The sequence below is a fragment of the Marinomonas primoryensis genome, from assembly GCF_013372285.1.
Lineage (GTDB): Bacteria > Pseudomonadota > Gammaproteobacteria > Pseudomonadales > Marinomonadaceae > Marinomonas > Marinomonas primoryensis.
The window spans coordinates 2,570,184-2,800,869 of record NZ_CP054301.1 but is presented as its reverse complement, the minus strand read 5'-3'; the positions used below and the strand labels follow the sequence as shown (position 1 = coordinate 2,800,869).

The following is a 230,686-nucleotide window of genomic DNA, read 5'->3' as shown; positions in this document are numbered from 1 at the left end:
TCTCTTCTTGCATGATGACGGCGCTAATAGGCGTTAGCGCGACGGACAGTACAGGACGTGGGACCGGATTAGATTCTGCTGGTGTGTCTCATAAAGCGCAGATAATCGAGCAGTCATTACGTCGTGCAGAACTCGCAACCGGTCAAGTAATGTCTGAGTGGAGTGCGCAAACGCTGGCAGAACAAGTTGGTGGTTTTGAAATTCTGGCGATGGCTGGCGCTATGTTGCAATCAGCACAACGTCAGACAGCGTTTGTTGTTGATGGTTTTATTTGCTCTGTTGCTTTGTTGTTTGCTCAAAAAGTAGTACCTAATGTGCGCGAATACGCCATTTTTGCTCATCAGTCGAATGAGAAAGCACATAAAATGTTGTTGAGTCACTTAAGCGCGGAACCCATTTTGTCCTTGGATTTACGCTTGGGGGAAGGTTCTGGTGCAATTCTAGCGTATCCCCTTATTAAGAGTGCCTGTATTTTTCTGAAAAACATGGCGAGCTTTGAAAGTGCAGGCGTTAGCGATTCTAAATAACATGGTGATTACTTGGGGTAAGCATGAAAGGCATGATAATGAGTCCTTATTGGCAAGGCTTTAAACGAAGCCTTGTTACCTATACTCGAATTCCATTAAAAGTGGATTGGAGCGATGACATAAAGCACACCCCAGCGGTGTGCTTTTTACCATGGATTGGTGTAGTTGTTGCCTTACTAAGCGCTTGGCCGTTGTGGTTTGATTGGTCTTCGCCTTTGCAGGCGTTACTGATGTTACTGACATCGGTATTGCTGACCGGTGGGTTTCATGAAGATGGCCTGATGGACAGTTGTGATGGTTTGGTTGGCGGCTGGGACAAAGAGCAGCGCTTGTCGATCATGAAAGATTCGCGTATCGGCAGCTACGCGGCCTTGTCTATTTGGTTTTCTCTGTCGCTAAAGTGGCTGTTGCTTAGTGAACTTTTGGCTATTATCCCCGCGTCTTTTTTAGGTTTTATTTATACCTTGGCTGCTTGGTGTGCTGTGCATGTGATGGCCAGAGTGATACCGCTTGTACTGATGAACAGTTTAGATTATGTGACGGTGGAGCAAAGTAAAGCGTCCAGTATGATTGCAACATTGACCTCGAGTCAGTGGGGCATCGCATTGGCACCTTGTCTACTTTTTGGTTTGTTGGCGTTTAATGTCTTTGACTTAATCATCACGCTGATGTTTGCCGCTGGTTTAGTCTTTTTGTTGCGTGTTTATTTACGTAAGAAAATAGAGGGGTTTAATGGCGATACCTTGGGGGCTGGTGAGCAAATTGGTGAGATTTTTATCATCTTATGTTTGCTGGTGTCTTATTCGTGAAGCTGTATCTGATACGCCATCCACGGCCGGATGTGAAAAAAGGTTTGTGCTATGGCGACATGGATGTGCCTCTTGCCGAAGGCTGGGAAGCTGGCGCTCATGCGTTAAAAAAGGCCTTATCGATCAAGTTTGATACGCCCTCTAGTATTAGTTATCACAGCCCATTGAGTCGCGCCGCGAGACTGGCGGATTTTATTACTGAGGGTCGTTCTGTGTCAGTTGATGCGTTAAAGGAATTGGATTTTGGGGATTGGGAAGGCTTGTGTTGGCAAGACATTCCAAAGTCTGAAATTGATTGTTGGGCGGACGATATTGTTCACGCCACGCCGTATAATGGCGAATCGTTACAGGTTGTAGCGGATCGTGTTTGGCAATGGTGGTTGTCGGTCAGAGAGACCTCTGCCGAGCACGTCGTAGTGACGGCGCATTCAGGTGTCATAAAAGTGTTCGTCAGCTTGCTTTGCCAATGGCCTTTGGCTCAATGTCACCGTATTGATGTGGGGTTCAGTAGTTTGACTGAATTTTCAGTCCAAGGCGATTTTGTGGTATTAAAGCGTTTGGGTGCTGGTGACTGGGTTTCTGCTTAGTTTTTTTGAGAAAATATTAAAAATGTTACTATATTTTTTGGGTATGTTTGGGATAGCTGCGTTTGCTATCACCGGGGTTATTTCGTCTGGTAAAAAAGACATGGATCTTTTTAGCGTGGTGTTTCTGGGGATGGTGACGTCTCTGGGTGGCGGTACGATACGAGACACTGTGCTATCGGTTGAGGCTGTGTATTGGGTAAAAGATACATCGTACCTGTGGGTGGCTTTTTTGTCTTCAGTACTGGCCTTTTTTACCGTGCGATTTATTGATGACAAAAAAGCCGTTTTTCATTATGCCGACTCGTTTGGTTTAGCCTTGTTTACTGTGGTAGCGACGGAAAAGGTCTTGAATCTAGGTTTTTCGCCAATGATTGCCATCACCATGGGTATTATTACCGGTGTGGCGGGAGGCATTATTCGTGATGTATTAAGCCACCGTCCGCCTTTGGTATTAGGTCGAGAGTTTTATGCAACGCCGGCTTTTTTAGGGGCTTTGTTATTAGTACTACTTGAAAAAAATATACCGGTACATGAGTTTAACTCGATTTACGCTGTGGCTTTAGTCTTTATACTAAGGGTGTTTGCGATACATAAAGACTTATATTACCCAAGCTGGTTACTCTACAAAAAGAGATAGATTATGACGGAACAATCGAACACTAAGCAGTCTGAACAAGAAACTTTAGACAAAAATGAAGCGCGCTTATTAAAAAAGAAAGCCGTTGTTGATCAGCGTATCGCGGCTGCAACAGAAGAGCGCGGCGTGACTATTTTGCTTACTGGCAATGGTAAAGGTAAGAGTTCTAGTGCATTTGGTACTATGGCGCGCGCTTTGGGTCATGGTCAAAAAAGCGCGGTCATTCAGTTTATCAAAGGTCGCAAAGCCACTGGGGAACAATTATTTTTTGGTACGCATCCGTTGGTCGACTTTCATGTTATGGGGCATGGCTTTACGTGGGAAACACGTAACCCTGAGTTGGAAAAAGAAGCCGCAGAGCAAGCTTGGGCGTTGGCAAAGGATGTATTGTCAGATTCAAGCGTGCATTTTGTCTTGCTGGATGAAATCACTTATATGTACAAATATGGTTATCTTAATGAAGATGATTTGATTGCTGCGCTGGCTGCTCGTCCAACACATCAAAATGTGATGATGACGGGGCGCACAGCGCCAAGGGCGTTATTAGACAGCGTCGATACGCACAGTAAAATAGCAAATGAACGTCATGCCTTTGCTAATGGTGTCAAAGCGCAAGTGGGTATTGAATGGTAGTTCGCTTTGCGAGCTACAATACCGCACTGAGCCGACCCCATTCGGGGGCACTTTTGGCGGCACTCAAGTCCGGAAAGGACAAACAAGTGCTCGCCACCATCGCGTTATTACAAGAAGTACACCCCGACATTATCTTGCTAAATGAGGTCGATTTTGACGCCTCAGGCGAGACCGTTACGCTTTTACAGGCCTTGCTAAGTCAGTCTTCTTCAACTCGCACAGGGTTGGACTATCCCTTTTTCTTTTGTCAGCCCGTTAATACTGGAATGCCTTCTGGTCGAGATTTTGACAAAGACGGGGACGCGACTGATAAAGGCGCTGACGCGTTAGGCTTTGGTGATTTTCCAGGTCAATACGGTATGCTGTTGTTATCACGCTTCCCGATTGATCACTTGGCTTCTCGTACTTTTCAACATTTCTTATGGCGCGATATGCCAAACGCACACTTACCAAAGTGCACTTGTGGAGACGCTTGGTTTGATGACGAAGATTTGGCCGTGTTGCCTTTCTCATCAAAATCTCATTGGGATGTGGCGATAAAAGTGAATGGTCAAGTGCTGCGTTGTTTGTGCTCTCATCCAACGCCTCCTGTCTTTGATGGTGCCGAACGCCGAAATTTTTGTCGTAATCAAGATGAGATCAATTTTTGGTCAGACTATCTTTCAAAAGCGTCTTATATGATCGACGATCAGGGACGCCGAGGTGGGTTTGAAAACGGTGATTTTGTATTACTAGGGGATTTGAATGCTTCTCCTTATGAAGGTGATTCTGATCGGACCGCGATCCAAAATTTACTGGCGCATCCCACCATGTCAGCAATCGGTTTTCCAAACAGTATTGGTGGAGTTGAACATTCACCAAATGCCAATGTAAAGCACAGTGCTTATCATACTGCTGTGTGGCATATGCAGGCAGATTACGTCAGGCCTAGTCGCTTACTTGAAACGGTGGGGCAGGCCGTATTTTGGCCTGACTCTCGTGACAATCAACACTCTCTTCTTAACAACACTTCAGACCATCGTCTTGTTTATCTAGATGTAATCATCAAGCCTTAAAAAATCAAATGAGATTTATTCTCACAAAAGATAGATTTTTTTCAATTCATACACGATAATGATTCTCATTAGGTTTTATCAATCCAATACAAAAGATCGCGGAGGAAATAATGCAGAACTGGGAGCGTTTAACAAGACAAGCCAATAGAGCCTATTCAAATCATGCGTTTTCGGATGCCGTTGAGTTAAATCAACAGGCATTAACGCAAGCTGAAATGTCATTCGATGATGACTTTTATCGAGATGCTGAGTCGGCCGTTGCTGCGGCCGCAGTAAGCTTTTTAAATATTGCGGAATCTTATACGGCGCTGGGCGATTTCGTTTCTGCGAATACTCAATATGAAAATGCGGTCAATTTTCTACAGGCCATTATTGTTCGTCCTGATCTAGACGGCGAGCAAAGGGGGCTTATTATGAGAACGGCGACACACATTCGTTTTGAGTGGGAGTTGTTTTCTCAAAGTTATAGTAAGCATGTATCAACTCAGAGCAAAGTCTTGATGCAAGCCTTGTCTAATGCTGTTTCTAGTTCAGAAACCATGGTTCACCATTAATCATCCCTGTTTATCTAACGCCATTAATAAGGAACATTGTATGAAGTCGGTTTTTACTATTTTAGCATTCAGTAGTTTGCTTGCTATTGGTCAACTGGTTCAAGCACATCCAGGTCACGACCATTCTCATTGGTCAAGTGAGCCTGTTCATTTTTTGACCATGTTTGCCATCGCCAGCTTGATTGTCAGCGGTATTATATACAAACAGTGCATTCGTCGACGTAAAAAATTTGAACGGAAGGATATTAACCATGATGCATAGTGTGATCAAAATTCTAGATAAAGTAATTCATTTTAAAACCGCCCAAGCTCATTGCGATATACCCTGTAAAATTTACGATCCAGCAACGGCTCAACTGGCAGCGTTAACTTGTGTGCGTTTAATGGATTTAATTAAAGAAATTGAAGACAAAGGGACTTTGAGCGTGGCGGATTACGCACAGGTTTCTCGTTTAGTGGGTGAAAAAGAATCTGCCAGTACGGAGGTTAAAGACGCTATTGGTATTATTTGGGGGGATTATTTTAAAGCGCCGCAGTTTGAGTTGGTATCGAATGCGCATAATTTAACTCACAGTATTATGTTGCAAGCATCAAAATGCAAACAAGGTATCGACCGAGCGGAAGGTGAGAAACTGGTTGATTTGGTGAATGACTTTGCGGAAGCTTTTTGGTTAACAAAAGAAGTGCTGACTTACCGTGCGTCATGCCCTTATCCACCGATGTTGGAAATGGTTTACCCTGATTTAAAGGGCTGAAGTAAGCGCTTTTAATCAGTATTTTAATTGCGACACTGTGGAAGGATGTCGATATGTTTCACTTAATCAAAGTCCAAGGGGAAAGCATGTCTCCTAGTTTATGTAGTGGAGACTTTGTGTTTACTAGTCGATGGTATAAAAAACTCAACACGGGTCACCTTGTTGTTGTCGATCATGCATTGTACGGATACATTGTTAAAAAAATTCTGCATATTGCGCCAGATGGACAGCTTTGGTTAGGTGGTGAAAGTAACAAGAGTTTGCAATCAGAACGTATAGGTTGGGTATCTTCTCGGCGAGTTGTTGGTAAGGTCATAGGTCGTATTTGTGCTCCTTAATGAGGTGTACAAAAAACGAGACGGTTTATTAGAATGGCAAAAAACCGTGTTGTGCTTGGGTGTTGGTCTTAGGTTTTTTTTTCTATAAAATCTCTGCTTTGAATCCCTTCACCGCCATTTTATAAGCCCAGAGAGAAATCCATGTCGACAGCAGAGATACCAAAGGTAAAAAAACACACGCGTCTTGAAGATGCCCAAGCTGTCATTCTTGGTACCTTGATCATTGCGTTAGGTGTCAACCTTTTTACCCATGCGGGGTTATTAACAGGAGGTTCGGCCGGCTTAGCTTTTTTAATTCAGTACTCGACCTCGCTGACCTTTGGTCAGGCATTTTTCTTGATTAATATTCCTTTCTATTTATTGGCGGTTATTCACTTTGGTTGGGAATTTACTATAAAAACGTTTCTTGCCGTATTTTGCCTTTCTGTTTTTTCTGATGTGACTCCTATGTTAGTCACCTTTGATCAGGTAAATCCGATTTATGCCAGTGTGGCGGGTGGCTTCTTGATGGGGGTTGGTTTTTTAATGCTGTTTCGTCATAACGCCAGTTTAGGCGGACTGAATATCCTAGCGCGTTACCTTTCCGAAAAATATGGCATTTCTATGGGGAAATTCCAAATGATCATTGACTGCATGATTGTGCTTTTATCCGTTTTCGTGGTGGATTATACCTTGATCATTATCTCATTTGTGGGGGCCATTGCGTTGAATATGATTATTGCTGTTAATCATAAACCAGGTCGTTATATGGGTAATGTTTAGTTGAGCTAAGATTATTGAGTGTAACGAAAGCGGCTACTTAAGCCGTTTTTTTTGTCTATAAACCGCTTAACGTATGCTGGCGATTCCTAAGTGAGCGCCCCTCAGGTATGATTACGGCAATTTAAAGACAGAGGTAAAGAGTGTGGAGTTACTTAAAGTAGACAACCTTAACCCCTACTTAGAAGATCTTGTCGAGCTATTGTGTGACGCTGTTGACTCAGGCGCGCCAATTGGTTTTTTACCACCAATGAGCGAATCAGAAGCGAAAGCGTATTGGCTAATGGTGAATGATGATTTACAAGAGAATGCCCGCCAAGTGTTATTAATTCGTGAAGACGATAAAGTGGTTGGTAGCGTCCAAATTGCTATGTCACCAAAAGCCAATGCATTGCACCGTTGCGATGTTGAAAAGCTGATGGTTCATACTCAAGCAAGAGAACATGGTTTGGGCGGTATGTTGATGCAAGGTGTTGAACGTGTGGCGGCGTCGATGCAAAGGCAGCTGCTAATGCTTGAAGTAAGAAGCGATGATATTGCTCACGACATGTATGTTAATATGGGCTATATTCCATTTGGCGAAGTGCCCGGATACTCTCGCAGTGCGAACGGTATGCTGCATAATGCGACATTCTTCTTCAAAGAAATTGAAACCACCCACGAAGTATTTTCTTAATCTAAACAAAGCCATAGGCGATTCTCTTGAGACTTGATTTTTATTTATCCCACGTGACTGAATTGGCACGTAAAGCGGCAAAAATTGCCGCGTCAAAAGGCCGTGTTACCGTAAACGGTGAGGTGGTTAAAAAGGCCAATTACACAGTACAAGACGGTGATAAAATTTGCCTAGATGACACGCTTTTGGCGTGGCCATCAGAAGGGTATTACTTACTGCATAAGCCTGCTGGTTACGTTTGCGCTAACCAAGATCCAGAGCATCCTACGGTGTTGGATTTATTACCTTCGCATTTGGGTCAAGCGCTCAATATAGTTGGCCGTTTAGACAAAGACACGACTGGCTTACTGTTGCTGACGACAGATGGACAATGGCTACATCGAATTACATCACCTCGTAATGCGTGTAACAAACGCTATCGTATGATGTTGGCCGAGCGAATCAGTGACGAAGATTTAAAGCAATTGGAAACGGGTGTCATGCTGAATGGCGAGCCGCAACCAACGTTACCTGCTGTTGCTGAACGCATTAGCGACTGTGATATTTATCTTACGATTCAAGAAGGTAAATATCATCAAGTGAAACGGATGCTGGCCGCCGTAGGTAATAAAGTGGAAGAGCTTCATCGTGACCAGATTGGTTCTCTTTCACTTGATGTTGATTTGCAAGCGGGTGAATTCCGTGCCTTGACGGCAGAAGAAGTTGCTTACTTTTAGTAAGGCTTCAACAAGACAAAAAATCGTATTGATTGGCGATATTACAAGAGAGTGAAATGATGAAAGAGTTATCGATGGATGAGCGTGTTCAATTGTTGGTTGCGCCTGACAGTGAACGCTTAGTGTATTTTGTTGAGCAAGCCAAAGCCTCTCAATTGGTATGGAGCTTAAGTAACGAAGAAGGTTTCGTGATGGTAGAAACCGACGACGGTGATTGTGTTATGGTTTGGCCAGATGCTGATTTTGCTAGCCAATGGGCTATTGAAGATTGGGACGACTGTGAGCCGGTGTCCGTTTCGCTTGATATGTTTAAAACTGAATGGTTACCCAGCCTTGCACTGGATAATATTACTGTGGCTGTTTTCCCTAATATTGAAGACGAAGGTAAGTTGTCGACCGCGGAAGAGTTAACCGCGTTGTTGGCTTAATACGATAGAAATAAAAGTTTCCGTGAATGTTGTTGGTTACTGAAAAAGAACAACCCGACCCTAACCCTCCCCTTTGAAGACATAAGGGGAGGGAACAAAGTGCTAATTTACATCCCCTTTGAAAATGCATAGGGAGGGAGCGAAAGCACTAAGCTCCTCCCTTACGAAGAGGGGGAGGTTGGGGTTGTGTTTTGTTAGTTCGGCAATACTTATGAAAATACAAATAAGGACTTAACTCCCCCATGAGTAAACGTCAAAATCACCGTGAAGAAGTCTTTGTTAAAATACTGGAAGCCGCTGAGATTGAATTCGGGCTAAAAGGTTACAGTGGTGCCAGCCTACAACACATTGCCGAGCGTGCTGGTTTGCCCAAACCGAACATCATTTATTATTTTCAATCTAAAGCCAATTTGTATAAACAGGTGCTTGATCAGACCTTAATGGGCTGGAACGATCTTTTTGATCGGGCGACGATAGACGATGATCCAGCGTATGTATTGGACAGTTTTATTCGTGTTAAACTCAAACAAAGTTTTGATAAAGGCCCTACTTCTCGCCTTTTTGCGATGGAAGTTATTGGTGGCGCGCTCCATATTGGCGACTATTTAAAAGAAGAGCTAAGACCTTGGTTTATGTCGCGAATCGCATTACTTCAAGGTTGGATGGACACTGGAAAAATGCGTCAGTGTGATCCTGCAAGTGTGATCTACATGATTTGGTCGTCTACACAACATTACGCAGACTTCGAAGCACAAGTGCTGGCGCTAAGCGGTATTGAGTCGCTGACTGATGACGATTTGAAACGCATCGGAGACACCGTAAGCGGTATTATTCTAACAGGTTGTGGTTTGAGCTTACCTTCTAACCATTAAACGTCACGATTTACCCCGCGTTATTTTTTCTCTTCTCTTAATTGATGAATGTGTTGAACCAGAGCCCGCAATTTTGCGGGTTTGGCCGGTTTCGCCATATAAGTAATCTGTAGTTTTTTGCATTGTTCTACTAATTCTGGGTCGCGTAGGGCGGTAATCAACACCGCAGGAATGTTTTTTCCTGCACGGGCTCTGAGCGCCGTGATCAAGGATAGGCCATCTTGGTTGTCATCAAGGTGATAGTCGACCAAGAGTAATTCTGCTTCACCTTCAGCCTGTAATGCGTCATTAAAGCGATTAAAAGCGCGACAATCGCATTGCCAGTGAGTTAATAGTGTATTCATGGCTGTCAGGTTATTTTTTTCATCGTCAATGCACCAAACATAGCAATGAGCCAGTTTTTCTTGCGGCGTTACAATAGGTAGCGGTGTTGGTAACGCCACGATTATATTGCTTTGGGCCAGGGGGATTTCAATGCTAAAACAGCTGCCTTTGCCGGGTGTTGAATGTATTTCCGTAGCCAATCCCAGTTGCTTTTGCATGCGACGAACCAAACCAAGCCCTAGTCCCATGCCGGGTTCTTGCGTGTTTTCCCAGCGGTAGAAATCGTCAAATATTTTCTTTTGTTCTGACGCTGGAATCCCAACGCCAGTGTCCCATACTTGTAAATACACTACGCCAGATCGAGGTCTTACGCTTAATAATACACGTCCTTTTTGCGTGTACTTCACGGCATTGGAGACAAAGTTTTGGATGATTCGGCGTAAGTAGATAGGGTCGGTATGTACTCGAAAAGAGCGCATATGGGTGGTTAAGCGAATATTTTTACTCTCCGCGATAACACCAAATTCCGCCACAATCGGTGCGAGGATATCTTGTAGGTTACAGTCCACTAATTTTGGCTGTATGGCGCCTTGGTCTAAGCGTGCAATTTCAAGCAAGGTCGAAATTAGCGCCTCGGTTGACTCTAGTGAGTCAGACAGTCTGTTAACGACTTGATGTGTATCATTAGGAAGCTGGGTGGACTGTAATATTCCCATGTAAAGCTTGGCGGCGTTTAGCGGTTGTAGAATATCGTGGCTGGCTAAGGCGAGAAATTCTGTTTTAGACGCATTGGCTTGTTCGGCTTCCGCTTTGGCACTGATCAACGCTTTTTCAGCTTGGTTACGACGTTCAATTTCTTGCATTAGCTCGTTGTTAACGCCTTGCACTTCTTCGGTTCGTGCTTCGACTCGTTTTTCTAAGTCGATATTGGCTTCTTTTAAGGCTTGTTGGCTTTCAATGTGTTCAGTCACATCGGTGAAGCTAGTGACGAAGCCGCCATCAGGAAGCGGGTTTCCGACCATTTCGATGACTCTGCCACTGCCTCGGCGACGTAAAAAGCGATGAGTTGTGCCTTTTCTAAGGTGTTCTAAGCGCTTGTTTACTAGTTCTTCAATGTCACCAACGCCGCATTCACCACGTTCGGCATTAAAGCGAATAAGCTCTTCGACAGGCAGTCCAACGGTTAGCATACTTTCTGGATAAGGATAAAGTGACAGGTAGGTTTTATTCCACGCGACGATACGCAGATCTTTGTCGACTACGCTAATGCCTTGGTCTAAATTATCCATGGATACGAACAGTAGATTTTGACTAAATTGAATCGCTTGGGTGGTTTCATCCAGATAGGTCACCATTTCTTCTACCTTGATTTGCTTATCAATCAAGATGGAGTTGATGATGGTGCGAGCCGAAGATCCGCCCAAAACGCCTCCCAAAATGCGTTCGCAATAGTCCACAAATAGCCGGTTTGGCGATGCATTATTCGGAATGGTCTGGCTGTAATCTTGCTCAAAATTAGACAATACTTGCTGGCTTTTTTGTTTGCCTAAAAAAGTTTCTAGCAAGACAAAAAAGTCGCCATTGGTCGCTTTGCTCTTAGGCTTAAAAAAGCCTTTTTCAAGCTCGGTAGTAGGACTAACAAAGGCGGTTGCTTGGATTCGATCTATCAAACGCTCAGTCGATAACAAAGACCCTACTATGTAACCAAAAATATTTGCTAACAAGCTGATAAAGGCGCCGTAGCTGATTAATTCTGAGCGGGATTGAGCTGTGTCTAAGCCCCAATCTATATTGCCAGAAAGTGGTAGCATCATCATCAACATCCAGCACAAGAAACCCAATGTTAACCCAGTGTAAACACCGTGCGCGTGTGCGCGTTTCCAGTAGAGTCCCCCAAGAACGGCGGGCATAAGTTGTAGAACAAGAGAGAAGGCCAAAACGCCTGTACCGGCAAGCGATTCGTTGTTAGCCATTTTTTGATAGTACAAAAAGGATAGGACTAAAATGCCGGCCATCGCTAAGCGTCGAATCATTAATATGCGACGTCGATATAAGGGTAAGGCTTGTTGTTGTGCACTGGCTCGGGCCAGCATAAGAGGTAGGATGACATCGTTGCTGATCATGATACTTAAAGCAAACGTAGCCACAATGATCATCGCCGTTGTGGCCGACATTCCGCCTAGAAATATCAACATTTGCAAGGGCAGGTTATCTGACACTAAGGCGAACTGAATCACATAGGTGTCTGGATTAATGTCCGCAGAAAAAAGACTCTGGCCGGCAATGGCTATGGGCGGAATAATAGACGCGAAAATGAGCAAGTATAAAGGGAATAACCAACGTGCCATATTGGATTGCTTGTTGCTTTGATGATCGACTACGGTGACATGGAATTGTCGAGGTAAACAAATAACCGCCGCTGCCGCCATAAATGTCTGCATGAGAAAAGGAAAAGACAAAAACTGTTCAGGGTTCCATACTGAGAAATCCACATTTTGGCTCATCTCGTCTAGATCAAAATCTTGAGTCATGATGATGGCAACCAAGCCAACGGCGACAATGGCGATCAATTTAAACAAAGACTCGGCGCCAATCGCTAGCATCATTCCGGAACGATACTCTGTTACTTCTACTTTTCTTGTACCAAATAACATGGCAAAAACACCAATCGAAATGGTAGCGACAAAAACAACAAGGCTGGCCGAAGACTCATCTTGATTAACAAAAAGAGCGAAGTTAGAGCCTATGGCTTTCAGCTGCAAGGCAATATAAGGAATGACGGCCAGCATACTGATGAGTATGACCAGTGGGGCGGTCATGGGTCGTTTACCGTATCGAGAGGAAATAAAGTCGGCAATTGAAGTGATGTTTTGTTTACGGCTCACCGTAATCATTTTTCGTAATATTGGGAAGGCAAATAAATACAATAAAATGGGGCCTAAAAGAATGGGCAAATAGCTCCAGCCAGAACGAGAGGCTTCACCGATAGAACCGTAGAAGGTCCAAGCGGTACAATAAATGGCCAACGATAAGCTATAGACCAATGGGTGACGCGTCAGTTTTTTGGCTGCAGGGCTTTCTTTGTCGCCCCAAATGGCGATCCAGAAGAGGCCTAGAACGTAAAGAATGGCTAACAGAATCCAGAAAACAGTCATTGAATAAATTACCTGAACATAGGTTGATGCGTCATTGTTGTTTTAAACTCAATGTAACACAGTCAATTTGACAATCCTCTACGACTTAGGTCTCGTAGCGTTAGTAGGTGGTTGTTTTTTCTCTCCAAATACCTTTTTTCGCATCAATCATTTGTGTGCTGACGGGTGTTAAACTGTAATCCTAATAAGACAATACTAGGAGAGACCATGAATCAATTTCCTTTACATCGTGACATAAAAGCATTCCATGCTCATCTTTATTATGCGGACGAAGCGGGTGTTGAGATAGCCAAGCAGGTTGCAGAGCAAGCGGCTGAATTGTTTGATATCCGTATTGGGCGTTTTCATCAGAAACCCGTTGGTCCACATCCCGTTTGGAGTTGTCAGTTGTCGTTTGCTTCAGAAACGTTTGGTCAAATTATTCCTTGGCTGATGTTAAACCGACAGTCTTTAGATGTTTTTGTTCATCCACTAACTGGCAATGATTACGTAGATCATACTCAGGGTGTTAGTTGGTTAGGGCGGGCATACACCCTGGACATTTCACAGTTTAAGCCGTTAGCTAAATGATTCATATAAAAAAGGAGAGCGAAACGGTGATGCTAATTCGACCTGCATGTGTGGATGACGCCGCAGCCATTGCGCTAGTGGCGGCTGGATTGGGTTACAAAGAGGAGGCTGCCAAACATTCTGCTGTTCAGAGGCTTGAGCGTTTGCTAGGTTCTAACGACGATAGGGCTTGGGTGGCTGAATTAGATGGCGTGGTGATTGGCTGGCTTCATGCGCAACATGCTTTTCGAATGGCTTCTGCAGATTTTATTGAAATACTGGGATTGTCAGTCTCGGCCGAAGCCCGTTTCAAAGGGGCTGGACGTGTCTTGGTTGAACAAGCTAGACGGTGGGCATCAGAAGAACATGTGACGTTGCGAGTTCGAACCAATGACATTCGGGAAGAGGCTAAAAAATTCTATTTGGCCTTAGATTTTTTATTGGTGAAAAGGCAATCTATTTTTGAATTGTCGCTTTAAATTTGATCTGTTTTGCTTGATATGTGTCTTTTTTTCAAATTAATATTCAAACATCCCTTTAAAAATCGTCGAACGTACCAAACTTCTAGGTTTATACGGTAGTTATTGCGCTTATGGAACGTTATCATAATGCCACAAACTATTGTTTGGGTTCGTGTTGTGGCGGTGTATCGCAACCCTGTTTGCTTGTATCAAGCGCTCGTACCCTTATTCATTTTTAAGCTGGAGAATAGAATGCAAATCACAGAAAACGCCGTTGTTAGCATGCATTACACATTGACAGACGAACAAGGCCAAGAGCTAGACTCTTCTGTAGGTCAAGAGCCTTTAGTATTTTTAAGTGGCGCTCAGAACATCATTGATGGCCTAGATAAAGCACTTCAAGGCAAAGCAGCGGGTGATAAACTTGCGGTATCGGTTGAGCCTGAAGATGGCTACGGCGCAGTACATGAAGAACTTATCCAGAAAGTACCAACAGAAAATTTTCAAGGCGTTGATGATATTGAAATTGGCATGCAGTTCATGGCACAAACGCCAGGCGGCCAACAACCTGTTACTGTTATCGCGGTAGAAGATGATGGCATTATGCTTGATGGTAACCATCCATTGGCTGGTAAAACGTTGAAGTTTGATGTTGAGATTATTGAAGTTCGCGAAGCATTGGCTGAAGAGTTAGAGCATGGTCATGTGCATGGCGAAGGTGGTCATCAACACTAGATCAAATAAAAAACGAATAATCTAAAAAGCAGCCTCTGGAAACAGCGGCTGCTTTTTTGTTTTAGAGGCAAGAGCGAGACAGGTTTATGTCACAAGAAACTTTCATAGCATTAAAAGAGGCCGTTTTATCTTGCCAGCATTGTGCGAGTCTTCTTCCAAATCCCCCTGAACCGATTATTCAAATTCATCCTAGTGCAAAAATACTCATTGCAGGTCAGGCTCCGGGGCAAAAGGCCCATGATAGTGGCCGCCCTTTTGATGATCTTAGTGGTGATCGGTTAAGAGATTGGCTTGGTGTGCCTGTGAACGTATTTTATGACGCCCAGCAAGTGGCTATTTTACCAATGGGCTTTTGTTTCCCTGGCCATGCTTATTATAAGAGTGGGCCGTCAGCAGGAAAGATATCTGGGGATGTACCGCCACGTCCTGAATGCGCCGTAAAGTGGCGTGAGACCATATTGAATCAGCTTACTCATGTTGAGTTGACGGTTGTACTAGGTGCTTATGCCCAAAAATATCATTTAGGACGTTCAGGCAATCTCACAGAACAGGTTAAAGCGTGGCAGTATTGGTTGGAACAGGGAATATTGGTTTTACCTCACCCTAGTCCTCGAAATAATCGCTGGTTGAAGCAAAACCCTTGGTTTGAAGCTGAGGTTTTGCCAGCGCTCAAACAACGGGTTAACGCGTTACTTCAAGTTCCCGCGTCATAATATAATGTTCTATGCCATCTTCCATGTAAGGCGCGGAAACCGTTATAAAACCGTGGGATTTATAAAAATTTTCAAGATGCGATTGAGCGCCAATTTTGATCGGACTGGTTGGCCATAGAGTCGTTGCATGTTTAATTGCATGACTCATCAATGTATGACCCATTTTATCCTTGCGGCTTTGCGGTGCAACAACGACGCGTCCTATGCTGCTGTAACCTGAATACGAATCACCTTCGGCCAACAATCTTGCATAGGCTACGAGTTGATTGTCTTGTAAGGCAAAAAGATGTTGAGTGCTGGGTAATGTATCCAAGCCGTCTAATTCCGGAAAAGGGCAGTTCTGCTCAACCACAAAAACATCACAGCGAAGTCTAAGTAAATCATAAAGGATGTGAGTAGACAGCTCGTTAAACGGCTGACAATGCCATGTTATCATTACTTTTTTCCATCAAATTATTGTTCGATCTTGTTGGCTTATATTATGCCTAGGAAGTCGTATTATGAACATGAAAGAGTTCTCATTGTGCGTTGGATTATCGGCTCATACATTGCGTTATTACGAAAAAATCGGATTGATAAAAAATGTTCAACGTAATACCAGTGGTCATCGGTCTTATACAAAAAAAGAGGTAGATTGGGTTGGTTTTATTGTTCGTTTGAAAGAAACGGGGATGGCTCTGGAAAATATACTGCAGTACGCGGAATTACGAGAGGTCGGGGTAATGACAGTCTTTGAACGTCAGCAACTGTTAGAGCGCCATAAAGAACGGTTAAAAGCGCACATAGTGTTGCAGCAGAACCATCTAGAGGCGCTAGACAGGAAGATTGATTTGTATAAAGCCAACAAAGTGAGTTGACTTAGAGTTTGCTCTAACTTGTAAGGTGTTGCTTCTTTAAGAAAATGAATAGGAGTACACCATGGATAACTCAAGATTTGACTTAGGTTTAGCGCTGCTTTCTAAGATTGACGGAGAAGCGGGGCATAATGTGATAGATAGCCTGCAAGACATTTGCCCTGATTTGGCTCGATTCACCATTGAATATCCATTTGGTGATATTTACTCACGACCCGGCTTGGATCTTAAGTCCAGAGAGATCGCCACCGTCGCAGCATTAACCGCGTTAGGTAATTGCCGACCTCAACTTAAAGTCCACCTGAACGCTGCTTTAAATGTTGGTTGCAGTGAAGACGAAATAAAAGAAGTGTTATTGCAAATGTCAGTCTACGCAGGCTTTCCATCGGCATTGAATGGCATGTTTGCTTTCAAAGAAGTGTTGCAAGAACGACAGAACTAAAAGACTGAATTAAAAATTTTAAAGAAAATAAATAGAGTGGAGTAACTCGAAAAAGGAGCAGGGAAGCGCTTATGTTATTATTTTAGCGCTGTTTCCTTTTTTAGAAAATCCGTTGGACTAAGCCAAAATATCTTCTTTTAGAAGAAGACGCTTACCCAATTGAACTTTATATTAGCGGTATTGATTAAGCGTGCTGAGCAGAAGATGATACGAAAACGGCTTTTAATTTCAGTGCTGCTTTTTTAACGGCTTTAATAGCAGAAGATATACCTGCAACAATGTATTCAGCGCGTTCTGCACGTGCGATTGCTTCGTATTTTTCAGCGTCTGTTAGGTATGCTGAGTTAACGTTTGCTAATAATTCAGCAATAGTTTGATTGTTTTTCATCGTGTTTTCCTTATCCATGGTTGTTTGAAATCAACATCAAAACAAACTGTGTTTTGATGTTGATATAGTAGGAATTCCACGTAAATAAGACAAACGATATAAAATACACCAATAGCTGAATAAAACTAATCAATCGGACAGTAATAGAATAATTGAGCAGATAATAGGGTCATTTGAAAGTGTAATTCATTCAGTATTAGACGTTATCAAGAGGGCTGCCATCTTGTTTGGCGGTGTCTAAACAAATATAAGATTTTGTACTCACTACATCAGCGTGAGCATAAAGTTGTTTGACAACCAAATCCGTAAATTCAGCCATGTTTTTGGCACACACTTCTACGATTAAATCCACATCACCAGTGACACCATGCACATTTATCGCTGCGCTTTGTTGTTGTAGGAAATGCATCACGTTATCCCGTGCATTTGGTGTATCTTTACTGACGGTCACCAGAGTCCAAGCCATGACACTATAGCCGAGCTTTTGATAGTTCACTTTTGCTCGGTAGCCGCTAATAACGTTCATTTCTTCTAATAAGCGTAAGCGTCTTAAACATTGTGATTGAGACAGGTTGATGGCTTGAGCCAGTTGAGTATTGCTTATACGACCATTTTTCTCTAATGCTTTGATTATTTTGTAGTCTGTACGGTCTAAGGTGATTTCTTTCATTTATCGCTCTATTCAAACAAAAATATTGTATTAAGTTAGTAATCTTTCTTTGAAATAGCAAACAACTTGCGTGTTTTATTCTCTATACTTTTGCCATAGTATTTTGCTTTTCTAGGCAAAAATTACGGTTGCTTTTAAGAGGATAAGGTTATGGCACCTTTGTTAGATTTGGCGTTCGTTCGTTCTCAATTTCCGGCTTTTAAAGAGCCATCTTTATCCGGTCAGGCTTTTTTTGATAATGCAGGTGGTTCCTATGCTTGCAAAGCCGTTATTGATCATTTGGACCAGTATTACCGAGAAACAAAACTCCAGCCTTATCACCTTCACCCTGCTGCACAAAAAGCCGGTGCGCAGATGGATTTGGCTTATAAACGCTTAGCGTCCTATTTGAATGTAGATACAAGTGAAGTACACCTTGGGCCTTCGACTTCTCAGAATACGTATGTGCTGGCACAGGCGTTTGGCAAGATTCTGAAAGAAGGCGATGAGGTTATTGTGACCAATCAAGATCACGAAGCGAACATCGGTGTTTGGCGTGCTTTGTCGTCTCGTGGCGTCGTCATTAAAGAGTGGCGAGTTGATTCGAAAACGGGGTCTTTGAATATCAACGATCTAGAGCAACTTTTTACTAAACGAACCAAGTTATTGGCGTTCACTCATTGTTCCAATGTGGTGGCAGAAATCAACCCAGTAGCAGAAATTTGCGCGCGAGCAAGAGCGGCAAATGTGATGACACTGGTTGATGGTGTGTCGTTTGCGGGCCATGGGTTACCAGATATAGATGCACTCGGCGCCGATGTTTATTTATTTTCGCTTTATAAAGCGTATGGCACGCATCTTGGTGTGATGGTTATTCGTAATGCCATTGCAGATAAACTAGGCAATCAAGCGCATTATTTTAATGAAGCCTATCGTCAAAAATGGTTTGTACCTGCAGGTCCAGATCATGCTCAAGTAGCAGCCAGTCGTGGTGTGCTGGACTATTTTGATGCCTTGCATGATTATCATTTTGATGAGGGCGGTTCAGCTCTTGAAAAGGCCCAACGTGTAAGAGTATTGTTTCATGACGCCGAGCAGGTGTTGTTAGCTAAGTTGCTTAAATATATTGATCAACATCCTAAACTGACATTGCTTGGTCCTACTGATCCTTTAAAAAGAGCGGCGACGGTTGCTATTATTCCTAAAGGCCAAACACCTCAAGAACTGGCTCAAAAACTGGTTGATCAAGGTATTATTTGTGGTGCAGGCCATTTTTATGCGGTTCGCTTGCTAGAAGCAATGGGGGTGGATTCTAATACTGGTGTTGTTAGGTTGTCATTTGTTCATTACACACAACCAGAAGAAATTGATCAGCTGATACAGGCCTTAGAAATGGCACTTAAATAGCAGTAAAAAAGGAAAGGGCGAATGTTTTTCATTCGTCCTTTCTTTATTTAGAGTCAGGCCAAGATTCAAAATGAACCGCTGAACTAACGTCTCGCCTAGGCAACCAACCTGATCTTTCAAGGTCTGGAGTGTCATGAAAAATGTCGACATAACCCACGCATAAATACGCAATAATATCGATGGATTCGGGGATGTTGAGTGTGTCGCGTATGACATGATCGTGAACAATACTTACCCAGCCCACTCCGAGGTTTTCAGCCCTCGCCGCTAACCATAGGTTTTGCACTGCACATACGGAACTGAATAAATCCATTTCCGGTTTAGCGGTTCGGCCTAAGACAACGGAACCGGTTCTACTACGATCACAGGTGACGCAAATACCCAATGGCGCTTCTTCAATACCTTCAAGTTTAAGGCTTTTATAGTCTTCTTTGCGCTGACCTTCAAATAGCTCAGTCGCTTCTGCATGAGCTTGTAGAAAACCTTGTTTGATTTTCGTTTTGGATTCAGGGCTTTGCACAATAATGAAATCCCAAGGCTGCATAAAACCAACGCTTGGTGCGTGGTGAGCTGCGAGCAATACGCGCTCTAGAACATCATTAGGGATGGGGTCTGGTTTGAACTCTCTGCGCACATCACGACGCGAAAAAATAGTTTTGTAAACCGCGTCTCGTTCTTCTTGAGTGATGTTCATAAATATCGACTTTCATTATTAGAAAAGTCGATATTATGGTGGTTCATGACACATTATGCCAATGAGGAAAACTCGGGATGAAGAGAGTTAAATTTGATAGTTTGAAGCCGGCTAGTTTTCTAAGCTTGATTGTCACACACCGCTTTTAGTAATGGGTCATCGTTTTCAAGTGGATACCATGTTGACGTTGATTCGGCTTTTGAATCTGATGATTTGGTAAAAGATTGAGTGAAGTCGGTTCTTGCGCCTTGCATACAATCGATAATCTGAGGCACACGTTTAGCCGTATGTCGACGTTCAAAGAAATATAAATCGACAAGTACAAGGTTGGGGTCAATTTTGTTTTTGGCTGAATTAGCAACATCAGCCGCTATAAAACGCATTGTTTGTGGAAAAACGTAACTCCAAGGACGCCATGGCGCTTCTTCTTGAACTGCTTTTACAACAACAATCCCTTCTGGTAATAGGCCGGTTTGATGATCGAACCAGTCATATTCGCCTTGGATTTGAAAGCCAAGCATCGCCGTACCCGCAAACACAGGAACGAGCCATTTAGGGGCGGTTTGTTTTGTTATTTTTCTTAACAACAGAGCAATACCTGCGCCGCCAATACCGGCAAAAACGGTAGCAATGAGTTCCCAAAACATAAGCGCTCTCTTTTTTGTTGAGTGGATTCTTATTATAAGGAAATCGAGTCTCACAAAGTAGTGAGACTCGATTTTAATGCAAGTATGTGTTGTTAATCTTTAGTGATCAACCGCACCACCCGCACCTTGAGGGTAACGAACGCTTTCTACAAGGTCTTGGATTTCTTTTGGCGGCGGCGCTGTCATTGAAGAGACAGTAAACGCGACGACAAAGTTAATCACGGCACCAATAGCACCAAAGGACAATGGTGATATACCGAACAACCAGTTATCTGGTGTGTTGGCAAAAGATGCTGTTCCTGGGACAAAGAACCAACCTAGGAACAAGAAGATGTAAACCAAGGTTGAGGTCAAACCCGCTAACATACCAGCAACGGCGCCGGTGCTGTTTACGCGTTTCGAGAAAATACCCATCATCAACGCTGGGAAGATAGAGGCCGCAGCAATACCGAAGGCCAATGCCACCACCTGAGCTGCGAAGCCTGGTGGGTTCATTCCTAAGTACGTGGCCACAATGATGGCGACGAACATGGATATCCTTGCGGCTCGCAATTCCCCCTTATCACTGATATTGGGGTTTATTGTGCCTTTTATTAAGTCATGACTGATCGCGGAGGATATGGCTAGCAATAAGCCTGCTGCGGTTGATAGTGCGGCCGCTAAACCACCTGCTGCGATTAGACCAACAACCCAACCTGGAAGGTTGGCAATTTCAGGGTTTGCCAATACAAGAATGTCTCGGTTAACGTCTAACTCATTGCCTTCCCAACCACGAGCTGTTGCCTCTTCTTGAAATGCTGGAACGTCGTTATAGAACTGGACACGACCATCACCATTCTTATCTTCAAACTTGATCAAACCGGTTTTTTCCCACGTTTGAACCCAATCTGGGCGCTCGGCGTATTCAATCGGTTGTTCTGTTGGACCGGATGGGTAAATCGTCGTTAATAGGTTCAGACGAGCCATAGACGCAACCGCAGGCGCTGTAAGGTACAGCAATGCGATGAAGACTAATGCCCAAGCGGCAGACCAACGTGCATCGGCTACTTTTGGTACGGTGAAGAAACGAATGATAACGTGTGGTAGACCTGCGGTACCGATCATTAAGGACAGTGTGAACAGAACCATGTTCAGTTTGTTCTCAACATCCGCTGTGTAATCACGGAAACCAAGTTCTCGAACTACTTCGTCCAGTTTTTGCAACAGAGGCAAACCAGACTCAGTGTGAGTAGAGAAAAGACCGATGGCTGGAATAAAAGTATCGGTTAGTTGCAAAGATATGAAAATAGCAGGAATGGTATAAGCAATGATTAACACAACATACTGAGCGACCTGAGTATAGGTAATGCCTTTCATTCCACCGAGTACTGCGTAGAAAAATACCACAGCAGCAGCGATCATTAAGCCGGTACTACTATCGACTTCCAAGAAGCGAGAGAAGGCCACGCCAGCCCCCGTCATTTGGCCGATAACGTAAGTAACCGATGCAATGATTAAACACGCCACAGCAACCAGTCGAGCCGTTTGGCTGTAGAAACGATCACCAATGAAGTCTGGCACAGTAAACTTACCAAATTTACGTAAGTAAGGTGCTAACAACATGGCAAGCAATACATAACCACCAGTCCAACCCATTAAGAAGGTTGAGTTAGCGTAACCACCAGCGGCAATTAAGCCGGCCATAGAGATGAAAGAGGCCGCAGACATCCAGTCTGCTGCGGTTGCCATACCGTTTAATACAGGATGGACACCACCGCCGGCGACGTAGAACTCTTTCGTTGATCCAGCTCGTGCCCAAAATGCAATACCAAAGTAGAGCGCAAAGGAACCGCCGACGAAAAGTAGGTTAATAGTAAACTGATCCATGCGACTTACTCCTGAAGGCCAAATTCTTCATCAAGCTTGTTCATTCTCCAGGCATAGAAGAAAGTCAAAATGATGAATACGAGGATGGATCCTTGCTGAGCGAACCAAAAACCGAGATCGGTTCCGCCAATATGGATGCCTGAAAGTAGGGGTCTAAATAGGATGGCACAGCCGTAGGACGCTAACGCCCAAACAATGAGGCTGCCTATAATCAGCCTTAAGTTTGCTTGCCAGTATTTTTCTGCATTAATGGTATGATCTGACACGATAGATCTCCTTATAATTATTTTTATACGCCCTGTTAATTTAGCAGGCGCTTGTTTAATAAGAAGTCAGACTTTAGTCGCATAAGGCGTCGTTATAGCAAAAAAAATGTAAGCACGAAGTGAGCGTAAATTAAGAAAAAAAGAGAGAAACGGTATGGATTTACGAACAAGAGAAAAGATTCTCGCAGTATGTCTGGAAAAAATAAAACAAAAAGGCGATGGCGTCCAAGTTTCCTTTTATGCTTTTTTTGCGAATAAGAATGACGATCCAATCACACTCATGAATGTGGCCCGTTGGTGGATTGAAAAAAATCAATTGAATCACTTCGAAAAAGCCACCAAGATTTATGCCATGGTCGAATTTATAAAAGACAAATCATTAGATAAGACAACCTCTTATTAAGGTTTTAACCATGTGACGGTGAGTGTGTCTGATTTAGATCGGTCCATCGCATTTTATTGTGATTTTCTCGGTTTTCGTGGAGAGGTGCGTTGGGCAACGGGCGCGCATTTGTCATATGGCGATTGTTGGTTGTGTTTGTCGCTTGGTGTGGTTAGTCTCAGCCAAGATTACACGCATTTTGCTTTTACTTTTGAGGCCGAAGCGATGTTACGTATTTCCAAAAAAGACGGTTACCAATCAGTGAAACAATGGCAAAAAAACACCAATGAGGGCGACTCTCTTTATCTTAAAGATTCAGATGGTTACAAATTAGAGCTGCATTCGGGCTCATTAAACACACGTCTTGAATCGCTAAGAAAAAAGCCTTATGACAACTTAATATGGTTATCAGAATGAATCTACCGTCAAATGACTCTTTCAAAAGCTTCCCTTGGGTTATTCGTCGCATCACAGTAGAAGCGGCTTTGCCTATTCGTCATCGCGTGTTGTGGCCTAACAAAACGATGGAAGAATGCCGCGTAGAAGACGATGATAGTGGTGAGCATTTTGGTGTCTTTATTAATGAAACTCTGGTTTGTGTTGCGTCGATATTTATGACGGAGCCTTTTAGTACCGCGCTTTTTAGCAAGAAACAACAAACTGCACGCCTGCGTAAATTTGCAACGATCGAGGAATATCAGAATAAAGGTATTGGGCGCTTTGTTTTAAAGCATATAATGGACTTAATGCGGCAGCAATCCGTTAGCGTATTTTGGTGCGATGCTCGAGAAAATGCCATGTCGTTTTATGAAAAGTTTGGCATGAGCGCACAAGGTGAGAGATTCTTTAAAGACGATATCCCTTATCAGAAAATGGCGGTGACTTTTCCTATATCGATATGAAAAAACGTCCTGATAGAAAAGTAAGTATGCTTTAGGAGGCAACAGTTGATTCAAGCAATTTATGTGTCGAAAAAGTCCAAGCAGTCCCAAATAGGGATTGATGCCGTAAAAGTGGATGCGGGGAAGGGGATTGTAGGCGATCGATACTATGGAAAAAAAGGCATTGATGGTCCAAATATTACTTTTGTTGAAAGCGAAGAAATTGCCGCGTTTAATGCTAACTTTGGGCAATATATTGAGCTTTCAGCCACCAGAAGAAACATTGTCACTCAAGGTGTTAGGCTTAACCAATTGGTTGGGCAAGAGTTTTCCATTGGGGATGTACGTTTTTATGGCGTGGAACTGTGTGAGCCGTGTGGCTCGTTAGGAAAATCCCTAGCCAATGACTCGCTGACATCGCCACAAGTAGTAAGAGCTTGGATTCACCGTGCTGGGTTAAGAGCCAATGTCTTGAGTACTGGAATATTACGTACGGGTATGCAGTTTAATTTGATCCAGAAAAGCGCTAATTAGAAAAAGATACTAAATAGCGCATATCTCTGGATCGTCTAATTAGACAATATCTTCAGCTAAAACAAAACGTTTAATGTCGTTGAACTCTTTATTAAACGGTTGCTCTTGTGGTGTATATAGACCTTCTAAACAGTGTTTAACAATGTCTTCCGCTTGAGTCAGATAAGCGCTTTTATCTTCTAGCTGACTTGTTTTCAGCTCTACCTTTGGCGGTTGCCATAACAGGTCATTGAGCGATTTAGGTGTTGAGGATTTTCCTTGAAAACGCCATAAATCCGAACCTTGGTCGTACGCATAATATGGCAACAGAGTCGTGCCGTGTTTGGCGACAAAATCAATAGCGTCTAAGATAAACTCCGCTTCTGCATTGTCTAAAAAATAGTTCAAATTAAAGCGAACCCAGCCTGGTTTTACCAACTTTTCGCCTTGCATCATCGCTTGTTGAATACGCTCTGATTCTGTTTTATTTATGCCTAAAAGCTGATGCCCATAAGGGCCCGCACAAGAACAGCCACCTCGCACTTGAATGCCAAACATATCATTCAGTAGCGCCGTTACAAAACCATGATGCAAATAACCAAAATCCGTTTTTATACGAAACGCCGTAATCGATATACGAGCCGCTTTAATATTGCCTAGTTGCTCTATGTTCGTATGCTGATACCAACGCTTTTCTATCATTTTCACGAGCTCATGTTCTCGTGCTTCGATTGTTTTTGCGCCAACGTTTTGTTTCAGTTGAAAAACCAATCCTGCACGGATGGACTCTACAATTCCTGGTGTTCCGCCTTCTTCACGACGTTCGCCTACCGATAAAAATGTGTGGTCTACTGGCGTGACAAAAGACACCGTTCCGCCGCCAATCAGGCTAGGTTTATCATTCTTGATAATGGCTTTTTTAACGACGAGAATGCCCGGAGTGCCAGGGCCACCAATGAATTTGTGAGTAGAAAAAAAGATAGCGTCTTTGGCCAATGCTTTATTTTTCAGTGGGTTCATATCTAGGTTTACATAAGGCGCTGCGGCGGCAAAATCCCAAAAAGCCAGCGCGCTGTAGCGATGTAATAATGCGGTTATTGCATCTTGATCACATAAGATTCCGGTGACGTTTGAAGCGGCACTAAAACTGCCAATAAGGCGTTTATGCTGATTCTTTTTGAGTTGTTCTTCTAACGTTGTTAGGCATACATCGCCTTCTTTTGCTTCTGGAATACGAACTATCTCAACGCCCAATTCTCGCCAAGGCAATTCGTTTGAATGGTGTTCGTAAGGCCCAATGAAGATGCAGGTTTGTGCTTGTTCCGTTGCACTGAGCTGACGCAAACCTAATTGACTGATGAGCGTGTTAATGGCGCTGGTGGCGCCACTGCCAGAGAACAGTACGAGATCTTCAGCGGTGGCGTTAACGGCTTCTCGAATCTGTTGACGTGCTTGTTCTCGAAATGCGGTGGTTTGTTGGCCAGTGGCGTTTGCTTCGGTGTGGGTGTTCGCATAAAAAGGCAGAACGTGTTGCCGAATGGCGTCTTCAATGAAGTCTAGGCTGCGCCCCGATGCGGTGTAATCGGCATAAGTTAACGTTCTTTGTCCAAACGGTGTGTTGATCTGAGTGTCTTTTCCGATGACGCCATCACGAATGTGGGCCAATAACGCCGCTTCATTTGTTAGGTTGGGGTTATTTTGTGTTGCTGCGATGGTCATGGATGTTTTCCTTATTGAGCTGACGCAGCAAACCTCGTTTGTCGTTTATTCTTTGAAGCGTGGCAAAGGCAACTGAGTTGTCCATTTGATCTGCTCCATAGCGAAATTGGAGGTGACATCGGTGAGTGCGGTAGCGCTAATTAATCGTTTATAAAATTTGTCGTACGCTGGAATGTCTTTCACCAGCACACGTAATAAGTAGTCGTATTCCCCTGCCATGCGATAAAATTCAACCACTTCGGGAAAATCTGCTACAACGCGAGCAAATTCTTCAGCCCAATTGACGTCATGCTGATTGGTCTTCACTTGTACAAACACGGAAACACCAAGACCAAGCTTCTCGGCGTCCAGCAGTGCGACGCGACGTTTAATAAAACCGGCTTGTTCTAGCTTTTGAACTCGTCGCCAGCAAGGCGTTTTTGACAAGCCAACTTGCTGCGCCATGGACTCTGTTGAAATACTATCATTGCTTTGTATTAAAGCAAGTAGTTGCAAATCTATCTCATCTAAGTGCATTTTGTTCTCAATATTTTGTATTTTTAGGAATAGTATTCCTTATTGTCTTGTTTTTTTAAGAAGGCTGCAACTTGGTTCCTGATTGATGTCAATAATAGGAATATCAGCGCGATATAAGGAGGGGGGTAAATGCGATTTAAAGGCGTTTTTTTTTATAAAAACACCTTTTAATCGATAAGCTTGACGCTTTTAGTTACTGCCTTGAAGAGGTTCAGAAGTTGTTGACGTTTGTTTCTTTAAACGAGCGACAAGCTCATGAATGTCTTCTTTGATCATCAAGAGTACTGGAACAAGTATCAGTGTAATGACGGTCGCAAACAGGATGCCGTACGCCAAAGATACGGCGGCAGGAATCAGCATTTGTGCTTGTCTTGAGGTTTCCCAAAGAATGGGGATTAAGCCTGCAAAGGTGGTGAATGAGGTCAGTAACACGGCTCGTAGACGACTGCGACACGCAATGCTAATGGCTTTTTTGACGTGGCTGGTTTCATGGCGTAAATCGTTAAAACGGGAAACGAGTAATAAGCTGTCATTTACCACCACACCACTGAGCGCCAAAATGCCGTTAAGGGAAAGGATGCCTAAGGTTAAGTTATTCATCCAATGGCCTAACAATGCCCCAATGATACCGAATGGAATTGCCATCATGATAATAATTGGTTGGCTGTAAGATTTAAGAGGAATCGCCAATAAACCATAAATAATCAACAGCGCAATGAGGAACATCTCAGACATAGAAGACTGTGTTTCAGCCCTTTGTTCTGCTTCCCCAGAGAAGTGCACGGACACACCAGAAAACTGGCGTTTTATTTGTGGCACAACGGCTTTTTCCAAATATTCCACGACCTCAGTAGAAGACATTTCGTCTTTATCAACTTCGGCGGATAAGTACAACGAGCGCTTACCGTCAATACGAACAATCGTCGTTTCGGCTTCTTCTTGTGATAACGTGGCGACAGAAGACAGCGGTATGCGAGTTCCATCTTCTAGCGATATTTTGGTGTTCATGACCGCAGAAGGCGATTCTTGTTGATCGTTAGGGTAACCCAAACGCACTTCCACTTCGGCGTTGTCGCGCTGGTATTCTTGCACCACCTGACCATCGAAGTTAGTAGAGACTTGAGACGCTAGGTCGCTGGTCGATAACCCCAATAAACGACCTTGTTCGTTTAGTTTCAAGACCAGGCGAGATTCGGTTGGATCGGTGTTTTGTTCTATTCCTGTGACCGCTGGTAGCGTTTCAAGTTGCTTTAATAATTCCAACATGGCGCCATTTAGTACGCTTGCGTCGTTTCCTCTGAGCTCGATTCTAAGCGCATCGACGCTTTCGCGAGCGCTTCGAATACGCAAGTTTTTCACGCCTTCTGGCATACCAGATAACTGTTGCCATTTGGTGGCAAATTGTGCAGAGGTGTAAGGTCTATCCGTTATTAATTCGATTCGAATATTACCGGACTGATCATCACTAGAGGTTACTTGAAGGTTCTTTATGGCGATCTCGCCTTTGGGTTGCGGCGTTTTTTTCACGGTAGAGCGATCTTCTATTGGCTTTTCCGGAGAAGGCTCATCTGAATTAGATTTAGATCGACGGTGCTCTGCTGTGTCGCTTCGCAACGCTATGTCCGCTTGGTAAGCGGCGTCTTCTAGGGTGAGTAACACACGGCTGGTTTGCCCATAGCTGACATCGTTGTTCATTGTCAGGCTGCCGCGAACGGTGTCCCCAGGAATTTGAGGGAAAAAGCTAATACGAATCGCGCCAGTGAATGGCATTGACATAACGAGTAGAAATACCGCGATAAAAAACAAAAAAACCGCGTATCGGTGATTAAGCGCAACGTCGATACTGGGCTTGTAAATGCGGTCACTAAACCACTGCAAACCATTGTCTGCGCCACGTTGAATCATTGCCCATACTTTGGCAATAGGATTCGTACTGGTCGATTTTCGGGTATTAATGTGCGCCAAATGCGCGGGCAAAATGATCTTAGATTCAATCACCGAGAGTATTAGGCAGATGGCGACCACAATGGCGAATTGGGAGTACAGTTGCCCCAAACGACCTTCAATGTTGGAGAGTGCCCAAAAAGCAGCGACCGTGGTGAAGACGCCAAATAAAGTCGGAATTGCCACAATCATAGTGCCTTTGATTGTGCTGCCGAGCGTGTCGCCTTCTTTGGATCGCACGGTATAAACACTTTCACCTACCACCACAGCATCGTCGACGACAATCCCTAATGCCATAATAAAACCAAAGGTGGTAAACATGTTGAGTGTCAGACCGACATTTTCTGTGCCCATAAAAAATAATGTGCCAAAAAATATAAACGGCAACCCCATGGCGACCCAGAATGCCACGGTAATGTTTAAGAAAATGGCCAACAAAATAAACACTAACAAAACGCCAGTAATCGCGTTTTCTATCATTAACTCTAATCGCTGGTTAATGGATTCACTGCGGTCATACCAAGTGCCGAGTGTGACGTTGGGAGGCAACCGACCACTGTCTTGCCAATCTTGAATCACCGCTTTAGCCGCAACAACAGAATTGGATATGTCACTGCTACCTGTGGTGAGCACTTGAATGGCCAAGCTGTTTTGTCGATTAAAGCGAGACAGAACGAATTCATCTTCATCAAAAACATCACGTATTGTGGCGATGTCACTCAGTAAAAGTTTGCCACCGTTGGCGGTGGTTTTTATGGGTATTTGTAAAAACTGGCTTTTTATATATGCTTGCTCGGAGGCGCTGATGGTTAAATAAATGTCTTCGTTGCGCAGTGTGGCCACTTTTGCTGTCGAGGATTCTGCATTAATGGCGGTGGCGATGTCGGTTAATGTCAGCTCATAAGATTCGAGTTTGTTTTTATCGATTTCCACCATCATGGTGGGATCTAACCAACCGGAAATAGACGTGGCGCTGATGTCTTCACTTGCAAGTAAATCGGATTCCAATTCATCGGTGAGCTTCTGCAAGGTGCGACGATCGGCCTGACCATACAACTGAATCCAGATGGAGTGTTCTTCACGTGTCGCTTTAGAAACGACGGCCGGATCGGCGTTGTCAGGAAAAGAGGTGATTTGATCTACATCGTCTTTTACATCATCCATCAAGGTATCTATGTTGTAACCGTCGAGCATTTCGATGCTGACTTGTGTGGAACTTGCTGTTGACGAAGTGGTGATGTTCTTAATGCCAGACGTTCCCTGCAGTGCTTGCTCAATCGGTATGGCTATGCCTTCTTCATTTTCTTTCGCGGAACCGCTGTCGTTACTAATAGAAATCGCGACACGGTTTGGCGATAAACTTGGGAAAGCTTCTTTATTAATCGAACCCATGTTCATCACGCCAAGCGTGATCATGAGGATTAATAATAGGTTTGCCGCAACAGGGTTATTAGCGAACCACGGAATAATGCCTTTGTATTGATTATCGATAGGGCTCATGGGTTATTGCCTTTTACCGATGTGGTTGTTGTATTGATAGGGGCTACAAGAGTGCCTTTTATGTAGCTGTTATAAGGCTGAATGAGTATTTGATAAGGGCTGTTTTGCATGGCTTTTGGTACTTGAATATAGACGTACTTCGAGTCGACAAAGCGAGGTGTGGTTTCAAATGCTGCGAGTCGGTTGTCTTCATCAAGATACCAGATTTCGCTTTTTTGGCTCAATGCAGTATTTGGCAAACGCCATAGGTTATCAAGCAGCTTGCCTTTTAACGTGATGGCAACAAACGATCCAGGGATAAGCGGTGGCGTGTGTTCTAGTGGTTTATTTAAACCAATAGTGAGGCTACGCATGCGAGTGGTTTCATCAACATGAAGCCCAACACTGAGGATTGTCCCTTGCCAGTTAGTCTTGTCATCAATGTTGGCAATGGTGACTGGCCAATTGGATTTAAGCAGTGTTTGAGTATCCGGTAGTTTTAACCAGTCGCTGTTGGATAAATCGATTTTTATTTCAGCGCGATCAATACTGTAAAGAGTGCCAATGTCGCTACCAGAGCTTAAATACGATCCTGGTGAAATAGTGCGTTCAACGACCAATGCATCAAACGGTGCGGTTAGCTTGGTGTTTTTTAAATTGTTTTGTGCATTCATTAGCGCGGCTTTTGCTGAGTCTAATTCGGCTTGAACAGCGGCTAATTGAGGTTCACGTAATACAAGATCGGAATCTGGCGTTTCAGTAAACCCTGATGCCTTCCATTCCGCTCTGGCTTGTTCTCCCTGGCGATTCTCTTCTTTTAATGCGAGTTCTGCACTGGCCACAGATTTTTTTGCACTGGCAACGAGACTCGTCAGTTCAGTATTTTTGAGCGTCGCTAAAAGAAGACCTTTTTTTACAATTTGACCCGATTCAAATTGATCTGAAATCTGTATAACTTCACCACTCACTTGACTGGTAATGGTCAGAGAATATCGTGGTTTGACTAATCCTGATGCTTTTATCTCGGCAGCGTAGGAGCCTAGTTTTGCGTCTATGACGGATATTTCTAATGCCTGCTCCTTAGCTTCAGGGCGAGGTTGTCGCACTTTATTATTTTGAGCTTCTATGGCGCTGGTAATGTAGAAATACACGCCCGAAATGGAGATTAGAGCCAAAGTTAACGTAATCCAGAGTGAAAACCGTTTCATTATTCGTTTGCTCCAAGCCCTAATGCGAGCCCTAAATCGACTCGGTTTGATAGATGTTGATAAATAATATCGTCAAGTTGTGCTTCTAAGTCATACATGGTGGTTTGTGCATCAATCAAATCGCTAATCTCGATTAGACCAGTTCGGTATTTTTTCTCATATTGACTGAGGTTTTTCTTTGAACTGGTTAGGGCGTCATGGATGTGTTGTTTTTGCAATGACAATACTCGCTCTTGTCCGAGGGTATTTTCGACCTCATTCACGGCGGTGAGTAGAGTGTCACGATAGTCTTGATAGGCCTGAGCTGTTTTCAGCTTGGCAATTTCGGCGGCGGCTTTTAGCTGTCCGCCTTGATAAAGTGGCTGGGTGATTTGTGCGAGTAATGACCAAATAGGCGAACCAAATAACGCGGCACTTGGGGACTCAGCGGTATCGCTTAATGTGGCACTTAAACTGATGCTAGGCAGCATGTCTTTATACGCCACGGAGGTGTTTAAATCGGCAGCTTCAATGGCTAAATAGGCTGCTTTTAAGTCGGGTCGGCGCTGAAGATTTTGTAGTGGTAACCCTTGAAAAGACAGGCTGACATCGGGATATGTCGCGTTTGCAATATAACTGAGAGATTCATTACTGCCTAAGTAAAGTTGTAGGTTACGTATTTCGATGGCTAGGTTTTCTTGGTATTCCACAAGGTCGGCTTTGGACTGAGAAACAGATGTGCGAGATTCATCTAGTGCTTCTAAATCCCCAAGACCATTTCGGAAGCGTTTAAGGATCAGTTTTTCGTTTGCGTCTAATAAGGTTAAGCGTTTTTGCTCAATATCAATGGTGTGTTGTTTGGCGGTAATGGCAAGCCAAGATTTGATGACGTTGGCGACCAAAGTGTCTCGACTGGCTTGATAAAGCGCTTCGTCACTGGCCAGTGTTTTCGTCGCGGCCTGTTCTGCTTTTGCTAATTTTTGCCATAAATCGGCTTCCCAGCTAATGCTTAAATTCGCTTTATAACTCGCATTACTTCCTTCGGTTTTACTACCAGAAAAACCAGCTTCTACGCTGGGTAATGAATCGCCATGTTGGCTTTTTATGCTCCATAAGCTGGCTTGTAATGTCAGCTGAGTTTTTTGTAGGCTCGGGTTTGCTTCCAGCGCTTTTGCAATGAGGTCGTCTAATTGTGGGTCCGCTATTAAATCGGTTAAGTGGCTAACGGTAGCGACGTTATTCATTTCATGCCACTGTGAGGATTTGATATTGCTCACTGTACTGAGTTCATTTTGGGCTAAACCAGCAAAGTCTTCGCGTTTTTCGTTACTGCTACAGGCGGTTAATAACAAACTGAGGCAAAGTACCCCTACGTTTAATACAGACGGGTTGAGCATTCAATGTGTCCTAATATAAAGAGCCAAGTTAGTAAGGCTTTTATGCGTTGTTTTCGAATGAGCCAGTTTATAGATTATTGCGTTTTTGCATCTCGTCATTAAGAAGATTTTCATTTCTTTACAATTCATCAATCTAGATAAGAATTACCATACAAAAAGTACTGATTGATAAGAGGTCTTACCCATTTTTTTAAGGTTGTTCGAAACTTAGTAAAATGGTTGCCAAGGTTTTAATGGCCCATTCACGCTTTTCCATACTTTGTTCGCTGAAGTTGAGACGAAAACAGTTGCGGTATTTTCCTGTCGCCGAAAATAATGGACCAGGGGCAAAGCCAACACCTTCTTCACGACAGCGTTCCACTAGCGCCATACTGTCAATACAGGGGTTAAGCTCCACCCATAAAATAAAGCTGCCATCAGGGTAACTGACCTTTGTGTCGTTGGGTAAATAGGTTTTTATCGCATTCAATAAGTGGTCTCTTTGCTTCTCATAGCGCTGCCTCATTTGACGTATGTGTTTTGTGTAGCCGCCTAAACGAATGAATTTTGCAATGGCGAGTTGAGGTAGAACAGGACACATAGAGCTGCTCACGTATTTTATGTGGGTGACTTTATCTCGGTAACGACCCGGTGCGATCCAACCAACGCGCATGCCGGGCGCGATGGTCTTCGAAAAAGATGAGCATAAAAGGACGCGTCCATCAGTATCAAAGGATTTTATGGTTTTCGGTCTAGGGAATTGATAGGAAATATCGCCATAAATGTCGTCTTCTATAATGGCAATATCATAACTTTGTGCCAGTCGATACAGTTGCTCTTTTTTGTCTTCAGGCATGGTGTAACCCATAGGGTTATTACACGTAGGGGTGACAAAAATGGCTTTGATCGGCCATTGATCTAATGCTAGTTCTAGCGCTTCTAAACTGATGCCCGTTTCTGGGTGTGTAGGGATTTCCATCGCTTTGAGATTGGCAGCTTTGATGGCTTGCATGGAACCATAAAAGCTGGGGGACTCTATGGCGATAATGTCGCCGGGCTCGGTGACCGCTCTTAAGCAAACAGACAGCGCTTCTTGGCAGCCTGATGTTACCACCAAATCATCTGGATGCAGTTGGCAGCCAGACGCAACCGTGAGACGACAAAGTTGTGTGCGCAATTCTTCGATTCCTCGAATATCCGCATAGCCCAAGCCTAACTCTGGTTTTTGCTTAGAAAGGTCAGCTAAGGTTTTTAGCAAAGGCTTCAGTGTCGGTGCGGCCATATCCGGCATGGCATGTTGTAACTGCACGCCCTTGTTGTTGCTGCGAATCATGAGCATATTGAGGACTTCTTCCCACTGTGAAACTTCCAGAGGGCGTTGTGGCGGTCTTGAAATACTGGGTAAGTTATCTTTTTTTCTAAAGCAGACAAAATAGCCCGATTTGGGTCGAGCCTCGACAAGGAAGTCTTGTTCAAGCTGTCGATAGGCTTCTTGTACAGTAGAAATGCTGACACCATGTTCTTGAGCTAACTGTCGAACAGAAGGCAGTTTTTCGCCTGGTTTGAAAAAGCCATGCTGTATGTGTTCTCGTAAACGGTTGGCGAGATTTTGATAGAGTGTCATGGCATTTCCTTTGGAATAGGTGTCTTAAGCTGATATCTGTATTGATTGTAGGGCTTTCTTAACCTGAGAGTGACCATACAGATTGCATTTTATTACACCATACAGATGAAATAAGCCCTGTTCTGTGTGTTTAATAAAGAGGTTTTCTGAATCTGTATTGTGTTTACGGCTTATTCTAAAGTGGTTACTCATACATATAGCACTTTTTAACGTCTAGACAGTGCGAATCAGAGGGAGAAGGTCATGCTAGTCTTTAGCTTATTTGTTCACTTTCAACATTGCGTGAAGCGTTACCAGACCCGCAAAGTTTTGGCTTCTTTAACGGCTCAACAACTGATGGATATTGGTATGACAAAGGAGCGCCAACAAGCTGAATTATCACAAGCATCCTTTAAAGGCGTTCTATGCGATATGATGGTTAAAGTTAAAAAAAGAGGGCGGATGTTATGATGGATGTCTCTTTTTTTATCGCACTTGCTATGTTTGCTTTTGTGACATCGGTCACGCCTGGACCTAATAACATTATGTTATTGGCGTCCGGTGCGCAGTTTGGCTTTCGTCGAACTTTACCGCATATGTTAGGTATCGTGTTGGGTGTCGCGACCTTGTTGCTGTCTGTTTTACTCGGGTTAGGAACACTGTTTAGCGTGTATCCGCCGTTGTATGATTTACTCAAATGGGTGGGTTGTGGTTATTTACTGTGGCTTGCGTGGAAAATTGGCAGTGCGCCAGTGGGAAATCTAGAAACCAAGAAAGCACCTTCTTCACCGATGGCGTGGTGGCAAGCTTTGTTATTTCAATATGTGAACCCAAAAGCTTGGATGATGGCGATTGGTTGTGTGAGTTCGTTTGCGATTGCGGGTGATTTGTACGCTCAATCCGGCTTCTGGATGATTGTTTTGTTTGCTGCTGTGGGCTTTCCGGCTATTTCTATTTGGGCTTGGGCTGGTGTGAGAGTTCGACAGTGGCTAACGGATCAAAAGCGGCAGAAAATTTTTAATTATTGTATGGGCATTGCTACGGCTTCAACGCTGTTGCTCATTATTGGTAATTAACCATCGGAATAGGGCGTTTAGCACCTCTACATAAGGAAGCATTAATGTGACAATAAACGCAAACGTGCAAGAAGATAAAAGTGTCATCAGTGATAATGAGTGGAGTCTTTATATGATTAAAACGCGTATGAACACACTTTATACGGGTATTAGTACGGATGTTGATCGACGTTTTAAGGAGCATTCAGGTGCCAGTAAACGAGCGGCTCGATACCTAAAAGGCAAAGGCCCATTGGAGCTGGTGTGGCATGAAGCGGTTGGCACAAAAAGTGAGGCTTTGGTTTTAGAGTATCGAGTGAAGAAACTGAATAAACGTCAAAAATTGAGTCTCATTGAAGGAGAACTTGTTTTACATTCTTTACGTGAAGAGTGTCTTTCTTAACTTGTCTTTCTGAACAATCATTCGTAGCATAGTGTTTATTATGAATGGCTTGCAGGAGGCAAGGGGCGATGATTAGTCATTTCGATCATATTGTGTTGACGGTGGCAGACATAGATAGAGCGGTGCTTTTTTACAAAACCGTTTTGAAAATGGAACCTATTACCTTTGCTAATGGACGTCGAGCCGTGCAATTTGGTCAGCAAAAAATCAACTTTCAGTTGCTTGGGCAAGAACTTCGAAACCACGCAATGGAAGGCTCGGGCGATTTATGCCTTATTACTAACTGGACCATCGCTGACGTCGTTGGCCATTTGAAGTCCTGTAAAGTGACAATTCTAGAAGGCCCCGTGAGTAAATCTGGTGCACAAGGGCCGATCCAATCTGTGTATTTTAATGATCCCGACAACAACCTTGTTGAAGTTAGTGTTTATGACGAGACAAGCAAACCCTCTAGTGATCTGTCAGAAGCTGAGTAACCGCTTCTAGCACCGATAAATAGCTTCGTTCTTCATACACACCAAAACCGCTAAGTTGACGTGCTTTCACTTTGGTGAAAATAGGTTGTGTTAAACCGGTTAAGAAGTGAGAAATCAATACCGCTGTGATAGGTGTATTCGGACTTTTGCTGGCAATGTGTTGAGCAAATTCTTTTATGTATCCTGTTAATTGACCTTGCCATTCATGCTGGCTATTTTCGCTGACTGATTGAGTAAAAATAAGCGGATTACCACGACATACCGAACAATGTCCGCAATGCTCTGGCGCATTTTTGTCACCAAAATAACGTGCCAAATTGTGGTTTAAGCACCGTTCTAGTTGGAAAAAGCGGATCATGGTCGCGATTCGTTCGATTTCAGCAATTTGTTTTTCATCGACATAGTGATGTAACTGGTTTGCCAGCGTTTGATGATGAAAAGCATTGCTATTGACCTGATAGACTTCCGTTAGTCCTTTGCTTTCTAACGTAAGAATATTCTGATCTGCGGCGAACTCTAACACCTGCAATACATCCCCGCGCGATAATCCCGATTCGTTGAACAGTTTGTTGAAATCAGGCGTTCCCCAAATTTTCTTATACTGAATGCCTTTTAAAACCGCTTGATAAGCGTTTTGCCATTCATCTGGGATTCGCAGAGCAAAGGCAATTCTATCGCCTTCCCATTTAAGCCGAACATCAGCGTAGTAACTGTATTTTGGCGTGATCGCATCCAATAATTCGAGTTGGACTAGTAAGGTTTTTAATGGCAAAGTGCGAATGTTGGTTTGGTTTGATAAGCCGTAAAGCTGAGTTTCCCATTCCTGATCGTTTGTTTGTTCTGCAATGCAACGTAGTAAACTGTCTATATCATGTGCTTCTGGTGTGTCGCCATAAACAAAATTTTCTAAGGTGCTTAACCCTTCTAAACTGGCCAGTAAAACGCATCGACTTGGCTGATTGTCTCGCCCTGCTCGGCCAATCTCTTGGCTGTAATTTTCGATGGATTTTGGCAAATCAAAATGAACAACTAAACGAATGTCGGATTTGTCTATACCCATACCAAATGCAATGGTCGCTACGATAATACGAGTTTTACTCGCCATAAAGTCGGCTTGAATGCTACTGCGAATCTCGTTGCCTAATCCAGCATGATAAGCCGCTACGGAATAACCATCCGCTCGTAGTGCGTTGGCGACGTCTTCGGCTGTCTTTTGTTGGGTCACGTAAACAATACTGGCGCCTTGAGTGTCGTTCAGTATGTTTTTCAACTTACCGAGCTTTTCATGGGCTTGGGTTGGAATCAGGTCAATGTCTAAATTAGAACGATAAAACCCTGTTTGCACTATGTGTTCAGGATGAATCACAAATTTTTGCGCCATGTCTCGCTGAACTCGTCGAGTTGCCGTTGCGGTTAGCAGTAAGACTAATGGGATCGCGAGTTCTTGTTGATAAGAGGGCAGTTTTAAATAATCAGGTCTAAAGTTATGGCCCCACTCAGAAATACAATGAGCTTCGTCCACGACCAACATGGAAATGGAAATACGTTTGATAAAACGTCGAAAACGTTCGTTTTTAAAACGTTCTACCGAAATCATTAGGATCTTGATGGTGCCATTTTGAACGCCAGTCATCACCGCTTGGCTCTCTTCTTTGCTCTGGCTCGAGTCCAAACTTGCTGCCGCTATACCTTTGGATCGCAAAAAGTCTAATTGGTCGTGCATTAAAGCGATGAGTGGCGAAATTACCAGTGTTAAATTTGGCAGTTGTGTGGCTGTGAATTGATAACATAAAGACTTACCAGACCCTGTTGGGAAAACAGCAAGCGCAGAATGTCCCGCCATAAGCTGTTCTATGGTTTGTTTTTGACCTTCGCGAAATCCTTCAAAGCCAAATAGTGAATGCAGTGCGTTTTCCATGGGTATCATCGAGAAAAAAAGCTCCATTCTAGTTCACCGTTTTTTCGTTCGTTTAGGTGGCTTATCCAATAAATCTTACTACCAAACCAAGGTGAAGCCTTTATAAAAGCAGGATCGCTCCATAGACCTGTGGATTCAACGGCACCTAATTTGTCATTAGGAATGAGGCTCGAAAATGGAAAAATAGCCGACATAGTGTATAGCTCGGATGTAATGAAGAGTGAAAATAGCCTGAATTTATAGTGCAGACGTTAGTTTGAAAATCAACGCAAGACCATAACGGTGTCAGGAGATTATAGCAAGCCGAGGCGCTTTTTAAGCGTGTGTTTTTGCGCGTCGCTCAGAGGGGATGCTTGACCAGATTTGATCAGTCTATTCCATTGCTTCCATGACTTTACCGCTTCTCCAAGATGATCTCGGGTCAGGTATTGCTGTATTTCGATTCTGAAGGAATTGGATAGGGCTGATGGGTTTGTTTTTCCGAAAGAACGTAACCGAATGAGTGTTCGTTTAAATTTATCTGCCAATTTAGAGTTGTCGGAGCCGACGGCCATCATGTTGGTTAGACATTTTAAATAGTCGTAGTAGTACTCAACTTGTTCATGGCTAGTGTCGCGAGTTAAGCGAAGGAGCCGTGAATAGCCGTTTTCAGCGGTAGACCAATCTTCTAGCTGCGTGCTGATTTGAGCAAGCCTAAGCGCTCGTTCGAAAGAGCGTGGTGATACTTCTAGTACGCTAATCATTGCCGCCTGAGCGGCTTCTAGATTATCGAGACTTTCTTGGGCATCCGCAAGCAAGTCATAAGCGGATAAAAAATGGCGGCTTAAAGTGATTGTGTGTTCTAGTTTTTTAATGGCTGCAACGACAGCGCCTAGTTTTAGTTCGCATAAAGCAATACCAAAGTGCGCCCAGGCTAAATTTTTATTTTTTTGAATAATAAGCATGTAGTGGCTTTTAGCATCTTTGTAACGGCCACGAGCATAAAGTGATTCACCAATGATTTTTAAACACTGACTAGCGAGGTTAGGGTGTTGTGTCATGATGGCTTTTGCTTGTGCTTCCATCTTTTCAAAATCATTTTTTTTTCGTGCGTTGTTAATACTTTCAAAGATTTTTTTTTGTTTTTGTACTCGTTCAAATCGACGAAAAAAGGCAGCAGGGGGAAAAGGTTTAACCAGATAACTGTCAGGTTGATATTCTAATACGCTGACGACACTTTCATAGGCGGTGTCAGCGGTAATCATAATAAAAATAGTGGAGTGGTCTTGGGAGTGGTTTTTACGTGATGTTTCCAAAATTTGCTGACCGTCGATACTACCACCAAGATTGTAATCAGATAATACAACATCATAATGTTTTTCTAAAATGCGCTTAATCGCGGATTTCCCAGAAGACTCTACGTCTATATTAGAATACCCTAGAGACGTCATTAAGGACTTCAGCATAAGGCGCATTTCACCGATATCTTCGATGATTAAAACACGCTTTTTTGAAATGTCTATGAATTCTTGGTGAATATCGTTTTTATTGTCAACGCCTAAAGTGATTACATCTGTCAAAAGTACATCCTGACGTTACTTACTTTAAAGAAATCTAATGTTCCCTCATTTATAGCATGATAAAAAATAAAAGACTAAAAATAATTATTACTTAAGATGTGATTCTAAAAATAGAATGAAGAGCATTTCACTAAATATCAATTAGATAGAAGGAGTGAGAGCTAGGTTTTTTTAATGTGACGACATTAAATATAAAAAAACACCCTCCTTTTAGAAAGAGAGTGTTTGGACGTGAGTTCTTTTTAAATAATACAAAAATGTATTATACGGTTTACCTTGGAAATGTGAGCTAATGCACTAAATTCGCGGTAAGAACAAAAATATCCATATAGCCTTGATCGCCATCGACCGGTTTAATTGGTTGGGCGCTATGAAAAAATTTACGATCATTTAAGACGACAAATTCACCTTTATCGAAATCATGACTAATAAGGGCAGGACTTTTTTTATCTAGGTGAACATTAATATTACCACCTTGGATATTATAGCGTTGCATGACGTAAATTCCGATACGATCAAAACCGTCTTGATGAACACCTTCTGGCGCGACCTCTGCGCTTTTATGGTCAGCAAAAATACGCAGTTGGTGAACCTCGATGGGTGTGTGGTCGACAATGCTCGCCATTTTTTGAAAGTGCTCAAATAATTCAACAAAGGCGGGGTCTTTCACAATATTTTCGTCAATTTCTTCGTAACTACGTACAACATTGCCTTGGAAGTGGTTGATGCTCTCATCTTGAACAAAGGCTTGTGAAGGAAGGTGGTGTAATTTTCCTTGCTCAATACTAAAGCGAGAATAACGACGTAAACGAAACTCTCCATCAGCGTAAGGGTTTGGCGGTAAATGATCAAAAGAAGGAGCAAGATGACGAACACTATCTGAGGTGAGTTGGCCTAGCTCAAGGTAAAAAGGTTCTGTTTTAGGTTTGTTGGTGATCATAGTTTAATCCTCAATGAGATCATCGGCAGGTTGTGCGCGATGGTATTATTGTTTTAGTAGTGCTTCGTGAGCACAATTTTCATTTTAGTCGGTATTTTGCCGAAAAGCTCTGCTTTTTATGCCATGAATTTGAATTTACAGGTGTGTTTCATTCTAAGGTTTTCTATAGAGCGAATAGAGCATATTTAATGTTTTATTTTTACTGCTATGATCAAAAGTGTAATAGCGAGGCCTTGATAGAATCTCTGAAAAATTAGGCTAAGGAATAGGATGGGATAAGTGCACTTTATGCAGTGGCTACGTTTAACTGTAAGACTTTAGTCGTAGGTATTCCGTTTTACATTGACCTTCTATTGGCATCGTTAAACACTAGAAAATAATAATTATAAAAAGGGTATGGTAATGTTTTATTTCCAGTTGTTTGGTGTTTTAGGGCTTCTTGTTCTTTTTACATTGGGTTATACACAAGACTCGATGCCATTGTCTTATTCTTTTGCTGGCTTTCTTTTATGTGCTTGTTTGATGTTATCAAAACGAGTACGTAAAACAGCTCTTCAGAGAGGTCTAGAGCCCAATTCTGTTGATAATCAATCATTGTCATTTTCTGAGGTGAGCAAAACAGTGACTCACGCAACGTCCAGAATGGCGATGGGGGCGGCAGAAGTTTCTCACTTTGTTGATACGTTAAGTAAAGACATACATTTAACCCGTGATGACAGTGAGCAAATTCAGCAAGCGGTAGAAATACTGTCTGCTTCAGGGCTCACGCTTTCAAAAAACTTGGGTCATTTAGCCCACACGATGAGTGACACCGCAGAATCAAGTCGCACGGCGCAAAGTGCGCTGTCTCAAAGCGCTGAGAAAATTAGTGAGCTCACAACCAAAGTGCAAACAGCCAGTGAACAACTGGCTTTGTTGACGAAAAGTGCGGATGACATAGACCGCATTACGTTAGTCATCAAAGCGGTGTCCGAACAAACCAACTTGCTGGCATTAAACGCCGCAATAGAAGCGGCGCGAGCTGGGGAGCAAGGCCGAGGTTTTGCCGTGGTTGCAGATGAGGTACGAGCCTTAGCGGGCAAGAGTGCTGATGCGTCGGAGCAAATTTCGCGGTTACTCACGGATGTTCGCCATAATAGTGAGTTAACCAACCATGAAATGTCCTCTTTAAAAGACTTAACAGAATCCCTTTCTATTACGCTGTTAGGGGAAACACAGCGCTTTATTTCTTTAACAGAAGAAGTGCAAAATGCGTCGGCAGTGTTGTCTGAAGTAGAAAGTACAGGAGAAGAGTTGGGGGCAACCAGCACGCAAATTGGTGGGTCTATCTCTCGAATCAGTGACTCTCTACGGGAAATTTCTCAGCGCAGTGATCGGTTGTCACAAGAAGCTGCCGGCTTGAGTAATGGTGCTGAAGTGGTTTTTAGAGAATTGGATAAAGTAGACCCTTCATTATTTTTCTCGGCATTGCTTAATGACGCTAAAATTGCAGCGCAAGAGATTGGTCATGTGTTTGAAGAAGCCATTACCAAAGGTGAGTTGACTCAACACGCGGTTTTTTCTAGGGACTATCAGCCGATTAAGCAAACGAATCCACAAAAATACAGCACATTGTACGATGCGTTTAGTGATCGCACTTTTCCTGCGATTCAAGAAGCGGTATTAGACAAGCATGCAGAAGTCATGTTTGCGGGCGCAGTTGACGTGAATGGCTACTTTCCTACACACAATAAAAAATTCAGTCAGCCGATAAGTGGCGATTATGAAAAAGACTTAATAAACAATCGCACTAAGCGAATTTTCAATGATCCAACAGGCAGTCGTTGCGGCGCGCATACCGATACATTTTTACTGCAAACCTATAAGCGTGATACGGGTGAAATCCTTCATGATCTTTCAGTCCCTATTTATGTTAACGGTCAGCATTGGGGCGGCTTCCGGATGGGATTCAAATCTAAAGAGTGAGCTAAGAGAGGCGTGGCAATAATATACAGCTGCTAAGTTTTTCCCCCATTACTATCGCGCGAATGCGTTATAGTAATGGCCAATAAAACGTTGTGGTGGGTTTGATCTATGAATAAGCCGTTAAATGTCGAAAATGGAATAAAAACCTTCTTACCTTTTTTACGACCTTATCGACGGCATATGGTGTTTGCCTTAATCGCTTTGGTGGTAACCGCAGGCACAATGCTTAGCTTGGGAAAGGGCGTGCAGCTCTTAATAGATCAAGGGTTGGCTTCTGGTTCGGAAGCGGGTTTGACTCATGCGTTGATGATTTTTACCGCGTTGGTCTTTTTATTAGGCATTGGAAGTTTTTGTCGATTTTATTTGGTCTCATGGATTGGTGAACGTGTCGTCGCGGATATTCGCCAAGCTGTCTTTGCGCATTTGTTAACTTTGTCACCCTCTTTTTTTGAAGACAATTCACCTAGTGAAATTCAATCTCGGATTACCGCAGATACAACTCTATTACAAAGTGTCATCGGCTCGTCTTTGTCGATCGCCTTGCGCAGTAGTTTGATGCTGTTAGGCGGAATTTTATTCCTTTTGATCATGCATTTTAAATTGACATTAATTTTGCTTACTTGTGTCCCTTTTGTGATTGTTCCTGTGTTGTATTTTGGCCGCCGAGTTCGCAGTTTATCCCGTGATAGCCAAGATGAAATCGCGAATGTAGGGCGTTATTTATCTCAGGCATTACGTCACATTAAGGTGGTACAAGCCTATACCCATGAACAGCATGACGTGCAAAGATTCTCTGCTACAGTCGATCGAGCGTTTAACGTTAGTGTGAAACGCATTCAGCAGCGCTCATGGCTAACCTTGATGGTTATTTTACTGTCGATGAGTGGCATTGGTGTGATGTTGTGGTTTGGTGGTAAAGATGTCATTTCAGGTGAAATCAGTGCCGGTGATTTGGCGAGTTTTTTATTTTACTCCATTATTGTGGCTGGCGCTGTCGCTGCTATTTCAGAAGTCATGGGCGAGCTGCAGCGTGCAGCAGGCGCCGCTGAACGTATTATGGAATTACTGAGTGCACGTAGTGCTGTGGTAAGCGGCTCACAGGTGTTTCCTTCTCAAATAATGGACGCGCTCCATCAAGGAGAAGACATTATCAAATTTGATCAGGTTGAGTTTCGTTACCCATCAAGACCGGATTACACCGCGTTAAAAAACCTTTCGTTTTCGATTAAACAGGGAGAAATGTTGGCCTTGGTCGGGCCATCAGGCGCAGGTAAATCCACCTTGTTTGAATTGCTGTTGCGTTTTTATGACCCTCAGCAAGGTTGTATTTCGTTAGCCGGTCAGGATATTAGACAATATTCACTGGAAGATTTACGCCATCGCTTTGCGCTCGTTCCCCAAGAGACAGTGCTGTTTGATCAAAGTGTTTACGATAATCTAGGTTATGCAGATCGCAGTGCGAGTCATGAATCTATTCAAAATGCAGCGGAAAAAGCCAATGCTCATGACTTCATTACTCGATTAGACAAGGGCTATGATACGCGATTAGGCGAAGATGGTGTGCGCTTATCGGGTGGTCAAAGACAGCGAATAGCCATTGCTCGCGCCATCCTGAAAGACGCGCCCATTTTATTGCTAGACGAGGCGACAAGGGCGTTGGATGCTGAAAGTGAAAGCAAAGTTCAGGCGGCTCTTGAGCCCTTGATGAAAGGAAGAACCAGCTTGGTTATTGCGCATCGATTGGCGACGGTTTTGAATGCAGATCGGATAATGGTATTGGATCAAGGTGAGATTATTGCCCAAGGCACACATTCTGAATTGCTTGAAAGCTGTGCGTTGTATAAACGCTTGGCCGATTTACAGTTTAGTCAAAATGATTTAACGACGCTGTAATGGCATCGTTAAATTGTTTATTTATCCGCAGGTTGATTCATAGACGAAGAATTACATTTTGCCAATAAAGACCCCACGATAGGCACAATGCAACGAATTGTCTGTTATGGATAGCCCTGGTGTTTGATAAAGCGCCTCGATAGTGGCGTCTTCCATTGGAAAAGGTACACTTAGAGGGACGTCGCTGCTGTAGAACACGAGCCAGAAACGTGTAGAGCGGTCCGTTGGTGCGAGCGTCAAGGCAATGTAGTGACGACTGTTATCCGACCAATCTTCAGCCGTCATTGCTGTGCTTTGCTCATTTAACCATTCGATATGGTCTGAAGGCGTATGTTGATAAAGTGGATCATCGTCTAGGTGTATTTCTGCCAGAATGGGGTACGTTTTACGCAACGCCATTAAGGTTGAAATAGCATGATTCAGTGCTGATCGGGCTTCGCTTTCCTGCCAATTTTGCCACGTAATATCATTGTCTTGGCAGTAGGCATTATTATTGCCTTGTTGGGTGTGAGACAGTTCATCCCCCCCTAAAATATGCGGTGTACCTTGGCTTAATAACAAGGTTGCCATAAAACAAAGTTGTTGATTTAGGCGTTGTTGTTGAATTTTTGTGTCGTCTGTTTCACCTTCTACACCAAAGTTTTGGCTGATATTATCACCATGACCATCTCGATTTTCTTCCATGTTGGCTAGGTTATGTCGTTGGTGATAGGACACCAAATCCTTCATTGTGTAGCCATCGTGATAGGTAATGTAATTGACAGAATTTAAGGCGCTTTTATGCCCTTTATGGAAAAGATCTCTTGATCCCATAAAACATGTCGAAAACTCAGGTATAAGTCCATCATCTCCGCGCCAAAAGCGACGAATAGTGTCACGGTATTTGTCGTTGCACTCAAGAAACCCTTTGGGAAATTGTCCAACTTGATAGCCGTTTGGTCCAATATCCCAAGGCTCCATCACTAGGCAAGTTTGGCTCAAAATAGGGTCTTGAAGAATGGCTTGTAATAACGGCGCTTTGGGCGTGAATTCGTGATCGGTTCGACCCAAGTCCACACCTAAGTCAAAGCGAAAACCATCCACTCCCATGACGTCTACCCAGTAGCGCATACTGTCACAGATAAGACGTACGCTAGCGGGTTGATATGTGTCAATGCAGTTACCGCAACCCGTGTAATTTAGATATTGTCCGTCTTGATGGCGGTAGTAACGTGCGTTGTCTAAACCGCGAAAACAAACGCTGGATTGGTCTAACTCGCTTTCAGCGGTGTGGTTATAGACCACGTCTAAAATGACTTCAAAGCCCGCTTCTCGCAAGCCATCTACCATTAGTTGAAACTCAATTACCGCGTCTTTTTTAGCGTAAGAAGGCTCTGGTGCAAAGAAACTAACGGGGTTGTAGCCCCAATAATTATTGAGTGTTAATTGCTGTAAATGACGCTCTGTCATAAAACTAAAGCAGGGCATTAGCTGGATGGTGGTGATATTAAGGCTTTTTAGATGATCAATGCCTGCAGAAGAAACCACCCCTAGATAAGTGCCTTTTAATTCGTTTTCAATCGCCAAATTTTGGCTGAAGCCTTTTACATGCAATTCATATAAGGCACGACTTGTGGCCGCCACTTTAACTCTTGCAGGACGATTTGCATTGGCTTGGATAGTACGAACAATGGATTTAGGCACACAGTAAGCCGAATCTACCGAGTGCGGCTGACCTTCTTTTGTAATAGCAGTTTGGTCTTCATGCCAAACCAGCTTTTCGCTTAGGTCTTTAGCGTAAGGGTCAATTAGTAATTTGAGTTCGTTAAAGACAAATTGCTGTTCTGGCTTAAATTCTCCTTTGGCTCGTAAGCCATAGTGCTGGCTTTCTTTAAGACCGAGGACTTCCATGTGCCAGATTCCTCTGTGCTTATCGATGAAAGGCAGAGGTTCCTGTTCATTGCCATCGCTATCAAATAAGCACAAATAGAGTTGGCTGGCGTCTTCAGAGACAACAGCGAAGTTGACTCCGTTGTTGGTCACCGTGGCACCAAGAGGAAAAGTGGAGCCAGTAGTAACTTGGTGTGCGGGTGAATTCATGCAGACCTCTGCGTTGTTGATATCTAAAGTGACTAAAACCTTAGATGGCGAGTCTAAGACTCGCCTAGCCATTTTAATAAAACACCGGCCAGCGGTGGAATTTGTAGTTCTATACTGTGCTCTCGACCGTGACTACTAACCGCATGCGTGTTGTACTCTTGATCTTGAACATAGCCGCTGCCAGTGTATCTACTGTCATCGGTATTCATGATGATCTGATAACATCCCGCTTTCGGAACACCAATGCGATAATTACTATGTGGTGTTGGTGTGAAGTTAATGACAGCTATTGAGTGAGCATCTTGGTCTTTGGCTTTTCGGGCAAAGGCTAAGATACTGTTCGCACTATCGTCGTAACTGATCCATTCAAAGCCCTGATGGGAGTGATCAAAGTGCAAGCTCACTTCATTTTGGTAAAGATGGTTTAGATCTTTTGATAATGCTTGCTGTGATTTGTGAAAATCAGTTTCCAACAAATGCCAATCCAAAGAGCGTTCGTGGCTCCATTCTCGGCCTTGCGCGAATTCATTACCCATGAAATTGAGTTTCTTACCGGGATGGAAGTACATATAGGCGGAAAAGGCGCGTAAATTAGCGAATTTCTGCCAAGAGTCCCCTGGCATTTTAGTGATCATTGACCCTTTGCCATGGACAACTTCATCGTGAGAAATCGGCAAAACAAACTGCTCATCAAAAGCATAAACCATGCTAAAGCTTAATTCGCCTTGGTGATGTTGTCGGTAGATAGGGTCTTTTTTAATGTAGTCTAGAGAGTCATTCATCCAGCCCATATTCCATTTAAAGCCAAAGCCTAGTCCATTCATGTAAGTGGGCTTAGACACGCCTGGAAACGCGGTGGATTCTTCAGCCACAGTAAAGCAGTGAGGGTGGTTTAAATAAACGGTCTCATTTAAACGACGTAAGAAATCAATGGCTTCGTAGTTATGATTGCCTCCGTCTTTGTTGGGAATCCATTCGCCATCTTCCCGTGAGTAATCCAAATACAACATAGAGGCAACGGCATCGACACGTAAGCCGTCGATATGAAATTCTTCCAGCCAATAAACCGCGTTACTAATAAGATAATTAACAACATGCTCTTTGCCGAAGTCGTAAATTAGCGAATTCCATTCAGGGTGCCAGCCTTTCTTAGGATCTGGATACTCGTATTGTTTTGAGCCATCAAAATTGGCCAAACCGTGACTGTCCGCAGGAAAGTGTGCAGGAACCCAATCCATAATGACACCGATGTTAGCTTGATGCAGTGCGTCTACCAGCACTTTAAAGTCTTCAGGCGTACCAAATCGTGACGTTACCGCGTACAAACCAACCGGCTGATAGCCCCATGAGCCATCGAATGGGTATTCGGTAATCGGCAATAGTTCGACGTGTGTGTAGCCCATTTCTTGAATGTAGGGCACAAGCTGATCTTTGATTTCAAGATACGTGAGAGGTTGGTTATCTTCCTTGCGACGCCATGATCCTAGATGCAATTCGTACACACACATAGGCTTTTCGTAGAGGTCTTCAATAGGGCGGTTGACCCAAGCATCATCTTGCCATTGGTGCTTATTATCAAAGCAGGTTACGCTCGAAAAAGAAGGGAATTGTTCAATACGCTGAGCATAGGGATCACTGCGATGAGGGAGGATTTCACCAGTTTTAGAACGGATTTCAAACTTGTACCGAGCGCCATGATTAATATCGGGAATAAACAATCGCCAGATGCCGTCTCCGTTACTCGACATAGGATGAGTTCGACCATCCCAGCTGTTGAAATCACCCACGACGGAAATAGAACGCGCCGCAGGGGCGTAAACGGCAAAGCGTGTGCCTTGAATCGTTAGTTGGTCATTGATCTCGGCACTGGCGCGAATGGCCCCTTGGCTTTTGTATAAGCTTGCTTGATGGTGGTCAGGGTCTATAAAGGTCGTGTTAGGAAATTGGTATGGGTCGACTATCGTATGAGTGCTGTTGTCTTGGTAAGTAATCTCAAGGCGATAGTGAAAACGTACTTTTTCCTTTGGCCATTCGGCATAAAATAAGCCTTTGTTATCGGCTTGGTGCATTTGAGCCAACACCGTATCTGTCTCTATTTCCAATACTCGAATTGACGTTGCTTCCGGTTGCCAAACAATAAGCGAAAAACCTATTTTAGACGAAGACTCCTGTAGCCCTAAACAGCCAAACGGGTCTGAGCAATGTGTGTTCATCACATCGTTAATTAAGGCATTTTTTATTAAATCCATTCACTTCTCCAGCATAGAGTGAGTGTGTTAACTCGATGAGTGTTGGTGCTGGTGACTGTGGAGTTTGCTCACTGCCCAACGCAAATATTGGTTGACTTTATTTGGTGTTATTTGTGCAAATTCGTCTAGTGCAGCCTCAGCTCTGCTGTCTTCTGGGTGTTCTACTTGGTGCTGCTTCGCGTGATCTAGCGCGGCCTGAGAAACTAAGACCGGCAAATTGATTTCTTGATCAAATTTGCAAGTTTTATGTTGTTGGCAAAACTGAATAAAGGCATACAAGCCTTCAAAAATAAGACTTTTATACCAGCTAGGGTGGATGTCTGACGTTAATAGCTCGATTAAGAGCGCAAAAGTGTCTTCGCCAGGCGTCATTGAACTGAGTGCGCGTTTACAATCGAGTGCGGTATTACTTTGTACATCACCGAACACGATGGTATTTGCATGACTCAAGCTTTCCCAGAGCTGCAATAACATGGACTCAGGCAGTTTTGTTATCATGCCTTGCTCGGCACGCCAATCAAACCAGTCTACATCTTTCATTTTGCTTTGAGCATCCGTGCTGTGGTGATAGCGCATATTATTTGCCACGTGAGCAAATTCATCGTGCTTTTGTTGTAACACTTGTTTGAGTGCTTCGTAAAGCTCGCTTGGTGATACTTTGGATAATGTGTCAAATACGGGTGCGTTTTCATCAGGATTAAATTGTCGAGCGCAGAGTAAAGCAAGGTTATGAATTCTAATCGTACGCACCCCTGAGAAAAACTCTGGGTGAACTTTTATGAATGTGCCAACAATGGCAATGAGCTCATGACAAATCACCAATCCAATAGGTGATGAAGACACGCTCCTTAGCATTTCTAAGATGACGTCTTGATCTAATGGCGTGCTTATATCGACTTCTGTCTCTGGCGTTTCGCCAATGACGAGCAAGCGTTGGCGAACCGTGATGTCGGCAATGTAGGTCGCAAGATCAGTCGAGGGCTTCAATATCAAAGAGTACAGCTGTCTTGCACAATGCCAATTTTCCAACAATAGCGCTTGATAATAAACGCTGTTTAACACTTTATAAGCGGTAATCGCCGGCATAGAGTTTGGAATTGTGTTCATCAGTGCTCGACGTGTCCCCAGCTCCATTAAACAATCAATCGCTTCATTTAGGTCTGGCTGCTCGTTGAGTCGAGCCAGTAAATTATCAGTATCGAGATTTTTTATGGCGGCAGCGTCGTAAGCTTTTGGTTCTGCAGATAAAGGCCAAGGAGCATCATGGACAGGAAGGTTCACTTCGAGTTGATTATGGTCGAGCGTATTGATAATAATGGCGCGACGGTTACCTGACTTGAATGCATTTTTCGCAGACTGAGGAATAACGAGAAACTCTTCGTGCTCACGTTTTTGCAATAATCGAATAAATTCAAATAGTTCATCGCTGCCTTTCATGTCACTCATGGCTTCATCGATGAGTATGCTGAAAACCGCATTGGCCTGATAATACCAATGATCGGCGATGGTTTTTAATTCATTACGTATGTGGGCTTGAAAGAGTGCTGGGTCAATTTTTCGGTAATCTTTGTCTTCGTTCTGAATCCAAGACAAGCACAAAAAACTTTCGTCGTTAATACTAAATGCCTGAGACGTCGCTAAGCTGTTTAACGCGCGATTAGGTCGACCTGTAAGACCTAATGTTTCAGAGGCGCCAAGGTGGCGGTAAGTCTCCACCAGTTGACCCGCACTAATGGCTTTCAGCGGCGCGATGTCTTCAAGGGTTTGGCATAAACAACCCGCGTCTAGTAGTTTTTGTTTTACCTTATCGTTTTGCGCCAAAATAACCATGGACGTGGTCACTTTGTTTGGCCTGTGCTGAATGCGATGCAAACCGAGGGGGTCAAGGTCGTCAGTTTTTATGAGCTCTTCATCGAGCATTTTACCAACCAAATACAGACTTTGCGCCCAGACCAATGGCAGATTGTCATTGGGCACACGTTTTTGTGATCCTGGGTTTTCTTTCTCGGCTAAAATATTTTCTTGTGGAACATAATACAATTCCGGCAAGAGCATCTGACCGTCTTTTTCGACCATTAACGATTCTAATTTATGGCGATAATAATTGGCACTTTCCCAGTCTCTGGCAAACAAACGGTCAATATAAAGGTAGGTGAAGAAAAGCGGCCATTCGGACTCAATGTGCTCGAAGTTAATGAGCTCATCGTATTCATAATAAATTCGGCTTTGGTCTTCGAGTTCAGACTGGTGACCATCTAATAAAAAACGCTTACAGCCGTATTCACCGCCTAACTTACTGATGATTTCCTTGCGTGTGCGTCGGGTTAACTTTTCATCATTTACGGCAAATGCCGGAAAGCCAATGATACTCAGGACAGCACTGTCGACTTCTTTAGAACGAGATTCTTTGGGTAACAAGGATTGTAGTACCGAGCCTGCGCGGGCAACCGCATCAGCAAAGGAGTGAACGACGGCCCATTCTGGACCATCTTCGCCAAATAGGTTTAAGCCGTCCATGCCTTCCATCGCGGCTTTTGCCATGCCAACAGAACTGGCGTTTATTTCGGCTTTACCATTGTTAACCTTATTGCCTCGTTCCCAAATACCGTAATCTGGCGTGCGATAAGTACGAGAAATGTAATAAATAAGATTTTGGATAAAATTAAATTCATCACGAGAAAAGATGAGTTTGCTGCCCGCTTTGGTCATTTGCGCCAGCATCAACAGATAAAAGCTGGTGGCATCGATTTGCAAATGTCCCCATGCGTCATCTGCGACGGCTTCTAAGCCTGTTTTAGTATCGTATTTTGCATGCAGCGCGTCTTTTGGGTCCAAGCTGTGTTTGAATGCTTCGACTTTGTGGGATTGTCGCATCATGGCAAATAGCAGCCCGCGCATCATTTTGATACAGGTAAACTCAAGTTCATTAGCGCGCTTTTGAGGATTTGAGGCACGTTTATAGGCCAAATGTAATGCCCATACGGCTTGTATACTGTAGACATTGTCTCGAACCCAAGCATCGGTGTAATTACCGTGATTATTGATGCTGGTGCTGGCAGGGAAAAGCCCTGTCACTGGGTGCTGGCGGGATAAAATAACCGCCTGTATATGTTGATAAAGAGAATCTAGCTTATCTTGTGTATCAGATGCCATGTTTGATCCTTTAGAAAACGTAACGGTTTGTAGGACCGAGTTGTCGGTCTTAGACCAAATTTAGTCGATAGAGGTGAATTGAGTTAAAACCACTATACCCAAACTTAATGGGACTCACCAAGAAGTTAAAGTAGTAAAATTGTTTCTTTTTCACTTAATTTTTGGAAAGGACATTATTTTCTAAAAAATGCTCTTTTATGCACAGAATAAGAGCATAAGTAGACGATTAAGGTGCACTTAACATGAATTTTGTAGATTAAATGAAAGTAGCATTAGTAGAAATACGGTAAGAGGTTGTGTTTTTTTGAGAGCGCTATCCCTTTTTGATTAGGTACTAAACTGATGCACCAATTGGCGTAATTGACTGGCGCATTCTTGTAAATTGTTCACGGACGTTTGAATATCAGTAGAATTATGGTTGGTATCTTCACAAACATTGGCGATGCTTTCCAATGTTTGGTGAACCGTTTTTGAAGACTCATATTGACGCTCAGCCGCTTGGCTAATATTACTGTTCAGTTTGGAAATGGACAGCACGCCATTGGCAATCTCAGTAAATGCCTGACCCGCTTGAGAAGTCTGCTCCGCACCTTGATTAGCCGTGTTTCGGGCTGTCTCCATGACGTCCACTGTGGTCAGTGTTTGTTGTGTCAATTGATCGATTAATCCGCCAATTTCAGTTGCCGCTAATTGCGAACGTTGGGCAAGATGACGAACTTCGTCCGCCACAACGGCAAATCCTCTGCCTTGTTCACCCGCTCGAGCGGCTTCAATGGCGGCATTGAGCGCGAGTAAGTTGGTCTGGTCTGCCACTTCTGCAATGATGCCTAATCGTTCGTTAATGTGTGTGACCGCTTCGCGTAATTTTTGAATCTGTATTGCCGCGTCTCCAACTTCAATAGACAGTTGTTGTATGTCTTGGTTGGCTTTGTTCATGACACCAAGACCCTGTTTGGAATGCTGGTCAAGTTCTTGTGTCGTATGGTTTGCTTGCTCGGCAATGGCGAGCGTGTCTTCAACGGAGGTCATCACACTTTGCATCAGATCAGTGGCTTTTTCCGTATTGGATAATTGTTTACTCACACCTTGCGCTGTTTTTTGGGTCGATCTATTGGTCTGACCGACGATATTATCTAGGGTCTCACTGGAGTGGCCGACATTGCGCACGATGGATTGAAAGTCGTTCATCATGCTATTAAAGGCGCGCGACATTTCGCCCATTTCATCTTGGCCAGTAAACTCGACACGTTGTGTTAGATCTCCGGAGTGTTGCACCGATGTCATGGTTTTGCACAGCGACGTCACGCGGCTGGTGACCAAATGAATAATATAGAGTGCCGTACCTCCGACTAAGACGGTTAATACGCTCACTAAAATGGCATAATCGACTAATGCGTTTAAGAAAAAGCTCATGACCGCATCCATGGATGCGGTGGCAATGATGGTGATATTCCATGGCGTAAAAGTATATGCGCTGGCGAGCATCCGGTGTGCTGTGCCATCGTTACCCTGATACTCAAATGTTATCGCCTGATAATTCTTTTCTACTGATGATGCTTGTGGATTTTTGAGTGCTTCAGTAAGAGAAGCAGGAGTGTGATTGTTTTTATAGGTTATTGGGGCATTGATTAAAGTAAGATTGTTTTTATTGATGATCCAAAGGCTTTGTTTATTGCCATACTTGAATGCAGATAAAAGCGTAATGGCCTGATTTTTTGCTTGATCGGCGGTCAGCTCACCTGATTGTTGTTTTTTATAAATGGGTGATAACGTCGAGTTTACGATGTCCAAAATATCTTGTGTTCGGTCATTTCGAGCATCAACATGGCTGTTAAACAAAGACGTAAGTGAGACTAAAATTAGAGCGGTTGTTCCCATGGACATAAGTCCAATTATGGCCCATAACTTGTAACGTATTTTAATATCATTAATGCGATCCAGCATGTCGTCTCCGTTTTTTAGATCTGTTTATTTTGGCACTAGTAAATAAAACTCGAGCTCAATATATTATTCAACTAAGCGTTTTAACAACTTACTGAATTGAAGGAAATATCATATTGACGACTTAATTATTTTTACACTTGGTCATTTTTCTAGGTTAAGTGTTTTTATACATATTGCCTAGTAGCGGGATATTGAGCTAGATCATTGTTTTCGCATTTAGGTGCTTTATTGTTTCCATAAAAGTAGATATAGAGACGTCGTGTTGGATTATTTATTCATTTTTTTTGTTTCATTTTTGTCGGCAACTATTTTGCCTTTTGGATCAGAGGCGGTATTACTTTATTATGCCAATGACGCGACACTGTCCGTGGTTTTTTTATGGTTTTGGGCCAGTGTAGGTAATACATTAGGTGGCTTAACCAACTGGTTGTTGGGGTTGTATTTGGTTCGATATGAACACAAAAAATGGTTCCCCATAAACGCTGAGACTCGACAAAAAGCCGAACGCTTGTTTAACCGTTACGGCATCTGGAGTTTATTATTTACTTGGCTTCCTGTTGTTGGTGATGGGATTGCTTTAGTATCGGGTGTGTTTCGTACGCCTATTTGGTATTTTTTACCGTTAGTTTTGATTGGCAAAGCGGCTCGTTATGCCTTAATTTTGTGGGGGCAACACTTACTATCGACTTCTTAAAGAGTACTTAGTAAAAAAGTATTAGATAGTAAGGTGACTGTCTTAATCATGTACATGGAGAATAGAGTAATGGGAATGTCCAAAAAACTGATTGTTGTTATAGCGGGATTATCATTAGGTGCTTGTTCCTCTACGGGCGATAAAAATACTTTTATGGCCTATGGTGATTTACAAGATAAAGTTCGTGCTCATGATGAGCAATGGCAGTCCATACAGCCGAAGCTGGATAGGATTGATGCTCTGGAAGCAGAACTTGCAGCGTTAAAGCAAGGCGATAATCCTGCAATGCCAGCGGATTCCATGTCCAGTAATGACAACATAATGGCAGACGAAAGTATGGCTGCGATGAACGTGGCGCCTGCGGTGACGGCTGCGCCGTTAGACGATCAAGGCAATACGATGCCAATGGCAGAAACGCCCAAAAAACAGGCTAAGATGGTCAATGCTGCCCCTGTTGTGGCCGCGCCATTGGTCAACCAAGAACAAGAGTATGGCGTTCAAGTTGCGTCCTATGGGAACCGTGATGAAGCCGTTCGTGGCTGGAAAGTATTATTAAAAGACTATCCGACGTCTTTTGATGGTCTAATTCCGTTGGTCAATGAAAAAGAAGTCAAAGGCCGTACTATGTATCAGTTAAAAGTCGGTCCATTTATGGAAAAATCGTTTAGTTCTAATTTTTGTAAAATGCTGAAAGAAAAGGGCAAGGATTGTCTAGTGACTCAATATAATGGTGAGACTTTCGCCGCTTACTAGATTGTTTTATTGATAATAAAAAGGCGTGCCCTGTATTTTGATTAGCAAATACAGGACGCGCCTTTTTTAGATCTAATACAAATTGTCGCGATGTTTTACATTAAAGGAAAGGCCATTTCGTAGATTTTCCCCTGACCTTTTTCGATGGTAATTTCACTCAGATACTTGTCGTTTTCTAACTTCATCAAACCTTGTTGTATTAAACCGTCGATGATTATTTGGGCTTGTTGTTTCACTTCTGGCGCGGTAACTGGCGCACGCATTTTATCAGCAATGAATCGCTCAGCCAGACTTCTCACTAAGGCTTCATCGGCTTCAATATTTGCTGCTACTATGGCGTTGTATAGCCAAAACTCTGGAATGGTTAACTCATCAATCGTCGGCGTACTTATGTCGGCAAGCTTGCTAGTGAGACTTGCACTGAAGCTGCCTTCAGAAAAGGTACCGCTAAAATCAGTAATGTTGAATTCTGGTTTTGCTGTCAGTAATTCATCAATGTTGTCTTGCATGAAGACAAATAAGGCACCGTAGATGGAATCCGGTGAGTTGGTCTCAGCTAACAAGCTATCAGAAAAGTTTTTGTAATCAAGAAAGAACTTATTGCTTAGATTATCGAGTTCCGTGACCAAAGCGAGGTCACTGACGGTGAACCCTTCATATGCAACTTCTTTAATAAAGTAACCAATTTCAAGGCTGCCAAGCTGAGTGTCACGGTCTAAAGCGGAACTCAACCCTATTGTGATACCAGACAGTTCTGTGCCCATTCCTAATGTAAGTTTATCTAAGCTAAGGTCCATCATGCTGTCGTAAAAACCACCTTTCATAATGGTTTCTAAATCTGCATTTAATTCAACGGATACGGTAAGTCCTTCTGCTTTAGTTGGGCTATAGACGTCATCTACATCGATTTGATTCAGTACCCCTTCGTAAATGAATTCTTTGTCATTCATCTCACCTTTGCCAGCATAACCGCTGAAAGTGAAGGTGTTTGTAGGATTGCTCAAAGCGGGAATGGTGTCTGCTAGTTTGAAGTTACCGGTGAAGCCGCCAAGTACCGAAAGCTGATATAAAGGTTGGCTCTCGTCCCAGATAAGTTCATTTCGTAGTGTCTCGCCGACAAAACGAATGTCGGTCTCATACAGACCAAATACGCCGTTGCGAGAAAATAACAGTGGACCATAATGCGTTTCAATAACCAACTCAGCTTCAAGCTTTTCACCTTGAAGTGCAGGGTCAATCTGAGCGGTATCAAAGCTCACTAAAACCTTATTTTCAGCGCCGAACCATGCCGCGTTTGTTGAGACTATTTTAGCGCTATAACCTGGAGCATTATTGATATTCGAGACAATATCAGCCATTTTTTCTTGGTAAGTCGGTGCAATGATTTTAGGCGTGACGATGCAAGCAGCGACAAGCGTGAAAACGAGCACAGCAAGTGTTTTTTTCACTGGAAGTTCCTTTTCATAGGTTAGGTTAAGGTGGGGGATAATACAGATTAATGGTGATGAAGATAAGAGGGTAATAACCACCCAGTCACACGATAGGAGCTAGGTGGTTATTAATCAGGGACAATTTAAAGATAGAAAGGGATGTAGAGAGCAATCGCGGGGAAAAAATACACCGCTAATAAGCAACCCAACATAATGAGAATGAAAGGCCAAACCCCTTTAATTATTTCCGAGGACTTTCCACCGGAAACAGATTGAATGACAAATAGATTTAGCCCGACCGGCGGTGTAATCAATGCACATTCGATCATGATGACAAATATGATGGCGAACCAAATAGGGTCAATTCCCATCATGCCAAGCGATGGGTACAGCACAGGCATCATAATCAATAGCATGGATATGGATTCAAGAAAGAACCCCATGATGAGCAAGACAAAACACACGGCAGCAATGAATAAACCCACTTCTGATATGTTCTCGCTGACTAACATCGAGATATCTTGAGGGATTTGGTAAAGCGTGATGGCTTTACCAAAGACTTTAGCGCCCGCAATGATAAGGAAGATGGTCACCGTATTTTTCATGGTGCTCATGGCCGCTGCTTTGAATTTCGCAACGCTAAAAGTCCTCATCAAAATAACAATGATGAGTGAAACAGCGACGCCGACACCAGCGGACTCAGTTGGTGTGAAGACACCCGTATAAATCCCACCAATAATGATAGCAGCAAGTGCAATAGTCGGTAATGCTCTCAAGCTTGCGCTTTTACGTTCAGCGTTAGACGATTTTTCACTTGGGGTATATTCTTTGCTAAAACGCGCGTAAAAAAAGCAGTAAACAATAAAGGCAGAAGCCATTAATAAGCCCGGCACAATGCCCGCTAAGAATAGATCGACAATAGACTCTTCCGTAATAACGCCATATACGATCATGGGAATTGACGGTGGGATCAAGATACCTAACGTACCGCCTGCGGCGATTAAGCCATAGACAAAAGGTTTGTTGTAACCTCGATCTGTCATTTCTTTAATGGCAACATTGCCTATGGTCGCAGCGGTTGCGACAGAGGAGCCAGAAATTGCCGAAAAGATAGTACAAGAAGCGATGGTCGCAATACCAAGACCACCAGGCCAATGTCCAACCCAAGATTGCACGGCTCTGAACAAGTCTCTGCCTATACCGCCTTGCAATAGAATGTTCGACATCAATAAAAAAAGTGGGACAGATAAAAGAATAAAACTGTCGAAAGAGGAATAAAGAGCCAGAGGCGCCATGATTGGCGAGAAGCCTCCTATTAACAGCATGCCTAAGCCTAATCCACCAAGCGCAAAAGCGACAGGTACACCGATTAGCAGCGCAAGAAGCATAATAACCAGCAACAGAATAATCGTCATTAGAGCGAAACCTCTTCGTGTTCTTGGTAGTCACTGGCGAACATCAGAAACATTTCCATGATGGCTTGTAGTGTGAGTAAACCAAAGCCAATGGGAATGGCGGATTTTGTTGCCCAAAGTGGAAGTCCTAGCATACTGGCAGACGCGGCGCCCATTTCTATCGACTCCTTTAATAACCCAAATCCATAGAAGGTGATAAAACCAGAGAAGAACACAATGCATAATAATGCGACAAAATCAGACATTTTTTTCGCCTTCTCACCTAACATATTGGTTAGAAAGTCTATTCGAATTAGTGCTTTATGTTGCAATACCCAACTTGCCCCTAAGCAAGTCGCCCAAATTTGGCAAAGTAATGAAATGTCTTCTGACCAAATAGTTGGGGCAGTAAAGACATAACGAGCAACTACCTCATAAGTGATAATCGCGGCAACGATAACAAACAGAGCCGCCGATAATTGGCCGCATAGTTTGATTAGTAGGTAGTTAATGCGAACCCAAAGAGCAGGATGTTCTGCTCGCCAAGTTGACAAGTCCTTTTCTTTTTCTGCATGGTTGGACATAGCCAATACTCCAAAAAACAACGAAATACCGCGAGAGTGAAAAAGGCTCTCGCGGTATGTTTTTAACGCTTAAAGATTCTCTGCAGCTTGGATAACTTTCAAACCTAAAGGGCCTGAGTTTTCTAAGAAAGACTCTTTTACAGACGTTGTGGCTTGACGCCAAGCGGCAATATCGTTGTTATCAAGATGGATAACGGTCATGTTCTTTTCAGCGTCTGCAATAGCGTCGCTTTCAATTTCTTTGATTTTATTTCGTAGCTGTAATTCTACTTTACGAGCTGCATCAGAAAGTACTTTCTGATTGGCTGGCGTTAAAGATTTCCAGACCTTTTCATTGATAACCGTTAGGAATTCGATATCAGCATGATTGGTCAGCGTTAGGTAATCCATCACTTGGTAAAGCTTACGTGGGCCAACCGCAGAAACGCCAGTCATACCTGCATCCACAGTACCACGCTGATACGCTAAGAATTGCTCAGAACCTGCCATTGAAGTGGGCGCTCCGCCTACGGCTTTAACAAATTCTCCGAGCGTTTTACCAAAAACACGGACCTTCATTCCTTCCATGTCTTCAGGTTGTTTGATGGGTTTTTTTTTGGACAGTAATGCTACGCCACCATACGCTTGCCACCAAAGTGGACGGGTGCCGGTTTTTTGAATAGCTTCATCCAGTAACATACGTACTGGGCTATCTGGGCGAGTCGCCGCTTCTACTTTGTCTTGTGACGGGAACATGAAGGGTACATAAAAAACATCGACAGCAGGAATGGTGCCGGCAAGTTGAGAAAGACTCATTACACCCATTTCAATTGCGCCGGAGCTTACGGCTTGATGAACTTCGCTGTCTTTAAATAGTTGTGCAGAGGGGTAGATCTTGATTTTAATATCGCCATTACTTTTTTCTTCCACTTCTTGTTTGAAGTCGACTAAGTTTTGACCAAGATGGTGTTTGAGTGGTAATTGTAGTGAAATGCCTAAGGTTGTCTCTGCAAATGAAGGCAAAGATGCCATCAAAGTGGAGGCCAATAAACCCGTTTTTAGAAGCGTTTTATAATCCATGATAGTGTCCTATTTTTATTATAAGTTTTTGTTTTTTTATACAACAGCTAGTTCTTTATTTAGTGCTTTTCATTACGTGCTTTAAGGTCAATAACACTTTGTGATAATGGCCTTGTTTCAGTGCGCAATCCTGCTTTGGCAACTTGTCCTGATATGTCGTGCATTAACAACTCAGGTAATTCACGTGCCATGTCTAATAATGTAGGTAAGTCCACACCCGTATCTAAATCAATGGACTCTAGCATGTGAACAAGATCTTCCGTGCAGATGTTACCAGTGGCCCCTGGAGCAAATGGACAGCCACCAATTCCACCTAAAGAAGCATCTAGTTGAGTAATACCCGCAGACAACCCAGTAAGTGCATTGGTAAGGCCCATTCCACGTGTGTTGTGCAAATGCAGGGTGACATCCAGTGTAGGAAAAACATTCCGAACTTGATCGCACAATTCATACACTTGGCGCGGCGATGCCATGCCTGTCGTATCGGCAATTGAAATACTCTGAATACCAATATCAAGGTATTGTTTGATAACATTGATCACACGCTCAGGTGCAATTAGACCTTCAAAAGGACAACCAAAAGACGTTGCCAGCGAGGCATTGATACGCGTGTTGCTGCCTTCCATTAGCGTGCAAATACGCTTAAATTGGGCCAATGATTGATCGCAAGTCATACGAATATTTGACAAATTGTGCGATTCGCTGACGGACATGACGAGGTTTATTTCATCTGCGTTCGTCGCCAACGCGCGTTCCGCGCCTTTTTCATTTGGCACCAAGGTGACATAAGTGACGTTAGGGTTGCGAGTAATGCTGCTCATCACTTCTTCTGCGTCTCGCAAATTTGGAATGGCTTTGGGCGACACAAAAGAGGTTACTTCTATTTTATTCAGGCCAAGCAAGGATAAGCGATTGATGATTTCGATCTTTTTATCGGTTGGGATAAAGATTGCTTCGCTTTGAAAGCCGTCACGAGTAGCGACTTCGTTAATTCGCACCTTAGTCGGTAGGTTTTGCATAAACATAATGACCTCCTAAATCACACCATTTGCACGAAGCGTTGAGAGCTTTTCGGCATCTATACCAAGCGAACTTAATACTTCTTCTGTGTGCTCGCCAAGCTTTGGCCCTAACCATTGTGTTTTACCAGGAGTAAGGCTGAGTTTAGGTACTATCCCTGGCAGGGATATTTTATCGTCACCAGAAAGAGGGTGTTCTACAATCATGTCACGAGCACGAAAGTGGGGATCATTAAAGATGTCTTCAGCATTGTTTATGCCACTAGAAGGAACCGCGGCTTCTTCAAGAATGGCGAGCGCGTCTTTGAGAGAATAGGTTGATGTCCAAGCTTGAATAGCATCATCCAATTCCCCTGAGCGTTTAGCTCGACCATCGTTTTGGGCCAGTTCTGGATCGTTTGCTAAATCAGGTCGATTCATGGCATTCATAAAACGCTTGAAGATGCTGTCGCTGTTAGCAGCAATAACAATATAGCGCTCGTCTTTGCTCATGTAAGAACCAGAGGGCGCAATCCCCGGCATGCTAGCGCCGGTACGTTCACGGATAAAACCGAACATGCCGTATTCTGGAATCAAACTTTCCATTACGCCGAATACAGATTCATACAAAGCCACATCAATAAATTGCCCTGTACCTTTGTTTACTTTGAGATGGTGCATGGCCATCATGGCACCGATGACGCCATATAGTGATGCGAGCGTGTCGCCAATGCTGACACCTACTCGAACCGGTGGTCTATCTTCGTAACCAACAAGGTGACGTAAGCCACCAATGGACTCTGCAATGGCAGCAAAACCAGGGCGAGAGGAATAAGGGCCGTCCTGACCATAGCCAGAAACGCGTAACATGATGAGTTCAGGTTTGATTGCTGATAACTGTTCCCAGCCTAGGTTCCATTTTTCTAATGTTCCTGGGCGGAAGTTCTCTATGACGATATCTACGTCTTTGACTAGATCATGAATGATGGCTTGGGCATCAGGAGATTTAAGATCAAGGGTGATGGATTTTTTATTACGGCTTTGCGTATACCACCAAAGAGAGGTGTCTTTGTACATTTTTCGCCATTTGCGCAATGGGTCGCCACTTCCAGGTGGTTCAACTTTAACCACTTCCGCACCGAATTGAGCGAAAATACTGCCTGCGTAAGGGCCTGCAATGAGAGACCCTAGTTCTAAAACACGTACTCCTTTTAAAGGCAGCTCGGTTTCATGTTCAGTATTTTTGTTAGATGACGAGTCGCGTTGGCTCATTCTCGTGTCCCTTTATCTGTTTTTTTTTGTAATTGTTGGGACAATCATCTTTTAAACGAGGGTAAGTGCAAAGCGCCCATATGTTAGGCTGCCATCTCTTTAGGATATGGCTGAATGGCGGGTATCACGTGGTACGTAAATGGGTCAATAAGTGATGAGCTGCGTCTAGTAGTTGATCAGAGCGTCTTACGCAAATTTTCAGCTCCCTATGTGCCCAGCCATCTAATAATGGCAAGGCTTCGATTCGAGCGGCTTTTATATAGGGTCGAGCAATATCAATAGGCATTAAACCGATACCAAGGCCAGATTCCACCATACTGGAAAGTGCTTCATAACTGGTGACTTGGATGCGCATATTAAGAGGTAAGTTGGCGTTTGTAGCGGCATTGATCATCTGATTGTTGATGGCGCTACCAGTGTGCAAACCGACATAATCATACTCTAATGTGTCTACAAAGCTTATTTCTTTATTTTTTCCGAGAGGATGGCCGACAGGTGTGATAACCACCAACCGATCCGTTTTATAAGGATAGATAGAGAGGTCTGGATACTCTCTAGAAGCGATGGTGACAATGCCAATATCGGCTGAATTTTCAGCGACGGCACGAACGATTTCACTGCTGATCTTTTCTTCCAAATGAATTTGTACCAAAGGGTTTTGATTCAAAAAAGAGCGCAATTGTTTGGGAAGAAATTGGCTGATGGCGGAGATATTTGCCACCATGCGAACTTGCCCACGCACACCGTGGGAAAATTCATTCATCTGATTATAAATATCGTCCAACTGATGTAATACACCCCGAGACATTTGCAATAAAGCTTGCCCTGCCGGTGTCGCCACCACACCACGATTTGTACGCATCATTAATGGCGTATGCAGTAACTGTTCTAATTCCTTAATACGTTTTGAAACGGCGGAGGCGGCAATGAAATTTAGCTCCGCCGCCCGCGCAATGGAGCCTTGCTCTATGACACAGACAAACAAACGCAGAGATGTCGGGTCAATTCGCATTTATAATCTCACTTGGTTTTTATGATGGCTGGTGATCACTATGGTAAAGTGGATTTTCATGAAATCCTACTTTATTCTATTTGTTAACTTTGAATCGAAGCGAGTGACCACACAAGGAAGCCTTAATGTTGAACTTTAGAGACGCCAATTTCAATGATAAGCCCAAATTACTTGCGCTTGAACAGGCGTTGATTGAAGCTGAGCGACCCTTTAATAAATTGACTAAAGTGGATGCCACGTATCATGATCTCGATGCGCTAATATCTGTCGCGGACACTTTGTTTCTAGTGGTTGAGATAGACGGGCAAATTGTGGCAACTGGATATGTTCAAATTCGCGCCTCAAAGACTTACCTGCAACACAGTCATCATGGCTATCTTGGTTTTATGTATGTCGTTCCCCAATGTCGAGGACAGGGCCTTAATAAAAAACTGCTAGAAAAGCTTATTGTTTGGGGTCAAGAAAGGGGCATAAGGGATTTCTATCTTGAGGTGTATACGCAAAATAACGTGGCGATTAAGGCCTATGAAAAAGTGGGTTTTACGTCCAGTGTGGTAGAGATGAAGTTGACCCTTTGACTTGCTTCTTGCCAGGTGTTTTTTTGGCTAGCTTTTAACTTTATGTGGGTATCGCGTATTTTGTTTCTATCCAAGAGACAAGGACGTACTTACCTCCGATTTCTATAACAGGGCTTCTTTACCATGACAGGTACAGATCAAAAGAATCATTTTCTTGATTTACCTTTACCCCATGTTTTTCTAAAAACGGCCGCGCCCATTATTTTGATCATGTTGGTCAATGGCTCATTTTCACTAGTGGATGCTTATTTTCTTGGGGTTTTTGTAGGAGCTGATGCTTTAACGGCTGTTACGTCGATGTTTCCAGCTTTTATCCTCATCATTGCTTTGTCTACTTTAGTATCGAACGGTTTTGCCAGTTTGATGGCGCGACAGTTAGGAGCCGGAAATGGGTCCAGTGCGGTTGACGTGTTTTCCCAAGCCATTAGTTTGTCCTTAGTAGTGTGTGCTGTTTTGGTGGGGCTTTTTTTAATCGGTGGGCACGCTCTAACAAGTTCGGTTAGTAATGGCTCAAGTCTTATTGGAGATATGAGTTATCGCTATATTTCTATTTTGGTTTTCTTTTCCCCTTTGGTGTTTATTTTAACCATTAATGGCGATAGTTTGCGTTGTGAGGGCCAAGTTTCGTTTATGGCGTTTGTCTCACTGTTTTCTGTACTACTCAATGGGATGTTTAATTATCTGCTCATTGTTGGCATGAATTGGGGTGTGGAAGGCTCGGCTTATGGCACGGTACTGGCTCAGGCTATCTCGTTAGTCATTATTTTTTTATATCGAAAGTATAAAAAGAACCCCCTCAATCTTCAGGTTGTGTTGTTTTCTACGTCGCGACAGCATTGGCTAACATTTTTGTCTCTCGGTGCGCCGTCAAGTTTAAATTATATTGGTTTAGCGTTAGCGTCTGGTGCCATTTTATATAATTTGCAAATTTGGGATGCTGGAAATTATGCAACGACAGTAGGCGCTTATGGCATTATCACACGCTTAATGACCTTCATCTTTTTGCCCTTACTTGGTTTGAGCATGGCATTTCAAGCGATTGTTGGTAACAATTTTGGGGCAAATGAGCTGAGTAGAGTGAATAGCAGTATTAAAATTGTTTTGTCTGTTGCCTTTATTTACTGCGTTTTTTTACAGCTTATCGCTTTTGTTTTTAGAAGTGATTTAGGCGCATTATTTGTCAATGATCAGGCCGTTATTAATGAAGTAATGCGAATTTTACCTTTTTCTACCTTGGCGCTTTTTCTGGTGGGCCCACAGATGATGATCAGTATGTTCTTCCAAGCCATTGGAGACGCAAAAAGAGCGGGTATTTTAGGCATTCTAAAAACCTACGCATTTTCTTTGCCGTTGATTTTTATCCTTCCTTTTTTCTTTGCTGAATGGGGAATTTGGTATGCAGCGGCGAGTACTGAGTTTTTTGCGTTGTTGCTGACTATCCTAGTGCTGAGTCTACGTAGTAGAAGTCAAAATATTTCTTTCGGATTATTTTTTAAAGAAAACTAAACAAAACAGGCTGCTTAAGATTGAGCAGCTTGTGAATGGTTCTTTCAGTGGTTCTTTCAGTGGTTCTTTCAGTGGTTCTTTCAGTGGTTCTTTCAGTGGTTCTTAACGGCTGAGTTTAAACCTTCATTGTATTGTTAATACTCAATGCCATGGCTTCGGCGATTTTGATGCCGTCTATTGCTGCAGACATAATACCGCCGGCATAACCTGCACCTTCACCTGCCGGGTATAAACCTTTGGTGTTGATGCTTTCTAAGCTGTGTTTATCACGTGTGATGTTGATAGGCGCAGACGTTCGAGTTTCCACACCGGTCAGCAGGGCATCTTCAAAAGCAAAGCCTCTGACCTTTTTGTTAAACGCAGGAATTGCTTCGCGAAGCGCTTCTATACAGAAGTCTGGCAAGGCGTCGGCTAGGTTGGTTAGTTTTATTCCCGGTTTGAAGGAGGGTTCAATTGTGCCGATGTGCTCTTGCGTTTCTCCTCTCAAAAATGCCCCAACGGTTTGTGCTGGCGCATCATAATTACTGCCACCCATGACAAACGCATGGCTTTCTAGCTTGCGCTGAAATTCGATACCCGCCAGTGGACCACCTGGATAATCAGAAGGGTCAATTCCGACAACAACGGCACTGTTGGCGTTGCGTTCGTTACGCGAATATTGACTCATGCCGTTCGTCACAACACGGTTCTCTTCCGACGTTGCCGCGACAACGGTTCCACCAGGGCACATGCAGAAGCTATAAACGGAACGGCCATTTTTGCAATGATGAACCAGTTTATAATCCGCTGCGCCTAAAATTTCGTTGCCAGCGTTCGGACCAAAACGTGCTTTGTCGATAGCGGATTGTTCATGCTCGATACGAAAGCCCACCGAGAAAGGCTTGGCTTCGATGTAAACACCTTTGTTATGAATCATTTCGAACGTATCACGGGCGCTGTGACCAATGGCGATGGCGATGTGTTTTGAATATAGTTGTTCGCCGTTAGCCAATGTGACGCCAGTAATTTGTCCATCTTCAATGTGCATGTCGTCTACGCGAGCGCTAAAGCGTATCTCGCCACCCAGCTCAACAATTTGGGCGCGCATTTTTTCGACCATGGCAACCAGCTTGAAAGTACCGATGTGAGGCTTACTGACGTAGAGAATCTCATCTGGTGCGCCAGCGGCTACAAATTCGTTAAGCACTTTACGGCTGTATTGTTTCGGATCTTTTACTTGGCTGTAGAGCTTGCCGTCAGAAAAAGTGCCTGCGCCGCCTTCGCCAAACTGTACATTAGACTCGGTATTCAGAATTTTCTTACGCCAAAAACCAAAGGTGTCCTTGGTGCGCTCGCGTACTTCTTTTCCGCGTTCTAAAACAATGGGCTTATAGCCCATTTGTGCCAATACCAACGCAGCTAGTAATCCACAAGGCCCGAAACCAATAACAATAGGGCGTTCGGTTAATGTAGCGGGTGCTTGAGCGACAGGGTGATAATCAAGATCAGGTGTAGCTTTGACTTGTTGATGATCAGCAAATCGACTGAGTAAGGCGTCGTCGCATGTGGTTTCAATATCCAAGGTGTAGATCAGCATGATGTGTGTTTTTTTACGTGCATCATAACCGCGACGAAATACGTTAAAACGAACGAGTTGTTCGGCTGAAATTTCAAGCATGGATAAAATGGTATTTTCCAGTGCTGTGGCGTCGTGATCAAGGGGGAGTTGGATATTGGAAAGTCGTATCATAGGAATCAATAGTTAGAATGCGAGTTAATGGTTAATAGCCGTCAATAATACGATATTTTCGTTGAAAAAGCTGTTGCGAAATAGCGGCTTTGACTTTTTATCTCAAGATGGCGTAATGGATATTGTTATTGTAAAGGTGAAGACGAACTGCTTCAGAAAGTGTATTTTTTGCTAAGTTCATTACTCGAATGAAAATGTGTCTCTATAACCAAGGAGTGTTTCATGTCTTCTACTGTTTTTCGAACGCTGGTGTTTTCAGCTGCGCTTTTTACGGGTAGCTTCTCTTTGCCTACTCTTGCTCACGATGCGGATTTCTCTGCTAAAGATTTAAACGAACAATTGGTCATGTCGACGTTATGGATGCAAGCGTCCGCTGAATATAAAGCCATGTCATATCAAGCGTTTAATCTGGCAAAAATGCAATTTGATCATTACGTTAGCCAGCATACAGGCGGTAAAAAAATTGCGGTCGTGGTAGATGCCGATGAAACGATTATCGACAACAGTGGTTATCAAGCTTGGTTGATTGGTAAAGATTTTGGTTACTCTAGCAAAACATGGGGAGAGTGGATGGACGCCGCAGAAGCGAGAGCCATGCCGGGCGCGCTGGCATTTTTGACCTATGTGGCGAATAACGGCGGGGAAGTGTTTTATATCACCAATCGTAAAGTTTCGGGACTAGAAGGCACACGTGAAAATTTGCAAGACTTGGGTTTTCCTAACGTGGATGATGCGCATCTGATGTTGCGTGACAGTACCAGTGATAAACAACCTCGTCGTGAAGCGATTGCGAAAGATTATGATATTGCGTTGTTGATGGGCGATAACCTGAACGATTTCTCTAATGACTTTAGAACAAAAAGCTTAGCCGCTAGTGATGCCGCCGTTGAGAAAAATAAAGCGTTGTTTGGCACTCAATTTATCATGTTGCCAAATCCTGCTTATGGTGACTGGGAAGGCAAAGTTTACGATGGGAATTGGGGTGCATCGGCCGCTGAAAAAGACCAAATGCGTAAATCTAAGTTCCATGTTTGGCAGCCAGAGAAGTAGTTTTTTGACTTAACAAGATTGTCATAAAAAAGCGGCTTATCTGAATGGATAAGCCGCTTTCGTCTATCTTAGTGAAGCGCTTTGCTAAGAACTTGTCTAAAACATACCTAGAATATGCCACCAAAGGAAATTTAGTGGCAGCAGTATCACACTCGTTAGCACAAAGGTTGCCAAACAAACCTTGGTGACCGCGCTAATGGATAAGTTACCAAGCGCAATCGCGGTGATCAATGGCGGAGCCTGATAAGGTAACAATACGTTGGAGAAAGCCAAGACTTGGGTCATCAGCACGGCATGGCTAGACAGGCCAGTTATGTTAGCAAGATGCTCAGCCATTGGTGTCATGATGGCAGGAACGCCTGCCAAATTGGTTACCACGGCCACGCAGGTGGAAATAAACGTCAGCAAACTCAAGTTAAGTAAAGGTGAGTTGGGAGAAAAAGGAATCACCTCGGTTAAATAATTAACCAATATGTTCCCCAGTCCAGAGTAAGCAATGATTGCGCTTAATCCAATAATACCCGCCGCGAATAACAATGTGCCGTACTGAATATCTTTGTCTATGCTATTTTTTGCCATTAATCCAAGGCTTGGCCATAGGCAAATTAGAGCGGCAATCAGGCCAATCCAACCGGCAGAAATATGATGCAGCGAGTCAGTAAACCAAAAAGCAAAACAAGTACACAGCACAATTAATAGGCGTATTTCTATTTTCGTCATGGCTGATTTTTCGATCGTCGCTTCTATCGCTTGATTCGGCGCTTTATCTGGAAAAAGCCACAGAATAACGCCAATGGTCATGACTAATTTTCCAAAACCCAAGACAGGGAAGTGTAAAAGCAAATATTCACCATAAGAAAAGGGTGCGTTATACAAGGCTTCGGCCATGCCAGAAAGCAACATGTTGGGAGCGTTTGCAGGCAGGATAGAAAAGGCGGGTAAAAACGTACCAAATGCCGCCGCCAGTAACATGCCTTTCCGGCCATTAGAGTTTTGATCGTAGCCAAAGTGATCGGCAAGGGAGGCAATAATTGGGATGATGAGTACGATACGACTCACGCCAGATGGAATTAAAAAAGCCAAGCCCATCGCAAACAAAGCAATTTTGATAATCGTGCCCTGGTAACTGTTGCCGAGAATCAGCATCAGCAAGCGTGTAGCGCGTGAATTTATCCCCGTGTGATTAATCGCCGCACCAAATACCATACCACTGAACAGTAACCAAAATGTCGACGACTGGAATCCCGCAAATATTACTTGTGTTGGAGCGAGCTGCGTTGCCGTCGCAAAAGCAAATAATCCCAAAGCAGGCCAATAAGCAGGCACCAGAGAGGTTGCCCAGAACGCGATACAAATGAACAGCAGTCCGGCAGAAAGAGCTTGGACTGACGTTAGAAATTGATAAGAAACTGCGCCAATGACAAACGTCATTATTAGGATTAGATACAGTGGCCAGTTGGGTTTTATTAGGGATTGGGTAGCGTTTTTAGCGGTTATCGATGTTTGTGGGGAATTACTTTTATTACTCATTAGAAAGCCCTAATGGATATAGATTGGCCTTCTTTGAAAACGTCAAAGAAGGCCCATGTTTTTATTAACGAAGGCTAACTGCAATGCCTTCATCAAAGCCCAACATGATATTTAAGTTTTGAACGGCCGCGCCAGACGCGCCTTTGCCTAAGTTATCCAGTTTGGCAACCAGCACACCGGATTGATTGTCAGGTGCACTCAGTACAGACAATTCAACTTGGTTGCTATTATCAAGATCATGGGGTGTTAAGAAAGGTGCTGCGTCATCCGCAATGTCATTAAAGTCATTCACAGTGACGAATGTATCGTTTGCATAAACGTCAGCCAGTTTAGCTTGAAGCTGTTCCATGGTGACGCCATTTTTCAAATGAATGGGTAAGAAGGTCAACATACCTTGGCGGAAATTACCCACGCTTGGTACGAAAATAGGGGCTTTGTCTAAGCCTGACCAGATTTTCATTTCAGGTAAGTGTTTGTGATTAAAAGTTAAACCATAAGCGCCAAAAATAGGTGCCTTGTCTGTGCTTTCATAACGTTCAATTAAGGCATTACCGCCACCGCTGAAACCCGAAATAGCATTGATTGAGTAATCCCCATCCGCCGGCAATAAGCCTGCTTCAATTAAGGGTTTTAGCAATAGGATCGCACCAGTTGGGTAACAACCAGGATTAGACACAAACTGAGCGTCTTTGATTTTTGCGCGTTGAGTCGTATCTAACTCAGGTAAACCATAAACCCAGCCTTCAGCAACTCTGTGTACTGAACTGGCGTCTAGAATACGGCAACCTTCTTCTTTTGCTAAGATTACGCTGTCTATGGCGGCGTCGTCTGGCAGGCAAAGTACCGTCACATCGGCTTCTTTCATTAGGCGGCGTTTTTCTTCAATATCGCGCTTTTTAGACGGATCAATACTGATGACTTCAATGTTGGGATGGTTAATCAGACGCTCTCTTACTTGAAGGCCTGTTGTGCCAGTTTCGCCATCAATAAATACTTTTTTCACAGCGGGGAGTCCTTAATGGATGTCTTAAATCAAAGTAAAAGCAGGCTAAAGGTGTCGATTGTCTGCTTTCTATCGAGTTCTTTAGAGAAGCTAAGAGTGTAATGCATATCAGTGGAACTGAATAGTTGAGCGCATTGCTTAATATTGAAAAAAGCGTGTTTCACCTTAGCTCTTGATCTCGTGGCGGTGTGAATCGCTTTACTCATTGTGAGAATCTGATGTAATTTAATGGTCCAATGTTTTCACCCTATTATATGTGTTAAATTTTTATGAAGAAGTCCGATAAAAAAATCGACAACGCGCTTCGCGAAGCTCTAACTCACGTGTGTGAAACAGCATTAGAGTCTGTAGACGGATTTGTTTGGCTGACTCACTTAGTGAATTACAACGCCTTTCCAAATTCATTGAAAATTATTTGTGTGTTCGAAACCGATCTGGCACTTGTTAGTGCCTATGATGCAAAACAAGACGACTACCTATGCTCACTGATTAACAATGAGCTAAGTGACGTTAATATAAAGCTCAACAAACTTCGTCAGCAGGTGAGCTTTGATACCGAAGAAGCATGCGAAAGATCTCACGCGGGGAAGTGGAGTGAACGACTAAAAAAATTCACGTTGCATTAAAGTAAAGCGTGTCTATTTAGTCTTTTGCTTTACCTTGTATGCGTTTCATTTCAGCTTGCAGTTGAGGGTTCTTTTCTTCGAGGTATTTACGCAAACGCGCAATAAAGGTTTTATTTTCATGGAATGGGACGCCTATTTGATGGGCGTCGGCAACTTCTACCATAGAGACCTTATCATGTTGGTTGAATACTTCGATCATTTCAACGGCTTTTTCCGGTGGAATTCCTAGTGCTTCAAACGCAGACTTTCCCATGCGTAAGCTACTGTCGAAGTTTTCTCGAATAATATCTCGACATCCGTAAGCCCATAAATCGTAAACATGATTGTTGTCAAAAGCTCGAGCAATGACATGTAAATCTGGATATTTTTCTTTTACGTATTTGACGAGTTTGGTGATTTGTTCAGGGTCGTCAATGGCAATAATCAACAGTGAGGCTTCATCGATACCGGCTGCTTGCAGTAAATCGGGTCTCGTGGCGTCGCCAAAGTAGTTTTTTACGCCGAAACGCTCTAATGCCTCCAGTCGTTTTACACTGAAATCAATCACGGTCGAATGGTAGTTTGCTAGCCGTAAAATACTGTCTATCGTGCTGCCAACTCTGCCGGAGCCTGCAATAATGATTTTATTCTCATCGGGGAATTCTTCATGATGGCCAGCGGTTTGGTCAGACGCATAGCGAGGCGCGATAATGCGATCGTAGACAATGAATAATATGGGTGTCAACAACATCGACAAGGCAACGACGAGAAGTAAGGTATCTGCTATTTCTTGTGATATGACGGCGTTGCTGACGGTAAAAGACAATAAAACAAACCCAAACTCGCCTGCTTGGGCAAGACCTAGAGCAAGCAGCCATTTGTTTGAACCGCGAATGTTAAAAATCCATCCCAACAGTAATAAAGTAGTGGCTTTCACCATGATTAAACCGATGGTTAATCCGAGAATAGTAGGGAAGTGGCTAAACAATAAAGCGAAGTTAATGCCGGCACCGACTGTCATAAAGAACAAGCCAAGTAACAAGCCTTTAAAAGGCGCTATGTCGCTCTCTAATTCATGGCGATAAGGCGAGTTAGCTAAAACGACGCCGGCTAAGAAGGTTCCCAAGGCCGGTGAGAGTCCAACCAAAGACATAAGCAATGTGGTGCCGATAACAAACATCAGCGCAGTGGCGGTAAAAAGTTCTCGTAATCGCGCGACGGCAATATAACGAAAAATAGGCGTTACCAAAAAGCTGCCGCTTAAGATAACGGTGGCGATGGCGCCAATAGTCACTAGCATTTTTTGCCACGACGCTAAGCCCGCCACTAAAGATACGGTCTCAGAATGATTTCCGGCTTGAGCCACATTAGTGGTGTGGCTTAATGACTCGATTAGCTCTGGTGCCGCCAGCAGAGGAATAAAAGCCAGCATGGGAATGACGACAATGTCTTGAGTGAGTAAAACGGCGAAGGACGATTGGCCTCCATCCGATTTCATCAAGCCTTTTTCGGTGAGCGTTTGAATGACGATGGCGGTAGAAGAAAGGGCAAGGACTAAACCAATGGCTAAACTGGTTCGCCAATCTTGGTTAAGTAGCATACCCAAGCCCATAATAAAAACGGCCGTTAAGGCAACTTGTCCACCACCTAATCCGAGTAATTTGGACTTCAAAGCCCATAGTTTTTTGGGTTTTAACTCTAGTCCAACAAGAAAAAGCATCAAAACAACGCCCAATTCAGCAAAGTGTTGGAGGGAGCTGATATCTACATTCAGCAATGCCAGTAATGGGCTAATGATAATGCCCGCTAGTAGATACCCTAAAACGGAGCCTAAGCCGAGGCGGGAAGCGATAGGAACAGAAATGACCCCAGCCACTAGAAAAACAAATGTTAATAAGAGTGCGTCGGTCATTGCATTGCTTCCTTAGGAATCGGCTTTACATTGTTGGTCTTTAAATCAATAAACCGCTTAACCAAATGCGTTATTTCATGTCGCAGACAGCCAGTGCGAACTGGTCGACACTGGCCCAATCGGTAAATTCCATATTGGTTTTTGGGTCTGTGGGCCCTTTGGTCATCCACATAATAAAGCGAATCATATTACGGTCGATTGGACCATATTGTTGGTAATTTAATTTCCCCGCAAAAACACCTTGTAAACTTGGTTTCCACTCTAGTTGAGTCAAAAATTTAATGATGTATGGGTTGGTGTCTGGCTGACATTTTTCAGGCTTTCGAGCGACTAAATTGACAGTGTAAAAAGCACTTGGTTTGCTTTCAAGTTGAGCTTTATGTTGTTCGATGAAGTGCGAAACGACTTTTTGATGTTTGCCATAACGAATACTGGCACCAATAACGATGGCGTCGTGGCTAGCTAATGTGTCGGTCGTGACTTCTTCTACGGGCAATAAGGTGACCGCATGGCCTTGCTGTTCGATGACAGCTTGTATTTTAAGGCTAATCTTTTTTGTGTGACCGTCTGTCGTGGAGTAAATGAGCAAAGTATTAGACATGATGATTCAGAAAAGCTGCCTCTGGTTGTTTGACGAGTGAAAACGAATTGAGAGGGGTTGTTATAAACACTCAAGGGCTTGCTGTAAAGGAGACCTGCTTTAGTTGTTGACCTTATACAGAATCAAATAAAAAACGACCTAGGTAAATAGGTCGTTTTTTTATTCTTTAAAAGGTGTGAATTGTTATTCTGCCGCGCTGTGTTTTCTCGCTCGAACATCGGATTGTGCGCTGCGATAGAATTTTTCTTGAGGTTTAGATTTGGTCACTTGGTCGTCATTGCTGTTTTCACTATGAAGTAATAAAAAGTTCGCTGCGCGTTGTTCGTCCAAACGTTTGTTTAAAACGGCGGCTTTGATAGCACAACCGGGTTCGCCTTGATGATGGCAGTCACTGAATTTGCACTGTTTTTCCAAAGCAATAATGTCAGCAAAGTTGGCAATGGCACTACCATCAAATTCAGCAAGTTGTAACTCGCGCATGTCTTCTGTATCGAGCAAGATTGCTCCAGATGGCATGATTTTTAATGTGCCAGAGCCGCCAATATTTTTCTGCGCTTTACCGTCTTCTGTGGTCTGCATTAAGGTGTTTATTAACGCCGATTTACCAGAACCTACGGCACCAAGCAAAGCGATGGTTTTGCCTTTTTTAAGAAAAGGCGACAAACAGCGTAAACTGTCAGCATCCAGCGCGTTCACGGTTTCGACGATAAGTAACGGATCTAGCTTTTCTACTTGAGCTCGTTTCTCAGTCGCGTCTTCACAGGTGTCTGCTTTTGTCAGGATGACAACCGCATCGGCTTGGGCATCATGGGTGAGTTCTAGATAGCGTTTGATCAGCGTTAGATTGAAATCTTGATTCAATGCACACATTAAAAACACCGTATCGATATTCGAGGCAATGTCTTCAAATGAAGAACTGGACTCTAACAAGCGCAAAAAATTGTGATCAGTGTCGGTAATAACCCAGTCACCCACGACCATACTTGGTATGTCTGAATCACTTTCTAAAACAAATAAACCGAATTCACTAACAAGCTCGTAGTGACTGCCTTTTTGAGCGCAGATACGTGCAATACGATTAGATTCTAAATCATCCAATGATAACTGTTGTTGGAAGTAAGCTTGCCAGCCTAAATCCAATAAAGTAAACGTGGAATCCATTACTATTACCCCAAGCGAAATACGCCATCGTAAATAAGAAGCAATGTGCTTCAATTAGTACAGCCGAATAAATTTTTTATTCTAGCCAGAAAAATACGTAAACACCGATAGGTTATAAACCATTTACACCGATATTACTCTCGGATCCGAGTATTACGAGATTAGCACAGTGTTAATGCACTACAAACAGAAATATATCGCTTATATAAAAGTGCTTGCTAAGTATATTTATATGAAAACATTGAACATTAAATCCGCGTTAAACTATTTTAGTCGAATACTTCCTAGGCACTTGTTGAGTAATACAGTGAATGTTTCCACCGCCTAATAATATATTTCTGGTCGCTACGCCGACGACGTTATGATTTGGAAACGCCATTTGTAATATATGCTTAGCCTGATAGTCTGTTCTTTCATCCAGTAACGGAAACACAACGCGATTATTACTGATTAAAAAGTTGGCGTAAGAGGCCGCAAGGCGTTCACCAATGTGGCGATTCATATAAGGGCTTTCCGCTAAATTTTTGGCTTCTTCTTCAGAGACAAAAAGTGGGCCAGGCATTGGCAACTTGATAATTTCGAACATTCGACCTTTCGCATCGCTTGTTTTGCTTAATACGTTGAACGCATCTTGGCTGATGGCATATTGAGGATCGCTTGGATCGTCACAATACGTCAGTGCGACTACACCCGGTCGAATCACATGCATTATGTTGTCGATATGGCCATTAGTTTCATCGTTATAAAGGCCTTGTTTTAGCCATATAATTTTTGTAACGTTTAAGTACACCTTTAAAAAATCTTCAATGTCTTCTTTGCTTAACTCTGGGTTGCGGCTCGGGTGAAGTAAGCATTCTTCGGTCGTAAACAAAGTACCTTCGCCATCCACGTGAATGGAGCCGCCTTCTAAAATGAAAGGGGCTTTATAAACCACATCTCCTGTAACTGCGGACATTTTTTCGGCCACGGCATTATCTTGTTCCCAAGAATCGTATAATCCATCGAGGTCGCCACCCCATGCATTAAATTGCCAGCTGTTTGCACGGCGCTCGCCTTTGTCGTTTACGACGTAGGTTGCCCCTATGTCACGCATCCAGCAGTCATCAGAAGGAATTTCAAGAATGCGAATCTGGCTTGGTAGTGCGAGACGAGCTTGTTCGTAGTGTTGAGTATCGACAATAAAGGTCACGTCGGTCGCTTGGGAAATTGCCGTAGCGACAGCGACAAATTCTGCTTGAGCGTGCTTGCCCTTCTCTCGCCAGTTGTCTTCGCGAGTTGGCCACGCCATCCAGACTTGCTCTTGCTGTTCGTGTTCCGCAGGCATGCGAAAGCCATCTAGTTTTGGTGAGGTGTACAGTGCAGTGCTCATAACAGTCCTTAATTGTGGCTTTCATACAAGGCAAAGGTTTTGCGCCAATTCTAGGGTAGAGGCGAAAACATTCAAGGATATTTTTGTCTATTTCGGCGTGTTTACACCGTTTAGGCCACATTTTTTGCGTCTTTACAATTACTCGACGGAAACGCTTACCGAGCGGTTTTGTAAAAAATACCTATGGGTAGGGTGGTTGCGATCATGGTGTGTTAGAGGAGGCTGGTAAATGTTGTTTAATATCAGTGTGTTATGCCATTTTTTAAAAATTGGCACGGCCTTCGCAATACTCTAAAGGAAATCAACAACAAGTACAGAAGGTCTTTGGTTCTGGTTGTTGAATTGATCAGTTGGGAAAGCAGGCGTTAAACGTCAAAACAGTTCCCAAAATATTAAAACTAAATGGAGGTTACCATTATGAACATTAAACGCACCCTATTAAACACGGCTTTGGTACTGGTTACAGCGGCTACATTGGCAGCATGCAGCCAAGATTCTGAAGACAAGGTAGAAGACGCCATGTCCAGTGCTGGTGATACCGTTGAGCAAACCATGGACGATGCTGGAGATGCTTTGAATAGCGCTGGTAACTCAATGGAAGACACCATGACGGACGCAGGTAATGCTGTAGAAGATACTTGTGAAGACATTAAAGAAGGCACGAACGCGAAAGACACTGATTGTTAATAGCTTTCATCGACAGCAAAAGGGGCTGGTAATACCAGCCTCTTTGCTAGTTTGACTAGATTGTTTTGATCGTAAGCAAAACGTATTACAACAAATCCGTATTTTCGTATTTATCGAGTTTGTTGTAGAGCGTTTTGACGCTAATACCAAGTTGATTGGCGGTGTCTGTTCTATTGCCATCATTTTTTTTGAGTGTTTTTAATATTGCGATTTTTTCTATGTCGTCTAGGCGCATGCCAATAGGAATCCCCGCTGATTTATCTGTCTCGATGTGGTCATTTAAATCATTGGTAACGAGGTGTTCCGGATAAATAACATGATCCGCCAGAATATAGGCGCGTTCAATTGCATGTTTTAGCTCTCGTACGTTACCAGGCCAACTGTACAGGCTGATTTTTTCTAGGCTTTGTGCAGAAAGTTGTTTGTGTTGGCCATCTTGGTTGTTTCGATACGCTAAAAAATGTTGAGCAAGGCCGCAAGCATCGCCTTCTCTGTCTTTTAGTTTGGGCGCCATAATAGGGAATTGAGCTAAACGAAAATACAGATCTTCGCGGAAAACTTCATCGCGGATGGCGTCACCGAGTACACGGTTTGTTGCGGCAATGATTCGTACGTTAGCTATTTTTACTTGTTGAGCACCGACCGGTTTGTATTCACCGCTCTCGAGTACTCTTAATAACTTTACTTGTTGTTCGTAAGGCATTTCGGTGACTTCATCTAAGAATAGAGTGCCACCTTCTGCTTGCTCGAAAACGCCTTGGTGATCTTTATGGGCTCCCGTGAAAGCGCCTTTTACATGGCCAAATAGCTCACTATCGATCAGTTCAGGACTAAGGGCACCGCAGTTTATTGCGACGAAAGGGCCTTCTGCGCGTTGGCTAAAAACATGCAGAGTGTTGGCAATTAGCTCTTTACCTGTGCCACTTTCTCCCATGATGAAGGCGTTGGCTTTTGTTGCTGCGACTTTTCGAATAGTACGGTATAGCGAATGCATAGCTGAAGAGGAGCCGACTAATAGGCCGAATTGGTCGAGATAGCTTGTTTGTGTGCTGATAAGTTCTTTGGTTAGGTTGAGCTCACAAAAAATTTCTTCTAGTGAAGATTCAATTAACTTTAAGTTGAACGGGGCGCGATAGTGAAATCCAGCGCCTTTGTGCATCAGCTTATCCAATATTGGATCCGGCCCACCTTGGCTGAAAAATAAAAACTCTGTTTGATACAGAATAGGGCTATTAATGAGTTCTTTTAAAGCAGTGTCATGCAATGAATTGACTTCAATGAGAGCGACATCGCATTGTGCAGCCGTGAGCTGATCTAGCCAGTTTTTATCTTGATGGCTAATGTTCAGTTCATACTGTCGAACGCTTTGAATTGAAAGCAAGTTTGAAGCTAATAATGGATCTTGAACATGCATAAATAGCTTTGGTAAAGACATTATTATTTTCCCTGAGTGAAATGAAAAATTCATATAGTAATGAAATCATAGGGTTGAAGCCTCGCATAGTCATTCTCATTTACTTTGCATTAAACACGGCTTTAATCATCCTTATTTGCACAAAGCTCACCCTTTTTTGAAAGGAGTTAGAGAATGCTTGATGGTCATCATTCAGAGACGATGTCTTATCCTAATTCAGACTCGCGTATTTTGTGCGACATGTTGTCGATGTGTTTTGATGGTTTTTCTGCTAACTCCACACTATATGGTCGAGTCAGCAATACACTGGATAAGCATATTTTTAAGAAAGTGTCTTCTTTGTATCGACGACTCGCCGAGCGATTACTGTATGGCGTAGGGGCTTTACCAGAAGATACAGGAACGATGAATCCGGAACCTGGTTATATTGCGATAGCGTATTTATCCGCTCTAAACGCCCCTGAAAAATACGCGTCAAGTCGTGTAATGTCGGTAAACTGGCAAGTCATAAAACGCGTTGGGAAGTTGGTTAGGCTATTGGATGATAAGTTGTTCGCTAATACGATAATCGACTACTTGGTGTGCATTCAGGTGTTGCTGGACAATGTGCGTCACAGACGCAAAGCGGCAAAGCTGATGGAAGGTAAATACAGAGCCTAAAACACATCAAGCTTACGCAGTTTAGGCTCTGTATTTGATTATTTATCAATCACAATACGGTAATCTAACTTACCTACAATACTGCCTTGATTGTCATGTGTTGAAACACTAAAACTGGCGCTGTTCTTTTCTTTGTGTGGATTGACCGTCGCGATGGTTTGGTTATTAACCACCAGTTGGTAAGTTTCTGAAAACGTGATGTGTAAGTCTTCTGATCTTGGATTTTCAAATAAAATATTGTCTTTTAAACGAATAACTCGGCTTTCGCCTCGCACCCACTGGCCTACAAGTGGCTGTGCTTTGAACTTATTACTATTGTGAGTTACGGTCGCTTCGGATAAGAAAATTCGTATCAGATCGCCATCGACCGCAAGTTTCTGACGATTATCAACACGAGCATTTAACACAGCCAGATCCGTATTGGTCTTACTTATATAAGTACGTAATTGCTGAGTCGCAGAGCTGATTTCTTTTTTATTTAACTGCTCTACAGCCATTAATCTTGGAAGCGCAGGCGCGTTCCCGATACGGTTTTTGAGCTCTGTGAAATTTGTATTGGCGAGCTGTTTTTGTGCTTTGAATTGCTCAATGAGTTGATCATTGTTTTCGACAACTGCTGCGGCTTCAGCAGATGTACTTTGCTTCGCTGTGTCGTCTGTAACAGGCGTGATTCTTTCAGCTATATCGTTTTTTGTTGACGTGCTTTTTTCAGTCGTAATGTCCTGAGTTATTGTTTTCTCAGTTTGAGTCGGATGGGATTCTTGTGAAATTGGCATCGAGCAGGCGCTGAGTAAAAGCGACGCAAGTAAAAGGCCAGTACGAAATGTAGGCATTGAAAAATCCTAAGATTGTAAAAAAACAAAAAATAAGTCATTAAGTATGCGGGATGGCGTGTGGTATGTCGAGCTGAAGAACCTTATTAGTGATGCGGAGATTCTATTAAATAATACGTAGATATAGCTCATAATAAAAACCGTGTTTTTAATATGACGGGGATAGAGTAAGGGACAAGCAAACTACTTGTCCCTTACTACGGTTTATTTTTGCGATTGATTCCACAGAATGCATTCGTCTAGTGTTACACCTCGCCCACCAAATATGTCCAGTGCGCTACCAATGGTTAAATCGACTTTACCATTAGACAATTCGTGAACACGCTTAAGGTCCGATAATGACCGTGCGCCACCTGCATAAGTGACAGCGACAGGGCAACCTTGACCGAGCAAGTGGACTAACTCTTCATCAATACCAGCTTGCAACCCTTCTACGTCTGCAGCATGAATCAAAAATTCATCGCAGTGGTTTGCCAGCTCGATCAAGTTCTCTTGATTTACTTGTGTCGACGTAATGGTTTGCCAGCGGTCAGTGGCAATGTACCAGCCGTTATCGGTGCGACGACAGCTTAAATCCAGTACTAGGCGGTCAGTACCCGTTTCACGTTTAATTTTATCTAAACGATCCCACGAGAACTCCCCGTTTTCAAACAAATAAGACGTGACGATAACGTGAGACGCGCCAGCATTTAGGTAGCTTGCGGCATTATTGTGTTTCACACCGCCACCAAATTGTAACCCATCAGGGTAAGCACGTAAGGCGCTGATCGCTTCCTCTTGGTTGCCTTTGCCTAACGCAATAACATGACCTCCAATCAGACCATGCTCACGATACATTGCGGCGTAATGTTCAGCATTGTATTCACTGATAAAGTTTTCTGTGGCTCCTTTGTCATTCAGGCTGCCCCCCACAATTTGCTTAACCTTGCCTTGGTGTAGATCGATACAAGGACGGAATTGGGTCACAAATAACTCCCTATTTATATAAAAATGTAGAGGACAGATTATAGCGGATTAGTTTCCTATAAACGATGCGCCAAAGCATATACTTCATAAGCCTGTTACAATCGAGGGCCAAATAGATGAATAGATTTATAAAGCAAATAGTATGTTGCAAATTACCCTCGCTGTGGCGATCCCAGACCACGAAATAGAATTGACTGCGATACGAGCCCAAGGGGCAGGCGGTCAGAATGTGAATAAAGTGTCTTCTGCTATCCATCTTAGGTTCAATGTAGCCAATTCCTCGTTACCTGAATTTTATAAGGAACGGCTGCTTGCATTGAGTGATTCACGACTCACCAAAGACGGTGATATCGTCCTTAAGGCACAACAGCATCGAACGCAAGAGCTCAACCGCGAAGACGCATTAACACGTTTGAAGGCGCTAATCCTTGAAGCGGTGCGCGTACAGAAAGCCCGTCGTCCGACAAAACCGTCTCGCTCTTCCCAAAGGAAGGGGATGGACCAAAAGAAACAGAAAGGTCAAATTAAAAGCTTGAGACGCAGTAATTGGGATTAGGATTTTACGCAACATGATGAACAATACTTGTTTTTCCAATTAGTCATACCCTTGTAGTATGGTGACGTTACTTTTTTGGAATAATAAAAATAGGTTTGTTTACCATGAAATTAGAATCTCTTGCACTGCATCACGGTTATACATCTGAAGCGACTACCAAAGCGGCGGCTGTGCCTATCTACCAAACGACGTCTTATACTTTTGATGACACTCAGCATGGCGCTGATTTGTTCGATCTAAAGGTAAAGGGCAATATTTACACTCGAATCATGAACCCAACCACCGATGTATTAGAGCAGCGTGTTGCGGCGATGGAAGGCGGAATTGCTGCTTTAGCGGTAGCATCTGGTATGGCCGCCATTACATACGCGATAGAATGTGTATGTGAAGTTGGTTCTAATATCGTGAGTACTAGCCAGCTTTATGGTGGCACTTACAATTTATTTGCTCATAGCTTTCCACGACAAGGCATTGAAACCCGTATGGTTTCAGCGGATGACTTTGCGGGTTTTGAAGCGGCAATAGATGATAATACCCGCGCTATTTTCTGTGAATCGATTGGTAATCCTGCCGGTAATATTGTTGATATCGAAGCGTTAGCCGCCATCGCGAATAAGCATGGAATCCCTCTTATTGTTGATAACACGGTGGCGACACCATTCCTATGTCGTCCTTTCGAACTCGGTGCGCATATTGTTGTGCATTCTTTGACAAAATACATTGGCGGTCATGGCACGACTGTCGGCGGTATTATTGTTGATTCCGGTAAGTTCGATTGGGTGGCCAACAAAAAGCGCTTTCCTATGCTGAACGAACCAGATCCGTCTTATCATGATGTTGTTTACACTGAAGCGTTAGGCGCAGCGGCTTATATTGGTCGTTGTCGAGTGGTTCCACTACGCAACACAGGGGCTGCGTTATCGCCGCACAGTGCTTTCTTGATAATGCAAGGTTTGGAAACACTGGGCCTAAGAATGGAGCGTCATTGTTCTAATGCTGAGACATTGGCTGTTTTTCTTCAGAATCATGAGAAAGTGAGTTGGGTCAATTACGCCGCGTTGCCAGAAAATAAATATAATGAAATGAGCCGACGTATTACCAGCGGTAAAGCATCTGGTGTATTGAGCTTTGGTATTAAAGGCGGCATTGTAGCGGGTACACAATTCATTGATGCATTAGAGATGGTATTACGTCTCGTAAACATTGGTGATGCTAAATCTTTAGCTTGTCATCCAGCTTCAACAACACACCGTCAATTAAACGATGAGGAGTTGGCGAAAGCGGGCGTTAGCCGAGACCTTGTTCGTATTTCAGTAGGAATTGAAAACATCGAAGATATTATTGCCGATATCACTCAGGCACTCGATAAAGTAACGGTTTAATAGTAAACATGGATAGAAAGGTAGGGTTGCCACTGAGCGATCCTACTTTTTATGACAATGAAAGAATCGTGTATATTTAAAAATGTTTTATCATGGCCGACTATAATACGTTTTAAGTCATTACGTGAGGTTACTTTCTGGGATTGTTTTCTAAAGGGATTGGTTAAGTAATCGTCTATTTGGGGATTTAAATGGAAAGATTAACAGCGAAGATAAATGGTAATGACGCCGATCAGGATATAAAGAGTCCTTGTATCCGACAATGTTGTCTTGATACTGATGACGTCTGTGTTGGTTGCTATCGTACCATCACAGAAATTATGGACTGGCATCAATCAACCCAAAATCAAAAAAAAGACATATTAACCCGTTGTTTGTTACGTAAAAAACAACGCCCCCATTCATAATATCGACTCTTTTTACCTCCTTCTTTTAGTGTAAGACTCTTTCTTCGCAAGTCTCTTTAAGTTCTTTTTGAGTTTTTTTCATTCCCACTGTAATAAATCGATTTTCACTAACGTCTAACCTATAGTTACAGAGAGAGTGTGCTTGGTATTTTGCCAAGTTTTGGGACGAAGTTTGTGGGTGCCTTTACGTTGATTTCAGAATTTCAGACATGGCTAGTTTCGGGTTCGGCGTCTTTCGCGTTGTTAAGTGTTGGTATTGTATTGCTGTCTTACTTACTCGAAGACCTTGCCATTGCAACGGCGGCAATCTTATCTGCTCAAGGATCATTGCCTCCTAGTCTTGCCTTGTTGGCGATTTTTATTGGCATTGTCACGGGGGATCTTGGATTGTACATTTTGGGCAGTTATACCCGGAAAATACGATGGTTGCGTTATCGAGCGTTAACCAATGTGTCTTATAAACGGGTTAAACGTAATTTGCAGCAAAGAGCCTTCCTAAATCTTTTCATTATCCGTTTTATCCCTGGATTACGTACCATAGGATTTACGTTAAGTGGTTTTCTTCCTATTCCTCTTCCTCTCTTTTTGAGTGCGGTCCTTCTTGCTTCTTCGATTTGGACACTGTTGGTATTCACACTTATTTATCTCTTAGGAAGCAATGTGTTGATGTTGTTATCAGAATTTAAATGGGGGCTTATTCCTGTGGCATTTGCTTTGTTGTTTTTTATAAACCGTTTTCTTAATAAGTCTTTTTCAAGAGGTTTGTCATGAGCTCTATGCTAGGAGGGCAGTTTATTGAGCCCAATAAAATCAACGCAGGTATGCCATTTCTCCAAGTCGATGAAAAGGCCAGTATTTCGCCTTATGAGTTTATGCCCAGTTGGTTCTTTTATGCCCCTGTTGTTGTGCAAAGCTTGTTACTTGGCCTTCGCCATGGTGATGTCTGTTTGCCGCTGATTGCGAACCCAAGTATTAAACTGAGTGGTATGGTGGGTGAATCTAAAACCGATATCTTAAACTTGGCTGGCCCCATAGCAAAACAATGGATCGAACCTTTTATTACGCTTACAAAAAGCGAAGAGGGTTTAGCGAGTCAGTTAGACGCGGCATTACAAGCTATGGACTCGGCAGCGTTGTCTTTTCCAATTGTGGCTAAACCGGATTTGGGCTGCAGAGGCGTGGGCGTCAAATTGCTGAAATCTAAAATGCAGCTTCATGATTATATTCAAGATTTCCCTTCATCTGCCCGATTTTTATTACAGCGAAAAGCGCCTTATCAAGCTGAAGCTGGCGTGTTTTATGTGCGCTATCCAGGTCAGAATGAAGGTGAAATTATTTCCATTACTTTAAAGTACACCCCTAGTGTAGTGGGTGATGGAACGCACAGTTTGAGACAACTAATTGAACGTTGTCCTCGTGCTGGCCAATTGACACATTTGTATTTTCCTCGTCATACCCAAAAGCTGGATTGGATACCTGAAGCCGGAACCGAATACCCGCTTGCTTTTGCAGGCAGTCATAGTCGCGGCTCTATTTTTCGCAATGGTAATCAATACATTACACCTGCGCTGACTCGTAAATTGGATGACATCCTAGCGGACGTTGATGGCTACTATTATGGACGTTTGGACATTAAGTTCGCTGACATAGAATCCTTTATGGCGGGGGAGGATTTTTCCATTTTAGAAATGAACGGTGCCAGTAGCGAAGCTACCCATATATGGGACAGAAATACCAAGCTTTTGGATATTTTTAGTACCTTATTAAAACAGTATCGAATTCTGTTTGATATTGGCGTGTTACAGAAAAAACGCGGAATTAAAACACCCACTATTCGTGCGTTATTAAAAGCATGGAGAGAGGAGAAAGCGTTGACACAACACTACCCAAGTACAGATTGATACCGTGAGCTCACGTTGATCCTCTCAATGAATTATCTAAAGAATTATCTAAAAAATAGTAAAGGCAATCATTATGCATTCGGTGTTAAAGAAGACAGAGAACCAAGCGACTGATCATGCTGTTCATTCGTCAGCGATTGAAGGCTGCCTAGAAGTACTTACTCAAGCGTCTCGATGTCTAGATATGCTGGATGATGAAGATTATAAAGCGTCAGTGAAGCCTTATGTTACCAGTTCTATTGGGGAGCACTTTCGTCATTGGTTGGATGTTTTTCAGGCAATATATCAAGCGGATATGGTGATTGACTATAACAAACGACGTCGAGGTCATGCGGTAGAAACATCACGGTTAATTGCTCAGTCTGAAATCGCTGAGTTAACAGATTGGCTAATGAGCTTATCTGAAAAAGAGCTTAAAAAAACCGTGAACCTAGTGACAGAGGTAGCGTTATCGCATACGCAGACGTGTTTTATGTCGTCTACGCTAGAGCGTGAAATTACCTTTGCTGCCCTTCATGCCAATCATCACTTTGCGATGGTGAAAGTCACGGCGAATTTGATGAATAAGCCGATTGAGGCTGACTTTGGTATCGCACCAGCCACTGCTTCTTTTTTACGAGGCCAATAACGATGTGTTCCGTTTCTTGGTGTATTGACGACTCAGGCTACCAAATATTTTTCAATCGAGACGAACAAAAAACACGTGCTCCCGCATTGGCACCACAATCTTTTTTTCAACAAGAGACACACGTTTTGATGCCAATTGACCCAGTTGGGCAAGGAAGCTGGATTAGCTTGAACGAATACGGGTTGTCTTTGTGCTTGTTAAATAATTATCAGGGTACAAAACCAGAAGGTGAGCTCATTAGCCGGGGGCAATTGCTCAAACGGTTATCGAGTGAAGCGGATTTAGCACAGGTTGAAGCGCATTTTGGCACGCTTACCCTTGAACAGTTTGCGCCTTTTACCTTACTGGCGTTTGAGTTGGAGAATAGCAAGGTGCGATCGTTTGAATGGGATGGAAAGCAGGCTTGCATTAGTAATGCTGTGTCGCCGCATTTTTCTTCTGCGGTGGCGTTAGACAACGTCTCAGAGTATCGGCAATCGGTTTATGAACATGAGCCAATGAAAAACACCGAGGCGTTATTGATGTTTCATTCTCAGCATCATCCAGAGCATTCGCACATGTCGGTTTGTATGCACCGAGACGATGCTCAAACCGTTAGTTTTACGCGTATTCAAGTATCCAAAGACAGTATGCAAATGAATTATGTGCCGGGATCACCTTGTACTCATTTGTCACCGCAAACAATGGCGGCCTTGGCGTACCGTCTACCCAACACCATTTCATTAGTGAGTTAAGACTAGGAGTCTGATATGACACGTTTATTTGTTTTTATGACTTTTTTCTTGAGCAGTATTACTTATGCACAAGATGCCATTTATACCGGTTTTTTTAGCAGTAAAGCACTTAACGGCTACGATACGGTGGCGTATTTTACTGATAACCAACCTGTCGAAGGGAATGCAAAGTTTGTAACGGAATATAAGAATGCAGATTGGTATTTTGTTTCGCAACAACACTTAGATATGTTTTTGACGGAACCGGAAAAATACGCACCACAATACGGTGGTTATTGTGCTTGGGCTATTTCGGCACAAAATGACTTTGCTTCTTCAGATCCGACTCAGTGGGCAATTGTCGACGGAAAGCTCTATTTGAATTACGACCGTGACGTTAAAAAAAAGTGGGATAGGGATCCGGCTTTACACATCCAACAAGCAGATGCCAACTGGCCAGCGTTGATTAACAAATAAGGTTAAGAAGAATGAAAAAGTCATTATTAAAATATGGACCAACAGTATTTATTGCTTTTGTTTTTGTGCAGTCATTGTTTTTTAAATTCACCGGTTCTTATGAAACGAATCATATTTTTGGTGTATTAGGAGACTGGTCTGGATTGGCTTTTTTTGGTGAATATGGGGGTTATATCATTGGGACAGCAGAACTGATTGCTGTGATTTTATTGTTTACTCGTGTTCATGGTCTTGGCGCTTTGATGAGTTTGGGGATTATGTCTGGCGCGATTATTTTCCATTTATTCACGCCACTTGGCATCGTCATGCCGGAATTTAACGAGGTAGGTGACATTGTTGGTAACGATGGTGGTTTGTTGTTTGGTATGGCGTGTTTGGTTTGGTTGAGCGCGGCTTTTTTATCATTCCGCGATCTAACAAACCGTCAAGGTACCTTATATAAAATCGCTGATAAAATAGTCAACCAAGGAGCCTAGTCATGTTGGACAGTCCTTTTCGTTTACCAAGAGTCACGCCATTTGGCGTCGGAGAATTTATTGTCGAATGGGCAACAGGGCTCGCTAAATTAGATCGACTGTACCAACAAAGGCCCAGCAGACAGACCAGCTTTGAGTTTATGCGTTACACCCTTGACGCGTTGAATATTGATTATTCCATTGCCAAAGGCAGCGTTGGGAATATTCCGCAAGACGGTCCTGTGGTGATTGTGGCAAATCATCCGCTTGGCGCTATTGAAGGTGTTGTACTGGCCGACTTGGTGGGACGAGTGCGTCAAGACGTCAAAGTATTGGCCAATGAATTGCTTAAGCGCTTGCCCGAAATAAGTGATTTATTCATTGGTGTGGATGTCTTTGGCGGAAAGTCAGCGCAACGAACCAATGGTCAAGCGATTCGTGATGCACATCGACACCTTGCTAACGGTGGCGTCTTGATTGTTTTCCCCGCAGGGGAAGTGTCGACTTATCCTAAACGGACTTCTTTTAAAAAAGAGCGAACCTTGGCTGACATAGAATGGAGTCAGTCAGTGGCCAATTTTCTAAAGCGTAGCCAAGCCGTCACGGTTCCCATTTTTATTAATGGACAAAACAGTGCTTTGTTTTATCAAGCCGGTCGTGTTCATCCTTTGTTACGCACGGCCTTGCTGGGCAGAGAGCTATTGAATAAAAAAGCGTCGCGGATCGATATTTCTATAGGTAGTGCGATTCCTTTTTCAGAGTTGAGTCAATTTGAGAACAGTCAAAATCTAGTGAGTTATCTGCGTTTAAATACCTACTTGATGAGCCCACAGCAAATCAACACAACCGCAAAACGCAACGAAAATACTGATTTACCAATTATTGCGCCTATCGCCCCAGCCGTCTTAGACGAAGAAATTGCTAATCTGCCCGATGACATGCTGTTGTTGGAGCAAGGTGAGTTCCGTGTGTATTGTGCGCCAACGCAATCTATTCCTCAGTTAATACAGGAAATCGGCCGTATTCGAGAAGAAAACTTTCGAGCGGTGGGAGAAGGCAGCGGTTTGGCCTGCGATTTAGACGAATACGACCTTTATTATCATCAACTTTTTGTTTGGCATAAGAGTAACAAAGAGGTTGTCGGTGCGTATCGTATGGGAATGGTGGATAAGCTCATCGCTGAGCATGGCTTAGAGGGTTTGTATTCTCGCAGCTTGTTTCATTATGACCAGGCTTTTATCGATACGTTAGATTATAGCCTTGAAATGGGACGTTCGGTGGTCGCTGCCAAATACCAGCGTAACCTAAATTCGCTGCTGATGTTGTGGAAAGGCATTGCGACGTTTGCTCATCGAAACCCAAAATACACGCATTTATTTGGCCCTGTGAGTATCAGTAATGACTATAGCCATGTGTCTCGCCAATTAATCGCAGCGACCTTGTCTATTCATCATTATGATAAAGAAAAAGCGGGCTTGGTGAGAGCTTCTACGCCGCTAAAAAACAGCGGTGATATTTTCTGGAAACCTAATCTGTTAGCGGCATTGACGACTGTTACTTTGTTGTCGAAAATATTGTCAAGAATGGAGCAGGGTAAAGGGTTACCTGTGTTGATTCGTCAGTATTTAAAAATGAACGGGAAGTTGGTGTGTTTTAATGTAGACCCTGCTTTTCATGACTCCCTGGATGGTTTAATTGTGGTTAATTTGAAAGACGTTCCAGTGTCGATTTTGGCCAAATACATGGGACGTACAGAAGCGGAAGCTTATTTAACCGATACCAGTTTGGCAGACCCTACTCTAGTAGGTGACAGTCCAGTAGATGAAAACTCTGTACTGTAAGTTGGCGCATCAAGATACATAATCACAGAAAGCCATCAGGGACGTTTATTTCGAACTGCGTGTGTTCATGTCTCGAATGGCTTTTATGACTTTATCTTGGTGCTGTAGGTTAATAATGTGACCAGCCCCTTCAATCATTTCAATGCGTAGCTCGCTATTTTCAAATAAATGGGTGGCGTATTCTGCATTTTTAGGATCGACTAAGGTGTCTTCAGTGCCTTGTAAGAGGCTAATTGGAGTGGTTAATCTGGTCATTTTAGACTGAGCCAGTTTTAAGCTGTTGGTTAACTCTAATACCTCCATATTGGAGTTATTCCATAGGTCAGGAATGATCAAGCTTGGCGTCCAATCCAATAGAGTATTATACCAACGAGCCTTTGCTAGAGACGGTTCTAAGTCTCCTGCCAAAATGACCACACCGCGTATAAAATTAGGATAATCTGCTGCTAAAATTGGCACTAAAGACCCGCCCAATGAGTGACCGACTAAGATGATTTTTTGTTCTCCATTATGTTGCCAAATGTTTTTTAGCATCGGGCCGATCATATCGGATTGAGTTTGTAATGCCGCTGGGAAGTCTCCTGAATGAATTGATTTACCCCAGCCAGGTCGATCTATCGCGATAATACGAAAACTGTCTTTAAAGACATCATCTTGGAAGTAACGAGCAAAAGAGGACCAGTCGCCAGGCGTACCATGCACAAACACAACCGTATCTCGGGGGGTATTGCTCGGGTCGCTGTTCACATAGTGAAGTTTGAATTCACCTTTTGGGCCTTTCATATACAGAATATGGTTCTGAATGGTGCCCGGTGTATTCATGACCTGTTGAGCAATCTCTTTATTTTCTTCGATTTCTTTTGGCATCGAACAAGCGGTTAATGCCATCGCAAAAAAACCGATTAGACAGAGCGTCAGGTTGGAATGCACGGTGTTCAAAATCAATTTCACGGATTAGGCTCCAAAATGTAAAAATGGCCATTTTAAAGATGGCTGGTATATGGGAACGCGTAATGTATTTGCGAATGATTATACCTTTATAGACACTAACAAGTGCTTATCATTTTAACGGATGGCTAGAAGTCTATTGTATTCACGTGTGACCGGGCATCTTTTTACCTACTTATTTCTTTCACTCTCTTTATCTTGATCTAACGCAATGTTTTAAAGCGGAACTGCACTCATAATTGTGCCTTATAGTAAGTCTCAAGTGATTTGGGGCTTCGGTGGGCGTTAGATAATAAGAACACTCCGCAAGGAATAGGTGTCTGCAAGCGTCTTTTTTCTCAGTCAAATGAATGGGTTTAAGTCATATGATTAACGAAGCTGTAGTGGAATTATCGCGGTTTCAGTTTGCTCTCACTGTTATGTACCATTATTTATTTGTCCCTTTAACACTAGGGATGGCTTTTTTATTGGCAATCATGGAATCGGTTTACGTGATTACCGGCAAGCAAGTCTACAAAGACATGGTGAAGTTTTGGGGTAAATTGTTTGGTATTAACTTTGCGTTAGGTGTCACAACAGGTTTGACTATGGAGTTCCAGTTCGGGACAAACTGGTCTTACTATTCTCACTATGTTGGTGACATTTTTGGTGCGCCTTTGGCCATCGAAGGTCTGATGGCTTTCTTCCTTGAATCCACATTGGTGGGCTTATTCTTCTTTGGCTGGGAACGCCTAAGTAAGTTAAAACACTTAATGGTGACGTGGGGTGTGGCGTTAGGTTCCAACTTATCGGCATTGTGGATTTTGATTGCCAATGGTTGGATGCAAAACCCAGTTGGTTCAGAATTTAACTATGAAACCATGCGAATGGAATTAGTGGATTTTGGCGCTTTGATATTAAACCCAGTGGCGCAGGTGAAATTTGTTCACACTGTTTCTGCGGGTTACACCACAGGCGCGATGTTCGTTCTTGTTATTTCAAGCTACTACTTACTTAAAGGCCGCGATCTTGCGTTTGCTCGTCGTTCTTTTGCCATCGCGGCTGCGTTTGGTTTAGCGTCTATCTTGAGTGTTATCCTTCTGGGTGATGAATCAGGTTACGAGCTAGGCGAAGTCCAGAAAGTGAAATTGGCAGCGATAGAAGCAGAATGGGAAACTCAGGAAGCCCCTGCAGATTTCACCTTGATAGGCTTTCCAAACCAAGAGCTTGAAGAAACCGAGTATGCGATCAAGATTCCCGGATTAATGGGGCTCATTGCAACACGTTCTCTCGACACTGAAGTGGAAGGTATCAAGGAGCTGAAAGCGCATAACCGTCAACGTATTATCAATGGCATTTATGCAAATCAATTGCTTGAAAAATTGCGCAGCGGTTCCACCGATCCACTGGTGAAAGAGAACTTTGAGAAAGTAAAAGGCGATCTTGGTTACGGTTTGTTAGTAACGGCGTTTAATGAAGATATGAATAAAGTATCGTCAGAAGACATCGATATGGCGGTAGATTACTCTATCCCAAAAGTGGCGCCACTGTTCTTCGCTTTCCGTATCATGGTGGGTTGTGGTTTTGTGATGCTCTTCGTATTTGCGGCGGCTTTCTACCAAAATGCGCGTCGCCGTATCGGTCAAAATCCTCTTTTCTTGAAATTCATTATGGTGTGCTTGCCGCTGCCTTGGATCGCGAATGAAGCGGGTTGGTTCGTTGCCGAATATGGCCGTCAACCGTGGGCTATTGGTGAAATATTACCGGTTCATGTGGCCGTGTCTAGTTTAACAGCCACCGAAATTTGGATCACCATTGCAGGCTTCACGATCTTGTACACTGTGTTCTTGATTGCCGAGATGTATTTGATGATTCGCTTTGCGAAGCAAGGGCCTTCTAGTTTGCACACGGGTCGTTATGCACTTGAACAAGAAACTGCTCAGTTAAAGCAGGAGGTATAAGATGGATTACGAACTATTAAAAGTCATTTGGTGGGTATTGATCGGTGTTCTACTGATTGGTTTCGCCGTGACTGACGGCTTTGATATGGGCGTCGGTAGCTTGTTGAAAGTGATTGGCGGTACAGACTCTGAGCGTCGCATCATGATCAACTCGATTGCGCCCCATTGGGACGGTAACCAAGTATGGTTTATCACAGCAGGCGGTGCGTTATTCGCTGCTTGGCCTGTGGTTTACGCGACGTCTTTCTCTGGTTTCTATTTTGCGATGATGTTGGTGTTGGCGGCGTTGTTCTTTCGTCCAATTGGCTTTGACTACCGTTCTAAGTTAGAAAACTCAAAATGGCGTAATAGCTGGGATTGGGGCATCGTCTTTGGTTCTGCTGTTCCACCTATCATTTTCGGTGTGGCGTTTGGTAACCTGTTACAAGGCGTACCGTTTGAATTTGATCAATACTTGCGTTCAACGTACACCGGTTCTTTCTTTGGCTTGTTGAACCCATTCGGTATTCTTTGTGGTCTGGTTAGCTTGATGATGCTGATGACACAAGGCGGCGCTTGGTTGCAAATGAAGACAGATGCAGAGTTGCATCGCAAAGCGTCTATGGCAACCGCAGTAACAGGAACTTTGGCAGCGGTCTTGTTCATTGTTGCTGGCATATGGTTGGCTTTCGGCATCGATGGCTATGTGCTTACCAGTGTTATTGATGGTAATAAAGCCATGACACCCTTGATGAAAACCGCCGAAGTACAGCCGGGCGCATGGTTAGCAAACTATGACAAATTCCCAGCGCTTATCTTGGCTCCACTTATCGGTATTGTTGGTATGTTGTGCGCGGCATTGACAGCGGTGATGAAGAAGGGCGCTTTGTCTTTCTTGAGTTCATCTCTGGGGATTGCGGGTATTATCGTCACAGCGGGCGGTTCTATGTTCCCGTTCTTGATGCCTTCTTCAAGTAATCCAAACATGAGTTTGACTATGTGGGACGCAACATCAAGTGAAAACACCATGATGATTATGTTTGTGGTGGCTTGTATCTTCGTTCCTATCGTTTTGCTTTATACCTTGTGGAGTTATTTCGTGATGTATGGTCGTTTGACCAAGAAGCACGTAGAAGAAAACACGCATTCTCTGTATTGATGATTAGTTAGGTAGGGCTCGTTGAGCTCTACCTTAGAGGAATAAAATATGTGGTATTTTGCTTGGGTTCTAGGTGTTTTATTAGCCTGTTCTTTCGGTATTATTAACGCCGTTTGGTTAGAGTTTAGTGGTTATGACGGTGAAGAGGAGCAAAAGTAAACTCAATGAGAAAGAACAAGGAAGCAAAAAAAGCAGGTCGAGCGGGTCGAATTAAAACCCCTGAAGCGATATTTTTAGGGGAATTAGCGAACCAGCAGTCATCAAAATATCGACTTGCTCAAGGCTTTGGTGTGTTGTTCGCGGTGTCGTTAGTGCTTCAAGCGTGGGCATTGGCGAATGTGTTTTCGGACATGGCTCTGCACCAGTCTTTTTCCTTGTCTCTTTTAATCGTAGGTTTATTTGCTTTGTTACTGCGGGCTCTGGCCAACTTTGGCCGAGAACGCATTTGCACCAGCGCAAGCCGTGACATTCGTTACGGCTTGCGTCGTAAATTGGTGTCGCATCTTACTGAGTTGGGTCCCGCCCGCTTAAGAATAGAAGAAGATGCGGCGCTGTCTACACGCGTTTATGAACAAGTTGATGCGTTAGACGATTTCTTTAGTCGCTATAAACCACAAGTGTTTATGGTGACCTTAATTCCCTGTGTGATTCTACTGTCTGTTGTTTCTGTTTCTTGGGTCGCTTTTTTCGTCTTCATGATGACCGCACCGTTAGTCATTATCTTTATGATATTTGTGGGTCACAAAGCCGCTCAGGCTAATCGACGTCAATTCAGTGTCTTGGCAATGTTATCGAATCAGTTTATGGATTTGAGTCAGGGCTTATCCGAATTAAAACGTCTTAATCGCACTAGTGAAGCCAGAACTCGATTGTCAGAGAGTGCTGCGGCGTACCAAAAAACGACGATGAGCGTATTAGTGTTGGCCTTTTTATCTACGGCGACATTAGAGCTTTTTGCGTCGCTTTCGATTGCGATGATCGCTTTGTATCTTGGCTTAGGCTTGTTAGAAATATTGCCGTGGCAAGTGGGTGAGTCCCCCGTTACTTTAACCCAAGCCATGTTTTTGCTATTGCTCGCACCGGAGTTTTATTTGCCGTTGCGCCAGTTAGGAAATGACTACCACGCGAAGCAAAAAGCGGAAGCCGCCGCGACGGATTTATTGGAAATATTAAACACCGCAGTGGCGAGGCCTAATACGGCTAAATCGACCGTTTCTAGTGTCCATTCATCTGCTTCTGAAACAACAATTAATAAAACATCTAGCAAGAATTCACCTCCCTTTATGTGTTTCCAAAACCTAAGCTGGTGTGAAGAAGGGCGTTATCGATTAGCGCCGATCACCGCGAATATCAACAAAGGTGAGCGCGTCTGGATGAGCGGTGAATCTGGCGTAGGGAAATCCAGTTTATTGCATCTTTTACTGGGTTTTGAAGAAGACTATCAAGGCCAGTTTTTGATCAAAGGAAAACCCTTTCATATTGTGAGTTTGCCCGAGTGGCGAGCTAAATTAGCTTGGTTACCGCAAATACCCGAATGGGTGAACGGCAGCATTCGTCGAAATTTGCTTTTAGGTCTTGGAAGTAGAGAGGGCATCGAAGCGCCGAGCGAAGAAGAATTACAAACTGCTTTGATGAAAAGCCAATGTGATGAATTTATTCACGCCTTACCAGCAGGATTAGAAACCAAACTGACAGAGCTTGGCTCAGGATTATCTGGCGGACAAATGCAACGCCTTTCTATTGCACGGGCGCTATTGTCGAAAGCGGATGTTTGGTTGCTCGACGAGCCTTGTTCTGGTTTAGACAAAGAAACCGCGCAGGCGGTATTAGAGACTCTAGATCACGTATCAAAAGGAAAAACCTTACTGATCGTTAGTCATGACACGCATCCAATAGTGTGGGCAGACAAACACTGGGCGCTGACAAAAGAAGGTTTTGCATGAGCATTCGCGTAAAGAAAACCTCGACACTATCACTTAAAAAACTGTTACTGGCAAACCCTTGGGGCTTTGTTATTCCCGTTATTTTGGGCGTGGTTGCCAGCTTGGCAAGCGTGGCTTTATTGGGCATTTCTGGCTGGTTTATTTCGGCGGCGGGCTTAGCAACAACAATGGGCGTTGGCCTCATTTTTAATTACTTAACACCCGGCGCGATTGTTCGTTTTATGGCGATACTTCGCACCTCCGGACGCTATGGCGAACAAGTCACAGCTCACAATCACTTATTGGGTTTACTGCGTATTTTACGCCTTTGGGTGTGGGATCAGCGTGTCGCGAAAGACCCGGCCAATTTACACGAACAAAGCCGTGGTGATTTATTACAGCGCTTAGTCAGCGACCTTGATCAGATCATTCGATGGCCGTTGGTGGTATTTCTACCTTGGGTTTATGCGTTATTGAGTTATGTTGCGGTGTCGGTTTTGGCCTATTTTATTTTACCTGCATTGCTGTGGCCATTAGCGATTTCAGCCGTGTTTCATGTCTTCATTGTGCCGTATGTGTGTGGGTATTTTGCCAGTCACGCCGTACACGTAGGGCAGATTCTCGGTGTGCATCGTCGTAGTCGTTTTGTTAGCTTGTTTTCCGCATTAATTACTTTAACCATTCGTGGTCATTGGAAAGATTACGCGCAACGCCTTGATCAACTGGACGAACGTCAAAGGCTGACGGAAATTCGTATCCAGCAAGCGGTGAGTACGGGGCGGTTACTGGCCTATGTTGTGACCATTATGTTGTTCGTCAGCTGCTTTTATTTGCTCAGTGAGTATCAAGAAGGCCTTAACCTAGAAAATACGGGCAGTTGGATGCTGGTGGACGGCGTGCAGGGTACTTGGGTCATTGGCTTCATGTTGTCTTTATTAGCGGTCAATGAATTGGTTTTGCCATTAGTGCAATCCTTTGTGGCGCAAGGGCAGTCACAAGTAGGCTTGCGTCGGTTGAATCAACTCCATCAAGAACCCAATCACCAACCTGACAATAAAATTAATACAATCCAACGGATGAAATTTACCCACTGGCGCGGCTTTCATGCGTCTAGCGGCATGGGCAACCAAGCTATCGACTTTCAAGTCGAAGCAGGCGATACCGTTTGGATACGAGGTATGAGTGGGTCAGGTAAATCGACATTATTAGCAGCAATCGCCGGTGATTGTTTATCATCTGGTGAAGCCTTAATGAATGGCGAAAAATGCGATGTATACAGCAATTCGTCCTATCAATCGCAATTGAGCTACCTGCCTCAATCACCGTATATATTTCAACAAAGCATCGCGGCCAATCTACTGCTTGGCGACCCTAACGCGACGGACACTCAGTTATGGTCAGTATTAAAAGCGGTTGCCTTAGCCGAATGGGCAAAAAGCCTACCAAACGGCTTGGAAACCTTACTAAGTTCCCAAGGGCGAAACTTATCCGGAGGCCAACGCAAACGCCTCGCGTTAGCGCGCCTACTGCTAAGACAATCACCCGTCTTACTGCTAGATGAACCATTCGATGGACTAGACAAAGCCACCATAGAAACGATTTGTCATTCACTGCAAAACGACTACAAAGCGGATATTTTGATCCTAGTTAGCCATGTGAGTAACCGCATCGGCGACAACGCCAGAGTCATAGAGCTCTAGTTCTTATTCCCTCCCCTTATGTCTTCGAAGGGGAGGGCTAGGGAGGGGTTAATCTCTTCTTTTGTTCCATTCAAACGTTTTGTATTCCCAGCCTTTTTTCCGCTCTGCTGAGCGGGTAACTTTTTGCTAGCGCCCAAAAACTTCAGTTTAAAGGAAAGCAAAAATTCGCTTTAAGATCTTTAATGCCTGATTTTCGTCATAGGAGCATGATTGTTGCCTACGCTCGTTATATCGTAAGGCATAGATTGTTCAATTGGTGGGAGATAGACCGTCAAAAAATGACCCTGAAACTCCATAAAGTCGCGCAACTTCGTCGCGTCGAACTGACTTATTCGGAATTTCAACGCTGGCAAAACCGTAGGACGGATGAGCGAAGCGTAATCCGGCAGAGAAAGCGAAGCTTTCATTGTGGGTCGGGGCTTTAGCCCGACAATCTATTGATACAGGCCTAATAAAGAAAATGTATTTTATGTCTGTAAATATATTTTATTTTTTAAATAATCACTTTATTGCGCGTTTAGCTATTTTAAATAAACTAGTTGAGCGAATTTTGTACTGGTAGGAAGTAAGAAAGTCTTTTAGTATCAATGGATAAAAATATCGGCAGACGAAATAACGCGCTGTGGATAAATGAAATAACACGCATGCTCGTTTTTTCTGTTTTAACTTTTGTGAATATCTTTATTAAATGTATATTATTCAGATGATTGTGAAGGTATTGAAAGGGATCTGATATTGTCTAAAAGCGCATGCGCATTAATAAAATGTTACATGTCACGAATAAGGAGAGCGTAGTGTCAGACGAAAAAACAGAACCAAAAAAGAAGAGAACTAGAAGAGTTGTCCCTTATCCACTTTGTTCATTCGAAGAAGTAGCTGAGTTTGCTGCTTCTGCTTACGAATTAGGTTCCGGACACAGCGTAAGGCGAGTGACTTTATTTGATCATATTGGCAAGTCGCCAGATAGCGGCCCATCCCGCACTTTGGTAACCAATGCAGGAAAATACGGACTAATTAAAGGTGGCTATAACGCTGAACAGCTCGAAATTACTGATGTAACTAAAAAGGCATACGGAGAGCGAAGTACGGATTATGCAAAAGCTGCAGCGAAAATTGAAATAGCGATCCTAAATATCGAGCCGTTTAAAATTCTTTACGATAAGTTCGTTGGGAATAAGCTGCCTGCTAGAACTGTATTAGCGGATACTCTGAGAGAAAATGATGTTGATGAAAAGATAGTCGATTCACTCGTTGATAATTTTGTGGTGAATGCTGAACATGTCGGTATTTTACAGACACTAGCTGGCGCTGAAAGACTGGTAACGGTTGAGCACGCCCTAGAAGAACTCTCGAATACACAGCTTGGAAATGAAAGTAACGATAGCCTCCTGCCTACAGTAGCGGCTGGAAAACCAATAGCTGGGATAGTTACATCTGGAAATTCATCTTTTGATTCAACTTGTTTTTATATTACCCCCATTGGCGAGGACGGCTCCGAAGCTCGGAAGCATTCAGACTTGTTTCTCGGCTCAATAATTGAGCCCGCAATCGAACCACTTGGATTAAAAGTAGTTCGGGCAGATGCTATTGATACTCCAGGTTTAATTACCAATCAAATTATCGAATTTATTCTTCGATCAAAGTTGGTTATTGCAGATTTGTCTTTCCATAATCCCAATGTATTTTATGAGCTTGCTTTACGCCATGTCTCGCGCTTACCAACAATTCAAATAGTTCGAAAAGGTGACAAGATACCTTTCGATATTGGAAATTTCAGAACTATAATCCTTGATTGCTCTGATATATACACTTTGGTGCCAAAGCTCGAAACATATAAGTCAGAAATTGCTTCACAAGCAAGAAGAGTCCTTGAAGATCCGAATGTCGTTGAAAACCCTGTAACTTCTCTATATCCAAATCTAGCATTGAGTCTTCAATAATGTCACATGTAACAAACAAAGCCAGCCGACGGAAAAACGCGCGGCTGCTTTGGGCGTTAGCTCTCAAGTCCAAGGTGTCATAAGTTTGAATTTAGGTGACTTAAAACCAATTGAATTACTTCAGTTACAAGCTAATGCGACAGCTGAATTAAAACGACGAGAAATCGTGCGAACTAATAATAGTCCACTAGGTGATTATGCCGAGTGGCTTGTTGCAAATATGATGGACTTAAAATTAGCTGAAAATTCTAAAGCAGGCTACGATGCAATTTCAGATGCAGGTGTTACATTTCAAATCAAAGCTCGCAGAGTTACACCTGAGAATCCATCAAGGCAATTAAGCGCAATAAGAAATTATGCTGAAAAAGACTTTGATTGGTTAATTGCGGTGATCTTCAACAAAGATTTTAATGTTATAAATGCTTATCTTGTACCACATGAGGTGATTGGTGATTATTACCCACACCGAAATCATGTAAATGCTCGTGTTGTTGTAATGTCTGGTGCAATATTACAAGATAAAAGAGTAATGGAAATTACGGAACAATTTGAGAGCTAACAAGTTACTATGGTGTCAATTCCTGATGTTAAACCATTTTAGAATCTCACATGACACCATCTCTCTCCATCGAATTTATGATCACTACGAGCTTTCTAATACAGACAATGATGGCTACCTTTTTAGGTTGGTATGGACCATAACATCAAAAAGCTCAGGAATAGTCTGCATTAGCCGAAAGGCAAGACTTCATACACATTACTTTGCTTAGTGCGTTCACACTTTATTTACGGCTTATCATCAATCTTTGATTGAAAAATAGAATCACCTATTGAACATTGGATGTAGGTGAAATATTGTGGATTTATTTTAATTAAATGCGCTGAGAATGAGAAACTCTACAGCCTCGTTATCTACCTACAAGGATCAAGTAGTGTCTAAGTCTGAAGTAATCACAATCAATGATGAATTCTCAAGAGTGGTTTTTCTCAATGGCAGAACACCTGAGACTACTGATGAGGAAGCAAAGAACGCTTTTGCTTTATTATCAGAATACAGAGAAGGAGGAATTTACATTGCTCATTACTCTGGTTTTAGTGAGTGGGAAAGGCATCCTCAAGGTGATGAGTTTGTTCATATTTTGGGTGGAGAAACAGCACTCATTCTTTTGAATGATAATATAGAGCAGTGTTATAATTTATCATCGGGTCAAATGCTGGTGATTCCAAAAGGTATTTGGCATCGTTTTGAATCCCCCGATGGCGTTAAGATAATGACTATTACGCCACAGCCAACAGAACATAGTATTAAACTACCAGTCGGTACATAATGAGTCATTTTAATAAGAAATATAATCGTCGCTATTTTAACCAAAAATTATTAAACCCTTAGCTCGATGTTGGTTTATTACTCTTGCGGAAATTTTTGCTTTTGATGCAAGACTCGCATAATACGAATAATTTCTCCGTCAACCCAATAAGAAACAATCATTGATATTTCTGGGATAATCAATACTCGGCCACGAAAGATATGTCTTTGAACACCCATTAGAGGTTGTATAAGTAAATTCTCAACTTTAGCCTCAATAATTTGATCCGTTTTTTCAGCAACACTTGGATTAAAATCAAATAAAAAATCAAATATCTTTTCACGATCATTTAGTGATTCTTCTTCCCAAAAAATCATGGTTTATCCCGATTACGGATCTTATTCTTTCTGGCTTCCATCTGTGCTTTAGCTTTATCGTGTTCAATAAAAATGGATTTACCACTATCAAATTTATCAAATGCCGCATTTATTTGCTCTGTTAACCACAAATCATGCGTCATAGATTTCCGTTGTTCTTCAGCTAAGCCCTCGGTTAGCTCCCTGCACGCGTCACTTAATGTACGTCCTTGGCTTTCGGCCATTAATTGAGCTAAGCGTTTAGTTTCTTCATCAATTCTAAATTGAATGCGAGTGTCCATAATACGTTACCTTTAATTTATGCTGTACACACAAATGTTAGCACTAGAGTTATGCGCAGGCAACTAACCAGCCACTCAAAGGGACAAATCACCGTTGTTTTTCCTCCCTCTCACCCCATTCCATTTTATAAATTCATTGACATTCAGCTGTTCCTTATATAGAACGTTCTTTATATAGAACAACTTGAGATGCATGATGAATAAACCCATTCTCGGCTCGTTGGGTCGAAATATACAAACGTTACGTATGGCTAAAGGGCTGTCTTTGTCTCAGTTGGCGTTAGATGCTGGGCTGGCGAAGTCCAACCTGTCTCGCATTGAGCAAGGTGATGGTAACCCGACATTAGAAACGATCTGGCGTTTGGCCGTACAACTGGATGTCCCATTTGGGGATCTTGTTGCCAGTGTGGAATCACCACTGGGAGAAAACGGTGTACAGGTTAAGTTGATTGATCAAGGTGAGGGCAATCCGCGCGTTGATGTGTATTGGATGTCTTGCACGCCCAACACCATTAAGCAATCAGAGCCGCATATTGCTGGCACGACAGAGGCCATAACATTAATCAGCGGACAATTGCTGGCGGGTGAAAATAATGACCTACACCATCTGGATATTGGCAAAGCGCACACTTTTGCTGCCGATGTTCCGCATAGTTATCAAACTGACGATTCATGGGCGACCTTAATGATGGTCATTACTTATGCTAAACAGGCCGATGCTAAACAGGCCGATGCTAAACAGGACGTTACATCATGAGTACAACAACGCAAACCCTTGTAGGAACACCTTGGAAACAAGGCGTAAAAGACGCGATGCCGCTACTTGGCGGTTACATTCCGGTGGCCATTTCTTTTGGTTTGATTTCCGTTCAGTCTGGCTTTAGCGTGGTAGAGACCATTCTTATCTCTACTTTTATTTATGCTGGCGCATCACAATTTCTCTTTGTTGCCATGGCCGCTTCTGGAGCACCATTATGGTTGGTGGTCATAATGACGCTGCTAATCAATGCGCGACATGTTGTTTACGGGCCAAATCTCTCACCCTACTTAAATAAAGATAAAAAGTGGCTTCTATTAATGCATGGTTTGACGGATCAAATCTTTGCGCTTGCTCATGCACGTTTGCCTCAGCTGCCAGAACAGGCGCGGATAGGCTGGTACACAGGCGCAGCGGTGTTGGCTTGGTTTAGCTGGATTGCTGGAACCGCACTGGGTGCCATTGCTGGTGGAGAATTGACGCAGCGCTGGCCATTAATTAACGATATTTTACCTTTTGCGCTACCGGCTCTGTTTTTCGTTTTAATCGTTCCACGTTGCAATAATCGTCTATGGTCACTGACTATTATTTTGTCTGCTGTTACCGCTGTCATTTTGAAAATGTTAGGTTACCCGAATGTGGCTATTCCATTGGCGGCTATGAGCGGTGCAGTACTGTTCTACGCACTAAAAAACCAACGTATTGTGGGAGGGCAATAAGCATGGATATGTCTATGTGGCTGGCGCTCGCCAGCATTGCCATTGGTACCTATTTGCTTCGTCTTGTGCCGTATCTTTGGATGAAACGAAGTTTGGCGAAAAGACAAACAGAGGATGGTGTTGGCTCAATGCCGACTTGGTTAACCATACTGGGGCCAACCATGATTGCAGCGATGTTTGGTACTTCTTTAGTACCTGCTCAATCTGACACGGTTTCTTGGATTGCGACTGGGGTTGGGATACTCGTTACCTTCGGTGTTTGGAAGCGCACCCGATCCATGGGCTTGCCAATTTTATGTGGGGTAGTGGCATTTGGAATCGTAACGTTTTGGTTTTGAGATAATTAACAGAATGGGGTCAGATGAAAATACGCACTAATTTCCCGCTGACTCCAACAATCTTTATTCTTGAAATATAATATTATTTATCTCGTTTTTGTCCATCCATCTGGTATTTTGGTGAATAGAGTTTATGAAAAAAAATATGGGAAAAGAGTTTTCCCCTTCCTGCGATAGAAATAAACAGCCTATTCTTGAACAGCTTTCTGTGCATTTTTCAGGTCGAAAAAACGTACTTGAGGTGGGTTCTGGTACGGGTCAACATGCGGTATTTTTTGCTGAGCATTTGCCTCATTTGATTTGGAATACCAGTGATATGTTTGATTACCACAGTAGTATTCAAGCTTGGATGGCTGAAGCGACGTTGAGTAACCTTGTTTCACCTATCGAGTTTCACTTCGGTAAAAATGGTTGGCCGAGTTTAGATATTGATAGTGTATTTACGGCGAATACCACCCATATTATGCAGCGTAATGATGCGCAATTGATGATGAAAACGATCGCGGCAAATTTAAAGTCGGGCGGTATATTTTGTCAATACGGTCCCATGAATGTGAATGGTGAATACACCAGTGATGGTAATCGAGAATTTGATCAGCACTTGAAAGAAAGTGGCTGTGGCGGTATTCGCGATGTGGCTGAGTTGGTTGAGTGGGCTGCTGGTATGGAATTAATAGAACAGATTTCAATGCCTGCGAATAACTTTTTACTTGTATGGAAAGTTGCTTAATCTCCTATCTCGTTGTCTTTGAAAAGAGCCGCTGATAAAGGCTAGAACTGCCTCTTTCCATACGGTTGAAAATAGGCTTATAGGTAAGAAAAATGAATTTTGGCCTGATGGCATGAAAGCCCTAGAGTGGCGTGCTAAGTGGGTGGAGGTCATACCAAGTTAGCTGCGAACATAACACATGCCTTCGTAGTGAGCTAAGCGTTGAACTGGCCTTGGGTGATAAAGTAGTTCAACGATATTTAGTAATTTTTTTTAGAACGACTCTTTAATTTTGCTTTGGTGTGTTTGTATTCGCCAAGGTTAAATCTACCCTAAAACATTTCTGTCGATGGATAGCATGTTGCTTCTACACAATGTACATTGGGTGCTCGATCTGTTCATTTATTAAGATCAACATTGGCTATTTACAAAGCCTACCAGCGTTATCCCTGCAATATTGGCGTTCAAATAGGAGTGCTAGATGCAAGCTAAGTTTTCCGTTCAAATTGATACCTTCCATAAAATCAGCAAGATTCAAAACGCGTGGTCCAATGAGGATTATCGTGCCCTCATGAGCATTATGGATTTTGACGACGATGTCGATGCCATGGAAGCGGCTGAACTCAGAGAGATGTGCATGATGTCGCTCAATGACCTTGAGCCTGCTGACGCGGCAAAGGCGGTGTTGACGCATTTATTTCCTGAATTGCCAAAAGGCAAGATAGAGCAAATAAGCCACGATATGATTGATGATCGCTCGTGGGAAGAGTATCCAGATTGTTTGTTTCATGAACGCTTCTTTAGTGCTTATGCGTTATTGCGAGAAGCGTTTAATGGGATTTTCGCGAAACCGGCGGGTGTTGAGTTGACCATGACGGTGACGGCCGCACACGATGAAGATATGGCGATATTTGATGAATCGCTAGCGTCTTCTATCGTGCGTTTATTAGCAAGTGGGCAAGGTGATGATGCCTTAATAAATCGCCTGTACGAAGATCAAATTCAAGGGACGCAGTTCCCTGAAGCGCCGGGTATCGTATGGCGGTTGAAGCAGACAGCCGATACTGGATTAACCCGTCAATTTAGCTTAATCAGTTCCAGTTTTTGGATGGAAAATTTCGAACAAATAGATAACTTTAAAGCGGTTTCTCATGCGGATCTAGATGATTAGTCTAGTGGTGAGTTGAATCAGGCTGACTAAGGTGACAGAAAGCGGATCAAACGATTCGCTTTTTGCTTTTCGAGGTAGGCAATCAGTAGGTATTTCGATTTACATCAGATTCTACTAATATAGGTTTGATCTGTTTTTTTACACATTACTTTTTTATGAACGAAAGCACTTTATCACTGAGGTTTAAGATGACCGATTCACCTATTCAAATCGTTTGCCAAAGTTGCAGTACAAAAAACCGTTTACCTAAAACCAAGCTTGGTGACAAGCCTGTTTGCGGTAAGTGTGGTAAACCGGTTCTTTCAACACGTCCTATTGTGGGCAGCGATGCAAATTTTAGGCGTTATACCACAGACAATGGCTTGCCTGTGGTTGTTGATTTTTGGGCTACATGGTGTGGGCCGTGCCAACAATTTGCGCCTATTTTCGAACAAGTAGCGGGTGAAATGTCGACTCAAGCTTGTTTTTTGAAATTAGATACCGAGCAGAATCAAAGCACCGCAAGTGGCTATAATATTCGTTCAATTCCTACTCTCATGATATTTCATCATGGCAAAGAAGTGGCTCGTCTATCAGGCGCTTTACCGAAAGCACAATTCAAACAGTGGTTGGCGCAGAACTTACCTTCTGTTTAAAGGCTGTTTTATTAGCGCCAGCTATCAACTTCAACTCTCAAAATACATTTCAACAAATTTTTCGTATAACGCTTCTTCAGTTTCGCGTTTGCCTGGGCGAGGTTGTCCGGCGTATACCGCATCTGCGCCGTAGGCAAAGGCATAACGAAGGTTTTTTAACGAACCCGCTGGAGGCAATAATTCTGGTTTAAAGCTTTCTTGCTGAAACATTTTTTCTTGAGACATAAGGCTCACCGATCGATCAAAACGCGCGGAGTTTACCTGTGTGTTAGTTGAACAGGTGGGATTGCTTGTTTAAAAAAAGCGGATCAAGAGATCCGCCTTTTTTGTATCAGTACGTTTTTGAGCCTAATGCGATTTAGAAGTCATAAGCCGCAGAGACGTAAACGCGACGACGTTCACCGACGAAGGAACCGTTTTTCTCTGTAAATCCACTGACGGCGTATTCTTTGTCGAATAGGTTTTTGATGTTTAGCTGGAATTTCCAGTCTTCCCAGCTTGTTTGCCAAGATGCATCGTACACGGCGTAGGGTTTGATCGTTTGACCTTGGCGGTTAATTTGATCGCTTACATAATCCGCACCGAAGGCAATGGATGAGGTGATACTTGGGAAGTCGTATCGAGTCCACAGGCCGAGTTGGTTATACGGTGTATTGGAGAATCGATCGCCATCAGCGTATTGGATGCCATCTGTCGCTTTTTTTACTATGGTGTCGTTGTAGGCGTAATTGATGTTCGCCACCCAACGAGGGGTGATGTCGGCCATTACATCAATCTCAATACCCTGACTACGTACTTTACCCACTGAAACCAATAGATCACTATCATCTGGGTCTTCTTGAAGGATGTTTTCACGAATGATGCGGTAAGCAGCAATGTTTACATTGAGCTTGTTTTGTAACCAGTACGTGCGTAACCCCGCTTCAATTTGATGGCTTTCTTCTGGATCAAAATACCCGTCAGTTGACAATTCTTGGTCGGAAGCAGACTGAGGTACGAAACCTGTTGATGCGGACACATAAGGCTTAACATGTTCATTTAGTGCGTAGGTTGCCCCTATGCGTGCGGAGTAGCCCGTATCATCGTATTCTGTTTCTGTATCCGCTTTGTTGTTGGTGAATTTTTCTTCGTAACGATCAAAGCGAACCCCCGTGGTTAAATCCAGTTTATTGGTGATGGCCCATTGGTCTTGAGCAAACACACCAACACGGTCTAAAACGGTTTCTTCGTCTTTATAAAGTGGCATGGTGTAGTCGCTAACGTTGTCTGTGTATTCTGGATTAGAAAGACTTAAATTAGATACGCCAGCAGTCGATCGGTAGTAAAGGAAGTCACCGTAAAGATGATAATAATCAGCGCCGATCAATACGGTGTGATCACCCAGTTCGGCAATCAGGTTTCCTGCGATCGTAGTGCCTTTTTTATTACGAACTTGGTCGCGATATTGGCGTTTAACCATGTCGCTGTCTGTTGTAGATAGCCCAGTTACTTCGTGGTATTTCTGCGTCTCTGTATTTTCAAAGTAACGGAACGTCAGGTTGCTTGTGAGCCATGCGTTAATATCATGGTCCAAGCGCGCTTGAAAGACTTCCGCATCCAGCTCTTGGAAATCACTCGATGAGTTCGAGTTCCAAGACGTATCGGCCAAGAAATTACCATCATCGTCGGTTGGAATACCACGCAAGCGCGCACCAGAAATATATTGGTGGATATTGGTGTATTGCACACTAAGCGTGTTGTTAGAGTCGATGTCCCAATCATAACCCAGATCAATAATCTGGTTTTCTTCTTCCACGTTGGTTCGGTACGAATCTTGACCGTCTGAGTAGATCCCGACCCGGTAGCGTTGAGACGCGTCTTCATTTGCTGGGCCAGATGATTCAATGCTACCGCTTAAAAAATCTTTGTTTCCGGCACTGATTTTCAGCGTGTTTTTCTGTTCATACGTCGGTTTTTTGGTGACGTAGTTGATAACGCCACCAGGTTCACCAGCGCCATACAAAGCGCCAGCTGGGCCTTTCAGAACCTGTACTTGTTCAATGGTGAAAAGCTGAGGAATGGAAAAACCGCTGAAAGGGTCACCACGCATACCATCATAAAGGATTTCATCTTGATTAAAGCCACGTAAGGTCACGTTCGATACGTTGTTCTGAGACATGCCAGAGATTGAGCGATACAAATCGGTAATCTGTCTGGCTGCTTGGTCTTCGATTAGGGCTTCTGTTACGACTTGAATCGATTGTGGTGTTTTGTCGATGGGTGTCGCTGTTTTTGTGGCTAAAGTGGCTTCGTCTTCTTTGTAATATGAAAGTGCTCGGCCTTTTACTTGCAGAGGTTGAAGCTCTACGTCGGATCCATCCTTAGTTTGTGTTTCCCAGTCATTGAGAATTGAGTCATTTGTAATGTTGTCTGCAGTGCTTTCGGCCAGAGTCAGAGTGGAAAAGACAATGGCACCGCAGGCTTGCATCATTACTAAGGAGGTTTTTAACGTCATAAAGCAGCCAAATAGAAATAAATGAGGTGCGCATAATAATGCTTATGAGAATCATTTTCAAATAAGAATGAGTATGAAAAGTCTTAAAACGTTCTATTGAGTATTTCGATGGCGGATTTTTATATAAAAAGGAAAGGGGATTGAAAAAGGAAAAGGTAGGGCTGTTGAAACGGCTAGCGTTAAAACAGGTCCTACCTAACGTCGATTACGCTTTTTCGGCAGCGAGTCTTGTCGCTTTAATATAGCCTTGAAGAGTGTCTTTTAACTGTAGGCGTTGTTTCTTTAATTTCTCTTCTTCTAACGTGGTAGACGGGACGATTTCCTGCTCCCGTTTCTCTACTTCTTTTGTTAGATGATTGTATTCGTCGTAGAGTTTTTTGAAGTGAGCATCGTCCATTTTTAACTGGTGAATGTCTTCTTTATACTCTGGAAATTCGTTTATCAAACTATGGTCTTCGATTGGCATATTTGCCTCCTATCTTTGTTTGCTTTCATCTTAGGATAGCCTAGTTAGGCTTATCGTCTCTTGATGCTTGTCAGGCTTTTACTCTTTATTAAAAATCGTAATGGCCTATACACATAGTAATGGCCTGTTTATTTGCATTTTCAACGACAAGCCTTAAGTCTATGCAACACTTCATTTTTTGTTGGCTTTCTTTGTTGTTTGCTGACATAAAAAAGCCGTGGTAGTGTTTTCCTATCACGGCTTTTTTATGTAGATCGTTTATGGCTTCAGCTGTTTTTCTTAAGCGACGTACTTAAAGTGCAGCCTTTAAACTAAAGAGTTCTAGAAATTTAATTCGACCCTTGGTTTGCTGGATTTTGATAAATCGATTTCTGGAGAACAAAGATAAATACGTGACGAGCTGATGCCTTCTTTAACTAAATGATCTTTTAAGTAGTGTGCTCGATCTTGTGCAAGATTTTTTGCTACGTCTTTTGCTGTGTCGTCAATCGAGACAGGCGGATTATCAAACCCTAAGTCAAGATAGCTTGCGACGCCACAAGCTTTAAGTTGGCTGTCTTTTTTGTCTTTCATTAAGGCGATGAGCTGTTTTATAAAAACGTCTTGCGATGCATTCAGGTTGCTTTCTTTGGCTTCAAATAACAGTGGTTCAACACGAATTTTTAGCAGTTGATCGCCTGCAAATTGTGCGATGCTGATAACATTCGCGTAAGGCACAAAAGTTTGCATTAAATAGCTACTGGAAGCCGTAAATAGGGCTTTACGCACAGGCAGGAGTAAGAAGTCTTGCCAGCCAAACTCAGGGTTATCGATGTCGCCAGAAAGTGGAATGTCTAAATCAATATTGTTCTTACTGTCTTTTAAAATGCTCACCGCAATATTAAGAGGAATGGCGCCCGCTTTGATGACTGAATTGCTTTCTTTGCGTCCTCCTAAATCAAACTCTCTTAATAGAATATGAGAGTTACCATCCAACACACCGTTTTCTGAGTTGAGTTTTAGATCCAAGTCCAGCTGCCCAGAATCAATTTGATAGCCCAAAATATTGGCGATGTAAGATGAGTAGGGTGGCAATTCCGCTTCTTTAATAATTAATTCACTTTTCATGGTGAGTTTGTCGGCCAGCGGCCAAATGGTGATGTCGCTTTGTAATATGGCGTATTTCCCATTGCGTGCTCTGAGCGCCAATACGGTAGCTTGATCTTTATTCTTGGTATTGAGTTTTCGTAATGACAGCGTCTCTATTTCTAATGAGCGTAGCAAAGTGGGTGAAATGCTGTTGTCTTGCACATTAATGCTGGAGGTTCCTGTTGTGTCATAGGCTTCTAAAATGACGTAATACGGCGCCTTAAACGCTGGATCTTGCTTGTTAATGGTGTCTTCAACGTCTTTCTCTCTGGGTGTGTTTGAACTTTCTAGTGAAGACTGCGGCGTTTTTTGTTGATCTGCTTTTATAAATACAAGATTTTCTAGGCGCTTTTGCTTGTCAATAATAAGGTTTACATTGACTGAATCTGTGGCAATGGTGTTGATACTGGCACCATCTTGGTTTGCTTCTACTGAATTTATTTTGATGCTGCCGATGTGGCTTAGTGGAGGTAGCTGTTTGTTCTTTTCGTCTGAAAGCGTCTGAGATAACAATAAGTCAGCGACATTTAATTGAGCGAATGAGACGTCAAATTTTTGATCTTGTTGAGTAAACGAAAGATTGTTGAAGTCCGCACTTTTCCATGATGCAGCTCGTTTTTCATTGCTTAACAGGCTGTCGAGTAATTGACTTGAAAAGTTCAGATTAACGCCTTCCAGAAGAGGCGGTTGCTGGTTTTCTTGCTTGACGTTTAATTGCTCTGCTGTGAGGGTTGCGGCACCCAATGACAATTGTTTTCCGTCAATTTGAGTGGCTTTTAGACCATTAATATTGATGTCTAATTGCGTATTTTTAGCGGTGATAGTATCGCCTTCCTTTCTTACTGAAAGGGTATTAGACAGGTTGAAAACGTCGTAATTAGCGGTGTTGCCAGCTTGCCGTACCGATAACTTATTGCTTTGTATTTCAGCGGTTAATGACGCTGTTAGTGTTTCTTGCGGATCCATAGTAACGGTTAAATTACTTAAGCCAATCTGTGTTGTTCCGTTTTCTACCGCAAGGCTATCGAGTGCAACAGACACGTCAGTCATGTCTATTTGGGTTGTGGCGCTTTTGGCCGTAAGGCCCAGTGCATCACGCTTTATGTCCAACGGCGTATTTATGTTCAGTTGACCATACTGTATTACTTGTTCTGCTTGTGTGAAACGAGACTGTTGTGATTGGAGTTCTAGCGCACCAATGACGGACAATATATTGGCGGATACAAACTCAATATTAGATTGCGTCAGCTTTAGCGAGGTTGATTGTGTCGCAAGACTGTCTGTTTCGTTTAAATTTAGGTCAAGTGCTTTCACTTGCGCCTCTAAATTTAAGTTATTTAGCGTCAATGTCGGTTCGCCATCAAGCACATCACGTTTTATATCAAGCGGCGCCTTCACGCTTAACTGGCCAAACTGCATCGCTTGACCTGCTTGTGTGATGCGTGACTGCTCTGATTGAAGCGTTATCGCCCCAGTGATGGACAATTGATTGGCAGAGACATACTCAATATTAGATTGTGTCAGTGTCAGTGAGGTGGATTGTGTCGCTAGGTGGTCTGTTTCGTTTAAATACAGATCGAGTGAGTCTACTTGCGTTTCTAAATCTAGGTTGTTAACTGTAAATACAGGCGCGCCATTTATTTGTTTTTGACGGAGTTGGAATTTTCCTGTCAGATTGAATTGCCCTTTACCTTCATCAAAGGGCGATGGTAGAAAATGATGAAAGCTTTCTATTGGGAGGTGTAGGTTTTTTATGCTGATATCGGCATTGGCTTGTTCTGGCGTGTAATCAAAGTCGCTATTGATGGACAAGGACGCTTGGTTAACCAGCGCAGACAAGGCAATATTTCCTTTCCAATTGAGTTCATGGCCTGATAAACGCTTAATAGACAGTGACGACAAGCGGAATGTGTCTGATTCAGCAGGTTTTGCTAAATCCTGCTGGCGAGATAAATTCACCTGACTGTCAGTCACGGTAAAGGTAGGCAGTTTTATTTTCCAAGGCGAACGCGTTGGAGAAACGTCTTCTTGTTCTGTATCGTCGGCTTTGGGTTCGTTTTGTGTATTTTTTGCAAGATATTGAGCGGTATCAATTCCGGCGACAATCCAATGGTTTTCTTGCTGGGCAACGAGCAGGTTTAATCCTTCTATCTTTGCTTCTGATATGTGTAGGGTCTTAGTTAGCAGTGGCAATATTTCAACTTCGAAAACAGCACGTTTTAGTGTCAGCGTGTCCTGGGTTTTGTTGTTGATGGTGATGTTTTTCAAATCTACTTTAGGTGGGAAAAAATCAACAGACAGTTTGCCAATAGAAGCATCTTCGCCTTGTTGATGAAAATAAGCGATTAGATAATGTTCTACAACAAACGGCGTCGCCACCCAAAGCGCCGTGATTAAGCCGGTAAGAACCGCGAATGGGTAAAAGACAAAATTTCGAAAATATCGACGTTTCATTGTGTCGTGCCTTTTTAAAAATTGTATCCGTGGATAGGATTAATGGGGTTTGTCTTCTATGTTTTTTGGCTTTTCAACGTGTTCAGTATTTTCTGTTCGTATTGGCATTCGTAGTAAATAAATACTGACGGCTACACCGACAGTCACAAGTCCAATGGTTGCCCATAAGCGTGAAACAATAAACATGGACACGGCCATGCCTGCCCACATAAAAAAGATGGCGCGATTTCTTGATCGTTTAGGGATGCCATCAGAAGATTGCCAATCACGAATAATCGGACCAAAAAGTTTGTGGCCAAGTAACCAAGTGTGGAATCGTTCAGAGGATTTGGAAAAACACCAAGCCGCTAGTAAGACAAGTGGGGTGGTGGGGAGTAAGGGGAGGAAAATGCCAATAATGCCAGTAATGAGGGAAAGCCACCCTAACATCAATAATAAAATTCGCTTTCCTTGCATAGTGAAACCCGCCATATGGATAAAGAAAAAACGAACCTTAAAAAATAAGGTTCGTTTTTAGTGTGGCGCTATTTTCCAGAATGAAAAATGGCGGCCATGTCATCTTCTTCTTCTACTTCATTTTCGATCAAAGGCCAGCCCCCAAGGCGTTTCCATTTGTTCACTATTTCGCAGAATAATTCAGCGGTTTTCTCTGTATCGTATTTCGCTGAATGAGCTTCAGTATTGCTAAAAGGTATTGAAGCGGCTTCACACGCCTTAGCTAATACTGTTTGCCCGAATACCAAACCCGCTAAACTTGCTGTATCAAAGCTAGAGAAAGGGTGAAATGGGTTGCGCTTAATGTCTGCTCGCTCAATAGCTGCATTCAAAAAGCCGTGGTCGAAAGCGGCATTGTGGCCCACTAAAATGGCGCGTTTACAGCCCACTGATTTTAATTCTTTACGAACTTTAGCAAACATTTGAGTCAGCGCTTCCCCTTCTGGCATATCTTGTCTATCAGGCGCAAAAGGGTCAATGCCTGTAAAGTCTAATGCTGCTTTTTCGAGGTTAGCGCCTTCAAATGGCTTGATCAAAAACTCCAATGTTTCATAAATATATAAGTCGCCATTTTCATCCACTCGCAGGATACTGGCGGCCATTTCTAGTAAAGCATCGGTTTTTTGATTAAAGCCTGCGGTTTCTACGTCGATAACTACCGGTAGGAAGCCGCGGAATCTATCTTTGATTTCATGGTTTGACAAAAGAAGGTCCTTAATTCTGCCGCTTGATCAACAGTGACGGTGTACAATAGGATCGGATCATAACACAATTGATAATGCTTGAACGAGATGTCTAAATGGGAATTACCCAACAACTTCTAATTCGCACTACACTTTTACTGACTGCTTGCACCTCATTTGGGCAGGCAACCGCATTCACGCAATACCAATCAGGTATTTCGGATTCTGAGTGGTTACTTTCGGGCGACATTTTTTCATGCAGTTTAACGCACCCTGTTCCCCATTATGGCGAAGGTCATTTTATTAAAGAAGCGGGCGAGCCAATGAAATTCATTCTGCAACCACAGAATGAAAAATTAGGCCCAGGTCAGATCTATATTATTTCTCAGGCACCAGATTGGTCTCCTGGTGTAAAACCAGAGACATTAGGAATTCTCCCTTATCCTGGTTATGGACTGACGGTCGAAGTAGGCGGAAAAGTGGCTGAGAGAATGCTGACCAGCTTGGATAGAGGACGTCATCCCGTGGTGGCGGGAACTGCTTGGGAAAACAGTCGAGAAACCATCGAAGTGGGTTTATCGAACATCAACTTTGCGCCAGCGTACAGCGAATTCCGACGTTGTTTGTCTAGCTTGCTGCCAGTGAATTACGATCAAATTGCGCGAACAGCGGCTTTATTCCCGCTTAATGGTGTGAACCTCACGGATCGAATTAGGGCTCGCTTGGATCTTGTTGCTTTGTATGTTTCTTTTGATCCCAGTGTTGGGTACATTTATATTGATGGTCATACCGATGCGATTGGTTCTCGACGTGATAACCGTGAATTGTCAAAAGTACGCGCTGAAAAAGTAACGGCGTATCTACTTGAAAAAGGTGTTCCTGCCGAGAAAATCATTTCTCGCTACCATGGTGAACGCTACCCATCCACAACAAACAATACTTCGAAAGGTCGTGAGCGTAACCGACGCGTGACGATACGTTTAGAAAAAGCCGATGCGGGCTAATTTCTCTATACATTTTATGGAGGCAACCGCTAAAAAAGAGCCCCGTTTCGCCCAATAATCTACGCGAAACGGGGCTTTTTACTTGCTAAGCAAGAGTCGAAATCTTACACTAAGCGCCCCTTTTTTTAATTATTAGCGCCGCCATGTACTGGTTTGATAGCATTGGTGTGGGAGCGCGATCTCGTTGAGGAGAATAGAAATAATGTCTGACGTGAAGAAGGTAGTGCTTGCCTATTCTGGCGGCCTGGATACTTCAGTAATCGCGAAGTGGCTTCAAGAAGAGTATAACTGTGAAGTGGTTACCTTTACCGCTGATTTGGGTCAGGGTGAAGAAGTTGAACCAGCTCGCGCGAAAGCTCAAGCGTTGGGTATTAAGGAAATCTACATCGAAGATTTGCGCGAGGAATTTGTGCGCGACTTCGTATTCCCAATGTTCCGTGCTAACACCATTTACGAAGGTGAATACTTGCTTGGTACGTCCATCGCTCGTCCTTTGATTGCTAAGCGTTTGATCGAAATCGCTAACGCAACAGGCGCAGATGCTATTTCTCACGGTGCAACGGGTAAAGGTAATGATCAGGTTCGTTTCGAACTTGGTGCTTACGCATTGAAGCCAGGCGTAAAAGTGATCGCGCCTTGGCGTGAGTGGGACCTGACGTCCCGCGAAACCTTGATGGCTTATTGTGAAAAACACAATATCCCAGTGGATTTCTCAACTAAGAAGAAAAAATCCCCTTACTCTATGGACGCTAACTTGCTACACATCTCTTTTGAGGGTGACCAGTTAGAAGACCCATGGACAGAGCCAGAAGATGATATGTGGCGTTGGTCTGTGTCTCCAGAAGACGCGCCAAACGAAGCGACTTACATTGAGATCGGTTACGAAAAAGGCGATCCAGTTTCTATCAATGGCGAAGTTATGTCTCCAGCGACTATCTTGGAAACACTGAACAAGATTGGTGGCGCGAACGGTATTGGTCGTGTAGACATCGTAGAAAACCGTTTTGTTGGTATGAAAGCACGTGGTTGTTATGAAACACCGGGTGGCACTATTATGATGAGAGCGCATCGTGCAATCGAGTCGATTACATTGGATCGTGAAGCGATGCATTTGAAAGATGAAATGATGCCTCGTTATGCCAAAATCATTTATAACGGTTTCTGGTGGTCTGAGGAGCGTCGTATGATGCAAGCCTTGATTGACTCCTCTCAGAAATACGTCAGTGGTACGGTTCGTCTTAAATTGTATAAAGGCAACGTGACCGTGGTTGGCCGTCAGTCTCCAAATAGCTTGTTCGATAGCTCTATCGCAACGTTTGAAGATGATGCCGGCGCATACGATCAGAAAGACGCAGCGGGTTTCATTAAGTTGAACGCACTGCGTATGCGTATCGCTGCTCAGAAAGGCCGTAGCTTTTTAGACGACGATAAATAAGCCTTTATTCTTATAGAAAATAAGCTTTTAAAAACGTTCCATTCTTAAAGAATAGGGGCGTTTTTTTATTTTTGTACGATTGGTCAAGATTTATTGCATTATTTGGCATAAAATGCGGACTAGTCCTATTTTTGTCGTTCGCTCTTGGTAAGTATTAGAGTCGAAAAGTCGACAGTATTATAAAAATAATAGCCGATGAGCTCACCCTGAAGGAAGGGAATTATGACGATTTATAACTTTGGTTCGATTAACCTCGACCACCTTTATCAGCTTGATCATTTTGTTCGACCAGGCGAAACCATGGCCTCTAATAGCTATCAGTGCTTATTGGGCGGAAAAGGTGCAAATCAATCTGTCGCACTAGCGAAAGCGGGTGCCAGAGTGAAGCATGTAGGCGCTATTCACTATAATGATCAAGCCATTATTAAGCAGTTAGAGTCACTTGGTGTGGATACTGCTTTAATAGAGAAAATTGATGTGCCGACGGGGCACGCTATTATTCAATTAAATAAAGAAGCCGAAAATTCGATTATCTTGTATCAAGGTGCAAATCACGCGCTGACAGAAGAACAAGTAGATCAAGTGTTATCTCAGGCAGCGGCTGGAGATTGGGTTTTATTGCAAAATGAAACCAATCTTATCGAATATACGATGCGCAAGGCGCAAGAGCATGGTGTTAAAGTGGCGTTTAACCCGGCACCGATGGACGCTGAATTAACCAAAAAAGTATTAGGTTTCGTTGATTTATTAATCGTGAACGAAGTGGAGGCGATGGATTTAATTGGTACATCTGATATTGACAGTACCATTGCTGCTTTTCCTAAGGCCTATCCTGAGCTTGCTGTATTGATAACACTGGGTAAAGCTGGTGTATGCTACTTTTCCGGAAAAGAGAGTGCTGGAAAAGAGAAACTATTCGTTAAAGCATTTTCAGTTAAAGCCGTTGATACGACGGCCGCTGGAGATACCTTTATTGGTTTTTGTTTGGCTTCACTAATGAATGGCGATGACATCACGCAGTCAATCACTCGAGCTTGTGCCGCTTCAGCTATTTGCGTTACTCGTTTGGGCGCAGCGTCTTCTATCCCAACACAAGATGAAGTGACTGCCTTTCTTGCCAAAAATAGTTAGCTAAAAACAGTTTTCCAAAAAAGAATTAGACAAAAACACATAGCCAATAATGCACTGTCAAAAGAGGAAGGTAAACATGGCTCGTAAAATTATTATTGATACGGATCCAGGCATTGATGATGCGATGGCGATTTTCTTTGCATTCCAAGCACCACAGTTAGACGTATTGGGTTTAACGACAACGTTTGGTAATGTCCCCGTGGAGTTGGCAACACAAAATGCCATATCGTTAACGGAGATTGCGAAAGTCAACGTGCCTGTAGCTCAAGGTGTCTCGGTTCCTTTTGTAATTGCGCCGCGCCCACATCCTGATTTTGTACATGGTAAAGATGGGTTTGGTAACATCAATTGGCCAGCACCCAAAGGCAAAGCGATTACTAAAAGTGCGGCGCAATTTATTGTCGATACCGTGCGTGAGTTTCCCGGTGAAGTGACCATCATCGCATTGGGTCCTTTGGGTAATCTAGCCGCAGCACTTATCTTAGACCCAGAAGTGGCTAACCTTGTCGATGAAGTTGTATTGATGGGCGGCACAGCGATTGAGTACGGTAATGTATCGCCAGTGGCAGAAGCGAATATCATGAACGATCCACACGCAGCGGACGCGGTTTTCACCGCTGCTTGGCAAGTTACCATGATTGGTTTGGATGTAACGCATCAAGTATTGTTGGATAATTCTATTCTAGAGCGTATAAAGGCAGCCAACCCTGTAGAAGGCGGGTTCTTATACGATTGCGCACAGCATTACATTAATTTTTATAGCAGCCGTTTTGATATGGATGGTTGTTATTTCCATGATGCATCAACAATTGCTTATGTTATGGACCCGAGCATTTTTGGGGTTGAACTAGGCGCTGTGCGTGTTTCTTGTGAAGGTATTGGCATCGGCCAAACTATTTTTGCACCACAAGGAATGGAATTCCCGGAACCGCATTGGAATAACGTGCCAATGACACAGGTTTGCATGGAAGTGGACAGTGAAAAATTGTTGGCACTATTTGAAACTACCTTGTCATAGATATTTGCCGCCCACATTGGGCATTGATAGACAAAGACATTCAAGATAGTTAAAAGTCACTAGTAAAAGGCATGAGAGCATGTTCTCATGCCTTTTTTATTGCAGAATCCTATAAATGAAGAAGGTTGTTGAAAGCCTTCTCCAAAGAGAACGATTAAAATGAAACTATTAGTAAGAAATCTTGCGCGTAACACGACTGAAGAAGAGTTAAGAAAATTGTTTTCTGTTCACGGAACATTGCAGTCATGCAGTCTTGTGATGGACAAAGCAACTGGTGAATCTAAAGGTTTTGCGTTTGTTGAAATGCCAAAAGTTGGAGAGGCCAAAGTGGCCATTAAAACATTAAATGGTTCGGACGTAGACGGTTCTATCATTCGCGTTAAGAAAGCGGAAGATCTAGTAGCAAAAGAAGAAAGTGATCAAAGTAAAGATTAGAGTGCCTAGTAATTCTATATTAGCCTAGCTCATTATTTCGATGAGCTAGGAATGATAGTCGGAAAACTCTCTAATGAAGGTTAAATCTTTATCGGAGATAGTATGATAACTGAGCTTAATATAATGTTTATTATGCTCATTAAAAACATCAAGTTGAGGGTCACACAATACTTTAAGCGTTGCTGTCTCCCCTTCGTGAATGGCCTTCAGTTCTAATTTTACCATTTTTGACCCCTGTAAACCTTCAGGCGCTTCTACTTCTATCATTTTAGTGGATATGTGTGTGCAATGTATCGGCATGACGGTGCCATTGGTCAAAAAAAGTGAACCTGTCCAAAAACAGCGAACATAAGGGGAATGTGAAATAGACACTGATTTCTATCCTTTTCTGGGTGAAGATCCAAGGTTTTTTCTGATTCTTCTAATGCAACCATTATAGAGTAAGAGCACAGGATAAAGTGACAGCTATGTTGGTATGGACCCAGTTTCCTAGACAGTTTCTAGCTCCGTAAAATATCGCTTTTCATATTGCAGTGGCGATAATCCATCATTGGATCCATGGTGTCGCTTTGGATTATAAAAGCACTCGATATAATCAAAAATCTCTGAACGAGCATCGCTTCTTGTTTGATAGGTTCGATTGCGTACTCTTTCTTTTTTTAACAATGAGAAAAAGCTTTCCGCAACGGCATTATCATGGCAATTACCACGACGGCTCATACTGGCTTCCAGATTATTATCTTTTAAGAAGGTTTGCCAATCTTTCGAGGTATATTGAGCGCCTTGATCAGAGTGTACCAGTACTTTTTTTGTGGGACGTCGCCGCCAAATAGCCATGAGTAAAGCATCAATAACCGACTCCGCTGTTGCTCTTGATCTCATTGACCACCCTACGATCAATCTAGAAAATAGATCCACAACGACGGTGACGTAAAGCCAGCCTTCTTTTGTCCGGATATACGTAAAATCAGTTACCCAGACTTGATCTGGCTCTGGGACAATAAACTCTCTATTTAGTGTATTTGGCGCTGTGTTACGCTCAGCGCCACTATAAAAAACAGGGTGACGTTTGTAGCCTATGAGCGCTTTTAGGCCCTCACGGCGCATCACTCTTAGCACTCGATTCTTTCCACAAGACTTACCTTCTCCTTTTAGGTCTTTGGTGATATTGCGGTAGCCGTAAACACAACCACTCTCAAGCCAATGCATTTTAATCGTAACGGCAAGTTGGTCATCTTCTTGTTCTCGTCGACTTTTTGGGCGGTCCAGCCAAGCGTAAAAACCGCTCCTATGGACTTGCAGTGTTCGACATAAGACAACAATAGAATAGTCGTTGAGCCGTGATTTTATGAACGTGTACTTTTCTTTGACTCCCCGGCAAAGTACACGGCGGCCTCCTTTAGAATGTCCCTCTCTTCGGTCACCCGCTGAAGCTCCGCTTTGAGCCGTTGGATCTCTGACTGAGCGGAATCTTCCGCTTTTCGACTTGCTTCAGGTTTGCGGTATCGAGCAATCCAATCATGCATACTTTTGTAACTAACGCCAAGTCGCTCAGCCACTTCAGCAATCTTATAACCACGCTCTGTTACTTGTTTAACGGCTTCAATTTTGAACTCTTCGGTATAGCGTTTCCCACTCATAATTCACCTCATCTTTACCTATTATTATATAGCTATGAGATGTCTACAAAAGTGGGTCCATACCATTTGATATGAATCAAGATGTTGTTGTTCGCTTATTTACAACATCTTGATTAAAGGGAGGATTTATAGCAATCGGCTAAAATAGTTTAGCTTTGTTGTCTTATAGTTTCGCCTAACGCGTTGATGACACTGTCTATTTCAGATTGTTCTGTGGTAAATGGTGGCGCTAACTGAATGGTATCGGCACCATAACGAACGTAGTAACCTTTGTCCCACATGGCCATGGCAATCTGGAAAGGGCGTTTTGCTGGTTCATTTCCTATAGGAGCAATCGTGATACCGGCCGCCAAACCGTAATTGCGAATATCGGTAATCATCGAGCTTGCGCTTTTTAGCTGATGAACGCTGTTTTCCCACGCAGCACTCATGTTGCTTACTCGCTCGATCAATCCTTGTTTTTTAATTTCCCCTAATGACGCCAACCCTGCAGCGCAGGCAATAGGATGCGCTGAATATGTGTAGCCATGAGGGATTTCTAGCATGTAGTCTTGGCCACCAGTGTCCATAAAGGTGTCGTAAATCTCCTGTTTAAACGCCACCGCGCCCATAGGAATAACACCATTCGTAACCTGCTTTGCCATGACGATCGCGTCTGGTGTGACCCCAAAGGCTTCTGAGCCAGTTTTCGCGCCCATACGACCAAATGCCGTAATGACTTCATCAAAGATCAACAGAATGTTGTGTTGGTCACAGATTTCACGCAAGCGCTGTAGATAACCTTGTGGCGGCACAATAACGCCCGCAGAACCAGACATAGGCTCGACAATCACCGCGGCAATGTTTGATGCATCGTGCATCGTAATGAGATTGATAAGATCCTCTGCGCGTTCTTTACCTTGTTCCGCCATACCTTTAGTAAACTCAGTACCAGGTACTTGAGTGTGCGGTAAATGATAAGACTCTAAGCCTTGTCCGTATAAGGTGCGGTTCGCTGGAATACCGCCGACACTGAAACCAGAAACACTGGCACCATGATAGCCTTTGGCACGGCCAATAAATTTCGTTTTGGTGCCCATGCCTTTTTTACGCCAATATGCGCGGGCCACTTTTAGTGCTGTGTCGACCGACTCGGAACCCGAACCAGTAAAAAAGACTCGGTTGAGCCCCGCTGGCATGAATTGAGTGATTTGCTCAGCCAGTAAAAACGACTTCTCATGCCCATATTGAAAGGCAGGGGAGTAGTCGAGCGTTTTAACTTGCTCAGCAACCGCTTCGTTGATAGCGGGAACGCTGTGCCCAAGCCCACAAGTCCATAAGCCAGATAAACCGTCGAAAATTCTTCGACCGTCGAGGTCCGTATAATAATGACCAGCAGCGGACGTAATAATACGAGGATCTTTTTTGAATTGGCGATTGCCTGTGTAGGCCATCCAATGTGCATCAAGTTGAGCTTGGGTTAAGTTGGATTTAGCAATATGGCTCATGGCATCCTCTCAAAAAATAAAGTGAAATCAATAGGAGAAGAATGCCGAGCTAGAAAGGTTTAATAAATTTGATGTTATTTAATTTTAGATTAGCTTTTACTTAACTAAAGAGGGGTAACTAACTGGGCGTCAGTCGTACTAGTCTGATGTCTTGTCTTTAAACTCACACAGATCTTCGATTACACAGGCGTTGCACTTGGGTTTGCGTGCCACACAAATATAACGACCATGCAGAATCATCCAGTGGTGAGCGTCTAATAAGAACTCTTTTGGCACGAATTTTAGCAGCTTCATTTCCACTTCTAAGACGTTTTTACCGGGAGCGACTTTAGTGCGATTACCAAAGCGAAAAATATGCGTATCCACCGCCATAGCAACTTGTCTGAACGCGGTATTTAAAACAACGTTTGCGGTTTTACGGCCCACACCAGGAAGTGCTTCAAGCTCTTCGCGGGTTTCTGGCACTATGCTGTGATGTTTTTCAATGAGTATTTTACACGTTTTAATCGCGTTTTCGGCTTTGGCGTTAAACAGACCAATGGTTTTAATGTAGCTTTTCAGGCCATCGACGCCCAAAGCGAACATTTTTTCTGGCGTGTCTGCTATTGGAAACAGTTTACGGGTGGCTTTGTTGACGCTCACATCTGTGGCTTGTGCGGAAAATAAAACGGCAATCAAGAGTTGAAAAGGCGAGTTGTATTCTAACTCGGTTACGGGGTTTGGGTTTTCCGCTCTTAGGCGAGAAAAAATCTCGTAGCGCTTCTCTTTATTCACCTTAAATTGCCTTTATTTATTTTAGTAGTCTTAGATTAATACCCCCTCCCAACCTCCCCCTTAGCAGGGGGAGGAGCTTAGAGCTTTTATGCCTTCCCAGCTTATTTGGCAGGGAGGAGCTTAGAGTTATTTAATACCCCCTCCCAACCTCCCCCTTATCAGGGGGAGGGGTTTAGAGCTTTTATGCCTTCCCAGTTTCCCCTTTAGCAGGGGAAGGGGGTTTATGTCTTTATTCCCTCCCCTTATCTTCAAGGGGAGGGCTAGGGTGGGGTTTCTGTTTCTAGCGTATCAAAAAATTAGCTTACTTGTCCTGTTACCCGAACCCGTTTTGATTCGCTTGGGCCGTCTTGTGCTTTTTGGACGGCTAGGCGCTTCTTTTCTCGTTCATCAAGGTAGTTTTTCCCCGCGATAAGCAACCCTAAACCAATGAAAGCACCGGGCGGTAAAACGGCAAACAGTACATTGGGGTAATTTTCGAATACCACCCATTTCCACTGAATCGCCATGTCACCAAAGAGTAATTGCATGTCTGAGAACAGAGTTCCTTGACCGATCAGCTCGCGCATAGCACCCAATGTCACTAGGATCACCATGAAGCCTAGCCCCATCATAAAGCCGTCTAATGCCGAAGGTAACACAGGATTACGACTAGCAAAGGCGTCAGCGCGTCCTAGAATTGCACAGTTGGTAACAATGAGAGGAATGAAGATACCTAGAATTTGATAAAGCTCATAGGTATAGGCTTGCATGATGAGTTCTATACACGTGGTGAAAGACGCGATAATCATCACAAAAGCAGGCAGTCGCACCGCATCCGCCACATAGTTTCTGATTAAAGAAACGGCAATGTTTGAGCCTACCAATACGACCAGCGTCGCAAGCCCTAGGCCTAATGCGTTAACCACGGTGCTAGTAACGGCGAGCATAGGGCACAAACCAAGTAGTTGAACCAATGCAGGGTTGTTTTTCCAGATACCGTTATAGATGATTTCCGCGTAATTGGCGCTAGGTTTGCTCTCGGGAACAGATTCATCTGTGGCTATTTCGGCGCTTACTTTCATTGAGTTATCCTAACGCGCTAACAGCGCATCTTTGTTTTGTTCAAAATAAATTAGTGTGTTCTTCACTGCGCGAACGACAGCACGAGGCGTGATGGTTGCGCCTGTGAATTGGTCAAAACTACCGCCGTCTTTTTTCACGCCCCAGCCTTTTAATGTTGGATTGGTTAAGGATTTATCAGCAAAGCTTAAGATCCACTTGGACTTTTTAAGGTCGACTTTATCACCAAGCCCAGGCGTTTCTTTGTGGCTTATTACTCGGCTTCCAGTGACAACGCCGTTTTTATCAATGGCGACCAGCATGTTTAAATTACCGTTGTAACCACGCGGAGCAACGGTCTCGAAAATGATCCCCGTCACGTCACCGTTTTTTCGAGCAATGTGTATTTTGATGCCTTCTTGACTGCCCAATAGCGGATTGACAGGTAGTAGGGCAATGTCTTTGGTTAAATCGTTATCGTATAAATCTGCAGGCAGTATTTCATTGAATGCCGAGATTTGAGCACTCAAAATATTGTCTTTAATAGTGTGATCCGTTAGCTGGTGGGTTATCGCAATTAGGCCAGCGGTTAAGACAGCAAAAATGCCCAAGCCAAGACTGTTACGGCGAATGGAGGCAAATAATTCCATTAGTTATCTTCCCCTATTTTAAGACCCGTTTTGGCTTTTTTATGGCCGTAAGTTCTGGGTTGAGTGTAGTAATCAATCAGAGGAGCGGCAAAATTCATTAGCAAAACACCAAAAGCCACGCCGTCAGGATAACCACCCCAAGAGCGAATAATGTAAATCAAAATACCAATACCGGCGCCATATATCAGCTTGCCACGGTTACTGGTGCAAGAAGACACGGGATCGGTGGCAATAAAGAAAGCCCCAAACATGGCCGCACCCGTGGTGAGATGGAACAGAGGTGTTGCTGTATTACTTAGGTCAAAGATATGAAAGACGCCAGCCATAATAAACAGTGCGCTGAGCAGCGCCACCGGAGTGTGCCAAGTAATAATACGCAACCAAAGCAAAGCCAAACCACCGAATAAGTAGGCAAGGTTCACCCATAACCAGCTATTGATACTGGCCGCTTGCAATGCTGGAATGGTACTAAATGCGGTTTGGCTGTCTAATAAATCTTTGTGTTTAAAACCGTCTAACGGGGTCGCCATGGTATAGGCGTCGATCGTTGGAAGATGATTAAAAATAGCGTGTAAGCTTTGTAAGAAAGACAGTGTATTGCCCGAAGCGACAATGTCTTGTGCGCCGAGCCATTGGCTCATGGGGACGGGAAAAGACACCAGCACAATGGCATAGCCAACCATAGCTGGGTTGAATGGGTTATTTCCCAAACCACCGTATAATTGCTTGGCAAAGATGATGGCGAAACTAACCGCGGTTACTGTTACCCACCAAGGTACACTTGGTGGCAGCGCGACTCCTAGTAGCACAGCGGTTAACAGCGCGCTGTAATCTTTTAAGAAAAAGCCCACAGAGCGACGGCGAATAGCTAAAATCGCCGCTTCACTCAATAATGCGGTGATGCACGCAATCACAAGGTTAATTAGCGTGCCCCAGCCAAATAGCCAAGATTGTACGACAATGCCAGGAATGGTCGCTAAAATAACCATCTGCATCACCCAAGATGTGCGATGTCCTCCACGTTGAGTGTGGGGTGAAGTAATCCTCAATAATGCCATCTAACGATTCTCTTGCGTATTATCTTGCGAATGGGTGAGTTGCGCTAACAAGGCTTCGGCGTCGTGCTGTTTTTGACGCGTTGCTGCTATTTCTTGTTGGATACTGTCCGCGTCTTCAGGCGTGTTTTCCAAGCGTTTGGTTAATTTATTAATTTGCGCTTTTGCCAATGCTGCTGCGATTTTTTGCTTTTTGACCTTTACGGCTAAATCCGATTCAGCGGTCGAAATTTGCGTGCTTTTTTTCTCGACGTTCGAGTCATTACTGTCCGCATCAGATGGAATATTTTCTGACTCAAGTTTGGTGAGTTTTTCTTGCGCCACGATCAGTTTTTGAGGCCATTCTGATGCGCTGATTTCTGTCTCGTCTTTGCCTTGTTCTTTTAATAGGGCAATGTTCTTTTCGGCTTTTTTGATGCCCGCTTTGGCAATGGCGAGATCAATTTTACGTTTTTTGGCCGCATCGGCGTCTATGTTTGAACTGGAAAGCGGCGTTGCTTTTTCCGCTTTAGGTGCAGCGCTTGCAGGGTTGGCTAAGGCTTTTTCCAGCTCATCGGCACGTTGCTGCGCTTCTTTTAATTGCTGGCGTATTGCGTCTATCTCTGGTGCGTTGATCTCTTCTGCTTTTTTGAGTGCCTTCTCGACTTTTTTAATCGCCGCTTTGGCCATGGCTGCATCAATTTTCGCTTTTTTCAATTCGTCGCTAAGCGGTGTTTTTTCCGTAGTGGTTGCTGGCGCGGCAATAGGCGCTGCGGTTTTTGCTAATTGCTCTTCTAACGAAACAAGGATCTTTTCTTGCTCTGTGAATTGCAGTTGTAGCGTATTTACTTCTTCAAGATGTTCGCTCTCTTGCGCTTCAAGCAATTGCTTTTGCAGTTTTTTAAGCTTGGATTTGCCAATAGCAACGTCCACTTTTAGCTTTTTCGTATCATCGCTGATTGGCGCAGTAGCTGGCACAACTTTCGTTGGAGCAGCTTTTTTCTCACCAGTGGGTTTGCTTGACGTGGCTTTTTGACGAGCAAGGCGTTTCGCTTCTTTCTCAGCGGTTTCGGCGTCTTGACGAGCTTTACGTGCTTCAAAACGCTGCTTCGCTAGGTCGGCTTTCACGTTGGATTCACGGGCTTCGCGAATGCTGCTTTTAGAGTGGCGGTAATATTGCACCAAAGGAATACTGCTTGGGCAAACATAAGAACAGGCACCGCATTCGATGCAATCGAACAAGTTGTGATGCTCGGCTTTTTCGTGCTCTTGGCTTTTGCTGAACCAAAGTAACTGCTGAGGCAACAAACTGGCTGGGCAGGCTTGTTCGCACATTCCGCAGCGAATACAGGCTTGTTCTGGCGCGGGTGCAGGCAGTTCTTTTTTGGTCGCCGCCAAAATACAGTTACTGGTTTTAACAATAGGAACCGCAGCAGAATCTAGTGTGTAGCCCATCATTGGGCCACCCATAACCAATCTGTGTAGTTTGTCTTGTTTTGATTCGGCGTAATCCAGTAAATGCGCGACGGGTGTTCCCAACAAAACTTCTACGTTTTGCGGCGCTTTAAGTGCATCACCCGTCAAGGTGGTAAAGCGCGATATAAGAGGTTTGCCAAGATAAACCGAATCGTGAACGGCGACACAAGTCCCAACGTTTTGACAAAGTACGCCAATGTCGGCTGGATATTGGCCGCTTGGAACCTCTTCGCCCGTGAGCAATTGAATGAGCTGTTTTTCACCGCCGGAAGGGTATTTAGTCGGTACCACCGCCAATTGGATGTCGCTGTTACGCTCTTCAAGTAATGATTTTAAAGCCGAAATCGCAGTGGGTTTATTGTCTTCAATGCCAATGACAACTTGATCCGCTTCTACGAGGTGTTGAAGTATTTCGATGCCTAAAATTAATTCTAGAGTTTTCTCACGAATTAACATGTCATCCGCGGTAATGTAAGGTTCACACTCTGCTGCATTGATTATGAAATGCGTCAGTGGATTCTTGTGCGCGCCTTGCAGCTTTACCTGCGTCGGGAAGCCTGCGCCACCCATGCCGACAATGCCCATTTTTGCTAAGTAGGCTAACACGTCGGTTTTGCTGTTTGTTTGCCACTGGATTAATGGTTCAAGTGCAGTCCATTCTTCTTTTCCATCGGGTGACAAAATGATGCAAAGGTCACTTAATCCAGAAGGGTGTGCAATAAGTCGTTCTTCAATGGCCGTGATGCTGCCTGACGTTGGCGCGTGTAAAAAACTGCTCAAAAAGCCATTGTTGATGGCGATGGTCTCGCCTTTTAACACGTGGTCGCCAATTGCCACAAGCGGACGAGAACTTTGCCCTATGTGTTGTCCAAGCGGCAATATAAGCTCGCTTGGTAAATTAGGTCGGCCCAATGGTAGCTGTAATGATTGCGCTTTATTTTCAGCTGGATGAATGCCGCCGTGAAAAGAAAAAATGTTAGCCGTTTGCATTAGTGAACAACCTCCGCTGTGCGGTCGGTGGCAATAATATTCAACGAGGTTTCCGCGATGCCTTGCGGTTTGTTCCACGCCCACGTTTTCGCTGTCACGCCAACTTCTACCATATCGATACAATCTACTGGACAAGGTTCAACACAAAGATCGCAACCTGTGCACTCATCGGCAATCACGGTGTGCATTTGTTTTGCAGCGCCTAAAATAGCATCGACAGGGCAAGCCTGAATGCATTTTGTGCAACCTATGCATTCGTCTTCGCGAATCACTGCGACACGTTTTGCGCTTTCTGTGCCGTGGTCACCGTCTAATGGAATGGCTTCTACATCGAGTAAATCCGCTAACGCTTGAATCGTTGCTTGTCCACCGGGAGGGCAATGGTTGATGGCTTCACCGTTGGAGATGGCTTCTGCGTACGGACGACAACCTGGATGGCCACATTGACCACACTGGGTTTGTGGGAGAATCGCGTCAATTTGGTCAATTATTGGGTCGCCTTCCACATGAAAACGTACATTGGCGTAGCCAAGAATAGCGCCGAAAACAAGCGACAAAAGCACCAAGATTCCAATAGCGAGTAAAACAGTCAACATATCGGCTCCTAAATCTGCACTAGGGCGGTAAAGCCCATGAAGGCCAGAGCCATGAGTCCCGCGGTAATCATACCGATAGCAGAACCTTTAAATACCGTTGGTACGTCAGCGACGTTAATGCGTTCGCGCATGGCGGAAAATAGAATCAGGACAAATGAGAAACCTACCGCCGCGCCAAAGCCGTAAAGAATGGATTCTACAAATCCGTTTTGCTTACTGATGTTTTGTAATGCGACACCTAACACCGCGCAGTTAGTGGTGATAAGCGGTAAAAAAATACCGAGTACACGATAAAGAAGAGGGCTGGTTTTACGGACGACCATTTCAGTGAACTGCACAACGACAGCAATCACCAAAATAAAGGAAATGGTTTGCAAATACTCAAGGCCAAACGGCTGAAGTATATAGGTGTAAGTCAGGTAACTACACAGGCTCGACAGAGTTAAAACAAAGGTCGTCGCCATGGCCATGCCAATGGAAGTTTCCAGTTTCCCAGACACGCCCATAAAAGGGCAAAGGCCCAAAAACTGTACCAATACAAAGTTATTAACCAGAATGGTACTGACCAGTATCAGGAGATATTCAGTCATCTCACGTCCAAAAAAGTGTGTAGTGAATTCGTTGATTTTAGATGCTTTTGATAAAAAGTATCTTCGAGCGTAACTATACCAATCTGCTTATAACTAACAAGACTAAAACTCTTGTGTATTTAGTCTGATTTAGTATATAGATAATAAGTTATGCTTATATAAGTTTGGTTTATGATTGTCTAAAAATGCTAACACTCACCTTATTAATGTTCTTTCTCATTCACTAAGGTGAGCGTTACTATCGTTGCCACAAGGGCCATGTTACTTACATGACGCAAACGCTTTTACATAACGCGTTGGCCAGGCTTAGCACCACTATGAGGTTCTAGAAGATAAATATCTTCACCGCCAGGACCTGCGGCTAATACCATGCCTTCTGACAGGCCAAACTTCATTTTACGTGGCGCAAGGTTGGCCACCATGACGGTGTATTTGCCTTCTAAATCTTCTGGCTTGTAAGCAGACTTAATACCAGAGAAAACCGTACGAGTTTCACCACCGATATCGAGCGTCAATTTTAGCAACTTATTGGCTTTTTCAACGTGTTCTGCTTTGGTGATTAGCGCGATACGCAAATCCACTTTAGCAAAGTCATCGAAATTAATTTCCGCTTCTATCGGCTCTTTGCTCAACTCTGTTGCTTCTTGCGGTACTGTTTGATCTGAAGGCTCTGCGGCTTCTTTTGCCGCGGCTTCGATCAAGGCTTCTGCTTTGCCTTCTTCGATCATGGCATCAATTTGCTTCTGATCAATACGACCCATCAAAGGTTTAAACGCATTAACTTTGTTACCAAATAGCAATTCGCTGCGGTTGTCCCATGTTAGCTCTTTGCCAAGGAAAGCTTCGGCATCGGCGATCATGTTTGGCATCACAGGTTTCAGATAAGTCGCTAAGATACTGAACAAGTTCAGCGCCACGGTACACACTTCTTGAACCTTCGGCAGCGTTGCTTCGTCTTTAGCCAAGACCCAAGGTGCTTGATCGGCAATGTAAGTATTGGCCACATCGGCAAGGCGCATTATCTCACGAATGGCTTTACCGTATTCACGGCTTTCATAATGCTGAGCAATCGTTTCGCCGGCATCGATAAAAGACTGGATCATCTCAGGTTCGCTGATCTCGCTTGCTAATTGACCATCGAACTTTTTGCCAATGAAACTGGCTGTTCGGCTGGCGATGTTGACCACTTTACCAACGACGTCTGAATTCACGCGCTGGATGAAATCTTGCAAATTCAAATCGATATCATCAATACTGGCATTCAGTTTTGCCGCAAAGTAGTAGCGTAAATATTGTGGGTCTAAATGGTTCAAGTAAGTGCGAGCCTTAATAAAAGTACCACGGGACTTGGACATTTTTTTATTGTCTACCGTGACATAGCCGTGCGCATTAACCTTAGTTGGTGTGCGATAGCCTGCACAATCCAGCATCGCAGGCCAGAACAAGGCATGGAAATTGATAATGTCTTTGCCAATAAAATGATAAAGCTCCGCATCAGAATCTTGTGCCCAGTAATCGTCAAAATTCAAACCTTCGGTACGATCACATAAATTCTGGAAGCTCGCCATGTAACCAATCGGTGCGTCTAGCCAAACATAGAAATATTTCCCCGGCGCATCTGGAATTTCAAAACCAAAGTAAGGCGCATCACGGCTGATATCCCATTCTTTTAAGCCTGAATCAAGCCATTCGGATAGCTTGTTAGCGACTTGCTCTTGCAAGGTGCCACTGCGAGTCCAAGTGGTTAGGAAATCTTGGAAGTCTGGAAGCTTGAAGAAATAGTGTTCCGATTCTTTTTCAACAGGCGTCGCACCAGAATACACAGAAACCGGATTGATCATTTCCATTGGCGTGTAAGTCGCAGAACACACTTCACAGTTGTCGCCGTATTGGTCTTCCGCTTTGCACTTAGGGCACGTTCCCTTGATGAAACGATCCGCAAGGAACATTTCTTTCTCGGGGTCGTATGCTTGCACGATAGAACGAACAGCAATTTTGCCGTTATCACGTAACTGCTTATAAATATGGCTTGAAATTTCACGGTTTTCGTCAGAATGCGTTGTATGGTAGTTGTCGTAACCAATCAAGAAATCGTTAAAGTCAGCCATGTGCTCTTGGCGAACGCCTTCAATTAATTCTTCTGAAGTGATGCCGAGTTGAGCGGCTTTAATCATAATGGCGGTGCCATGGGCATCGTCCGCACAAACTGCTGTACAAAGATGACCGCGCATTTTTTGAAAACGCACCCAGATATCTGTTTGGATGTGTTCCAGCATGTGCCCTAAATGGATAGAACCATTAGCATAAGGAAGGGCGCTGGTGACTAAAATTTTGCGTTGCGTTTGTGCCATTTTTGATAAGCCTGCTGGATTAAAAAAGGTCGGATATTCTACCAAGAATTAGGGACGGATGACGAACAATTAAAAAGCCTAAAACACAGATAGTATGTAGAGTGCGTAATTATAAGACCCAGCCACAAGTGTGCAAGGGTTAGGCTTGCTTTTCCGCAATTTGCCCCCACACTTGGCACATAATATAAAATTATTCTTATCACGGCCTCACTAGGAGCACCGAATGCAAACTGACGCCCAACTACAGGCAACATTAGAAACGCTGATCGATGATAACTGCGGTCAACCTTATGGTGCTGTTTGGACTCTAATCAGTGACGAAAAGCGTCTGCACATTACATTGAGCTTGGGTTACCCCGCTCATAAAGAGCAAGCGTCTCTTGAAGCCCGCATTAAAAGTCAACTAAGTGAAAGCCGAGACGTGGTGCTAGACATTGAACACAAGATCGAAAGTCACGCGACGCAAGGCAATATTGCAGGATTAAAAGGTGTGAAGAACATCATCGCGGTTGCCTCTGGCAAAGGCGGTGTGGGCAAATCGACCACCACCGTCAACCTTGCTTTGGCCATGGCAAAAGAGGGTGCTCGCGTGGGGATACTCGACGCTGACATTTACGGGCCAAGCCAAGGCATGATGATGGGCTTTGCCGAAGGCACTCGCCCGCAGGTTCGCGAAGACAAATTCTTCACGCCCCCAATGGCCTATGGCGTTCAAGTGATGTCGATGGCCTTTCTAACCACCAAAGACACCCCAGTTGCTTGGCGTGGCCCAATGGTAACCGGCGCCTTGATGCAAATTTTGACGCAAACCGATTGGGATGATTTGGATTATTTGTTCATCGACATGCCACCGGGTACGGGCGACATTCAGCTTACCTTGGCGCAAAAAGTGCCAGTAGCGGGTTCAGTTATTGTTACTACGCCACAAGATATTGCCTTGCTTGATGCGCGTCGTGGCATTGAAATGTTCAATAAAGTGAAGATCCCTGTGTTGGGCGTGGTCGAAAACATGTCGACGCATATTTGTTCGAACTGTGGGCATCACGAAGCTATCTTTGGCGATGAAGGCGGCGCCAGCCTTGCCAAAGAATATAACGTCAATGTGTTGGGTAAACTGCCATTAAGCTTAGCGATCCGCGAGCAAAGTGATGCAGGTAAACCCATTGTAGTGAGCGCGCCAGAAAGTGACACCGCCGCTATTTATCAGTCGATTGCGCGCAAGCTTGGTGCTACCCTTGCATCCAATCAAAACGATCAATTCACCATGCCGACCATTGGCATGAGTGACGACTAAGGAAAAATAATGCGTTTGTGTGACCGAGATATTATAAAAGCCCTAGACGAGGGTTCTATCGTAATTGAACCTCGCCCTGATAACAGCGTGATCAGCGGTGTGTCTGTTGACTTGCGATTAGGGAATTCGTTTCGCGTCTTTCAAGGTCACCCAGCGCCGTATCTTGATTTAAGCAGCTCTAAAGCCGACTTAAGCAAAGTGATTGAATCCGTGATGAGCGAAGAAATTATCGTCGACGACGGCAAGCCATTCTTCATCCATCCGGGCGAATTAGTGCTCGGCGTGACAAAAGAGTCCGTCACCTTGCCTGATTACCTCGTCGGCTGGCTCGACGGCCGTTCTTCTTTAGCGCGCCTTGGTTTAATGGTTCATGTAACGGCACATCGCATTGACCCCGGTTGGAGCGGCGGCATCGTCTTAGAATTCCTCAACGGCGGCAAACTGCCCATCGCCCTAAGTCCAGGTATGACCATCGGCGCGATTAACTTCGAAACCATGTCAGGCTCCGCGGATCGTCCTTACAACAAACGTGATAACGCGAAATACAAAAACCAAACCACAGCGGTGGGGAGCCGGATTTCCGGCGATAAATCCTAGATCTTTTTAAGATCGACAAGAAAGAGGCTTCGGCCTCTTTTTTGTGCCTAAGTTTTTCTCCTTTCTTCAAGAGGAAGACGGAAGATGGGGTTGTTCTTTGTTCCCTCCCCTTATGTCTTCCAAGGGGAAGGTTAGGATGGGGTTGCTCTCTTATCGAGCCTTCGCCCAAACGTCTCATTCATGTTGTTTAATACTGGTTTAGCAAGACGATTTTTATCGTAAGGCATAGATTGGTTTTTCTGTTCAAGAAAGTCTTTCCGTTAATGACCCTGAAACTCCATAAAGTCGCGCAACTTCGTCGCGTCGAACTGACTTTCTCGTAGCTAAGCGTAGGGCGCGATGAGGGAGGTACGACCGTAATCTGCCGGAGAAAGCGAAGCTTTCATGATCTAGGGTCGGTCGTCCTTCAGGGCGACTAAAATGTCTAAAGCGTTTTGTACTGGCAGAAAGTAAAAAAGTCTCTTAGTATCAATGAATAAGAGCATTCAGGGCGGAAATTATTCGCCATGGATAAATGAAATAATACGCACGCTCGTTTTTCCAGTTAAAGAATAGTGTATGGCTTGATAAAGCTATTGTTATTCAATTATTTATCAAGCTTTTGATGCGCTTTTGAGATTGTCTAAATGCGCATGCGCATTAATAAAATGTTATACCACTAAATTTCCACAAAGGAACAAAGGTCATGATTATATGCATATATATCAGTATACAGACTTAAATGCAGTAAAAAACATTTTAAAGACTGGAAGGTTGTGGGCAACTCATTATAAGTATTTAAATGATTATTCTGAAGTTTCGAAAGGTATAGAAATTCTTGTTGATAGTATCTCTGATACAAAAAACTTATCTAACGCAGAAAAAAATGCTTTAAAAAATGAAACTATGAATAGCTTGGATGATTTGGATATATTCGTTTCATCTCTTTGTTTAGCAGGGGACGAGCTAACAATGTGGAGAACATACGGTAATTGCGCAGTGATTTTTAATATGAGTTTAGTTACATTAGCCTTAACCTGTGAAGGTTCATTTAGACAAAACTCCGTTCAATCATGTAGTTACCCTGAAACTTATAAGGATATTAATTTATCAGCGCAATTTGATTCGTTACTATTTTTATATGATGAGTACTATCTAGGTACCCATAAAGATTGGTTTATAAGTTCTTTAGTTTATGAGGCAACATCAATAAAGCATCATGCATTTTATGCCGAACAAGAACACAGATCTGTTATCTCTCTAAATAAAACTGATAATACTCCAGTTCTCTATCGAAAACGGGATGAAATGGATATTCCATATATTGAGATGGTGTTACCTAAATCATGTATTGAAGGTGTTTTTATTGGTCCCGGAAAAGACCAAGATAAATTGGTTTCAGAGATGAACGAATTTCTACAGGAAAACAAAATCGATAATGTGGAAATATATAAATCGCTTACACCATTTATTTGAAAACAGTCTTCAAACAAGTGGTATAACAAATCGCTTCAATTGACAAAAATAACTGTCACGAACTTTGCTTCGCAATTTATAGAGCTAGATATTTTTGCAACTGAGCTCAGCGTTAAAGCCCCTTCGACGCAATCCCGATTGCGCGACTCTATGGAGTTTCAGGATCATTAACGGAAGGACTCTCTCTACCAGCAAGACCAATCTATGCCTTACAATATAATGAGCGTCGGTAAAGCTATTTTACGATGAAAAAAATCAGGCATTAAATATCTTAAAGCGAATTTTTGGTTACTTTTTGGGCGCTAGCAAAAAGTTACACGCCCAGCGGGGCGGAATAAACTTGCAGTTCAAAGTCATTGAGAAGTAACAAATATACTTGAAGTTCCAAAGAACAACCCCATCCTAACCTTCCCCTTGGAAGACAAAAGGGGAAGGGACTAAGCCCTCGCCCAGCGGGGCGGAATAAAGGTCGGTAATCCAAAGCGTTTGAATGGAATCCCTTTAACTACAGCTGCCCAGTCGTTATTATCCAGCCCATCTAAATTCACGAAGTGCCCCAATTTATGCGTTTGTTAAAGTCGTCTATCCATCCAAGTTTAAACTCCCTCGATCAATCTTCTTTTTTACGTCTTGCCGCCCGTGGGATTATTTTAAAAGACGAGGATATTTTGATGCTGTATACCCAGCGTTACGATGATTACACCTTGCCGGGCGGGGGGATTGATGAAGGTGAGAATCAGGTGGAAGGCTTGATCCGCGAGTTAACGGAAGAGACAGGCGCGCAGAATATTCGCAATGTCGAGGCATTCGGTTTGTATGAAGAGTTTCGGCCTTGGTACAAGGACGGTTTTGACGTCATGCAGATGAAGTCTTACTGCTACACCTGTGAGATTGATGAAGAATTAGGTGAGACGAGTCTTGAAGATTATGAAGTCAAAAACGGTATGAAAGCCGTGTGGATTAATGTCCACAATGCAATTAAGCATAATCTAGATACGATCAAGAGTAGTGATAAAAAAGGCATGTCGATCGATCGAGAAACCTTCTTGTTATTATTGATTAGAGATGAGTTATTAGCCGTATCAAAGTAACGTAAATATATTTCAATACAAAAAAGAGGCCACTTCAGTGGGGCCTCTTTTTTTATCTCTTCATTCGTTCTTTACTGTGCAGTTGCCCATCGTTTGCTAAGCGATTCCTAACGCTTTTTTACGTTGCTGCGCCCAAGTATGGATCAGGTGATCTGCTGCCAAGCCAATAAAGGCAACGCATAAGCCAAGCACAATACCTTGCCCCATTCCATTGGCTTGCGACAAAGATTGCATGATAAGCTGACCTAGGTCGTCGGTACCGATAAAGGCGCCGATAATGACCATAAACAAAGAGAAAATGACGGTTTGGTTTATGCCCAATAGAATGTGTGGAAACGCTAGTGGGAGTTCAATATGAAATAACCGCTGCATGCGGTTAACCCCTGACATAGAGCCTGCTTCTTGCAATGATTGAGGGACGTTTCTCAAACCTTCTACTGTGTAACGTGTAGCAGGGATGGTGGCGTATACGATCACGGCGATCAGTACTGACAAATCACTCACACCAAACAGCATGATCACTGGAATTAGGTAGACGAAAGAGGGGAATGTTTGGAAGGTATCACAGATCAATAACATTACTTTAGTGGCTCGCTGGTTTCGTGAGCACAAAACGCCCACAGTGCAACCAATAATCACCGAAATGATGACGGCGAAGGTGACCATATAGGCGGTAATAAGGGCACGATCCCACCATGGCGTTAATGCAATAAAGGCAATGAAGGCGGTCACAATAATGGCTGAGCGCAGGCCACCAATAATGAAGCCTATCCCTGCCACTAGGAACAGGGTTGCCGCAACGGGCATCGCTAGATAAGCCTCTTTCATGGGCATCAAAATTGAGGTAATCATGAAGAAGTTGAAGCTTTGTACGCTCTGGTATGAATTGGTGATGATCCAGTCAACGATGAGGTCCCAAAAGTCTTTGGTAGTGAATCCTTGTGATTCGGCTATGACGTAGAGGTAGTTTGACTTATCAGGGAAAAGCACAGACGCAACATAGGCAATAACAGAAGTGAAGACCAGGATGCCTAAAAAGGCTAATGAGTACTTGTGATGCAAGTGGAATGGCAAGTCAGCAAAGTAGTCGGCTTGCTTGTTGGCCCAAGCGAGGGACAGTTTATCCAAAACCACAGCGATTAATACAATAGACACCCCGAGTTCGAGGGCTTCGCCTATATTAAGCGTGTTTAATGACACCAGTAAGTCGTAACCCAAACCCCTTGCCCCAATAAAAGAGGCAATAACCGCCATCGCCAAACACTGCATGATGACCTGGTTAACCCCAATCAAAATGTCATGGCGTGCGGTAGGAATGAGCACTTTAAACATGAGTTGGCGCGGGCTACAGCCACTCATCATGCCAGCCTCTAAAACCTCTGGAGAGACTTTTTTGAGGCCTAAAATGGTTAAGCGGATCATTGGTGGTGTGGCAAAAATAACCGTTGATATAGCGCCTGCATGATCACCAATGCCAAAAAATACCACCACCGGAATTAAATAAGAAAAGTGAGGCATGGACTGAGCGACGTTTAACAATGGCGCTAAGATGGATTCAAAAGTTTTGCTCTTATAGGCGCAGATGCCTAACACTAACCCCAAAAAAACCGATAAAGGCACAGCCACTAAAACAAACGATAAGGTTTGCATCGCGGGTGTCCATTGACCAAATACTGCAATGTAAATGATGCTGGTGCCGGCTAAAATAGACAGATTACGTCCACCTAGGTAATGGCCAATTAAAAATGCACCGGCTGCAAAGGCTGTCCAGGGTAGTGCAGGGATTCGAGCCCATTCGTTTTCGCTCACAAAGTCCCAGCTAGTAAAGGCGACTACGGTTTTAACGCCACCTAGCAGAAGTTCTCGAATTAAATTAATGCAAAAAAGAACCACCCCAGACAAGGTACGAGTGAACTCTTTCATCATGGTTGATTCTTCGGTGAGATCTAACTCAGCATCGTAAATATCCACGACCCAAAAGTCGTTGATAAGATACTTAAGACTGTCGTTTACAGCGTCAGGTAAAAGCCAAAATAGGTTCTCTTGCAGCCGCCATAGATTGCCACCTGTGGTTGGGTCGATAGCCATGACAAGGGCAAAGAATACCGCTAATAAGGCAATAAACTGGAGCCATTTATGTTGCGTAAAATACTGCATTAGGCTTGGCTCACGGCGGTGTCATTAACGGGTATGTCGTTAGCTTCGCCAAACAAGACCTGTATTATGATTTTACTGTTTAAAACACCCACAATCTCACCTTGCTCATCTGTAACAGCGACGGTTTTTTGCTCGCTTAGCACGCGTTCTGCAATGGTTTCGATAATGGCATTTTGAGAAACTCTGATGTCACTCATGTCTGCATTGGCGTCATATTGTGCCATGACGGTTTTGCATGAGAGAACCCGTGCGCGAGGCACGCCACGAGTAAATTTGGCTATGTATTCCGTGGCTGGGTTGAGTACGATGTTGGCAGGGGTATCAATTTGTTCAATGATACCGTCTTTCATAATGGCGATGCGGTCGGCAAGGCGAAGGGCTTCATCAAAGTCGTGGGTAACGAATAATATAGTTTTATGTAACACACTTTGTAAGCGTAGGAACTCGTCTTGCATTTCCCTACGAATCAAAGGGTCTAGGGCTGAGAATGGTTCATCGAGGAACCAAATGTCAGGTTCAACCGCTAAAGAACGAGCAATGCCTACACGTTGTTGTTGACCACCAGAGAGCTGGCGCGGGAAGCTATTTTCGCAACCTGTTAGTTCTACTAAATTTACCATGGTCATGGCTCGCTCCATGCTGTCCTTGGTACTAATGCCTTTTACTTGTAATGGCAATGCAATGTTTTCTAGCACTGTCTTGTGAGGTAAGAGGGCAAAACTTTGGAATACCATGCCCATTTTGTTACGACGAATATTGATGAGTTCTTTTTCATTCATTGCAAGCAGGTCTTCGCCATCAATAAAAATATCGCCCGCCGTGGTCTCGATTAGCCGTGAAATACAGCGCAAAAGGGTTGATTTCCCAGAGCCTGATAAACCCATTACAACAAGCATTTCACCTTTGTGAACTTCAAAAGAGGCATTGTTAACGCCAATGACACAGCCTGCTTCAAGTAAGGATTCGGCATCTACTTTTCCGCCCGACTTTTTCAAAACTTTCCCAGCGTTTTCGCCAAAAATCTTATAGACAGACTCGCACTTAATAACGGGCTGAACGGTTGTTGACATAATTAAATCTCTATAAAAAAGGAGGTGCTAAAACGAGGTGTTTGTTGGCACTGTATTAATGGGGCTGTCGGACTGACAAGCGCAATACATTAGATTGCGTTATTAATTGTCTACTCTATTGTCACTCACAAAAACACACCCAATAAATAGAGACCTTGGCTAAAGATAGCATCAAGGCCTCTGTTTTTTTTGTGTTGAATATCGCACTAAAGACCTAACCTGAATGCAGTGCATTCAGGTTAGGTAGTTTGCCTTATAGCCAGCTTTTCCAAGTGGCTTCGTTGTCAGCCAGCCATTTGGTAGCGGCTTCTTCATGGCTTAAACCATCGATGTCGACCAATGCCGCCATGTTGCCGATATCTGTTTTAGTGAATGAAACGTTATTAAAAATCTTGTAAGCGGTTGGCCATTTTTTAGGCATTTGATAATGAGCGGCCTTCTTCAACCAGCCTGCTGGTGGAGAGCCACACTTGCCATCACCGCCATCTGCTTTCTTACAGCCATCCGTATACGCTGGGAATTCAACGAAACTGCCACCATCACCGGCATCGGTGAAGTTAGGTGACCAGTTAAATACCACGACGGCGCGATTATCTTTAGCCGCAGACTCTAGCTCAGCCCAAAGTGCACCAGAAGACCCGGCAAACTTAGCAGTAAAGTTCATATCAAGTGCTTCGATACGATCTAGTGTTTCTTGGCCATGCCAGTCCATAGGGCCATCAAGATAGCGACCTTTTCCGCCACTACCGGCTGTGGCAAACAGTTCAGCACAATCGTTTAGTGCTTTCCAAGAGGGTAGACCTGGGCACAGATCGCCCACATAGGCTGGGTACCACCACTCTTCTTGAGTCGCAGCAGCGTGCTTGCCTACATCAATGATGCCACCAGCGTCTAACGCGTTGTTGAATGATTTACCGAAAGTAGACTGCCATACTTCGTGAGAAATGGTGACGTCACCGTTACGAATTGATTCATAAACCGCTTGGCTATCAGCAGGAACATAAGAAACATTATCGCCAACGCTTTCAAAAATACCGCCAATAACGTACGCCATCGTGATTTGGCTGGTCCAGTTATGGGTAGGAATTACAATAGGTTCTTTTGAGTCTGCTTGGACAAAAGAGGAGCCAAGCACTAGTGAGCTAACTGCAGCAGCTGACGCTAGTTTGTTCAAAAAATTCATTTATATCTCCAGGTAATATTGTTATCGGTAGTGAGTCATTACTATCTATGATGATAGAAAAAGTACCGTATCGTTTGATTAGCTCTAACTTATACTTGAGCTAAAAGTAGACGTAGTAATGATGTTGTAGGCGCTGCTTCAAGGTTACGTAATTGGAGCAGACCGCGCGGGTAGGTGCCATGAATGACCATTTTAATTGTCATTAATAAACCGATGTTTATAGGCGTTACGCCACACGTAAGGCTAGCTTCGTCACAACAACGATTAAACGCGAAAAAAGTGCAGCTCATACCAGTAACGGTCGAAAAAGCAAATTTTAAAGATGTGCACCAAGGTCAGATCTATGATGTGGTGCAACGTGATGAAGACTATTACGGCCGATGGGACAGTAAGTCTAAGATGGGCGGGCCACCGATTGAACGCGAGATTTCGAGAATGCGCCTGAAGACAGCGCTCGAACTGGTCAAGCAGAAGAAAAATACTTGTTAACTCGTATGCCAGAAGCGACACGATAACACAATTAAGTACTAATTGTTTTCGTAACCATTACAAAAGCGGTTTGTGTAACATACGAGCGATGCGAAATTTAAGGTGCTAACCATCCTTTAAGCCCTGTCATAGCAAGGCTTTCAACAGCACTTAGTGTGAGGTCGATGAAACATCATTCTATTTTTCGTTTGCCCCAAAACTATACGATGATAGCACCGGCTGAAATACTTTTAGCACTATTTTGAACGGGGTTGAGTAAGCGGATTATGGACTTCACAGACTGTTCTTAGACAGCATGTTAATATGATGTCCATCGATCCTCAGTTTAAGAGTAAATATTGTGGTAATTGGTTACCTTGTTTTATTTGCTAACTATGGCTTATTAAGCCTAATCACCTTCTGTCTCTACGGGTTGGACAAGTCCGCGGCAAGACGAGGGCGTTGGCGAGTTCAGGAGTCGACGCTGCATTTTTTGTCCTTATTTGGTGGTTGGCCGGGTGCAATGCTGGGTCAAAAAGTGTTTCGCCATAAGACGAGAAAACGGTATTTTCAGGTTATGTTTTGGCTGACTGTGTTATTAAATGCCATCGTGTTGGGTGGCGCTGCTTATTTTTTCAATCATCTTCATGTTGGCTAATCTTGCTATCAGGCGTAACTTCCATAAAAATTTTATCTGAGCTAAACCGATATTTACCTCTTATTCGACGGCACTTGGCTTAGTTTTCTTCTACAATAGATGAACAGCACTGAATTTTTAGGTACACAATTTTATGAAAAACAATGAGCTAGCGATAGATCTAGCTGATGTCATGGAGCTGATGTTAGATGCGGTTTGTGTCGTGGATCGACTTGGGTATTTTGTCTTTGTAAGCGCTGCGTTTGAAACCATGTTTGGCTATGAGCCAAGTGAAGTGATTGGTAAGCAGATGTTGAATTTTGTGTATGCAGACGATAAGCAAAAAACGTTAGGCACAGTAAATACTATTATTGCGGGTCAAATACAGCCTCGTTTCGAAAATCGCTGGGTGCGCAAGGATGGCGAGGTCGTTAATGTACTTTGGTCAGCACGCTGGTCGGAAAAACATCAATTAAGAATTGCCGTCGCACACGACATTACCGAGCGTAAGCGTATGGAGGAGTTGCTACTTTATGCGGCTGGCCATGACGATTTGACTCACTTACCAAACCGCACCTTACTTCTAGATCGTTTGCAGACGGCGTTAACGTTAGCAGAACGTGAGAAAGAGGGTCTTTCTGTTTTGTTTATTGATATTGACGGTTTTAAAGGCATTAATGATGGCTATGGTCATGCTGCTGGTGACAAGCTTTTACAGAGCATTGCTGCAAGGCTTACTGCTTGTATTCGTAAATCAGATACCGTTGGGCGCTTGGGCGGAGATGAGTTTTTAGTTGTCTTAAATAAGACAAATACGGCGGAAAGCGTGTCTATTGTTGCCGAAAAGATCTGCGCTGAATTGGCAAAAGTTTTTATGATTGATGGTTCATCATTTCAAATATTTTCTAGTATTGGAATTGCGTGCTATCCAGAAAATGGTAAAGAGCCATTGGAATTGGTGCAGACTGCCGATCATGCTATGTACAAAGCTAAACATAATGGCGGTGATAAGGTTGTTTTTGCAACTCACCGGTAACTTCATCTCTTAAGTTATTGAGCCCTTCTTGCTAAGTAAGATAGTATCTTCTTTCGTATCATCACTTTTTTGTTGGTCTATTTTTCAGTGCGTATTAAGAAAATTACTGTAAATACACAGGCTGTTTGATCTGTGGTTTACGATTTGCTTTCTTCAAGCGGGTTTCCGTTTTACTATTGGGTAATTGGACGACAAGCGAAATTTAGAGTCCAGATAATACCAGTGCTGAGAATTGGTGTTACTTGTGATCATTTAACTATATAGGAAATAATAATGGCGGCTTTTGGTAGCGTGTTTATGCCTAAGATGGCATTGGCAACATTCGAAAATAACAAATGGAGTGAAGCAAGTGTTGTCGCATCGGACAGCATTCAGTTGCATCCGGGTGCTCACGTCTTACATTATTCAAGCACTTGCTTTGAAGGTTTGAAAGCGTTCCGTCATGCGGATGGCAGTGTGCATGTGTTTCGTATGGACCAAAATATTAAGCGCTTAGCTCAAAGTAGCCGATTATTGTCTCTACCGACGATTGATGAAGAAAAAGTATCAAAAATGATTGTCGATGTTGTTGCTGAATTTGCCAGTGAGGTGCCTGAGCCACCAGGGTCTTTGTATATTCGTCCGACTCATATCGGTACAGAAGCGGCCGTTGGTAAAGCTGCTGCACCAACCGCCACGTCAATGTTGTATGTGTTGTTGTCTCCAGTAGGGGATTATTTTACTGGCGGTGCGAAAGCCTTGCGTCTTCTATTGGATGAAACCGGTATGCGGTGTGCGCCTCATATGGGCATGGTTAAAAGTGGCGGTAATTACGCCAGTGCGTTGGGGCCAATTACAAAAGCAAAAAAAGAGGTTCAAGCGGATCAAATTTTGTTTTGTCCACATGGTGATGTGCAAGAAACTGGCGCGGCTAATTTCTTGTTAATTGATGGCAACGAAATTATCACCAAAGGTTTGGATACTTCTTTCCTACACGGTGTGACGCGTTCTTCTATTTTGACGCTTGCTGCAGATTTGGGTATGACGGTCACTGAACGTGACTTAACGGTAGCTGAATTGCTAGAGCGTGCTGCTAAGCCAGCAGTGGAAGCGGTATTGTCTGGTACAGCTGCGGTATTAACGTCAGTTGGTACTTTCATTCATAATGATAAAGAATACCAAGTGGGTTCTGGAGAGCCTGGTCCAATCGCACAAAGATTACGCCAAGCACTGAATGACATTCAGTGGGGAAAAACAGAAGACAAGCACAATTGGCTGACAAAAGTGTGCTAAGTACTTATCCGTAAGAGAGTAAAAAAAGGGCTGAAGTTGAAAACTTCAGCCCTTTTTTGTAAACCAATAATACACAATGCAATCTTGTGTTGGTTGTTTAAAGTGCCAGTCTTAGCGAAGCAAACATAGCGTTTTGATCATTACCGTTAAATTCTGCAATGTCATAGTTTGCGCCGATGGAGAAGTTTTTTGTCACGTAATAACGTAGTGCTACAGCAAAACTGCTGTCCGTTTCTGTATAAACATCGTCGTATTTGACTTTTCCTTCAATCTCTAAACGATCCGCTAGCGAACTACGTAGGCCTGCAGTAAATCGATAGCCTGTTTCATCATTGTTGTTGCCCCAATCTGCTTGAACGAACTGTAATGTTCCGAACAAACTAGACGCTCTTCCCACTGGTGTATAAACGCCTGCGCCAATAGCGGTCACATCAAGGTTGCCGTATTCTGTTGATTCAGCTGCAATAAAAGCACCGTTTGATAATTCAAATGCACCTGAAAGAAATGAAAAATCATCAGATGAAGTTGAGTTATCTGGGTCTATTGTCCCAAATCCATAGTCGATATAGGTAAATGTTGCAGCTTGAGCGCTGAACGAGAAGGCGCATGCAGTTGCCGCTAAGCTAGCCAGTAATATGTTTTTCATCTTCTTCTCCGTTAATTCGATAAATGGAAATGGACAGCAAATTTTTTGTTAAGCATTTGCTTCTTTCCCTCAAGATAGCGGCTTGGATTGCCTAAAGTTTAATGAAACTTGGTAATTATTTTTATTGGAATCCTTATTTATTTTTAACTTGATGATATAAAAGGTATTCTAGAAAAAGTGTCGAGATTAAATGCGTATTCGACTTTGCAAATAAATGAAGAAGGTATTTATGAAAGAGACAATGAGAAAACTCTGTTCGCCACTATTGGGGATGTTTGAGTCTGGTGATGGCGAATTCGAATACAAAAAATCCTATCGGACGATATTGCTTGTATTGGGGGTGTTATGTCTGGTTATCTCATCGATCTCTTTGACCGTGACAATTATGACTGGTGAATTTGCCGGCATCATACCCATTATGTTGTTTTTATTGACTGGTTTAGTGTGCGAAATAGTCGGTTTATTGGGTAATGACAGAGCCGTTGCCAGAATTTGGAAACGGAGCTGATGATTGCAAAGCTTGATAACAAAGAAAAAAGGCGACCAGTGGCCACCTTTTGTTAAGCATATTGTTGCCATATACGAGCGTCGATTATTTCCGATCTTTTCCTTTATGACGTGGCATGTCGTCACCGCACTCTTCTAAATGTTCTTTTTGCAATTCGACGAACTGTTCTTTTTGTTCAGGGGTTAGAATACTGAACATTTTGTGTTGTTTGCTAAGCATCTGTACTTGGCGCTCAACTTGCTTATTGGATTTTTCTTGAGCAATTGCAGTTGCTTTAGCAGGATCAAACTTATCAGCAAGCAATAAATCATTTAATTTTTCAGCGCGATCTTCTCTCAATTCTCCGCGTTGCTCTGGTTCGCCTTTAAATCTTTCTTTCATCTCTTCTTTATTTGCTTGTCGAAGCGTTTTAAATTGTTCTTTTTGGCTGTCTGTTAGATTCAGTTCTTTCATCATGCCGCGGTCTAGGCCTGGGCGACACTCTTCTTGGCGGTCTTGGTGATGTTTGCCGCCAAAAGCAAAAACACCTGTTGCGCTCAATGCTAACGGTAAAGCGATGGATGCTATAATCAGTTTTTTTGACATTTTCATACTACTTTCCTTCTATACTATTTAAGGGGGATATTGATAAACACTGCGTTCTCAGCGCGTATGAGTAGAATAGAGATAGTTAAGTAAAGTGGCGTATTGCCAAGGTAAAGTATCGTAAAGGGCACATTGTTGTTCTCATTTATACGTAAAATAAGAGTCATTGTTCTGTTTGTCTAAACTGCTTTTTAGGAATTGTTGATGCCACATATTTTAATAATCGATGATGATGTTGAATTGAGTGATCTACTTAAAGAAGTTTTATCGTTTGAGAATTGCGTTGTTTCTTCTGCGTATGATGGTTTGTCTGGTCTAGAAGCAATGGATGACAGTGTGGATCTGGTGTTACTGGATGTGATGATGCCTAAACTGAATGGCTTTGAGACGTTAAAGCAGCTGCGTGAGAAATGGGACGTGCCTGTTTTAATGCTGACAGCAAAAGGGGAGGAGATAGATCGTGTGGTGGGTCTTGAACTGGGTGCCGATGACTACTTGCCAAAGCCTTTTAGCGAGCGTGAACTGTTGGCCAGAATTCGCGCCATTCTGCGAAGAACACAAGGTATCAAAGGTAATCAACAAAACGACTTTGTGGTTTATCGCGATATCAAGCTTTATCCTGGCCGACTAGAGGCCTATTGCAATGGTGATTTATTGGATTTGACCAGTACAGAGTTCGCGCTACTGCACTACTTTTTACTTCATCCAGGTTGTGTATTAACAAAAGAAGTATTAAGCCTTGATGTGTTAGGTAAGCGGTTAGCGACTTTTGATCGAGCGGTTGATATGCATGTGTCTAATCTCCGTAAAAAATTGCCAGATTGGCCCAATGGCAAGCCTCGAATTAAAACCTTACGTGGACGTGGTTATTTGCTGGTGGAAGGCGACTGATGCGCTTACCAAATATCACCAGTTTGTATGGCCGTATCTTTGCTATTTTTTGGTTTACCATGTTTTTAGTGATCATGGCGGTATTGACGTTACCACACCTTGATCCTCGTAAAACCAAAGATATTTCACCCGCTCATTATGAGCGAATGCTTCAAATCAGAGACAACGTAGAACAGGCTTTTTCTTCCGCTGAGAATATTGGTCCTGTTTTAGAGAGTTTAGATGAAAGACCGCGCCGAGGCTCAGGCGATAATAAACTGCGAGTCTACATTACAGATCTGGAGGGTAATATTCAGACCTCAAATCACCGGCATGATTTTATTTTGAAGTCATTGCGCAATTTTGTAACGAGCATTGATGATTCTTTGCACCCTCAGCAGAGGTTATACGGTAAAGCTATGTTATCTGGTCCAGTGCCCATTCGTCTGGCTAAACAAGATTATTTTCTTTACATCATGACAAAATGGGATCGACCGCCGCCCTTTTTATTGCAATTGTTTGATCATCCATTTCGATTGTTGTTGGCTGTGATGTTCGTAAGTACCCCTTTATTGCTTTGGTTAGCTTGGGCGTTAAGTCAGCCTGCTCGTCGTTTAGAGTTGGCTGCTCAGCGTGTCGCGCAAGGCGTGTTTGAAATAGACCCAGAGCTTGAGAAAGGCACGTCAGAGTTTCGCCAAGCCGGAAAAAGCTTTAATCAAATGGTGGAAGCCGTAAATTTGATGATTTCTAGACAGCAGCGTCTTTTATCGGATATTTCCCATGAACTGCGTTCTCCATTAACTCGCTTGAGAATGGCCCAAGCTTTGGCAAAAAGAAAGCAGGGAGAAAGTGCAGATCTAACGCGAATTGATATTGAGGCCCAACGGCTTGAGCAGATGATTGGTAAGTTACTTGAACTGTCCAGTATGCAAGTGGACAGTCATTTGAATAGGGAGGTTCAATCTCTTTCAAGCATTTGCGAGGCGCTGTTGGCGGACAGTCAATTTGAAGCTGAACAGGTAGGCAAAACATTACTTGTGTCAGAGGTGCCTGATCGATTGCTTAACTGCCATCCTCAGCTATTGATGAGTGCTTTAGAAAATATTATTCGTAATGCAATTCATTATGGAAAAGATCAGATACAGGTCGTTTTAGAGGCTCACTCAAATACGTTATGCATTCGTGTCGAAGACAACGGCGATGGTGTGCCAGAGGAGGAATTGGACTCTATATTTCGACCTTTCTACCGCGTTTCTACAGCCCGTGATCGACACAGTGGCGGTACAGGATTGGGTTTAGCGATAGCTGAGCATGCTGTGCGTCAGCATAATGGGACGCTTCGAGCGGCTCGTAGTGCCTTGGGTGGATTGTTGGTGGAAGTGACAATACCCTTGCTAAGCGAGGAATAATCTGACCAATTCTTAACGTTTAGAAAAACTTTAGTAGACAAATTGATTAATTCAGCACATATTAGAACTTCACTGTTTTTATTATAAATTCAGTTCATCGCATTACCCCAAAAGTACTGAGTTATGTTGAGGTTTTTTACCTCAGCCCACCGTGTCTTTTCCATACTTTATTTGAATAATATGTTTGCTAACGCGTATTAGGTCTATCTATTTAGACTCGTCTTAGAAACAAGAAAGGGGAAAACCTTGTCGTTTTTCTCTAATAATCATAGGAGATATATGATTAATACTGCTAAAGAGTTCGTACTTCAACGGATTTGCGCTTTTGCAAGTCAGGCGTTTGACCCTAATTCAGACTCACAAGTTGTTGGTGTGTTAAAAAGTAAGTTTAATATACGTTTACCACAAAGACGTTCTATCAATGAGTCTCTTTCCTCTACGGTTAGCGACCATGAAATCATTGCTTTGATTTTGAAATATCGCGCTATGGCTTAGTTATGACGCTGGCGTATTAAGCCTTTTCTATCGTTTTACACACAGAAAAATTGCGTTACCAGATGCCTTGTCCCAAGCAGTAATTTTGTCGTGCTCATGTTCAAAAATATGAACGTCAAAATACGGTATTAATAGTGTTTTTAGCTCATCAAAGCTTAATGCCACCATGGAGTGCTCGTCTGTCCAGCGCTGAGTTTCTTCTGTCGTTTTTTTCTCAATACTCAGTTTTAGCGTTTGTTTTTCTCCTTCACCACGATAATACCAAGATGACCCAAAGGAAAGTTTGCTGTTTTCGTGTATGACGCTGTGCTTTGCAAACAAACTATTGTCTATGTAGTTTTTATCAACGGAATTGAAGCAAAAAACACCGCCGTTATTGAGTGCTTTATGTACGCTTTGAATGCAATTTTTTAGGTTTTGTATATCGCCACTGTAATGGATTGAGTATAAAAAGCAGGTGATCAAATCATAAGGTTTGGTTACCTCAAAATCACACATGTTACCTAGCTCGAATTGCGCATCAGGGCAACGCTGTTTGGCGAGGTCTAGCATCGGTTGGTTAATGTCTAGCCCGCTGCATTGATAGCCATCTTTGATAAGATAGTAAATGTGTGGTCCCGTTCCGCAGGCCAAATCTAAATGCCGTTGTCCGCTGTTTCCGAAAATCTGTTGAAGTCTATGCGTGCTATTGCTCTGGGCTTGGTAGTTGATATCGGCACACATTAAATCGTAATAGCCAGATAAATCCGTATAGAGCGCATTGTTAGACATATTTTGATCACTTTGGGGGTAAAATTCGATGGCGAATCATATAGTAATACGTGGTTTTGGCGAAGCTGAAAAATGCCTGTAGTGTTAAAGAAAATGTGTGTTAAAGAGTGAGTGGCGAGATACGCGAAGCAGAAATAAAAAAACAAGCGCAGAAAATAATTTCTGGGCCTGTTTTTTGTCGTTTCTTTAGTGATGGGAAATAAAGTAATTATACAAAAATAAAGAATTTTGCAATAAACAAGGCCGCTAAAATGTACACAGCGAGGCTGACTTTTTTACCCTGACCAGACAGCAGTTTGATCACTGCGTAGCTGATAAAAGACAGCGCAATGCCATCGGCGATAGAGTAAGTCAGTGGCATGGTAAAAGCGGCAATTAGAACGGGTGCTGCTTCTGAAATATCATCCCAATCGACATGAGCAAGGCTGCTTGTCATCAATACAGCCACATACATTAATGCACCAGCGGTTGCATACGCAGGGATAGAGCCGGCTAGTGGTGCAAAGAAGAGACTTAGTAAAAATAATAAGGCAACGACAACAGCGGTTAAACCTGTGCGTCCACCAGCGGCGACGCCAGAAGCACTTTCGATGTAACTGGTTGTAGAGGACGTGCCTAAAGCCGCACCCACTACCGTCGCACTAGAATCGGCAAGAAGGGCTTTTTTAAGGCGTGGTAGCTTACCGTTTTTGTCTAATAATCCACCACGTTGGCCTACGCCAATTAGAGTGCCAGACGTGTCAAATAAATCGACAAAGAAAAACGCAAAAATTACGCTTAACATACTTATTTGGAAGGCGCCCTCTATGTCCATAGCTAGAAACGTTGGCATAATAGAAGGTGGCATAGAAACCAGCCCACCAAATTCATTTTGACCAAATGCTATCGATAATACCGTAATGAAAAGTATGCCGATCATGACCGCGCCAGTGATGTTTAAATACGCCAAAGCGCAAATAACAAAAAAACCGAGCAAACCATAAATAGCTGATGGGGAGGATAGATCGCCCAATGACACCATAGTTGCTGGGTTTTTCACTATGATGCCTGAGTTTTGCAGCGCAATCATCGCTAGGAAAAGACCGATACCAGCAGCAATGCCGAGCTTTAATGAAGAAGGGATAGCGTTAATGACCCATTCTCGAAGTCGGAAGATACTGATGAAAATGAAAAGAATACCTGATAAAAACACAGCGCCCAGCGCTTGTTCCCAAGAGTATCCCATGCCGAGAACAACGCCGTAGGTAAAGAAGGCGTTCAATCCCATCCCCGGTGCTAATGCAATTGGGTAGTTGGCATATAAGCCCATAATCAAACAGCCAATCGCGGCAGCAAGACAGGTTGCTACAAAAACCGCACCTTGATCCATTCCTGCTTGGGCAAGAATAGATGGGTTAACGAAGATAATGTAGGCCATCGTCAAGAAGGTAGTGACTCCTCCGACGACTTCGTTACGTATCGTAGTATTGTGTGCTTTAAGTTGGAAATAACGCTCGAGCATGGGGCAGCCTTTTGCTAGTAGGACGACGAAATTTATTTAATGGTGAGTTCATGTGTTTGAGGGCTGAACTTGTCATTAAATACGCCGAGATAAGTTTAGTAACTGATCATCTGGTCAGTAAATCTTTTCGGCGGCAAGTATAAAAAATTCGAGGTGGTTTGGGGAGAATAAAATGCAATAAATAGTCAAATAGGTTTTATATGATGACAAAACTCCTCTTTTTGTAAGCTTTCTCGATCTATAAAGCCGTATTGGTCGTGGCTTATGGCAGTGAGCTGTTTAAAGGTTGGTAATTTGATAGCCGTTGGCTTTAAGTTTTTCTAAAATACTGTCCTCTCCCGCAAGGTGCATAGCCCCAACCATAATGAACTCGACGCTAGTATCGTTCAGCATGCGTTCAATTTGAGGCATCCATAGATTGTTTCGTTCTACTAAAAGTGACTGATAAATTTCAGGATAATCTTTTTTGAAGTCTTTTAACTCCAAATTCGCCATGCTTTCCATATCTCCTTTACGCCAGCTTTTTCGAAGATCGTTCATGGTTTTAGGCATATTCTTTATTTCTGATAATGTGTAGTTAATAACGTCATTGCCGTCTTGCTTGTTAAGACTACTGAGCATTTGCACTTGGGTTTCGGGCTCTTCAAGCCATTCTCTTGGTTTGTTGTCTTGTTGTGCTTTTTGCGCATAAAACTGATCAACACCTTGACTGGTAAACCCTAAGTGCTTTAGCTCAATCATACTCAGAGAGATAGCCAATGCACTTGGTTTTAAATTCTGTATGGCCATAATTGGAATTTGTCGTGCGCTTAAATAGATTTTGAGTGACTGGTAGGTCTCAGGTGTAATGACTTGGTCGATGGTTGTGTCATCAGAGTAAGACAATTCAGCCTGCATGTACTTTTGAAACGCCGGATTACTAAGAGTCTCCATATTGGTTTCAAAAATGACTTTGTTTGCTGCTTGGTAGGCTTTTTCATACGCGGTGGGCAAGGGGTAGTCTTGCGGTGTTAATAAGTGAATAGTGCCACCAATGTAAAGCGTATTCGAGCCTGAAGTGACTTTCCAAACAGACGCGGCTTGAGTTTGAAATGTGGCGGCCGCCAATAAGGTAAGGCCAAGTTTTTTAAAAAGATTCATGAATGTCCTGAATGATTTTGTTAATCAAATAAAGTGTCACTGACCCGTTTTTTTATAATACTGCTTAATTTTTTAAGTCCGCAGTCTATTTTCTGCCATCAGTGTACTCATCTGAAGGCAGAGCGAAAGTATTCGATGACTGTTGTGTTTCTTTTTTCTTATTTTTAGCGAGTAAGGGGCGCTTATATGCGACATTCTGGTGTATCAAGAGTAGCGATACATACTAGCGAATAATGATATTATTGAGCTGTTTTAATGTGTGCGTGGTAAGTTTTTGATGAAAAAAGAATTTGTAACTATAGGTTTAATCAACCCTAAAAATACCGCTAATGTTGGCTCGGTTATGAGGGCGGCAGGATGTTACCAAGCGGATCAGGTGTTGTATTCAGGTCAACGCTACGATCGTGCTGTTAAAATGTCTACGGACACAAAAAACATGAGTGCATCGATCCCTCTGACCAATATAGAAACGCTCGGGGTGGACAGTTTGGCGGATGCCGTGGATCTTGAGACTAAGATTGTCTGTGTGGATTTGATTCAAGGTGCAACGCCACTTCCTGCTTTTAATCACCCTGAAAAAGCATTGTATATTTTTGGTCCTGAGGACGGCACGATAGATCAAAAAGTTGTAGACCGAGCGGATTTCGTGGTGTTTGTGCCTACGATAGGTTGTATGAACCTTGCCGCTTCTGTGAATGTACTGCTTTATGATCGGTTGGCTAAGTCTGCAAGAGGTGACGCCGGCGATGAGCTTATTCGTCAGAGTAAGGATGTGAATAACAACGTTAAAGTGCGCATTTAATGTAAGACTTCTCTGTTTTCTTATCTACTATTTTTCATATAGTTAACAGTATTTTGACTGTGAGATTGCCGCATCAATGAAAGAATGTATTCCAGCCTGAAGGCCATTTAGGAAGGGAGGCAAGTGTTTGGCTTATTCCAATTTTTAAACATCTCCTTGTTCTTCGCTTCTTCCTTTTGGTCACATGGCATTTATTTTACGAAATAAAAGGAATGCATTCCGATGAGACCGTTAAAACGAGCAGTGCTTGCTGGTTTAGTTTTTGCGATACCTTCGCTCTATGCAGCAGAATTTTCATCGCATAGAGAGCCCTTAGAGCCCTTAAGTATGGAGGTGCAGTTAGGCGTTATTGCGACGACAGGCAATACTGATAGTTCGGCTTTGAAAGGTAGAGCGACAGTAAAGCAAGACTTTAGGACATGGAAAAATAAGTATGAGTTTGATGCCTTATACAAAAGAGACAAGCATGACGGAGAGAATGAAACGACGGCACAAAAAATATTTTTATCGGCACAAAGTGACTATAAATTGAGTGATGAAAATACGTCTGTTTTTATTTTTGGGTCGTATACAGATGATCGTTTTAGTGGCTATGACTACCAAAATACCCTTGCTGTTGGTTATTCTAGGCGATTATTTTCTGACCAACACTCTTTTCTAGATTACAACATAGGACCTGGTTATTCCTTTAACAGTACGGATGCTGGGGGTAAGGAAGACGTCATCATTATGCATATAGAAGCGGAATACGAATACAATTTTAGTATGGAAGTAAAGTTCACGCAGATGCTGGGTAGTGATGTTGCCGTGGAAGGAAACAAGAATACATTGTCCAAATCTGAATCTGCCATTACGGCGAGACTAAGGGATAATTTGAGTATGAAAGCGGCTTATAGTATCACTCACAATAGTGAGGTGTTTGATGATAGAGAGAAGACAGACTCAACGACCAGTATAACGCTGGCGTATTCATTTTGAATTAGAATAGATTGCTTTTTCATGCCGCTGGCATTGTAGTATGTCTTTGTTATGTTTTAATTTTTGAGGTTTCTTATGCGTTTCCAAGGAATAAAAGTCACGTTAGTGACGGGCTTTTTAGGCGCGGGTAAAACCACATTAATCCGACAGTTATTGACGCAATCACCACCTAACGAACGCTGGGCTGTACTGGTTAATGAATTTGGTGATATTGGGCTGGACAGTGCTTTTTATGCGGATTTAGATGTCGCTATTAGCGAGGTACCGGGCGGTTGCGTTTGTTGTACAACGTCTGCCGCCTTTCAGCAAGGATTGAACCAACTGATCCGCCAATACAATCCAGATCGAATTTTCATCGAACCGTCCGGCCTTGGTCATCCTAAGCAAATTATTCAGAAGTTACGTGGTGATGCTTATCAAGATGTGTTGCTGTTAACGGGTGCTTTTTGTGTGCTAGATGCTCGTAATTTAAATGACGAACGCTATACAAAACATGCCATTTTTAATGATCAAATTGAATCTGCTGATGGCATTGTGCTGAGCCATGTAAATCGTTATCAGCAAGATGATATCGATTTAGTAAAGGCTCGTTTTGGGTCTTTTTCTATACCAACACGTAAGCCAACCCTGTTTTTCTCTGACCCTATGACGCTTGATATTGACTCTTTGGATATCGGTTTAAAAGACATGCCGTTTCTATCAAATATTCCAAAAGAGGAGGAGCATCAGTCACCTGAGCACCACACCCACGCTCATCATCATACGCAACAGAAAGCACCACTGGACGATGACACTCGATATTATCAGAAGCAGCAAGATGCGATGCAGGTGTTAGGTTGGCGTTGGTCTCGTGATCATTGCTTTGATGAAGAAAAGGTCAATTCAATCGTTCATTTTATAGCGTCACTTGACGGCGTTTATCGAATTAAGGGTGTGTTTGTTATTAGTTCAACTAAGGCTGTTTTTGTGAATGTGGCACGAGGCGAGATTTCTATGAATACATCTGTATGGCATGAAGCCAGTCGAATGGAGGTCATAGGAGGAATTGAAGGCAATTGGCCTAATGCGCTTCGGCAGCGTTGTGATGATATTCTTTCTTAAGCGCTTCTAAGCAATTCTCAGAGAATGGATGAGGTCAATTGATAGGTTTTTATGCCTTGGCGCCTTACTGATTCTCTTTGTGTGACTAGTAAATGTATTATCTTGGTCTATTTTGTCATTAACTTTGGCACCTTTTGTTATTGAGAGAAAAGCGCTTATAGAGGAACCTTTCTAGCATAAGCAGTTCCTATTGGAACGGATGAAATAAAACAATAAGAGGTCATAGGCCATGCCTGAATATAAAGCGCCCTTGCGCGATATCAAATTTGTTACTGAAGAGGTTCTCGATTTTCATGGACATTACGCTAAGTTAGCCGGTGCTGAAGAGGCAACGCCTGATATGGTAGCGGCTATTCTAGAAGAGGGCGCAAAGTTTGCTGAGCGTGTCCTTTCTCCTCTTAACCGTATTGGCGACCAGCAGGGTTGTCAGTTTAAAGACGGTGTAGTTACGACTCCCGACGGTTTCAAAGAAGCGTATCAGCAATATGTTGAAGGCGGTTGGCCATCTCTTTCTCATCCAGAAAGTGTAGGCGGACAAGGCCTCCCTGACTCACTTGGTATGATGGTGACGGAGATGATCGCCACCTCTAACTGGTCGTGGGGCATGTATCCAGGTTTGAGTCATGGTGCGATGAATACGATTGAATCGCATGGTACGGATGAGCAAAAACAAACATACCTAACGAAACTGGTATCTGGTGAATGGACAGGCACTATGTGTTTGACCGAATCTCATTGTGGTACCGACCTTGGTATGATGAAAACCAAAGCGGAACCGCAAGCGGATGGTAGTTATGCCATTACAGGTACCAAGATTTTCATCTCTGCTGGTGAGCATGATATGGCTGGCAATATTGTCCATATCGTGTTGGCTCGTCTACCGGATGCGCCTGCTGGCACGAAGGGGATTTCGCTTTTCATTGTTCCAAAATTCAGTGTTGATGAATCAGGTGAAAAAGGCGAACGTAATCAAGTGTCTTGTGGTTCGATTGAACATAAAATGGGCATTCACGGCAATGCAACGTGTGTGATGAACTTTGATGGCGCGAAAGGCTTTTTGATTGGTGAAGCGAATCGCGGCTTGAACTGCATGTTCACTTTTATGAATACAGCACGTATTGGCACGGCACTTCAAGGTTTGGCTCATGCTGAATGGGCATTGCAAAACTCCGTTGCGTACGCCAAAGATCGTCTACAAATGCGTTCTTTGTCTGGACCAAAAGCACCAGATAAAGCGGCAGATCCTATTATTGTTCATCCTGATGTACGTCGCATGTTGCTGACGCAAAAAGCGTTTTCAGAAGGCGGTCGAGCATTGATCCATTATTGTTCTATGCTAGTAGATACAACTAAAAGAGGCTCTGCTGATGAAAAAGCGGAAGCCGATGAATTAATGTCTCTACTTACACCGATCGCAAAAGCCTTCTTAACCGAAACAGGTTTTGAATCAGCGAACCAAGGACTGCAAGTATTCGGTGGACACGGTTATATTGCCGAATGGGGTATGGAGCAAAACGTACGAGATTGCCGTATTTCAATGCTATATGAAGGAACAACCGGTATTCAGGCGTTGGATTTATTAGGTCGTAAGGTACTGATGACGCAAGGCGCTACTTTGCGTCGTTTCACCAAAATAATTCATAAGTTTTGTAAAGAGCACAAAGGCGATAAGCGTCTTAAGTCTTACATCTCTGCGCTAGACAAAGTTAATAGCGAGTGGGGAGATGCTACGATGAAGATTGGTATGAAAGCCATGCGCAACAAAGACGAAGTGGGTGCCGCATCTGTTGATTATTTGATGTTCTCTGGCTACGTTGTATTGGCTTATTTCTGGGCGCGTATGGCTGTGGTGGCACAAACAAAACTAGACGAAGGTACAGATGAAGTCGGTTTCTATACGGCGAAATTACAAACTGCGACTTTCTACTATGAGCGTTTGCTGCCTCGTACAAAGGCGCATGCCGAAGCCATGCTTTCTGGTGCTGATAATTTATTGGCAATGGACGAAGATAACTTTCTATTTCTTAACGCTTAGTCGTTAATAGAAAAGAATGATAACGAGAATAAACATGTGAAATGGACATGTTATTTTAAACCGATTAAAGGGTCAGAATTATGAGCGAAGCAAAAGCGGTATTTGAATCTATGTTGGGTCGTTTTGATGCAGATGAAGCGGATGATATGGAGGCAGTGTTTCAATTTGACTTAGACGATGCTGACAACTATCACTTAATCATCGCTGATGGGAAATGTGTGATGGTGGAAGGGGAAAACGATGACCCAACCGTGACGTTAAGTATGGACCTAGACACACTCAAAGAAGTCATGAGCGGTGAATTAGATGGAATGGCGGCTTTCATGCAAGGTAAGATTCGAGCAGAGGGTGACATTATGTTGTCAACCAAGTTAACTCAAATTTTCCCGTTGTAGGTTTTAATTGTTGCAACCTTAATTGCTTTAAAGCTCAACTACAATTTGCGTAGTTGAGCTTTTGTACTTACCTATTCTCCTAAATAAAAAAAACAAAGGAGCTTTATATGACAATGGATACTTCTGCTCATAGCAATCTATACATGGGGAAAGCCCCAGGTAGTTATTTACCAGATTCACTTAACCCGCACGGCTATCAGTCTTTAACGGATGTCTTGGCTTTAGCAACGAAAAATTTTGCAGATCGAGCGGCTTTTACGAGTGTTGGTCAAACCATTACTTATCGTGAGTTAAATGAAAAATCGGATCAATTCGCAGCGTATATTCAACATCAAACTGACTTAGAGGTAGGTGATCGAATTGCGATTCAATTACCCAATGTTATTCAATACCCTGTTGTATTGTTTGGTGCGTTAAAGGCCGGTTTAATTGTTGTTAATACTAACCCTTTGTATACAGCAACAGAGCTTGAGCATCAGTTCAACGATGCGAATGTAAAAGCGTTAGTCGTGTTTGCTAATATGGCGCATAACGTTGAAAAAATTCTCGCAAAAACCTCAATTAAGCATCTTATTATCACTGAAATTGCTGACTTCCATCCGCCACTAAAACGCCTTTTGGTGAATTTTGTTGTTAAGTATGTGAAAAAAATGGTGCCTGCTTATCACCTTCCTAGCGCTCTAACACTGAATGAAGTGCTGGCTAAAGGCAAAGGAAAGGCGGTTGCCAAAGTCAACAGTACACCGGATGAAGTTGCGGTATTGCAATACACTGGCGGTACAACGGGTGTAGCAAAAGGCGCCATGCTTACGCACGCAAATTTAATCTCTAACATGTATCAACTGAGCTCTAGATTAATTTCGATTATTGATGAGAAAGAAGAGGTGTATATTGCGCCTTTGCCTCTTTATCATATCTATGCATTTTTGATACATGGTTTAACATTACTAGAGCGCGGTGCTCATAGTGTTCTTATTCCCAATCCGCGAGACTTGCCTGGCTTTGTTAAAGAGCTTAAAAAATGGCGCTTCACCGGCTTCTGCGGCCTTAATACTTTGTTTGTTGGGCTGTGTAATAACGCCGATTTTCGTGCCTTAGACTTTTCAAGCCTTAAGCTCACATGTTCTGGCGGTATGCCGCTGACACACGCAGCCGCTAATGAATGGAAAAAAGTGACAGGTTGCCAAGTTGTAGAGGGTTATGGCTTGACCGAAACATCGCCAGTTGTGTCATTTAATCCAATAGGGAAAGAGCGCATTGGAACGATTGGTCTTCCGGTTACTGAAACAGACATTAAAATTCAAGGGAGAGATGGCTCTGCGTTGCCGCAAGGCGAGTCCGGTATGTTATGTGTCCGTGGTCCTCAGGTGATGAAAGGTTACTGGAATCGTGAAGAAGCGACCCGTGAAGCCATGACGGAAGATGGTTTTTTAATCACCGGTGATATTGCTATGCAACATCCAGATGGTTATTTACAAATTGTAGATCGCGCAAAGGATATGATCATAGTGTCAGGCTTTAATGTGTATCCGACGGAAGTGGAAGATTGTCTTTCATCGCATCCAGCGATTCTAGAATCAGCGGCCATTGGTGTGCCAGATGACAAAGCGGGTGAGGCGGTAAAAGCGTTTGTCGTATTAAGAGCGAATGCTGAAAAGCCAGATGTAAAAGAATTAAGAGCTTACTGCAAAGAGCATTTAGCGGCCTACAAAGTGCCTAAGTACTTTGAAATCAGAATGGAATTACCAAAAACAAACGTTGGCAAAGTACTGCGTCGAGCTTTGCGAGAAGAAGAGCAAGCCTAAGTCTCATGTTCATAGCGCCTTTTAGCCAGTAACAGGAGAGCAATCATGACGCAGGTTAAGCGTAAGTTAATGCATCGACGCTGCATCGAATCCTATGGGTTCTTACGCGATGATGGCTTGTGGGATATTGAAGCCAACATGAAAGACCTTAAGTCTTATCATGTGAATCGTGAGTTTGATGGTAGTTTGGTGCCTGAAGGTAGCCCATTTCATGATATTTCCGTTACGTTAACACTGGATGACACCTTCTTGATTAAGGAGGTAGTTGTCTCTATGGACGCTTTTCCTTTTCCGAGTTGTGGTGGCGCTGTTCCCAGTTTTAATGCACTGGAAGGTACGCGTATTGGGCCAGGTTGGAATCGCTGGCTGAAGGAAACATTCAGCGGTAAGGTCGGTTGCACTCATGTCTTGGAGCTTTTTCCAGTGGTTGCAACGACTGCGTTTCAAACCATGTGGCAACCGTTAGGTGAAAAATACCCAGAGCAAGTTCCAATAGCGTTGACTAAATTGGTTAACAGCTGCCATGGTTGGGCCGATGATGGCCCAATGGTACGTAAGTTAGTCGATGAACAAATACTTCATATACCTTCTGAGGAGTGTCAGTAGTGAGTGATTTTGTTACTGAAAAAATCGAGTCTGGTGTGCAGATTTTGTACCTCGATAGAGTAGAGAAGAAAAACGCCATCACTTTAGACATGTATCAAGCGCTAACCGATGGACTTCGTCGGGCTGAGCTGAATGCCGATATAAAAGTGACGTTGATCTACGGTTTAGGTGGTGATTTTTCTTCTGGGAATGACATTAATGAGTTTGTTCAAATTGCCCAAAAGCCTGAAAAAATGGAAGCCATCATGGCTTTCTTACAGGTTCTAATTGGCTACAAGAAACCGCTTATCGCTGGTGTTGAAGGCCGAGCTGTAGGGGTTGGCGCGACCATGTTGCTGCATTGTGATTTGGTGTTGGCTTCACGTGAAGCGCGGTTACAGTTCCCCTTTGTCCAGTTAGGTCTAGTACCTGAAGCGGCATCAAGCCATTTACTGCCTCAGTTGGTTGGTCACCAAAAAGCGTTTGAAATATTAGTGCTTGGTGAGTTTGTTGATGCGCAGATGGCGTATGAAATGGGGTTAATTAACCATTTATGTGAAGAGGGTGAAGCGTTTAAAGTAGCTCTATTGTATGCTGAAAAAGTGGCCGCTTTACCCGTCGAAGCCGTGGCATTGAGTAAAGATTTACTTAAATATCGAGGTCAGGATGACGTACAAATGGCATTGATGCGAGAGGGGCGTATATTTAAAGATCGCTTAGGTTCAAAAGAAGCACATCAGGCTTTTTCTAAGTTCTTGTCTCGTAATAAGTAATATTTTTACATCTATTAAGAACCTCACCTCAGTGTGAGGCTTTTTTGTTTATGATTCCTGTCATACAACGATACTATTCGTCTTTTTTTATGCACCTTTGCGTTACTTATTTCAGTCGATTCGTACTAGAATCAGGGAGATGTTTACGCCTGAAGCGCGTGATTTATCGCTGTTCAGGGTGTTTTTTAGCGTAAGGGTGAATATTTTTGTCAGTTAACTGGCGCTTTTTTGTTATTGATGAAAATCCTTCTCAAACTACTATAGATAGCAAGAAAATAATATATATGAGGGACTTATGAAAATCCTAGTATCCGTAAAACGAGTGATTGACTACAACGTCAAAGTTCGCGTCAAAGCTGATCATACTGCGGTTGATCTGACCAACGTTAAAATGTCTATGAACCCTTTCTGTGAAATCGCAGTGGAAGAGGCTATTCGCCTAAAAGAAAAAGGCGTGGCGACAGAAGTCGTTGTGGTTTCCGTTGGTTCTAAAAGCTGCCATGAAACATTGCGAACGGCGCTTGCTTTAGGTGCAGATCGGGCTATTCAAGTAGACACGGAAGACGGTTTAGATTCTCTTTCGGTGGCTAAACTATTGGCTAAAGTGGCTCAAGAAGAAGCGGCCGATTTAGTGATCATGGGTAAACAAGCGATTGACTCTGATAATAATCAGACAGGACAAATGGTTGCCGCGTTATTAGATTATCCACAAGCGACGTTTGCTTCTGAAGTGGTGATTGAAAACGGTGAAGCACAAGTAACTCGTGAAGTGGATGGTGGTTTGCAAACATTGGCTATCACGCTTCCTGCTGTTATTACTACAGATTTACGTTTAAACGAACCGCGTTTTGCTTCTTTACCTAATATTATGAAAGCTAAGAAAAAACCATTGGATGTGAAAACACCGGCGGATCTCGGTGTCGAAATTGGCTCTAATGTCAGCATTGTTTCTGTTACACCGCCGCCGCAACGTGCGGGTGGTATTAAAGTAGGCTCTGTTGCTGAGTTGGTAGACAAACTTAAGAATGAAGCGAAGGTGGTGTCATGAGCGTATTAATTATTGCAGAACATGATAATAAGACTTTAAAACCTGCGACCTTGAATACGGTGACGGCAGCGACTCAAATTGATGCTGACGTTCATTTATTGGTTGTCGGTTTTGAATGCCAAACTGTGGTTGAGCAAGCAAGCCAAGTGGCGGGAGTGACCAAAGTTATGGTCGCTGACAATGCTGTTTACGAACACCAATTGGCAGAAAATGTTTCTAAATTGATCGTCGAAGTGGCCAGTGGTTACAAGCATATATTAGCGCCAGCAACGACGACAGGTAAAAATACGTTGCCGCGCGTCGCCGCGTTATTGAATGTGGCGCAGTTGTCAGATGTCATTAAAGTTGAGTCGCCTGATACATTTGTGCGTCCAATTTATGCGGGTAATGCTATTGCGACGGTGAAAACGAGCGATTCGGTTAAAGTTTTGACGATCCGTACGACAGGTTTTGATCCAGCTGCAAGTGAAGGTGGTAATGCTGAGCGTGAAGTGCTTTCACAAGCGATTGTTTCTGACCGTAGCCGTTTCGTAAAAGAACAATTGGCTGAATCTGATCGTCCAGAGTTAACGGCGGCTAGAGTGGTTATTTCTGGCGGACGTGGCATGGGCAACGGTGACAACTTCAAACTATTAGAAGGGGTTGCAGACAAATTAGGCGCGGCGATAGGGGCTTCTCGCGCCGCCGTTGATGCCGGCTTTGTTCCTAACGATTTACAAGTGGGTCAAACCGGTAAAACGGTTGCGCCAGATCTGTATATTGCCGTAGGTATCTCAGGTGCAATTCAGCATCTTGCAGGTATGAAAGACTCTAAAGTCATTGTTGCTATCAACAAAGATGAAGAAGCGCCTATTTTCCAAGTAGCGGATTATGGTTTGGTTGCGGATCTATTTGATGCCGTACCAGAGTTAGAAAAGAGCCTTTAATCACTCTGTGAAAGAAAGTAAAACATTCAAATACCGGATTACGGTGCGTCAAAACCACCGTAATCAAAATAAAAATAATTGGAGACCAGCATGATATTCGAAGGACAAGCAGTCAAGGTTGCAGTCGATGATGCAGGCGTGGCAACGGTCACTCTGGATTTGGTCGGTGAGTCGGTTAATAAATTCAATAGTCTTACCTTGGGTGAATTAGCGAAAGCCGTCGACATACTGAAACATACGGACGATCTAAAAGGCGTTATTTTTGCGAGTGCGAAAGACGTGTTCGTCGTTGGCGCAGATATCACAGAATTTACGTCATGGTTTAAACTGGATGACGAAGATTTAGCGGATAAGCTACAAGACGCTCATAATATTTTTAATGATATTTCTAACTTATCTTGTCCAACGGTTGCTGCTATTAATGGCATCGCTTTGGGTGGTGGTATGGAGCTGGTTTTATCGTGTGATTATCGTGTGATGGCTGAAACCGCAAAAATTGGTTTGCCTGAAACACAGTTGGGTATCTATCCGGGTTGGGGCGGCACAGTACGCTTACCGCGCTTGATCGGTCCAGATAATGCTTGTGAATGGATTTGTGGTGGTGCTCAGAAACGCAGTGCGGATGCGCTAAAAGATGGTGCGGTGGATGCCGTTGTTCCTGCTGCGAAGGTCAACGATTCGGCTCGCCACTTAATCCAACAGGTACTTGACGGTAAACTTGATTACCATGCACGCCGTGATGAATTGCGTGCGCCTATGGTATTTTCTCCTATCGAAAAAATGATGATTTTCGAATCGGTTCGTGGTGTGGTTGGAGCAAAAGCAGGCAAACATTACCCTGCACCAATGGCGGCGATTAAGACGATAGAAAAAGGCATCAGTCAGGACATGGCAAAAGCCCTTGATACTGAAATCAAAGGTTTTATTAAACTGGCGAAAGGCCCTGTAGCAAAATCTTTGGTTAACCTATTTTTAAGTGATCAACAGATTAAGAAAATAGCAGGAAAATACGCTAAAAACGCGACGCCTGTTAAGCGAGCTGCTGTATTAGGTGCCGGTATTATGGGCGGCGGTGTTGCTTACCAGTCTGCTTCTAAAGGCACACCAATCATAATGAAAGACATTCGCACCGAGGCATTAGAGCTTGGTTTGAGTGAAGCGAATAAACTGTTTAATGGTCAAGTGGAGCGTGGGCGTTTAACGACAGAAAAAGCCTTTAAAGGTATGAGTGCCATTGTTCCAGCATTAAGCTACGGCGAATTTGAACATGTTGATTTAGTGGTTGAAGCCGTTGTTGAAAATGTGAAGATCAAGAAATCGGTCTTGGCTGAAGTGGAAACGAAGATTGCCGATGATGCGATTTTAACGTCGAACACGTCAACGATCTCTATTACTGAATTAGCAAAAGATTTAAAACGTCCAGAAAACTTCTGTGGTATGCATTTCTTCAACCCTGTGCATCGTATGCCTTTGGTCGAAGTCATTCGTGGCGAAAAAACTAGTGATGCCGCTATTGCTAAAACCGTTGCGTATGCTCAAGCGATGGGCAAAACCCCAGTTGTAGTGAATGATTGCCCAGGTTTCCTTGTGAACCGCGTCTTGTTTCCTTACTTCGCCGGTTTCTCTTTGATGATGCAAGAAGGTGCTGATTTTCAAGTGGTCGATAAAACCATGGAGAAATTTGGTTGGCCAATGGGCCCTGCTTACTTATTAGACGTGGTTGGTGTCGACACCGCATTCCATGCCGATCAGGTGATGGCAGAAGGTTTTCCTGATCGTATGAAACATGAAGGCAAAAATGCTGTTGATCGTTTGTTCGAGCTTGAGCGTTTTGGCCAGAAAAATGGCAAAGGTTTTTATAGTTACGAACCTGATCGCCGAGGTAAGCCGAAAAAAGTGTTCAATGAAGAAATTAATGCTTTGTTGGCCCCTGTTGTTACTTCTCAGTCTGAATTGACCGAAGAAGACATTATTGCTCGTATGATGATTCCGCTTTGTGTCGAGACTGTTCGATGCGTAGAAGAAAACATTGTTGCGTCAGCAGCGGAAGCAGACATGGGATTGATTTATGGTATTGGTTTCCCTCCATACCTTGGCGGTGCATTGCACTACCTAGACCAAATGGGACTGCAGGCATTTTGTGACCTTGCAGACAAATACAGCCACTTAGGTAAATTGTACGAGCCGACCGCGAAAATGCGTGAGATGGCGAAAAACAATGAAACCTATTACAGCGCATAATTTCCCAGAGGCTAGAGGAGAATTTCCATGAAACTGAATCCAAATGATGTCGTGATTATCGACGCAGTTCGCTCACCGATGGGTAAAACGAAAAACGGTGTTTTTCGCAATGTTCGAGCTGAAAATTTATCGGCAGGGCTAGTGAAAGCCTTGTTTAAGCGTAATCCAGATGTCGATCCAAAAGACGTAGAAGATTTGATCTGGGGTTGTGTTAACCAGACTCTAGAACAGGGTTTCAACATGGCACGTGCTGTGTCCTTGTTGGCTGGGTTGCCAATCACAACCGCAGCGCAAACAGTAAACCGTTTATGTGGTTCGTCTATGTCGGCGATTCACACCGCAGCGCAAGCGATTATGACAGGTCAAGGTGATGTATTCGTGGTCGGTGGTGTTGAACACATGGGCCACGTAGGCATGATGCATGGCGTTGACGTAAACCCTGCGTTGTCCAAACACATGGCTAAAGCGTCCATGATGATGGGTGTAACGGCGGAAATGCTAGGTAAAATGCACGGCGTTAGTCGTGAAGCGCAAGACGAATTCGCGGTGCGATCTCACCGTCTTGCTTATGAAGCAACGCTTCAAGGACGTTTCAATAACGAACTCGTTTCTATTGAAGGCCATGATGCTGAAGGCAATAAAATCCTAGTCGAAGTGGACGAAGTGATTCGCCCAGAGACGTCTATGGAATCGTTAGCGGCATTAAAACCTGTTTTCATGCCTAAAGTCGGTACGGTCACAGCAGGTACTTCTTCTGCCTTGTCTGACGGTGCGTCTGCGATGCTGATGATGTCTGCGAAAAAAGCGGAAGAACTGGGTCTCACTCCGATTGCCAAAGTACGCAGCATGGCTGTTGCTGGCTGTGATCCTGCGATCATGGGTTATGGGCCGGTTCCAGCGACGAAGAAAGCACTTAAACGTGCCGGTTTAACAATAGATGACATAGACATTGTCGAGCTAAACGAAGCCTTCGCAGCGCAATCTATTCCAGTGTTGAAAGACTTAAAATTGATTGATCTAGTCGATCAGAAAGTAAACTTAAATGGTGGCGCAATCGCCCTTGGACACCCATTAGGTTGTTCTGGTACGCGTATCTCCACGACCTTGCTTAACGTGATGCGTGAAAAAGACGCCACCATTGGTCTTGCTACCATGTGTATTGGTATGGGCCAAGGTATCGCAACCGTGTTCGAACGTGTGTAAAAAAGGTTGAACTAAGCGCATGAAGTTATGTGCCTCCTTGCTTTAGAACAGCAAATTAAAATCTCTGTCTTTGCCCCGCCTTGTGCGGGGCTTTTTTTTGCGCTGGTGTTTTCTGTGTTCTTGTCAGATGATGAGAGTCATTCTACAAGTGACAACAAAATTGGCTAAAGGGGGTCGTTTCGTGAAAATAGCGGTATTAGATGATTATCAAAACGTTGTAAAAAAACTAGCGTGTTTTCCTATTTTAAACGCTCATGAAGTACATATATTTAATGATACCTTTACAAATACCGACGACTTAGTCGCGAATCTAAAGGATTTTGATGTCCTTGTTTTGATCCGTGAACGCACGGTAATTACTGAGGAATTACTGTCTCGATTGCCTAACTTAAAGCTGATTAGTCAAACAGGAAAGGTCAGTAATCATATTGATGCCAAGCTTTGCCACCAATATGGTGTTGCCGTGTCGGAGGGCGTTGGTTCTCCTGTTGCCCCTTCTGAATTATGCTGGGGGCTTATCATGGCTGCGAGTCGGCACATTCCTGCGTACGCTGATAATTTTTCAAAGGGACTATGGCAACAATCCGGTACTTTAGGTCTAGGTCGGGTGTTGAATGGGTCTGTATTGGGTATTTGGGGGTACGGTAAAATTGGTCAGCGTATTGCTCAATACGCGAAAGTATTTGGTATGAAAGTTCTTGTTTGGGGAAGTGAAACTTCCAGAATGTTGGCGCAAGAACACGGTTTTTCAGCGGCGCAATCGAAAGCTGAATTCTTTCAAACCGCCGATATTATTTCTTTGCATTTAAGGCTGCATGAAGCCACTACAGCGTGTGTGACTAGGGACGATTTAGCACAAATGAAGTCTGATGCGTTGTTTGTGAATATCAGTCGTGCGGAATTGGTGGAAAGTGGGGCTTTGTACCATGAGATGTTGTCCAGTCCATCCAAAAGTGCGGCGGTTGATGTATTTGAAGCAGAGCCTGCTAATCTTGATAGCGTGCCTTTGTTATCGCTGCCAAATGTGCTCTGTACACCACATATTGGTTATGTAGAAAAATCCAGCTATGAGCTTTATTTTAAGATCGCCTTTGAAAATGTTGTCGCGTTTTCGAATGGAAAACCGCAAAGTTTGGTCTACTTATAGCTAAACTTAGATCATGAATAGTGAACCTTTCGTAACACTGTTTGGAATATTAAACCTTCTAGCTCTTTTTTTTTTCTATCATCGTGATTACAACGCCGAGTCGTAGGTTTGTTTATACTCGGCGTTGTTTAGCTTAACGTAGTACTACACTTTAAACCGTCCAACCTCTTTGTTTAGGGTTTTATAAAGTTCGGTTATTTGTGTGGATTGATTATTAATGACACTGGATACATTTTTAACCCCATCCGTTTGTTCTTTTAGCAGCCCTAAATTTTGATTAATATCATGGGCAAGAGAGGCCTGTTCATGAGTCGCTTGTGCTGTTTGTGATGCCATTATTTGTACTTTTCCGAACGACTTATTCAGTGAATCAAAAATATTGATAACACTATCGAAATTCGAGGCGGTATTGTCTGCATTCTTTCGACTGTTTTGTGTAGACATTGAAGACTCTTGAACATTAATTTTCAAACGCACAATGATGGTTTCAATTTCATCTGTGCTGCTTTGAGTTCGAGTGGCCAGTGTCCTGACTTCATCTGCAACAACTGCGAATCCGCGGCCTTGCTCTCCTGCTCTAGCGGCTTCAATGGCAGCATTTAGCGCAAGTAAATTGGTTTGCTCGGCTATATTCCTAATAACTTCTAATACTGAGCTGATGGCTTCTGAACTTTCTTCTAAGTCGGCGGCTCTGCTTAGTGACTCTTCAATATCGTTAATCAAACTTGAAATGGCTTTATGTGATGTATTTACAGCTTGAATACCTTGCTCTGTCAACTGGCTGGATGTTTCGGCCTCTGTTGCTGTGTCTGTTGCTACTTTCGCTATTTTTTGATTGGAGGAATTCATTTCATGCCCTGCGCTGATCATAGATGCTGAGGCATTGACTAAAGCATGAGTGATATTATTGGTGTCTTCTGAGGCGCTTTTTAAGTCTGTTGTCATGGCCCCTAATGCGTTTGATTGGGTGTGTATGTTATTGATGATTTTACGTAGTTGTTCTACAAAATTGTCAAATTCTTTGGCGAGGTCTCCCAGTTCATCTTTTGTACTAGAGTTAATTCGCTGCGTTAGATCGCCATCACCTTCTGCGATTTCACGGATTCTAAGAGACATACTTTCAACATTTCGCGTGATTTTTAAAGGGATGAAATAACCAAAAAATAGTGCAATCACAAAAGCGATAATAATAATGACCATTGCTATTTCTTGATTGAGTGCGATGCTGTTTTCAGTTTGGATTTCCATTAGACGAGAATGGTTTCTTACGGATTCTCCAGCAATATCAAGTATTTCTCTTATCTGTGAAAATTTTTGGTCAGCAATGATAAATTCTTGTGGTAGTTTTGCGTGGTTTTGTGCGGCAGATGAGTTAAGTTGTTTTAGGCTTTCTTGGAGCCATTCATTAAATAGTAAATCGAAGTTTGCATAATCCTTAGTCAGCTCCGGATTGTTTAGAAGGCTACGATAATTATGAAATCTATCTAGTGATTGCGCTGTATTAATTTTGAAGATTTCTTTGTTTTCTTCGAGATCCCCGTCACCGGTGATGATTTTTTGTTGTGCCAATCGTGCTTGATAAATATCTCTGTCTGCATTTAACACTTCAGACATCGCTTCTATATAATTGTTGAGTTCAGACGTGGAGGTCAGGCTGTCCTTTATCTTTCTTGTATGATCCCGAAGGTTTTCTCCTGCTTCATCTAATATATGTCTGATAGTTAGGAATTTTTCATCCAAACTGTTAACGCTTTTAGAAAACTGAATGCCATTTTTGGACGAGTCCAAGAGTACTTCACTTGCAGTAATCCATTCACTGTAAAGCGAATCAAAGGATTCGAATGGGCTTAGGAGCTCTTTGGGTTCATTTTGAAGAAATTTCCTGTAGAGCTGGAAACGATCAAACACTTGTTGGGCATTTTCTCTAAAGTCGGTTTCATTACTTTCAAACGTTCCTTCTCCAGTGAGCATTTTTTCTTGCGCTAGTCTAGCTTGATAAATATCTCTATCGGCATTAAGAACTTCTGAGATGGCTTCAAAGTAATGCTCAGCTTGTACTTTCATTGCACTTTTTTGTATGCCGCTCATAAACACCATAAAGGCAAATAAAGCGATTAAAATAACGGAGAGAAAGATGATCGGTAGCATCATCTTGATTCGAATAGAGTGGATACGCATACACAGTCCTTTTGTTCGTATTTTGTAAGGTAAAGTACAGTTTAGGAAAGGATGTTTATTACCGCAAAAAATATTGATCATTTAATGATTAAGTGCGGTTTTATTTCATTGAAATAGAGTATTTTTAAATACTTTGTATTTTTTAAGGTATTAACGCCTTTAATATTAGGGTGTTTTTTGTCCTGCTGTATGAAAAGACGAAAAGCTCTTATCCTGATCAACCTATTTATACAGCCGTATTCCCTTTTGAACATCTTTATTAAGATTGGCGATAAAGTTGTTTTTGGCTTATTTACCAATTTGGCACAGTGGTAATCCAAGGTTTAGTCATAACGTGCGCAGGTTGTCGTTGCATGATGATTTCGCCGTGACGCACTGACAGCAATACGTCACCTTGCCGACGCACAACACTGTAGTCGTCGTGTCCTTCCAGTAAGATGAAATTCGCAGGATTACCGATTTCTATACCATAGCCTGTTAGGCACATTGTTTTAGCACTGTTGTCTGTAATCATGTCTAACGCTTTGGCGTAATCTTGATAGCCCATCATTTGGCAGATATGCAATGCAAAATCTAAGGTGCGCAGTAGTTTTCCATTGCCTAGTGAGTACCAAGGATCGAAGATAGAATCTTGACCTAAACAGACGTTGATATTGGCTTCGCGTAATTCTTTAACACGAGTAACGCCACGACGTTTTGGGTAAGTATCAAATCGGCCTTGTAAGTGAATGCTTTCGGTTGGGCAGGAAATAAAGTTAATGCCTGAATTTTTTAATAAACGGAACAGTTTCGAACAATAAGCGTTATCGTAAGAATGCATGGCGGTTGTGTGGCTTGCAGTGACGCGTGATCCCATATCGTGAAACAGTGCTTCACAGGCGAGAAACTCTAAAAACCGAGAATTCGGATCATCGATTTCGTCACAATGTACATCAACTAGGCGATCATATTTTATCGCTAATTCCAAGATTAGTTTGACGGACTTTTCACCCAATTCACGTGTGTATTCAAAGTGTGGAATACCACCTACAACATCGGCGCCTATTTTTAAGGCTTCTTCCATCAGTGCTAAGCCATTGGGGTAGGACAGCATGCCATCTTGTGGGAAAGCGACGACTTGTATGTCTATTTTATCTTTTAGCTCGTCTCGTAATGCACATAAAGTACGAACACCAATCAAGGTTGGATCTGTCGTATCGGCATGGGTTCGAATGGCTTGTACGCCGTTTTGAACCAATAGTTCTATGGTGGATAGGGCGCGCTTGCGAATGTCTGCTTCATTCAGCATCGGTTTGCGTTGGCTCCAGCGCTCAATACCTTCGAATAAGGTGCCGCTTTGATTCCACTCCGGTTCACCCGCCGTTAACGCAGCATCGAGATGAATATGTGGTTCAACAAAGGGGGCACAGGCAAGATTTCCTTCTGCATCAAATTCATCATTAGTGACGGCTAAAGTATTGTCTTGTTTTTCGATTTTAGTGAAATGGCCGTTTTCAATTTTTAAGGTGAATAATTCAGCTTGTTGACGTAAACGGGCGTTAATAATATGCATAAAAAACCTCAATCGTTGGGGCTGATAAGTGTATTGGCTTGTTCTTCAATATCGTGATGGTGAAACAATATCTGTTCAATCAGTAGGGCATTTTGTAAGTTGAGCCGTAAAAAAGAATCTTGTAAAGAATAGCCTAGACGTTGTTCAATTCTGTTTAGGCGATAACTTAATGTGTTCCTGTGAATGCCCATTGCATCTGCAGTTTGTTGTTGGTGTCCAAAGTGGTTGAAATAATGGTTTAGAGTGGACTTCATTTCCAGTGTGGAGGTGTCGCGTGCAAAACACAATTCCCCTAAATGTTGTTTGCAAAAGTCCGATAATAAACCGCGGTTTGGAATAGCCGCATACAAGCGGGCAATGCCTAACTGTTCATAGAAAAATATACGTTGATGCTGATGTTTGACTGCAAATTGCAATGCTTGACGAGCTTGCTCTGTTGCATCGGCTAGCTTGTCTAAACCTGTTTTTCTCTCGCTTACACCAATGCATAACACCAGCAGTGGAAACTGTTTTTGTAGCAAGTTCAGTACTTGTTCTAATTCGTCATAGAGTTCTGTGGTGTCTTCAGAGACGGGCCATATCGCCAAAAGGTCTTTTTCGTAAGTCAGAACCGGCCAGTCAATGTCTCTGCGTTTTAGTATACTGCCTAAATGCTGTTCCAGTTCATGGTGCAAGTGTAGCAACTGATGATTTGAGTCTTTTATATTTTGATCGAGATGACTGATTCTTACCGCGAAAGTGGCGAAAGGATTCGTATCACTAATGCCCAGATCCCCAGCACGTAAATGAATCAACTCAGGTGCTTGATCAAAGCCATTAATGAGTTTTGTTAAAAATAGCTTAACCGATTTACCTAGTAAGTTATCTTGCACTATGGCGTTACTGATGACCTCGGTTACCAAGACCATTTTCAAGCTATAAGGCTGTTCTAATACAGGAAGTTGGTGTTTATTGGCAAGTTCTAATACGCTGTTGGGAATGTACTGAATAAACTCAGGGCCAGTCAAAATGACCATCCCTGCGACGTTACTGTTTACCGCTTCTTGAACGAGTAGACAGAGGTTTTGTTCGGTACGACAATGATTTATTCCTGTAATAAAAACCAGTTCGCCACCGCTGATCCAAGCTTGAATAGAATCGTTTTCAGCGACATAAGGCCAACGCACAATACGTTGGCCTCCGGTTAATCCTGCTCGAAAGGTAATGCTTTCTAGCCCTGGTAAGCGGGGGATGTCTGCGCAACAAATACTCACTGAGCGTCTAGCGCTTTGGCTGTTTTGCGAAAAGCCAGAAAAGATAAAATACCGTATGACACCATAGCCATCAAAACGCCAACGATAGGCGGCATGATAGGAGAAGCATAAGCTGCAGCGGAAGCAATAGCGTAAGACCCAAGTCCAATCCAGTTAAAATCTGGTAACTGAGCGTTTGCCAATAATGGATATTGGCCTTTATGGCGCAGCCAGAAATCGGCCATGATCACACCGCCGATGGGTGGAATAAAGGTCCCCAGTAAAACTAGAAAAGGAATCAAGAAGTTATACATGCCAAAGACAGCCATTGTCGTCCCGATGGCGGCTCCAATGACGGTAATGGTTCGACGTTTGTCAGTACGAAGCAGGTTACAGCCCGCAACAGCAAAATTATAAATTGTATTGTCTTGAGTTGTCCAAATATTCAGAAACAACATAAGTACAGCTAGCACGACAAAACCTTGCGCCAGCATGACATCAACAATGTCGGCTTGTTGATAGATTAATGTGCCAAGAGCGCCGGTTAATACCATTAATCCATTACCGATGAAGAATGCGGCCATGGTTGCCCATATTGCGATTTTGCCACTCTTAGCAAATCGGCTCCAGTTGGTTGCTTGAGTGGCACCGCTGACAAACGTTCCAATAACAATGGTAATGGCGGCAGTGAAACTTAAACTTTGAGTCGGTTCAATACCGAATAAAACAGACACACCGCCTACATCGACTAGTCCAGTGTAAAGACTGATCAAGATAAAAATAAGCATGGCGGGAACCGCTACCCGCGACAGCATGTCCATACCGCGAAAGCCAATCATGGCGGTAATACAGAACGCCATGCCGAATAAAACCATTAAGGGCGTTTGCCAAGCGTCTGGAGTACCTGTTACCTTGACCAAAACAATGGCAAGTGTCGCCGTTCCCCACGCATACCAGCCAATTTGAGTGAAACCAAGAATAAAGTCTGACAGTTTACTGCCAATTTCTCCGAAGCAAAAACGTCCCATGAGTACGCTGTTTAGACCACTTTTATAAGCGATAAAAGCCAAACAAGAAGCGTAAGTGCCGAGCAGCAAGTTGCCGACCAAAATAACTAAGAGCAATTCGAAAAAAGAAAAAGCCGTGCCTAATGTTCCGCCAGCCCACATAGTAGCGGTAAAGAAGGTAAATCCAAGTAGAATAAACGCCATTGGTAATAAACCTCGGCGTTTACTTTTGGGTACTTCAATTAATGGATAATCTGATTGCGTCATAGTCGTCTCCCATGATGAATAAGCCAAAATAGCTTACTAGGTTTATAAGCAACTAATGAACCAATAGTTAGCCAAATGTTTTTATCAAGGTTATTTGAGGCGATATGACGAATAATTTCAGTAAATGTTTATGCGCTTTACACAATACTTGACTGGATTGGCGGAGTTGAATTTATAGGCGATGACGGTTTACTTCTGCCTTGAGTGCATCATGAAGAGGCATTAGCAGTGAGTGATATGTTGCCTATGGTGCTCTTAGTTTTTATTTATTGGTTACTTGTATTTTTTAAGTCTATAACTATAGTCACTCAAGAATAAAGTGTTCTAAGTCACAAGTAGGAGAGAAGATTATGTCGAATGAAGGTAAATGTCCTTTTAACCATGGAGCTGCTGATTCTAGTCAGTCTGCAGGACGTGGTAACTCTAACAAAGACTGGTGGCCAAATCAGTTGAATTTAAATGTTCTTCATCAACATTCAGCTAAATCTAATCCAATGGGTGAGGATTTTGATTACGCTGAAGAGTTTAAAAGTCTTGATTTAAACGCTATTCAGCAAGATCTTCATACGCTAATGACGGATTCACAAGATTGGTGGCCAGCAGATTATGGCCATTATGGACCGTTTTTTATTCGTATGGCTTGGCATAGCGCCGGTACTTATCGTACCGCCGATGGGCGTGGTGGAGCGACATCAGGAACACAACGTTTTGCACCACTAAATAGCTGGCCAGATAACGTCAACTTGGACAAAGCGCGTCGTCTGCTTTGGCCTATTAAGCAAAAATATGGCCGTAAAATATCTTGGGCTGATTTGATGATTCTTGCTGGTAATTGCGCTCTCGAATCGATGGGATTCAAAACTTTTGGATTTGCCGGTGGTCGAGTTGATGTGTGGCAACCAGAGGAAGATATTTATTGGGGTTCAGAAGGCGTTTGGTTAGAAGAAAGTGGCGGTAAGAATAGCCGTTACTCCGGTGAACGTGACTTAGAAAATCCTTTGGCTGCCGTACAAATGGGCTTGATCTACGTTAACCCAGAAGGGCCAGATGGCAAACCAGATACGTTGGCGTCTGCTCGTGATATTCGTGATACGTTCGCCAGAATGGCGATGAACGACGAAGAAACAGTTGCTTTAATTGCAGGTGGTCACACATTCGGCAAGGCACACGGTGCCGGTGATGCCGGTCAAGTTGGTAATGACCCAGAAGCATCGGGCTTAACTGAACAAGGTTTTGGCTGGAACAATACTCAAGGCACGGGTAATGGTGTTGATACTATTAGTAGTGGTCTTGAAGGTGCTTGGACGAAAAACCCAATTAAATGGGATAACGGTTTCTTTGATAACCTATTTGACTACGAGTGGGAACTAACTAAGAGCCCCGCGGGTGCTTGGCAGTGGGCGCCAAAAGGCACTGCTGGATCTAACAGTGTGCCAGATGCTCATGATGCAACGAAACGACATGCACCCATGATGTTTACGTCGGATTTAGCATTACGAGACGATCCAATTTATGCACCAATCTCAAAGCGTTTTCATGAAAACCCAGATCAATTAGCAGACGCTTTTGCTCGTGCTTGGTACAAATTGACTCATCGTGACATGGGGCCGGTCTCTCGTTATCTAGGGCCTTTAGTTCCTCAAGAGGAACTTATTTGGCAAGATCCGATTCCCGCAACAACACATGAATTGGTGACGGAACAAGATATTGCGGTTCTTAAAGAAAAGCTTGCAAATTCTGGTTTGTCTGTCGCTCAGTTGGTATCGACGGCTTGGGCATCCGCTTCTACTTACCGCGGTTCTGATATGCGCGGTGGGGCAAATGGTGCACGTCTTCGTCTTGCGCCACAAAAGGATTGGGACGTGAATCAGCCAGAGCTACTGGCGAGTGTTTTGAGTTCACTTGACGCGATCAAGGTTGAGTTTAATCGTGGTTCTACAACGCAAGTGTCTCTTGCTGATTTGATCGTGTTAGCAGGTTCTGTAAGTATTGAAAAAGCGGCGAAAGCGGCGGGTACCGTCATCACTGTTCCTTTCACGCCGGGCCGAACAGATGCGACTCAGGAACAAACAGACGTAGAGTCGTTTGATGTGCTTGAGCCTATAGCGGATGGTTTCCGTAATTATCAAAAAGGTAAGTACACGATCAGCACAGAAGAAATATTGTTGGATCGAGCGCAGCTACTGACGTTGTCAGCGCCAGAGATGACGGTACTTGTTGGTGGTTTACGTGTATTAGGTGCTAACGTCGGACAGTCACAACAGGGTGTTTTGACGAATCAACCAGAAACATTATCGAATGACTTCTTTGTAAACTTGCTCGATATGGATACCAAGTGGAATTCTGTTTCAAGTGATGAAGACGCGTTTGAAGGCAGAGACCGGAGTACGGGGGCTATTAAATGGACAGCTACTCGTGTCGATTTGGTCTTTGGCTCGAATTCGCAACTTCGTGCTATTGCGGAAGTGTACGCTTGTTCCGATTCACAAGAACGCTTTGTGAAGGATTTCGTGCAAGCATGGACAAAAGTAATGGAGCTGGATCGCTTTGATCTAGTCTAACCTCCTAGTGTGACCAACAACCAAACCCGTAATCCCAAAGGATTGCGGGTTTTTTTTATGAAAATAAGGCCGCTACAAAAAACAACGCGTTAAAGATAGCGCTTTGTACTCTGGTGTTATAAATTCGCCGGAATTGGTTAAGTTACACTTTTTAGTGGTAGTAATAAAAAATCAGACTAACATTAATGAGTGAAGTCGCGTTTTTAAATTTTTAAATAGGGTATTGGAACAATGAAGGTATCTCATAAAGTAGTGTTATGCGCTTCTGTGGTAGTTGCTTTAGCATTTACTGCATACTCATGGCTGCAGTACAGCAACCTTAGAACAGCACTCTATGAAAAAACGGATATCAGTACACAAGAAACGAGTAAGGCGTTGGCTTTACAAGTGGATCATTGGCTTAAAGGCAAAATGGATTTGATTGAGACAGTCTCTCAAACGGTTGATGCTAATTACAGTATGGAAACAATTCAAAAAGCGTTTGATCTGCCGCTTTATAAAAATGAGTTTTTGTTGCTTTTTGGTGGACTAGATGCAGGTGGGTCTCGAATTACCAATGATCCAAGTTGGAATCCAACTGGATGGGATGCTCGTAAGCGGCCTTGGTATGGCTTAGCTCAACAGCATAAACAAACCGTATTAACGGACCCTTATCCTGACTCGACAACCGGAGAAATCCTCATTTCTGTTGTGGCTACTTTCAGAGATAAAGGCACTTTTAAAGGGGCGTTTGGCGGAGACTTAAGCCTTGAAACGGTTTCCAATGCTGTTAACACTTTGAACTTTAATGACACTGGCTATGCGTTCTTATTAAATAAATCTGGCAAAATCATTAGCCACCCTAATGCAGATTTAAACGGAAAGTCTGTATCGAACTTGCTTCAAGGCAGTGTGTCTGCTTTGAAAACGAGTTTAGTTGAAAACCAACTTAAAGATGGCACATCTGTATTTGTGTCCTTCAGCCCATTGCCAAATTTGTATGGTGCTGACTGGTATGTTGGTGTTGTATTGGACGAAGGCAAATTATTTGCAAGTGTACGCGAGTTTGGCTGGATTGCGTTTTGGGGCACATTAATTGCGACCCTGTTGGTATCGGTTGTCTTGTATTTCATGGTGACTCGTTTGCTGCAACCGCTGCGTGCATTGCATGAATCTTTACAAGAAATTAATGGCGGTGAAGGTGACTTAACAAAACGACTAGACATTACCAGTAACGATGAATTTGGTGCTGTGTCTGGTGAGTTTAATCAGTTTGTTGGTTACCTACAGCATTTAATCAGTGAAGTGAAAGGACGCTCATTGAGTGTTCGTGCTAATACAGATAAAACAGCGGCGTCTTCTGCCCGTTCTTCTGCAGAGTTATATACTCAACTAAATGAACTGGATCAATTAGCAACGGCGATGCATCAAATGTCTGCAACGGCTCATGATGTGGCAGATAATGCTCAAACCGCGGCGAGCCGTGCGAATCAGGCGGATACTGCAGCAAAAGAAGGCGAAGCGGTTGTGGAGCGTACCACCGCATCCATTGCTCAGTTAACCGATCAAATGGGCAATGTTGTCAACACCATTAATGACTTAGTGGGTTACAGTGACAATATAGAATCCATTCTGACGGTTATTACGGCCATCGCGGATCAAACGAACTTGTTGGCATTGAACGCAGCCATTGAAGCGGCTCGTGCCGGTGAACAAGGTCGAGGCTTTGCGGTTGTTGCCGATGAAGTGAGAACACTTGCTTCGAAGACACAAGAGTCGACAGAGCAAATTAAAAAAATGATTCAGCAACTGCAAACGGGCGTACGAGGTGCTGAAAAAGTTATCCTTGAAAGTCGAGAAAATGCGAATTCAACGCAGCTTATCGCCAACCAAGCGAAAGATTCATTGCATGCTATTCGTGCAAGTATCAATGAAATTAATGATATGACAGTACAAATTGCTGCCGCCGCCGAAGAGCAAAGTGCGACGTCTAATGAGATCAATCGCAATACCACGAACATACGTGATATAAGCCAGTCGGTTTCAGATGCCGCTACGGAGCAATCTGCATTGTGTGAAACCATGGTGGAAATCACCACTCAACAAGCGAAATCTTTGGATAAATTTAAGGTGTAACGTTTGTTCTAGCGTTTAAAAGACAAGTCAGACATGGTTGCCTGACTTGTCTTTTTTATGCCTGATTTTCCATATCACATATCAAAATAAAATTGAACAATCACTTTTTTGTCATCTTGCTTGATTACTCTGACTGATTTAAACAGAAGTTGGGTGTATGAAGTTTGAAGGTCTGAATGCAATCGCTTTATTGGAGGGGGTTAAAGGTGTATTGGCGTTGCTGGTGGCCGTTGGCGTTAATGCATTAGCAGGACAAGATCTTTATCAATTAACCGAACAGATGATACGTCAATGGTCACTTTCACCCAGTAATCATTACCTTGCTTTGTTTCTGAATCTGCTCGAGAAGTTGACTCGTCAAAGCCTAACATGGGTGACCTTGCTTGCGTTTCTATACGCCAGCTTTCGCTTTGTTATGGCCTATGGGTTATGGAATAAATTACGCTGGACGGAATGGTTTGCCTTCATCAGTGGCTCGCTCTATATTCCCTTCGAACTCTACGCCATTTCTCAAACGCCTAATCTCGTCAATTTCTCAATACTAGCCTTTAACCTCATGGTCGTTACTTATTTGTATTGGGTGCTCAAACGTGGAGCACGGCCTTAACGATTTAAAGCCTAATGTTTCCATTCTATTTTTTTTGTATCGCCCATTTTTCCGTCACTGTTGAGTCTATATGCCAAGGCGACGAGTAGGGTTTGAGCTAATGTCATTGAAGAGGTGAGGGAGCGAAACCCCATGACTTCGGCTTCTTTTATATCAAAACAAACATCAGAAAGTGCCGCTAATGGGCTGATTTTACTGTCGGTAATGGCAATGACTTTTGCACCCGCCTTGAATGCGTACTCGCTTACGTTAACCGTTTCTTTGGCGTAAGGGCTAAAGGTTGTGGCAATAATGACATCGTTTTCACGTATGTTACTGGCTTGCTCTACCAGCATGCCACCACCACCATCGATGAGGTGAGTTGTTTTGTTTAAGTGTCTTAAACTGTAAGCGAAGTAGCTGGAAATAGGGTAGGCGCGACGCAGACCGATTAGATAAATATTTTGAGCATTTTCGAGTAGATCTACGGCTTTAGAGAGCATTTCTTGAGAGAAATGGTGGTTCATGTGGTTCATTGAAAACGCATTGCTGCTGCTGAATTCTTCTAAAATATGAGACGCATCTATTATCGTGCCAGCGTTACTTTTGCTGAGCTTTACTCGTTCACTGTAGCTGGACGTTTGCTCTACAAGAGCTTGGCGGAAGAGATTCTGCATTTCGCTAAAACCGTTGTATTCAAAGGCGGCAGCAAAACGTACAAGTGTTGAAGGAGGTACATCGCACTGTTCGGCAAGACTGGCAACGGTTTCTAGGGCGACAGTATTCGGGTGTTCTAGTAAAAAGCGCGCGACTTGTTGAAGTCGTTTACTTAAGTCGTCGTAGTTCCGACTAATTGCTTGTTGTAGTAGTTCAAGTGACGTTGGTGCAGCCAAGAAAGTGACTCCTAAAGTAGTAACCTAATACCAATTTTAAACAAGCATTATAGCGATAATTGACCCTAAATACTTACTGGTTTTTTTATACGGTCAAGGCGGCAAGCATAATTAAGCCTTGCCGCTGACGTGATAGATCATAGATGAGGTTGTCCTTAACCTCTTTTCTTGTTTTTCAAAGTGAATTAACGGAATTCCCCAGCGTATTTTTCAACCAATGCGATGTTGTCTTTGGTAATAAAACCAGGGCCAGAGTTAACATCGTTACTTGGAATCAAACCGTAGCGAGAATAAAGCGTTAGGAAGCTGATAGGTAGGTAACCTTGTAGATACGGTTGTTGGTCTATCGCGAAGTCAATTTTGCCATCTTTAATGGCGGCAGAAATTTCACCACTTAAATCAAACGTACCGAAATAAATGTCTTTCAAGTTTCGGTTTTTAGACAAAGCTCGCAACGTTGGATGTGCAGAGGTTGGTCCTAACGTTAGGATCGCCTGAGTATCTGGATGCTTACGCAAGTAAGCCGATACTTTAGTCTCTACGTTGGTTGGATCTGATCCAGAGTCGATCATTTGGCTACCAAGCTCTACGCCTAAGCCTTTCGCGAAGCCCATACAGCGCTCAACAGAAGCTGGGTTGGTAATATAATGGTTAACACAAAGGAAAGACTTTACGCCTTGTTTCTTCGCGCGTTCACCTGCGCCGAAGCCAGCTGCAAACTCAGGTTGGCCTACATGCAATAAAGCGCCCAATGCTTTGGATTGTTGCTGAGTACCAGAGTTCATCGTAATAAAAGGAATACCTTTGAGAGAGGCTTTATTTAGAGGGCCTTCCAATGTGTCGAAGTCGGCAATAGAAAGCACGATACCATCAGGGTTTGTTGCGACGGCTTGCTCAACGATACGCGCCATATCGGCTAGATCGCCGGTTGGAGGGTTGCGATATTCGACGGTAACATTCATATCAGAAGCGGCATGTTTAACCGCATTCTTAATGACGTTCCACCATGAATCAGAGTCTGGGGCATGGGATATAAACACGTAGCGTTCGCCTTCGGCGTGGACTGTTGATGACATAGACATAACGCCTAAAGTCGCCGCACCTGCTACCAGTATGGCTGTGCTTTTCTTAAGAAGGTTCTTCATTCCAACTATCTCCGTTTTGTTTAATTATTTTTGTTGTTACGTATTTTTGGATTTAGTAAACACCGCTGCTGATTCATTTTTAATCAGAGTCGAAATGATATTAGAATGAACGTTTCATAATTGCAACATTTTGGAATTTTTGGTTTTTTATTGTTTGGATTTACTATATATTATTGTTTTTAAACGTTTTTATTTAATATCCATGTTTGTTTCTAGGCTTTTTTAAAGTCTTTTAATGTAAATTTAATAAAAATATTTATTTTGCCTATTGAAAAAAATGAAATAAATATTCTATTATGGTTTCATTGTTGAAACGAAAAGACAGTAAGTTCTATCACGTTCTTAGATGCACTACTTAAGTTCCCTATGCGATTGTCTTTGTTAGGTTTAAGTAGTAAATGGTTAGAGCATGATTAGAAGCCACAAAAAATAAATATAAAAATAGGTGAAACGCTATGACTGATCAAACTCAACCTGTTGAGGTATCTAAAATAGAAGAAGATAAATCAACTGGTGTCAACGCAGCAGCAGATGAACGGGTTCGTAATGTTCCTGCTTGGAAGCGACTCTTGCATCGACCTGAATTTGGCGCCATTTCTGGTGCGGCTCTCGTATTTGTCTTTTTCTTCATTACCGCGGGCGATTCTGGCATGTTTGCCTCTGACGGCATCATGAACTGGGCAACCGTTTCGGCGCAATTAGGTTTGATCGCAATCAGTGCGTGTTTGTTGATGATCGCCGGCGAGTTTGATTTATCCATTGGTTCCATGATCGGTTTTGCTGGCATGATGATGACCATTCCTGCTGTGTATTGGGGGTGGCCAATTTGGGGAGCCATTCTTTTTGCTTTCGCTGGCGCCATGCTGATTGGCTTCCTGAATGGTTATATTGTGGTTAAAACGGGTCTGCCTTCTTTTATTGTGAGCCTGGCGTTTCTTTTTATTCTACGCGGTTTGACTATTGCGCTGTCTATTCTATTCACTAATCGCACCATCGTAGGTGGTATTGATAAATACGCTGAAGGAGATTGGCTGGCAGTTATTTTTGGCGGAAGAATAGGTCAGGGCGTGTTTATTTGGCTTGCTGATATGGGAATTGGTAGTACCTATGACGATGGTTATCCCGTCGTTGATGGAGTCCCTATGGTGATTGTCTGGTGTTTAGGATTGGCGATTATTGCGAGTTGGGTTCTGTTACGCACGCCGTTTGGTAATTGGATCTTTGCCACTGGTGGAGATAACAAAGCGGCGCGTAACGTCGGTGTTCCCGTCGATAAAGTAAAAATCTCTTTGTTCATGTTTACTGCTTTTACGGCCACAGTTTACGCCGCTTGTCAGGTATTTGAGTTTGGCTCTGCGTCGGCAGATCGAGGCGTATTAAAAGAGTTTGAAGCCATTATCGCGGTGGTTATTGGTGGTGCTTTGCTCACCGGTGGTTACGGCTCTGTTATCGGTGCTTGTTTTGGTGCATTGATCTTTGGTGTGGTCCAAATGGGTATTTTCTTCACTGGTATTGACTCAGATTGGTTCCGAGTTTTCTTAGGCGGCATGCTGTTAATCGCTGTTTTGTTCAACAACTATATCCGTAAAAAAGTGACAGAAGCCCGACATTAGATCGGTGTCCGTATTCGAGTTTACTTTTTGGATGAAGAATTTAGGAGAACAAAAATGAGTGATTTTATAATTGAATTGAAGAATGTGAGCCGCTACTTCGGTTCTGTCATCGCCTTAAAAGACATTAATATGCAAGTGAGATTGGGTGAAGTTCACTGTTTGTTAGGCGACAACGGCGCGGGTAAATCAACGCTCATCAAAACATTAGCAGGGGTGCATGCACCAAGCGAAGGCGAATACTATTTAGATGGTAAAGCGGTCGTGTTTAAGTCCCCAGTAGAGGCACTGGATGCGGGAATCGCAACGGTGTATCAAGATCTTGCGCTTGTGCCCTTGATGAGCGTTACACGTAACTTTTTCATGGGCCGAGAGTTAACCACAGGGCGCGGTATCTTTAAGCGTTTTGATATTGAGAACGCTAATAAGATTGCGCAATCTGGCATGTCAGAAATGGGTATCAATGTTCGTGATCCTTCGCAAGCTATTGGCACCATGTCTGGAGGTGAAAAACAATGTTTAGCGATCGCTCGTGCGATTCACTTTGGTGCCAAGGTTCTTATATTAGACGAGCCAACAGCGGCATTGGGTGTGAAGCAGTCTGCGAATGTATTAAAAGTGGTTGCCAAAGCCAAAGCCAGAGGATTAGCGGTGATCTTGATTACCCACAATGTACATCATGCTTATCCCATTGCTGATCGTTTTACACTACTAAACCGTGGTCAAAGCCTAGGTTCTTTCTTGAAGTCAGAAGTAAGCCGGGAAGATGTTTTAGAAATGATGGCGGGCGGTCAAGAGTTAGACGAATTGACCGCTGAATTAGAAGAGTTCAGCCGATTAGATGCCACAGCCTAAAGGAAAGTCATTATGACAACGAATAAAATGCGTGTGGGTTTGGTTGGTTCAGGTTACATGGGAAAAGCACATGCCATTGCTTATCGTAATGCAATAGCGGCCTTTGCGATTCCACAGGGGCAATTGCAGTGTGAAATGCTGGCCGATGCAACACCAGAACTGGCTGAGATGAAGGCTCAAGAGCTGGGCTTTAACCGCTCAACAGGGGATTGGAAACGCTTAATTAATGACCCTGATATTGATGTGGTGGATATTTGTGCCCCCAATTTTTTACACAAAGACATTGCGCTGGCCGCCATTGCCGCTGGAAAACATGTTTACAGTGAAAAGCCTCTAGCGCTGAACGCTGATGACGCTAAGGAAATGACCGAAGCGGCTGAGTTAGCAGGTGTAAAAACCTTGGTTGGCTTTAATTACATCAAGAATCCTACAGTGCAATTTGCCAAGCAATTGATTGAACGTGGCGACATCGGTGACGTGGTGCATTTTCGCGGTGTGTTTAACGAAGATTATTTGGCCGATTCGAATTTGCCCTTTAGCTGGCGTTTGCAAAAACAGTTTGCTGGTACGGGGGCGCTAAACGATTTGGCCTCGCATCTTGTGCAATTGGCGATTCATTTGGTGGCACCGATTCAGTCCTTGTGCGCGGATCTTAAAGTGGTTCATCAACAGCGTCCTTTAGCTCAAGGCGAAGATGGCGTTGGTAATGTTGAAAACGACGATCAAGCTCACATGATGGTGCGTTTTGCTAATGGTGCGCAAGGTACGTTAGAAGCCTCACGCATTGCTTGGGGACGCAAAAATGGTCTGTCGTTTGAAATTACGGGGACTAAGGGAACCTTGATTTTTGACCAAGAAACTTTGTCGGAGTTGTCTTTGTACATCAATGAAGGGAACCCGCAAACGCAAGGTTTTAAACGTATTTTGGTTGGCCCTGAGCACCCTGATTATCAAGCCTTTTGTGTTTCAGCGGGTCACGGTCTGGGTTTCAATGACATGAAAGCGGTTGAAATCCGAGATTTATACCAAGGCATAGTACATAACGCGCCATTGTGGCCTGATTTTCGAGCGGCGACACAGGTAAATATCATTCTCGATAGCGTGGTTGAATCCGTTGATAAAAGAGCGTGGGTCGAGGTTGAGCAGTACGATGGGGAACAAAAATGAATAATAAAAAATTGGATGTTATTTGCTTAGGGCGTGCCGCTGTTGACCTGTATTCGGAACAAATTGGCGCGCCATTAGAAGACGTGAGTAGCTTTAAGAAATACCTTGGCGGCTCGTCTTGCAATATTGCGTTTGGGACCTCTCGCATGGGGTTGAAGTCGGCCATGTTAACGCGGGTCGGCGATGAACACATGGGGCGATTTGTCCGTAAAGAATTGGCACGAGCCGGTGTGGATGTTTCTCATGTTGTCACCGATGAAGAGCGTTTAACCGGTTTGGTGTTGTTGGGTATCAAGGACAAAGATACCTTTCCATTAATCTTTTACCGTGAAAACTGCGCTGACATGGCGATCAGCGAAGACGATTTTGACGAAGCTTACATCGCTTCAGCAAAAGCCTTGTTGATCACCGGAACGCATTTTTCCACCAAAGGCACAGACCAAGCCGCTAGAACGGCGATTCAATACGCGAAAGCCAATAATACTAAAGTCGTGGTCGACATCGATTATCGTCCTGTGTTGTGGGGGTTAACTGGTCGTGGTGAAGGTGAAAATCGTTTTGTGTCGAACGACTCTGTGACTCAGCATCTTTTATCTATCATGCCATTGTGTGATTTGGTGGTCGGAACAGAAGAAGAGTTTCATATCGCAGGTGGCAGTGAAGACACCATCGAATGTTTAAAGCGGATCCGCCATGTTTCGTCTGCTGAGTTGGTGGTAAAACGCGGTGCTTTGGGTTGTTCTGTATTTAAAGGGGCGATCCCAGTGACATTAGACGAGGGCATTACTCGTTATGGCGTCACAGTTGATGTGTTAAATGTGTTGGGGGCAGGCGACGCTTTTTTGAGTGGTTATTTACGCGGCTGGATTCAGGGGGAAACCACTGAAAATGCGTGTGATTATGCCAATGCTTGCGGTGCCATAGTGGTGTCTCGACATGGTTGTTCGCCTGCCATGCCGAGTCGTGAAGAGCTGGATTATTATCTGATTCACCGTGATGACATTCCACGTCCTGATCTTGATCCAGTACTTAACTATTTACATCGTGTGACAACGCAACGCACTGTGCGTCATGAGCAGGGTAAAGAATGGCAAGACATGTGTATTTTGGCGTTTGATCATCGACGTCAATTCGTGGATATGTGTCGTGAAGCAGGTGTGCCACTGTCGCAAATATCCAAAGCCAAAAAATTGATATTAGAAGCCGCTTATCAAGGGGCTTCTAGCCTAGAAGGCAACGTTGGCGGTACGGGTATTTTAGCCGATGGTACCTTTGCACAAGATGTATTGAATGATATTACGGGCAAAGATCATTGGATTGCTCGTCCAGTAGAGCTGCCAAGCAGTCGACCACTTCGATTCGAATTAGGCAACAACGTAGGGCAAACTATTGCGACTTGGCCTGTGAATCACATTGTGAAATGTTTGGTTTTTTATCATCCCGATGACGCCATTGCATTGCGTAATGAGCAAGAGCAGAAAGTCATGGATCTTTACCGTGCTTGCTGCACAACAGGCCATGAGTTGCTTGTTGAAATCATTCCTCCAGCCGATTCAGATGTACAAGACGATACCTTGTCTCGTTCAATTGAACGCTTTTACAACTTGGGCGTGTTTCCAGATTGGTGGAAGCTGCCTTCGCCCAGTAAAGCCGCTTGGAAAAATATTGGTGATCTGATCAAAGCGCGATCGCCTTATTGCCGAGGCGTGGTATTGCTTGGTTTGGACGCGCCAGTTGAAGAGCTAAAAGCTGGTTTTAATGCCGCAGCAGGGCAAGATATTTGCAAAGGCTTTGCCATCGGACGCACTATTTTCTCCGAACCAACTAAGGCTTGGCTAAGAAAAGAAATCGATGACAAGGAATTCACTTCAAGGGTTAAAAAGAACTATTTGGAAATGAGTGAGTTATGGCAGCAGCGTAATGGCAAAAACCTTGGTGAACAATCTGCTAAGCGGATGGAGGCATAAAAAATGGAAACATTACGTTTAACCATGGCACAAGCTCTGGTCAAGCATCTACAAGTTCAGTTCACCGTGATTGATGGTGTAGAGGTGCCGCTGTTCGGTGGTGCTTGGGCGATCTTCGGACACGGTAACGTGGCTGGAGTAGGCGAGGCATTGGCACAGGTTAAAAACGAGTTCACCACGTTTCGAGCGCATAACGAACAGGGTATGGCATTGGCTGCTTGCGCTTACGCGAAACAGCATCGTCGTCAACGTATTATGGCCTGTACATCGTCCATTGGCCCTGGTGCAACCAACATGATTACGGCTGCGGGTTTGGCCATGGCCAATCGCTTGCCTGTGTTGTTTTTACCAGGTGATGTTTTTGCGACTCGAACGCCAGATCCTGTGTTACAACAAGTAGAGCATTTTAATGATCCGACGATGTCGGTGAATGATTGTTTTCGTCCAGTGTCGCGTTATTTTGATCGTATTAATCGCCCAGAGCAGCTGGTCACCAGTTTGCCAGCGGCCATTAATACCATGTTGGATCCGATTACTTGTGGCCCTGCGACCTTAGCATTGCCACAAGATGTGCAAACCATGGCGTTTGATTTTCCAATAAATTTCTTTGCCAAGAAAGTTCATAAACTGCGTCGTAATCGAACCGATGTGGATCAATTAGCGGCGGCCGTTGACGCGATTAAAAAGGCAAAAAAGCCATTAATTTTGCTTGGCGGAGGCGTGCATTACAGCTTGGCGGTAGAAGAAGCGACAGCGTTTATTGAGCAATATCAGATTCCCGCGTGTGAAACACAAGCCGGCAAGGGAGCGTTGGCTTGGGATCATAAGTTCAATCTTGGCTCGGTCGGCGTAACCGGATCGAGTGCGGCCAATGCGGCGGCACAAGAAGCGGATTTGATTATTGCCATTGGCACACGGTTGCAAGATTTCACTTCGGCATCTCGTACATTATTTGCAAATCTGGATCACACTTTACTGAGTCTAAACGTGACGCCGTTCGATGCAGAAAAACATCGTTCTTTACCTTTGGCCGGTGATGCAAAAGTGACACTGCAAGAACTAATGACTGAGGTGGGAGATCACCTAACGCCATCGTCCTGGGTGGATCATGTTCACGCGTTGAATCACACATGGCTGTCAGCAGTGGATCAAGCGACGGCCTTGCCCACACAAGCGAACGACAAACACTACTTGCCGACGGATGCGAATGTCATTGGCGTAATCAATCGTTTTGCCTCGGTTGATAGCACCATAGTACAAGCCGCTGGTGGTTTGCCGGGTGAATTACATAAGCTTTGGCGCACGTCTTCTGATCTTGGCTATCACGTGGAATACGGTTTTTCGTGTATGGGTTACGAACTAGCGGGTGGCCTAGGTGTGAAAATGGCAACGCCAGAACGAGAGGTGATCGTGATGGTGGGAGACGGCAGTTATTTAATGCTGAACTCGGAAATCGCTACCTCTGTCATGTTGGGTTTAAAACTCACTATTGTCGTTTTGGATAACCGAGGTTACGCCTGTATCAATCGATTACAGCAAGCGTGCGGCGGCGAACCGTTCAATAACTTATTGCAAAACTGTCACACGGTTGAAGCGGGCGCTCCTAAAACAGACTTTGCCGCACACGCGAAAGCCTTGGGTGCGGCGTCTGAAAAAGTGGCTTGTCTGGCGGAACTAGAAGCCGCATTAGCGCGAGCAAGAGCCAGTGATAAAACCTATGTGATTGCGATAGACACCGACCCAATGCCAAGCACGCAAGCAGGCGGGGCGTGGTGGGATGTGGCCGTACCAGAAGTGTCAACTCGTGACACTGTGGTAAACGCCGAACATCAGTACAAAATAGCCAAACAGCAACAGCCTTATTAACTTTTAGATCAGAGCTTGGAGCAATCCTATGAACAGCAACAATAAAAACAATAACGCGAAAACGGAATCCAACATCCGAATCGGCATTAATCCTCTGACTTGGACTAACGACGATTTACCCTCGTTGGGCGCGGATACACCGCTCGAAGTATGTTTGAGTGAAGCTCGTCAGGCCGGTTACAGCGGCATAGAATTAGGTAATAAATTTCCTCGTGATGCGTCTGTCTTAGGGCCAATCTTAAAGCAACATGATTTGTCTCTTGTATCAGGCTGGTACAGTGCACGTTTACTTGAGCGAAGTGTAGAAGACGAAATTGCAGCGATGCAAGATCACCTCAATTTGCTCAAAGCGTTAGGGTCGACTGTCATGGTGTTTGCCGAAGTCAGTGGCTGTATTCATGGAGATCAATCCGTTCCTTTGTCTTATCGCCCCCGTATGACGGCGAACCAATGGGACGAATACGCCAAACGTATGACTGCGGTAGCGAATTACATGGCCGCCGAAGGCGTCAAAATGGCGTATCACCATCATATGGGCACCGTCATCGAAACCGCGGAAGAAGTCGATAAGCTAATGCAAATGACGGGAGATAACGTCGGTTTGTTGCTGGACACCGGTCATATTACGTTTGCGGGTGGTGATGCATTAGCGATGGCGAAAAAGCACGCTAAACGTATCACTCATGTTCATTGCAAAGACATTCGTCCAAGTGTGTTGAAGGATAACCTTAACCGAGACAGTGCGTTTTTGAATGCCGTTCTAGAAGGTGTTTATACGGTACCTGGCGATGGCAGTATTGATTATTTCCCTATTTTTGAAGTGCTGAAATCTGTGGACTATTCCGGTTGGATTGTGGTGGAAGCGGAGCAGGATCCGGCTATTGCGCACCCATTAACGTATGCAACGAAAGGTTACGAGTATTTGTCTGCGAACTTAAAAAAAGCCGGTTTTACTTTTTAATCTCACGCTAGAAATGTCCGAATTCATGTATTTAAAGAGAGAAAAAAATGTCTAATTTGAATAACGTTATGGGTAACTTCATTGACAATAAATGCGTTGAAAGTACCTCGTCTCGTAAAGCAAACGTCTTTAACCCTGCGACAGGGGAGGTGTCTCTATCCGTATCACTGAGCACGGTTGAAGAAACACAATCCGCCATTACATCGGCACAAACGGCGTTTGAAACTTGGTCTCATGTCACACCATTAAATCGCGCCCGCGTGATGTTTAAGTTTAAAGCTTTAGTGGAAGCACACAGCCATGAGTTAGCCGAATTGATTGCCAGTGAACACGGCAAAGTCTATTCCGATGCCATGGGCGAACTGACGCGCGGCTTGGAAGTTGTGGAGTTTGCTTGTGGTATTCCGCACCTTCAAAAAGGCGAGCACAGCTTGAATGTGGGTCGTGGTGTTGACAGTTACAGTTTGATGCAGCCGCTTGGTGTTTGCGCCGGTATCAGCCCGTTTAACTTCCCTGCGATGGTGCCAATGTGGATGTTTCCTGTGTCCATTGCTTGCGGTAATACGTTTGTGATGAAACCGTCGGAAAAAGACCCAAGCACCATCATGCGCCTTGCAGAATTATTGAAAGAAGCGGGTTTACCAGATGGTGTCTTCAACGTAGTAAACGGGGATAAAGAATCGGTTGATGTATTGCTAACTGACGAACGAGTGCAAGCGGTGAGCTTTGTTGGTTCTACGCCTATTGCGGAATACATTTATGCAACAGCCAGCGCACACGGCAAGCGAGTGCAAGCTCTAGGTGGCGCAAAAAATCACATGTTAGTGATGCCAGATGCCGATCCAAACCAAGTAGTGAACTCATTAATGGGGGCGGCTTACGGGTCAGCGGGAGAGCGTTGTATGGCGATTTCGGTTGCGGTTTGTGTCGGCGACGAAGTGGCTGATAACCTGATTGCTAAACTGCAAAAAGAAATTACGACGATGACCATTGGACCCGGCTTGTACAAACAATACGGCATCGAAAACGAACCGCACATGGGACCTTTGGTCAGCCAAGAGCACGCACAAAAAGTACGTGATTACATTACGTCAGGTGTGGAACAAGGTGCGACTTTAGTGGTTGATGGTCGTGATTTCGTCTGCAAAAACCACGAGCAAGGCTACTTTGTTGGACCTACGCTTTTTGACCAAGTGAAAGCGGGCATGCGTATTTACGGTGAAGAAATTTTCGGTCCCGTTTTGTGTGTGGTTCGAGTGGATTCTTATGATGAAGGCTTGGCGTTAATTAACCGCCACGAATATGGTAACGGCACCGCCATTTTCACGAGAGATGGTGATACCGCGCGTCAGTTTACTGAAAAAGTTCAAGTGGGCATGGTTGGTGTCAATGTGCCTATTCCAGTTCCTATGGCGTTCCATAGTTTTGGTGGTTGGAAGCGATCTTTGTTTGGTCCTTTGCACATGCATGGGCCAGATGGTGTGCGTTTCTATACTCGCATGAAAACCATTACGGCCCGCTGGCCGACAGGTTTACGCGCGGGTCCAGAGTTCTCTATGCCAACCATGAAGTAATTTGTTTCGAGGTTTTTGATTATGTCGCATTTACTAAGTAAAAATAGCCTAAGTAAAAATAGCCAACAAACAGGGCAGACTCAAACTCAGCTGGTGACACCTAAAAGTGCCAATTGGCGTTATGTTGGCTTTGAAGCGCACCAGCTTAAAGCGGGTGAGTCGATCACCATCGAAACGGCAACGGACGAAGTGTGTGCGGTGATTCTGTCAGGAAAAGCCAATGCTAACACCAAGCTTGAAGCGTGGAAGAATATAGGTGATCGCATGAGCGTATTTGATCAAAAAGCGCCGTACTCTGTGTATTCTCCGGCGCAAGATGAGATCCGTATTGAAGCGATTACGGACGTGGAAGTGGCTTTTTGCAAAGCGCCGGGTAAGGGCGGTTTTAAAGCGAAACTGATTTCACCTGAGCAGTGTCAATATGAAACGCGTGGTGTAACGAGTAATACTCGTCATGTGTGCAATATTTTGTTTGGTAACGAGCCAGCGGACAGCTTGCTGGTGTGTGAAGTCATCACGCCAAGCGGCGGCTGGTCGAGCTATCCGCCTCATAAACATGATACCGACGCAGCACCTGCAGAGACTCAACTGGAAGAAACCTACTATCACAAGATAGATCCACCGCAAGGTTTTGTTTTTCAGCGAGTCTATACCGATGATCGCCGCATAGATGAAACCATGGCGGTGGAAGACGGCGATCTTGTCATGGTGCCAGAAGGTTATCATCCTGTCGGCGTGCCTCATGGCTATCAGTCTTATTATTTAAATGTCATGGCGGGGCCAAGTCGAAACTGGATATTCCATAACGACCCTGATCATGAGTGGATTATTGAAAGAGACAAACAAGTTTAAAAAAATCAGATGTTTTCATTAATAAAAATAACAGCTGCTATCGAAAGTTTTGTTGGTAACTTAAGAAATAACCCCACCCTAACCCTCCCCTTGAAGATAAGGGGAGGGTTAGGGAGGGGTTAAAATCACACGTCTTTGTGAGGGCCAAACAATTCGTAATGAATACGATCTGCTTCTACCCGGGGGAAAGTACTAAGCTCCTCCCCCTGCTAAGGGGGAGGTTGGGAGGGGGTGTTTGGTGATATCAATACTGTTTTAGAGAGCAGTGAAAATAACATTGAAGGGATAATAAAATGCTTAATTTTGCTTTGTTTGGTGCCGGTCGAATCGGGAAAATGCATGCCAAAAACATTCAGGCGTTTTCTCAATCGAATCTCAAATATGTATTTGATGTGCATGCTCCCGCGGCAGAGGAAGTGGCCAAAACGACGGGTGCGAAAGTCGTTTCCAGTGTGGATGAAGCCTTGGCAGATCCAGACGTTCATGCGGTATTGATTGCAACCAGCACCGACACGCACGTTGAACTGATTGTAAAAGCCGCGAAAGCGGGCAAAGCAATTTTATGTGAAAAGCCAATCGATCTAGACACCGCAACGGTAAACGCTTGTTTAGAAGAAATTAAAGATTGCCCAGTGCCAATCCAAATCGGCTTTAACCGTCGTTATGATCCTAGCCACGCGGCTGTCGCCAAAGCCGCGCAAGACGGCAGTATTGGTAAACTAGAACAGTTGATTATCACCAGTCGTGACCCTGGCATGGCACCAGTGGAATACCTGAAATCGTCTGGGGGGATTTTTCGTGACATGGTCATTCATGATTTCGATATGGCGCGTTTTGTTCTCAACGAGGAAATTGTTGAGTTACAAGCATTCGGCGGAGCGATGGTGGATGAAAAGATCACTGATATTGGCGACGTTGACAGCGTGATGTTGATCATGAAAAGCCAATCCGGTCGTTTAATTCACATTAACGGCTCTCGTCGTGCAATCTATGGTTACGACCAGCGCGTCGAAGCATTTGGTTCAGAGGGCATGGTTATTTCGAATAACCAAACACCTACGTCCGTGACTCGATTCACCAAAGAAACCACGCAAGTCAAAGACCCGCTTTATAACTTTTTTATTGATCGTTATGTGGATGCTTATAACCTACAACTGACGTCTTTCATTGAAAATGTCTTAGCGAAACAGCCCGTATCGCCAAGTTTTGAAGACGGACGCCGAGCGCAAATGCTAGCCGATGCCGCACAGAAATCCCTTGAAACAGGGCAGAAAGTAACGCTGAGTTGGTAGAAAATAGATTTAGTATGACGTAATAGAAAAGGGCGAAAGCCCTTTTTTGTGTCAATTCTCATCATAAGGCGAGTCAGTAAATGGCATGGGAGACATTTCGCCTTTGCCATCAAATAGAACAACTAAATCAGTGACTCCTCGTGGGGATTTTTTGACCCAGTTTTGAGAGTCAGCGTCTTCTCTAGGAGAACAGTCTGAATACAAGTCAACACACACCAATGTATAAAGCACCTGAATTCTTTCCTTCTCCACTAAAACTTGAATAGAACCATCTTTTTCAGTGTAACTTTTATAATAGTTAAACAGAGTGCGGACCTTTTTTCCGCCAACTCACTGTCGATGTCGGCTGAAATTCGATAATAAGTTGTTTTGTTATTCTCTTCATATTTGGCCCAATAACCCTCAATGTGTTTGGGCACGCCCATACGACCAATGTCGGCACTTTTTCCAGGGTAGCCATTCACGGCACCGTAACCAAAGCCGCCGCCTCCGCCTAAGACATCTGAAACAGACATACTCCGAATGCCATACTGACCATCCAAACTGCCCGCATTACCGATGTTGGCGACATAAAAGGGCTTTTCTTCACATGCAGAGAGAAAGAGTAAGGCGGTAAGGACGAATAGCCGCTTAATCTTCATACTGTGAATCAGGAAATGGCGTTGAAGACACTTCACCTTTACCATCAAACAGAACGACGACATTGCGAACCGACCCAGGTGCTTTTTCTACCCAATGATTAAGATCAGAATTATCCTTTGGTGTGCAATCGTCGTATGAAGGAGAACAATAAAGGGTGTAAAAAATTCTGACTCTCTCTCTCTACCACGACTTGCATGGAGCCGGTTTTGCCTTTAAAAGACTCATAATAGCTTCTGAGAGTGCGAATTTTTTTTCCGCTAACTCACTGTCTATGTCGGCTGAAATTCGGTAGTAAAACTGAAATCCTCCAGTGGAATATTTTTTTGCCCAATAACCCTCAATGTGTTTCGGGACGCCCATACGACCAATGTCGGCACTTTTTCCAGGGTAGCCATTCACCGCACCGTAACCAAAGCCTCCGCCTCCGCCTAAGACATCAGAGACGCTTACGGAACCCATGCTGTAAGGACCATCCAAACTGCCCGCATTACCGATGTTGGCGACATAAAAGGGTTTCTCTTCACATGCAGAGAGAAAGTGTAAGGCGGTAAGGACGAATAGCAGCTTAATCTTCATACGGTGAATCTGGAAATGGCGTCGAAGACATTTCACCTTTGCCATCAAATAGAACAACTAAATCAGTGACTCCTCGTGGGGATTTTTTGACCCAGTTTTGAGAGTCAGCGTCTTCTCTAGGAGAACAGTCTGAATACAAGTCAACACACACCAATGTATAAAGTACCTGAATTCTTTCCTTCTCCACTAAAACTTGCATAGAACCATCTTTTTCAGTGTAACTTTTATAATAGTTAAGCAGAGTGCGGACCTTTTTTTCCGCCAACTCACTGTCTATGTTGGCTGAGATTCGGTAGTAAGTTGTTTTGTTATTCTCTTCATATTTGGCCCAATAACCCTCAATGTGTTTGGGCACGCCCATGCGACCAATGTCGGCACTGGCTCCGGGGTAGCCATTTACCGCACCATAACCAAAGCCGCCGCCTCCTCCTAAGACATCTGAAACAGACATGCTACGAATACCATATTGACCATCTAAACTGCCTGCATTGCCAATATTGGCGACATAAAAGGGCTTTTCATCACAAGCCGTCAATAATAGGAATGTTGTTAATACAAATAGCAGTTTATTCATTGTCGTACACTTCCCTGTTTGGGGTTTTGAGTGGTGCATTGGGTTGGTAACGCGTAAATGTTTTCAGGTTGGCGATAGCATCCACTAGGCCATCTTGTATAGTAGCGCAACCGGGGTTGATGACTTTATCGTGGGAACGATGGATATAGCCTTTAGGCAGATCTGCTTGCCATTGATCAAACGTAATACTTCCTAGTGGTTCTTCTTTCAGTTTTTCCCATAACGCCGTCTGCTCAGTATTTTCTTCATAATCTTTCGGTAACCGATATTCTTTGTCAAACCACTCAACCCCAAATCTTTCTGCTTGTTGTTTCATGCGCTCTTGCGCGAGCCCCGCCAAACTGGCATCAATGGGCTGCAAGCGATAAAAGTACAAGACAGCGTCTTCCTGCTCTACTTTGCCATGTTGGCTGTAGGTTGCTTTACATTCAGACTTCCACTCGATTTGGTGGCGTTGCTGTTCTTGATAAAACAGCGTATCAAAGTCCACTAGTCTGCCTTGGTAAGCGTATTCCTCTTTCTGGTCTTGATAAGACAGTGTCTTAATAAGCTCTCGGTTGTAGGTGTTGTTGGTAGGAACTCCATAGTGCACTGGCAAATTGGTTTTGTCATATTGTTTAACAAAAGGGTAACCGCCCCCTACGTCAGTGTGGGCGCCGGGGAAGACTTCTTCATGAAAATTAGGCGGCAGTTTGTCTTTTGTTTTTAATGAAGACAGGGGGAAGTTGATTCTGTATTCATGGTGAGCGCATATCTGAAACGCTCTGCCAACGTCTTTTGAGTTCAAGTGGAGCTGGAAGCCCCCGTTACGGTTATCGCCGGGTAGGTAAAAAGATCCGACGGTGTCAAATAATCCGACAAAGCGCACACTGCTCGAGCGTTGGTTATCTCTATGATAGCCATCATTGTTTTCGCTGTAGGTTGAATAGTGTGTTCCCCCTAATAGATTGGGGTGATGTTTTCCTGCTGCATTGAGATGAGATCGCCCAAGAGGGGCGTTACGAGCACGACGGTAGTCTGGTAGTCCTTCCTGAACGAGGACATTGATAAAGTGTCGAGCGAGGGCCGCCCCACGACTAAAGCCAAACACATCAAAGGCAAGGTGAGTGATAGTTTGATAATCACTGCCTAACAAGCTGATAATCCTATTTAGTTCTTTTACTAATATCTGCCACTTTTGAAACGCTCCATTGTCGTCATAGACGCCAAAAGCACTGGACGGTTTGCTTTCATCCTCACCTTTATCGATAACCTCTGGTGTTTGCCAAGCCCCATCTAGAGTACCAACACCGGAGACATAGATTTTAGCGGATTCCCCCGTTTTTTCAGGGTAAGCCGCAAACAGTCTGGCGATGTTGGTGCGAGATTTATCACCTCGTGTTTCTTTGTGTTCGTCGTTTTTTTCGTTTTGCCCCGTACCATCAAAAAACACACCAATACGTAGGATGTGTTCGGGTTTAATGTTGACCAACGGCAGGCCCTTTTTTACCAACCGTTGCCTCAGCGGTAAGAGGGCGCGGTTGGTTAGGGTGGCGTTGGACTTACCAAATTGATAATGGCTATTCTGTGCACTATTGTAGGTGCTGGGAGGCTCAGGTGGGTATTCAAAGGTATCAAATTCTACGGTATTGCTTTGCGCTGTGTCTTTTCTAACGTTGAGCGTGTCGCCTATTTTGAGGGCGATAGGGTTGTCATGAAAATGGGCGTTTTGGTTGAGCAATTCCAGTGCGCTTAGATCATATTGCTGAGCAATTTCTGCCCACGTCTCGCGTTGCTGAGTGGTTGGGTTTTCTACGACTCTGTGAGAGGTGATGTCGGCTTTTTTTTCAGCTTTTTGTAAGGTATCTCTTGCCAGTGGAGCGACGGTTGCGACGTCTAAAAGCCGTTTAATGTCGAGCTTAATTCCCTGCTCATCCAGCCATGCGGGAGTCACTTGATCTAACTCGGTTTTCGATAGTTTTTCACTTCTGTAAACAAGGTACTGATCCGTGACGACTTCCCCTGCGATCTTCCAATACACCAGCAGAGAAAGACTAATATGATTAAACGTCTGTTCGGCACCCCATTTCAACAAAGGGGTAAAGCCTTCTTCGCCAACCCATTTATACTCTTGAATCAGCTGATCGGCTTTAAAGTGATAAAGGTAGCCCGATGTGGTTAATGCTAGGCGTTCGCCATATTGTACGGCGGGCATAATGGGGATAAAGGCGTCGTTTACAGTGCCAGATCCCAAGGACACCATATTGACGCCTTTTAGGGACAACCCCATTACATCATTGGCGACGGAAAAACGTAGGTTTCTAGGGGCCTTTGAATCGGTTTTTATTGTGTATTTTGCACCGTATTTTGTTGGACTAGCGTCCCAATTCGCCTGTGGATTTTTACCGTTGGTGTCGGTGAGTTGGGTGGTGAGTCTGCTTGGTAGGTGGGGAGCCTTGCTGGAAAAGGCGATTTCTATGTTGTATTCGTAAGCCAAAGGCGCTTGACGCTGTTGAGTGCTGCTGTCTGGTACGACAGGTTCTGGTGTGTAGTGGATGGGTTGAGCAGGGTGAAGGTTGCCATTATTTTGATCAGTGAAGGCGGATGACCCACCACCGATTCCCCCCATATTAAGACGATTTTGCAGTGCGATTAAGGCGCTGGGCTGAAAGTCTAATTCTGCATCAGGGTTGATTTGCCATTCGTTTAACACGAAATTGCTTGAGGCTTGAATGAGCAACGGTGTGATGGGACTGTCAGTCAGGAGAACGTATTCACCGGCGGCAAACTTTTCTAATAGAGCGTCGGCGGTCATGCCTTTTGGCAATATAGCCTGAAGGTCACGTTGGTCTATTTGGCTTAGGCCACCTTCTACTTTTTGGTACTCAAACGCCATGAGCTTATCCAGCTCAATCTTGCTGTACGTCATCAACAAATCCTTGTCATTGTTCGTTTGCTTAATTGTAAACGGATGTTACTGGTCGATAACAACGGAAGCAAACGATAAGTCACTTTAGACATTACTATCCGTCTTTTTATGGACGATAGTGATTCTAGTAATGACCTTTTTAGTTAGATAGCACAGGTTTCCTTATTTTTTGGGCAAGAGCGCTGTGTTATGTCTTTTAGAGACCAATAAACTATTCATCGATTGGAAGGCCTTCAAATTTATTATCAAAAGCTTCTATAAAAGCGTTCTTTAATGCTTCGATGACAGCGTCAAAGGCGCTGATCTCTGGGTTGTCTAATGAACCAGTAATGTTAATTTGAGTGGCGACTTTATCTGAACTATTGTTGGTGAATAATCCCGCCAAACCGCCGCTTAATCCTTCCCACGAGAGCTGGAATAGTCCATCGTTATCTTTTACCGCATCTTGTTCCCAATCTAATATATCGACATCTTTGAACAAGGGTTTGACATAACCATTGAGTTTACCGCCAGACGCTTTGAGTTCACTGATGACTTCTCCTGTTCCTGCGCGGAAGTCGAAATTCGCGTAAGCTTGCGCGAAATCGTTAAGCAGGGGCAATGAAACTGAGTCTGTTTTGAGTGAGATTCTAAAGTCATTCGAAACAAAAGGATCAAATTGTGCGCCCATGTTCATAGAAGCGAAGTTTAAGAGTTTGGCATTGAGCTTTAAATCCGCGACGCGCTTTCCGTCTTGCCCTGCAATATTGGTCAGGTTTGTTACTTCGGCATGAAGTTCCGTGAGCTGAATATTAACCGGGGGCGTTGAATCAAAATTTCGAAACGCAATGCGGCCATTGTTGAGGGTGATTTTACTGATGGTAATGGGAATAAGCCCTTCAACAACGCTTTTCCAATCGCCGCCTTTACCGGATTGGGCGTTTGCGGCTTGATTACTATCAACGAAGTTTACTTGAGGAGAATCAAGAGAGAGGTCGGCTAAAATCTCACCTTTAAATAAGGCTCGCCAACTCAGAGCAATATCAATGTTGTCGATCCGTAGGAAAGGGACTTGATGATCGCCTTTTACTTTCGAGAAAGACAGTTTTTGAAGCTGGTATGCACCTCGATATATATCAATATCCACGTTCTTAATGTACCCAGTGTACTCACCCATGTCAGACAGCTTTTGATTCACGGTGTGCAGCGCCCAATAGGGTAAATACAGTCTGACTATAATAAGTGCGCTCAATGCCACTACAATAAAAGTTACCGTGTTCTTTAGCCGTTTAGCCTTCATTCTAATCCCCTTGTTTAAACTGATTTTAAGGAGAAGAGCGTTTTTTGCAATTAGAATGACAGGCTTCCATAATCTATACACGCTGTTGCTTTTTTATATACAGTGCGTGTGAAAAGCACGAACGATTATGATGGTGCCACTGTGGAAGGTGCTTTTACTTTATTCGGAATCGGCAATGGCTTGTTCGATTTTTTGTCTCAAATCATCAGGTAACGCAACCGCCGCTTTTAACGTTTTAGAAAAACAAACGTAGGTGACGTCGGCTTCTGCAACAAGGTCTTGGGTTTGTGCATTGATAATGGTTTGTTTCATCGTGATGCTACGATTGCCAAGTTTAATGTATCGAGTTTGCACTTCGAGAGTGTCACCGAATCCAGCTTCGGCTCTGAAGTTGATGTTTATATTCACTACGGCCCAAGCGATTCCTTCTTCCATGAGTTCTACGCCGCCAAAGTCATCAAAAAAAGCCCAGCGACCTTCTTCTAAGAATTCTAAATATCGGGCGTTGTTGACGTGTTGAAAAATATCTAGGTGGTATCCTCTCACTTTGATTTGGACTTTGTTGAGCATGTTATTTCCTTTTCAAAAAAATGTGGAGCAAAAAGGGTACGAGTCTAAAAGAGAGAAAAAAATAACAAAATCGCTCGACTTTCATGACAGTAATTTTGGGCCTAGGCAATTAAATCTTATTCGGTAGAAAAGTGGTTTTGATTGAGAGGTAAAGGTTCTCTTGTTACTTTAGTGTCACTAACAATGGGAGGTCAGATGGAAAATACGTTAATGAATGACGCATCATTCGATGGTTTAACCTTCACCGATTTGTCTTATGTGCAGGAAACTATTAGTCGTAAGGCATTTGAGTCTTGTGTTTTTGAATCTTGTGATTTTACAGAGTCTTTTTTTGATGCCTGTTCTTTTAAGGACTGCCAGTTTACTAAATGTAAGCTAACGGCGGTTAATGTGAGAAACAGTAAGTTTTCCGATGTGCAATTTCATGACTCTAAAGTATTGGGTGTCGATTGGACAAAAGCCTATTGGCGCGGCTTGGATTTAGGTGCGGCGCTGTATTTTAAGGCATGCTTAGTTAATGCGTCTTCTTTCTATGGTTTGAAACAACCGGGAATTACCTTCGAAGATTGCCGTGCTCACGATGTGGATTTTAGAGAAGCGATACTTTCTCGGGCGACGTTTTCTGGTACGGATTTAACCAACAGTTTGTTTGCCAATACTACGTTGACGGGAGCCAATTTTAACGGTGCGACCCATTACGATATAGATGTAAAGAACAACAATATTAAGGGGGCGATATTTTGTCGTTATGAGGCGGTGAGTTTACTCACATCATTGGGAATTAAACTGGTATAAGGCCAGACCTAATAAAAATAATTAGAGGTGTTTATGTTAAGAAAAGAAAGAACCGGTTTGGTGGTGATCGATGTTCAGGGAAAGCTGGCGACTATTGTGCATGACAGTGAGCTTTTTATTGCTAATCTCGTCAAGCTGATTAATGCAGCAAAACTATTAGGCTTGCCTATTTTGTGGTTAGAGCAAAATCCTGAAAAATTGGGCACAACGGTGCCTGCATTGCGAGAGGTTTTGGATTTGGTCAAACCGATACCAAAATATTCTTTTAGCGCTTGTGGCGAACCGGCTTTTGTTGATGCGGTCAAAAAGTCTAAAGTGAACACTTGGTTACTTTGCGGTATTGAAGCACACATTTGTGTTTACCAAACGGCTCTGGACTTGCTTGATTCAGGCTATATGGTAGAGCTGGTAAGTGATTGCGTGTCGTCTCGTTCTTTGGATAACAAAACATTAGCGCTCGAAAAATTAACGCGCAAAGGCGCAGACGTCACCAGTCTTGAAATGTGTCTGTTTGAGCTGATTGGAGATTGTCGAGCAGACGAATTTAAAGCGGCGCTTAGTTTAATTAAGTAACTTACCCCCTCCCAACCTCCCCCTTAGCAGGGGGAGGAGCTTAATGCTTTTGTTCCTTCCTTTTCTTCTTTGCAAGGGAGGAGCTTGATGCTTTTCTTCTCTCTCTTTTTTGTAAGGGGAGGAAGCGTTTTTTAGGTTATCAATGCTATTCATGAGAATGCTCAGTTTTTTAACGTTTAATTTATCTCGGAAGGTCTGCTTTGTGTTTTAATCCAATAATATTTTGTTATTTTACATAACACGTCCGATATTATTTCCTTTAGGCAGGCAGCATGAACATAGATAAATCTAAAAAACGTATCGCAAAGAAAGTTAAAATGGGCTTTAAAGGTTATCCGCAAGTATCCTTTTCTTATTTTGGTGAAACAACAGAAATAGCCACAGAAGTCGTTGTCACCTTTGTTTTGGAAGAGGGCGCTGAGCCACAAGAACAACGTTTTTCTGGTCAAAATGATGTGCGTGAAGACGAAATTATTCAATCTGCTTTGGTGAAAATCATGGAACGTACCGAAGCAAAAACCGTACTGGAAGTAGAAGGCGTAACGCTGAAAGGCAAATAGCGTTAAATGCTATTAATGTGTTTCTTCTGCTTGACCTTGGACTGTACTCCAAGGTCTACACTCTTGTTATGAATTTTCTATCAGTAATTAATTCGTTACAAGTTTAAGGCAGGAGAGACTTATGCATGACCATACTTCCCACAAGAATACATCTCATAAACAGACGCCTCATCAGCATAATGCTGATTGCCAGTCCCATTCTTCGTGTCATTGTTCCGGCACTGATAAATCTCATGCTAATCATCGTCAATCGAATACGAAAGCACCTTGTTGCTCAACACAAGGTGATGCTTCAACGAGTTGTTCGAATGACGACAGCGGTCAGCAAGAAAACCAATGCGGTTCTTCCGACGACGAGGACGACAGTTTAAGTTCATCGACTGCTAAACAGTCATTCAGTTGGCGTGTGAAAGGTATGGATTGTGCCAGTTGCGCACGTTCGATAGAGCGTGCGGTTTCTTCTCTGGACGGCGTTGTCAGCGCTAATGTGGTTTTTTCTACTGAAAAACTGATGGTGGAAGCGGACTCTGATATTTTCGACGATATTGATAACGCAGTGAAAAAAATTGGTTTCAGCTTAGTACCTTCTAATGCTAAACCGTCACCAAAAAGCACGGCTTTTATCTCTGTTCAGCAATTGTGTGAGTATGGTCCGATTGTCGCTCTGGCGGTGCTGATGTTGTTGAGTTGGGGAATCGGGCAAGTAAACCCAGTGTTTGGGCAAACGGCTTTTATTGCGACCACTTTGGTTGGCTTAGTACCCATTATGAGTAAAGCATGGAGGATGATGCGAGGTGGCTCGCCTTTTTCCATTGAGACCCTGATGAGTGTTGCCGCAATAGGCGCGCTATTCATAGGGGCTACTGCTGAAGCTGCCATGGTGCTGTTGCTCTTTATGATCGGTGAATGTTTGGAGTCGTTTGCGGCCAATCGTGCACGCCAAGGTGTAAGTGCTTTGATGGCGTTATTGCCAGAAGATGCTTTAATCATTAAAGATGGTGTGCGCCATAAAGTCGCTATATCTGATTTATGCTCTGGGGATGAAATTGAAGTGTCGCCAGGTGAGCGTTTGCCTGCAGATGCGCAGTTACTATCTGAGGCTGCCAACTTTGATGAAAGTGCATTGACGGGTGAATCGGTTCCTATTGAACGGCTACGTGACGAAAAAGTCCCCGCAGGCAGTTTACTGGTGGATCGTGTCGTGCAGCTCAAAGTCGTTTCGCAGCCCGGTAAAAATGCCATTGATCGGATTCTGCATTTGATCGAAGAAGCCGAAGAACGCCGAGCACCGCTTGAACGTTTCTTAGACAAATTTAGTCGAATCTACACCCCCGTGATTATGCTGATGTCTGTTTTGGTGATTCTGATTCCGCCTTTGGCGTTTGCTCAACCTTGGGAAACATGGATTTATCGAGGTTTGACTTTGTTATTGATCGGCTGTCCTTGCGCGCTTGTTATTTCAACGCCGGCGGCGATTACATCTGGTTTGGCAGCAGCGACTCGTCAAGGTGCTTTGATTAAAGGTGGATTGGCTTTAGAACAACTTGGCCGAGTGAAAACGATAGCCTTTGATAAAACGGGTACGCTTACACAAGGCAAGCCTACGGTGACGGATGTGTTGAGTGTTAACGGCACAGACAAGGATTTGCTGGCAGCAGCGGCTTCTATTGAAATGGGGTCACATCACCCGTTGGCCAAAGGCATTGTTTATCACGCCGAGCAGCAAGGTATTTCATTGGTTCACGCCGATAATCGAAAAACTTTGGCCGGCGTTGGTGTGGAAGGGATTTTTTTGGGTAAAAAAATCAAAATAAGTGCACCAAGCAAATTAGACCTTGTTCTTGAGGACGTTATTCGTCAGCAAATAATGACTCTAGAGCAAGAAGGTAAAACCGTTGTCGTTGTTCTGGAGGAAGGGCGATTACGTGGTTTGATTGCTCTGCAAGATACGCTACGAGAGGATGCTAAAGTGGCATTGGCAGATTTACGCTCCTTAGGTATTAACGGGGTGATGTTAACAGGTGATAACACTCGATCTGCGGCCGCGATTGCCGCTGAATTGAAAATAGACTTTCGTGCTAATTTATTACCCGAAGACAAAGTCGCGGCGATCATGGCGTTAAACCAACAACAAGCCACCGCAATGGTGGGTGACGGCATAAACGATGCGCCAGCAATGAAAGCAGCTAGCATTGGTATTGCCATGGGAAGTGGAACGGATGTCGCATTAGAAACCGCCGATGCCGCTTTAACTCATAATCGTTTGCAAGGTTTGGCGGATATGATTCGGCTATCTCGCGCTACCAATGCCAATATTCGTCAAAATATCACCATCGCATTGGGGTTAAAGGCGGTGTTTTTAGTCACGACGTTATTGGGGTTAACCGGGTTGTGGTTGGCAGTATTAGCCGATTCTGGTGCCACGGCCTTAGTAACGGCAAACGCTTTGAGATTATTAAGAAAGCGCTAGAAAACAGTAGTTAGGTCGATTTAATTATTGCTTTCTTAGTTGTCTGGCTCACATTTATGCACGTTCTCTGCCGTCGTATTTAGTCTGTGAGTCAGTCTAGTTTTCGCTCCCACAAAAGATCTTCTTACCATCAATCTCCTAATAGGATAGCGCTCGGTTTAAGGCGTTTTTGACTGACAACGTTTGCGCTCCCACCTTACTTAAATCCGAAATGTTACTTGTGTTGCTTCTGCTAAAATGGAAATCCAGTGAGGGTGATAAACGCTCTTGTGTCTATTACGAATAATTTACAAAAAAACCGCTGGCCATATTTATTGCAAGTGATTATCATTAGCGCGATTAAATAATCGATAATGGTTATCATTACAGGGGTTGTTATGGATGTTACGTTTCCTGACTATGCGGGCGCTCTGGCGTTAGACCAATCACAAAATGATTTGTTTCTTTTCAATTCAAATTTCAATTTAGTCCGAGCCAACGGTGTTAGCCAGCGGCTTTCGACACCGATCCTTTCTTCATGCTTTAACCAAGAGGTACAAGCACTGTTTGAGCGGGAAAAAGCGAAAGGCATCGCTAATCCTATGATCGTTGGTGCTATTCCCTTCGATATGGATCAGCCGACTCAACTTGTTGCCCCAAGGTGGTCGGAGCGAGTGACACCGTTTAATACTGGCTTGTCTCCATTTGTGGATGAAGATTTTGTTCATCAGGTGGTGGATCAGGGTTTTACGCCAAATCAAATGCCTTTTTTAGAGATGATCGAACAGGCTCTTTCAGCGTTTAAAGGTGAGAATCTGAAGAAAGTAGTGTTATCCAAAATACTGGATCTCACGCTAGATAAAATGGTCGATATTCCTCGCCTACTTGCCAACATAATGGGACAAAACCCAAATGCCTATCATTTTAGTGTGCCACTCGAAAACAGTGTGCTGATTGGCGCCAGTCCAGAGCTGCTAATTAGAAAGCAAGCGAACAAAGTGTTCTCAAACCCACTCGCAGGATCGGCTAAGCGTTTGCAGAAACCAGACAATGACAGGCAAGCGGGAGAGGCGCTTGTTAAGTCAGTGAAAGACCAATATGAGCATCGATTAGTGGTCGAGTCGATTCGATCTTCGCTGATGCCACTTGTGGAAAGCATACATATACAGCCAGAACCAAGCCTTATTTCAACGCCTACCATGTGGCATTTATCCACCGAGATAGAAGCAACGCTGTTGACTGATAATACAACGTCGATTTTTGATTTAATCAAAAACATGCACCCAACACCTGCAATGTGTGGCACCCCAACCCAGCTCGCTAAACAGCACATTGAGTCGTTAGAGCCTCACCAAAGAGGTTTTTTTAGTGGTCTAGTTGGGTGGTGCGATGCGCAAGGTAATGGGGAGTGGGCAATTGCCATACGTTGCGCCGAGGTTTCAGGAAACAAGGTAAAATTGTTTGCCGGCGCGGGCGTCGTGCCTGATTCTTCACCAGAAAGCGAATGGTTAGAAACCAGTGCAAAAATGCGAACCATGATCAATGCCTTTGGCATTAAGGAAAGTATTCTATGACGATTGCTTATACACCATGGCCAGAAACTTTTACGCAAGCTTATCGAAAAAAAGGCTATTGGACGGATCGGCCTTTGACGGATCTGATTGATAATGCACCACAAGACAATATTGCGATTGTATGTGGTGAAAGGTCATTAACCTATCGTGATGTATGTTCTCAGTCGAAAAAATTAGCGATTTATTGGCAAACACTGGGTTTAAAAAGTGGTGACACGGCATTAGTTCAATTGCCTAATATTGCTGAATTTTATGTGGTGTTTTTTGCTCTTATCCGCTTGGGGGTTGCGCCGGTTAATGCTTTATTTAGCCATAACGAAAACGAGCTCAGTGCGTACGCTAAGCAAATTCAACCTAGGATCTTAATTGCTAGTAGCAGACATGCTTTGTTTCACGATGCTCTTTTTTTTAAGACACTGTTTCAGGCATCGGATGTATTGCAACACGCATTGATTGTCGGCAAATCTGAATGGGCTGAGTCGTTAGATAGTGTATTGGAACGGTCTACTGATATGCCATTACATGCTGAGCCAAGCCGAGCGGATGAAGTCGCATTTTTCCAACTCTCCGGTGGAAGTACAGGAACGCCAAAGCTGATTCCGAGAACCCATAACGACTACTTTTTTAGCGTACGTCGAAGTGCTGAAATTTGTCACTTTTCTCCCTCAACAGTCTATTTGTGCGCTTTGCCTTGCGCCCACAATTTTCCCATGAGCTCCCCTGGTGCCTTTGGTGTTTTCCATACGGGAGGTCACGTGGTAATGGCGCCCAGTCCTGATGCCAATACCTGCTTTGAATTGATTGAGCGTCATCGAGTCACTGTTGCCGCTTTGGTGCCACCCGCGCTTGCGCTTTGGCTGCAAGCCGCGCCTTCTCAACAAAAGGCAATAACCTCATTAACGTTAATGCAAGTCGGTGGTGCAAAACTGAGTGAAAGCCTAGCGCGACAAGTACCAGAATTACTCGGTTGTCAGCTACAACAAATTTTGGGTATGGCAGAAGGGCTGGTGAATTACACCAGACTGGATGATGACATAGACACCATCGTTGCAACTCAAGGTCGGCCCATGTGTTCTCTTGATGAAGTGAAAATCATTGATGAGGAAGGTAATGAAGTAGCGGCCAATGTAGCGGGGGAGTTGATTACTCGCGGGCCATACACGATTCGAGGTTATTACAAGGCACCAGAACATAACGCCAAGGTCTTTGACAGTGAAGGTTTTTATCATTCTGGCGACCTCGTTTGTCGAAATGAAAAAGGTTATTTAACGGTGGTGGGGCGTGATAAAGACCAAATTAATCGAGGTGGTGAAAAAATCGCTGCTGAAGAAATTGAAAACCTTTTACTGAAGCATGAGCTGATCATACACAGTGCGCTTGTCTCTATGCCGGATGCCATGATGGGGGAGAAAAGTTGTGCTTTTATTGTCCCTAAAATGGCCTCTCATGGAATGAAGAGCGTCACACTACGTAAGTATTTACGCAGCTTTGGCGTGGCAGATTATAAGGTGCCGGATCGCTTCGAATTTATCGAATCCTTACCGCTAACGCCAGTCGGAAAACCAAACAAAGTGGCGTTGCGTGACGTGATTCGCCAGCGCTTACAACAAGATTCAAAACGATAAAGGACGATGATGAGCATTCCCACTATTTCTTCTTATCCCATGCCAACCGCGGATACTTTTCCAAACCAAAAAGTAAACTGGGTATTGGAGCCCAAGCGTGCCGTATTTTTGATTCATGATATGCAGGCTTACTTTTTGCGTTTTTATGATGCCGAATCTGACTTGATTAAAGCGTTGAAGCAAAATCTTGCTTCCATTAAGGCTTACTGCCGAGCGAATGGCATACCGGTTGTTTATACGGCACAACCTAAAGATCAAAAACCAGAAGATAGAGCACTGTTAAATGATATGTGGGGCAGTGGTCTTAACGATTTTCCTGAACTACAAAAAGTCATCGATGAGTTGTCTCCAGATGAAGACGATACTGTTTTAGTTAAATGGCGTTACAGTGCTTTTCACCGCTCTAATTTGCAAGAACTTATGCAGTCGTGGGGTCGAGATCAGCTCATTATCGGCGGTATTTACGCTCATATCGGTTGCATGATCACAGCCACTGATGCATTTATGCGTGATATACAACCCTTTATGGTTGGCGATGCGTTGGCGGACTTTAGTGAAGCTGAGCATCGGCAGGCACTCACTTTTACGGGTGGGCGAACGGGGCGTGTGATATCGACCAGAGACGTACTTATAGCGACGGATGTTTCAGGTATTAGTCTTCAATACGAACAACTGAAAGCGCAGGTCTTTGCTTTTCTTGATGACGAAGACATTGAAGAGTTTGATGCAAATGAAGAGCTTATCGACTATGGATTAGATTCCATTCAGATTATGTCGCTTGTGAGTCAGTGGAAAAATCAGGGTCTTGATGTGTCTTTTCAAGAGTTGGCCAATGCCAGTACTTTGAATGGATGGTGGGACTTGATCCAAACTAAGCTTACTCAGGGGCAATCTTCCGATCTTATAAGAGCCGAAACAGTATGATGAACCCTCTCGATTTTTCAGGTAAAACGGTTTGGGTAACGGGTGCTGGTAGAGGCATAGGCTTAGAAGTTGCCAATCAGTTTACTGAATTGGGAGCGACCGTCATCGGCTTTGATTTAGCGTTTAGTGAATGCACTTACGCGTTTGATTGTGTTGAGTTAGATATCAGTAACGAGACGGCTGTGAATAAAGCCGTACAGGAAGTGCTTGCCGATTATCCTGTGTTAGATGTACTAGTAAACGGCGCGGGTATATTGCGTTTAGGCAGTGTTGAGGAAACCAGCTTTGAGGACTTCAAACACTGTTTTAATGTGAACGCGGGTGGTGCTTTTTTGATGATCAAACACACCATGTCTAGATTTAAAAAACAGCAGCATGGGGCGATAGTAACCATTAGTTCGAATGCCGCTAAAGTACCGCGTCAGAATATGGCGGCTTATTGTGCGTCTAAAGCGGCTTTATCCGCATTAAGTCATACGGCAGGACTGGAATTGGCCCCATACGGAGTGCGTTGTAATGTGGTATGTCCTGGTTCGACCGACACACCAATGCAGCGCTTGTTGTGGACTAATGACGAAGCAGAAAAAAATACGATTAAAGGCTTTCCTGAGCAATATAAGTTGGGCATTCCTCTTGGTAAAATTGCTCAGCCCAGTGATATTGCGCAAACTGTTCTGTTTTTTGCGTCTTCCATGTCGAATCACATTACGATGCAAGATGTGGTGGCGGATGGCGGCGCTACATTAAACGCTTAATGACATATTCACTAAAGACATAGCCTTTTTTTGAGAAAAATTAATTAGCTCGGTATGATTATCATATCGAGCTTTTTTATAGGGATGAAAGAGAGTGAAACGCTTCTATCAAACACAAATACGTTTATCTGAATCCGGTTATGTAAATGTTAGTCATTTTTGCTTTATAGAGGGTTCTTTAGTTGGAACTGATTATGACATGACTATCACTAAGCCTTTGGATTATGAGAAGTGGCGAAGTAAACGCCAAGAGACCTTCTTAGCTGGGCGACTTGCCGTTCGTCATGCGCAGGCGTATTTGAATGAGCCAGCGAAAGATATTCTTAAGGCAGAAGACGGCTCGCCATTATGGCCGGGCGAATACACAGGCAGCATTTCCCATACAGACAACCAAGCTGTCGCGGTGTTATTACCGCAGGCGCAAGGAGACATTCAATATATTGGCATTGATTTAGAGCGGCTTGTTAATGCCGATAAACTTGATATTGCCCATTTAATAGGCTTAGAGAGAGAATTTAAAATATTAATAGCGGAAGGGATGGAAAAATCATTCTTAGTCTTACTTTTATTTTCGCTCAAAGAAAGTGTTTATAAGGCTTTGTATCCTGCGGTTAGAGAATTTTTTGATTTTTTAGATGTAGAGTTGATTTCAAAAGATGGCAACGACTTTTTTGAATTTCAAGTAAAGCGTCAGCTAAGTGAGAAAATACCATCAGGTTTTATATTACGAGGCAGTTATGCCATACAAGACGAACATGTAATGACATGGGCATATTGTTAGCCGTGATGGTTTTATTTTGCCGTGATGGTTTTATCTTGATCGTCAGTGTATTTCGGGGCTGTGCAAAAAGTATAAAAAAGGCGAATCAATCATGATTCGCCTTTTTGGTTTGATTGCTTAATACATATTACATGCGGTAAGTAGCGCTTAGGCCAACGGTGCGAGATTGGCCAACAGAGGCTCTGGTGCCTCTGTTTATTAAATAAACAACGTCTTCATTTGTGAGGTTGGTAATATACCCATCGATGGTTAAGTCTCCAACTGTATATTGAATACGAGCATCAGTGATAATGTAGTCTCCAGACTTGTAGTCTTCTGTATTATCTAAATCTGAATAATATTCACTAACATACGTTGCATCTGCTCCAAAGGATAAGTTGTCACCAATATACTGTGTGAAACCTAAGCCAAGGTTTAGCTCTGGGGCATAGGTTAGTTTATTACCATCCCACTCAGAAGTGTCATCACTGGTAGCACTAATTTTGTTTTGCAGTGTACCGATGGAACCACGTAGTTCTAAATCGTCTGTAGCTAGGGCTGTGATTTCTAATTCAGCGCCATAAGTCTGGACAGACTCCACATTTTCTAATGTGTTGCTTGTGTAGGCTTGATAGTCAGAATAATCGTTATAGAAAAGGCTTGTATTCACCGACATACGGTTAAAACGAGTTTTGCTGCTAAGTTCAAAGGCAGTAACTTCTTCCTTATTGTATGTGTAGTACTCGTTAGTATTCCAGTTTAGCGCAGCGCCGCCCGCGTTATAGCCTTGTCGAACAGAAGCGCCTAATGTCGTTTTTTCGGTTATGTCATAGGTCGCACTTAGTTTTGGTAAAAGGATTGTTTCTGAATCATTTTGATCTAGAGTGTAGGTGCTGGCTTTTACAAGAGTTCTATCTTGACTTTCGTTTTCGACACGACCACCTGCGGTAATAGACAGTTTCTCAGTAGCATCGTAGGTCGTTTCTCCAAATACGGCTAATGTGGTTTTTGTTCCGTTAGCAATAAAGTAATTGGAATCGGAAGAGCCAAAATCGACATCTAAGGTTGTATCTGATTGAGAGGCATAGACTCCGATTAAACTAGCAAGATTGGAGTTATTTGGAGTAATTATTATTCTATTTTCTACAGCAATTGTATCTTCTGTTTTTCTCAATAACGTAGTTCCAGGGTATTCATCAAAAGAAGCATCCTGACTGTTATAACTGACCTGCAGTTGATTTTTAAGGTTGTCTGAGATTTGATAATCAACATCGACTGCAATGCTATCTACCGTTGAATCTTGAAGGCGGGTATTTGCAGAACTACTTGAGTCTATTGAAGACGTTTGAGAGCTGTAATTTGTGCTATCGCCATTAATCCAAGAAAGGTACTCGCCTGTATTTTTTCGATGTGTAATACTTAATTTAGCTGTTAATCCTTCAATATTTGCAGGTTCCCAAAGTAACTTACTTCTAAAATTCATAGATTCTGAGTCGTCTAAATCAGGAGAGTCGGCGGCATCACTGTCTGCCACGTCATAATCTACCCAACCTTCACCTGTGGTGCCGTCAAAAGTTAGACGATAAGCCAATTCATCTGTAACTAAAGTGCCAGAATTCATGGCGGCAAGATTATATTTAAGGTTACCGTTGTTGTATTGCTCTAAGCCCAAGCGAATTGCACTCTCTGGTATAAAGCTAGGGTCATTTGTTTTAATAACCACAGCGCCGCCAATGGCACTTGTACCTTGAGATGTGGATTGTGGGCCACGAAGCACTTCAACCGCTTGAGTGTCCCATAAACCTGCAGGAGTAAAGTTGTATCCACCCCATGCTTCAGAAATACCATCTACACTGGTTGTAATACGAGGGCTTCCGCCTGTCATAAAAGCGTTACTTCCAACAGCTGCACCAGCGCCATTAATGCCTCGGATGTTAATCGTTCCGAACCCTGCTGTAGTTACGTTAGGTGCTTGGACAACAATATCATTTACTTCTTTCGCTTCACCACTCGCATAGCTTTCTTCACCAATCACTGTCACTGCCGTGGTGGTATCTTTAATATCTTTATCTACTTTTTCGCCAGTAACAATGAGTGTAGGCAAACTTGTTGTATTTTCAGCAAAGGTATTTGCTGAAATGAAAGCAGCATTAATACTGATGACAGCGACGGCAACAGTAGATAAGCGACTTGGAAAACGCGCGGATGAATTTTTAGAGAGAGACATTTTTTTCCTTATTTATGACAATTGAGTAAAGATCTTGCTAATGTTATTGATAATGAGAATGATTAGCAATACTATAATTTAAGTTTTTATCTCTTGTGCGTTTTTAAAAGGAAAATAGTGTTGATCGATCAATCTGAGTTGGACGTCTTGCTAAAAAATTACGATTTGCCTCACTGCCAAGTAGGTAGTGATATGTGGTGGGATAAGATTCGTTCCAAAGGTGCGCCACTCATTAAGAAAGAAAGCGATAAAACGAGTTTGGTGTTGTTTATTTGGCAAGACCCACAGGGAAAAGAAGCAGACTCCGTAATCGCTAGTGTGTTACTGGATGTGAACTCACTTACCGACCACCACAGCTGGACACCCGTTTGCCTAGATAGGGTAAGCGGAACCGATGTTTGGCTTGGTACGTTATTAATCGACTCTCAATGGCGAGGCAGTTATTCCTTCATTCCGATTGAAAAGCACCAGTTACCGGATCTCGTTCAGCGAACTGGCGATGGGTCGAGAGAGGCTCAACGTGCTTGGTGGATGGACGTTGCTGGAAATCAAATTCACGATGATTTGAATAAATTACCGATGTTAGTGTCTGGTTGGGGTATGAGTTCGCCTTTACATCTTCCTCATGCTCCATTGGAAATGGGTTGGAAAGAGTGGGAGCAAGGAGAGCTAAATATAATCTCGGCGGAGCGCATTCAAACGATTGAATGGCAAGAAACACAGCTTGGTAATCAACGACACTGCTGGCTTTTTTCTACCGCTGTAGGCGATGCGCCATTGGTTATTTTGCTGGATGGGCAAAAGTGGAGTGCGGCGAGTGGCGCTTTATCGGTGCTTCAGCATTTGACAGATACAAAGCAATTAGCTCCGGCACATTACCTGATGATTCCTTCTATTGATGGAAAAACGCGTTGGAAGGAGTTGAGTTGCTATCGACCTTTCTGGCAAGCCGTGATTGACCGTTTATTGCCGATGGCGCAAGCCCAACTTGTTCAATCAAACCGTTCTATTTCTAGTTATGTAGTGGCGGGCCAGAGCTTAGGCGGGTTGGCGGCGCTGTTTGCTGGCGTTACTTTCCCTGAGTACTTTTCAAAAATCATTAGTCTTTCAGGTTCTTTCTGGTGGCCAGAAGAAAATCGAATGCGCACGCCTAGCACAACTGAGTCTACCAATGATTTACCACTGAATAATATTCCCCGTAATAGTGTGGCGGATCATATTTTAAATGATCGTGTCAGTGCGGCTCATTTAAACGTATTTATGACGGTTGGTTTGGGCGAAAAAGACATGCATCCCTACAACGATGTTACTTATGACGCCATTAAACAAAAGAGTGGCTTGGTGCGTTACGAGAAAGTGTACGGCGGCCATGATTGGTTGTCATGGCGTTCAGGTTTGGTTAATGGGCTAGTGCATTTAATGCCAGTTTAGCGCTTAAGGATCATCAGATTAACGAAGGAGTAACCAATGAGTAATGAAACAAGTAATCCATTTGATAATGAGTCACTGAAATTTATTGTTTTGGTGAACGCGCTGCAGCAGCACAGTTTATGGCCGATTTTTAAGACGACGCCACAAGGTTGGCAGCCCGTTTTTGGGCCGACTACCCGTGACGATTGTCTCGATTATGTTGAAACGAATTGGACGGATATTCGTCCACAAGGCCTACCTTCACTTTCTAACGGTTCCTAAAGAAGTCTGATATGGAAAACAATACAGCAACGCGTTTTGCGCCCCTAAACGTACTGGCCAATAACGCCATGGTTCCTCTTACCGATGTACAAATGGGAATCTGGCTGGCCGATCATATTTCATCGCAAGGTAATGCCTTCACCATAGCTCATAAAGTTCATATTAGTGGCGATATTGATGCTGCATGCTTGCTTGAGGCCATTCAGATTGGGCTTAAAGAATCGGATACGATTAATGCGGTATATCGTGACTACGATGGTGTTCCCATTCAACATCTTGGATGTTGTGACGTCGATGTCGCTCCCGTTCCCGTTTCTGAGTCGCTTGATTTATCAAATGATGCCGATGCTCAAAAAAACATGGACTTGCTCATTCAGCAAGATTTAGACGCTGAACTGTCGCTGTCTTCTGCTACACCACTGGTTCGTCAAATTGTCTTTAAAGTGTCAGATCAACAGACGGTTTGGTATCAACGTTTTCATCATATTATGCTCGACGGTTTCAGCTTTAATGTGTTTACCGCGAGAGTGTCGGGTATTTATCAGTCGCTCATTCAGCAAAAAACAACGACTCAAACACCATACCGTTCTTTTTATGATGTTGTGGACGAAGAAAAAAGTTACAAAGCATCAGATAAGTATGATCGAGACAAGGCATTCTGGCAGGCGTACTGCTCTGACTTGCCGAATGTGGTGAGTTTATCTAATGGCGTTACCCCAATCGCGACAGAAAATGGTTTTGCCTCGCAACGGTTGATTCGATTAAACAGCTGCATTTGTGGTGACCGATTGCAGGCGTGTTTAAGTAGGTCGCCTTCGTCAAAGTTAACGGTTGCAGATTTGGCAATGGGGTTAGTATCCGCCTATTTGATTAGAGTAAGCGGGCAATGGCGAATGCCAGTTGGCTTTCCGTTTATGGGGCGCGTTGGTAGTGTTGCTTTGAACACACTTGGCCCTGTAGTGAATGTGCTTCCGGTGATCGTTGAAGGTGAATTGGGCGATACCATTTTTGATCTCACGTTGCGTATCAAGCGAGACCTGAAAAAAATACGAAAACATCAAAAATACAACGGCGAACAAATTGCTCGTGATTTGAGCCGGGTGGGCGAGGCGTTATATGGGCCGACATTGAATCTGCGCTTATTTGACTATGACCTTTCATTCGGTGATGCCACCGCAACAATAGAGCACCTTGCAGCAGGCCCTGTAGAAGATCTTGATTTTGGAATGCACTTTGATAAAGGTGACTTGCACATTGAGTGGGTCGGTAATGATCAAAAATACGATGCTGAATCGCTACAAATTCACGTAGACCGCTTTATTGAATTCACTGAAAAACTTCTTGCTGCGCCCGATGCTTTCATTGCGGATATTTCGGTTTTGCGCGCTGTGGAACAATCAATGATTACGGATTGGCAACAAGGAGCCGTGACGGTAGACAGTGGTTATTCTAGTTTGATTGAGCAGTTTTATAATTTAGAGCATTTCAAAAATCTAGATAAAGGGTTGGCTTCTGCACCGGCTTTGGTTGTAAAAGGACAATCCATTAGTTTTGCTGAAATACAGGGCAATATTGCGAAATGGTCACAGGTTCTGAGCGACTTCGGGGTAGGAAAAGGCGATTGTGTGGGTCTTGCTTTGCCGCGAGACGAACGAATGATTTATGCCCTAATGGCAACGATGGGACTTGGCGCTCATTATTTGCCAATTGACCCAACGTACCCGCAAGATCGAATTGATTGGATGCTGGAAGATGCGGCGCCTAAACTGTTATTGACGGACTCAGAAAAGGCTTTTGAAAAGAGTGGTAATGTGACGGTTCAAAACATTGAAGCGTCATCATTTTTACTGTCTTTGAATCAAAAAAACGCTTCCAATCTTATTGTTAACTTACCTTCACCGAATGATATTGCTTATATCATGTATACCTCAGGCTCTACGGGGAGACCCAAAGGCGTTGTTATTGCTCATAAAGGCTTGGTTAATGTTGCTTTCTCCCATTGGCGACGTGACGGTGAGGCGTTAGCCGCTAAGGTTCAGAATGTTAATGCCATGTTGACGGCTTCATTTTCGTTCGATACCAGTTGGGATCTCATGTATTGGCTGTGTTTTGGACACACTTTGCATATTGTCGAAGATGATATTTGCAAAGATCCAGAGCTTATACAGAATTACTATAATGAGCATAATATTCATGCCGCCGATTTACCGCCAAGTGTTCTATCTCAGCTATTGGATCTTGGGGCAATAGAGTCTGGTCAGCATTTTCCTGAATTAATGTATGTGGGCGGGGAGGCGGCGTCTTCTCGCCTTTGGCAGCAAATACGTTGTTACCCATCACTAAAAGTCAGAAACTATTATGGTCCGACTGAAAATACCATTGATAGTTTAGGTGCGGGCGTTGAAGACACTGAGCAGGTTGTGATTGGTCGTCCCATCGCCAACACTGAATCCTATATTCTGGATTCCAGCCTTTCTCCTGTCGCCATTGGTATTCCCGGTGAGTTGTATGTGTCAGGCCCTGGGCTGGCATACGGTTACCTTAATCAAACGTCGTTAACATCAACTCGATTTATTGCCAATCCCTATAAACTGGGTGAAAGAATGTATCGAACAGGTGATTTGGTAAGGTGGCTAGAAGGTGGGCATGTTGAATATATTGGTCGTACCGATCATCAGGTACAAATCCGCGGGCACCGTGTTGAACCGGGAGAAGTTGAAGCCTCGTTAAATAGACTTGAAGGCGTAACGGCTAGCGTGGTGGTGGCGAATAAACAAGGTAGTACGCATCGTCTGGACGCTTATTGTCTTGTTGACGTGAATAGCGTCAATGTAGAGAGCCCTCAAACGTTGTCCGTAACATTAATGGACACTTTATCTCAGCAACTTCCTGCCTATATGGTACCTGCCACCATAACCGTATTGGAACGTTTCCCACTTAACACCAATGGGAAAGTTGATCGTAACGCTTTGCCGGCGCCTGTCGTGATTCGTCAACACAGTGCTTTGCCTAAAAGTGAGCAAGAAATCGTGTTGTGTCAGTTAGTTCAGCAGGTGCTAAATCTTGATTCCGTCTTTGTTGATGATGACTTTTTTGCATTAGGCGGAGACAGTATTGTCGCTATGTCACTAGGAGGGTTAGCACGAAAAAAAGGCTATTCTTTACGCGCGAAAGACGTATTCGAAAGCCGAATTATCCGTGTTATGGCAACACGATTGTCGCCGCTTGATGACACAAAAACATTGCCAAGTATTCATTCAGGACGCTTGGCTGAACTGCCTATTTATCGCTGGATGCAAGAATCAGGCGGCTTAAACCTAGCGTATTTTCAAGCAATTTTTGTTGCGTTACCGAACTCAATGACGCCGCAAAAATTTGAACAAGTATTAGCTAAACTGATGGCGGCCCACGGAGTTCTTAACGCACAAGTTTATGATTCTCACCTTGAGATATCTGATACTTCCTCAGCTGTTACTGTTCAGTTTTTTACGCAAGAGAGCGGTGGTTTGTCGACACTGGCAGACCGCGCTTTTGAACAGCTAGTTCAGACACCAACTCATACTCAAATCCAAACCCAAGCCCAAGCCCAAACAGAACTGGGCCAGTCTTTCGCTGCTATGCGAGTAGGTTATTTGCATGCGGATAACCAAAACGCTGCCGTATTTGCCCTGCATCATACAATAGTGGATGGGGTATCGTGGCGGATTCTTCTTGCGGATTTATCGAGTTTATTGTCAGGCTCTGATAGTCAGTTATCAGTGTCACCAAACAGTTTATTAGACTGGCAAAAATCCTTGCAAAGCGAAATGCCACGCTGGTTGTCTGAGAAAAAATATTGGTTGGAGCAATTAGAAGGAAGACCGTTATTTGAGCGTCAGGCATCAAATGAACGAGCGCACCGACGTGTCATGTTAGATATAAAAACCTCAACATTGTTACTGGAAGTTTTACCTAAACAGTATCGGTGCCAACCACAAGAAGCGCTGTTAAGTGTTTTGTATCTTGCTCTTGCTCGGCAATATAAGACGACAGATATTTCGATGATGATGGAATCCCATGGCCGGGCGGACATCAGCGATCTTGATTTAACCCGAACCTTAGGTTGGTTCACCGCAGAATACCCAGTACGCATGATGGGACAAAAGACGTTACTGTCCAAATTGAACTCACTCAAAGTGGATGACGTACCTTATGAAACCATTGTTCAATTAGTTCGTCGAGCTTTACTTAAAGTACCCAATGATGGTGTGGGTTATGGCGTGCTTCGGTATATGAATGACAGTACTCGTCAAATTTTCTCCGATTTAGAAGCAACGGCGTCACCACAGATTCTCTTTAATTACCTTGGTCGTTTTCAGCAGGGCGAGCTTTCGTTACTGCAAGGCGAGCGTTACTTCCAAGACACATTTGAAGTGCATCAATCGGATCAATTGAACTCTGCCCATGCGTTGGAATTAAACCTATTTGTGGATGATCGTCATGGCACATCACAGTTGGCCATTCATGTTGGGCATGATGTCAATCAAGTACCGCCTCAGCAAATAGAGGCACTTTTAAGCGCACTGACTAATATTGCGTCCTCCATGAGCCAGTTTGCAGACACTCATCAAGCCATCGCTGCCGACACCTTGGTTGCTGAAGATCTGAAAAGCCTTGATCTACATGAGCAAAATATGGACGCGTTAAGAAGTCAATACGGTGCCTTGCAAGCCATATTGCCGGCTTTACCGTTGCAAGAAGGCCTGCTTTTCCATGCTCAACTAGAGCAAGATACTGATGCAAAAGATGCGGGTTACAGTTCTTTGGCTCGCTTAACTTTTTCTGGAAGTATGGACATAGAGCGATTAAAAGATTCGTTAGGAGCGGTCATAGAAAAGCACCCCCAGTTGGGCGCCTTGTTTGATTTTTCCCAAGGCGACACGGCACTACAAATTTTGCCATGGAGACGCTCCAGCGAACGCAAAAGCTGGTGGCCTGTGGACGTTATCGATTTAAGGCATCAAGACGGCACGACGCAACAAGAACAGCTAAAAAAGATAGAGCAGCAAGAGTTAAGTCGAGATTTTATGGCCTTTCAATCGGCAGGTATTCCGCTGTTGAATGCTGTTTTGGTGAGCTTATCGGAACAGCGACATTGTTTGTTCTTAAACGCGCATCACTTGGTGGTAGATGGCTGGTCAACGCCGATTATGTTGCGTGACTTGGTCAACGCTTATGGCGGTGATTTGGTTGAACTGGAGGCGGTTCCTGTGCCATACACTTGGGTTGTTGAGCAACTAATGGCGCGCGATAAACACGCCATGCGAGAAGCGTGGAAAGAGGCGTTAGATAATGCCATGCCGACGTTGTTGTTTGCCGACACACCACCTACAGAGCAAGTGACAACGCATACGCTAACATTAGAAGCGGATCAATTCGCTACATTAAAAGGTTTTTATCAAAGTAAAGGGCTGACCTTAAACAGTGTACTGCAAACTCTATGGGCAAACGTATTGTCTGCTTTGACTGGACGTTCTGATGTGGTATTTGGGACGCCAATTTCTGGGCGCTTTGGCAGCGTGGCTGGAATAGAAGAGCATATTGGATTATTCAGTAATACCGTGCCAGTACGTGTGCAGTTACAGCCAGAACTGACGTTATGGCAGCAAATGCAACAGGTTCAGAATGAACAAATTGGGTTGTTGGAGCACGACGGATTAGGTTTGGCCGAAATCCAACGACTCGGTGGGCATGGTAATTTATTCGATACCTTGCTAGTGGTAGAAAACTTCCCTGAACAGGCCGATTTGTTCAGCCAGTGTTATCAAGGCTTAAAGCTTGAAGATGTGTATAACCGAGGTTTTACACATTATCCATTGACGGTGTTGGCGTTGCCAAGCGAGCAGTTGAATTTGCTGTTCGAATATCGAGGTGGCGATGAAATTCAGACTTTGATAGCGCGTTTTAATGCGTTATTGAAAACGCTGCTACTTGAAGACGTGACAGCTCAACAAACGCTGGATTTTCGTCTTCCGTCAGAAAAAACCTTGATTACCGACTTGAATCAGACGTCACACTTGCTACCTCAAATAACGCTTCGGGACGCTTTGGTTGAGCAGGCGCTTCTGACACCGAATCAGATTTGCTTATCGGATGACGAGCATCAGTTAACGTATTTACAGGCTCGCTACGAAGTGATCGCTTTGGCGAAAAACTTGCAATCGTTAGGGGTTCAATCGGGCGATATCGTCGCGGTGGCTCTTCCTCGCTCGGTGAAGTTAAGTCTTGCCCTATGGGCGATTATCGAAGTGGGGGCGGCGTATCTGCCTCTTGATACAGGTTATCCAGATGATCGACTCAATTACATGCTGGAGGATGCAAAGCCAGCCGCTTTAATCACCTTAGCAAAAGAAGCGTCCCGTTTTGAAATGGATGGGAAACGTTATCTTTACGATGCGCCTATTACACCAGTGAGTGACGCACAACGAGAGCAAGTCATAAACTCGTGGAAAGCGCCAGCTCTTAGCGTTAACGGGTCGGCGTATTTGCTCTATACCTCTGGCTCTACGGGTCGTCCTAAAGGCGTGTTGGTATCTCATCAAGCCATCGTAAATCGAATTCTTTGGATGCAGGATGAATACCCACTGGCGAGCCATGATGTCGTTTTACAAAAAACGCCATGTAGCTTTGATGTCTCTGTTTGGGAGTTTTTCTGGAGCGCTATGGTCGGTGCTAAATTGCACATGGCACCACCAGATTCTCATCGTGATCCTATTCAGCTTCAACAGTTAATTGTTGATCATAACATCACCACATTGCATTTTGTGCCTTCTATGCTGGCGGCATTTGTCACGTCATTAGACGATGAAAAAGTGGGCACTTGCCACACGTTAGAACGTGTTTTTTGCAGTGGTGAAGCCTTGCCAATGGCGCTTTCTAAACAGTTTGAAAAGGAGGTTGGCTGTGAACTTCATAACTTATATGGTCCAACGGAAGCCGCGGTGGACGTGACGTATTACCCTGCATTTGGTGATGGTCTGGCTCAAGTAAAAGCAACGGGGGTACCAATTGGTTATCCGGTTTGGAATACTCAATTACGAATACTGGACGATTTTTTACGGCCCGTTCCGATTGGCGTGGCAGGTGAATTGTATTTGTGCGGTGTGCAATTAGCGGATGGGTATTGGCGCCGCCCAGAGCTATGTGCGGTACGATTTGTCGCTGACCCTGAAAGTGATGGCGAGCGAATGTATCGTACTGGTGACGTGGTTCGTTGGTTAGACAGCGGCGCGATTGAATACCTTGGTCGTAGTGATGATCAGCTTAAAATCCGCGGTCAGCGTATTGAGTTAGGTGAGATCGAGCAAGTCCTAGCGGCACAAACAGGCGTAGAGCAATCAGTAGTGGTTGCCAAATCATGGGGGCAGGAAAGTAATGCGATGGGGGTTGATGCACGCCAGCTTGTCGCTTATGTCACGAGTAAAAACAGCACGAGTCAAAATAGCACGGGCAAAGTAAACAAACTGGATACAGTGAGTATTCGTAACGCCATGAGCGAACAAATTCCTGCACACATGGTACCTGTTGCTGTGTTGCAATTGGAAACTATGCCGCTGAGCGCCAATGGCAAGTTGGACCGCAAAGCGCTGCCGTTACCGTCTGACTTGTTAGAGCCGACACAAGGAAGAGTGCTTAAGCTAGGGATTGAAACAGAGATAGCAAACGCTTTCTCTAATGTGCTGGGTGTCACGGGATTGAGTGCGAGTGATGATTTCTTTGCTTTAGGCGGGCATTCCATTCTGGCGGTACGCCTAGTGTCGGAGTTGCGTAAAGCCTTGAAGCTTAATGTCACCGTGGGACAGATCATGGTGTCTCCTAGTATCGAAAAACTGGCTCATGTACTCAGCAATCAAGACCTTGCTAACAGTCGTGAATTGTCTGGTTTTGGTTCAGTGTTGCCGATTAAACAAGGGGCCGGCACGCCCATTTTTTGTATTCACCCCGCTTCTGGTTTTGCGTGGCAATACACTGGGTTCGCTCGATATCTTTCTCAGACTTGTCCAATGATTGGTTTGCAGTCGCCACGGCCAGATGGCCCGATTGCATCACAAAGCAATATGCCTGATGTGGTGGAACAGCATTTGAAGGTGTTAAAGGCGCGTCAACCGTCTGGGCCTTATCGACTTATTGGTTATTCTCTTGGTGGCGCCATTGCCCATGGTCTTGCGGTTCGATTGCAAGAAATGGGTGAAGAAGTCAGCTTCCTAGGCCTTTTAGATACCTATCCACCTGATGAGCAAGATTGGTCAGGGTCGGTCGATACGGAAGCCCAAGAAGAAGTTGAACGTGAAAAAGCGCAATTCATGGAAACCTCTGAGGATACTTTAGACGAGCAAATGACGGTCGAGCGAGATGCGATGTTTGCCGATATTGTGAAAAATTACGCGGACTCGGTTGCTTTACTGTCGAAGGCGAAATCGCAACGTTATCACGGTAAGGCCGTGCTATTTGTCGCGGATAAAACCGTTCCAGAAGGTATGGATATTCAAGTCACTTGGTCGCCTTATGTGGATACTCTTGAAGAGCATCATTTTGATTTTGCTCATGAAGATATTTTATCCCCCGAAGCGCTTGTGGTGCTTGGTCCTGTGTTCAATCAGCTAGTGTCAGCCTTGTAATGTATTCGTGCGCGGCATGAAGCCGCGCCAAACTTAAAGAGTCGTTATGTCAAAATCAAAGATCATGTTGGATTTTAGTCTGCTAAAAACCAACGCTAATTTCCGCGCTATTTTCATTGCCCGTTTGATGTCTGTATTGGGCATAGGTATGTTGAATGTGGCGGTGCCAGTACAAATTTATGAGTTAACAGGGTCTAGCTTACAGGTTGGTTTTGCTGTCGCGTTAGATGGCATGGGCATGTTTGTAGGACTGATGTTGGGCGGTGTTTTGGCCGACAGGATGGATCGTAAATGGCTGATTTTAGCCTCGCGCTTTATTTGTGGTGTGGGGTTTGTACTGCTGGCATTGAATGCGTACCTTTCTGAGCCAAGCCTTTGGGCTGTTTATGCCATTTCACTGTGGGATGGTTTCTTCAGCGCCATTGGACTGACCGCATTAATGGCGTCTATTCCTCATTTGGTTGGACGAGAAAATATTCCTACCGCAGGCGCATTGAGCATGCTGGTTGTTCGCATTGGTTCGGTCATTTCACCTGCCATAGCGGGTGTGGTGATTGTGTCATTTGGTGTTACTTGGAATTACACCTTGGCCGCTATTGGCACTCTTTGCACCCTGATTACGTTGGTGACTTTGCCGAACATGAAGCCAGAAAAAGGTGGTCCACAAGAGCATCCCATTAAATCTTTATTGGATGGTTTTACTTTTGTCTTTACGCATAAAGTGATTCGCGCTGTGGTGGCGTTAGGCACGCTAGAGGCCGTTACCAAATCCATTCGAATTTTGTTCCCTGCTTTGGCGGCAACGGCTTTTGGCGGTGGGGCGTTTGAGGTCGGCCTTATGTATTCCGCTGTGCCAGTGGGGTCAACTTTAGGTGCATTAACCAGTGGTTGGATACGCGGTTTACGGCGTCCAGGCGTGGTGATGCTAATAACGGCTTTCTTGTCTTTTTTATGTGTTGCGTCTTTGGGGGTAATGGGGCATTTAGCGTTGATGCTAGGGGCGTTAGCGGTGTTTGGTTATCTTGGTTCTATTGGCGGTTTACTGCAGTATTCGATTGTACAAGGCCATACACCGGATAATATGTTGGGTCGAATTGGTAGTTTTTGGACGGCGCAAGATGTCGTCGGCGACTCTGCTGGGGCATTAGGGATTGGGGTGATTGTCAAAGTACTGTCGCCGGTGATGGGGCTGGTAAGTCTAGGGCTTGGCTGTGCCGTAGCAACTTTGTTTGTCGGCGCGGGCGTTCGATCACTTCGAGAAGCTAGTTGGATTGATACCAGCCTTTTCCCGCCAGAGCCTGACGCTATGAAAGACACAAAGAATACTGTGGCTGAAGTGGCATAACGAAGAATAAGACACTAAATAAAGCGGCGATGAGCCATTCATCGCCGCTTTATTTTTGCTGTTGTTTTTGCTGTTATTGTCGGCCTTTTGGAATGACCAATGGTGTGCCTGAAATGGGATCTTCTAAAATAATACAAGGCAGTCCGAATACCGTTTCAATTAATGTCTCCGTGACAATGTCATTAGGTGTGCCTGTGGCGACAACTTGTCCAGACTTCATGGCGATCAGGTTATCAGCGTATCGACAGGCGTGGTTAAGATCATGTAATACGGCCACTATGGTATGGCCTTGTAGTCGGTTCAAATCTTGAAATAAATCCATTAATTCAATCTGATGGGCAATGTCCAAATACGTGGTTGGTTCGTCCAGTAATAGCAGAGGTGTTTTTTGCGCTAACGCCATAGCAACCCAAACACGCTGTCGTTGTCCACCGGACAATTGATCTACATTAAGTTGGGCAAAGTGGGTGATGTCCGTTGCTTTCATTGCTGCATCCACCGCATCTTGATCTTGTTCACGCCAAGGCTGAAACCATTTTTGGTGAGGAAAGCGTCCACGGGCAACCAGGTCGACTACTTTAATACCGTCTGGAGCAATGGCGCTTTGTGGTAGCAGGCCTAATATTTTTGCAACATCACGAGTTGCCAGTGAATGGATGTTTTTTCCATTAAGTAAAACTTGGCCGGATTGTGGTTTAAGTAGCCGGCTCATCGCGCGTAACAAGGTGGACTTTCCACAGCCGTTTGGTCCGACGATAACGCTGAATTTACCCTCAGGAATATGAATGGAAAGGTCTTGTGTAATGATGTTTTGGTCATAACTTAGGGTGACTGATTCTGTGCCAAGTGAAATGGATGATTGCGATGTCATAGTTTGCCTTCCCGAGTAATCAAATAGACTAGATAAATGCCACCCAAACTGATGGTAACCAGTCCTACCGGTAGGGTGGAATTTTCCCAACCGTGTTGTGCAATAAAGTCAGCAAGTAGCAATAATATCGCGCCAACCAAAGCTGAAGAACCGAGCGACACATTGGCGCTATTCGCCAAACGACGGGCAATTTGTGGCGCTGCAAGCGAGATAAAGGCAATAGGGCCTGTAATGGCGGTGGCAACGGCGGTGAGTGCCACGCCGACAAACATTAATATAAGGCGACTCTTGTTAACCGACACTCCCAAGGCTGCAGCGGTGTCGTCGCCCATTTCTAATAATTTCATGCGCGTATTCAGTAGGAAAGCACAGATCAGAAAGACCGTAATCAAGAGTGCAGCGGGAAGGATGCGAGACCATGTCATACCATTTAACGATCCGGCACTCCACAAGGCTGCTGTCATGGCGGTTTCCAATGATACAGTGAGTGACAACCATTGGTTAAAAGCGGTGAGCGTTGCGCTAATGGCGATGCCAACAATGATCAAACGGAAGCCAGAATGACCATCCCGATAGGCGAACAAATAGACCAGTAGCGCAGAAAATAGCCCACCTAAAATGGCACTGAAAACACTTAGCCAATATAAATTGCCAAACAGTGCGATGGAGATCAAAACGCCCGTAAAAGCTCCTACGTTAAAGCCCGTTATGTCTGGGCTACCAAGCGGGTTACGCACCAACGATTGAAACACTGCGCCACTGACGCCAAGCGCTGCGCCAATGATCAGCGCCGCAAATAAGCGAGAAGCTCGCCATTGCCATACCACGATAGACTGATAACGATCAGCGCTCCCTGTTACTAATTGCCAAATATCGTGAAAATTATTGGTAATGTGTTCACCAAAAAATAACGTGGCGAAGATGAGCAGTAAGCTGAAGAGTGTCGTGATGAGAGTAGGTAGTGTGGTTGCCAACGGGGTAGAAGCGTTTTTGGACAAAAAGCGGTTTTTCATAATCCTGTCGCACCTTTTCTTCGCACCAAATAAATTAAGATTGGCGCACCGATAAAAGCAGTCACAATCGAGACTCGCAGTTCGCCAGTAATCAATACTCGCCCAATAATATCTGCGCTTAATAGCAGAATAGGCGTCAAAATAAAGCTGAAAGGAATAATCCAGCGTTGATCTGGACCGACCATCCAGCGGGCTATATGGGGCATCATCAAGCTGACAAAGCCAATGGGCCCTGCGGCGGCGGTTGCGGCGCCACAAAGCAGAGTAATCGCTATCAACCCCACTACTTGGATTCGAGCGGGTTTACTTCCCAGTGCAGCGGCTAAGGAATCTCCTAAGCTAAATGCGTTTAAAGCAGGTGTAATGGCAACAGCCAGAAGGCAGCCAACGATAACCACAGGGGCAATAAACAGCGGTACAGACAGCGTTCGAATATCTAAACTGCCAACGGACCAAAAGCGAACTTGATCAAACGCGACCGGATTAAACAGTGTGAGAGCGGAACTTAACCCGCCAAAGACGGCGCCAATCGCCACGCCTGCTAAGGTCAGCTTAAGAGGGTCGACTTTTCCGCCTCCCATGCTGCCAACAAAATATACTAACAAACTGGCTAAGAAAGCACCGAGCGCCGCGTAATAGAAGAATTCAGTAAGCTGAGTCGCCCCCAGAAAAACAATAGCAATCGCGATAGCCAGACTGGCGCCTAAGTTAACGCCGAGTATGCCTGGGTCGGCAAGGGGGTTGCGAGTGATGGCTTGAATCAGTGCACCAGAGGTGCCAAGCGCCATGCCAACAAAAAGTCCGTTTAAGGTTCTAGGGAGTCGACCTTCAAAAATGATGATTTCGGCAATACCATGTTCTTTGCCGATTAAGACATTCCAAAGCTGATCTAGCGATAAGGGCTTTGCGCCAATGCATAAACTGGCCACCATAATGACAAATAATAAAAGGATGGAAGCCAGCAGCCAAGCGTAGCGCTTGTTGCTAGTCGTCGATGTCGTTGTATTAAGTGGCTTGGTATTAGGTATTTTTTCTCTCGCTAAGCTGTTACTGGACATGAGTTTGGTGTCCAAACTGAGTTTGTAATTGCTTGAGAAAGTTAGTGGCGCTGTAGTAGTCCAAGCGAAAGGTGTCATCACCCACCGCGAATACTTGGTTATTTTTTACGGCGCTTGTTTCACGTAAGTAATGGTTTTCTTTGAACGCTTTTTCTCTGTCCTTGGAAGCTGAAAATAACAGGACGGAGTTACCCATAACGGCATCTGGGAATCGCTCACCAGTGGCAATGACTATATCGTTACGCATGCCCATACTGATATTGCCTTTGACGGATTCTGGAATGTCAGCAATGGTGAATCCTAGTTCTTGTAAAATGCGACCTTGGGCGGACTCGGTTGTCCAAATGTTTGCGCCTGTGCCGTCTTGGTAATACACCATGGCAGTGGTTGGTTGAGGTGGTAGGGTGATCATCGATTTCGTTTCTTTTAAACTCTTTTCAAAGCGCTGTGTGATGGTTTTAGCTTGTTCTTCAAGGCCAAGAATGTTCCCCAAAATATCAGCCAGTTGAATCCAACTTTTGTCGTCATAGCCAATGACCAGAATGGGGGCTATGTCTTTTAGCTGATCGTAGAGTTTTAGTGCCGAGTCGCCACCCGTTGCAGAGATAATGATCAGGTCTGGATTCGCTTTGATAATGGCCTCAGCATTGGGCTCTGTTTGATAAAGCGGAATAACGCCTCGTTCGTCCGCTACGTTTGCCCATTGACGCATGAAACCTTGTTCTGCCGCGACGCTGGTGTTCGCCATGGTCGCGCCAGAAGCAACAAGTGGTGCATTGATTGCGAGTAATGTGCCAGACAAGGTGACGCTGGTGGAAACAATCCTGCTTGGTTGTTTATCTAGAGTGAGCAAACCTTCACGAGTCATGATGCTTCTGGGCCATCCAGAGTTGTTTTTCTCGACCTGACCTATTTTTAATAAAGAGGTTTGTGATGACGTTTGATCGCAGGCCGCCAGAAAAAAACAAAAAACAAAGAGTGCTAAGAATCGACCAAATATCGGAATATTGTTAACCATGACTGAACCCTGTAGACCAAAAAGACCGCGTTATTATAGCGATGGGAAGTTATTAATTATACTATTGATAATCATTTTCATTATCTTTTGTTATTAATTTTCCTGTTCACACCGTAAAACACCAAAAACTAATACTGTAAGGGCTGACGAGGTTTAGCTTTGATAGCTTAGGGAAATCTTTTAAGGCCACTCGTCCTTTATTAAACTTAGGTTTGATGCCATTGATGCGAATTTTTTTTGAGGTGAGTGAATCTGCTGTGATTTCGAAACGTTTTTTCTTTGATCCAAATCCTTGGCAGTTCATAATTTTTGGCTTGGCCGACATGTTGATGATAAGCAGTGTGCATTTGCCTTCTTTTTTTGCACTGTGGCAGTAAGTTTGCACAAAAGGGTCGTTACTTTGTACGGCAAAAACGTCTTCACCCATTAGCTTTCCCCATAACCAGCTGACCCAATAATCAGGGTTTGGTTTTAACGTATTGCGATTGATTAGGGCATAGTCTCCACCAATTAGGCTTTGCCTTATCATGACTTTTTGGCCGATTTTCGCCCCTCGTCCTAATTGATCCGCCCACCAGAAACAGGAGACAAAACGATCAGACAGTTTGGCTTGTCCGCCGCATTGTGCTGAGCCTGTTTCTCCGGTCCAAAGTTCTGCTTTTGGTTGATATTGGTTGCGCCACTTATCGAGTTGCATCGAGTATTTTTCATAGTCCTTTAAAGAGTTTGGCGACAGGATATTGTTAATGGTGGCAGCGCGTGTTCTCACTGGCGAGCGGCTACTTTGGAAGGGGTAATAATGCCAATCTACGATGTCGATTTTTTCCTCTAGGCTTGCCAGAAAAGTGGATGAGATATTGCTTAGTGGTTTGACGGCCTCACCGATCCTCGGCCAAAAGGCACTGCCTGGACCGGCAATTTTACTGTGTGGACTGTGTTGTCGAACGCATCGAGTAAAGGTGTCGTAGTCTTTGGCGAGATTTTTGGCACTGGGTTGCGAGGTGAATCCGTGGAACGCCCAGTAAGCATTGAGCTCGTTGCCTAACTCAAGTACCTCGATAGTTTGTCCGTGCTCATGGCTGTATTTTAGTAATGATTCCACTTCATTCGATTGCCATGCGCCTTGTTGACGTCGCTCAAATAGGCCGTACTTTATGGTGAACATGAGGTGTAAAGCATGACGCTGGCAAAAGTCGTGTAGGTTATGCCACATTTCTTTTGTGAGAACGAGCGGATCAGGTTGCTCAGTAGAAGCGTTTTTGAGACTGGTAAAATAATGTACTTTATCGGCTTCTGACCCGCCAACGCGAACATAGGCAGGTCCAAGCGCTTTGATAAGTTGGTCTAGCTTTGGCTGGTTTAGATCTAACGGCTCGACACGCTGCGTTCCCAATCCTCGCTGGGTACCTTTACTGCCTTCCCACCAAAATCCGCCTGCCAGAACAGAGATATCGATAGAAAAAGACAAAAACCTCGCGTCAACCTTGGTCATTGGCGTCATACTGCTTAGACTCACAGACACGGTTTTATTCTGTTGCCTGATGCTTCTTCCATGCCGCCATGAATGTACTAATCTATTACTAAACAAGATGTTTGTTCCCGAGTAAACGATCTTAATAGACTGCAATAAGACTGTGACATTTGTATTAAGTAGTGAAACCTAAACGAGTTATAAGGATGACCATATGAAATATGTTGTTTGGATTATGTCGATTCTATTGGCGGGTTGTACTAGTGCGCCTAAAAATATTGATCCTGTTACTCAATTTCAGTTAGAGCGTTATTTAGGAACCTGGTATGAAATTGCTCGGCAAGATCATGCGTTTGAGGAGGGTCTGTCGAATGTAACCGCCACGTATTCTATGCGAGATGATGGTGGTGTGGCGGTATCAAATAGAGGCTATTCAGCAGACGATAAAGAATGGCGAGAAGCCACAGGGCGAGCATATTTTGTCAATTCTTCTGATGTTGGGCATTTAAAAGTGTCTTTCTTTGGGCCATTTTATGGTGCTTATGTGATCTTTGAATTGGATAAAAAAGACTACCAATACGCCATGGTGTCAGGCCCTAATCGAGATTTTTTTTGGTTATTATCAAGAACACCTACGATGCCAAAAGACGTAAAGCAAAGACTGTTCGCAAAAGCAGAGAAGCTAGGCTTTCAGATGGATAAACTGGTTAATGTGGTGCAAACCGAGACCATAATTCAGTAATGCTCTAATACACTGGATGGCTAGAAAAGAGCGCAAGTGACAGATTGTTTTGCTTCATCGTCAGAACAAACGGCCGCATACGCGTCTGGATTTTGAAGCAGTGCGTAATGATCATCTGAATCTCTGCATTGGGCGAGAAAAGCCTCATGTCGTTGGTCAAAATTCGCTCTTGTTATTTCATAGTCAACTTTTGAGTCGTCACCATCAAAGCGCTCTTCGGACGCTTCTACTTCTTTCCTATTAATACGATATGTTAGTTCGTTATAACGACGACGAATTTGATGGCAATAGGCACTATTGGGTGCGGTTTCTGCGCATTCGGTCATCGATGTTTCTAACTGCTTTTTTTCTTCTTGGTACTGTTTTAAAGAAAGCCATGCCTGATTTGTCTTGGTCTGTGTCTGATCGGAACGACGGGATAGAGTGTCTAATTTTATTTTTGCTTGGTTTAAACGCTCTTCTTTTACTAGACAGGCTTTCCCAAAAGTAATTAGATCATTGGCGTTAGCCAAATTAACAGACATAAATCCTAATAGAATCAAACCGAATTTAATGATAGGAATAGACATAAAGGTATTTAGCCTGCTTTTCGTCTTTGGTTAAATTTAAGCGGTAGTATAAGTGAATAAGGCGGTTTCTCTGTTGTGTTTATTATTTTAATGAGCCTTTGATTCTATTTGTTGTTACTTTTGTAATACATTTTTCATAATAACTAACGTCGAGAATACACTGTGTTTTTTAGAGAACATATGAAAATCGTTATCAGAAATAGGGTTTTCTTGCTCTCTTGATCTAGGGAGTCGTTAGTATTGTCTATATATTGGCGCTCTGTTGGTAATGAGGAGCCAGATAATGGTTCTCATTGGTGGTCAACTTATTGTGGACAACTTAATAATAATGGCCAAAAAAAGGGCAAGCTATTCAGTTGACGGTGTTTGTGTAGGTCCAAAAGTATGGGGTGGTCAATGGCTGCCTTTCTTATGAAGGTGAGCAGATAAGTCTACTTGGTTTCACCGATACCTTTGCCGACAAAAATATATTACAAAGTGTTAGCCTAAGTGATATATGTGTTGAAGACACATCACCCCATATCACTTGTCGGCCGTATAAACCAAGATGCTAGTGTTTTAGTGCTCTCTCGATGGTTGGCTAATTCAACTACGATTAAGAATCGTATCTTCAGGCAAACTATTTGAATTGGGAATTAACTAAAATCCACTGTTGAGTATTTATCAGATTGTGAAGGAAAACACATGAATTTAAGCCATGCTTTTAATAGAGAAGAGCACGATCAAACCGTAATCGATTGTTTTTTACAGATGTGGCGGTACTCTGCTGATTTGATGTTTATTATGGCTGTCGAAGAGGACGATGAGTTTTCTTTATACGACAATAATCCTGCTTCAAAAACAGTCATGGGACTTGAAGAAGGTGCTGAGATACACAGGCTAAATTTGCGTATGCAATTTGGTGATGAAATGGCGGAACAGGTCTATGCGACATACCGTCAAGTACTTCAAGCTAAAACCCCTATATCTATCGAACAAACTGGTGTGCGTGGAGACGGCAGTCGTATTTATTTTGATACTTTGTTTGTACCTATCTTTGATGAGTTAGGTAAGCCCATTTTTGTTTGTGGTGTGAGTCGCGATATTACCAAAATAAAAGACGCAGAATCGGTGGCATTAAAAGCCAATGAGAAACTTCTTGAATACAGCGTCGCGCTTGAAACGATAAATCAAGACCTTGACCGAAAAGTACAAGAACGAACCAAAGAATTAGAAAGTGCGAAGCGTACCGTAGAGGAATCATTGGAAGCCAAGTCCTCCTTTGTCGCCAGAATGAGCCATGAAATACGCACACCTATTAACGCGGTAATAGGATTAAGTCACTTAAGTCTTAAAACATCTTTAAATGATGAACAACAAGACTGTATGAATAAAATATTAGCCTCTGGTGAAGTTCTGCTTAGTCTTGTTAACGATGTGCTGGATTTTTCGAAGATCGAAGCGGGAAAAATGAGCATAGAAACCGTACCTTTTTCTCCTAGGTTGATTGTTCAGCATGCGATCAATATGAACACAACTAAGGCTCAAGAAAAAAAGCTGGCGTTGACAGTCGATATTTCTGCGTCACTACCGCCCATGCTCTTGGGTGATCCATTACGGATACAACAAGTGTTGGTCAATCTGGTAACGAATGCGGTTAAATTTACTGAACGCGGTGGTGTTTGCGTGCGCGTTTATTCTGATACCAATAATGGTCAAGGTGTTTTGTTAAGGTGCGATGTGATTGACACGGGTATAGGGATATCAAAAACGAATATAAAACAGCTCTTTCAATCGTTTCAGCAGGCAGACGACAGTATTACTCGGGTGTTTGGTGGAACCGGATTGGGTTTAACGATATCTCGTCAACTCTGTGACATTATGGGGGGCGACATTTGGGTAAACAGCGAAATAGGTCACGGCTCAACCTTCAGTTTCACGTTACCTCTTAATGTTTCGTCAAGCTTATCGCTTTCTATTGATCCAACGTTAAATGAAGAAAATAACATTCCTGATTTATCTCAATATAATTTGTTATTGGCAGAAGATAATCTAATAAATCAAAAAGTTATTCTAGGGTATCTAGATGATACGTCTATTAATGTAGACGTGGCAGGAAACGGCGAAGACGCCATTAATAAATTAGATAGTAAGAATTATGATATCGTTTTGATGGATATTCAAATGCCCATTATGGATGGATTAACAGCTACAAGACATATTAGATCGTCTAGTGTATATGGAAATATCCCCATTATTGCGATGACGGCCCATGTGTCTGAAGACGCAAAAAAGCAGTCTGCTCAGGCAGGTATGAATGCGCATTTAGATAAGCCAATTAAAAAAATCGATTTGTACAAAACTTTACAAAAACACTTACATGCAGAAACACAAGATAATCCCTTAAAAATGAATGATTTGTTTGTCTCTAATCA

At 43.6% G+C, this 230,686-nt stretch carries 204 protein-coding genes and 2 pseudogenes (2 of these 206 only partly in view); 121 read left to right on the top strand and 85 right to left on the bottom strand.

The features are described 5' to 3' along the window. The 15 genes from cobT to MP3633_RS12900 form a co-directional block, all read left to right on the top strand. Positions 1–527, top strand: partial view of a nicotinate-nucleotide--dimethylbenzimidazole phosphoribosyltransferase gene (gene cobT, locus MP3633_RS12970; RefSeq protein ID WP_176335864.1) — the 3' portion only. Its footprint begins 535 nt before the window's first position; only the last 527 of its 1,062 coding nucleotides appear in the window; the start codon falls outside the window, past its left edge; its stop codon occupies positions 525–527. Between the two features lie 38 nt (positions 528–565). Continuing rightward, positions 566–1,336, top strand: coding sequence for an adenosylcobinamide-GDP ribazoletransferase (locus tag MP3633_RS12965; RefSeq protein ID WP_244959635.1), 771 nt, complete (start codon positions 566–568; stop codon positions 1,334–1,336). Continuing rightward, positions 1,333–1,923 (top strand): alpha-ribazole phosphatase family protein, encoded by a 591-nt coding sequence (gene cobC, locus MP3633_RS12960; RefSeq protein WP_176335862.1) that lies wholly within the window; start codon positions 1,333–1,335, stop codon positions 1,921–1,923. Before MP3633_RS12965 ends, cobC begins: the two co-directional genes overlap by 4 nt. Positions 1,924–1,945: 22 nt before the next feature. Continuing rightward, positions 1,946–2,560 carry a trimeric intracellular cation channel family protein gene (locus MP3633_RS12955; RefSeq protein WP_112141593.1) on the top strand — a complete coding sequence of 205 codons (615 nt, stop codon included), beginning with the start codon at positions 1,946–1,948 and terminating at the stop codon, positions 2,558–2,560. Positions 2,561–2,563: 3 nt separating this feature from the next. Further along, entirely contained in the window at positions 2,564–3,193 is a 630-nt protein-coding gene (gene cobO / locus MP3633_RS12950) for a cob(I)yrinic acid a,c-diamide adenosyltransferase (RefSeq protein ID WP_176335861.1), read from the top strand. Further along, entirely contained in the window at positions 3,187–4,248 is a 1,062-nt protein-coding gene (locus MP3633_RS12945; RefSeq protein WP_176335860.1) for an endonuclease/exonuclease/phosphatase family protein, read from the top strand. The genes cobO and MP3633_RS12945 overlap by 7 nt, the downstream gene beginning before the upstream one ends. Positions 4,249–4,358: 110 nt before the next feature. Beyond that, positions 4,359–4,802, top strand: a complete 444-nt coding sequence (locus tag MP3633_RS12940) for a tetratricopeptide repeat protein (RefSeq protein ID WP_176335859.1) — start codon at positions 4,359–4,361, stop codon at positions 4,800–4,802. A gap of 40 nt (positions 4,803–4,842) precedes the next feature. After that, positions 4,843–5,064 carry a hypothetical protein gene (locus tag MP3633_RS12935; protein WP_176335858.1) on the top strand — a complete coding sequence of 74 codons (222 nt, stop codon included), beginning with the start codon at positions 4,843–4,845 and terminating at the stop codon, positions 5,062–5,064. After that, positions 5,054–5,557, top strand: coding sequence for a superoxide dismutase, Ni (gene sodN, locus MP3633_RS12930; RefSeq protein ID WP_176335857.1), 504 nt, complete (start codon positions 5,054–5,056; stop codon positions 5,555–5,557). Before MP3633_RS12935 ends, sodN begins: the two co-directional genes overlap by 11 nt. Before the next feature lie 14 nt (positions 5,558–5,571). Continuing rightward, the gene (locus tag MP3633_RS12925; protein ID WP_423794650.1) at positions 5,572–5,895 is read left to right on the top strand and encodes a S24 family peptidase; all 324 of its coding nucleotides are present in this window, start codon (positions 5,572–5,574) and stop codon (positions 5,893–5,895) included. 141 nt (positions 5,896–6,036) lie between these two features. Continuing rightward, positions 6,037–6,657, top strand: coding sequence for a YitT family protein (locus MP3633_RS12920; protein ID WP_112137590.1), 621 nt, complete (start codon positions 6,037–6,039; stop codon positions 6,655–6,657). A gap of 142 nt (positions 6,658–6,799) precedes the next feature. Then, positions 6,800–7,330 carry a GNAT family N-acetyltransferase gene (locus tag MP3633_RS12915; protein WP_112137592.1) on the top strand — a complete coding sequence of 177 codons (531 nt, stop codon included), beginning with the start codon at positions 6,800–6,802 and terminating at the stop codon, positions 7,328–7,330. A gap of 26 nt (positions 7,331–7,356) precedes the next feature. Further along, positions 7,357–8,046 carry a pseudouridine synthase gene (locus MP3633_RS12910; protein WP_176335856.1) on the top strand — a complete coding sequence of 230 codons (690 nt, stop codon included), beginning with the start codon at positions 7,357–7,359 and terminating at the stop codon, positions 8,044–8,046. 56 nt (positions 8,047–8,102) lie between these two features. After that, on the top strand, positions 8,103–8,474 hold the full coding sequence (locus MP3633_RS12905) for a DUF2750 domain-containing protein (RefSeq protein WP_176335855.1): 372 nt from the start codon (positions 8,103–8,105) through the stop codon (positions 8,472–8,474). 242 nt (positions 8,475–8,716) lie between these two features. Continuing rightward, on the top strand, positions 8,717–9,346 hold the full coding sequence (locus MP3633_RS12900) for a TetR family transcriptional regulator C-terminal domain-containing protein (RefSeq protein WP_176335854.1): 630 nt from the start codon (positions 8,717–8,719) through the stop codon (positions 9,344–9,346). 20 nt (positions 9,347–9,366) lie between these two features. Here MP3633_RS12900 and MP3633_RS12895 read toward each other — a convergent pair whose 3' ends face one another. Next, positions 9,367–12,825: a PAS domain-containing hybrid sensor histidine kinase/response regulator gene (locus tag MP3633_RS12895; RefSeq protein WP_176335853.1), complete on the bottom strand. Its 3,459-nt coding sequence runs from the start codon at positions 12,823–12,825 to the stop codon at positions 9,367–9,369. 207 nt (positions 12,826–13,032) lie between these two features. Between MP3633_RS12895 and MP3633_RS12890 the strand changes: the two genes are divergently transcribed. From MP3633_RS12890 to MP3633_RS12875, 4 genes are all read left to right on the top strand, one after another. After that, positions 13,033–13,395 carry a DOPA 4,5-dioxygenase family protein gene (locus MP3633_RS12890; RefSeq protein ID WP_176335852.1) on the top strand — a complete coding sequence of 121 codons (363 nt, stop codon included), beginning with the start codon at positions 13,033–13,035 and terminating at the stop codon, positions 13,393–13,395. Positions 13,396–13,424: 29 nt separating this feature from the next. Next, positions 13,425–13,853, top strand: a complete 429-nt coding sequence (locus MP3633_RS12885) for a GNAT family N-acetyltransferase (protein WP_244959967.1) — start codon at positions 13,425–13,427, stop codon at positions 13,851–13,853. Between the two features lie 234 nt (positions 13,854–14,087). Then, a complete protein-coding gene (locus MP3633_RS12880) occupies positions 14,088–14,570 on the top strand; it encodes an FKBP-type peptidyl-prolyl cis-trans isomerase (RefSeq protein ID WP_112141595.1) in 483 nt (160 codons plus the stop codon). 86 nt (positions 14,571–14,656) lie between these two features. Further along, positions 14,657–15,283, top strand: a complete 627-nt coding sequence (locus MP3633_RS12875; RefSeq protein WP_176335850.1) for a uracil-DNA glycosylase family protein — start codon at positions 14,657–14,659, stop codon at positions 15,281–15,283. Here MP3633_RS12875 and MP3633_RS12870 read toward each other — a convergent pair. After that, positions 15,252–15,719, bottom strand: coding sequence for a GNAT family N-acetyltransferase (locus MP3633_RS12870; RefSeq protein WP_176335849.1), 468 nt, complete (start codon positions 15,717–15,719; stop codon positions 15,252–15,254). The two genes, MP3633_RS12875 and MP3633_RS12870, sit on opposite strands and share 32 nt — an antisense overlap. A gap of 64 nt (positions 15,720–15,783) precedes the next feature. On the opposite strand from MP3633_RS12870, the gene MP3633_RS12865 reads away from it, so the two are divergent. Together MP3633_RS12865 and MP3633_RS12860 are read left to right on the top strand one after the other, a co-directional pair. Further along, positions 15,784–16,140: a MerR family transcriptional regulator gene (locus MP3633_RS12865; RefSeq protein ID WP_176335848.1), complete on the top strand. Its 357-nt coding sequence runs from the start codon at positions 15,784–15,786 to the stop codon at positions 16,138–16,140. 61 nt (positions 16,141–16,201) lie between these two features. Further along, a complete protein-coding gene (locus MP3633_RS12860; protein WP_176335847.1) occupies positions 16,202–16,579 on the top strand; it encodes a carboxymuconolactone decarboxylase family protein in 378 nt (125 codons plus the stop codon). A gap of 184 nt (positions 16,580–16,763) precedes the next feature. Here MP3633_RS12860 and MP3633_RS12855 read toward each other — a convergent pair whose 3' ends face one another. Then, positions 16,764–16,967, bottom strand: coding sequence for an RSP_7527 family protein (locus tag MP3633_RS12855; protein ID WP_112137616.1), 204 nt, complete (start codon positions 16,965–16,967; stop codon positions 16,764–16,766). A 196-nt stretch (positions 16,968–17,163) separates the two neighbouring features. Further along, complete coding sequence (locus MP3633_RS12850) at positions 17,164–17,637, bottom strand: Lrp/AsnC family transcriptional regulator (RefSeq protein ID WP_112137617.1); 474 nt, start codon at positions 17,635–17,637, stop codon at positions 17,164–17,166. Between the two features lie 150 nt (positions 17,638–17,787). Here MP3633_RS12850 and MP3633_RS12845 point away from each other — a divergent pair, with 150 nt between their 5' ends. Continuing rightward, positions 17,788–19,023 (top strand): aminotransferase class V-fold PLP-dependent enzyme, encoded by a 1,236-nt coding sequence (locus tag MP3633_RS12845; RefSeq protein ID WP_176335846.1) that lies wholly within the window; start codon positions 17,788–17,790, stop codon positions 19,021–19,023. 43 nt (positions 19,024–19,066) lie between these two features. Here the strand turns inward: MP3633_RS12845 and bluB are convergent, their stop codons facing one another. From bluB to MP3633_RS12825, 4 genes are all read right to left on the bottom strand, one after another. Further along, entirely contained in the window at positions 19,067–19,717 is a 651-nt protein-coding gene (gene bluB / locus MP3633_RS12840; RefSeq protein WP_112137621.1) for a 5,6-dimethylbenzimidazole synthase, read from the bottom strand. A 119-nt stretch (positions 19,718–19,836) separates the two neighbouring features. Continuing rightward, positions 19,837–20,364 (bottom strand): hypothetical protein, encoded by a 528-nt coding sequence (locus MP3633_RS12835; RefSeq protein ID WP_176335845.1) that lies wholly within the window; start codon positions 20,362–20,364, stop codon positions 19,837–19,839. A gap of 99 nt (positions 20,365–20,463) precedes the next feature. Further along, positions 20,464–22,230, bottom strand: a complete 1,767-nt coding sequence (locus tag MP3633_RS12830) for a sodium:solute symporter family protein (RefSeq protein WP_176335844.1) — start codon at positions 22,228–22,230, stop codon at positions 20,464–20,466. 5 nt (positions 22,231–22,235) lie between these two features. Next, positions 22,236–22,496: a DUF4212 domain-containing protein gene (locus MP3633_RS12825; protein ID WP_112137625.1), complete on the bottom strand. Its 261-nt coding sequence runs from the start codon at positions 22,494–22,496 to the stop codon at positions 22,236–22,238. 154 nt (positions 22,497–22,650) lie between these two features. Between MP3633_RS12825 and MP3633_RS12820 the strand changes: the two genes are divergently transcribed. Genes MP3633_RS12820 through MP3633_RS12805 form a run of 4 tightly spaced genes read left to right on the top strand, consistent with a single transcriptional unit; the run spans position 22,651 to position 24,293 of the window. Then, entirely contained in the window at positions 22,651–22,899 is a 249-nt protein-coding gene (locus MP3633_RS12820; protein ID WP_176335843.1) for a DUF6500 family protein, read from the top strand. 12 nt (positions 22,900–22,911) lie between these two features. Continuing rightward, on the top strand, positions 22,912–23,295 hold the full coding sequence (locus MP3633_RS12815; protein WP_176335842.1) for a VOC family protein: 384 nt from the start codon (positions 22,912–22,914) through the stop codon (positions 23,293–23,295). Further along, positions 23,292–23,780 (top strand): GNAT family N-acetyltransferase, encoded by a 489-nt coding sequence (locus MP3633_RS12810; RefSeq protein ID WP_176335841.1) that lies wholly within the window; start codon positions 23,292–23,294, stop codon positions 23,778–23,780. The genes MP3633_RS12815 and MP3633_RS12810 overlap by 4 nt, the downstream gene beginning before the upstream one ends. 45 nt (positions 23,781–23,825) lie before the next feature. Next, positions 23,826–24,293: an MOSC domain-containing protein gene (locus tag MP3633_RS12805; protein ID WP_112137631.1), complete on the top strand. Its 468-nt coding sequence runs from the start codon at positions 23,826–23,828 to the stop codon at positions 24,291–24,293. 39 nt (positions 24,294–24,332) lie between these two features. Here the strand turns inward: MP3633_RS12805 and MP3633_RS12800 are convergent, their stop codons facing one another. The 6 genes from MP3633_RS12800 to MP3633_RS12775 all read right to left on the bottom strand — a co-directional run bounded on the left by MP3633_RS12800 (position 24,333) and on the right by MP3633_RS12775 (position 34,117). After that, on the bottom strand, positions 24,333–25,991 hold the full coding sequence (locus tag MP3633_RS12800; RefSeq protein WP_176335840.1) for an aminotransferase class V-fold PLP-dependent enzyme: 1,659 nt from the start codon (positions 25,989–25,991) through the stop codon (positions 24,333–24,335). Positions 25,992–26,036: 45 nt separating this feature from the next. Then, entirely contained in the window at positions 26,037–26,507 is a 471-nt protein-coding gene (locus MP3633_RS12795; protein WP_112137634.1) for an Lrp/AsnC family transcriptional regulator, read from the bottom strand. Between the two features lie 189 nt (positions 26,508–26,696). Next, positions 26,697–29,951 carry an efflux RND transporter permease subunit gene (locus tag MP3633_RS12790; RefSeq protein ID WP_176335839.1) on the bottom strand — a complete coding sequence of 1,085 codons (3,255 nt, stop codon included), beginning with the start codon at positions 29,949–29,951 and terminating at the stop codon, positions 26,697–26,699. Beyond that, positions 29,948–31,138 carry an efflux RND transporter periplasmic adaptor subunit gene (locus tag MP3633_RS12785; protein WP_176335838.1) on the bottom strand — a complete coding sequence of 397 codons (1,191 nt, stop codon included), beginning with the start codon at positions 31,136–31,138 and terminating at the stop codon, positions 29,948–29,950. The genes MP3633_RS12790 and MP3633_RS12785 overlap by 4 nt, the downstream gene beginning before the upstream one ends. After that, positions 31,138–32,514, bottom strand: a complete 1,377-nt coding sequence (locus MP3633_RS12780) for a TolC family protein (RefSeq protein ID WP_176335837.1) — start codon at positions 32,512–32,514, stop codon at positions 31,138–31,140. Before MP3633_RS12780 ends, MP3633_RS12785 begins: the two co-directional genes overlap by 1 nt. 190 nt (positions 32,515–32,704) lie before the next feature. After that, a complete protein-coding gene (locus tag MP3633_RS12775) occupies positions 32,705–34,117 on the bottom strand; it encodes an aminotransferase-like domain-containing protein (RefSeq protein WP_112137641.1) in 1,413 nt (470 codons plus the stop codon). 243 nt (positions 34,118–34,360) lie between these two features. Between MP3633_RS12775 and MP3633_RS12770 the strand changes: the two genes are divergently transcribed. The 4 genes from MP3633_RS12770 (at position 34,361) to MP3633_RS12755 (ending at position 36,030) form a co-directional block, all read left to right on the top strand. Then, entirely contained in the window at positions 34,361–34,567 is a 207-nt protein-coding gene (locus MP3633_RS12770; RefSeq protein WP_176335836.1) for a DUF1127 domain-containing protein, read from the top strand. Further along, on the top strand, positions 34,564–35,172 hold the full coding sequence (locus MP3633_RS12765) for a LysE family translocator (protein WP_217909010.1): 609 nt from the start codon (positions 34,564–34,566) through the stop codon (positions 35,170–35,172). Before MP3633_RS12770 ends, MP3633_RS12765 begins: the two co-directional genes overlap by 4 nt. Before the next feature lie 46 nt (positions 35,173–35,218). Continuing rightward, on the top strand, positions 35,219–35,554 hold the full coding sequence (locus tag MP3633_RS12760; protein WP_280526379.1) for a GIY-YIG nuclease family protein: 336 nt from the start codon (positions 35,219–35,221) through the stop codon (positions 35,552–35,554). 68 nt (positions 35,555–35,622) lie between these two features. Next, complete coding sequence (locus tag MP3633_RS12755) at positions 35,623–36,030, top strand: VOC family protein (RefSeq protein WP_176335835.1); 408 nt, start codon at positions 35,623–35,625, stop codon at positions 36,028–36,030. Here the strand turns inward: MP3633_RS12755 and MP3633_RS12750 are convergent. The 3 genes from MP3633_RS12750 to MP3633_RS12740 form a co-directional block, all read right to left on the bottom strand. Beyond that, the gene (locus tag MP3633_RS12750) at positions 36,005–37,975 is read right to left on the bottom strand and encodes a RecQ family ATP-dependent DNA helicase (protein WP_244959630.1); all 1,971 of its coding nucleotides are present in this window, start codon (positions 37,973–37,975) and stop codon (positions 36,005–36,007) included. The two genes, MP3633_RS12755 and MP3633_RS12750, sit on opposite strands and share 26 nt — an antisense overlap. A 266-nt stretch (positions 37,976–38,241) precedes the next feature. Next, on the bottom strand, positions 38,242–39,507 hold the full coding sequence (locus MP3633_RS12745) for a response regulator (RefSeq protein ID WP_176335834.1): 1,266 nt from the start codon (positions 39,505–39,507) through the stop codon (positions 38,242–38,244). A 289-nt stretch (positions 39,508–39,796) separates the two neighbouring features. Further along, complete coding sequence (locus MP3633_RS12740) at positions 39,797–40,447, bottom strand: 2OG-Fe dioxygenase family protein (protein WP_176335833.1); 651 nt, start codon at positions 40,445–40,447, stop codon at positions 39,797–39,799. Positions 40,448–40,849: 402 nt separating this feature from the next. Between MP3633_RS12740 and MP3633_RS12735 the strand changes: the two genes are divergently transcribed. After that, positions 40,850–42,412 carry a methyl-accepting chemotaxis protein gene (locus MP3633_RS12735; protein WP_176335832.1) on the top strand — a complete coding sequence of 521 codons (1,563 nt, stop codon included), beginning with the start codon at positions 40,850–40,852 and terminating at the stop codon, positions 42,410–42,412. A gap of 108 nt (positions 42,413–42,520) precedes the next feature. Next, a complete protein-coding gene (locus tag MP3633_RS12730; protein WP_176335831.1) occupies positions 42,521–44,305 on the top strand; it encodes an ABC transporter transmembrane domain-containing protein in 1,785 nt (594 codons plus the stop codon). Positions 44,306–44,356: 51 nt separating this feature from the next. Here the strand turns inward: MP3633_RS12730 and glgX are convergent, their stop codons facing one another. The 4 genes from glgX to MP3633_RS12710 form a co-directional block, all read right to left on the bottom strand. After that, on the bottom strand, positions 44,357–46,384 hold the full coding sequence (gene glgX, locus MP3633_RS12725) for a glycogen debranching protein GlgX (protein WP_176335830.1): 2,028 nt from the start codon (positions 46,382–46,384) through the stop codon (positions 44,357–44,359). A 53-nt stretch (positions 46,385–46,437) separates the two neighbouring features. Next, positions 46,438–48,633, bottom strand: a complete 2,196-nt coding sequence (glgB, locus tag MP3633_RS12720) for a 1,4-alpha-glucan branching protein GlgB (protein WP_176335829.1) — start codon at positions 48,631–48,633, stop codon at positions 46,438–46,440. Positions 48,634–48,660: 27 nt separating this feature from the next. Continuing rightward, the gene (locus MP3633_RS12715) at positions 48,661–51,786 is read right to left on the bottom strand and encodes a phosphorylase b kinase regulatory subunit alpha/beta (protein WP_176335828.1); all 3,126 of its coding nucleotides are present in this window, start codon (positions 51,784–51,786) and stop codon (positions 48,661–48,663) included. 327 nt (positions 51,787–52,113) lie between these two features. Continuing rightward, positions 52,114–53,730 (bottom strand): methyl-accepting chemotaxis protein, encoded by a 1,617-nt coding sequence (locus tag MP3633_RS12710; RefSeq protein ID WP_176335827.1) that lies wholly within the window; start codon positions 53,728–53,730, stop codon positions 52,114–52,116. A 259-nt stretch (positions 53,731–53,989) separates the two neighbouring features. On the opposite strand from MP3633_RS12710, the gene MP3633_RS12705 reads away from it, so the two are divergent. Continuing rightward, a complete protein-coding gene (locus MP3633_RS12705) occupies positions 53,990–54,424 on the top strand; it encodes a YqaA family protein (RefSeq protein ID WP_112137659.1) in 435 nt (144 codons plus the stop codon). A gap of 69 nt (positions 54,425–54,493) precedes the next feature. Further along, on the top strand, positions 54,494–55,177 hold the full coding sequence (locus MP3633_RS12700; RefSeq protein ID WP_176335826.1) for an SPOR domain-containing protein: 684 nt from the start codon (positions 54,494–54,496) through the stop codon (positions 55,175–55,177). A 95-nt stretch (positions 55,178–55,272) separates the two neighbouring features. On the opposite strand, the gene MP3633_RS12695 is transcribed toward MP3633_RS12700, so the two are convergent. From MP3633_RS12695 to MP3633_RS12665, 7 genes are all read right to left on the bottom strand, one after another. Further along, positions 55,273–56,625, bottom strand: a complete 1,353-nt coding sequence (locus MP3633_RS12695) for a YdgA family protein (RefSeq protein ID WP_176335825.1) — start codon at positions 56,623–56,625, stop codon at positions 55,273–55,275. Between the two features lie 125 nt (positions 56,626–56,750). After that, complete coding sequence (locus tag MP3633_RS12690; protein ID WP_176335824.1) at positions 56,751–58,022, bottom strand: TRAP transporter large permease; 1,272 nt, start codon at positions 58,020–58,022, stop codon at positions 56,751–56,753. Next, the gene (locus MP3633_RS12685; RefSeq protein WP_176335823.1) at positions 58,022–58,585 is read right to left on the bottom strand and encodes a TRAP transporter small permease; all 564 of its coding nucleotides are present in this window, start codon (positions 58,583–58,585) and stop codon (positions 58,022–58,024) included. Before MP3633_RS12685 ends, MP3633_RS12690 begins: the two co-directional genes overlap by 1 nt. Before the next feature lie 69 nt (positions 58,586–58,654). Beyond that, positions 58,655–59,644: a TRAP transporter substrate-binding protein gene (locus tag MP3633_RS12680; protein ID WP_176335822.1), complete on the bottom strand. Its 990-nt coding sequence runs from the start codon at positions 59,642–59,644 to the stop codon at positions 58,655–58,657. Between the two features lie 59 nt (positions 59,645–59,703). Further along, on the bottom strand, positions 59,704–60,669 hold the full coding sequence (locus tag MP3633_RS12675; RefSeq protein WP_176335821.1) for a hydroxymethylglutaryl-CoA lyase: 966 nt from the start codon (positions 60,667–60,669) through the stop codon (positions 59,704–59,706). Positions 60,670–60,678: 9 nt separating this feature from the next. Then, entirely contained in the window at positions 60,679–61,914 is a 1,236-nt protein-coding gene (locus MP3633_RS12670) for a CaiB/BaiF CoA transferase family protein (RefSeq protein ID WP_176335820.1), read from the bottom strand. Positions 61,915–62,038: 124 nt separating this feature from the next. Then, positions 62,039–62,926, bottom strand: coding sequence for a LysR family transcriptional regulator (locus MP3633_RS12665; protein ID WP_112137674.1), 888 nt, complete (start codon positions 62,924–62,926; stop codon positions 62,039–62,041). Positions 62,927–63,051: 125 nt separating this feature from the next. Between MP3633_RS12665 and MP3633_RS12660 the strand changes: the two genes are divergently transcribed. Both MP3633_RS12660 and MP3633_RS12655 read left to right on the top strand, forming a co-directional pair. Further along, positions 63,052–63,504, top strand: coding sequence for a GNAT family N-acetyltransferase (locus MP3633_RS12660; RefSeq protein WP_176335819.1), 453 nt, complete (start codon positions 63,052–63,054; stop codon positions 63,502–63,504). Positions 63,505–63,627: 123 nt separating this feature from the next. Beyond that, entirely contained in the window at positions 63,628–65,010 is a 1,383-nt protein-coding gene (locus MP3633_RS12655) for an MATE family efflux transporter (protein ID WP_176335818.1), read from the top strand. 115 nt (positions 65,011–65,125) lie between these two features. Here the strand turns inward: MP3633_RS12655 and MP3633_RS12650 are convergent, their stop codons facing one another. Further along, a complete protein-coding gene (locus tag MP3633_RS12650; RefSeq protein WP_176335817.1) occupies positions 65,126–66,739 on the bottom strand; it encodes an NAD(P)/FAD-dependent oxidoreductase in 1,614 nt (537 codons plus the stop codon). 222 nt (positions 66,740–66,961) lie between these two features. On the opposite strand from MP3633_RS12650, the gene MP3633_RS12645 reads away from it, so the two are divergent. Next, a complete protein-coding gene (locus MP3633_RS12645; protein ID WP_176335816.1) occupies positions 66,962–67,789 on the top strand; it encodes a 5'-nucleotidase, lipoprotein e(P4) family in 828 nt (275 codons plus the stop codon). 96 nt (positions 67,790–67,885) lie between these two features. On the opposite strand, the gene MP3633_RS12640 is transcribed toward MP3633_RS12645, so the two are convergent. Both MP3633_RS12640 and argC read right to left on the bottom strand, forming a co-directional pair. After that, positions 67,886–69,319 (bottom strand): SLC13 family permease, encoded by a 1,434-nt coding sequence (locus MP3633_RS12640; RefSeq protein ID WP_176335815.1) that lies wholly within the window; start codon positions 69,317–69,319, stop codon positions 67,886–67,888. Positions 69,320–69,383: 64 nt separating this feature from the next. Next, on the bottom strand, positions 69,384–70,322 hold the full coding sequence (gene argC, locus MP3633_RS12635; protein ID WP_176335814.1) for an N-acetyl-gamma-glutamyl-phosphate reductase: 939 nt from the start codon (positions 70,320–70,322) through the stop codon (positions 69,384–69,386). Between the two features lie 269 nt (positions 70,323–70,591). On the opposite strand from argC, the gene MP3633_RS12630 reads away from it, so the two are divergent. After that, complete coding sequence (locus tag MP3633_RS12630) at positions 70,592–70,948, top strand: Fis family transcriptional regulator (protein ID WP_176335813.1); 357 nt, start codon at positions 70,592–70,594, stop codon at positions 70,946–70,948. A 16-nt stretch (positions 70,949–70,964) separates the two neighbouring features. Here MP3633_RS12630 and MP3633_RS12625 read toward each other — a convergent pair whose 3' ends face one another. From MP3633_RS12625 to aguA, 4 genes are all read right to left on the bottom strand, one after another. Further along, positions 70,965–72,839 (bottom strand): cation:proton antiporter domain-containing protein, encoded by a 1,875-nt coding sequence (locus MP3633_RS12625; RefSeq protein WP_176335812.1) that lies wholly within the window; start codon positions 72,837–72,839, stop codon positions 70,965–70,967. 70 nt (positions 72,840–72,909) lie between these two features. Beyond that, positions 72,910–73,440, bottom strand: a complete 531-nt coding sequence (gene hemG / locus MP3633_RS12620; RefSeq protein WP_176335811.1) for a menaquinone-dependent protoporphyrinogen IX dehydrogenase — start codon at positions 73,438–73,440, stop codon at positions 72,910–72,912. A gap of 183 nt (positions 73,441–73,623) precedes the next feature. Continuing rightward, positions 73,624–74,601 carry a GTPase RsgA gene (gene rsgA, locus MP3633_RS12615; RefSeq protein ID WP_176335810.1) on the bottom strand — a complete coding sequence of 326 codons (978 nt, stop codon included), beginning with the start codon at positions 74,599–74,601 and terminating at the stop codon, positions 73,624–73,626. A 259-nt stretch (positions 74,602–74,860) separates the two neighbouring features. Continuing rightward, positions 74,861–75,970, bottom strand: a complete 1,110-nt coding sequence (gene aguA, locus MP3633_RS12610) for an agmatine deiminase (protein ID WP_176335809.1) — start codon at positions 75,968–75,970, stop codon at positions 74,861–74,863. A gap of 417 nt (positions 75,971–76,387) precedes the next feature. Here aguA and MP3633_RS12605 point away from each other — a divergent pair, with 417 nt between their 5' ends. Beyond that, the gene (locus tag MP3633_RS12605) at positions 76,388–76,657 is read left to right on the top strand and encodes a hypothetical protein (protein ID WP_176335808.1); all 270 of its coding nucleotides are present in this window, start codon (positions 76,388–76,390) and stop codon (positions 76,655–76,657) included. An 85-nt stretch (positions 76,658–76,742) separates the two neighbouring features. Here the strand turns inward: MP3633_RS12605 and MP3633_RS12600 are convergent, their stop codons facing one another. Next, positions 76,743–78,092, bottom strand: coding sequence for a sigma-54 interaction domain-containing protein (locus MP3633_RS12600; RefSeq protein WP_176335807.1), 1,350 nt, complete (start codon positions 78,090–78,092; stop codon positions 76,743–76,745). 153 nt (positions 78,093–78,245) lie between these two features. Here MP3633_RS12600 and MP3633_RS12595 point away from each other — a divergent pair, with 153 nt between their 5' ends. Further along, a complete protein-coding gene (locus tag MP3633_RS12595; RefSeq protein ID WP_176335806.1) occupies positions 78,246–78,731 on the top strand; it encodes a hypothetical protein in 486 nt (161 codons plus the stop codon). Positions 78,732–78,769: 38 nt separating this feature from the next. Here the strand turns inward: MP3633_RS12595 and MP3633_RS12590 are convergent, their stop codons facing one another. Both MP3633_RS12590 and hisA read right to left on the bottom strand, forming a co-directional pair. After that, entirely contained in the window at positions 78,770–79,564 is a 795-nt protein-coding gene (locus MP3633_RS12590; protein WP_176335805.1) for a hypothetical protein, read from the bottom strand. A 204-nt stretch (positions 79,565–79,768) separates the two neighbouring features. Beyond that, complete coding sequence (hisA, locus tag MP3633_RS12585) at positions 79,769–80,530, bottom strand: phosphoribosylformimino-5-aminoimidazole carboxamide ribotide isomerase (RefSeq protein ID WP_112137703.1); 762 nt, start codon at positions 80,528–80,530, stop codon at positions 79,769–79,771. A gap of 142 nt (positions 80,531–80,672) precedes the next feature. Here hisA and arfB point away from each other — a divergent pair, with 142 nt between their 5' ends. The 10 genes from arfB to MP3633_RS12535 all read left to right on the top strand — a co-directional run bounded on the left by arfB (position 80,673) and on the right by MP3633_RS12535 (position 88,890). Further along, a complete protein-coding gene (arfB, locus tag MP3633_RS12580; protein ID WP_176335804.1) occupies positions 80,673–81,086 on the top strand; it encodes an alternative ribosome rescue aminoacyl-tRNA hydrolase ArfB in 414 nt (137 codons plus the stop codon). Between the two features lie 104 nt (positions 81,087–81,190). Next, positions 81,191–82,468 (top strand): O-acetylhomoserine aminocarboxypropyltransferase/cysteine synthase family protein, encoded by a 1,278-nt coding sequence (locus MP3633_RS12575; RefSeq protein WP_112137707.1) that lies wholly within the window; start codon positions 81,191–81,193, stop codon positions 82,466–82,468. A gap of 191 nt (positions 82,469–82,659) precedes the next feature. Beyond that, a complete protein-coding gene (locus tag MP3633_RS12570; protein WP_112137709.1) occupies positions 82,660–82,875 on the top strand; it encodes a DUF1289 domain-containing protein in 216 nt (71 codons plus the stop codon). A 174-nt stretch (positions 82,876–83,049) separates the two neighbouring features. Beyond that, positions 83,050–83,646 carry a DedA family protein gene (locus tag MP3633_RS12565; RefSeq protein WP_244959628.1) on the top strand — a complete coding sequence of 199 codons (597 nt, stop codon included), beginning with the start codon at positions 83,050–83,052 and terminating at the stop codon, positions 83,644–83,646. Further along, positions 83,643–84,776, top strand: a complete 1,134-nt coding sequence (locus tag MP3633_RS12560) for an ATP-grasp domain-containing protein (RefSeq protein WP_176335803.1) — start codon at positions 83,643–83,645, stop codon at positions 84,774–84,776. The genes MP3633_RS12565 and MP3633_RS12560 overlap by 4 nt, the downstream gene beginning before the upstream one ends. A 73-nt stretch (positions 84,777–84,849) precedes the next feature. Next, positions 84,850–85,404 carry a hypothetical protein gene (locus tag MP3633_RS12555; protein WP_176335802.1) on the top strand — a complete coding sequence of 185 codons (555 nt, stop codon included), beginning with the start codon at positions 84,850–84,852 and terminating at the stop codon, positions 85,402–85,404. 2 nt (positions 85,405–85,406) lie between these two features. Further along, positions 85,407–86,138, top strand: a complete 732-nt coding sequence (locus MP3633_RS12550) for an NRDE family protein (RefSeq protein WP_176335801.1) — start codon at positions 85,407–85,409, stop codon at positions 86,136–86,138. Positions 86,139–86,153: 15 nt separating this feature from the next. Beyond that, complete coding sequence (locus tag MP3633_RS12545) at positions 86,154–86,594, top strand: YHS domain-containing (seleno)protein (protein ID WP_176335800.1); 441 nt, start codon at positions 86,154–86,156, stop codon at positions 86,592–86,594. A gap of 11 nt (positions 86,595–86,605) precedes the next feature. Further along, positions 86,606–87,070 carry a hypothetical protein gene (locus tag MP3633_RS12540; RefSeq protein WP_176335799.1) on the top strand — a complete coding sequence of 155 codons (465 nt, stop codon included), beginning with the start codon at positions 86,606–86,608 and terminating at the stop codon, positions 87,068–87,070. A 2-nt stretch (positions 87,071–87,072) separates the two neighbouring features. Next, on the top strand, positions 87,073–88,890 hold the full coding sequence (locus MP3633_RS12535; RefSeq protein ID WP_176335798.1) for a bifunctional lysophospholipid acyltransferase family protein/GNAT family N-acetyltransferase: 1,818 nt from the start codon (positions 87,073–87,075) through the stop codon (positions 88,888–88,890). 45 nt (positions 88,891–88,935) lie between these two features. Here the strand turns inward: MP3633_RS12535 and MP3633_RS12530 are convergent, their stop codons facing one another. After that, positions 88,936–89,841: an alpha/beta fold hydrolase gene (locus tag MP3633_RS12530; RefSeq protein WP_176335797.1), complete on the bottom strand. Its 906-nt coding sequence runs from the start codon at positions 89,839–89,841 to the stop codon at positions 88,936–88,938. 362 nt (positions 89,842–90,203) lie between these two features. On the opposite strand from MP3633_RS12530, the gene MP3633_RS12525 reads away from it, so the two are divergent. The 8 genes from MP3633_RS12525 to MP3633_RS12490 all read left to right on the top strand — a co-directional run bounded on the left by MP3633_RS12525 (position 90,204) and on the right by MP3633_RS12490 (position 99,806). Next, complete coding sequence (locus MP3633_RS12525) at positions 90,204–91,778, top strand: cytochrome ubiquinol oxidase subunit I (protein WP_176335796.1); 1,575 nt, start codon at positions 90,204–90,206, stop codon at positions 91,776–91,778. Position 91,779: 1 nt separating this feature from the next. After that, on the top strand, positions 91,780–92,916 hold the full coding sequence (gene cydB, locus MP3633_RS12520) for a cytochrome d ubiquinol oxidase subunit II (protein ID WP_176335795.1): 1,137 nt from the start codon (positions 91,780–91,782) through the stop codon (positions 92,914–92,916). A gap of 48 nt (positions 92,917–92,964) precedes the next feature. Next, positions 92,965–93,075: a cytochrome bd-I oxidase subunit CydX gene (gene cydX / locus MP3633_RS12515; RefSeq protein ID WP_112137726.1), complete on the top strand. Its 111-nt coding sequence runs from the start codon at positions 92,965–92,967 to the stop codon at positions 93,073–93,075. Between the two features lie 5 nt (positions 93,076–93,080). Then, the gene (cydD, locus tag MP3633_RS12510; RefSeq protein WP_176335794.1) at positions 93,081–94,859 is read left to right on the top strand and encodes a thiol reductant ABC exporter subunit CydD; all 1,779 of its coding nucleotides are present in this window, start codon (positions 93,081–93,083) and stop codon (positions 94,857–94,859) included. Continuing rightward, the gene (locus tag MP3633_RS12505; RefSeq protein WP_176335793.1) at positions 94,856–96,538 is read left to right on the top strand and encodes an amino acid ABC transporter ATP-binding/permease protein; all 1,683 of its coding nucleotides are present in this window, start codon (positions 94,856–94,858) and stop codon (positions 96,536–96,538) included. Before cydD ends, MP3633_RS12505 begins: the two co-directional genes overlap by 4 nt. A 794-nt stretch (positions 96,539–97,332) precedes the next feature. Then, positions 97,333–98,478, top strand: a complete 1,146-nt coding sequence (locus MP3633_RS12500; RefSeq protein WP_217909009.1) for a hypothetical protein — start codon at positions 97,333–97,335, stop codon at positions 98,476–98,478. A gap of 85 nt (positions 98,479–98,563) precedes the next feature. Further along, complete coding sequence (locus MP3633_RS12495; protein WP_176335792.1) at positions 98,564–99,037, top strand: DUF6998 domain-containing protein; 474 nt, start codon at positions 98,564–98,566, stop codon at positions 99,035–99,037. Between the two features lie 373 nt (positions 99,038–99,410). Beyond that, the gene (locus tag MP3633_RS12490; RefSeq protein ID WP_176335791.1) at positions 99,411–99,806 is read left to right on the top strand and encodes a cupin domain-containing protein; all 396 of its coding nucleotides are present in this window, start codon (positions 99,411–99,413) and stop codon (positions 99,804–99,806) included. A gap of 77 nt (positions 99,807–99,883) precedes the next feature. Here MP3633_RS12490 and MP3633_RS12485 read toward each other — a convergent pair whose 3' ends face one another. Both MP3633_RS12485 and MP3633_RS12480 read right to left on the bottom strand, forming a co-directional pair. Continuing rightward, positions 99,884–100,162 carry a type II toxin-antitoxin system RelE/ParE family toxin gene (locus tag MP3633_RS12485; protein WP_176335790.1) on the bottom strand — a complete coding sequence of 93 codons (279 nt, stop codon included), beginning with the start codon at positions 100,160–100,162 and terminating at the stop codon, positions 99,884–99,886. After that, a complete protein-coding gene (locus tag MP3633_RS12480; protein ID WP_176335789.1) occupies positions 100,159–100,443 on the bottom strand; it encodes a damage-inducible protein J in 285 nt (94 codons plus the stop codon). The genes MP3633_RS12485 and MP3633_RS12480 overlap by 4 nt, the downstream gene beginning before the upstream one ends. A gap of 196 nt (positions 100,444–100,639) precedes the next feature. Here MP3633_RS12480 and MP3633_RS12475 point away from each other — a divergent pair, with 196 nt between their 5' ends. The 6 genes from MP3633_RS12475 (at position 100,640) to trxC (ending at position 104,772) form a co-directional block, all read left to right on the top strand. After that, complete coding sequence (locus tag MP3633_RS12475) at positions 100,640–101,200, top strand: helix-turn-helix domain-containing protein (RefSeq protein WP_176336804.1); 561 nt, start codon at positions 100,640–100,642, stop codon at positions 101,198–101,200. Next, positions 101,197–101,919, top strand: a complete 723-nt coding sequence (locus MP3633_RS12470) for an AzlC family ABC transporter permease (RefSeq protein ID WP_176335788.1) — start codon at positions 101,197–101,199, stop codon at positions 101,917–101,919. The genes MP3633_RS12475 and MP3633_RS12470 overlap by 4 nt, the downstream gene beginning before the upstream one ends. 2 nt (positions 101,920–101,921) lie before the next feature. Next, a complete protein-coding gene (locus tag MP3633_RS12465) occupies positions 101,922–102,257 on the top strand; it encodes an AzlD domain-containing protein (RefSeq protein ID WP_176335787.1) in 336 nt (111 codons plus the stop codon). A 133-nt stretch (positions 102,258–102,390) separates the two neighbouring features. Further along, on the top strand, positions 102,391–102,987 hold the full coding sequence (locus MP3633_RS12460; RefSeq protein WP_217909008.1) for a DUF938 domain-containing protein: 597 nt from the start codon (positions 102,391–102,393) through the stop codon (positions 102,985–102,987). A gap of 460 nt (positions 102,988–103,447) precedes the next feature. Further along, positions 103,448–104,137: a hypothetical protein gene (locus MP3633_RS12455; protein WP_176335786.1), complete on the top strand. Its 690-nt coding sequence runs from the start codon at positions 103,448–103,450 to the stop codon at positions 104,135–104,137. 188 nt (positions 104,138–104,325) lie between these two features. Beyond that, the gene (trxC, locus tag MP3633_RS12450; protein WP_176335785.1) at positions 104,326–104,772 is read left to right on the top strand and encodes a thioredoxin TrxC; all 447 of its coding nucleotides are present in this window, start codon (positions 104,326–104,328) and stop codon (positions 104,770–104,772) included. Positions 104,773–104,802: 30 nt separating this feature from the next. On the opposite strand, the gene MP3633_RS12445 is transcribed toward trxC, so the two are convergent. The 6 genes from MP3633_RS12445 to rnt form a co-directional block, all read right to left on the bottom strand. Then, positions 104,803–104,997 carry a hypothetical protein gene (locus MP3633_RS12445; RefSeq protein WP_176333945.1) on the bottom strand — a complete coding sequence of 65 codons (195 nt, stop codon included), beginning with the start codon at positions 104,995–104,997 and terminating at the stop codon, positions 104,803–104,805. Between the two features lie 133 nt (positions 104,998–105,130). After that, positions 105,131–107,266 carry a TonB-dependent siderophore receptor gene (locus MP3633_RS12440; RefSeq protein WP_176335784.1) on the bottom strand — a complete coding sequence of 712 codons (2,136 nt, stop codon included), beginning with the start codon at positions 107,264–107,266 and terminating at the stop codon, positions 105,131–105,133. A 205-nt stretch (positions 107,267–107,471) separates the two neighbouring features. After that, a complete protein-coding gene (locus MP3633_RS12435; RefSeq protein ID WP_112137742.1) occupies positions 107,472–107,732 on the bottom strand; it encodes an HP1242/YdcH family protein in 261 nt (86 codons plus the stop codon). Positions 107,733–108,053: 321 nt separating this feature from the next. Beyond that, a complete protein-coding gene (locus tag MP3633_RS12430; protein WP_176335783.1) occupies positions 108,054–111,314 on the bottom strand; it encodes a DUF748 domain-containing protein in 3,261 nt (1,086 codons plus the stop codon). A gap of 39 nt (positions 111,315–111,353) precedes the next feature. Beyond that, a complete protein-coding gene (locus tag MP3633_RS12425; RefSeq protein ID WP_176335782.1) occupies positions 111,354–111,770 on the bottom strand; it encodes a YbaN family protein in 417 nt (138 codons plus the stop codon). A 68-nt stretch (positions 111,771–111,838) separates the two neighbouring features. Then, a complete protein-coding gene (gene rnt / locus MP3633_RS12420) occupies positions 111,839–112,513 on the bottom strand; it encodes a ribonuclease T (protein WP_112137748.1) in 675 nt (224 codons plus the stop codon). Between the two features lie 95 nt (positions 112,514–112,608). Here rnt and MP3633_RS12415 point away from each other — a divergent pair, with 95 nt between their 5' ends. From MP3633_RS12415 to MP3633_RS12395, 5 genes are all read left to right on the top strand, one after another. Then, a complete protein-coding gene (locus MP3633_RS12415; protein ID WP_176335781.1) occupies positions 112,609–113,496 on the top strand; it encodes a flagellar protein MotY in 888 nt (295 codons plus the stop codon). A 202-nt stretch (positions 113,497–113,698) separates the two neighbouring features. Next, positions 113,699–114,931 (top strand): argininosuccinate synthase, encoded by a 1,233-nt coding sequence (locus MP3633_RS12410; protein WP_176335780.1) that lies wholly within the window; start codon positions 113,699–113,701, stop codon positions 114,929–114,931. A gap of 222 nt (positions 114,932–115,153) precedes the next feature. Next, a complete protein-coding gene (locus tag MP3633_RS12405) occupies positions 115,154–116,062 on the top strand; it encodes a ribokinase (protein WP_176335779.1) in 909 nt (302 codons plus the stop codon). A gap of 76 nt (positions 116,063–116,138) precedes the next feature. Then, on the top strand, positions 116,139–117,080 hold the full coding sequence (locus tag MP3633_RS12400; protein WP_112137754.1) for a nucleoside hydrolase: 942 nt from the start codon (positions 116,139–116,141) through the stop codon (positions 117,078–117,080). A gap of 159 nt (positions 117,081–117,239) precedes the next feature. Beyond that, positions 117,240–117,515, top strand: coding sequence for an RNA recognition motif domain-containing protein (locus MP3633_RS12395; protein WP_176335778.1), 276 nt, complete (start codon positions 117,240–117,242; stop codon positions 117,513–117,515). Positions 117,516–117,560: 45 nt separating this feature from the next. Here MP3633_RS12395 and MP3633_RS12390 read toward each other — a convergent pair whose 3' ends face one another. The 11 genes from MP3633_RS12390 to metG form a co-directional block, all read right to left on the bottom strand. Then, positions 117,561–117,887, bottom strand: a complete 327-nt coding sequence (locus MP3633_RS12390) for a hypothetical protein (RefSeq protein ID WP_176335777.1) — start codon at positions 117,885–117,887, stop codon at positions 117,561–117,563. A 117-nt stretch (positions 117,888–118,004) separates the two neighbouring features. Next, positions 118,005–119,155 (bottom strand): IS3 family transposase gene (locus MP3633_RS12385; protein WP_176334288.1). Its coding sequence is split into 2 segments (ribosomal slippage): positions 118,005–118,918 and positions 118,918–119,155, totalling 1,152 coding nucleotides; the frame shifts between segments, so codons are not numbered across the junction. A 149-nt stretch (positions 119,156–119,304) separates the two neighbouring features. After that, positions 119,305–120,642 carry an omega-aminotransferase AptA gene (aptA, locus tag MP3633_RS12380; protein WP_176335776.1) on the bottom strand — a complete coding sequence of 446 codons (1,338 nt, stop codon included), beginning with the start codon at positions 120,640–120,642 and terminating at the stop codon, positions 119,305–119,307. A gap of 138 nt (positions 120,643–120,780) precedes the next feature. Beyond that, positions 120,781–121,416, bottom strand: coding sequence for an endonuclease III (nth, locus tag MP3633_RS12375; RefSeq protein ID WP_176335775.1), 636 nt, complete (start codon positions 121,414–121,416; stop codon positions 120,781–120,783). Between the two features lie 296 nt (positions 121,417–121,712). Continuing rightward, on the bottom strand, positions 121,713–122,477 hold the full coding sequence (locus MP3633_RS12370; protein WP_244959626.1) for an electron transport complex subunit E: 765 nt from the start codon (positions 122,475–122,477) through the stop codon (positions 121,713–121,715). Positions 122,478–122,486: 9 nt separating this feature from the next. After that, complete coding sequence (gene rsxG, locus MP3633_RS12365) at positions 122,487–123,104, bottom strand: electron transport complex subunit RsxG (RefSeq protein ID WP_176335774.1); 618 nt, start codon at positions 123,102–123,104, stop codon at positions 122,487–122,489. Next, complete coding sequence (gene rsxD / locus MP3633_RS12360) at positions 123,104–124,162, bottom strand: electron transport complex subunit RsxD (RefSeq protein WP_176335773.1); 1,059 nt, start codon at positions 124,160–124,162, stop codon at positions 123,104–123,106. The genes rsxG and rsxD overlap by 1 nt, the downstream gene beginning before the upstream one ends. Next, positions 124,163–126,604 (bottom strand): electron transport complex subunit RsxC, encoded by a 2,442-nt coding sequence (rsxC, locus tag MP3633_RS12355; protein ID WP_176335772.1) that lies wholly within the window; start codon positions 126,602–126,604, stop codon positions 124,163–124,165. Further along, a complete protein-coding gene (gene rsxB / locus MP3633_RS12350; protein WP_176335771.1) occupies positions 126,604–127,200 on the bottom strand; it encodes an electron transport complex subunit RsxB in 597 nt (198 codons plus the stop codon). The genes rsxC and rsxB overlap by 1 nt, the downstream gene beginning before the upstream one ends. 8 nt (positions 127,201–127,208) lie before the next feature. Further along, positions 127,209–127,790: an electron transport complex subunit RsxA gene (gene rsxA / locus MP3633_RS12345; RefSeq protein ID WP_024022437.1), complete on the bottom strand. Its 582-nt coding sequence runs from the start codon at positions 127,788–127,790 to the stop codon at positions 127,209–127,211. Positions 127,791–128,074: 284 nt separating this feature from the next. Beyond that, positions 128,075–130,141 (bottom strand): methionine--tRNA ligase, encoded by a 2,067-nt coding sequence (gene metG, locus MP3633_RS12340; RefSeq protein WP_176335770.1) that lies wholly within the window; start codon positions 130,139–130,141, stop codon positions 128,075–128,077. Positions 130,142–130,364: 223 nt separating this feature from the next. On the opposite strand from metG, the gene apbC reads away from it, so the two are divergent. From apbC to MP3633_RS12320, 4 genes are all read left to right on the top strand, one after another. Next, positions 130,365–131,435 (top strand): iron-sulfur cluster carrier protein ApbC, encoded by a 1,071-nt coding sequence (apbC, locus tag MP3633_RS12335; protein WP_176335769.1) that lies wholly within the window; start codon positions 130,365–130,367, stop codon positions 131,433–131,435. Positions 131,436–131,444: 9 nt separating this feature from the next. Then, positions 131,445–132,032, top strand: coding sequence for a dCTP deaminase (gene dcd / locus MP3633_RS12330; protein ID WP_176335768.1), 588 nt, complete (start codon positions 131,445–131,447; stop codon positions 132,030–132,032). Positions 132,033–132,725: 693 nt separating this feature from the next. Further along, positions 132,726–133,487 carry a hypothetical protein gene (locus tag MP3633_RS12325; RefSeq protein WP_176335767.1) on the top strand — a complete coding sequence of 254 codons (762 nt, stop codon included), beginning with the start codon at positions 132,726–132,728 and terminating at the stop codon, positions 133,485–133,487. A 563-nt stretch (positions 133,488–134,050) separates the two neighbouring features. Continuing rightward, a complete protein-coding gene (locus tag MP3633_RS12320) occupies positions 134,051–134,578 on the top strand; it encodes an NUDIX hydrolase (protein ID WP_176335766.1) in 528 nt (175 codons plus the stop codon). Positions 134,579–134,674: 96 nt separating this feature from the next. On the opposite strand, the gene MP3633_RS12315 is transcribed toward MP3633_RS12320, so the two are convergent. The 3 genes from MP3633_RS12315 to MP3633_RS12305 form a co-directional block, all read right to left on the bottom strand. Further along, positions 134,675–136,735: an ABC transporter permease gene (locus MP3633_RS12315; protein ID WP_176335765.1), complete on the bottom strand. Its 2,061-nt coding sequence runs from the start codon at positions 136,733–136,735 to the stop codon at positions 134,675–134,677. Continuing rightward, entirely contained in the window at positions 136,735–137,805 is a 1,071-nt protein-coding gene (locus MP3633_RS12310) for a quaternary amine ABC transporter ATP-binding protein (RefSeq protein WP_176335764.1), read from the bottom strand. The genes MP3633_RS12315 and MP3633_RS12310 overlap by 1 nt, the downstream gene beginning before the upstream one ends. A 253-nt stretch (positions 137,806–138,058) precedes the next feature. Beyond that, positions 138,059–138,988: an ABC transporter substrate-binding protein gene (locus MP3633_RS12305; protein ID WP_112137789.1), complete on the bottom strand. Its 930-nt coding sequence runs from the start codon at positions 138,986–138,988 to the stop codon at positions 138,059–138,061. A gap of 183 nt (positions 138,989–139,171) precedes the next feature. Between MP3633_RS12305 and MP3633_RS12300 the strand changes: the two genes are divergently transcribed. The 4 genes from MP3633_RS12300 to MP3633_RS12285 all read left to right on the top strand — a co-directional run bounded on the left by MP3633_RS12300 (position 139,172) and on the right by MP3633_RS12285 (position 142,401). After that, on the top strand, positions 139,172–139,477 hold the full coding sequence (locus MP3633_RS12300) for a hypothetical protein (RefSeq protein ID WP_176335763.1): 306 nt from the start codon (positions 139,172–139,174) through the stop codon (positions 139,475–139,477). Positions 139,478–139,817: 340 nt separating this feature from the next. Next, positions 139,818–140,114 carry a DUF1294 domain-containing protein gene (locus MP3633_RS12295; protein ID WP_244959624.1) on the top strand — a complete coding sequence of 99 codons (297 nt, stop codon included), beginning with the start codon at positions 139,818–139,820 and terminating at the stop codon, positions 140,112–140,114. 133 nt (positions 140,115–140,247) lie between these two features. Then, complete coding sequence (locus MP3633_RS12290) at positions 140,248–141,129, top strand: diguanylate cyclase domain-containing protein (protein ID WP_176335762.1); 882 nt, start codon at positions 140,248–140,250, stop codon at positions 141,127–141,129. A gap of 273 nt (positions 141,130–141,402) precedes the next feature. Next, on the top strand, positions 141,403–142,401 hold the full coding sequence (locus tag MP3633_RS12285; RefSeq protein ID WP_176335761.1) for a branched-chain amino acid aminotransferase: 999 nt from the start codon (positions 141,403–141,405) through the stop codon (positions 142,399–142,401). Positions 142,402–142,498: 97 nt separating this feature from the next. Here the strand turns inward: MP3633_RS12285 and MP3633_RS12280 are convergent, their stop codons facing one another. Then, positions 142,499–143,047 carry a hypothetical protein gene (locus tag MP3633_RS12280; protein ID WP_176335760.1) on the bottom strand — a complete coding sequence of 183 codons (549 nt, stop codon included), beginning with the start codon at positions 143,045–143,047 and terminating at the stop codon, positions 142,499–142,501. Between the two features lie 229 nt (positions 143,048–143,276). Between MP3633_RS12280 and MP3633_RS12275 the strand changes: the two genes are divergently transcribed. Next, the gene (locus MP3633_RS12275; RefSeq protein WP_112137799.1) at positions 143,277–143,555 is read left to right on the top strand and encodes a hypothetical protein; all 279 of its coding nucleotides are present in this window, start codon (positions 143,277–143,279) and stop codon (positions 143,553–143,555) included. A gap of 84 nt (positions 143,556–143,639) precedes the next feature. Here MP3633_RS12275 and MP3633_RS12270 read toward each other — a convergent pair whose 3' ends face one another. Continuing rightward, positions 143,640–144,146, bottom strand: a complete 507-nt coding sequence (locus MP3633_RS12270) for a CpxP family protein (RefSeq protein ID WP_176335759.1) — start codon at positions 144,144–144,146, stop codon at positions 143,640–143,642. A 198-nt stretch (positions 144,147–144,344) separates the two neighbouring features. On the opposite strand from MP3633_RS12270, the gene MP3633_RS12265 reads away from it, so the two are divergent. The 3 genes from MP3633_RS12265 (at position 144,345) to MP3633_RS12255 (ending at position 146,914) form a co-directional block, all read left to right on the top strand. Next, the gene (locus tag MP3633_RS12265) at positions 144,345–145,031 is read left to right on the top strand and encodes a response regulator (RefSeq protein WP_112137803.1); all 687 of its coding nucleotides are present in this window, start codon (positions 144,345–144,347) and stop codon (positions 145,029–145,031) included. Then, positions 145,031–146,419 carry an envelope stress sensor histidine kinase CpxA gene (cpxA, locus tag MP3633_RS12260; RefSeq protein ID WP_176335758.1) on the top strand — a complete coding sequence of 463 codons (1,389 nt, stop codon included), beginning with the start codon at positions 145,031–145,033 and terminating at the stop codon, positions 146,417–146,419. Before MP3633_RS12265 ends, cpxA begins: the two co-directional genes overlap by 1 nt. Positions 146,420–146,698: 279 nt before the next feature. Then, positions 146,699–146,914, top strand: a complete 216-nt coding sequence (locus tag MP3633_RS12255) for a hypothetical protein (RefSeq protein ID WP_112137806.1) — start codon at positions 146,699–146,701, stop codon at positions 146,912–146,914. Positions 146,915–146,941: 27 nt separating this feature from the next. On the opposite strand, the gene MP3633_RS12250 is transcribed toward MP3633_RS12255, so the two are convergent. The 3 genes from MP3633_RS12250 to MP3633_RS12240 form a co-directional block, all read right to left on the bottom strand. Further along, positions 146,942–147,685, bottom strand: a complete 744-nt coding sequence (locus tag MP3633_RS12250) for a class I SAM-dependent DNA methyltransferase (RefSeq protein ID WP_176335757.1) — start codon at positions 147,683–147,685, stop codon at positions 146,942–146,944. Positions 147,686–147,893: 208 nt separating this feature from the next. Continuing rightward, positions 147,894–149,186, bottom strand: a complete 1,293-nt coding sequence (locus MP3633_RS12245) for an NCS2 family permease (protein ID WP_176335756.1) — start codon at positions 149,184–149,186, stop codon at positions 147,894–147,896. 279 nt (positions 149,187–149,465) lie between these two features. Then, positions 149,466–150,326, bottom strand: a complete 861-nt coding sequence (locus MP3633_RS12240) for a TraB/GumN family protein (protein WP_176335755.1) — start codon at positions 150,324–150,326, stop codon at positions 149,466–149,468. Between the two features lie 277 nt (positions 150,327–150,603). On the opposite strand from MP3633_RS12240, the gene MP3633_RS12235 reads away from it, so the two are divergent. The 13 genes from MP3633_RS12235 to MP3633_RS12175 all read left to right on the top strand — a co-directional run bounded on the left by MP3633_RS12235 (position 150,604) and on the right by MP3633_RS12175 (position 165,365). After that, the gene (locus MP3633_RS12235) at positions 150,604–151,128 is read left to right on the top strand and encodes an RNA methyltransferase (RefSeq protein WP_112137812.1); all 525 of its coding nucleotides are present in this window, start codon (positions 150,604–150,606) and stop codon (positions 151,126–151,128) included. A 222-nt stretch (positions 151,129–151,350) separates the two neighbouring features. Further along, positions 151,351–152,106: a DUF481 domain-containing protein gene (locus MP3633_RS12230; RefSeq protein ID WP_176335754.1), complete on the top strand. Its 756-nt coding sequence runs from the start codon at positions 151,351–151,353 to the stop codon at positions 152,104–152,106. Between the two features lie 75 nt (positions 152,107–152,181). Beyond that, positions 152,182–153,207, top strand: coding sequence for a CobW family GTP-binding protein (locus MP3633_RS12225; protein WP_176335753.1), 1,026 nt, complete (start codon positions 152,182–152,184; stop codon positions 153,205–153,207). Between the two features lie 229 nt (positions 153,208–153,436). After that, complete coding sequence (locus MP3633_RS12220) at positions 153,437–155,242, top strand: acyl-CoA dehydrogenase C-terminal domain-containing protein (RefSeq protein ID WP_176335752.1); 1,806 nt, start codon at positions 153,437–153,439, stop codon at positions 155,240–155,242. 80 nt (positions 155,243–155,322) lie between these two features. Further along, positions 155,323–155,637: an SCP2 sterol-binding domain-containing protein gene (locus MP3633_RS12215; protein WP_112137819.1), complete on the top strand. Its 315-nt coding sequence runs from the start codon at positions 155,323–155,325 to the stop codon at positions 155,635–155,637. A 107-nt stretch (positions 155,638–155,744) separates the two neighbouring features. After that, the gene (locus MP3633_RS12210; RefSeq protein WP_176335751.1) at positions 155,745–157,442 is read left to right on the top strand and encodes an AMP-binding protein; all 1,698 of its coding nucleotides are present in this window, start codon (positions 155,745–155,747) and stop codon (positions 157,440–157,442) included. A gap of 45 nt (positions 157,443–157,487) precedes the next feature. After that, on the top strand, positions 157,488–158,048 hold the full coding sequence (locus MP3633_RS12205) for a DUF2889 domain-containing protein (protein WP_176335750.1): 561 nt from the start codon (positions 157,488–157,490) through the stop codon (positions 158,046–158,048). Then, complete coding sequence (locus MP3633_RS12200) at positions 158,048–158,800, top strand: enoyl-CoA hydratase-related protein (protein ID WP_112137824.1); 753 nt, start codon at positions 158,048–158,050, stop codon at positions 158,798–158,800. The genes MP3633_RS12205 and MP3633_RS12200 overlap by 1 nt, the downstream gene beginning before the upstream one ends. 295 nt (positions 158,801–159,095) lie before the next feature. Next, a complete protein-coding gene (locus MP3633_RS12195; protein ID WP_176335749.1) occupies positions 159,096–159,848 on the top strand; it encodes an electron transfer flavoprotein subunit beta/FixA family protein in 753 nt (250 codons plus the stop codon). Next, positions 159,845–160,774, top strand: coding sequence for an electron transfer flavoprotein subunit alpha/FixB family protein (locus MP3633_RS12190; RefSeq protein ID WP_176335748.1), 930 nt, complete (start codon positions 159,845–159,847; stop codon positions 160,772–160,774). The genes MP3633_RS12195 and MP3633_RS12190 overlap by 4 nt, the downstream gene beginning before the upstream one ends. A 90-nt stretch (positions 160,775–160,864) precedes the next feature. Next, on the top strand, positions 160,865–163,015 hold the full coding sequence (fadB, locus tag MP3633_RS12185) for a fatty acid oxidation complex subunit alpha FadB (protein WP_176335747.1): 2,151 nt from the start codon (positions 160,865–160,867) through the stop codon (positions 163,013–163,015). Positions 163,016–163,042: 27 nt separating this feature from the next. Next, positions 163,043–164,218 carry an acetyl-CoA C-acyltransferase FadA gene (gene fadA, locus MP3633_RS12180; RefSeq protein ID WP_112137830.1) on the top strand — a complete coding sequence of 392 codons (1,176 nt, stop codon included), beginning with the start codon at positions 163,043–163,045 and terminating at the stop codon, positions 164,216–164,218. 181 nt (positions 164,219–164,399) lie between these two features. After that, positions 164,400–165,365 carry a D-2-hydroxyacid dehydrogenase family protein gene (locus tag MP3633_RS12175; RefSeq protein ID WP_176335746.1) on the top strand — a complete coding sequence of 322 codons (966 nt, stop codon included), beginning with the start codon at positions 164,400–164,402 and terminating at the stop codon, positions 165,363–165,365. A 144-nt stretch (positions 165,366–165,509) separates the two neighbouring features. Here MP3633_RS12175 and MP3633_RS12170 read toward each other — a convergent pair whose 3' ends face one another. The 4 genes from MP3633_RS12170 to codB all read right to left on the bottom strand — a co-directional run bounded on the left by MP3633_RS12170 (position 165,510) and on the right by codB (position 171,601). Beyond that, on the bottom strand, positions 165,510–167,543 hold the full coding sequence (locus MP3633_RS12170; RefSeq protein ID WP_176335745.1) for a methyl-accepting chemotaxis protein: 2,034 nt from the start codon (positions 167,541–167,543) through the stop codon (positions 165,510–165,512). A 292-nt stretch (positions 167,544–167,835) separates the two neighbouring features. Beyond that, positions 167,836–169,095: a cytosine deaminase gene (codA, locus tag MP3633_RS12165; protein ID WP_176335744.1), complete on the bottom strand. Its 1,260-nt coding sequence runs from the start codon at positions 169,093–169,095 to the stop codon at positions 167,836–167,838. 8 nt (positions 169,096–169,103) lie between these two features. Continuing rightward, entirely contained in the window at positions 169,104–170,348 is a 1,245-nt protein-coding gene (locus tag MP3633_RS12160) for a PucR family transcriptional regulator (RefSeq protein ID WP_176335743.1), read from the bottom strand. After that, the gene (gene codB, locus MP3633_RS12155) at positions 170,345–171,601 is read right to left on the bottom strand and encodes a cytosine permease (protein ID WP_176335742.1); all 1,257 of its coding nucleotides are present in this window, start codon (positions 171,599–171,601) and stop codon (positions 170,345–170,347) included. Before codB ends, MP3633_RS12160 begins: the two co-directional genes overlap by 4 nt. Before the next feature lie 350 nt (positions 171,602–171,951). Between codB and katG the strand changes: the two genes are divergently transcribed. The 3 genes from katG (at position 171,952) to MP3633_RS12140 (ending at position 176,884) form a co-directional block, all read left to right on the top strand. Further along, positions 171,952–174,162 (top strand): catalase/peroxidase HPI, encoded by a 2,211-nt coding sequence (gene katG / locus MP3633_RS12150; protein WP_176335741.1) that lies wholly within the window; start codon positions 171,952–171,954, stop codon positions 174,160–174,162. Positions 174,163–174,393: 231 nt separating this feature from the next. Continuing rightward, positions 174,394–176,277 carry a methyl-accepting chemotaxis protein gene (locus MP3633_RS12145; RefSeq protein WP_176335740.1) on the top strand — a complete coding sequence of 628 codons (1,884 nt, stop codon included), beginning with the start codon at positions 174,394–174,396 and terminating at the stop codon, positions 176,275–176,277. Between the two features lie 157 nt (positions 176,278–176,434). Further along, complete coding sequence (locus tag MP3633_RS12140; RefSeq protein ID WP_176335739.1) at positions 176,435–176,884, top strand: DUF2127 domain-containing protein; 450 nt, start codon at positions 176,435–176,437, stop codon at positions 176,882–176,884. A gap of 11 nt (positions 176,885–176,895) precedes the next feature. Here the strand turns inward: MP3633_RS12140 and MP3633_RS12135 are convergent, their stop codons facing one another. Beyond that, complete coding sequence (locus MP3633_RS12135; protein ID WP_176335738.1) at positions 176,896–177,756, bottom strand: MurR/RpiR family transcriptional regulator; 861 nt, start codon at positions 177,754–177,756, stop codon at positions 176,896–176,898. Between the two features lie 185 nt (positions 177,757–177,941). Then, entirely contained in the window at positions 177,942–178,901 is a 960-nt protein-coding gene (locus tag MP3633_RS12130) for a sugar ABC transporter substrate-binding protein (RefSeq protein WP_176335737.1), read from the bottom strand. 455 nt (positions 178,902–179,356) lie between these two features. On the opposite strand from MP3633_RS12130, the gene MP3633_RS12125 reads away from it, so the two are divergent. The 9 genes from MP3633_RS12125 (at position 179,357) to iolG (ending at position 191,045) form a co-directional block, all read left to right on the top strand. Continuing rightward, complete coding sequence (locus tag MP3633_RS12125) at positions 179,357–180,514, top strand: ABC transporter permease (RefSeq protein WP_176335736.1); 1,158 nt, start codon at positions 179,357–179,359, stop codon at positions 180,512–180,514. Positions 180,515–180,568: 54 nt separating this feature from the next. Then, positions 180,569–181,366 (top strand): ATP-binding cassette domain-containing protein, encoded by a 798-nt coding sequence (locus MP3633_RS12120; RefSeq protein WP_112137846.1) that lies wholly within the window; start codon positions 180,569–180,571, stop codon positions 181,364–181,366. Positions 181,367–181,378: 12 nt separating this feature from the next. Continuing rightward, positions 181,379–182,533, top strand: a complete 1,155-nt coding sequence (locus tag MP3633_RS12115; RefSeq protein ID WP_176335735.1) for a Gfo/Idh/MocA family protein — start codon at positions 181,379–181,381, stop codon at positions 182,531–182,533. Beyond that, a complete protein-coding gene (locus tag MP3633_RS12110) occupies positions 182,530–184,500 on the top strand; it encodes a bifunctional 5-dehydro-2-deoxygluconokinase/5-dehydro-2-deoxyphosphogluconate aldolase (protein WP_176335734.1) in 1,971 nt (656 codons plus the stop codon). The genes MP3633_RS12115 and MP3633_RS12110 overlap by 4 nt, the downstream gene beginning before the upstream one ends. A gap of 3 nt (positions 184,501–184,503) precedes the next feature. Further along, on the top strand, positions 184,504–186,366 hold the full coding sequence (gene iolD / locus MP3633_RS12105; RefSeq protein ID WP_176335733.1) for a 3D-(3,5/4)-trihydroxycyclohexane-1,2-dione acylhydrolase (decyclizing): 1,863 nt from the start codon (positions 184,504–184,506) through the stop codon (positions 186,364–186,366). Between the two features lie 28 nt (positions 186,367–186,394). Beyond that, positions 186,395–187,327, top strand: coding sequence for a myo-inosose-2 dehydratase (gene iolE / locus MP3633_RS12100; protein WP_176335732.1), 933 nt, complete (start codon positions 186,395–186,397; stop codon positions 187,325–187,327). A 47-nt stretch (positions 187,328–187,374) separates the two neighbouring features. After that, positions 187,375–188,901: a CoA-acylating methylmalonate-semialdehyde dehydrogenase gene (locus MP3633_RS12095; protein WP_176335731.1), complete on the top strand. Its 1,527-nt coding sequence runs from the start codon at positions 187,375–187,377 to the stop codon at positions 188,899–188,901. Between the two features lie 21 nt (positions 188,902–188,922). Continuing rightward, positions 188,923–189,753 (top strand): 5-deoxy-glucuronate isomerase, encoded by an 831-nt coding sequence (iolB, locus tag MP3633_RS12090; RefSeq protein WP_176335730.1) that lies wholly within the window; start codon positions 188,923–188,925, stop codon positions 189,751–189,753. A 293-nt stretch (positions 189,754–190,046) separates the two neighbouring features. Then, positions 190,047–191,045, top strand: a complete 999-nt coding sequence (gene iolG, locus MP3633_RS12085; RefSeq protein WP_176335729.1) for an inositol 2-dehydrogenase — start codon at positions 190,047–190,049, stop codon at positions 191,043–191,045. A 51-nt stretch (positions 191,046–191,096) separates the two neighbouring features. On the opposite strand, the pseudogene MP3633_RS12080 reads toward iolG, so the two are convergent. The 6 genes and pseudogenes from MP3633_RS12080 to MP3633_RS12055 form a co-directional block, all read right to left on the bottom strand. Next, positions 191,097–191,686, bottom strand: a pseudogene (locus tag MP3633_RS12080) (hypothetical protein). Continuing rightward, positions 191,676–192,263 (bottom strand): annotated as a pseudogene (locus tag MP3633_RS12075) (hypothetical protein). The pseudogenes MP3633_RS12080 and MP3633_RS12075 overlap by 11 nt, the downstream one beginning before the upstream one ends. Further along, the gene (locus MP3633_RS12070) at positions 192,253–192,837 is read right to left on the bottom strand and encodes a hypothetical protein (protein WP_176335728.1); all 585 of its coding nucleotides are present in this window, start codon (positions 192,835–192,837) and stop codon (positions 192,253–192,255) included. Before MP3633_RS12070 ends, MP3633_RS12075 begins: the two are co-directional and overlap by 11 nt. After that, positions 192,830–195,745 carry a DUF2235 domain-containing protein gene (locus tag MP3633_RS12065; RefSeq protein ID WP_176335727.1) on the bottom strand — a complete coding sequence of 972 codons (2,916 nt, stop codon included), beginning with the start codon at positions 195,743–195,745 and terminating at the stop codon, positions 192,830–192,832. Before MP3633_RS12065 ends, MP3633_RS12070 begins: the two co-directional genes overlap by 8 nt. Positions 195,746–195,956: 211 nt before the next feature. Then, complete coding sequence (locus MP3633_RS12060) at positions 195,957–197,024, bottom strand: DUF748 domain-containing protein (protein ID WP_176335726.1); 1,068 nt, start codon at positions 197,022–197,024, stop codon at positions 195,957–195,959. A gap of 159 nt (positions 197,025–197,183) precedes the next feature. Next, positions 197,184–197,594, bottom strand: a complete 411-nt coding sequence (locus tag MP3633_RS12055) for an acyl-CoA thioesterase (RefSeq protein ID WP_176335725.1) — start codon at positions 197,592–197,594, stop codon at positions 197,184–197,186. Positions 197,595–197,789: 195 nt separating this feature from the next. Between MP3633_RS12055 and MP3633_RS12050 the strand changes: the two genes are divergently transcribed. From MP3633_RS12050 to MP3633_RS12010, 9 genes are all read left to right on the top strand, one after another. Next, on the top strand, positions 197,790–198,389 hold the full coding sequence (locus tag MP3633_RS12050; protein WP_176335724.1) for a pentapeptide repeat-containing protein: 600 nt from the start codon (positions 197,790–197,792) through the stop codon (positions 198,387–198,389). A 33-nt stretch (positions 198,390–198,422) separates the two neighbouring features. Then, entirely contained in the window at positions 198,423–198,962 is a 540-nt protein-coding gene (locus MP3633_RS12045) for a hydrolase (RefSeq protein WP_176335723.1), read from the top strand. A gap of 272 nt (positions 198,963–199,234) precedes the next feature. Further along, positions 199,235–199,522: a hypothetical protein gene (locus tag MP3633_RS12040; RefSeq protein WP_176335722.1), complete on the top strand. Its 288-nt coding sequence runs from the start codon at positions 199,235–199,237 to the stop codon at positions 199,520–199,522. A gap of 121 nt (positions 199,523–199,643) precedes the next feature. Then, complete coding sequence (locus MP3633_RS12035) at positions 199,644–201,992, top strand: zinc/cadmium/mercury/lead-transporting ATPase (protein ID WP_176335721.1); 2,349 nt, start codon at positions 199,644–199,646, stop codon at positions 201,990–201,992. 377 nt (positions 201,993–202,369) lie between these two features. Then, positions 202,370–203,545 carry an isochorismate synthase gene (locus MP3633_RS12030; RefSeq protein ID WP_176335720.1) on the top strand — a complete coding sequence of 392 codons (1,176 nt, stop codon included), beginning with the start codon at positions 202,370–202,372 and terminating at the stop codon, positions 203,543–203,545. Continuing rightward, positions 203,542–205,170, top strand: coding sequence for a (2,3-dihydroxybenzoyl)adenylate synthase (locus tag MP3633_RS12025; RefSeq protein ID WP_176335719.1), 1,629 nt, complete (start codon positions 203,542–203,544; stop codon positions 205,168–205,170). Before MP3633_RS12030 ends, MP3633_RS12025 begins: the two co-directional genes overlap by 4 nt. A 6-nt stretch (positions 205,171–205,176) precedes the next feature. Next, entirely contained in the window at positions 205,177–206,094 is a 918-nt protein-coding gene (locus MP3633_RS12020) for an isochorismatase (protein WP_280526378.1), read from the top strand. Then, complete coding sequence (dhbA, locus tag MP3633_RS12015; RefSeq protein WP_280526377.1) at positions 206,091–206,849, top strand: 2,3-dihydro-2,3-dihydroxybenzoate dehydrogenase; 759 nt, start codon at positions 206,091–206,093, stop codon at positions 206,847–206,849. The genes MP3633_RS12020 and dhbA overlap by 4 nt, the downstream gene beginning before the upstream one ends. A gap of 94 nt (positions 206,850–206,943) precedes the next feature. Continuing rightward, entirely contained in the window at positions 206,944–207,630 is a 687-nt protein-coding gene (locus MP3633_RS12010; protein WP_176335718.1) for a 4'-phosphopantetheinyl transferase family protein, read from the top strand. A 127-nt stretch (positions 207,631–207,757) separates the two neighbouring features. Here the strand turns inward: MP3633_RS12010 and MP3633_RS12005 are convergent, their stop codons facing one another. Then, positions 207,758–209,836, bottom strand: coding sequence for a TonB-dependent receptor (locus tag MP3633_RS12005; protein ID WP_176335717.1), 2,079 nt, complete (start codon positions 209,834–209,836; stop codon positions 207,758–207,760). 120 nt (positions 209,837–209,956) lie between these two features. On the opposite strand from MP3633_RS12005, the gene fes reads away from it, so the two are divergent. The 4 genes from fes to entS are packed head-to-tail and all read left to right on the top strand — an operon-like array spanning position 209,957 to position 221,530. After that, positions 209,957–211,267 (top strand): enterochelin esterase, encoded by a 1,311-nt coding sequence (gene fes, locus MP3633_RS12000; protein WP_176335716.1) that lies wholly within the window; start codon positions 209,957–209,959, stop codon positions 211,265–211,267. A gap of 36 nt (positions 211,268–211,303) precedes the next feature. After that, on the top strand, positions 211,304–211,528 hold the full coding sequence (locus tag MP3633_RS11995; protein WP_176335715.1) for an MbtH family protein: 225 nt from the start codon (positions 211,304–211,306) through the stop codon (positions 211,526–211,528). 11 nt (positions 211,529–211,539) lie between these two features. Next, the gene (locus MP3633_RS11990) at positions 211,540–220,185 is read left to right on the top strand and encodes a non-ribosomal peptide synthetase (RefSeq protein WP_176335714.1); all 8,646 of its coding nucleotides are present in this window, start codon (positions 211,540–211,542) and stop codon (positions 220,183–220,185) included. Between the two features lie 46 nt (positions 220,186–220,231). Continuing rightward, the gene (gene entS / locus MP3633_RS11985; protein WP_176335713.1) at positions 220,232–221,530 is read left to right on the top strand and encodes an enterobactin transporter EntS; all 1,299 of its coding nucleotides are present in this window, start codon (positions 220,232–220,234) and stop codon (positions 221,528–221,530) included. A gap of 73 nt (positions 221,531–221,603) precedes the next feature. Here the strand turns inward: entS and MP3633_RS11980 are convergent, their stop codons facing one another. The 5 genes from MP3633_RS11980 to MP3633_RS11960 all read right to left on the bottom strand — a co-directional run bounded on the left by MP3633_RS11980 (position 221,604) and on the right by MP3633_RS11960 (position 226,982). Continuing rightward, positions 221,604–222,401: an ABC transporter ATP-binding protein gene (locus MP3633_RS11980; RefSeq protein WP_176335712.1), complete on the bottom strand. Its 798-nt coding sequence runs from the start codon at positions 222,399–222,401 to the stop codon at positions 221,604–221,606. Beyond that, on the bottom strand, positions 222,398–223,414 hold the full coding sequence (locus tag MP3633_RS11975; protein ID WP_176335711.1) for a FecCD family ABC transporter permease: 1,017 nt from the start codon (positions 223,412–223,414) through the stop codon (positions 222,398–222,400). Before MP3633_RS11975 ends, MP3633_RS11980 begins: the two co-directional genes overlap by 4 nt. Continuing rightward, a complete protein-coding gene (fepD, locus tag MP3633_RS11970) occupies positions 223,411–224,472 on the bottom strand; it encodes a Fe(3+)-siderophore ABC transporter permease (protein WP_176335710.1) in 1,062 nt (353 codons plus the stop codon). Before fepD ends, MP3633_RS11975 begins: the two co-directional genes overlap by 4 nt. After that, positions 224,462–225,490 (bottom strand): Fe2+-enterobactin ABC transporter substrate-binding protein, encoded by a 1,029-nt coding sequence (fepB, locus tag MP3633_RS11965; RefSeq protein WP_176335709.1) that lies wholly within the window; start codon positions 225,488–225,490, stop codon positions 224,462–224,464. Before fepB ends, fepD begins: the two co-directional genes overlap by 11 nt. Positions 225,491–225,596: 106 nt before the next feature. Further along, positions 225,597–226,982, bottom strand: coding sequence for a glycosyl hydrolase family 79 N-terminal domain-containing protein (locus MP3633_RS11960; RefSeq protein WP_244959621.1), 1,386 nt, complete (start codon positions 226,980–226,982; stop codon positions 225,597–225,599). 193 nt (positions 226,983–227,175) lie between these two features. Here MP3633_RS11960 and MP3633_RS11955 point away from each other — a divergent pair, with 193 nt between their 5' ends. Next, positions 227,176–227,703, top strand: a complete 528-nt coding sequence (locus MP3633_RS11955; protein WP_112137900.1) for a lipocalin family protein — start codon at positions 227,176–227,178, stop codon at positions 227,701–227,703. 20 nt (positions 227,704–227,723) lie between these two features. On the opposite strand, the gene MP3633_RS11950 is transcribed toward MP3633_RS11955, so the two are convergent. Further along, positions 227,724–228,272, bottom strand: a complete 549-nt coding sequence (locus MP3633_RS11950) for a hypothetical protein (RefSeq protein WP_176335708.1) — start codon at positions 228,270–228,272, stop codon at positions 227,724–227,726. Between the two features lie 684 nt (positions 228,273–228,956). On the opposite strand from MP3633_RS11950, the gene MP3633_RS11945 reads away from it, so the two are divergent. After that, on the top strand, positions 228,957–230,686 hold the 5' portion of the coding sequence (locus MP3633_RS11945) for a PAS domain-containing hybrid sensor histidine kinase/response regulator (RefSeq protein WP_176335707.1). It continues 613 nt past the right edge of the window; the window shows 1,730 of its 2,343 coding nt (coding positions 1–1,730); its start codon is at positions 228,957–228,959; its stop codon lies beyond the right edge, outside the window.

What these genes read in the sequence shown, in the direction of transcription:
- glgB (WP_176335829.1), bottom strand. Translation starts at nt 48,633, where the DNA reads ATGGATTTAATAAAAAATGCCTTAATTAACGATGTGATGAACACACAT.
- rsxG (WP_176335774.1), bottom strand. Translation starts at nt 123,104, where the DNA reads ATGGAATTATTTGCCTCCATTCGCCGTAACAGTCTTGGCTTGGGCATT.
- MP3633_RS12220 (WP_176335752.1), top strand. Translation starts at nt 153,437, where the DNA reads ATGCCTGAATATAAAGCGCCCTTGCGCGATATCAAATTTGTTACTGAA.
- MP3633_RS12895 (WP_176335853.1), bottom strand. Translation starts at nt 12,825, where the DNA reads ATGACTGTTTTCTGGATTCTGTTAGCCATTCTTTACGTTCTAGGCCTC.
- MP3633_RS12210 (WP_176335751.1), top strand. Translation starts at nt 155,745, where the DNA reads ATGACAATGGATACTTCTGCTCATAGCAATCTATACATGGGGAAAGCC.
- MP3633_RS12145 (WP_176335740.1), top strand. Translation starts at nt 174,394, where the DNA reads ATGAAGGTATCTCATAAAGTAGTGTTATGCGCTTCTGTGGTAGTTGCT.
- MP3633_RS12595 (WP_176335806.1), top strand. Translation starts at nt 78,246, where the DNA reads ATGCTTGATGGTCATCATTCAGAGACGATGTCTTATCCTAATTCAGAC.
- rsxB (WP_176335771.1), bottom strand. Translation starts at nt 127,200, where the DNA reads ATGTTGACTGTTTTACTCGCTATTGGAATCTTGGTGCTTTTGTCGCTT.
- MP3633_RS12440 (WP_176335784.1), bottom strand. Translation starts at nt 107,266, where the DNA reads ATGACGTTAAAAACCTCCTTAGTAATGATGCAAGCCTGCGGTGCCATT.
- MP3633_RS12650 (WP_176335817.1), bottom strand. Translation starts at nt 66,739, where the DNA reads ATGATACGACTTTCCAATATCCAACTCCCCCTTGATCACGACGCCACA.
- MP3633_RS12430 (WP_176335783.1), bottom strand. Translation starts at nt 111,314, where the DNA reads ATGAAACGTCGATATTTTCGAAATTTTGTCTTTTACCCATTCGCGGTT.
- trxC (WP_176335785.1), top strand. Translation starts at nt 104,326, where the DNA reads ATGACCGATTCACCTATTCAAATCGTTTGCCAAAGTTGCAGTACAAAA.
- rsgA (WP_176335810.1), bottom strand. Translation starts at nt 74,601, where the DNA reads ATGGATTCCACGTTTACTTTATTGGATTTAGGCTGGCAAGCTTACTTC.
- MP3633_RS12020 (WP_280526378.1), top strand. Translation starts at nt 205,177, where the DNA reads ATGATGAGCATTCCCACTATTTCTTCTTATCCCATGCCAACCGCGGAT.
- MP3633_RS12835 (WP_176335845.1), bottom strand. Translation starts at nt 20,364, where the DNA reads ATGTTTTGGGAACTCATTGCTACCGTTTTTGCCGGTATTGGCGGCGCA.
- MP3633_RS12040 (WP_176335722.1), top strand. Translation starts at nt 199,235, where the DNA reads ATGAACATAGATAAATCTAAAAAACGTATCGCAAAGAAAGTTAAAATG.
- MP3633_RS12205 (WP_176335750.1), top strand. Translation starts at nt 157,488, where the DNA reads ATGACGCAGGTTAAGCGTAAGTTAATGCATCGACGCTGCATCGAATCC.
- cydD (WP_176335794.1), top strand. Translation starts at nt 93,081, where the DNA reads ATGAGAAAGAACAAGGAAGCAAAAAAAGCAGGTCGAGCGGGTCGAATT.
- MP3633_RS12900 (WP_176335854.1), top strand. Translation starts at nt 8,717, where the DNA reads ATGAGTAAACGTCAAAATCACCGTGAAGAAGTCTTTGTTAAAATACTG.
- MP3633_RS11975 (WP_176335711.1), bottom strand. Translation starts at nt 223,414, where the DNA reads ATGAAAAACCGCTTTTTGTCCAAAAACGCTTCTACCCCGTTGGCAACC.
- MP3633_RS12605 (WP_176335808.1), top strand. Translation starts at nt 76,388, where the DNA reads ATGAACATTAAACGCACCCTATTAAACACGGCTTTGGTACTGGTTACA.
- MP3633_RS12460 (WP_217909008.1), top strand. Translation starts at nt 102,391, where the DNA reads ATGAAAAAAAATATGGGAAAAGAGTTTTCCCCTTCCTGCGATAGAAAT.
- MP3633_RS12965 (WP_244959635.1), top strand. Translation starts at nt 566, where the DNA reads ATGAGTCCTTATTGGCAAGGCTTTAAACGAAGCCTTGTTACCTATACT.
- MP3633_RS12265 (WP_112137803.1), top strand. Translation starts at nt 144,345, where the DNA reads ATGCCACATATTTTAATAATCGATGATGATGTTGAATTGAGTGATCTA.
- aptA (WP_176335776.1), bottom strand. Translation starts at nt 120,642, where the DNA reads ATGAGCCATATTGCTAAATCCAACTTAACCCAAGCTCAACTTGATGCA.
- MP3633_RS12870 (WP_176335849.1), bottom strand. Translation starts at nt 15,719, where the DNA reads ATGATAACATGGCATTGTCAGCCGTTTAACGAGCTGTCTACTCACATC.
- MP3633_RS12025 (WP_176335719.1), top strand. Translation starts at nt 203,542, where the DNA reads ATGACGATTGCTTATACACCATGGCCAGAAACTTTTACGCAAGCTTAT.
- MP3633_RS12750 (WP_244959630.1), bottom strand. Translation starts at nt 37,975, where the DNA reads ATGGAGCTTTTTTTCTCGATGATACCCATGGAAAACGCACTGCATTCA.
- codB (WP_176335742.1), bottom strand. Translation starts at nt 171,601, where the DNA reads ATGACGCAATCAGATTATCCATTAATTGAAGTACCCAAAAGTAAACGC.
- MP3633_RS12140 (WP_176335739.1), top strand. Translation starts at nt 176,435, where the DNA reads ATGAAGTTTGAAGGTCTGAATGCAATCGCTTTATTGGAGGGGGTTAAA.
- iolB (WP_176335730.1), top strand. Translation starts at nt 188,923, where the DNA reads ATGTCGCATTTACTAAGTAAAAATAGCCTAAGTAAAAATAGCCAACAA.
- MP3633_RS12130 (WP_176335737.1), bottom strand. Translation starts at nt 178,901, where the DNA reads ATGAAGAACCTTCTTAAGAAAAGCACAGCCATACTGGTAGCAGGTGCG.
- sodN (WP_176335857.1), top strand. Translation starts at nt 5,054, where the DNA reads ATGATGCATAGTGTGATCAAAATTCTAGATAAAGTAATTCATTTTAAA.
- arfB (WP_176335804.1), top strand. Translation starts at nt 80,673, where the DNA reads ATGTTGCAAATTACCCTCGCTGTGGCGATCCCAGACCACGAAATAGAA.
- MP3633_RS12455 (WP_176335786.1), top strand. Translation starts at nt 103,448, where the DNA reads ATGCAAGCTAAGTTTTCCGTTCAAATTGATACCTTCCATAAAATCAGC.
- MP3633_RS12640 (WP_176335815.1), bottom strand. Translation starts at nt 69,319, where the DNA reads ATGAGTAATAAAAGTAATTCCCCACAAACATCGATAACCGCTAAAAAC.
- MP3633_RS12600 (WP_176335807.1), bottom strand. Translation starts at nt 78,092, where the DNA reads ATGTCTTTACCAAAGCTATTTATGCATGTTCAAGATCCATTATTAGCT.
- MP3633_RS11990 (WP_176335714.1), top strand. Translation starts at nt 211,540, where the DNA reads ATGGAAAACAATACAGCAACGCGTTTTGCGCCCCTAAACGTACTGGCC.
- MP3633_RS12905 (WP_176335855.1), top strand. Translation starts at nt 8,103, where the DNA reads ATGATGAAAGAGTTATCGATGGATGAGCGTGTTCAATTGTTGGTTGCG.
- MP3633_RS12035 (WP_176335721.1), top strand. Translation starts at nt 199,644, where the DNA reads ATGCATGACCATACTTCCCACAAGAATACATCTCATAAACAGACGCCT.
- MP3633_RS12445 (WP_176333945.1), bottom strand. Translation starts at nt 104,997, where the DNA reads ATGTCTCAAGAAAAAATGTTTCAGCAAGAAAGCTTTAAACCAGAATTA.
- MP3633_RS12325 (WP_176335767.1), top strand. Translation starts at nt 132,726, where the DNA reads ATGCATATATATCAGTATACAGACTTAAATGCAGTAAAAAACATTTTA.
- MP3633_RS12670 (WP_176335820.1), bottom strand. Translation starts at nt 61,914, where the DNA reads ATGAGCCAACGCGACTCGTCATCTAACAAAAATACTGAACATGAAACC.
- MP3633_RS12575 (WP_112137707.1), top strand. Translation starts at nt 81,191, where the DNA reads ATGAAATTAGAATCTCTTGCACTGCATCACGGTTATACATCTGAAGCG.
- fepB (WP_176335709.1), bottom strand. Translation starts at nt 225,490, where the DNA reads ATGGTTAACAATATTCCGATATTTGGTCGATTCTTAGCACTCTTTGTT.
- cobO (WP_176335861.1), top strand. Translation starts at nt 2,564, where the DNA reads ATGACGGAACAATCGAACACTAAGCAGTCTGAACAAGAAACTTTAGAC.
- MP3633_RS12755 (WP_176335835.1), top strand. Translation starts at nt 35,623, where the DNA reads ATGATTAGTCATTTCGATCATATTGTGTTGACGGTGGCAGACATAGAT.
- MP3633_RS12280 (WP_176335760.1), bottom strand. Translation starts at nt 143,047, where the DNA reads ATGAAAAACATATTACTGGCTAGCTTAGCGGCAACTGCATGCGCCTTC.
- fepD (WP_176335710.1), bottom strand. Translation starts at nt 224,472, where the DNA reads ATGTCCAGTAACAGCTTAGCGAGAGAAAAAATACCTAATACCAAGCCA.
- MP3633_RS11995 (WP_176335715.1), top strand. Translation starts at nt 211,304, where the DNA reads ATGAGTAATGAAACAAGTAATCCATTTGATAATGAGTCACTGAAATTT.
- MP3633_RS12570 (WP_112137709.1), top strand. Translation starts at nt 82,660, where the DNA reads ATGGAAAGATTAACAGCGAAGATAAATGGTAATGACGCCGATCAGGAT.
- MP3633_RS12810 (WP_176335841.1), top strand. Translation starts at nt 23,292, where the DNA reads ATGAATCTACCGTCAAATGACTCTTTCAAAAGCTTCCCTTGGGTTATT.
- MP3633_RS12470 (WP_176335788.1), top strand. Translation starts at nt 101,197, where the DNA reads ATGAGTACAACAACGCAAACCCTTGTAGGAACACCTTGGAAACAAGGC.
- hemG (WP_176335811.1), bottom strand. Translation starts at nt 73,440, where the DNA reads ATGTCTAATACTTTGCTCATTTACTCCACGACAGACGGTCACACAAAA.
- MP3633_RS12225 (WP_176335753.1), top strand. Translation starts at nt 152,182, where the DNA reads ATGCGTTTCCAAGGAATAAAAGTCACGTTAGTGACGGGCTTTTTAGGC.
- MP3633_RS12800 (WP_176335840.1), bottom strand. Translation starts at nt 25,991, where the DNA reads ATGACCATCGCAGCAACACAAAATAACCCCAACCTAACAAATGAAGCG.
- MP3633_RS12685 (WP_176335823.1), bottom strand. Translation starts at nt 58,585, where the DNA reads ATGTCCAACCATGCAGAAAAAGAAAAGGACTTGTCAACTTGGCGAGCA.
- MP3633_RS12410 (WP_176335780.1), top strand. Translation starts at nt 113,699, where the DNA reads ATGTCTGACGTGAAGAAGGTAGTGCTTGCCTATTCTGGCGGCCTGGAT.
- MP3633_RS11980 (WP_176335712.1), bottom strand. Translation starts at nt 222,401, where the DNA reads ATGACATCGCAATCATCCATTTCACTTGGCACAGAATCAGTCACCCTA.
- MP3633_RS12625 (WP_176335812.1), bottom strand. Translation starts at nt 72,839, where the DNA reads ATGACCGACGCACTCTTATTAACATTTGTTTTTCTAGTGGCTGGGGTC.
- MP3633_RS12435 (WP_112137742.1), bottom strand. Translation starts at nt 107,732, where the DNA reads ATGCCAATCGAAGACCATAGTTTGATAAACGAATTTCCAGAGTATAAA.
- MP3633_RS12655 (WP_176335818.1), top strand. Translation starts at nt 63,628, where the DNA reads ATGACAGGTACAGATCAAAAGAATCATTTTCTTGATTTACCTTTACCC.
- MP3633_RS12190 (WP_176335748.1), top strand. Translation starts at nt 159,845, where the DNA reads ATGAGCGTATTAATTATTGCAGAACATGATAATAAGACTTTAAAACCT.
- MP3633_RS12095 (WP_176335731.1), top strand. Translation starts at nt 187,375, where the DNA reads ATGTCTAATTTGAATAACGTTATGGGTAACTTCATTGACAATAAATGC.
- iolG (WP_176335729.1), top strand. Translation starts at nt 190,047, where the DNA reads ATGCTTAATTTTGCTTTGTTTGGTGCCGGTCGAATCGGGAAAATGCAT.
- apbC (WP_176335769.1), top strand. Translation starts at nt 130,365, where the DNA reads ATGCAAACTGACGCCCAACTACAGGCAACATTAGAAACGCTGATCGAT.
- MP3633_RS12545 (WP_176335800.1), top strand. Translation starts at nt 86,154, where the DNA reads ATGACACGTTTATTTGTTTTTATGACTTTTTTCTTGAGCAGTATTACT.
- iolE (WP_176335732.1), top strand. Translation starts at nt 186,395, where the DNA reads ATGAACAGCAACAATAAAAACAATAACGCGAAAACGGAATCCAACATC.
- MP3633_RS12235 (WP_112137812.1), top strand. Translation starts at nt 150,604, where the DNA reads ATGAAAAAAGAATTTGTAACTATAGGTTTAATCAACCCTAAAAATACC.
- MP3633_RS12690 (WP_176335824.1), bottom strand. Translation starts at nt 58,022, where the DNA reads ATGACGATTATTCTGTTGCTGGTTATTATGCTTCTTGCGCTGCTAATC.
- cydX (WP_112137726.1), top strand. Translation starts at nt 92,965, where the DNA reads ATGTGGTATTTTGCTTGGGTTCTAGGTGTTTTATTAGCCTGTTCTTTC.
- MP3633_RS12955 (WP_112141593.1), top strand. Translation starts at nt 1,946, where the DNA reads ATGTTACTATATTTTTTGGGTATGTTTGGGATAGCTGCGTTTGCTATC.
- MP3633_RS12700 (WP_176335826.1), top strand. Translation starts at nt 54,494, where the DNA reads ATGGGAATGTCCAAAAAACTGATTGTTGTTATAGCGGGATTATCATTA.
- MP3633_RS12540 (WP_176335799.1), top strand. Translation starts at nt 86,606, where the DNA reads ATGAAAAAGTCATTATTAAAATATGGACCAACAGTATTTATTGCTTTT.
- MP3633_RS12770 (WP_176335836.1), top strand. Translation starts at nt 34,361, where the DNA reads ATGCTAGTCTTTAGCTTATTTGTTCACTTTCAACATTGCGTGAAGCGT.
- MP3633_RS12555 (WP_176335802.1), top strand. Translation starts at nt 84,850, where the DNA reads ATGCATTCGGTGTTAAAGAAGACAGAGAACCAAGCGACTGATCATGCT.
- MP3633_RS12645 (WP_176335816.1), top strand. Translation starts at nt 66,962, where the DNA reads ATGTCTTCTACTGTTTTTCGAACGCTGGTGTTTTCAGCTGCGCTTTTT.
- MP3633_RS12005 (WP_176335717.1), bottom strand. Translation starts at nt 209,836, where the DNA reads ATGTCTCTCTCTAAAAATTCATCCGCGCGTTTTCCAAGTCGCTTATCT.
- MP3633_RS12735 (WP_176335832.1), top strand. Translation starts at nt 40,850, where the DNA reads ATGTTTTATTTCCAGTTGTTTGGTGTTTTAGGGCTTCTTGTTCTTTTT.
- MP3633_RS12665 (WP_112137674.1), bottom strand. Translation starts at nt 62,926, where the DNA reads ATGCGAATTGACCCGACATCTCTGCGTTTGTTTGTCTGTGTCATAGAG.
- MP3633_RS12890 (WP_176335852.1), top strand. Translation starts at nt 13,033, where the DNA reads ATGAATCAATTTCCTTTACATCGTGACATAAAAGCATTCCATGCTCAT.
- MP3633_RS12170 (WP_176335745.1), bottom strand. Translation starts at nt 167,543, where the DNA reads ATGCGTATCCACTCTATTCGAATCAAGATGATGCTACCGATCATCTTT.
- MP3633_RS12275 (WP_112137799.1), top strand. Translation starts at nt 143,277, where the DNA reads ATGAAAGAGACAATGAGAAAACTCTGTTCGCCACTATTGGGGATGTTT.
- dcd (WP_176335768.1), top strand. Translation starts at nt 131,445, where the DNA reads ATGCGTTTGTGTGACCGAGATATTATAAAAGCCCTAGACGAGGGTTCT.
- MP3633_RS12060 (WP_176335726.1), bottom strand. Translation starts at nt 197,024, where the DNA reads ATGAAGGCTAAACGGCTAAAGAACACGGTAACTTTTATTGTAGTGGCA.
- MP3633_RS12110 (WP_176335734.1), top strand. Translation starts at nt 182,530, where the DNA reads ATGAATAATAAAAAATTGGATGTTATTTGCTTAGGGCGTGCCGCTGTT.
- MP3633_RS12050 (WP_176335724.1), top strand. Translation starts at nt 197,790, where the DNA reads ATGGAAAATACGTTAATGAATGACGCATCATTCGATGGTTTAACCTTC.
- MP3633_RS12395 (WP_176335778.1), top strand. Translation starts at nt 117,240, where the DNA reads ATGAAACTATTAGTAAGAAATCTTGCGCGTAACACGACTGAAGAAGAG.
- MP3633_RS12660 (WP_176335819.1), top strand. Translation starts at nt 63,052, where the DNA reads ATGTTGAACTTTAGAGACGCCAATTTCAATGATAAGCCCAAATTACTT.
- MP3633_RS12820 (WP_176335843.1), top strand. Translation starts at nt 22,651, where the DNA reads ATGGATTTACGAACAAGAGAAAAGATTCTCGCAGTATGTCTGGAAAAA.
- MP3633_RS12940 (WP_176335859.1), top strand. Translation starts at nt 4,359, where the DNA reads ATGCAGAACTGGGAGCGTTTAACAAGACAAGCCAATAGAGCCTATTCA.
- MP3633_RS12875 (WP_176335850.1), top strand. Translation starts at nt 14,657, where the DNA reads ATGTCACAAGAAACTTTCATAGCATTAAAAGAGGCCGTTTTATCTTGC.
- MP3633_RS12270 (WP_176335759.1), bottom strand. Translation starts at nt 144,146, where the DNA reads ATGAAAATGTCAAAAAAACTGATTATAGCATCCATCGCTTTACCGTTA.
- MP3633_RS12505 (WP_176335793.1), top strand. Translation starts at nt 94,856, where the DNA reads ATGAGCATTCGCGTAAAGAAAACCTCGACACTATCACTTAAAAAACTG.
- MP3633_RS12230 (WP_176335754.1), top strand. Translation starts at nt 151,351, where the DNA reads ATGAGACCGTTAAAACGAGCAGTGCTTGCTGGTTTAGTTTTTGCGATA.
- MP3633_RS12560 (WP_176335803.1), top strand. Translation starts at nt 83,643, where the DNA reads ATGAGCTCTATGCTAGGAGGGCAGTTTATTGAGCCCAATAAAATCAAC.
- bluB (WP_112137621.1), bottom strand. Translation starts at nt 19,717, where the DNA reads ATGAACATCACTCAAGAAGAACGAGACGCGGTTTACAAAACTATTTTT.
- MP3633_RS12935 (WP_176335858.1), top strand. Translation starts at nt 4,843, where the DNA reads ATGAAGTCGGTTTTTACTATTTTAGCATTCAGTAGTTTGCTTGCTATT.
- MP3633_RS12315 (WP_176335765.1), bottom strand. Translation starts at nt 136,735, where the DNA reads ATGCAGTATTTTACGCAACATAAATGGCTCCAGTTTATTGCCTTATTA.
- MP3633_RS12195 (WP_176335749.1), top strand. Translation starts at nt 159,096, where the DNA reads ATGAAAATCCTAGTATCCGTAAAACGAGTGATTGACTACAACGTCAAA.
- MP3633_RS12370 (WP_244959626.1), bottom strand. Translation starts at nt 122,477, where the DNA reads ATGAAAGTAAGCGCCGAAATAGCCACAGATGAATCTGTTCCCGAGAGC.
- rsxD (WP_176335773.1), bottom strand. Translation starts at nt 124,162, where the DNA reads ATGGCATTATTGAGGATTACTTCACCCCACACTCAACGTGGAGGACAT.
- MP3633_RS12590 (WP_176335805.1), bottom strand. Translation starts at nt 79,564, where the DNA reads ATGCCTACATTTCGTACTGGCCTTTTACTTGCGTCGCTTTTACTCAGC.
- MP3633_RS12920 (WP_112137590.1), top strand. Translation starts at nt 6,037, where the DNA reads ATGTCGACAGCAGAGATACCAAAGGTAAAAAAACACACGCGTCTTGAA.
- MP3633_RS12305 (WP_112137789.1), bottom strand. Translation starts at nt 138,988, where the DNA reads ATGAATTTTTTGAACAAACTAGCGTCAGCTGCTGCAGTTAGCTCACTA.
- MP3633_RS12740 (WP_176335833.1), bottom strand. Translation starts at nt 40,447, where the DNA reads ATGATCACCAACAAACCTAAAACAGAACCTTTTTACCTTGAGCTAGGC.
- MP3633_RS12255 (WP_112137806.1), top strand. Translation starts at nt 146,699, where the DNA reads ATGATTAATACTGCTAAAGAGTTCGTACTTCAACGGATTTGCGCTTTT.
- MP3633_RS12475 (WP_176336804.1), top strand. Translation starts at nt 100,640, where the DNA reads ATGAATAAACCCATTCTCGGCTCGTTGGGTCGAAATATACAAACGTTA.
- MP3633_RS12780 (WP_176335837.1), bottom strand. Translation starts at nt 32,514, where the DNA reads ATGCTCAACCCGTCTGTATTAAACGTAGGGGTACTTTGCCTCAGTTTG.
- rsxA (WP_024022437.1), bottom strand. Translation starts at nt 127,790, where the DNA reads ATGACTGAATATCTCCTGATACTGGTCAGTACCATTCTGGTTAATAAC.
- MP3633_RS12240 (WP_176335755.1), bottom strand. Translation starts at nt 150,326, where the DNA reads ATGAATCTTTTTAAAAAACTTGGCCTTACCTTATTGGCGGCCGCCACA.
- MP3633_RS12030 (WP_176335720.1), top strand. Translation starts at nt 202,370, where the DNA reads ATGGATGTTACGTTTCCTGACTATGCGGGCGCTCTGGCGTTAGACCAA.
- MP3633_RS12125 (WP_176335736.1), top strand. Translation starts at nt 179,357, where the DNA reads ATGACTGATCAAACTCAACCTGTTGAGGTATCTAAAATAGAAGAAGAT.
- fadA (WP_112137830.1), top strand. Translation starts at nt 163,043, where the DNA reads ATGAAACTGAATCCAAATGATGTCGTGATTATCGACGCAGTTCGCTCA.
- MP3633_RS11960 (WP_244959621.1), bottom strand. Translation starts at nt 226,982, where the DNA reads ATGACCAAGGTTGACGCGAGGTTTTTGTCTTTTTCTATCGATATCTCT.
- rsxC (WP_176335772.1), bottom strand. Translation starts at nt 126,604, where the DNA reads ATGCAAACGGCTAACATTTTTTCTTTTCACGGCGGCATTCATCCAGCT.
- MP3633_RS12405 (WP_176335779.1), top strand. Translation starts at nt 115,154, where the DNA reads ATGACGATTTATAACTTTGGTTCGATTAACCTCGACCACCTTTATCAG.
- cydB (WP_176335795.1), top strand. Translation starts at nt 91,780, where the DNA reads ATGGATTACGAACTATTAAAAGTCATTTGGTGGGTATTGATCGGTGTT.
- MP3633_RS12550 (WP_176335801.1), top strand. Translation starts at nt 85,407, where the DNA reads ATGTGTTCCGTTTCTTGGTGTATTGACGACTCAGGCTACCAAATATTT.
- MP3633_RS11950 (WP_176335708.1), bottom strand. Translation starts at nt 228,272, where the DNA reads ATGTCTATTCCTATCATTAAATTCGGTTTGATTCTATTAGGATTTATG.
- MP3633_RS12850 (WP_112137617.1), bottom strand. Translation starts at nt 17,637, where the DNA reads ATGAAAGAAATCACCTTAGACCGTACAGACTACAAAATAATCAAAGCA.
- MP3633_RS12795 (WP_112137634.1), bottom strand. Translation starts at nt 26,507, where the DNA reads ATGCACTTAGATGAGATAGATTTGCAACTACTTGCTTTAATACAAAGC.
- entS (WP_176335713.1), top strand. Translation starts at nt 220,232, where the DNA reads ATGTCAAAATCAAAGATCATGTTGGATTTTAGTCTGCTAAAAACCAAC.
- MP3633_RS12680 (WP_176335822.1), bottom strand. Translation starts at nt 59,644, where the DNA reads ATGGATTATAAAACGCTTCTAAAAACGGGTTTATTGGCCTCCACTTTG.
- MP3633_RS11955 (WP_112137900.1), top strand. Translation starts at nt 227,176, where the DNA reads ATGAAATATGTTGTTTGGATTATGTCGATTCTATTGGCGGGTTGTACT.
- MP3633_RS12070 (WP_176335728.1), bottom strand. Translation starts at nt 192,837, where the DNA reads ATGAATAAACTGCTATTTGTATTAACAACATTCCTATTATTGACGGCT.
- MP3633_RS12865 (WP_176335848.1), top strand. Translation starts at nt 15,784, where the DNA reads ATGAACATGAAAGAGTTCTCATTGTGCGTTGGATTATCGGCTCATACA.
- fadB (WP_176335747.1), top strand. Translation starts at nt 160,865, where the DNA reads ATGATATTCGAAGGACAAGCAGTCAAGGTTGCAGTCGATGATGCAGGC.
- MP3633_RS12465 (WP_176335787.1), top strand. Translation starts at nt 101,922, where the DNA reads ATGGATATGTCTATGTGGCTGGCGCTCGCCAGCATTGCCATTGGTACC.
- MP3633_RS12320 (WP_176335766.1), top strand. Translation starts at nt 134,051, where the DNA reads ATGCGTTTGTTAAAGTCGTCTATCCATCCAAGTTTAAACTCCCTCGAT.
- MP3633_RS12480 (WP_176335789.1), bottom strand. Translation starts at nt 100,443, where the DNA reads ATGGACACTCGCATTCAATTTAGAATTGATGAAGAAACTAAACGCTTA.
- iolD (WP_176335733.1), top strand. Translation starts at nt 184,504, where the DNA reads ATGGAAACATTACGTTTAACCATGGCACAAGCTCTGGTCAAGCATCTA.
- MP3633_RS12880 (WP_112141595.1), top strand. Translation starts at nt 14,088, where the DNA reads ATGCAAATCACAGAAAACGCCGTTGTTAGCATGCATTACACATTGACA.
- MP3633_RS12845 (WP_176335846.1), top strand. Translation starts at nt 17,788, where the DNA reads ATGGCACCTTTGTTAGATTTGGCGTTCGTTCGTTCTCAATTTCCGGCT.
- MP3633_RS12525 (WP_176335796.1), top strand. Translation starts at nt 90,204, where the DNA reads ATGATTAACGAAGCTGTAGTGGAATTATCGCGGTTTCAGTTTGCTCTC.
- MP3633_RS12860 (WP_176335847.1), top strand. Translation starts at nt 16,202, where the DNA reads ATGGATAACTCAAGATTTGACTTAGGTTTAGCGCTGCTTTCTAAGATT.
- MP3633_RS12215 (WP_112137819.1), top strand. Translation starts at nt 155,323, where the DNA reads ATGAGCGAAGCAAAAGCGGTATTTGAATCTATGTTGGGTCGTTTTGAT.
- MP3633_RS12425 (WP_176335782.1), bottom strand. Translation starts at nt 111,770, where the DNA reads ATGCAAGGAAAGCGAATTTTATTATTGATGTTAGGGTGGCTTTCCCTC.
- aguA (WP_176335809.1), bottom strand. Translation starts at nt 75,970, where the DNA reads ATGAGCACTGCACTGTACACCTCACCAAAACTAGATGGCTTTCGCATG.
- MP3633_RS12415 (WP_176335781.1), top strand. Translation starts at nt 112,609, where the DNA reads ATGGGAATTACCCAACAACTTCTAATTCGCACTACACTTTTACTGACT.
- MP3633_RS12310 (WP_176335764.1), bottom strand. Translation starts at nt 137,805, where the DNA reads ATGTCAACAACCGTTCAGCCCGTTATTAAGTGCGAGTCTGTCTATAAG.
- MP3633_RS12290 (WP_176335762.1), top strand. Translation starts at nt 140,248, where the DNA reads ATGAAAAACAATGAGCTAGCGATAGATCTAGCTGATGTCATGGAGCTG.
- katG (WP_176335741.1), top strand. Translation starts at nt 171,952, where the DNA reads ATGTCGAATGAAGGTAAATGTCCTTTTAACCATGGAGCTGCTGATTCT.
- MP3633_RS12400 (WP_112137754.1), top strand. Translation starts at nt 116,139, where the DNA reads ATGGCTCGTAAAATTATTATTGATACGGATCCAGGCATTGATGATGCG.
- MP3633_RS12715 (WP_176335828.1), bottom strand. Translation starts at nt 51,786, where the DNA reads ATGGCATCTGATACACAAGATAAGCTAGATTCTCTTTATCAACATATA.
- MP3633_RS12285 (WP_176335761.1), top strand. Translation starts at nt 141,403, where the DNA reads ATGGCGGCTTTTGGTAGCGTGTTTATGCCTAAGATGGCATTGGCAACA.
- glgX (WP_176335830.1), bottom strand. Translation starts at nt 46,384, where the DNA reads ATGAATTCACCCGCACACCAAGTTACTACTGGCTCCACTTTTCCTCTT.
- cpxA (WP_176335758.1), top strand. Translation starts at nt 145,031, where the DNA reads ATGCGCTTACCAAATATCACCAGTTTGTATGGCCGTATCTTTGCTATT.
- MP3633_RS12765 (WP_217909010.1), top strand. Translation starts at nt 34,564, where the DNA reads ATGATGGATGTCTCTTTTTTTATCGCACTTGCTATGTTTGCTTTTGTG.
- MP3633_RS12675 (WP_176335821.1), bottom strand. Translation starts at nt 60,669, where the DNA reads ATGTTTATGCAAAACCTACCGACTAAGGTGCGAATTAACGAAGTCGCT.
- MP3633_RS12710 (WP_176335827.1), bottom strand. Translation starts at nt 53,730, where the DNA reads ATGCTGGATCGCATTAATGATATTAAAATACGTTACAAGTTATGGGCC.
- MP3633_RS12630 (WP_176335813.1), top strand. Translation starts at nt 70,592, where the DNA reads ATGAAGAAGTCCGATAAAAAAATCGACAACGCGCTTCGCGAAGCTCTA.
- MP3633_RS12855 (WP_112137616.1), bottom strand. Translation starts at nt 16,967, where the DNA reads ATGAAAAACAATCAAACTATTGCTGAATTATTAGCAAACGTTAACTCA.
- MP3633_RS12245 (WP_176335756.1), bottom strand. Translation starts at nt 149,186, where the DNA reads ATGCTCGAGCGTTATTTCCAACTTAAAGCACACAATACTACGATACGT.
- MP3633_RS12485 (WP_176335790.1), bottom strand. Translation starts at nt 100,162, where the DNA reads ATGATTTTTTGGGAAGAAGAATCACTAAATGATCGTGAAAAGATATTT.
- dhbA (WP_280526377.1), top strand. Translation starts at nt 206,091, where the DNA reads ATGATGAACCCTCTCGATTTTTCAGGTAAAACGGTTTGGGTAACGGGT.
- MP3633_RS12945 (WP_176335860.1), top strand. Translation starts at nt 3,187, where the DNA reads ATGGTAGTTCGCTTTGCGAGCTACAATACCGCACTGAGCCGACCCCAT.
- MP3633_RS12730 (WP_176335831.1), top strand. Translation starts at nt 42,521, where the DNA reads ATGAATAAGCCGTTAAATGTCGAAAATGGAATAAAAACCTTCTTACCT.
- MP3633_RS12830 (WP_176335844.1), bottom strand. Translation starts at nt 22,230, where the DNA reads ATGGATCAGTTTACTATTAACCTACTTTTCGTCGGCGGTTCCTTTGCG.
- MP3633_RS12775 (WP_112137641.1), bottom strand. Translation starts at nt 34,117, where the DNA reads ATGACACTCTATCAAAATCTCGCCAACCGTTTACGAGAACACATACAG.
- MP3633_RS12885 (WP_244959967.1), top strand. Translation starts at nt 13,425, where the DNA reads ATGCTAATTCGACCTGCATGTGTGGATGACGCCGCAGCCATTGCGCTA.
- MP3633_RS12055 (WP_176335725.1), bottom strand. Translation starts at nt 197,594, where the DNA reads ATGCTCAACAAAGTCCAAATCAAAGTGAGAGGATACCACCTAGATATT.
- MP3633_RS12785 (WP_176335838.1), bottom strand. Translation starts at nt 31,138, where the DNA reads ATGAAACGGTTTTCACTCTGGATTACGTTAACTTTGGCTCTAATCTCC.
- MP3633_RS12045 (WP_176335723.1), top strand. Translation starts at nt 198,423, where the DNA reads ATGTTAAGAAAAGAAAGAACCGGTTTGGTGGTGATCGATGTTCAGGGA.
- metG (WP_176335770.1), bottom strand. Translation starts at nt 130,141, where the DNA reads ATGGCACAAACGCAACGCAAAATTTTAGTCACCAGCGCCCTTCCTTAT.
- MP3633_RS12250 (WP_176335757.1), bottom strand. Translation starts at nt 147,685, where the DNA reads ATGTCTAACAATGCGCTCTATACGGATTTATCTGGCTATTACGATTTA.
- MP3633_RS12300 (WP_176335763.1), top strand. Translation starts at nt 139,172, where the DNA reads ATGACCATTTTAATTGTCATTAATAAACCGATGTTTATAGGCGTTACG.
- MP3633_RS12065 (WP_176335727.1), bottom strand. Translation starts at nt 195,745, where the DNA reads ATGACGTACAGCAAGATTGAGCTGGATAAGCTCATGGCGTTTGAGTAC.
- codA (WP_176335744.1), bottom strand. Translation starts at nt 169,095, where the DNA reads ATGCATATTATTAACGCCCGTTTACGTCAACAAGCTGAATTATTCACC.
- MP3633_RS12120 (WP_112137846.1), top strand. Translation starts at nt 180,569, where the DNA reads ATGAGTGATTTTATAATTGAATTGAAGAATGTGAGCCGCTACTTCGGT.
- MP3633_RS12115 (WP_176335735.1), top strand. Translation starts at nt 181,379, where the DNA reads ATGACAACGAATAAAATGCGTGTGGGTTTGGTTGGTTCAGGTTACATG.
- MP3633_RS12535 (WP_176335798.1), top strand. Translation starts at nt 87,073, where the DNA reads ATGTTGGACAGTCCTTTTCGTTTACCAAGAGTCACGCCATTTGGCGTC.
- MP3633_RS12790 (WP_176335839.1), bottom strand. Translation starts at nt 29,951, where the DNA reads ATGAGCCCTATCGATAATCAATACAAAGGCATTATTCCGTGGTTCGCT.